The sequence below is a fragment of the Pseudarthrobacter sp. NPDC092439 genome (assembly GCF_044754945.1).
Classification (GTDB): Bacteria; Actinomycetota; Actinomycetes; order Actinomycetales; family Micrococcaceae; genus Arthrobacter.
The window spans coordinates 740,912-971,597 of sequence record NZ_JBIVQB010000001.1; the positions used below are offsets into that span (position 1 = coordinate 740,912).

The following is a 230,686-nucleotide window of genomic DNA, read 5'->3' on the forward strand; positions in this document are numbered from 1 at the left end:
ACCGGGAGTCCGTGGAGCCGGTTATAGACGGAGTGCGCGAAAGTGTTCATCTGCGAGCCGGCGTCGTTGATGTAGTACTCGGCGGTGACGTCCGCCCCGGATGCCCGGAGGACGCGCGCGATGGCGTCGCCCAGGGCAGCCCAGCGGGTATGGCCGATGTGCAGCGGGCCGGTGGGGTTGGCGGAGACGAACTCCATGTTGACCGTGTGGCCGGCGAGCGCGGAATTGGTGCCGTACTGGGCCCCGGCCCCGACGATCACCTTTGCCAGGGCTCCGGCGGCGGCAGCGTCGACGGTGATGTTGAGGAACCCCGGCCCGGCGATCTCCACGCCGGCAACTCCGTTGATGTCCTTGAGACGGCTGCTCAGGACCGTAGCGAATTCCCGCGGGTTCGTGCCGGCCTGCTTGGCCAGCTGCAGCGCGATGTTGGTCGCCCAGTCGCCGTGGTCGCGGTTCTTCGGCCGCTCCACCCGGACCTCGTCGGGCACAGCGGATGCCGAAAGGACGATCTCGCCGGCGGCGACAGCGTCTTTCAGGCAGGCGGATATGGCGAGGGAGAGTTCTTCGGGAGTCACCCCTCTAGCCTACCGGGGGCCAGTCACAGCAAAGAATTTTCACCACCGCTTCGCCGATTGTTCCTCCCGCCGCAGCAGTCCGAACCAATTTCCCCGTTGCTGCGTTGACAATGATGAAAAGACCTAAGCATTTCCTCTGACGAACGGCCGCGCCATGAGACCTTCCGTACGCAAGACCCTCTTCGCCGGCGTCGCCGGCCTTTCCCTCGCCGGCACCGTGGCGGCGTGCGCACCAACCTCCACTGGCACCACCTCACCGGACGCCGCGACGGGCGGTTCGGGGACGCCTGCCGCTCCTTCGGCCGCATCTCCAGGTACATACAAGGACGGCACATACAGCGCGGACGGCAACTACGTCTCCCCCAACGGCACCGAAACCGTGGGCGTGCAGCTCACTCTTGCCTCCGGGACGGTCACGGACGTCAAGATCACTGAACATCCCAGCAACCCAAACACACGGAAATTCCAGGGCGAGTTCGCCGGCGGAATTGCCGACCAGGTGGTGGGCAAAAACATCGACGACCTGAACATCTCCAAGGTAGCCGGATCATCACTGACCAGCGGCGGTTTCAACCAGGCCCTGGAGCGCATCAGGTCCCAGGCTCAGTAGCCGTGGCGGCGGGAAGATAGCCGTGGCGGCGCAGGCAACGGCCGGACAGCACTCCTTCGCTTTCGAAGGGATCGGCACGCGGTGGGAGGTTTCCACGCCCGCAGTCCTCCCGGCAGCGCTGCGGACGCGCCTGCGTGACCGGGTCGAGGCGTTCGACGGCGACTGGTCGCGTTTCCGCCGCGGCTCCCTGGTGGCTGCCATGGCGCGGGCACCGGGGAGCTATCGATTCCCGGCTGAAGCGGAAGTCCTCGGCGGGCTCTACCGGCGGCTGTACGAGCTCAGCGGCGGCGCTATGACACCGCTGATCGGAGGCAGCCTGGAGCAGCTGGGCTACGACCCCGATTACTCTTTGCAGCCCCGCGGTTCAGCAACGCCCGCCCCTGCGTGGGACGACGTCCTAAAGTGGAGTGGCCGCTCCATCACCACACAGAGTCCGGTGGTCCTGGATATCGGGGCTGCGGGAAAGGGGATGCTGGTGGACCTGCTGGCCGCTGAACTGGAAGCTGCCGGTATGGAGTCCTGCTGCATCGATGCCAGCGGCGACCTGATGGTCCGCGGTCCCGAACCCCTCGCCGTAGGCCTCGAGCACCCCTACAACCCGGCGCAGGCGATCGGCGTTGTATCCGTACGCAACCAGGCGCTCTGCGCTTCAGCGGCAAACCGCCGCGCCTGGGGTGACGGACTGCATCACGTGCTGGATGGGACCACAGGAAGGCCGGTCCGGACAGCGGTGGCCACCTGGGCCCTGGCCGACACCACCGTGCTGGCAGACGCATTGGCGACCGCACTGTTCTTCATGCCCGGCAGCGCGCTTGAGAAGGACTTCGATTTCTCGTGGCTCACTGTCTTTTCCGACGGCAGCGCCGCCTACTCCCCCGGGTTTGCGGGGACACTGTTCACATGAGTGCTTCGCATCCACCGGCTGCTTCGCGCCCTGCGGGCAGGTCCAAAGGCCACACCGTCCGCGGCGGGGTGGACACGGCACTGGGCCGGATCACGATGTACCGGCTCATCCTGATCGTCCTCGCCGTGCTTACCGCCTACAGCCTGGTGCTGGAGCTGTTGGGCTGGCTGACCTTTGGCCTGCCGGAGATGGCGGCGCACCTGGTTATCTGCCTGGGTGCGACGTACGCCGCCAACAGGGTGATGGCCGCGTTGTTCCGTGTTCCGCCGCATCCGGAGTCGCCCTTGATTACCGGATTGCTGCTCTACTTTCTTTTTTGGCCGTCCTTCAGGGCCATGGACGTTGCAGGCACCCTGCTGGCGTGCGTGTTCGCTTCGATGTCCAAATACGTCCTCGCCTGGCGCGGACGGCACGTTTTCAACCCCGCCGCCGCTGGAGCTTTTCTCGCCGGACTGACGGGCCTGAACATCGCCACTTGGTGGGCTGCCACGCCTGCCATGATGTTCGTGCTGGTTCCCGGAGTCCTGCTGGTGCTTTACCGAGTGGGAAAGTTGCGCGTGGCCGGGGTGTTCCTGGCTGTGGCGGCCGGCATCATCACGGTGGAGCTGCTCCGGGCCGGAATGTCGGCGGGGCAAGCGCTGTGGCAGGCCCTGGCGCAACGGCCTTTGCTGTTCTTCGTGGGCTTCATGCTTACGGAGCCCCTCACGCTGCCGCCGCGGCGATGGCAACAATTCGCCGTGGCTGCCCTGGTGGGTGTGGTTTTCGCGGTGCCCTACAACCTGGGGTTCGTGGCAAACTCACCCGAGCTCGCGCTGTTGCTCGGCAACCTCGTGGCGTTCCTTGCCGGCCAGCGGGGGACGATGAATCTGTCATTCGTTGCCTCGAAGCCCCTGACAGCTACGACGCATGAATTTTCGTTCCAGCCGTCCCGCCCCGTGCGTTTCCTGCCAGGGCAGTACATCGAAGTGGACTTGCCGCATGCCCGCTCAGACGGGAAAGGCCGACGGCGGGTCTTCAGCCTGGCAGGCAGCCCCCACGACGGTCTGGTTCGGTTCGCTGTCCGCGCCTCGGAGCCCGTTTCCGCTGCCAAGGGCGTACTCCTGGCACTGAAGCCGGGGGACGCACTGAAAGCCACCAGTGTGGGAGGCGATTTCCTGTTGCCCCGCGACCCGGCAAAACCGGTCCTGCTGGTTGCCGCCGGGATCGGAATCACGCCATACATGTCCTACTTGCGGTCAGGGGAACTCCAGCGCCGCGACGCTGTCCTTTTGGTCCTGGCCAGGTCTACAAACGAGGTGCCTTACGCCGACGAGCTCCACCGGGCCGGAACCCGGACCATCATCCGGACGGCCGACAGCGCCTTGGCCAACGCTGACCAGTCAGGGGCCAACCCCTCCCCTGCCGACCATTCTTACACCCGCCGCGATGTGTCACGGGCAACCGCTGGCGCTGGCAGGCTGGACGCAGCCGGGCTGCACGCTTTGGTCCCGGACATCCACAGCCGCGAGGTGTACATCTCGGGTTCGCCGTCCTCCGTCGCATCTCTGCGGACAGCCGCGCGGCAGGCAGGTGCGCGACGCGTCCATACAGACTCCTTCGCCGGGTACTGATGGTCCTCCCCGGCTGTCCCGCGGCTGATTTTCCTTTGCGGGCCACCTTCCTGCTAAGCTCTAGGACGTCCCGCCAGCAACGGCGGGAATCCGGATTGCCCTCGTAGCTCAGGGGATAGAGCGTCTGCCTCCGGAGCAGAAGGCCGTAGGTTCGAATCCTACCGAGGGCACCAGAAAAAGAAGCACCCTGTCGCTGACAGGGTGCTTCTTGGTTTCTACCCTGAATCCCTGGCGCGCCGTAGGTTCCCGAAAACTGCTCCCACCGCCCTATGTCTGCAGCAGTCCGGTGGTGTGGATCGTTTCGAGGAATGCCTCCCAGGCGTCGCCCAGGGGGTCTTCGGGGAGGGTGTCGGGGCAGGGGTAGGTGTCCCAGGCGGGGTGCGCCGGGTGGAGGTCGCGGGCATCGATGTAGCGGAAGCCGGTTGGGTCATGCGGTGCCTCATCCGGCGGGTATTCGGTGTTCGGGCAGGAGTGCTCCGGGTCCGTAGGGTTCGGGAGGTGTTCGGGCAGCATGCAGCCGTGCGGGTGCTCGGGCACGCGGTCGATGTTGAGCGTGGTGGCGGGCAGTTGGGATGGGTGCCAGGAGTGGGGTTCGGTGTTGTAGTGGCGTCCGGCCGGTGAGGTCCAGCCTGGTGGTGTGGTTTTGGTGGCCGGGGTGGGGGTCCAGGTGCTGGCGTGTTTGAGCCGGTGGTGTTTCGGGCAGGGCTGGGCGAGGTTGCTGATGCCGGTGGTGCCGCCGTGCCGCCAGGCGGTGAGGTGGTCGGCGTCGTTGTCCAGGGAGTGGTTGGTGCAGCCCGGGAACGGGCACTTCGTGTCGCGCAGGCGGAGCCAGTTCCGCATGGCCTGCGGGATGCGGTAGCTGGTCCGGCCGATCTCCAACGGCGCCCCGTCGCGGGGGTCAACAAGGACCCGGTAGAACGAGTCCGCACCGTCAGCCAGGATCTGGCGGGCGATGGAGGCCGGGACGGGCCCGTACCCGTCCAGGTCTGCCGGTTCGTCCGTGAGCCCCAGCAGCGCGAACACCGGCACGGTGACCAGGACCTGCGCTTTGGGGACCGGCACCCGCGCCAGGGCACCGTTACCGGTCCGCCCCTCCTCGGCCAGCCCGGCGGAGTCAGCACCGGCATCAACGGCGGTATCGGCGGCGCCACGGGCGGCACCATTCTCGGTGTCGGTGTGGGTGTCGGTGTCGGGGTCGCGCCCTGAACCGTTGCCGCCGGCTGTGGCGTGGTCGGGGGCTGTGTTGTTGGTCAGGAGGGCGGTGGCGAAAATGTCGGCGCGGAGCTGGGTGAGGGTCCGTGACTCGGTGGGGCCCTGGAGGGCGCGGGCGATCGCGGTGGTCCGGTTCCAGATCGCCTCGGCCTGGTGCGCGGGAAGGTACGCGCTGAACCAGGACATCCCGTCCCGGTCCGCCGAACACTCGACCCTGCGGTCCGCGACACCCCGCACATGCCGCTTCTCCAGGCTCTCGGGGTGGTGCCGTTCGCGCCAGGCCCGCACCCGGGACCGGAACCTCCCCGGCGTCAGATCCCCCGCCACACACCCCCACACCCCGCCAGCCAGACCACCAGCGCCAGCCGCATCAGGATCAGCCACACCAGGGCCGGCCGGGTCCGGCGCATCGGGGTCGGGAAGGGACGGTTGTGGGGTGAGGAAGTGTGTTTCCAGGGCTGTGGTCCCGGCGGTGGTGAGGCCGGTGGTTTCATCACACGCGATGACCGCGTGGCGCCAGGAGATCGCCCCGGCCTGCAACGCACCCAACGTTACGGGCAGGTCCGTGCACAGGGCCCGGGCCTGGGACAGGAACAAGGCCGCGGCGCCGTCACTGATCCGCAGGAGACAGCCGACCTCGGCCCGGATCGACACCTCCAGCATCCCCGCGGCCTTCACCGCCGGCGGAGCGAGGACCGTTTCGAGCTCGACGAACCGGGCAGCAGCCCGGGCCTTCAACGCCGCGGCCTTCGCCTCACACCGGGCCGCTTCGGCCATCACCTCCAGGAGGGCATCGGCCTCGACCCGCACCGGATCAGCCCACCAATCCCGCACCCCACCACCAGGGACACCGGCAGTCTCCGCCGCACCCGCATTGCCTGAAGGCCGCGCAGCGTTGGCGGAAACCTTGCCGGCGACGGCGCCGGAATTCGGGCGGGCAGCCATGGTCCCCGGAACAGCGCCACTGGCAAAACCCGGGCCGGCAGCACTGGCGGAACCCGGGCCGGCAGCAGCCTGCCGCACCAGCGCATCCAACCGCGCGGCGGAGCCCCCAACAGCCTCCACCGCCAACCCGATACCCCCACCAAAACCCATACCCACATCATCCAACGAGGGTCCGACAATTTGAGCCGGGCATCTCAACGAACCTGTCCCCGGGATCACAGGGCCTTGCGACGGGGTTCCGGGACATAGGCCGCAGTAAGCCCAACAGGTGTGCCGTCGCGTAATTGTCACAGGCCGCTCGTACGCTGATTTGACCACGTTGAGGGGGTACGCCATGGATGTTCCATTTTGTTCAATCGTTCCGCCATACCTGCTGAAGCGCCTTGCCCGGCTGGATGCGCCACAGTTCTCGGCAGCTTCCCGGGCAGCCAAGGAGGCGCTGGGGCATGTCCGCTCCGTCCAGGCAGCCCGCCGCCAGGCCGTCGGACTGGAGCCGCCGAAAGCTGCACGGGCTGCAGCTGCCGGCCTCCCGCAGCGATCCATCTTCGACGCCGGGGGCGCGGAAATCCTCCCCGGCATGCTGGTACGGAAGGAAGGCGGGAAGCCAACGGGGGACGCCTCGGCCGACGAGGCCTACGACGGACTCGGCCACACCCACCGGCTCTACGCCGACGTCTTCGGTCGCGATTCCATCGACGGCAAGGGCCTCCCGCTTAACGCCACCGTTCATTTCGGCAAGCTGTATGACAACGCTTTCTGGGACGGCACCCAGATGGTCTTCGGCGACGGCGACGGCGAGGTCTTCGACCGCTTCACCAAGTCACTCAGCGTCATCGGCCACGAACTGGCACACGGTGTCACCCAGTATTCGGCGGCGCTTGCCTACCGCAACCAGGCCGGCGCGCTCAATGAGTCAATGTCGGACGTTTTCGGCGCCCTCGTCGAGCAGCATGTGCTGAACCAGCCAGCCAAGGAAGCATCATGGCTCATCGGCGAGGGACTTTTCACGCCTGGGGTGGAGGGCCTCGCCCTCCGCTCCATGAAGGCTCCCGGGACAGCGTACGACGACGATGTGCTGGGTAAGGATCCACAGCCGGATTCGATGGACTCGTATGTGCGGACCAGTGCAGACAATGGCGGTGTGCACATCAATTCCGGAATCCCCAACCGGGCGTTCTACCTCGTGGCCGACCAGCTTGGCGGATACGCCTGGGAGGCACCCGGCAGGATCTGGTACGAGGCGCTGACCTCGGGTTCCTTACCTGCGACCGCCACTTTCACCGTCTTTGCCCGCGCTACGACAGGCGCCGCCGTCGAGCTCTACGGGAACAGTTCCCCAGAGCATGACGCCGTGCGCCAGGCATGGGAAACTGTGAAGGTCAAACTATAGACCGCGTGCCAGGCGTGGCCCACCGCCACTGCCCGGCAGAAGCCAGGCACGCGGAACTCCAGGGGCCAGGCATGAAGATCAGTGTGGAACGCTCGGGCGGCATAGCAGCGCTGACCCGCGTCTGGACCGTGAACGCCCAGTCGCCAACAGCCCGCGACCAGTGGCAACCCATTATCGAAGCCTGCCCTTGGGATGCGGTGCCCCGTACGGCAAGCGCTGCCGCCCGGGAATTCGCCGGCGTGGGACAGCCGGACCGCTTCATGTATTCCATCCGCGCCGGCCAGCGACGGGCTGCACTGCCGGAGCGGGCCGTCACCGGGCCGTGGCGGGTTCTGGTGGACAGCGCCAGGGCTGCCGCCGAAACAGCGGACACCCCAACGGCCGCGGACCCGTCAGCCGATCCCGGCGTCTCCGGAAATCCGGATCAGTCGGCTGATTCTGGCAGCGAATAGCGCCGTAAACCGGTCAGCCCGCAGCCGCCAAATTCCCCCGGAAGGCCCGCCGGTAGGACTGCGGGCTGGTATCCAGCACCTTGGCAAAGTGGTGCCGCAGCAACACGGGGTGGCCAAATCCCGACTCACGGGCAACCTCTTCGATGTTAAGGTCCGTGGATTCGAGCAGTTCCTGGGCCCGGAGTACGCGTTGGGAATTGAGCCAGGCGGCCGGTGTGGCCCCTGTTTCGGCGCGGAACCGCCGGGCAAAGGTCCGCGCCGACATGTGGACCCGGGCGGCCAGTTCGTTGACCGGATGTTCCTGGTCCAGGTTCTCCACCATCCATCGCAGCAACTGCTCCATCGGAGCGGAACCACAGGCAGGAATGGGCCTCTCGATGAACTGGGCCTGCCCGCCGTCACGGTGCGGCGGCACCACCATGTCCCGGGCGATCGCCGCAGCAACCTGCGCGCCGAGCTCCACCCTGACCAGATGAAGGCAGGCGTCGATCCCGGCTGCGGTTCCCGCCGAAGTGATGACGTTGCCGTCCTGTACGTACAGCACGTTCTCATCGACCTGGACCCCCGGGTACTTCGCCAGTTCACCGGAAAAGTGCCAGTGCGTGGTGCAGCGGCGCCCCGCGAGCAACCCTGCTTCAGCCAGAGCAAAGGCCCCGGAACAGATGGACATGACCCAGGCACCCCGTGCATCGGCAGCACGCAAGGTCTCAAGGACAGATTCCGGCAAGCCCTCCGCCCGCCCGAACGGCGTCATGATCACCAGGTCCGCATCAGCTGCCGCTTCCAGGCCCAGCTCCACCTCCATGGCCACGCCGGACTGCGCCGGCACCCTGCCTGGCATGGGCGTACACACCCGGAAATCGAAAGCCGGGACGCCGCTCCCGCGCCCGGAACGGTCGGTCCCGAAGACCTCCATGACGGTCCCGAACTCGAACATCGAAAAGTGGGGAGCCACGATTACCGCAACGCTTTTAAGCATGCCTCCAGTGTGGCAGAAATATGCCTCTTTTGGTCATTTCTGCCACTGTTTTCTCGAAGGCGCCAGGAGAACCATGGAGTTATGGAATCATAGCTACCCTCGCCGTCGTCATCATCATCATGTCCGCCACCTCCACGGTGGCGGCGCTGCTCAGGGATGGCCGCGGCAACACGCCGCCGGTCGCCTCCCACGAGGCGTGGTCCGCCCTGGACCTTCCGAGCAGCGGCTACTCGTTCCGCATCTTCTAGCCGGTCCGGGCGCCCCGCAGCCCCAGGGCAGAGCCGCCCAGCCACCGAAACCAAAGCCAGGCCGCAGTAGACTGTCTGCAGCCATGACATTGCATATTTCCTATCCCGCCGAGCTGCCGGTCTCCGAGCGCCGCGAGGACCTCATGGCGGCCATTGCCGCCAACCAGGTCACCATCATTGCCGGCGAGACCGGCTCGGGAAAGACCACCCAGATTCCCAAGATGTGCCTGGAACTCGGCCTCGGGGACAACGGGCTGATCGGACATACCCAGCCCCGCCGGCTGGCAGCGCGCACGGTTGCCGAACGCATTGCCGAAGAGCTGGGCGTGGAAATCGGCCAGGAAGTGGGCTTCCAGGTCCGCTTTACCGGGGAGGTCAGCAGGGCCACCAAGGTCAAGCTGATGACGGACGGCATCCTGCTGGCCGAAATCCAGCGGGACAAGCTGCTGCGCAAATACAACGCGATCATCATCGACGAGGCCCACGAGCGCAGCCTCAACATCGACTTCATCCTGGGCTACCTCAAGCGGATCCTGCCGCAGCGCCCGGACTTGAAAATCATCATCACCTCGGCCACCATCGATCCGGAACGCTTCGCCAACCACTTCGGCACCCAGGAAGAACCCGCGCCCATCATCGAGGTCTCGGGCCGGACCTACCCCGTGGAAATCCGCTACCGACCCCTGACCCAGCCCAGGGAGGACGACGAAGAGGCTTCTGACGACGAACTCGAGGAGGACCGCGACCCGCTGGATGCCGTGTGCGACGCCGTCGACGAACTCGCCAACGAGGCGCCGGGCGACATCCTGGTGTTCTTCTCCGGGGAGCGCGAGATCAGGGACGCGGCGGACGCCCTCCAGGCCCGCATCCAGTCCAACCGCCGGCTTACAGGCACCGAGGTACTCCCCCTCTTCGCCCGCCTCAGCCTGCAGGAGCAGCACAAAGTCTTCCACCCGGGCAGCAAAAGGCGGATCGTGCTGGCCACCAACGTGGCGGAAACGTCCCTGACGGTACCCGGCATCAAGTACGTCATCGACACCGGAACCGCCCGCATCTCCCGCTATTCGCACCGCACCAAGGTCCAGCGGCTGCCAATCGAGCGCGTATCACAGGCTTCCGCGAACCAGCGCTCGGGCCGTTGCGGCCGAGTCTCGGACGGCATTGCCATCCGCCTCTACTCCGAGGAGGACTTCGAGTCCAGACCCCAATTTACGGACCCCGAAATCCTCCGCACCAACCTCGCCGCCGTCATCCTCCAAATGACCGCTATGGGGGTGGCCAGGGGCCCCAAGGACGTGGAGGCATTCCCCTTCGTTGAGCCGCCGGAGACCCGGGCAATCAACGACGGCGTCAACCTCCTCCGCGAACTGGGCGCCCTTGCGCCCACCAGCGGAGCGAATAACGATGGCGCGAAACGTGGCGGTGGCCTCACCGCCGTCGGACAAAAGCTTGCGCAACTGCCCGTGGACCCCAGGCTGGGCCGGATGATCGTGGAGGCCGGAAAGCGCAACTGCGTCCGGGAAGTCATGATCCTCGCCGCTGCGCTCACCATCCAGGACCCCCGCGAGCGCCCAACGGACAAGCAACAGCTTGCGGCGGAAAAGCACAACCGGTTCAAGGACGAGAACTCGGATTTCACCGGTTACCTGAACCTCTGGAACTACCTGCAGGAAAAGCAGCAGGAGCTTTCCTCGTCGGCATTCCGCCGGCTGTGCCGGGCCGAATTCATCAACTACCTGCGCGTGCGCGAATGGCAGGACCTCTTCGCCCAGCTGCGCCAGCTTGCCCGCCCGCTGGGCATCAGCCTGGACAACAAGCGCCTGGCGGATCCCGTGGGCAACCATGACGGAATCCACATCAGCCTACTGTCCGGCCTTCTGAGCCACATCGGAATCCTGGACGAACGCAAGCGCGAGTACGCCGGCGCCCGCGGCAGCCGGTTCGCCATTTTCCCGGGATCCGCGCTGTTCAAGAAGTCGCCCACGTTCGTGATGGCGGCGGAGCTGGTGGAGACCAGCCGCCTGTGGGCGCGCGTCGCTGCGAAGTTCGATCCGCTGTGGGCGGAGCAGGTGGCTCCGGACCTCGTCAAACGCAGCTACAGCGAGCCACACTGGTCCACGCGGCAGGGCGCCGTCATGGCCTACGAGAAGGTCACCCTCTATGGGGTGCCGATCATCGCCCAGCGGCGGATTAACTACGGCCGGGTGGATCCAGCCGTGGCGAGGGAACTCTTCATCAGGCACGCTCTGGTGGAGGGCGACTGGAAGACCCATCACAAGTTCTTCCACCGCAACCGGGCGCTCCTGAACGAAGTGGAGGAACTCGAAAATCGCATGCGCCGCCGGGACCTCCTGGTGGATGACGAGACGCTGTTCGAGTTCTATGACGCGCGCGTGGGCCCCGACGTCGTCTCCGAGCGGCATTTCGACAAGTGGTGGAAGGAGGCCCGGCAGAAGAACCCCGACCTCCTCGACTACGACAAGTCGCTGCTGCTCAGCGACGACGCGGAGGACCTCGACGAGTCGGCGTACCCCAGGACCTGGCGCCACAAGGGATTCGACCTGCCGCTGACCTACGAGTTCCACCCGGTTGCGCACGGCTCACCGCCGAATCCGTCCGACGGCGTCACGGCCGAAGTGCCGGTCCTGTTCCTCAACCAGCTCGATGACGCCCCGTTCCGCTGGCTCATCCCGGGCCAGCGCGTAGAGCTGGTGACGGCGCTGATCAAGTCCCTGCCCAAGAACATCCGCAAGAACTTCGTTCCGGCCCCGGACGTCGCGCGCCAGGGGGTGGCAGCAATGGAAGCGGACTTCGATCCTGCCACCGATGACCTCGAGCCTTCGCTGGAGCTCGCGCTGCGCCGCATCCGCGGGGCCATCATCCCGCCCGGTTCCTGGAACTGGGATGCCGTTCCGCCGCACCTGCGCTTTAGCTTTAAGGTGGTGGACAGCAAGGGTATGGTCCTGGACGAAGGCAAGGACCTTGCAGCGCTCCAGGAGAAGCTGGCCCCCGCCACCCGCCGCGCCATCGCAGAGTCCCTGGGCGCCACACCGGCATCCACGGTACCTGTCAGCCGGGGCAAGGTCGCGGGAGGCAAGAGCGGCGGCAACGGGAGCAGGCCGCAGCGCGGCAAGGACGCGTACGACGGCGCCGCACCGCAGGGCGCGCAGCCCGCCGGGGTTCCGGCGGACTCAGCCCCTGCCGGGTTCGTGGAGCAGGACGGCCTGGTCGAATGGAGCTTCGGCACCCTGCCGCGTGAAGTCAGCAGCATGGTGAAGGGCCACACTGTGACCGGCTATCCGGCACTCGTAGACTACGGCACCTCCGTCTCCTTGCGGGTGTTTCAGACGTCCGCGGAACAGCTCGATGCCATGCGCGGCGGCGTCATCCGGCTGCTGGCGCTGCGTGTTCCGGCGCCGGACCGGTATGTGCTGGAGCACCTGAACAACACGGAGAAACTAACGTTCAGCCAGAACCCGCACGGCTCGGTCTCTGCCCTGATCGCCGACTGCGCGCTGGCTGCCATCGACAAGCTCACGCCGGAGGAACTCCCCTGGGACCGGGAGTCCTTCGATGCGTTGTACGAGGTGGTCCGTGCGGAGCTGATCGATACCGTCTTCAGCGTCACCGCCGTCGTCGAACGTATCCTTGCCAGTACGCGGAGGATCGAGAAGCAGCTGAAGGGAACCACCAGCCTCGCCCTGATCAGTGCACTCAATGACATTAAGAGCCAGCTGGAGCAGCTGGTCTACCCAGGTTTTGTGGCACGCACGGGCTACGCGCAGCTCAGCCAGCTCCCCCGGTACCTGACCGCCATCGAACGGCGCCTGGAACGCCTGCCGGGCAACGTGCAGCGGGATGGCCTGAACATGGCCGTGATCCAGCGGCTGGAGGACGACTACGACGACGCCGTGGCCGCCCTCCTCCCCGGGCGGAAGGCCGGCCGGGAGTTAACCCAGGTGCGCTGGATGATCGAAGAGCTCCGGGTGAGCCTGTTCGCCGTCGAGCTCGGCACGGCGTATTCAGTGTCCGAGAAGCGGATCCGCACTGTGCTGAACAAGGCGCTCGCCCCCGCCTGACCGGAGGACTTTGCGTGACCGGGGAACTTTCCTGACGGGCAGCCGGCCTGACCGGCTGCCCCGGTTCAGGATTCCGGCACGAACTCTCCGTAGCCGGCGGCCCGGAGCCCCCCGCGGAGCTTCTCGGCATTGGCGTCCAGCACCGCAGGGTCCGGGTTCTGGTCCGCGGACGCAAAGTCGAAGTCCGCCATGCTCTGCGACGGCCACACGTGGACGTGGAGGTGGTTGACCTCATAGCCCGCCACGATGAGGCCCGCCCGCCGGGCATTAAAGAGGTCCACCTGGACGGCACCGATGCGGCGGGCCACCTCCATGACCTTGGCGAGGGTCTCCGGGGAGGCATCGGTCCAGCGGTCCACCTCCTCGCGGGGCACCACCAGGGTGTGGCCGTCCGCCAGCGGCCCGGTGGTCAGGAAAGCGGCAACGTCGTCTTCGCGCCAAACGAAGCGGCCCGGAATTTCGCCGTTCAGGATCCTGGTAAAGATGGTGCTCACGCGTCTGCCTCCCTGGCGGGTGCCTGCAGGGTGCTGGTGTCCAGCACGAACCGGTATTTCACATCGCCTGCCACCATACGGTCGTAGGCCTCGTTGAGCTGTTCCGCAGTCACCATTTCGATGTCCGACACCACTCGGTGCTCAGCGCAGAAGTCCAGCATCTCCTGGGTCTCCGCTATGCCGCCGATCAACGAGCCGGCGTAAGCAATCCGGCGCCGGATCAGTGCGCCCGGATTCACTGGCGGCATTGCCTCTGAGGGCAGGCCCAGCTGGAACAGTGCACCGTCCACCCGCAGGGTGCGGAAGAACGGGTTCAGGTCGTGGGGCGCCGCAACAGTGTCAATAATGAGGTCGATGCTGCGGTTTGCCGCTGCCATCGCGTCCTCGTCGCGTGACAGCACCACTTGATCCGCCCCAAGTTCCAGGGCAGCTGCAACCTTGGATTCCGACGTCGTAAACACCACCACCCTGGCGCCCATGGCCTTGGCGAGCTTGACGGCCATGTGGCCCAGCCCGCCGAGCCCCACCACGCCCACTACGTCGCCTTCTTCCACGTCGAAGTGGCGCAGCGGCGAATACGTCGTGACTCCTGCGCAGAGCAGCGGCGCGGCGGCGGCCGGGTCCAGTGATTCAGGAACGCGGAGCACATAGCCGCGGTCCACCACAATGGACTGTGAGTAGCCGCCCTGGGTGATCGCGTCGCCGTTGCGGCGGTCCTTGGAGCCGTAAGTTCCGGTCATGCCCTTTTCGCAGTACTGCTCCAGTCCGTCCAGGCAGCTGTCGCACTTCCGGCAGGAATCAACAATGCAGCCCACTCCGACGCGGTCGCCCACCGCGAAATCCGTGACGGCGGAGCCCACGCGGCTCACCGTTCCCACGATTTCGTGGCCGGGTACCAGCGGGTACGTGTCGCCGCCCCATTCGCCGCGGGTTGCGTGCACGTCGGAATGGCACAAGCCACAGTACTCGATGGCGATCTCGACGTCGTCCGCTTTCGGGGCGCGCCGGGCAACGGTCAGGGGCACCAGCCCGCTGTCTCCGGAGACGGCACCGTAGGCGGCGGCCAAGGTGCCGGCACCCGTGGGGGCGGTACCGGCGTCGTCAACGGGAGCAACCGGGCGGGCAAGGGGCGGGGGCACGGGACGTCCAGGGGTCATAAGGCGACCGTACCCCCGCGGCCGGGGGCGATGCCACTTGGCGGCCCGTCGCCCCGGGGCGCCGCACCGGCGGCAACGGGAAGCTCCGGGTTGTTCGACCACTCCGAGAAGGATCCCGGGTACAGTGCTGCCCGAAAGCCCGCGATTTCCAGCGCCGCCACTTCGTGTGCGGCCGTGACGCCGGAGCCGCAGTACACAGCCACGGGAACGCCGGCTCTGACACCCAGTCCAGTGAAACGCGCGTGCAGGTCGGCGGCGGGCAGGAAGCGGCCGTCGCCGTCGAGGTTGTCCGACGTCGGCGCGCTGAGGGCGCCGGGGATATGGCCGGCGCGCGGGTCCACAGGTTCCACCTCGCCCCGGTAGCGCTCCCCCGCCCGGGCATCGAGCAGGAGCCCGGTATCTGCCCACGTTCCGGCAGCGCCGGCGTCGAGCACCGGCATGTTACCCGTGCCGAGGGTGACGTTTCCTTCGGAGGGAGCCACGGTGCCGGACTCCACCGGTAACCCGGCAGCGCGCCAGGCCGCAAGCCCGCCGTCCAGCAGGTAGACCTCCCCGAGCCCGGCGTCCCGCAACATCCACCAGAGCCTGGCCGCGGCGAGGTTGCCGGAATCGTCGTAGGCCACCACTGTGTCGCCGTCGTTGATGCCCCATCCGCGGGCGGCCACCTGGAAGTCGGCAGCCGCGGGCAGCGGGTGGCGGCCCCTCGACGGCTCGGCCGGGGCGGCGAGTTCGCCCGGCAGGTCCACGTACACGGCGCCCGGTAGATGGCCGGCAAGGTAATGCGCGTGACCGTGCGGATCCCCCAAAGCCCACCGGACATCCAGCAGCACCGTCCGGCTGCCCTGTTCCAGCCGCTGCGCCAGGTCCGCGGCACTGATCAAGGGGCCCGTCCCCATCAGACCTCCACCCATTCACGCGGGGCGAGGTGGGCGTACTCCGTGCCATATTTGGCGCCGATCCTGCGGACATGGGATTCCACTATGCCCAGGCCGTTATCGTTCAACAGGCCGTCATGGACCTGGAAGGCGCGTGGCGCCCGGACCGCGATGACGAAGTCCACTACCTCTGCAACCTTGCTCCACGGAGCGTGCAGCGGCACCAGCAGCGTGCGGACCGCCACGCCGTCCGGGACCGTGAACGAGTCCCCCGGGTGGAACACGTTGTCGTCCACCAGGTAGCCGATGTTGGCCACCAGCGGAATCTGGGGATGGATCAGCGCGTGCTGACTGCCAAAAGAACGGACCTTGAAGCCCGCCGCCTCAAAGGCGGAGCCTGGCTCCACGGTGTGGATCCGGCCGGCGGCCGCCGGCGCTTCGGTCCGCATGCCCGCCGCTACGCCCTCCGGGGCGAAGAGTTCGAGGCCCGGATTGCCGCCCATGGCGCCGGCAACGGCGGGCTTGTCGATGTGGTCCGCGTGTTCGTGCGTGACCAGGACAGCATCCGCGCCATCCAGCGCCTCGCCGCACTCGGAAAAATTGCCCGGGTCCAGGACCAGGACCCGCCCGTCCTTTTCGAGCCGGACACAGGCATGCGTGTACTTGGTCAGCTTCATAGCGCCAGCCTAGGGTCCGGCCGCGAACCCTGTCCACGGCAGCCCGGCTGGTAATCTGGATCTTTGCCACCACCCCTACGGAAGCGAGTTCCTCCATGCCGCTCGGCGCCCAGGCTGATGCCACCAAGCCCGCCCGGACCGGTACCGCAGCCGGCGGCAAGGAGCAGCGTGTCACCAAACAGCGCCGGGCCGTCAGCGCAGCCTTGGACGAACTGAACGACTTCGTCAGCACCCAGGAGCTTTACCGGATCCTGCAGAACCAGGGCGTTTCCGTATCCCTGGCCACGGCGTACCGGATCCTCCAGTCCCTGGCGGACGAGGGCCTGGTGGACGTTCTTCGCAACGGCGAGGGCGAAGCCGTGTACCGCCGCTGCGCCGTCACGGGCCACCACCACCACCTGTTGTGCCGCAACTGCGGCAAGGCCGTGGAAGTGGAGGCGCCCGCCGTCGAAACCTGGGCAGCACGTACCGCCGCAGAACATGGCTACACCGAGGTGGCGCACACGGTGGAAATCTTCGGACTTTGCCCCGACTGCACTGCCCGAAAGGCTGCCGGCGACCCGCTCGCTTAGGCCGGCTTCAGCACCCGTCCGTTCAGGCCTTTGCGGGCACGGACGGATCCGACGGCCCGGCACGCGACGTAGATCAGGAATGACAGGGTGGTCACATAGGGGCTGATGGGGATCCGGCCGCCAAGGGCCAGCAGGATTCCACCCACCGTCGCCGTCATGGCGAAGACCACGCTGAGAGCCACCACAGCCACCGGGGACGATGTCACCCGCAGGGCGGCCGCCGCCGGAGTAATGAGCAGTGCCAGGACCAGGAGGGCTCCCACCACCTGAATGGACAGCGCCACACTGACGCCAAGCAGGACCATGAACCCGATGGCGAGCGTCCGTACCGGCACTCCCCGGGCCTCGGCTAGTTCGGGATCAACGCTGGCAAAGTTCAGAGGCCGCCAGATCAGGGCCAGCGCCACCATGACCATCAGGGCGGTCCCGGCCAGCGCCTGGAGCTGCACCGTATCAACGGAAACAATCTGACCGGTGAGGAGCCCGAACTTGTTTGCGGCCCGGCCCTCGTAAAGTGACAGGAAGAGGATGCCCAGGCCCAGGCCGAAGGGCATGATGACGCCAATGATGGAGTTCTTGTCCCGGGCCCTGACACCCATGAGGCCCAGCAGCAGGGCAGCGGCCACCGAACCGATGAGGGAGCCGAACACAATGTCCGCGCCGATGAGCAGGGCGAACGCGGCGCCGGCAAAGGACAGCTCCGAGATGCCGTGCACGGCGAAGGCCAGGTCACGCTTCATCACAAAGGTGCCCACCAGGCCGCCCAGCAGGCCGAGGACGGCTCCGGCCCAGATGGAGTTCTGGACCAGCACCAGCAGTTCGCCGTAGTTGTCGAAGTTGAAGATGGCGCCCAGAAGGCTGTCGAAATCCATCAGGCGGCCTCTCCGGCAAAAGCGTGCGGTTCGGCATGGTGGTGCGTGGTGGCGTCGGGCAGGCCTACCACCACGATGCGGCCGTTGGCATGGATCACTTCAACATGGCTGCCGTACAGATCGGACAGGACTTCGGTGGTCATGACCTCTTCCGGGGTGCCTACTTTGAAGCGTCCTCCGGCCAGGTACAGGACCCGGTCCACATAGTCGATGATCGGGTTGATCTCGTGCGTCACGAACACCACGGCACTCTGGTGCTCGTGGCACTGGCGGTTAATCAGCGAACTGACAGCCTGCTGGTGGTGCAGGTCCAGGGACAGGAGCGGTTCGTCGCAGAGCAGAACCTGCGGATCCGTGGCCAGCGCCTGTGCCACGCGCAGCCGCTGCTGCTCACCGCCGGAAAGCTGGCCTACCGGCACCTTGGCGTAATCCGAGGCGCCCACCAGGTCCAGGAGTTCATCGATCCGGCGGTTCACCCTGGCGGACGAGAGCCGGAACCCCCACCGGTGCCCGTCGACGCCCAGGCCCACCAGGTCGCGGGCCCGCATGGGGGTATCCGGGGCGAAGGATTTTTGCTGGGGTATGTAACCGATCATGCTGCTGCCGCGTTCGACGGGCCGGCCCCCCAGCGCCGCCTTGCCCTGATGCAGTTCCTGGAGACCCAGCAGCACCTTCAGGAAGCTGGTTTTGCCACTGCCGTTGGGACCGAGCACGGCGAAGAATTCGCCGGGCCTGATCTGCAGGTCAAGGCCTTCCCAGAGCGTCCGTTGGCCGAACCTGAGGGACGCCCCGGTGAGGCTGACCAGTGATTTCAACTATTTTTCTCCCAGAGCCTTGCCGATGTTCTCCACATTGTCCGTCATCCACTGCAGGTACGTCTTGCCTTCCGGCAGGGTTTCGCTGAAATCGACCACGGGGAGGCCCGCCAGGTCGGCGGCCTCCTTGAGCGCCTGCGTCTGTGGGCCTTCGGTTTGGCCGTTGTAGGCCAGGATGCGGACGGACTTCGATTCTACGAGGTCGGTGGTTTCCTTGAGTACGGCCGGGGGCACGTCGGAGCCCTCTTCGATCGCGGCCGTGTAGTCCTCAGGGGTGGCATTGACCAGCCCGGCATCTTCCAGGAGGTAATGGGGAACCGGCTCGGTGACGGCCACCCGTGCGCCGCCCGCGCTGTCCTTCAGGGCGTCAAGCCTGGCGTGCAGCGCGTCGAGTTCCTTCTTGAATGCCTCGGCGTTGGCGGTGAAGCCCTCGGCGGATTCCGGATCCAGCTCGCCAAGCTTGGCGGCCAGCTGGTCGGCGATCTTTTCCATGGCGGAGAGGCTGTACCAGACATGTTCGTTGAATTCGCCGTGGCCGTGCCCGTCCTCGCCGTGCTCTTCTTCAGCGTCCGCTTCTTCAGTCGTTGCCCCGGCGGTGGCGTCCCCGCCGGCGGTTGCTTCCTCCTCCAGGCCGGAGAGTTCGACGGCGTTCAGCACCTTCGCTTCATCGAGGTTGCTGTCCTCGGCCAGCGTGTGGATGAAGCCGTCGTAGCCTCCGCCGTTCTCCACCACCAGGTCGGCCTTGGAGACGGCCAGGCGGTCCTGTGCCGTTGCCTCGTAGGAGTGCGGGTCCTGGCTGGTCTTGCTGATGATTGCGGTGACGCTGACCTTGTCTCCGCCGATCGTCCTGACGATGTCCCCGTACACGTCCGTGGACGTGACCACGCTCAACCCATCGTTGGCTGGAGCCGTCTCGGGCTGTTGGCTGCAGGCAGAAAGCAGGAGGCCTGCCCCGGCAAGGACGGCAAGGGTGGATCGGGCAGCGGCGGATCGGCGCACGGGAACCTCAGTTCGGTGGAGGGGCAGGACAACCCCTCCACCTTACACCTAAATAGGAATGATTCCTATTTAGAACTGAAGCTCAAGCACCGTTCTCCTGACCGAAGCGGCGGATTCCCCGGGCCTGGGTGGCGTCCCGGATCTCGCCCACCAACTGCTCGATGACGTCCTCCAGGAAGAGGACGCCCTGCGTGTTCCCGTCCGGGCCGATGACGCGGGCCAGGTGGGACCCTGTGCGCTGCATGACGGACATGGCCTTCTCGATCTCGTCGTCCAGCGCCAGGTTGGCCAACGAACGGACCCTGCTTTCGGCGATGGGATAACCCGAAGCCGATTCCGGGATGGAGAGGACGTCCTTGACATGGAGGTAGCCGTACAGCAAGTCGTCCTCGTCCAGCATGGGAAACCGGGAGAAACCCGTCCTGCTGACGGCTTTTTCGAAGTCCACCGGAGTGGTGGGTGCCTTGAGCATCACCAGCTTGTCCAGCGGAACCATGATGTCCGCGGCGCTGTAGTCGGAAAACTCAAGCGCACCGGTGATCAGGCCGGCCTCGTCATCCACCAGTCCGTGCCGCGTGGACTCCTGGACGATGGACTGGACCTCCTCCAGGGTGAAGGAGGAGTTCACCTCGTCCTTGGGCTCGATGCGAAGCAGCTTCAGGATATGGTTCGCGGACCAGTTGAGGGTGGCGATGACCGGGTTGACCAGCCGTGCCACGAACATCAGGGGCGGAGCCAGGAACAGCGCGGCCTTGTCCGCCATGGAGACGGAGATGTTCTTGGGCACCATCTCACCGAACGTCACGTGCAGGAACGTCACGATCATGAGCGCCACACCGAAAGCCGCCACGTCGGCGATTTCCTTGGGGATGCCCAGCGCCTCCAGCGGCACGGCGAGGAGATGGTGGATGGCAGGTTCGGCCACCAGCAGGATGAGCAGGGAGCACACGGTGATGCCCAGCTGGGCACAAGCCAGCATGAGGGAGACATTTTCCATTGCCCGCAGGGTTGTTTGCGCCCGCTTCGAACCGGCTTCGGCCAGCGGTTCAATCTGGCTGCGCCGGGCGGACATGACGGCGAATTCAGCGCCGACAAAGAAGGCGTTCCCGAGCAGGAGAACGGCCAGCCAAAAGATTCCGGCCCAGTCGTTCATTGTCCGCTCCCCTGGGTTTCATGATGGCCCTCCGCCTGGTGCGGTGCGGGATGGAAGCAGATCCGGTCGATCCGGCGTCCGTCCATCCGGGTCACGCTCAGGGTCCCGCCTTCGACCGGGACGCTGTCGCCCACGGCGGCAATCCTGCCGAGCTGGCTCATCACGTAACCGCCCACGGTTTCATAGGCCGATTCATCCGGGACCGTGAGGCCCGGGATCTGCTCGGACAGTTCGTCGGGACGGAGCAGCCCCGGGAAGTACCAGTCTCCGGAGGCACTCTGGAGGAGGCCGGGGCGGACCTTGTCATGTTCGTCAGCCACCTCGCCCACAATTTCCTCCACCAGGTCCTCTAGGGTGGCGATGCCTGCCGTTCCGCCGTATTCGTCCAGCACAACGGCCAGCTGAAGGTTGCCGTCACGCAGTTCCGCCAGGAGCGCGTCCAGGTGGATGGTCTCCGGAACACGGAGGACTTCCGTCATGATGGCCCCTGCCTCAAGCTTGTGCCGGCGGTCCGCCGGCACGGCCACGGCCTTCTTTACGTGCACCAGGCCGCGGATATCGTCCGCGGAATCGCCGATCACCGGGAACCTCGAATATCCCGTCCTGCGCGCGGCGTCCAGCACGTCGGACACCGGCTGGCCCGCGTCGATGGTTTCCACCCTGATACGGGGCGTCATGACGTCCGCTGCGGTCCGGGTGGAGAAATCAAGGGTGCGGGCCACGAAATTGGCGGTCCCGGCGTCGAGCGTTCCCATGGCGGCCGAGCGGCGCACCAGTGAGGCAAGCTCCGCCGGTGTGCGGGCGCCGGAAATTTCTTCCTTGGCTTCCAGGCCGAAGGCGTTGAGGACCTTGTTGGAAAAGCCGTTCAGGAGCACGATGGCGGGCTTGAAGACGGCGGTAAACATCAGCTGCGGGCGCGCCAGCGCCTTCCCCACCCGGAAAGAAAGGGCAATCGCCATGTTCTTGGGAACCAGTTCGCCCAGGAGCATCGAGAGCAGCGTGGCGATCACCATGGCGAGCACCAGCGAGATCGAGTACACGGCAGGCTGGGGAAGTCCGACGGCGGCCAGCGGAGCTTCCAGCAGCCGGCCCACCGAAGGTTCCATGACGTAACCGGTGAGCAGCGTGGTGAGAGTGATGCCAAGCTGGCAGCTGGACAACTGGGTGGAGAGAGATTTGAGGCACTTCAGCAGCGGGACGGCACCGGTATCACCATCGTCAACCGCCCTTTGGACCGTGGGCTGATCCAGTGCGATTAGGGAAAATTCAACGGCCACGAAGAACCCGGTGCCTGCGATGAGCAGCAGGCCGGCGGCCAGCAGGAGCCATTCCACTCAGCATCCCGCCTGACGGCCGCGGGCGGGACTTGCGGGGACCAGGCCGGAACGGCTGTCTTTGGCCCGTTCCGGCGGAGGGTGGTCGGCTGAAGCCGGCCCTCTTTCCGTGCGGGGCGCAGCCGGCCCCGGCTCGGGCTGGTGATGGGCATTCGTTCGGGGTCTGCCGGCTCGGCGGGTGGACTGCGCGGAGGTCGTTTTGGGCCTCCGCTGACAGCCCCCGGGCCGGCACCTGGATTTACTGTCCATAAGGCCCACAGTCTACAGGAGCGGGAGGCGGCGCTTGGCCTGGGACGGGCGGTGCGGAAGAGGCCAAGCGAACCGGTGCGGAGACCCGGATCCGGGCCTCCGGACGTCACTTCATGATTTGGGTCACGCTTATTGGCAGTTAACGCGTGATGCTCACTAGACTTGCAAGGTCTGGGTTCAGAGGACGCAGAGACTGGTTCGAACGGAGTACTCAAGCACCGTGGGCCGGAGAGAAATCAAACTCATGGAAGAGGCGTATTTCAAGTGCCAGAGCAGCCTAGCCACCGTCTACCAGAGGAATTTGGCGGAAACGAGTGGCTCGTTGACGAACTGTACGAGCAGTACCAGAAGGACAAGAACGCAGTAGACGCAAAATGGTGGCCGCTGTTCGAATCCTTCGACTCGGGCAGCCGTTCTTCTTCCAACGGAAATTCGGGGAACGCGTCCAACCCACCCACCACGCAGATTCCGGTTGTTAAGGCAGCTCCTGCGGCTCCGGCAGCGCAGCCGGCTGCAGCTCCTGCCGCTTCCGCACCTGCCCCGGCACCGGCGCCGGCAGCAGCCCCCGCGAAGAAGGCACCCGCCACCGTGGCCCGCGACGGCTCCAAGAAGACGGAAGCAGGCGGCGGCACTCCCCCGATTCCGGCGCAGCTGCCCAAGAACGTCAAGGCCCCCACGGCCCCGGAAGAGGACGTCGTCTCCGTACTTCGCGGACCTGCCAAGGCCATTGCCACCAACATGGTGACCAGCCTCGAGGTCCCCACGGCCACCAGCGTCCGGGCCATCCCCGCCAAACTGCTGATCGACAACCGCGTTGTCATCAACTCCAACCTGGCCCGCGCCCGCGGCGGCAAAGTCTCCTTCACGCACCTGATCGGCTACGCCGTGATCCGGGCGCTCTCCCAGTTCCCCTCCATGAACGTCTACTACGACGAAGTGGACGGCAAGCCCGTAGCCGTGCAGCCGGCACACGTCAACTTTGGCATCGCGATCGATATGCCGAAGCCTGACGGCACCCGCCTCCTGATGGTCCCGAACATCAAGAAAGCGGAGACCCTGAACTTCTCGGAGTTCTGGCACACCTACGAGGACCTGATCAAGCGCGCCCGCAACGGCAAGCTCACCGCAGAGGACCACCAGGGCACCACGGTCTCCCTGACCAACCCGGGCGGCATCGGCACCGTGCACTCAGTGCCCCGCCTTTCCAAGGGCCAGGCCGCCATCATCGGCGTAGGCGCCCTCGACTATCCGGCAGAATTCCAGGGCGCCAGCGAAAAGATCATCGCGCAAAACGCCATCAGCAAGGTGCTCACCCTCACGTCCACCTACGATCACCGCGTGATCCAGGGTGCCGGCAGCGGTGAGTTCCTGAAGCTGGTCCACTCGCTGCTGCTCGGTGCGCAGAACTTCTACGACGAGATCTTCGAGTCCCTTCGGATTCCGTACGAGCCCGTCCGCTGGAGCGCCGACAAGCAGGTTGACCCCGCTGACGAGATCAACAAGGTCGCCCGGATCCAGCAGCTCATCCACTCCTACCGCGTTCGTGGCCACCTCATGGCGGACACCGACCCCCTGGAGTACGTCCAGCGCAAGCACCCGGACCTCGATGTCCTGACCTACGGCCTGACGCTTTGGGACCTGGACCGCGAATGGCCCACGGGTGGCTTTGGCGGCAAGCCCAGCCTGAAGTTCCGCGACATTCTGGGCGTTCTTCGCGATGCTTACTGCCGCACCACGGGCATCGAGTACATGCACATCCAGGAGCCGGCCGAGCGAAAGTGGTTCCAGGACCAGCTTGAGCACCCCTACTCCAAGCCCAGCCGCGAAGAACAGCTCCGGATCGTCTCCAAGCTGAACGCCGCAGAGGCCTTCGAGACCTTCCTGCAGACCAAGTTCGTCGGCCAGAAGCGCTTCTCCCTCGAGGGCGGCGAGTCGCTGATCCCGCTGCTGGACGCCATCATGTCCGACGCCGCCGACGACGGCCTGGACGAGGTTGCCATCGGCATGGCGCACCGCGGTCGCCTCAACGTGCTGACCAACATCGCCGGCAAGACCTATGCACAGGTCTTCCGCGAATTCGAGGGCACGCAGGACCCGCGTTCCGTCCAGGGCTCCGGTGACGTGAAGTACCACCTGGGCACCGAAGGCACGTTCACGTCGGACAACGGCAAGGAAACCAAGGTTTACCTGGCCGCCAACCCGTCCCACCTTGAGGCCGTGGACCCGGTCCTCGAAGGCATCGTCCGCGCCAAGCAGGACCGCCTGGACCAGGGCGAGACGTTCCCCGTGCTGCCCATCATGGTGCACGGCGACGCCGCATTCGCCGGCCAGGGTGTGGTTGCCGAAACCCTGAATCTGTCCCAGCTGCGTGGCTACCGGACCGGCGGAACCATCCACATCGTGGTCAACAACCAGGTGGGCTTCACCACCGCGCCGTCGTCCTCCCGTTCCTCCACGTACTCCACCGACGTTGCCAAGATGATCCAGGCACCGGTCTTCCACGTGAACGGTGACGACCCCGAGGCCGTGGTCAGGATCGGCCAGCTTGCCTACGAGTTCCGCCAGCGGTTCCACAAGGACGTTGTCATCGACATGGTCTGCTACCGCCGCCGCGGCCACAACGAGGGCGACGACCCCTCGATGACCCAGCCGTTGATGTACAACCTCATCGAGGCCAAGCGCTCTGTGCGAAAGCTCTACACCGAATCGCTGATCGGCCGTGGCGACATCACCGAGGAAGAAGCAGAGCAGCTGCTCCGCGACTACCAGGAACGCCTGGAGCGGGTGTTCGCCGAAACCCACGCGGCGCAGACTTCCCCGATCCCGATCATCACGGCCGACTCCGCCGCGGTTTCGGACATCGAGCGCCCCATGGCACAGCAGTCCGACTCGGGAGTGAACGCTCCCGTCTCCACCGCCATTTCCGCCGAGACCCTTGCCCGGATCGGCAAGGCCCACGTCGAGGTACCTGAGGGCTTCACCGTTCATGCCAAGCTCAAGCAGCTCCTCGAGAAGCGTGAGCAGATGTCCCGCGAAGGCGGCATCGACTGGGGCTTCGGCGAAATCGCTGCGTTCGGCTCGCTCATCATGGAAGGCGTTCCCGTCCGGCTCGCCGGCCAGGATTCCCGCCGCGGCACCTTCGTGCAGCGTCACGCCGTGTTCCACGACCGCGCCAACGGCAAGGAATGGCTGCCCCTCGGCAACCTCTCCGATGACCAGGCCAAGCTCTGGATCTACGACTCGCTGCTCTCCGAATACGCCGCCATGGGCTTCGAATACGGCTACTCAGTGGAGCGTCCCGACGCGCTGGTCCTCTGGGAAGCCCAGTTCGGTGACTTCGTCAACGGCGCCCAGACCATCATCGACGAGTTCATCTCGTCCGCCGAGCAGAAGTGGGGCCAGCGCTCGTCGCTGGTGCTCATGCTGCCGCATGGCTACGAAGGCCAGGGCCCGGACCACTCGTCGGCACGAATTGAGCGGTTCCTGCAGCTGTGCGCCGAGGAAAACATGATCGTGGCCAACCCCACCACGGCCGCCTCGCACTTCCACCTGCTGCGCCGCCAGGCCTACAGCCGTCCGCGGAAGCCCCTGATCATCTTCACGCCCAAGCAGCTGCTGCGCCTGAAGGCTGCGGCGTCCTCCGTGGAGGACTTCACCAGCGGCGCCTTCCGCCCCGTGATCGGTGAACACGAGCAGCTGGCCGCGAACGCCGTCGAACGCGTCCTGCTGGTTTCCGGGCGCCTGTACTACGACCTGCTGTCCACCCGGCAGAAGACGGGCGACACCACCACGGCAATCATCCGCGTCGAGCAGCTCTACCCGCTGCCGCACGAGGAAATCGCCGCGGAGCTGGCGAAGTACCCGAACGCCGAAGTCGTATGGGCACAGGACGAGCCGGCAAACCAGGGACCGTGGCCGTTCATCGGACTGAACCTGCCGGACGCCCTGGACCGCAGGATTCGGCTGGTTTCGCGCCCCGCGTCGGCCTCCACTGCTGCCGGTTCAATGAAGCGGCACGCGGCGGAGCAGGACGTCCTGCTGAAGCAGGCATTCGCGCGCAAGTAAGCACCAAGGCTGCCCGGCCGGACGTCGACCCATCAGACTCCGGCCGGGCAGTTGCCGTTTAATGGACAACACCGGCCAGGCCCCGGAAGTGAAGAGGTACGTGTGGAAGACAGGAAGCTGCGCATCGCAGCTGTAGGAGATGAACTGCTGGCGGGAGTGGGCGACCCCCGCGCGCTCGGATGGTTTGGACGTGTGCTGGCCCGCACTCCCCAGGACGGCACACAGGTGGAAAGCTATGCGCTGGCCTGCCCTGAAGAGGGCACCGAAGGCCTGGCTGCACGCTGGCTTGAGGAAGCGGGCCGTCGTTTCAGCGGCCAGGCAGAGAACCGGCTGGTGATCGGCCTGTCCGGCCGCGACATCGAGTTCGGCCTCTCCACCGCGCGGAGCCGCCTTAACCTGGCCAATATCCTCGATTCGGCCTCCCAGAACCGCATCGAGGTCTTTGTAGTGGGACCGCCTCCCACCCTCGATCCGGTGCGCAACCGGAGGCTGGATGAGCTCAACACCGCCTTCGCCGACGTCACCACCCGCCGGAAGCACCTTTACGTTGACACCTTTTCCCCCCTGCTGAACCACGAACAGTGGCGTCAGGACCTGGCAGCCAACGGCGGGTCTCCCGGCCAGGCCGGTTACGGGCTGATGGCCTGGCTCGTCCTGCACCGCGGCTGGTTCCAGTGGTTGGGCATGGACTCCCCGGAGTAGCGCTGGTTCGCGATATATCTTGATCGCCCGAGTGACCGGGGGTACCGTTGGAAGCTCAACACGATATATCGCCTTTGGAGGAGACGTGTCCGATCAGCAGTGGAACATTACCAGCCCGCAGACCATCGACGTGGACGGTGTTTCGTCCCTGAAGCTGGGCATGGTCCGCGGCCGTTTTGACGTGGTCACGCATCCGGAACCGGTGGCCCGGATCGAGGTCACGGACGTCCAGGGTGACCCCTTGGCGGTGTCCGTTTCCGGCGGCCGGCTGGAAATCCGGCACCAGCTGCACGGCGCGCAGGGCTGGTTCAAGAACCTGATGGGCACCGTCGGCCACAACAGCGAGAACTCCGCCGTCATCAGCATTGCCCTCCCCGCTGGCGTGGACGTTGAAGCGGGCATCGTCAGTGGCAATGGACTGGTTTCCGGAACGTCCGGCCATACCCGCCTGAATACGGTTTCCGGCTCGGTGGTGGCGGACGGAACCCATGGCCAGCTGGACGTCAACACCGTCAGCGGCGAGGTCGCGGCCCGCAACCACACCGGGGTGTTTACGGCAAAGAGCGTCTCCGGTGAGGTGACCGCTTCCGGGGAGCTGACGAATGTCAGGGCCAACACCGTCAGTGGCGGGCTGAGCTTCGACCTGCACGGCTTTACGCATGATTTCGGGGCGAATTCGGTTTCGGGGGACCTCACCATCCGGTTGCCGTACGACGTCGGCGTGGACCTTATCGCCAAGTCGGCCAGCGGCGCCGTGGTCATCGACAACCAGCGGTTCCCGCACCTCTCGGGGTCGGTAGAGACCATTGCGGGCCCTGACCGGCAATTGATGCTGCTGCGGACCAACTCGGTGTCCGGAGCAACGTCCGTGCTCCACCGGCCCGCGCCGGGAGACGCGGAAGCAGGCCTCTGATGCCTCCCGTGTTCGCGCACGGTGCACTACGCCTGTACCTCCTGGCCCTGCTTGAGTCGGGCCCTAAACATGGATATGAGCTGATCAAGGCGCTGAAGGAGCGGTTCGGCGGCACGTACTCCCCCAGCGCGGGGACCATCTATCCGCGCCTGGGGAAACTGGAGGCCGAGGGCCTCGTGGCCACCGAATCGGCGGGCCGCCGCACCAACTACCGCATCACGGCTGCGGGCCTGGACGAGCTGGAGCGCCGGCGGGACGAGCTTGCCGGGGTGGAAAACGACATCTCCGCGTCGGTGCGGCGGCTGGCCGACAGCCTGCGTGAAGACATCCGCAGCAACATGCGCGGCCTCCGGGCAGACCTTGCCGCCACGGCTGAGGCGGCCAGGGTCGCGGCGCAGTCAGCAGCCCAGTCAGCGGAGATGCGCCTCCCCGGCGGCCGCCTGCCCCCGCAAACCGGGCGGCCGCTCAGGGATGCCGAGGCCATGCTGCAGGAGTTCCGCGACGGAATCCGCGCTGAGCTGCGGCTTCGCTCCCGCTACCAGCCCCTCAACCCGTCCACCGTTGAAACGATGCGCACGGTCCTGGATCAGGCGGGCACCGCCATCCGCAACTCACTGGACGCCTAACGGCCCGTGCCTCCCGGTTCGCGGGCACCTTGCAGATGTGGGAGACTTGAGGGCAGCTCTTTTGAGTACCAACAGTAAGGAGGCCAGCTATGAGCAAGCGTGCACGCAAGCGTCGTGACCGTAAGCGTGGCGGCGCGAACCACGGGAAGCGCCCCAACACCTAGGCACATGCCAGGTAACTTGGTTACAGCAAAGGACCCCGGAAACCTCTTGGTTTCCGGGGTCCTTTCTGTATGGCGCCCAGGCGGCCGGACACCCGCCCTGGCAGTTACGCGTCGACCGGCCGGATCGAATGTATCCGGTCCAGGATCGCGTTCTTCAGGTTCTCCGGGGCGGCCTCCGTGCAGGAACGCTTGACCACTTTACGGATGACGCACTCGAGGTCGTACTGTTCACTGCACTCCGGGCACTCGTCGAGGTGTGTCTTAATCTCCGTGAGGTCCTCCCGGGTCAGTGCGCCGTCGAGGTACTCGTAGATCCGTTGCATCCGGGTGTCATCGCAATCGCCCAATCCCTGGCAGTCGCTCATTTTCCGCTCTCCTGTTGTGTGCTTCCTGCCGCGTCCCCTGGCTCGGCGGCGGCCTTGAATCCGCGCTCGGCGGCGTATTCCCCGAGCATGTCCCGCAACATTTTCCGGCCGCGGTGGAGCCGGGACATCACCGTACCGATGGGGGTGTTCATGATGTCTGAAATTTCCTTGTAGGCGAACCCCTCCACATCGGCGAAGTACACGGCCAGCCGAAATTCCTCCGGAATCTCCTGCAGTGCGCGCTTTACGTCCGAATCCGGAAGGTGGTCCAGCGCCTCGGCTTCAGCGGACCTGAGGCCGCTGGACGTGTGCGACTCCGCCCGCGCCAGCTGCCAGTCCTCGATGGTGTCCGAGTTGGACTGCAGCGGCTCGCGCTGGCGTTTCCGGTAAAGGTTGATGTAGGTATTCGTGAGGATCCGGTACAGCCAGGCCTTGAGGTTGGTCCCGGGCTTGTACTGGTGGAACGCCGAGAACGCCTTGGTATAGGCCTCCTGCACCAGGTCCTCGGCGTCCGAAGGGTTACGTGCCATCCGCATGGCGGCCGAGTACAGCTGGTCCACGTACTGCATGGCATCCCGCTCGAACCGGGTTCGCCGCTCTTCCGCGGACTCAGTGGCGACGTCCACCGGTTCTTCCGCGGCGGCAGCGGCTGGTCCTGCCGCGGCGGACTGTTCCTCATAGGTGGCCGGGACGGCCGGATCCAGGGTGCTCATTGCCCTCAAGTCTACTGGCAGGGCGCGCCCCGGTGGCGTGCCGTATTCCGTCCGACCGGACAACAATGCGTCCATCTCCACCGGACCTGGCGCGGAGACTATGTCCGTTACGCTTCCCAAGGCCCACCCCGTTCCTGTCCATCACGCAGGCTGCAGGCCGCGGAGCGCGTTCGGGCGCCGGCAACTGCTGCCTGGAGTGTGTCCGTGCTCTTGTGCGGTCCTGCGGTTGCGGACCTGCTCTACGTAACCCCGCGCCTTGGGCAAATATTCCCCAAAAGTGCAAGACTAGAACGGACTCCCCCGCTTTATGCGGCTCGTCCATCCAGGAGGAAACCCATGTCCTTGACCCGTATGCTTGCACGGCCCATGCTGGCCTCCAGTTTTGTCCTGGCCGGAATGGACAAGCTCAAGAATTCCGATGACACCGCCCGGCAGCTTTCTCCGTTGCTCCGCAAAGCCGCCGCGGCACTGCCGTTCCAGGCTGATGAGAAGGCCCTTGCGCGCGTCATCGGCGGTACCCAGGTTGGCGCCGGGATCCTCTTCGGAATGGGCAAGTTTTCCCGCCTCTCCGCCGGCCTGCTGACCGTGGTCTCGCTCCTAAACACCTTCGTGGAATGGCGCAGCGCCGATATCAGCAGCAAGGAAGGCCGCGAGCACCGGCGCAACCAGCTCCTGAAGAACCTCTCGCTCAGCGGCGGCGCCCTCCTGGCCTCCGTGGACACCGCAGGCAAGCCGGGGCTGGCATGGCGCGCGGAGCACCTCGCGGCGGACGCCCGCAGGACCACAAACAAGAAGATCCACAAGGCCGATAAAGCCGTTCGCCGTGCCGTCGGGCACGCCACGGGGGCATAAAGCCGAATGACCGCAGCACCCGCAGCACCGGCCGGCACCGGAGCGCCCCTTCCCCATTGGCCCGCACCGTTCGCGTCGCGGCCCGTCAACGCCACCCTCACGGTCCCCGGTTCCAAATCGCTGACCAACCGGTACCTGGTGCTTGCCGCGCTGGCTGACGGCCCGTCCCGCCTGCGCGCACCTCTGCATTCCAGGGATTCGGCCCTGATGATCGAGGCCCTGCGCGAGTTGGGAGCCACCGTCACAGAGGTCCCCGGAGACGGGGCGTTCGGTCCGGACCTGGAGGTCGTTCCGTTCAGTGCCGACGCGCCGGCGGCGGACGTGGCCATCGACTGCGGCCTGGCAGGCACCGTGATGCGCTTCGTCCCGCCGCTTGCGGCGCTGCGCAAAGGGGCCGGCGTGTTCGACGGCGACCCCCACGCCCGCAAGCGGCCCATGGGAACCATCATCGAGGCACTGCAGGGGCTGGGTGTCGCGGTATCGGCAGAAGGGGGAGGCACGCCGTCGTCCCTTCCGTTCGTAGTGGAAGGCACCGGCGAAGTCCGCGGCGGCCACCTGGTGATCGACGCCAGCGCCTCGTCCCAGTTCGTGTCCGCCCTGCTCCTGGTGGGTGCCCGGTTCACCGACGGCCTGCACCTGGAACACTCGGGTGGCCCGGTCCCCAGCCTGGACCACATCAACATGACTGTTGCCGTCCTGCGCGGCGCCGGGGTGCAAGTGGACGACTCCACGCCCAACCACTGGGTGGTGCAGCCCGGCTCGATCCGCGCCTTCGACCAGCGGATCGAGCAGGACCTTTCCAACGCCGGCCCGTTCCTGGCCGCGGCCCTGGCGACCGGCGGAACAGTCCGAATTCCGGAATGGCCCGAGCGGACGCAACAGGTAGGCGACCTGTGGCGCACCATCCTCGCTGACATGGGCGCGGACGTGACCCTTCGCGACGGAACGCTGACGGTCACCGGCGGCCAGGAAATCAAGGGCGGCGATTTCGCAGATACGAGCGAACTTGCCCCTACCGTGGCGGCCCTCTGCGCACTGGCCTCCGGCCCATCGAGGCTGAGCGGCATCGCGCACCTCCGCGGCCACGAGACGGACCGGCTCGCCGCGCTCGTGACTGAAATCAACCGGCTGGGCGGCGACGCCGAAGAGACCAGCGACGGCCTGGTGATCCGTCCGGCCCCGCTGCACGCCGGCGTCGTCCACAGCTACGCGGACCACCGCATGGCCACGGCCGGTGCCATCCTTGGCCTCGCCGTGGAGGGCGTGGAGGTGGAGGACATCGCCACCACGGGCAAGACCATGCCGGACTTCCCCAGGCTCTGGTCCGGGATGCTCGCGCAAGGGGCGGAGGGTTCGGGCAGTGGCTCGGAGCACTGACTCCTGGGATGAATCGGATGTCCGAATCCGGCCCAGCAAGAAGGGCTCCCGGCCGCGCACCAAGGACCGGCCGAGCCACGATGACGCCGTTACCGGCCGCATCATCACGGTGGACCGGGGTCGCTATACGGCCGTAGTGGACGAGGATTCCGCCTCCGAACGCGTGATCATTGCGGCACGGGCACGGGAGCTGCGGCGCTCCCCCGTGGTGGCCGGGGACTTCGTGTCACTGGTTGGCGATGTCTCCGGCGAGCCCGATACGCTGGCCCGCCTGGTCAGGATCCAGGAGCGCCGCACCCTGCTGCGCCGCAGCGCCGATGACACGGACCCCGTGGAACGCGCCGTCGTGGCCAACGCGGACCAGCTGGTCATCGTGGTCGCCGCCGCCAACCCGGAGCCACGGACCGGGTTCATCGACCGCGCGCTGGTGGCAGCGTACGACGCCGGCATCGAGCCGATCCTGCTCGTCACCAAGGCGGACGTCAAGGATCCTGCGGAGCTCCTGTCGAATTACACGCACCTCGAGTTCCCCGTCATTATCAGCCGGACGGCCGACGACCGGGCCTCGGGAATCGACGCCCGCTCCGATGACGGGCTGTCCGCCCGCCTGGACAGCGACGCCGTTGCCCGCCTCCGCGCCTACCTGGACGGCAAAGTCACCGTGATGCTGGGCCATTCCGGCGTGGGCAAGTCCACCATGGTTAACGCCCTGACCGGCGCGGAGCGGGCCACGGGCGGCGTCAATGCCGTGACCGGCCGGGGACGCCACACGTCCTCATCCGCGCTGGCCCTCCGGCTTGCTGAAGCTCCCCCGGGCAGCTGGATCATCGACACCCCCGGGATCCGCTCGTTCGGGCTGGCCCACGTGGACCCCGACCGGATCCTGCGCTCGTTCCCGGACCTCTCGCCCGGGATCGAGGACTGCGAACGGGGCTGCAAGCACACCGCCAGCGCCGTGGACTGCGGGTTGGATGCCTGGGTCAAAGAAGGGCACGCAGGACCCACCGGCACCGCCCGGCTGGCGTCCCTGCGCCGCCTCCTTGGGGCGGATCCGCGCAACGAGGCACAGGAAGCCAAGGAACTCGGCAGCGTCACCTGACGCCGGATCTCCCAGCAGATCCGCGCGCAGACGGTAGTTTGGAAGCATGATCCAACCCGCTTCGAGCTACAACGATGACCTGCGCCTGGCCCATGTCCTGGCCGACTCCGTGGATGACCAGACCATGAGCCGCTTCAAGGCACTTGATCTCCATGTGGAGACCAAGCCCGACCTGACGCCGGTCACCGACGCGGACAAGGCCGCCGAGGAGGCCATCCGCGGCCAGCTCTCCCGGTCCCGTCCGCGCGATGCCGTGCTCGGCGAGGAATTCGGCAGCACCGGCCACGGCTCACGCCGCTGGATCATCGACCCCATCGACGGCACCAAGAACTTTGTCCGCGGAGTACCGGTCTGGGCCACCTTGATCGCACTCGTGGACGAGGGCGAACCGGTGGTCGGGGTGGTCAGCGCTCCCGCCCTGGGCAAGCGCTGGTGGGGTGCCAAGGGTATGGGTTCCTACACCGGCCGTTCCCTGGCGGCAGCAAGCCGGCTACGGGTCTCCAACGTCTCCAACCTGGCGGACGCATCCCTGTCCTACTCGAGCCTGGGCGGCTGGAAGGAACGGGGCAACCTGGACGAGTTCCTGGGTCTGACCGAAGACGTCTGGCGCACCCGGGCTTTCGGGGATTTCTGGTCATACTGCATGGTGGCGGAGGGTTCGGTGGACATCGCCTGCGAACCCGAACTGAACCTGTACGACATGGCCGCACTGGTGCCTATCGTGGTGGAAGCCGGCGGCCGCTTCACTTCGCTGGAAGGCCAGGACGGGCCTTTCGGCGGGAATGCGCTGGCCACCAACTCCATCCTGCACACTGAAGTGCTGCACCGCCTGAACCCCTACCTGGACGACCTCCTCTAGCTTCACCGGACCTTTCCCGGCCGAAGATTACGACGACGGGCGCCCCGAACTGAGGCGCCCGTCGTCGTTATATTCGCCCAAAGGAGCTATCAGCGGCTGCGCGTAACAATCGCCTTAACATTGCGGCCCGCTTAAACCTTGCCCGCCGGATGTCCTACGCTCTTAACCAGGTCACGAGTGCCAGCGCTAAACCCCGGTTTGCTGGCCGGCAACCCTCCATTCGCGGCGGGGTGCCCCGGGTGACGACCAGGCCGGTCCGGAGCGGATGCGGCAAGCGCGGATTCCCCGTTTGTGGAGTCCTTTCCCAGTGAGGTCTCTGTGACAACTGCCACCGTCACCCCCGCCCGTCCGGCCCTGCCCGCCGACGCCCGTATTGAAGCAGCGGCCCGGCCGCTGGCCGCCGTCACCGGCGCCGAAATCCAGGCGCCCCTGATCACCGGCGGACACGTCCGCTATGCGAACCTCGACTACGGCGCCTCCGCCCCGGCGCTGTCTGTGGTCTCGGCTTACCTGAACGAAATCCTGCCGTACTACGCCAGCGTGCACCGCGGCGCCGGGTACGCGTCCCAGATCAGCACGTCCGTTTACGAGAACGCACGGAACATCGTGCGGGAATTCGTGGGCGGCCGGCCGGACGACTCGGTCATCTTCACCCGCAACACCACCGACTCCCTGAACCTGCTTGCCGGCTGCCTCCCGCTTACCGGCGGCCGGCCCGACGGGGACGTCCTCTACCTCGACATCGAGCACCACGCCAACCTGCTGCCGTGGCAGGGCGTCCCGCACCGGAGCATCGTGGCCGCGGACAGCATCGCCGGAACCCTGGAGGCCGTGCGCGCCGAACTTGAGCAGGGCGGCGTTAGCCTCCTGGCCGTAACGGGCGCCTCCAACGTCACCGGCGAGATCCTCCCGGTGCGCGCCCTTGCCGCGCTCGCCCACCAGCACGGCGCCCGGATTGTCGTGGACGCCGCCCAGCTCGCGCCGCACCGCCGCGTGGACATCGCAGCGGACGACGTCGACTACCTCGCCTTCTCGGGACACAAGCTCTACGCGCCTTTCGGCGCCGGAGTGCTGGTAGGCCGCCCCGACTGGCTGGACGCCGGCACCCCCCACCTCGCCGGCGGCGGCGCCGTCACGGAGGCAAAGCTCGACGGCGTCAGCTGGGCTACCGGACCGGCCCGCCATGAGGGGGGCTCACCCAACGTGCTGGGCGCCGCCACCCTGGCGCGGGCCGCGCAGGTCATCGCGGGACTGGACCAGGAGCGCTGGCACACCCATGAGTCGGCCATTCGGTCTTTCCTGGTGGAGGGCCTGCAGGAGATCAGCGGAGTGAGGGTGCACCAGATCTTCAATGACTCCAACCCGGAGACGGACACCATCGGCGTGGTCAACTTCTCGGTGGAGGGCTACGACGCCGGGCTCGTGGCGGCATACCTGTCCGCCGAGCACGGCGTGGGCCTGCGCGACGGCCGCTTCTGCGCCCATCCACTGCTCAAGCGCTTGGGACTGCCGTCCGGTTCACTGCGGGCCAGCTTCGGTGTGGGTTCCCGGCTGGAGGACGCGCAGCGCCTGCTGGCCGGCATCCGGGCCCTCAGGACCACCGGCCTCGGCTGGGACTACGTGGTGGACGCCGGCCGCTGGGTGCCGGCCAACGACACCCGGACCTACCCGCACTGGGCGCCGAACACCCCGGGTACCGCCGGTGCAGCTCCCTGCACGGACACCTGAGTCCTGGACCGGACGGGGCCTGTGCCGCCGGCCGGCTCCATGTTGCTGATGCGGTAAATTCGAGGGGTAATCCTCGGCGCACCAGCTGCCCGGGCACGGGAAACGGGAGGCGGCACGGTGGTTCGGGGTGGCCCCAAGCTAGATCACGGACGACGCCAGGAGCTGGGCAGCAGCTTCCGTTCCGGCGGCAGCCACTACCAGCGGGTGCGGCCCGGATATCCCGAAGACGCAGCCCAATGGGTGGTTCCTGAAGGGGCACGGGACGCACTGGACGTTGGAGCCGGAACCGGAAAATTCACCGCCCTCCTGCTGAATCGGGGATTGGCGGTGACGGCTATCGACCCGTCCGCAGACATGCTGGCCCAACTGAAGTTCCACTGCCCTGGTGCCACGGCGGTGGCGGGGACAGCGGAGGCGACAGGCCTGCCCGGCGCGTCGTTCGACGTCGTCACTGTGGCCCAGGCATGGCACTGGTGCGATCCGCTGGCGGCAAGCGCCGAACTGGCGCGTGTGCTGCGGCCGGGAGGCATCCTGGGTCTCGTGTGGAACCAGCTGGACACGTCTGTGCCGTGGGTGCACCGCCTGTCGCGGATCATGCACGCGGGGGACGTGTACAAACCTGACTTCCGGCCGGTGGTGGGGCCCGAATTCAAGGGCCCGGAGGGGCACGTCACGCACTGGCAGGACACTGTGACCACCGAGGACCTGATGGAGTTGGCCAAGTCGCGCAGCTATTACCTGCGGGCAGGCGAGGCGACCCGCGCCAAAGTGCTGGCCAACCTGGACTGGTACCTGCACGACCATCTGGGCCACGCCGCCGGGCTCGACCTGAAGCTGCCCTACCTGACGTTGGCGTGGCGCGCCGCCAAGGCCTGACCCTTGCCCTGCCGTGCCGCCCCGCACCCGGTAGGCTTGACCTGTGAAGACCAGCGCGCCCTCCTCCTCCATCGAGGACTACGTTAAGGTCATCTACTCCTTCACGGAGTGGCAGGACAAGGCCATTACGTCCTCGCAGCTCGCGCAGCGGCTGGGCGTTGCAAATTCTTCGGTGTCCGAGATGGTCCGCAAACTCAAGGACCAGGGCCTGGTGGACCACAAGCCCTACAGCGCCATCACGCTGACCGACGCCGGGCTGCGGCTGGCGCTGGCCATGGTGCGGCGGCACCGTCTGATCGAGACGTACCTCGTACAGCAGCTCGGCTACAGCTGGGACGAGGTCCACGACGAGGCGGAACTGCTGGAGCACGCTGTATCGGACACGTTCATCGAACGGGTTTCGGCCAAGCTGGGCCATCCGCTGAGGGACCCGCATGGCGACCCGATCCCCTCCGCGGACGGCCAGGTCATGGTGCCGCGGGCCCACCTCATGGGCGAACTCGATGAGGGCCACACCGGCAGGATCACGAGGATCAGCGACGACAACCCGGATCTCCTCCGGTATCTGTCCGCCGAGCACATCGACATCGACGATGAAGTCGAAGTGCTGGGCCGGCGTCCCTTCGGAGGAGCCTTAGTGGTGCGGATCCGCAATGCGGGCCGAAGCAGGGACTACGACTTCGCCGAGGAGATCACGTCAGCACTCTGGGTCCACACGGACCACCCGCATCCCGGCTGCCTCTTGGGTGACGGCTGACGTGTGGCGCGCCTGGCTGGCAGTGGCTGCAGGCGGCCTCCTCGGCACGGAACTGCGGTACGGCCTGGGGTTGGTTTTTCCGGAAGGTACCGGATCTGTTCCATGGACAACACTCCTTATTAACGTTGCAGGAAGCTTTGTCCTCGCCGCCTTGACCACGCTCTGGATGGCGCGGCCGCAGACATCCTTCTGGCTGCGTGCGGGGATCGGCCCGGGGCTGCTCGGATCCTTCACCACCTTCTCCGCCGTCATGTTCTCCACCGACCAGCTGCTGCGGGCTGGTGAACACCAGGCGTGGCTGCTGTACCTTGCCCTGTCGCTGGTGTTCGGCCTCGCCGCTGCGGGGGCCGGCTGGCGCCTGGGCCGGTTGCTTGCGCGTCCTGCGGAAGTCACACCATGACGGCGGTGCTGGTAGGCCTGTGCGGGATGGCAGGCGCCCTGCTCCGGTTTGCCGTGGACAGCTGGTTTGCCCACCACAGCGCACGGCGCAGCGTCCGCGGGCCCGGCGGGTCGGGGCGGCAGCACTGGCCGTGGGCTACTCTGCTGGTCAACGTGGCAGGCTGTTTCCTGATCGGGCTGACCTACGCCGCCACGGAAAGTCCGGCCATGACACCCGAGTGGCGGGCCGCCGTCGGAACGGGCCTCGCCGGCGGGCTCACAACGTTCAGCTCATGGACTACCGCCACCGTACGGCTGTTCAGCGAGGCGCGGTTTGGGGCGGGTGCGGTGAACGTGGCCACGAACCTGGTGCTGGGGTTTGCCGCCGCGGCTGCGGGGGTGGCGCTGGCCTCCTGACCGGGCGGGCCTGTTGCTGCCGAAAAGCGATTTGGAGCCCTCCCGTATGGTGGACAGTGATGATTAGCAGACGTGACGCAGCAATTGCCCTCGACATACCCCTTGAAATGGCGCAGCGCCACGGCCTGCCCAAGTGGATGGCGGAGGAGGAACTCGGGGCCCTGCTGGACAACCCGCCGCCGTGGCTGGTGCAGTCGCGGGCAAACCGCACTGGGAAGCGCCCCGTGTGGGTTCATTTGGTCTGCGCCGTGTGCGGCTACGAGGAAGCAGCCCGGCCCAAGAAGTGGTGGCCCGACTTCAGTTTTGTTGCCTGCGAACACCACACCAGGCACGAAGTGCCGGAACGCCCCGCCGGAGCTATCCGGAGCGAATTCGAAGGCGTCGGCACGCGCTTCATCGGCGTCGTGGATGTCGTAGACCAGTAACAGGCAGTTCGGTGCGCTGGTTCAGTTTCGACGCGCATCTTTCCTGACGCCCCCATATATGGGCCGCGTCAGGGAATATCCGCGTCGAGAATGATGCTCCCTGGCGCAAAAAAGCACCCCGGTCCAAGGACCGGGGTGTTTTCACAAAAAGTGGAGATGGGGGGAATTGAACCCCCGTCCGATGTCGTGTTGTCAGGGCTTCTCCGGGCGCAGTTTGCGTCGGATTTTCTCGGCCCCAGCCATGCTGCAAACAGCTGGCTGATCCGGGCCCAGTCACCTAAGAGTCCCGTTCACCCCGATGACGAGGGTAAACAGCAGTGGCTATCTAAATGACGCCAGGAACCGGGGCGATAGCAACCCCGGGCTGACGGACTGTCTTACTGCTTAGGCAGCAAGAGCGAAGTCAGTGCGCTTAGATTCGGCACTTATTGGTTTGCAGACAGCGTTAACGAGATAATTCTGCATCCTCGGCCCGCTTCACCTGTCGCGACTAACATCGTCGAAACCGATCATCCCCGTATTTTGTTACCAAACCGGCAGGCATGCCCACCGGACTATTTATCATAACGCATGACCCCCGCGAATCATTCCCGGACGCCGGCAGGGTCAGCGGCGGCGGTTGCGTTCCCGCATTTCGCGCTGGGCTTCGCGGTTGTCCTGCTGCTCACGGAGGGTCTGGCGCTTGTCGTATTCCCGCTTACCGCGCGCTACGCCGATCTCCACCTTGGCCCGGCCATCCACGAAGTACAGCTGCAGCGGAACCACCGTATACCCGGATTCGCGGATCTTGTGGGCGATCCTGGTGAGCTCCTCGCGGTGCAGGAGCAGCTTGCGGCGGCGGCGCGCCGCGTGGTTGGTCCAGCTGCCCTGGTTGTATTCGGGGATGTGGATGGCTTCCATCCACAGCTCGTCATTGTAGAACGTGCAGAAGCCGTCCACCATGGAGGCATGCCCCTCGCGCAGGGACTTCACTTCGGTGCCCATGAGCGCGATACCGGCCTCATAGGTATCCAGCACATGGTAGTCGTGCCGGGCCTTGCGGTTGGTGGCCACCACTTTCCGGCCACTTTCTTTAGGCACGGGAGTACTCCTCAATCCAAGAATCCGTCGGCCTCCCGGCCTGCCGGCCGCGGAGTCCTACCAGTGTACGGCAGCGCCGGCGTGCTCCTAGAGCAGCCCCATCGGGTCCACCGCGGAGCCGTTCAGCCAGGTTTCAAAGTGGGCGTGACAGCCGGTGGAGTTGCCGGTGTTGCCCGAGTAGGCGATGAGCTGCCCCTGCGAAACCTGCTGGCCATTAGCGACTACGATGCTGGCGTTGTGATAGTAGATGGTGGTCAGGGAATTGCCCTGGACGACTCCGTGCGAGATCTTGACCCGCCAACCGCCGCCGTCGGCCGAGTTCCAGCCGGAGCTGAAGACCTCGCCGGCCGCCGCCGCGTAAACGGGTGTGCCGCAGGCAGCTCCGAAGTCAATGCCGGTGTGCATGTAACCGCCGGTGCCGTAGAAGTCGATGGTGCCGGGCGGTGTGGCGCGCCAGCCAAAGCCCGAGGTGATCGGAACGCTGGAGGCGAAGGGGTGCCGGAGTCCAAAGGCCGACGGCGATCCCACCGGCGGCACGAACGGCCGGGACGGGGGCGGGGGCTGGTTCCTTGCTGCCGCGGCGGCGGCAGCTGCGGCGGCAGCGGCAGCAGCACGCCTGCGCTGTTCGGCCAACCATGCCTCGCGAAGCCGGCGGTCGCGTTCCTTGATTTCGGCCGCAACGGCGACCTGGTTCGCCTTCACACCCGCCAGTTGTGTCTGGATTGCAGGTTTCGCGGCCTGCAGTTCCTTGTTAAGCCGGGTGGTGTCGGCAATGAGCTTATCCACCTTGGACTTCTTTGCCGCCGCTTCATCCCTGGCAGCTTTTTCACGCACCAGGGCAGCGTCAGCCTTGGCCTTGAGGTCCCTGATCTCCGCTTCCACTGCCTGAAGGCGGGCCTGGGAGTTCACATTGGTGGCGTTCTGCTGGGAGAGCTTGTCCATGGCCGCGTTCTGGCTGCGCATCGCCTGGTCTGCCAGGTCCATGGTCTCCGTCAGGCTGGAGCCGCTGTTGGAGCCGAAGAAGAGGGAGAGATTCGACGGCACTCCCCCGGACTTGTAGGCCTGCGTGGCGATCTGCCCGATCAGCTTCTTGGTGTCGGCAATTTTCTTCTTGTCGGTTTCCAGCTGCTGGGTGATCTTGGCCTTGTTCTGCTGTGCCATATCCACGCGGGCGGACAGTGCTTCCACTTCCTTGACCGCACCTGCCACCCTGCCCTGCGCTTCGAGGAGAGCCTGCTGCGCACCGGGAAGCTGGCCCTGATAGATGACCAGGTCGCCTGCGGCCTTGGCGATGCGGGCGTCAACGAACTCCAGCGACTGCTGCACGCGGGCCGCTTCAGCGTTCAGGGCTGCCTGCTTGTCTTCCAGTTCGTCGGCGAACGCCGCGGGAGCAGACGAGGCAAGCCCGGCGGCCAGGACCACCGCAATGACACCACTCATGAGCGAGGTCCCGCGCGCATGCGGGCGCCCGCCATGGCTGGGCCGGCGGCTCTTTATTTGGTCCATGTCATTCATAGGCTTTCCTTGTTCGGCTTGCATCAGCTTAGACGCGCAAGTATCGGCGTAGGGTCAAGAGTGACGAAATTCCCGCTAAGGATCCGCCAAGGATTATCAAGGCGGGCGCCAGGATCAGGGTCTGGCTGGATGAGATAAACGCGGTGTCCGGGTACTGCCGGGACATGAAGTCGCCCAGGAAGAAATGGGCCACCGCCCACAGAGTTCCGGAAGCCAGCGTGGCGCCGATAACCGCGGCGATGACGCCCTCGAGGATGAACGGCAATTGGATCACGGTCTTTGACGCGCCCACCAGGCGCATGATGCCTGTTTCGCGCCGACGGCTGAACGCGGACAACCTGATGGTGGTGGCGATCAGCAGGATGGCACAAACAATCATGACTCCGGCGATTCCCACCGCAACAAGGGAAGCCCCGTTCATCACCGAGAAGAGCCGCTCCAGAAGCTGCCGCTGGTCAATGACGGTTTCCACGCCCGGCTGGGAGGAGAACGTCTCGCTGATGATCTGGTACTTCTCCGGATCCTTCATATTGATCCGGAAGGACGCAGGCAACTGCTCCGGCGTGACGGAGTCAACGATGGGCGAATTCGAGAACTGGTCCTTGAAGTGCTTGTAGGCCTCTTCCTGGGACTCGAACTGGAAGTCGTTAATGTACTGGCTGACCGCCGGCGATTCGAGGAGGGCGCTAAGGTTCTCCTGCTGCTCGGCGGTGACGGGCCCGCCGGCGCAGCCCGCCGCCGTCGAACCTTCCCCACACAGGAAGATGGCCACCTGGACTTTGTCGTACCAGTAGCCCTTCATCTGGTTGATCTGCATTTGCAGCATGCCCGCGGCGCCCACGAAGGTGAGCGACACGAAGGTCACCAGGATCACGGAGACCACCATGGAGACGTTGCGGCGCAGGCCGCTGCCGATTTCGCCGAGGATAAATGCAAGCCTCATCGCGGCGCCTCACCCTCCGCGGCGGCACCCGGCGCGGCTTCGGGTTCCTCCCGGCCGCTGGCGTCCTTCAGCCGGCGGGATTTCCCGACGACGGGGATCAGGGAGGTGTACAACGCCTTGGCTTCGTCGCGGATCACCACGCCATTCTTGAGTTCAACCACGCGTTTGCGCATCTCGTTGACGATGTCGTCGTCGTGCGTTGCCATCACCACGGTGGTGCCGTTCTGGTTGATCTTGTCCAGGACGCCCATGATGCCCATGGACGTGGTGGGATCAAGGTTTCCCGTGGGCTCGTCGGCGAGGAGGATTCCCGGGCGGTTGACCACCGCGCGTGCGATGGCGACGCGCTGCTGCTCGCCGCCGGAGAGCTCGTGCGGCATTCGGTGTTCCTTGCCTTCGAGCCCCACCGTCTTGAGTACCTCGGGCACGGTGTCCCGGATGACGCTGCGGCTCTTGCCGATCACCTGCATGGCGAACGCGACGTTGGCAAAGACGTTCTTCTGTGGCAGCAGGCGGAAGTCCTGGAAGACGACGCCGATGCCTCGGCGGAGGCGCGGGACCCGCCAGCTCGAAATCTTGGCGACGTTCTGGCCGGCCACGTAGACAGCGCCGGAGGTGGCCCGGTCCTCTTTCAGGACGAGCCGCAGGAAGGTCGATTTTCCGGAGCCGGATGCGCCGACGAGGAAGGCGAACTCGCCCCGCTCGATCTCAAGGCTCACAGAGTCCAGCGCTGGCCGGGCTTTTTGGTCGTAGACCTTGGTGACATTCTCGAATCGGATCATGGCCCTAAGTACCCTGCAGCGGCTGGGCCGGGACGGCACAGATCTGCAGCCGGTGCACGGGTTTTCGTTGGGGGAAGTAGGGCCCCGGCCTTTCGACTATACGCAGGACCCACGGCCTCTTCGCGGGGTTTGGGGCGGTGTGTCGCAGGATCGGCCGTCCGCCGCCGCCACGTTCGCTGCGCCCGCGGACGTGCCGGGCCTACTTCTCAGCGTTGCGGTTGTCGGTACGCCAGCGGATGCCCGCGTCGATGAAGTCGTCGATTTCGCCGTCGAACACTGCAGAGGTGTTGCCGACTTCGTGTTCGGTGCGGAGGTCCTTGACCATCTGGTACGGGTTGAGGACGTAGGAGCGCATCTGGTCACCCCAGGATGCCTTGACGTCTCCCGCCAGGGCCTTCTTTTCCGCGTCTTCCTGTTCTTTCTTGAGCAGGAGAAGCCGGGACTGGAGGACACGCATGGCCGCCGCACGGTTCTGCAGCTGCGATTTTTCGTTCTGCATTGACACTACGGTGCCGGTGGGAATGTGCGTGAGTCGCACCGCGCTGTCCGTCGTGTTGACCGACTGGCCGCCGGGGCCGGAGGACCGGAACACGTCCACGCGGATCTCGTTGTCCGGAATCTCGATGGAGTCCGTCTGCTCGATAAGGGGGATGACTTCAACGGCGGCGAACGAGGTCTGCCGGCGGCCCTGGTTGTCGAAGGGGCTGATGCGGACCAGCCGGTGCGTTCCCGCTTCCACGCTCAGGGTGCCGAACGCGTAAGGGGCCTTAACCTCGAAGGTGGCCGACTTGAGCCCGGCTTCTTCGGCGTAGGAAGTGTCCATCACTGTGGTGGGGTAACCGTGGCGCTCAGCCCAGCGCAGGTACATGCGCAGCAGCATTTCCGCGAAGTCTGCGGCGTCCACGCCGCCGGCGCCTGCCCGGATGGACACGACGGCTTCGCGTTCGTCGTACTCGCCGGACAGGAGGGTGACAACTTCAAGGTCCTTGAGTGCCTTGCGGATGGATTCCAGTTCCGCGGCGGCCTCCCCCATGGAGTCTGCGTCGTCTTCGTCCTCGCCAAGTTCGACGAGGACTTCGAGGTCATCGATGCGGGACGCGAGGCTGGTGAGGCGTTCCAGTTCGGACTGGCGGTGGGACAGCCGCGAGGTGATTTTCTGGGCCGCAGCCGGGTCGTCCCACAGGTCCGGTTCGCCTGCCCGCTCGCTGAGTTCTGCGATGTCTTCCTTGAGCGCGTCAATATCGGTGACCCGTTCGATGGACTCATAGGTGGCGCGGAGAGCGCGGATTTCTGCGGAAAAATCAATATTGGCCATGGTCGTTTAAGCCTACGCTATCCGGTGGAAACGTCCGGTCCCGGCCTCAGCGGGTCAGCCGGGACCGGGCTGTGGACGAGGCCTCGATGGGGATACCGCCGGGAACAAGGAAGTTCGCCACAGGCGGCCGCACCACCGCGGTGAGGACTACGACGGCGGTCGTTCCGTCCGGCGTGCCGGTCGACGGGGCGACCGCGAGGCTGTCGAAGCGCAATGATCCGGGGCTGCGGGTAACGAAATCTGCAGCAGCGTTCTTGACGCGGGCAGCATTAAGCGAGGCCGACGGCGGCCCGCCCCTGGTCTCCACCTCACCCAAGGTGTAGCTGTCGGCGGCGGCCAGCGCGGCGCCGTCGGCCAATGAGAGCAGGCGCTTGTGCTCGAGGTAAACGGAGGAAATGCCGATGACCACGGTGGCAACCAGCAGCGCCAGGGCCACGAATCCCAGGATCATGACGGTAATTTGCCCGGCCTCGCGGTCCTGCTGCTCCCCGGGCGTCACCTTTTTCACGGAGGTCACCGGAACCTGCCCACCAGCTGGGTCGAGGACGCCTCTACCTCTGTGGCGCCCAGACGGAACCCCTCTCCGAAGGGCAGGAAGGGCAATGGTACGTCCAGGCTGACCGTGACGGAGACGGTACTTCCGGCGGACTGGCAGTCGGCCGGGGCACAGGCCACCGCCACCCGTGCAGCTTCCGGGCCGTGCCCAAAGTCCTTGAGCGCGATGGCTACTGCCTGTTCGGCAGCTGCCAGCGCGGACGCTTCGTCCGGCTGGGCGACGTAAACCTTCGCGGCCTGGTCCGCAGCACCCACTACTGCGAAGGAACCGCCCTGGAGCTGGGCGACGGTAATGATGAAATAGACGACCGGGACCATCAGCAGCAACGCGAGGAAAGTGAACTCCACAACCGCGCTGCCCCGTTCGCCGCCGGTCGGGCCGCCGGACCCTGCTGTGGGGTCTCCGTCGCCGAGGCCGCGGCGGAAGAATGCCAAGACGCGGGAGAACCCGGCCCGCGGAACGTATCGGCCGGGGCTTGCCGGGCGGCCTCCCCGGAATCTCCCTGGGCACTCACGGCTGGACAGCGGCATGGCCCTTCACCTCCAGCATCTCCCGTGGACCGATCAGGCCGATGACCGGCAGGGGCGCACGGACCGTGACTTCGAGCGTCCGGAGACCACCCACTGTCACCTCAGCGGTGGTGACGTGCTCGGCGAACCCGGGGTTGAGGGCGAGGCCTACAAGGCTGCGGGTCCGTTCCTCCGCGTCCGCGGCTCCCCGATCTGCGAGTGTCCCGTACCGCGCGCCGGAAGCCGCAGCGTCGATCAGCGTGTTCCGGACATGCAGGACGAGTGCCAGTTGGACGATCGCCATGAAGAACAGCGTGAGCAGGCTGCCTACCAGGACAAAATCCACCACTGCTGAGCCTTGTTCGCGTCCTTGTGAACCGTCCCTGCGCACGGCGGCCGCCCGCGGTTCACCGCCCCTTCGTGCCCTGCCCCGCCCTGGGACAGCCATGGGTCAGCTTCCGACCCTGTCCATTGCCTGGTTGAACATGGTCTCCAGGGCGGGCCCGGCGAGCGCGAGCAGTGCTGCGACCAGGACCGCGGACATCAACGTGATCATGACCCAGCCCGGGACGTCGCCGCGTTCAGGATGGTCCGCAGGATGGCGGGCTGGTGCGCTGCTTCCGGTGACGTCGATTAACAGCACGGCCAAGCGGAGTCCCATTTTCTTCATTTCTAGTCCTGTTCCTTGAGTTGCAGCGGTTTGTCAGGTTCACGGGGAGCTTTCCTAGAATCCCAGATTGATCGCAGCGATGCCCGGAAAGACGGCGAAAATGACGGTGAGGGGCAAAACGCCAAAGACGAGCGGCACCATCATGGCAATCTCCTTCTTGCCGGCAGCTTCCATGAGTTCCCGTTTTGCCGTGTCCCGGACGTCCTGCGCCTGGGCGCGGAGCACGTCTGACAGCGGCGTGCCACGTTCTGCCGCGACGATTATTCCGTCGACGAACCGAACCAGCGGTGCCAGGTCGGTGCGGGCAGAGAACTCCTGGAGCGCCTGGACGAGGGGCTTGCCCGCCCGTGTCTCGGCGATGATCTTGGCAAACTCCTTGCTGAGTTCTCCTTGCGAGCTACGGCAGACCCGGTCCAGGGCGCCGCTGGCGCTTTCACCCGCACTGACCGCGAGGGCCATCAGTTCCGCAAGGCTGGGGAATTCGGCCATCATGCGTGCTTCACGGCGGCGGATCTGCACGCCCAGCCAGTAGTCGCGCATCATGAAGCCGCCAACGGAGCTGCCGATCACGACAATCACGGCGAAGACAGGATTGAACCGTCCGGCGGCAGCACCGAGCACAATGACGATGAGCGCCGTGGCGAAGCCTGCCGCCGCCCAGAGCATCTGTTCCGCGCGGAAATCCACGGAGGCCTTCCTGATTCCGGCCTGGGCAAGCCGCCTGTCCATTGCACCGGGTGCCGGGTTGAGCCGCCCAATGCCGGCGAGGGCGTCGCGGAGGATCGGGCGGAGGATCCGTTCAAGCGGGCCGAAGGGTGTCACGTTATGTTCGCCGGCGCGCAGCAGTCGGGATTCGAGGTTCTGTGCCTTCAGCTGGGGTTCGATGCGCTCGGCGAGGGTTGTGGCGCGCATGTAGGGGGAACGGAAGATGACAAGCCACAGCCCGGTTCCCAGAAGGATGCCAAAAACAGCCGCGAGCGGATACCCCGGAGTCATCGCAGCACCCGTTCGTCTTCAGGAAGTGCGCCGATGCGGAGCATTATCGAATAGCAGAATAAGGAGACCACCAGGCCGCCCACCAGGACCCCGGCACCCATAGCGGTGTTGTACGCCTGCACGGCCTCGGGTCGGGTGGACAACAGGAGCATGACAAACCAGGGGGCAGCCACGGCAAGCCGGGCGGCGTTGACCGTCCATGACTGGCGCGCTTCGAGCTCGCTTCGCGTCCTGGCACTCTCCCGCAGGAAGTCGGCCAGTGTGCCAAGCAGCTTGCCAAGGTCAGAACCGCCCACCTCCCGCGTAAGGCGCAGGGCTTCGACGATCCTGTCCGCGACCGGGTCCGCCAGCCGGTTCTTGAGTTTGTTCAACGAGCCTTCGAACTGGCCACCGGCCCGGTAGTCCGCCCCGAACTCCCGAAAGACCTGCCGGAGTTCCTCCGGGCCCTTGTCGCCAAGTTGGATAAGGGCTTCGGGCAAAGGCAGGCCCGCCCGGATGGCGGAGCGAAGGTGGTCGACTACGTCGGGCCAGAGTTGGCGCAGCAGCGCCGTCCGCTTCTTTGCACGCCACCGCAGGATGGTGATTGGCAGCCATCCCGCGAACAGTCCGAAGCAGATGGCGATGGGCAACGAGCCGCTTGCAGCAAAGAAAACCAGCGCCACGAAGGCGCCCAGGGCCATGCATGTTCCCAGCAGCCCGCCGACGGAGACTTTGTCCACGCCTGCCGCGGCCAGGAGGTCAGCCAGCCGGTTGGGCCGCGCTTCCGCCGGGGCCGCGGGCGGCAAATCCCAACAGGACCACCAGACGAGGAAAAGCCCTGCGCCGGTGGTGACGCCGAGAAGTGCCGGAATCATCGCAGGTCCAGCAGCGCGGCGACGTCGTAGCCGGCCCGCGCGAACTTCTCAGCGGATGGCATGGCATTGGCCCGGGGCTGGAGAGAGCCGTCGGTCATCACAAAGACAGGCGATGACTCGATGATCCCGTTCTCCACGCGGCGGCCCAACGAAAGAATCTCCGTCACTTGCCGGCGCCCGTTTGCGTGCCGGCTGCAGTGGACCACCAGGTCGATGCACGACGCGACGGTGGGGACCACAAATGCCGACGATATGTTGTCGCCTGCGAGGAGCGGCAGCGTGCAGAGCTTGGTGACGGCGTCATGTGCTGAATTCGCGTGGATGGTGCACATTCCTGGCATGCCGGAGTTCAGGGCGATGAGCATGTCGAGGCTTTCGGCTTCGCGCACTTCGCCTACTACGAGCCGGTCGGGACGCATCCGGAGTGCTTCCTTGACCAGTCGCCGGAGCGGAATTTCGCCTTTGCCCTCGAGATTGGGCTGCCGGCACTGCAGGCCCACCACGTCGCGCAGCGGGAACTGCAGTTCGAAAATTTCCTCAACGGTGATCACCCGTTCGCGGCTGCCAATTCCTGCGGCTAAACAGTTCAACATGGTCGTTTTGCCGGCCTGCGTGGCACCTGAGACGAGGATGTTCAGCCCGCTGGAAACGGCCGCGCCGAGGAACCGGGCCGACTGCGGCGTGAGGGTTCCCAGCTCGACGAGGTGCTCGAGCCTGCTTGCCTTCACTACGAACTTCCGGATGTTAACGGCCCAGTGGCGGCGGGTGACATCCGGAATTACTACATGCAGCCGGGACCCGTCCGGAAGGGCGGCATCCACAAACGGCGTGGACATGTCCAGCCGCCGGCCTGAACTCTTGAGCATCCGCTCCACCAGGTCGCGGACCTGCTGCTCCGAGAGGCTGAGCGAGGTCAGTTCAGATTCCCCGTTACGGGCTACGTATATTTCGTGAGGGGCGTTGATCCAGATCTCTTCGATCGTTGGGTCATCCAGCAACGGCTGCAGGACGCCAAACCCGGCGACGGCGTCGAACAGGAACTTGCGTGCCGCCTCCAGAGGTCCAATCGGAGGTAGCGGCCCCAGCAGGGCACGCTCGTCATAATCCGTGACAGCCGCTTCCACGAGCCGCCGGACTTCCCCGGCCTGCCTGGAGGGATCCAGGCCACGGCGCCGGATGAGCTCCCGCACCTCGTCCTCGACTATCCCCAGAGCATCCACGCAGTCCCCCAAATGATCCGCCGCCTCCGGCTGAGGCAGTGCGACTGGGTAAAGCCTAAGGACTGTACACCACGCCGCCAAGTCACATCCGGCCGGCTGTGGATAACAGGACCAGCGTAAAACCAGCTGCCACCGCCGGACTCCTCCGAAGAGCGCACGTTTCCCTCTCAACTTCGGAAGCGAGGCGCTGCCATGCCGGAGGAACGCGGATACGGTCCTCAGCGGAAAATGTTATACGTGCTCCAGCCCAGACCAACGGTAGTTGGCGTCCCCCATGAGCCGCCATGGATGGGGTAGTAGACGAGGCGTCCATCCGTCCAGCGCGCCAACAGCCCGTTACTGCCAGCCCCCTGGTACCCATCGAGTTCGGTCGTGGAGTTGACGCTGTTCCAGCCGCTTCCGATTATGGGGCGGGGCTCCGGCTCAAAGGTACCCGTCCCCGTCGAGCGGTAGAGCAGGAGGCTCCCGTCACTGCGCCTTGCGAGGATGTCCTGCTTGGCGTCCCGGTCGAAGTCGGCCATGGTGGTGTAGAGACCGCTCCATCCGGATCCAATTTTCACGCGTCCGCTAAGGGACCCCCCCGTGCTGTTGGGGTAGAACCACATCGTCCCGGCCGGATCATATGCAACGATGCCGGGGTACCGGTCCGTATTCTTCCATTGGCCTACCGTCACTTTATAGCCGGCCCAGCCGGTTCCAATGGTCCGGGCCGGGCTGAAGCCGCCTGACTGAATTCCGGGATAGAAACTGAGACGGCCATCCTTCCATTGGGCGATAAGGTCGAAAACTCCATCTTGGTTCCAGTCTGTGACGAATCCTGTCAGGAGGCCGGACCAGCCTGAACCGATGGCAACCCTTCCTTCAAATCCCCCCTGCCCATCAGAGGGATAATTCCATAGGGTGCCATCAGGGCCGGCAGCCACAGTATCTGCGGCGCTGCGTATCGACGCCGTTGGCAGTTCGGTTGGTGTCTCGGTGACCCCGGTCAACGGATCTGAATAAAGCAGCCGGTTGGGCGTGCCGGATCCGGCCGCAGTAACCTTTCCGGCCGTCGCATTCGCCAGGATACTGGCGCTGATATCGGCAGGAGTGGCGTCAGGATCGGCCGAGAGGAGGACTGCCGCGGCGCCTGCTACGTGGGGGGCGGCCATGGACGTGCCGGACAGAGACTCAGTGGCTGTATCCGAGGTGTACCAGGCAGCGGTGATGCCGACCCCTGGCGCATAGAGATCAACGCACCGGCCATAGTTGGACCATGATGCCTGGCGGTCCGCAGAGTCGCTGGCAGCAACGGTCAGTGCCGACGGCACCCGCGCGGGAGAGCTTTCGCACGCATCCCGGCCTAAGTTGCCGGCGGCTGCCACGACCGTCATTCCGTCATCAACGGTCCTCATGACTGCGGCATCAAAGGATGAACTGGTGAAGCCACCAATACTCAAGTTAACTACCGCAGGTGATCCGGATTGATGGTGCCCGACGATCCAGTCCAGTCCGGCAATGACGTTGGAAGTAAGCCCCGACCCGTCACATTTGAGTGCCCGAACGGGAACAACGGTAGCTGACTTGGCAACACCATAAGTTTTGCCGGCCGCCGTAGCAGCGACGTGAGTGCCATGTCCATGGCAGTCTCCGGCGTTCCGCCCATCGTTAATGGCAGTCCAGCCAGCCTTGACCCGACCACCGAAGTCCACATGCGAGGCCCTGACCCCTGTGTCAACGACATAGATGCTGACACCCTGGCCGGATGATGTGTAAACGTAGCTACGGGATAATGGCAAGGTGCGTTGGTCAGTTCGATCCAGACCCCATGGCGCCGGTTGCTGGCTTTCGGTGATTGCCACCGGACTATCCAGTTCCACTGACAATACCTGCTTGGAGCGCGCCAGAGCTGCAGCTTCAGCTGGCGTGGCCGCTACGACGGCACCCCGTATGGCGTGGGAGAATGTGCGTCCCACACCAACGTTCTGCGCGCGCAGTTTCTTTGCTTCTGCAACGACGTCGGTACCTTCCGCGTACCTGACGATGTACTGCCCCTCGCCGGAGGCACCTTGGGAAGTGACTTCTGCCCCGGCTGAAGCGTCGGCAACCGACGTCTCCTCCTGGCCGCCCATGTTTTCTACCTTGCCGGAGTTGGCAGAATCAGCCACTGCGGGAACCCCCGTGGCGAGCACCACTGCACACGACACGAGGATCGCCGCCAAATTAGCTGGACGACGCATTTGAAAACGCATTCTTCTTCCTTGTCTGATCGCGGCTCGGCCTTCGGCCTGGAGTCCAACTCCACTGGATCTGGGCCCGTACCTCCATATCAACCGGAGCCGGTCGGTGGTGCGCGCTCCTTCCACGTTAGCCCCCGCCAGCTTTACAAGGGGAACTACAGCGCAATTCCTTTGGAGATCCTGCGCACCGCCTTGGACTGCTGGAACTTCAAATTTTAAGTGTGGCTCAATCGTCACTGCTGTAACAATGGAAACTCTGGCCCCCTCACGGGGTGGGTGTTAGGGTTGGGCCCGACAAGTCTCAATATTCACAGTTCCAACTCTTCGGAACTGCAAAACCATACGACGCGCCCACACGCACTGTTGTCTCCGGAGCTACCCAATGAAGCCGAACCCGTCCACCGCCCGTCGCCCAGGCCTGCGAGTCGTGGGGATAACTGTTTTGACGGCTGCTCTTATCGCCGGACCCGTGGTGCCGGGCTTTGCCGTTTCGGGTGAACCATCCCCGTCTCCTACAATCGCGTCGCCTGCCACCGACCCGTCCGAAGCTTCTGTGGAGGAAACAGCATCGGCTTCGGCAACGACTGCACCAGCGATGAGTTCGCCGGGCCTGGAGCCGTCGGTCGATCCGGGCACCCGGGCATTCCCGGACGGGGACACGCCGTCGGAGGCCGCCAAGGCAGCCATGGCTCAGGCGGTAGGAGTCGGCGGCGCAGAGATGGGGCAGCGCTCGGCCCGTGTCGCGGCGTCATCCAGCAAGAGTTTGGAGACAGTGAGCACCCAGGAAGTTGGCGTTGCGGGGACCTGGAAGCCGAGTTTCGGTGTCCCGGGGCTTGACGTCAGCGGCCATCAGTCCAGCGTGAACTGGCAGCAGCAGTGGGACATGGGAGCACGGTTCGCCTACGTAAAAGCTACCGAGGGCAACTACTACAAAAATCCGTCCTACAGTTCGCAGTACCAAGGGTCCCGCAGTGTCGGGATGGTCCGCGGCGCATACCACTTTGCCATCCCCAACTGGTCTTCAGGTGCAGACCAGGCGCGATTCTTTGTGCAGAACGGCGGTGGCTGGTCTGCGGATGGCTACACCATGCCACCCGTTTTGGACTTCGAGTTCAACCCCTATGCGGGCCGGACTATCAACGGCTTCTACTTTGGCAACACCTGTTACAACATGTCGCCGGCACAACTTGGTGCTTGGGTCCGGGACTTCGGCAAAACCATGAAGTCGTTGACCGGGCGGCTGCCCGTTATCTACACCAATACCAGTTGGTGGAACCAGTGCCTCGGTAATCCTGCGGGGTTCGGGGACTATCCATTGTGGATTGCCGCCTACCCCAGCTCGCCGACGAACAATGCGGGACCCGTTCCCAGTTCCAGTTGGAGCACGTACAGCATCTGGCAGTACAGCAGCACGGGTCCTTTCGCCGGTGACTCAAATGTATGGAACGGGGATCTCGCCGGGCTTCACCGTTTCGCCACAAGCATCCCTCTGGCTGAGTACACACGCCCGTTGAGATTTTCCGCCGGGGATGTGACATCTGACGGACGGCCCGACCTCATGACCCGCGCGTCAGACGGCACATTGTCACTACAGAGAGGTCGAAGCGACGGATCCTTTGATGCCGGCACCCGCATTGGCACTGGCTGGACGATCTATGACGTAGTGATTGCGACCAAAGACTTCAATAGCGACGGCGTTGGGGATATCTTGGCCCGTGATGTAACTGGCGCGCTTTGGTTTTATTCCGGTGACGGCCAAGGCGGCGTGCGGCCCCGCGTCAAGGTCGGAGCCGGGTGGACCATTTTCAACTCCGTACTTGCCCCAGGCGACTTCAATTCCGATGGTAAGAACGACCTGGCAGCCATAGCAGCCGACGGAACCTTGTGGCTGTACCCTGGCGACGGCCAGAAGGGTTTCAAACCAAGGCGCACTATCGGCAACGGGTGGGGGCAATTCGGAACTGTACTGCCGGCGGGGGATTTCACCGGCGATCAGAACGCTGACCTTCTCGCCCGCACCGGGGACGGCGACCTTTATTTATACCCAGGTGACGGCGCAGCGGGATTCAAACAGCGGACTCTCATTGGCCAGGGATGGAACGCGTTCTCATCCGTCATAGGAGGGCTGCAACTGAACGCGGATGGCAAGCCTGACATTCTGGCAAGGGATTCTGGCGGGCAGCTCCGTAGCTACCTCGGCGCGGGCAACGGCGGGTTCTCAGGAATTACCCGCATCGGGTCGGGCTGGCAAACCTTTACGACCGTGATGGATGCCGGCGATTTCGATGGCGATTCCAAAGCTGATGTCCTTGCCCGTGCGAAGACGGGCGAAATGTACTTGTACCGCGGGAACGGGCACGGAGGTTGGCTCCCCCGCCGCCAGGTCGGCGCGGGGTGGCAAGCGTTTACCTGGGTTGCCAATGCACGGAACTTCGATGGTGCCGGCGGCAGCGACCTCATCGCCAGGGCAGCCGACGGAACGCTCTATCTCTACCCCACGGACGGCCGGGGTAACTTCCTCCCCCGCAAAGCCATTGGCAGGGGATGGCACATCTTTACGTCGGTCATTGGTGCCGGCGACTGGGACGGGGACGGTCGCAACGACATCCTCGCAAGGACATCGGATGGCGCCTTGCTGCTGTATCCCGGGAACGGATCCGGCGGGTTCCTTCCCCGTCGAACGATCGGCAGCGGGTGGGGTGTTTTCGATTCGATTGTCCCGGCCGGCGACTTCGACGGGGATGGGAAGTCTGACCTCCTTGCCACCACCAGCGGCGGGTCCTCGTGGCTCTACCCCGGCAGCGGCACGGGCGGGTTCCTGCCAAGACGTGCATTGACGCCCCCATGGAAAGACGCCGACAGTGTGCTTGTGAGCCAGAACTTCGCGTCCACCGGTCATCCCAACGTCTTGGTACGGCAAGCTGACGGCAGCTTCCAGCTAACCACAGGGAACGGTACGGGCGGTTTCCGGAGCGTGCTACTGAACGCTGGCACCAGTTAGACCAGCGCCTGGTCAAGCGACCTCGACGTGGGTCGTAGCTGACTCCGCGGCCTGCTTCAGTAGTGGAACGCACGACGACGGTGCTGCCGCCGTCGTTTGGCGGGAGCGGCACCTGGCCCCGGCTCGGCAAAGAAGGGTGCCAGGAACGGCGCCAGCGCCAATGCGGCGGTCTGGACGCGCTTAGGGTGCACGCTTTCCCGGAGGGGTGAGGGAGGTCAGCTGAAGCGAATAGACTGCTGTTCAGGCGGGATGGCTTTCAGACCGTCGTTGCACCGCAGTCCGACTCGGGTTGTTGACGTATCCTTTAACGCGGTCCCCCAGGCAAAACCCAACGTCAGCTATGTGAACCCTTAGAGGAGAAACGGTCCAGAATGGACATCCAGAATCATTTCTATGGCCATTCTGCGGTCCTTGCCGGCCACGCAGGATTGTCGCGTCCTCGCCACATGGCAGGTCTCCTGCAACACGGATGGACCCCGGTAACCCCTATCCGTACCCACTTCGCGGATCTGGCAGGCTCTGCCCCAGCGGGAAAACTGTTCACATGGACGCACAGTTCCCGAGGGTGGACCGAAGAACAGTCTTACCGCGAAACGGGGTTCCGCAGCACCGCAATCGGGTCTCCGGCTCTCTACTTGGCCGACATGGTCAAGGCTAGTGGAACCGTTGTTGAGCGCTCCATCGATGCAGTCGTCTTTCCGTTCCACGGTACCCGGCTGATTTCCGTCGATGGGGACCAGGCAGCCTACGCGCGTGAAGTATTTGAGCGGGAAGGCTCCGCGCTCGTTTGTATGCACATCGATGATCTGCAGAAACCTGACATAGTCCAGGCCTGGACCAACGCCGGCCACAGGATCACCACCGCCGGTGAGCGCCGCGACCCCGCTTTTCTGGCGCGCGTCATGTGGTTGATCATGAGCTCGCGCAAAGTGATTTCAAACAGGCTGGCGACGGCTCTCGTCTATGCGGCGGCGGTGGGGACACCAGTGAGCATCTATGGACCGCACTTTCAGATAGCAGGAATCCAGGAGACCTCATCCGAGGAATACCTGCAGAGGCTGTGGCCGGAATTCTATGAGGAATCCAGTTCCGCTTCTGAATTGCTGGAAATCGCCAACGCCGAGCTTGGACGCGGTTACCTGCAGGCCCCGGATGATCTCCGACGTACGCTGGGTTGGGACTCACCCGGCGTGCGCGCTTTCACGGATTATTGGATCGGAGCGCCGCTTGCCAAGGCACAAGCCATCCTCGGCTGGAAAAAACGCGAGGTCGGACCACTGGTCAACGAGGTCAAACTATCCCCACTGCACTTCTTGAAGTCCCCTTTGGAGCACCTGCCGGACAGACTTCCCCGAAGCGTCTCGACAGCACTGGTAGCTCCCTCCCTGGACCATCTTGGCTGATTCCAAAGCGGCTGCGGCTTCCCCTGCCAGGCAATCTGCGTACTACCTCTTAGGCGCTGCCCTTCAAGGAACTGGCGCCCTCCTGGTCCAGCCCTTCTCCATCCGGATCCTCGACCCCACTGAGTGGGGACGAGTCGGGTTATCAGCTGTTCTGCTGCAGGTTGGGCAAGTCGTGCTTTCCGCAGGGCTGCCCCTGGCCATCACGAGGGCGTACTTTACTCCAAAGGTGGGCAGGTTGCATGCCAGGGCAATCCATGGCGCCAATACTGCCCTCAGCCTCGGCATCTCGATCGCGGCAGCTTCGGCGTACTATCTGCTTAGCCCTGACCGCGAGTCAGCTGCCACCTTTGCCTGGGCAATAGCGGCCACCGGGCTCCTCAGCGTCGTTGTCGGTGCACAAGCGATACTTCGGAGCCAGCGCAGAGCCTTGTCTTTCATGATCCTCAGTGGGGGCGCGTCGCTGGGCGCCCATCTGTTCGGGCTGTTAGCCATCGCTTTCATAGGCGCGGACTCAGTCACGTATCTCATCGCCTTCACCATCGGCATGCTCGTGACCGCCGGTGCCGCATTTGCGCTGGCAAGCCCCCTATGGCCAGGCAAAGCCTGGCCCGCGGTAAAGGGCGCCTTTCGGCTGGGGCTTCCCGTCGTGCCGCACAGCATGGCAATCATGCTACTGATGCAGGGTGATTCCTTCCTGTTGCAGCACTTCCAAAATTCCGGGGCGGTCGGCCGATACGTCGCGGCTGCGGCGTTTGCTTTGGGACCTTTCGCCGTCCTGTCGGCGCTAAATAACGTGTGGACCGCCCGGATCTTCGAGGCTTCGCAAGGAGAACGCCTCGCTGAAAACATCAGGGCCGTCGGAAATCAGGCCGCTATCATGGGCGGCGCCATAGCCATTGGTGGATCCGCTGCGGCTACCCTGGGGATGTTGGTGCTCAAAGGCGACGACCATGAGGTCATGCAACTTGCCAAAGTCCTGCCAGGTGTTGCCTGTGGCTATGCCTTGTACCTGGTGGCTATGTCTGTGATGTTTGCACGGCAGAAGACCGGTGCGTTTACATGGGTTACGCCCTTGGTCCTCATTGCGACAATCGGTGTAGCAGTCCTCCCGGCGCAAAGCGACCACTATTGGCTGCTTGGCACGGTAAAGGCCGCCTCGTTCGCCGGACTCGGCGTGGCCTATTACATCATTGCGGCCAGAATGCTCCCTGCATCGATTCCGCTGCGCACGTATGCTGTGGCCGCCTTGGGCTCCGCCGTCTGCATTGGCGGCAATTTTCTGCTTCCGACCACGGCACCGGTAGGGGCGGCCACCATCAGCGTGGCGGCCATAGCCGCCGTCGGATGCTTTTTAGCCGCGCGAAGGCGGGGGCTGGCATCATGGTAGAGGGCAAAAGCATCAACGATCAAAAACTGCGTCTCAACAAGATAGGGAAGTAATGCATTCATCCTACGAAGTGTCCGGCCAAAAAATCGGCAGTTCGGAACGGCCCTTCATCATTGCGGAAGTGTCGGGCAACCACAACGGTGACCTGCAGCGCGCTCTTGATATCGTCGACATGGTCGCAGCGTCCGGCGCGCAGGCCGTGAAACTGCAAACGTACACCGCTGACACCATCACCATTGATTCCCACAACCCCGAGTTCACGATCAGCCCGGACCATCCGCTCTGGGGTGGCAAGAATCTCTACCAGCTGTACACCGAGGCACACACGCCGTGGGAATGGCACGCTCCCATCTTTGAGCGTGCACGTTCCCACGGTCTGATCCCATTTTCCAGCCCGTTCGACGAAACGGCAGTGGACCTTCTGGAGTCACTGGACGCCCCGTTGTACAAGATCGCTTCCCTCGAAATCGGGGATATTCCACTCCTCAGGCTCGTGGCACGCACTGGTAAGCCAATCATTCTCTCGAACGGCGCGGCTTCGATGACGGACATCGATAACGCGGTCCGCACGATTCGGGAGGAAGGCAACGACCAGATAGTCGTGCTTGCCTGCACTTCTTCATACCCGGCGGCAGCCTCTGAATCGAATCTCCGCACCATACCGGTTCTCAGGGATGCCTTTGGCGTGCAAGTGGGCCTCTCGGACCACACTATGGGTATCGGTGCATCCATCGCAGCAGTAGCGCTTGGCGCGACCGTGATTGAGAAGCACGTAACACTAAGCCGCGCTGACGGCGGCGTGGATTCCGATTTTTCCCTTGAGCCGCATGAGCTTACAGCGCTGGTCCAAGAAAGTGATACCGCATGGCAAGCCTTGGGTTCTCCGGTCATTCGCCACACCGCCGGCGAATCGGAAAGCCGGCGGCTCCGGAGGTCGCTGTACATCGTAAAGCCAGTTAAACAGGGTGAGCCTGCGACATCCGAGAACGTTCGCTCGATCCGGCCGGCCGGGGGGCTTGAGCCATCCATGTACGAAACGGTCCTTGGACGTCCCTTCCGCAGGGATTGCGATGCTGGAACGCCACTGACCTGGGACGTCGTCTAGCCCGGACGCGACCCTTGGCAGGGCCTCTGGTCCCAGGGCCGGCACTCGTGCCGCCGGGACCAGAGGCCCTGCCCATACGCTGCCCCTCTCCAGAGAGCAGGCCGAGCATTCCGGCTATGCCTGGGAATCCGGATTGCCCTTAATCAGCCGGTGCCAGGTATCGTCACCTGCGCCTTTGTCATAGCCAGCTTTTAGGAACAACCTGTAGGACGCTTCGTTCGACGTCAGCATGGCCGCGTGCAGCACGGCATCCGGATGGGAAGCAAGAAAGCGGCTCTCCGCTGCGGCCAGGATCTCGGCGGCCTTTCCTTTCCCCCGCATGCTCGGAGCTATGGTGATCGAGACCTCCCAGTTATTGTTCTCCGAAACCTGAAACCTGACAGTTCCGGCAGCAGCACCGTCGTACTCTGCAACGAGCAAGCAGGCTTCCGGACTGTGGACCGTGCGGGAAACCCAAGAAACGTGCTTGTCCCAGGAGAGTTCCTGCTTTTCCCTGGAAACTGCCCGGACGGAGGGTTCATTCCGCCAATCAAAAAGCTGGGCTGCATCTCCGAGGTCCGCGGGCCTGACGGCCACACCGGAACGCCTGTCGACCAGTTCTTCCCAGAGCCGGACGACGCGGTCAGCACCTCCGCCGTCGACAACTTTCCTGCCCTGCTCTCCAAGCCGGGCTCTCATGCCATCCTCTCGAAGAATCCTGCGCAGACCGTTGATGGCGGCTTCCTCGTCCAAATCGCCGCTACTTGCGTTCCCCAAACCAAACGCCATACCTGCTCTGGTGGCGAATGCGTAGTTTTCCGCTTGGTTATCGACGAGCTGCACCAGCGCCATGGGAACGCCCAAAGTGGCCAGTTCCCACGTCGTCGTGCCGGCACCGCTGATGACAAGATCCATGGCAGGGAACCACTGGGGAACCTCCAGCGAAGGCTCCAACACTTCCAGAGTCTGGTCTCCGGCCAGCTTTGCGGCGAAACCGTGACGGACACCGGGATTCACAACGATACAATGCGAGCCAACTCCGGCGCGGGCCCAGAGCTCCACGCAGCGGGAAGTCATATCCCGGGCGTCAGTCCCGCCCATGAGGATCATCACGGATTTCGGTCCGGAAGCAACGCCGGCAAAGCCGTCCCCGCCGCGCAGATTCACAATGGATCGGCGTATGGGAATTGCGCCAGCTCCCCTCAGGTGGCGGTGTGAGCCATCGCTGGGACGGTATCGCAGCTCAGCCCCGGGCGAGGGGTCGATGACCAAATCGGCCGGCCGGCGCCCAAAATCGCCGTCCTCCATTGAGGAGAGCAGGATACCCGCCCGACGAAGTTCACGGCTCAGACCGTCTTGCTCGGCATATGTGTCTATATGCACGACGTCGGCGTCGATTTCACGTGCGAGCCGCACCACCGCCTCCGGCGACTCAGCTTGCGGATGTAACGCGGAACAGGTCTTCTCGATCAATTGCCGCCCCACGGGGCTGGCCACCTCACCGGAAAACTCCACCGTATGCCCGGCCGCGCTGGCAGCTTCAGCGATGGCCATCGTTCGGATCACGTGGCCCAGCCCCTGCGACTTCGTAGAATCGCATCTGAGCAATACTCTCAACTTAACCCTCGCTCAATGCCTTCTGTTCAATGTGAGCATTGATGGCAACAATTTCGGGATGGTTGGTGAGGATATCAACGACGTCCCGCCAACTGGGCGGAATGACTGGAAGCATGGGCACCAGAGCGTCCAGAAGCCCGGCATCTTCAACTGTATCGAGTGTGACCCTGTATTGGGCCGATGCAGGACGAAACGTCAACGCGCCGCAGTTGAAGCCAGCGCCCTCCTCGTAGAGGGCGCTTGTCACGTGGGCACGGTGATAAGGTTCAGTGCGCCGGGCGGCCCTTTCCAGAGCGGCGGTGGTGGCCAGCTCCACGTCCAAGCCCCTAGGCAGGGACCGGACCTGGGTAGTGGAAACGTAATCGAGGCCGATGTCATTCCGCCATATCGCCACGACCTGGGAGATAACGGCAGGATCAAGCAAAGGGCAATCCGCCGTCAACCGCACAACTGCATCAGCCCGGGTTGCGTCGGCTGCAAGAATGAACCTGCTCAGCACGTCATTTTCACTTCCGCGAACCACCTGCACGCCTTGGGCCTCCCCAAATCCGGCTATCGCATCATCACCGGACTCAGTAGATGTTGCTATCACCACCTGGTCGACCCCAGTTGCGGCTTGGGCAGCGCGAACAACCCATTCGAGCACTGACGTGCCGCCAAGGTTGCGCAAAACCTTGCCAGGCAGTCTCGACGAGCCAACCCTTGCCTGGATGACCGCTACAACCCGCGGGGCCTGCACGTCGCCCATCAGCCGACTACGGACAGAACGTTGTCAACGACACGCTCCACTTCCGAGTCCGTCAGCCCCGGGTAAAGGGGCAGTGAGATTTCCTCACGGTAGTATTGCTCCGCTTCCGGGCACATACCCCGTTTGTAGCCGAGGTCCTCAAAGACAGGATGCCAGTAGGCGGGGATGTAATTGACCTGCACACCAATGCCGCGGTCCCTGAGGGCTTCGAAAATGGCCCTTCGCCGCTCGGCAGGGACACGCAGCGGATAAAGATGCCACGCTGGCTCCGCACCTTCCACGGTCCCCGGAATAGTCAACTCAGGTATGCCCGAGAAAGCTTCGTTGTAGACATCATGGATCGCTTGGCGCCGGCGGCGGAAAGACTCAAGGCGGGCGATCTGACTGATGCCAAGAGCGCACAAGACATCCGGAAGCCTGTAATTGAGGCCAAACTCATGGACTTCCTGGTGCCAGGGTCCCTCGTCCGGAAATCTCAATTGATCTGCTTCGCGGACGAGCCCCTGCCCCTTGAAGCGGCGGGCTTTTTCGGCGAGCCGTTCATCTGGGCTGACAACAGCGCCGCCCTCGGCGGTAGTCATATTCTTGGTCGGAAAAAATGAGAACGTTGTCAGATCAGCAAGGCGCCCCACCGGGACACCGTGAAGCAGGGAACCGACGGAATGGGCCGCATCCTCGATAAAAAGCGCACCCGACTGGTGGGCCATTTCCTTGAAGGCTGCCGCATCTACCGGTAATCCCGCATAGTCTACAGCCGTGATGGCACGGGTCTTGGACGTCACTGCGGAACGGGCGGCCTCCAAGTCGAGGTTTCCGGTCGCAGGATCGATATCAGCGAAGATCACCTTCGCTCCTGCAATAGCCGCTGTTGCAGCCGTCGCCACAAATGTAAGGGGGGTCGTGACAATCTCGTCGCCAGCCGAAATTCCTGCGGCAACATAGGCAACATGAAGTGCCGCCGTGCCGGAAGTTACGGCAACAGCATTTGAGCCGCCCGCTACCGCGGAGATCGCGGCTTCAAACTCGGCAACTTTCGGACCCGTCGTCAGCCAATCACTGCTGAGCGCCTCAGCTACTGCTTTTAAATCGGAGTCGTCGATGGACTGGCGGCCATAGGGAAGCACTATATTAGAGCCCTTCCGCTTCAAACATTGCACGAAGTTCCTGGATATCCAGGAACTTCTCGTTGCCATCGGACTGGTAGCTCCAGCCATCCTTTACCGGAACGGCACCTTCAGGAGTTTCATAGCCCCAGCCGCCCAAGTGAGGCATAACCACGTAACGGTCCCCTACGGAAACAGTGCGGCGGGAATCGTCTGCCGCAATCATCTCCTCGTGAAGCTTCTCGCCGGGGCGAATTCCAATCTCGTGGGTTGTGGCGCTGTCGTCTACAGCCTTTGCCAAATCAGTGATCCGCACGGACGGAATTTTCGGTACGTAGAGCTCGCCGCCCTGCATAATTTCGAATGAGTCCAGAACAAACTTGACCGCCTGCTCCAGCGTGATCCAGAACCGAGTCATGCGGTCGTCGGTGACGGGCAGCGACTTGCCTTCCGCGGCCATTCTCTTCCAGATGGGAACGATGGATCCGCGCGAACCCATGACGTTCCCGTAACGGACTACGCAAAAGCGAGTGTCATAGGCAGCAGCGTAATGGTTTCCGGAGATAAAGAGCCGGTCGGCGCAAAGCTTGGTTGCCCCGTAAAGGTTGACGGGGCTGGATGCCTTGTCCGTGGACAGTGCCACGACTTTCTTAACTCCGGCGTCAATGGCCGCATCCACCACGTTCTGCGACCCCTGAACGTTGGTCTGGACGTATTCGAACGGGTTGTATTCGGCCGTGTCCACCTGCTTCAGGGCGGCGGCGTGAATTACGTAGTCCACTTTATGGAAAGCGCGGTTCAAGCGGTGACGGTCACGAATGTCACCGATAAACCAGCGCAGCCGAGGGTCGTTGTTGAACATGCCTCGGACCTCGTGCTGTTTCAGTTCGTCGCGGCTGAAGATCACAAGCCGACGGACGTCGTGATCGTCCAGGATCTCTTTGATCAGAGCCTTCCCAAGCGACCCTGTACCGCCTGTGATCAAGACCGAGGAACCACTCAGTAGGGACATCCTTTTAACCACCTTGAGTTCAAAATTGATTTCTTATTTTTCGCATCCGGAACGTAAGTTCCCTTGCCCGGCAATGCCTAGCCAGCCTACCAGCAGCTCGCGGGCTTTGGGGCCGCCGCCGGGCCCGCCGGACTGGTTGCGGGCGCCGACTTCGTGATTCTGGATCCAGCCACTAGGGGCGGACGGCGTGGGCGGCAAGTTTACGCAGTCCCGGCCACATGCCCTTCGCGACCACCTTCGGGGTCAAAGACACTGCATTGAGTCGGGAGGTAAGGTGCCAACGCGCGGAGCGTGCTGCCCGGTTCCAGCCCTTGGCGTGAAAGTCACGAACGCACTCATCGAAGAACGCGCGTTCCTCAGCAAATCGGCGCCCGTCCAATGCCCGAACAGAAGAGTCGGACTCCCTGTGGCGGCGGTACTGAAAGCAAACGGTGTCCAAAACGGACATCTTCCCGCCATGCAGGATGATGTCGATCGCTAGGGCGAGGTCCTGAACGACATTGTATTGAGGGCGGAAGTCATGCCTCTTCACGGCTTCGGCCCGCCAAGCGACCGATGGGAAGTAAAGCCAGTCTCCAACCAGGAGGCTCGAGGCCACGTCCTCTCCCGATACAACCGCTTCATTGCTTCTGCCAACCAATTTTGTCCTCAACAACGTCTTGACAAGATCACCGAGAGGGCGGTAGACAGCACCGTTTTCGTCGATGACCTCAACACCCGGTTGAACGATACTCACGGCGGGGTCCTGGAAGGCCTTACGGACAGTACCTACGTAGTTGGGCAACATCACGTCATCAGCACCCATGATCACGACGACTTCGTGCTCAACAAGGGTTATGCACTTCTTATAATTTCCGTTGGCACCGAGGTTTTCTGCGTTACGGAAATATCGGACACGGGCGTCGTTGGCGACGAGCTGATCGAAATATCCGGGAAGACTGTCGTCCGGGTATCCGTCGTCGACGATGGTCAGGCGAAAGTCCGTATCGTCCTGCGCCAGCACCGAATCAACGGCGGCCTTCATCATCGCGACATCGCCATAGTAGGGCAGCATTACATCAATGGTCACTGGTCTTCTCTCTCGGTTGGAGTCGTGGCTTGGCTGCCGGAACGCATGGTGGTGGCCGGTGATGGCTGGGCAGTGCCGTGCCGCTGTATTCCTTCTACAGAGGCACGGAGAATGGCAACCTCTTCGGCCAAAATTCGGGTCTCATCCTCCAAAATCGTCAATTCGCGCGAAACATGCAAACTCACGCCCACCAGCAAAAGAATGGACATCGCGAAAAGAAGGTTTGCGGGGACTACGACTCCGACAATAGAAGCGGCCCAGTTAAGCAGTCTCGGAAAGAAACCAAGAATAATGGTCAGGCCACCGATGACCAGCCAAAGAATGGCATATTTCTCACGAAGACGGCCGTTCCTCAGCATGATGAGGACAATAACCACCATGGAAATAGACAAGACCAATGAGACAGCGACGCTCATCTCCTAGACACTTCCCTCTCCAGCGATGTCCCCGGACATTGGTGCACGCAATTCGGCAGCGCGAGGCGTCCTGCGCCTGGCGAGTGCGAAACATAGCACAAGGCCTGATCGTGCAAGGTAGAGCGTGGCCTTGAAAGGGCCTTGGCTTGGTGTTCCCGCTTGGCGCGCCTTCATCTCGACCGGGACTTGGGTCACGCTGCAGCCGGACTTGATGGCTACGACAAGGGAGTCGATGGTATCTCCGAGATATTCAGTCGGGAAGTGGGAAATATATTGCCGGATCGCATGCTCGTTCGCGGCACGGAACCCGGACGTCACATCGGTCAATGGAGTGCGGGCCACACCGGAAATCACCTTAGCAAGAAAGAACATCGCCCAGCGGCGCGGCCCGTTCACGCCGTAGCTTCCCCTGCCCGCGAAACGTGCACCGATCGAAATATCAGCCCGCTGGAGCCCGTCCAGCACGCGATCAATGTCATGGGGATCGTGCTGCCCGTCGGCGTCCACCTGAATAACGGCACTGTAGTTGTTGCGGAGTGCGTACTTGAAGCCGGCCCGCATAGCTCCGCCAACGCCAAGGTTAAAAGGCAGCTTCAGGACAGTGGCCCCGGCCTCCTGGGCGATGCGGGGAGTGTCGTCCTTGGAGCCGTCATCGACGACCAACACATCATAGGAAGGCACGACGGCAAGCACGTTCCGGATGGTGTTTCCGATTGCTTCTGCTTCGTTCCATGCGGGCATGACAATGAGAACGCCAGAACGCCGTGAGTTAGCCATGATTATGGATTGTATCAAGGAGAACCCGGGTGGATGGCAGTCACAGCCGGCTCGCTGAGCCCCGGGAAAGCAACCGGCCACCGGCCTAGTAGGCTTGCGTTGACGTTTAGGAGTTGATCTATGTCTTGGTGGGAATCTGTCCCCACGCTCGCAATCGCCGTAGTGGTCTTCTTTGTTCCAGGTCTGGCACTGCTCGCGGCGGCCGGTCTGCGAGGCCCGAGCCTGGCTGTTTTGGCTGTACCGGTCACGACCAGCGTTGTTGCTTCGACGGGCATCGTTTTCGGGTTCGCTCGGATCCCGTTCAATCCAGTCTCAGTAACGGTCGGTACTCTTTTTCTACTAGGGGTGATTGTTGGTCTCCGGGCCCTTATGCGTAGAAGGGGCGCCGGCCAGGATAGGCTCGAGATCCGTGCACCAGACTCCGGGCTGCACCCCCGGACCGTATTGAACAAAGCTATCGTCGTCTTCGCCGTGCTGGTCCCCGCGATCATTATTGGTGCGCGGTACATGTCCGGTTTCGGCTCCCCGGAATCGTTCTCCGAGACCTTTGACAACGTCTACCATTTGAATGCAGTGCGGTACATTGCGGACACCCAGGCAGCTAATACGCTGACGCTCGGTAATCTGACCGAGACTTCCCAAGGTCTTTACCCCGCCGGCATGCACGCGCTGCTCGCGCTGGTTTTGATGTCCGGCGGGCAAGCCATCACGGTAGCCGTAAACTGGGGATCAATCCTCTATGCCGCAGTGGTATGGCCCTTGGCCTCCCTGTTCTTGGTCAGCCGTATCGTCGGCACCCGCCCGCTAACGCTCTTGGGCGCAGGTGTTCTCACTGCGGGGTTCAGCGGCTTTCCCTACCTCATGGTGGCGTTCGGGATCCTTTACCCGAATCACGCGGCGCTAACGATGCTGCCGGCAGTCCTTGCGCTGACCATCGAGGCTATCGGCATACGATCGTCGCAGCTGAAACTCAGCGGGAGCGCCATCCTCTTGTTGGTGGCAACCGTTCCCGGTTTGGCCCTGACGCACCCCAGCGCGTTCATCGCTTTGCTGATGTTCGCCTTCCCCGCCGTGGTCGGTGTATATCTTAGGGCGGTCACAGCCCGTACCAGCGGCGCTCTCTCCAGACGTGCATTTTCACTCTGGACCCTCGCGGCTGCGCTCTACGCTGCCGGCACCCTTGTGGTGTGGGTTGTGGCTCGGCCACCGCGGAGTGCGGCCAGTTGGGGCCCCTTCCAGACTAATGCACAAGCGTTGGGTGAGGTCTTGGGCAGTGCACCTATGGGCACCACGGTGGCATGGATAATATTCCTTCTGACACTCGTCGGTCTTTACGCCATCGCGCGCCAGATCAAGCGTCATTGGTGGAGCTTAGGCATGTTCGTCATTGCAGCCGTGCTCTACCTCATAGTATCCGCCTGGCCGATCGGTTTCGTCCGATACTTCGCCACCGGCGTGTGGTATTCGGACAGCAACCGTTTTGCGGCAATGCTGCCGTTGGCGACGCTTCCGATTGTGGCGCTCGGTCTGGACTGGATCATCACCCATGTTGGTCCTTGGCCTGCCAGATGGGCTTCCCGATTCCCGCGGGGAAGCAATACGACCAAAGCACCAATTGGATCCCTGCGCAGGGTGGCATCCCGGATGCAGGGAACAAGGGCAACCGCCGCCGGCGCCGCCGTCGTCCTCCTCGTCGGTCTCGCAGCGCAGGGAGGCACCTTGTCAATGGTGCAGCAGCGGATCTCCACCACATTCGAGACACGCAACGATTCAAGCCTCGTAACAATTGATGAGCTGACGCTCATGAAACAGCTGGAAGACATAGTCCCGGAGTCAGACGTCATAGTGGGCAATCCCCGCACCGGCGCGTCCATGGCATATGCCTTTTCCGGCCGGCATGTCATCGCCCCACACATCCTCGGGGCGCGCAGCGAGAGTGAACGTCTCTTGATGAACCACTGGGGCGAAGCTGCATACAACCCCAGCGTATGCCCCGTGATCGAAGAAAAACGGGCCTACTGGGCCCTTGACTTCGCGGACCAGGAGATGACACCCCGCGGTGAGCCGCTGGAGGGTACCAGGGACCTCGCGGATGACTCCGCACCAGGTGTTCAGCTCGTCAAAGAAGTGGGGAAAGCCCGGCTGTTCAAGATGACCGCCTGCCACTGACAGCGGGAAGGAGCGGGGCTCGCCACCATATCGATGGCCGGCCCCGCTCCTTCACTCTCGCCGCTCTTTAGGGAAATTTAGTCTTGTATGCCGATTTGGCCAACTCGGGTAAGACATTCCGGGCAGCCCACTGTGCTCCAATAACCGATTGGTGCTGCAGTGCCACTCTCTCATCGCCCGAGACGACGTAAATGGTTCCCTGCCCAAACTCGGGAAAATCACGGCTGAGCTTCTTGTTGGCCTTGTAAACAGTAAAATCAGTCATCGGCACCGAAACCACCAGCGCGTCAGCACTGAGTTCTCCTGCTCGTTCACGCGGTAAGTAAACCGTACCTTTGGGGAAGCGATGAGGGGTCCGTTCCAGGCTTTTCGCGAGGTCGCTCAGTGCGGCGGGCACTGCCAATCCTGCTGACGCGAAAAATGCCACGGGCGCCGAACCCGGCACGGAAAGGACCAGGTCAGATCCGGAAGCTGAGGAAGCAGAAACAAAAAGGGCAGTCGCACCTCTAAGCACCGGATAGTTAGCAGCGACATCAACGATCTCCTGCTTGGCCTCGGCAATAAGGGCCTGGGCTGGGCCGCCCAGTCCGACGACTTCGGCAATAAACCGGGTCACGGCCTCCCATGATTCTGCCGGAAGGTCGCTCGGGGCAATGATCACCGGCGCAAGCTCGGACAACGCCTGGTACTCCTCCTGGCTCAACCGGCCGCCGACCGAAAGAAAAGCGTCCGGCCTCAGTTCTTCGAACACTGAAGAACTCAGCTGGCGTCCGTCGTCATAGGTATGCGGCACCTCTGCCGGGTTCAAGGCCCGCACGCCTGCGCGGTACCAGGGTGTAAAGTCCACACCCGGGCGTGACAAAGGAGCAAGTCCCAACGCCACAAGTGTCTCTGCCTCCACTGTACCCAGTGCAACGATCCTGGCCGGTGGAGCCTTCAGATCAGTTACCCCGAAGCGATGATCCACAGACTTAGGAAATCCCTGTGACGAGGCGCGAACCTCCACTGGACCCTTGTCCCCGGTTGAGCACGACACCAGTGCCAAGGGTGCCAGCCCCGCCAGAGCCAAAAAGGCTCGACGGCTGGTACTCATTTGTTCAGGTCCGGACGTCATTTCTCGTTTTCCCATCGTGTCAATTGGCTTTTCGTCATGGCCAGGCCGCCTACTCTCCCGGCGCCAGGCGGAGCAGTCTGTGGGCGAAAAGCGGGGCAAGGCTCTCGACATAACTTTTTGTAAGGTGGTTGTCGTCATAAAACACGAAGAGTCCGCCGATTACCGCATAGCAACGGGCCTCATCACAGAACTGGTCGGACATGTCCAGTACCTTCAGATTTCTATGCCTGAGTTCGGCGACGGCCTGCGCCGTAGGATCGGGGAGGAGGGCTTTCGAGCGCTCGGTGGCACAGGCAATGGCATTGCCCTTGTTGTTGATGACGCAGGTAGGCGTACTCTTGCCCAAGGTTAGCGGCGAATCACGAATGACGACCACACGCGTACCGTTCTCGGCCCATTTGGCTATTCGCCGTTCCACGGAGGAGCGGTACTGTGCTAACTGATCCCGGCCGGTGCCGTCGTCGATCGTTTCTTTGATTGAAAAGGTAGAGGACACCACAAGGTCCGGCTGCTGCTGCAGAATTTTCTTTGACACCTGCTCGCTCCAGTCCAGGCAGCGCTGCTGACTCTTGGCGTCCAGCCGTGGTGCGTCCATGAATGCGACCCTTCGGACGTCTGCAAGCGAGCAGCCCCCCGCCAGGCTCAAACGGACTTTCCACTGCTGTTTGCGCGCAAGATCAAAGAAAGCAACTTTCCAGTGCTCCGCATGCGAGTCCCCAACGAACCATACTGTCTTCGCGTCCGTCTTCCCCCCCGAGTAGTCACAGTCCTGAAGGTATGGCGTTCCCTGGACCATGATCTGATCCGGGGCCGAACGGCAGCCTGAGACGGCAAAGTAGGGTGACTCAGTCTTTCCGATGTTCTGCGCATCGGGAGCACCGTATCTGTCCGGGCAGGATGCCCCCGGGAGGAGACTGGCGGCGCCGTAACAAGGTGACTTTGCGAGCATCGCCAACTGCTGCTGCTGCGCTTGCTCGGACTGGGCCGCCGAAAGTACCATGGCCCCCGACAGCGCCCCTGCCACCGCCATCGTGCCGATGCCGGCCAAGATGCTCACGCGCGGAGAGCGGCCCCTGAACAGGGCGTTCCTGCCGGGATCCTCCACGAATCGCTTGGTCAGCACCGCCAACACGACGGACGCTGCGCCTATGCCGAGCTTTTCGGTCGCGCGGAGCTCGTGCCCCAAGACCGGGACGGACAGAATAATCAACGGCCAGTGCCACAGGTACAGCGAGTAGGAAATGTCTCCCACAAACTGCAGGGGCCGGAACCCTGATCCGGGCAGGGCACTTCTCCCCAGCACGGATCCTGAAAGGACAATCGCACCCGTGCCTAGGACGGGAATCAATGCCATGGCCCCCGGGAACAAGGTCTGCTCGTCAAAAAGGACAAGCGCGAAGATAAGCGCTGCCAATCCGGCGAAGGCGAGCAGTCTCATCAGCAGATGCACTGCTGCGGGGTGATTTACCTCCCGTGCACGTGTGCCACGTCCGGCAAGCGCAAAGGTTGCCATCGCGATCAGTCCACCGGTGGCGAACTCCCAGGCCCTTGTGCTGGTGACGAAGTAGGCCTCACTCTTGCTGGCCGTGGTGAAATACACGCTGTATGCAAGGGACGCTGCGAAGACTGTTCCCATCGCGTACGAGAGCAGCGTCAGCGGCGATCTGCGCAGACGCAGTGCAAGAAAAAATGAAGCAGCCAGAAGAAGCGGCCAGATAAGGTAGAACTGCTCTTCAACTGACAGCGACCAATAATGCTGCACGGGGGTGGCCATCTCATGGTCAGCGGAATAGTCTACGGATTTTGCGGCGAGTAGCCAGTTCTCTGCATAGAAAACCGAAGCGAGAGTTTCCCATGCAACATCCGTCCAGCGGGAGTAGGGCTGCACGAGCCACGAGCCGATGATGCTGACGAAGGCGACGAGCAGTGCCGCTGGAAGCAGCCTTCGTATGCGTCGGGCATAGAAGGTTGCAAAACGCACCCTTCCGTTTCCCTGTAGTTCCTCCACGAGGTGCCGCGTGATCAGGAAACCGGAAATAACGAAAAAGATATCGACACCGATATATCCCCCGGGCAAGTACGTTGGCCAGAGGTGATTGACGACGACAGCTCCGACCGCCAGCGCCCGAAGGGCCTGGATATCCGTCCGGAATTTTTGCTTCGGCTTCCGAGGCGCTTGGGCGGCGGGTGTGTAGGTGGCAGTCTGCTGGCTCAAAGATATGCTTCCCGGGTTCTGCTAAAAAAGATGGGGGCTGCGGGTATAAGACGCTCAACCACTGCTGCGGGCCCGCAGGTACTCGACCACGTCATAACTCGGCCCGTCCTTGATCACTCGCCCGTGTTCGAGTAGAACGCCCCGGGAGCAGACCCGTTGCACGAGGTCCAAGTCGTGGCTGACGACCACGAGAGTCTGACCGGCATCGGAGAGTTCCTGGATCTTCGCTAAACACTTTCGCTGGAATGGTTCGTCGCCGACGGCGAGAATTTCGTCCACTAGAAACACCTCCGGGTCTGAGTGGACCGCGACGGAAAACGCCAGGCGCAGGTACATGCCAGACGAGTAGAAGCGCACCTCGGTATCGATGAACTCTCCGATCTCAGCGAAATCAACGATCGAGTCGAAGCGTTCTTTGATCTCCGCCTCTGATACCCCCAGGATGGCCGCGTTAAGGTAAACATTGTCACGGCCAGAAAGATCCGGATGGAAACCGGCTCCCACCTCAATCAGTCCCGCCACCCGGCCGCGGGTCCGTACAGTACCCTCGTCGGGGGTCATGACGCCGGAAATATGCTTAAGCAGGGTGGACTTTCCGGAACCGTTAAGGCCTAGCAGGGCGACCGTTTCACCTTGCCGGATTTCCAGGCTTACATCACGAAGGGCATGGAACTTTGCCGAAAGGTCACCTTTACGTCCTTTCACAAACCATATGAGGGCTTCTTTGATCGATCGCGTATGGCGAAGGACGAACTGTTTGCTGATGCCCTTGATCTCAACGGCAATTGTTGGTTGCTCAGACACTACAGCTCCTGCGCGAACTTGACTTCTAATTTGCCGAAGGTGAACTGCCCCAGAACCAGTACCGCAGCTGAAATGACCATGGCCACGGGCAGCCACAGCTCAAAGAGCTGTGGCGGAGCCGCCAAACTGACGTCGCCCTCCGCTGTCGTCGACCAAAAGGCATAGTGGAAAAGTTCAACACCGACAGTGACAGGGTTGCACTGGTACACAGCGAACCAGAAGTCACCCAGGCGTTCGTGCACCATGCGCCACTGGTACATCACCGGAGAAGCCCAGGTGGCAACCATTAGCATCATTTCGACGAAATTTTCGGAATCGCGGAAGTAGACATTTACGGAGCTGAAGAAGAGTCCAAGCCCCACGGAGAGCATTGCCAGCACCAAAAAACCTGCGATACCTGCTGCGAGACCTAAGACAGTGGGACGCCAACCCGTAATCACACACCCCATGACAAGAACTACGAGCTGGGGAAAGAAGTGCGCGGCCGAGACGAACACCGAGGCCACCGGGAAGAGTTCCCGGGGAAGAAATATCTTCTTGATCAAACCACTGTTATAGACAATTGACTTCGCGGCGTTGTTAAGGGCCTCGGTGAAGAAGTTGATCAGCACGATGCCGGAGAACAGATAAACCGCGTAGTTGCCAACGTCCCGGTTAAGGCCAAGGAAAATGCCCAGCGCCACGTAAAAAACCACGAACTGGATGGCCGGCTTCACATAGGACCAAATAATGCCCAGGACCGAGCCACGGTATCTGAGTTTGATTTCTTTCCGGACCAGCAGCCGCAGCAGATACCTGTGCCGAAAGACATATTTCAGGCCATGCCCGGTCCCCGGCCGGACCAAGCCCGAGTCTTGAAGGGATGTCATCCGCTGTTTCCCACTGACTCGGGCTTCCTGGCGCGGGTGTCCGAGATAGTGTGCTCGGCGAACGTCGCCGCCCAACTTTCCATGGAGCACTGCGCGGGCATCTTCGACTTGTACTCCTGCGAGAGCTCATCCCACCGGCGCACTACCTGCGCTGCTCCGCCCAAGGCTTCCCCAAGGAGCGACTTCGCCAGCCGGGGGTTGCGCACGTACCAGGAAGCGCCCGTGCCTTCAGCGTTGGTGACTATGGCGGAATCGAACTGGGACACGGTCCACCATTTATTATCCTGATGGGAAATGCGGGCCTGGGGCCGGGCACGGTCCTCAGTGGAAACATCTGTGAAGAGTTGCTTCCGGAGAGTCCTGGCTCCCCATGGAAGGAGGGTCTTCAATGAGGGACGGACAGACACCGCGGCGCTGCCGCCCAGACTTTCCTCCGTGCGGGCCGCTGGGAAGGCATCCGGGTCGCTCAAATAGACAGTGTCGCTGTGGCTGGCAAGCATGCCTCGAATACGGGGCAAAGTTGTGTCCAACATAGAGTGCAGCCCATCCGGGCCCTTCAGGAGGTCTTCCACTGCCCACACCCGGCCCTGCGCAGTTGCGTACTGCATCGAGAGAGTGTGTTTGATGTCGGCGAACAATGCGGCCGCCAGCGCCTTTCCTCCCTTGGCGAATGGACTGTACATCAAGGCCACGATGAGTCGGTTCCGATTGTGGAAGTAGGCCTGCCAGCCGACCAGGTCGTCTTTGTCGCCCCATGAAATGTGCCATACGGCCGCACCCGGCAGGCTCACAGTCTGATAGCCGTGCGCTTTCGCACGGAGTCCGAACTCCACGTCATCCCATTTGATGAATACCGGCATGGAGAGGCCAATCTCGCGGATCACAGACGTAGGGATCAGGCACATCCACCACCCGTTATAGTCCACATCAACGCGACGGTGCATCCATGGGGTGTGCCGCAGGTTGGACGTTAGAAAATCATGACCGGGTTCCATTTCGGTGTATGGCTGATCCGGCTGAATACGCTGCGGGTTAACTATTTCGCCAAATGTATGCAAGGCCGTCCGGTGGTGGAGGTCAAACATGTGGCCGCCCACGATGGTGGGCTTCCTGCAGTATCCGGCGAACGTTATTAGGCGGGTGATACTCTCCGGTTCGATGACGACGTCGTCGTCCATCAGCAGGACATAGTCGCTGCCGTTTCCGCACGCTTCAAACATGCCCCTGGAGAAGCCGCCGGAGCCTCCGAGATTGGACTGCTCGATGATTCGGAGCTTCCCGCCTAGGCTGTCGGCCACGGAGCCGAAACCCTCTGCGGCCGATACCTTGTCGGTACCTTGGTCCACGATGATGATCTCGTCAACCTGGTCCAGGCACCCGGGGTTTGTGGCCAGCAGCCGAAGGTTGTTGAGGCAGAAAGAGGTCTTGTTGAGGGTAGTGATCTCCAACGTGACTGACGCAGGGGCAGGAGCCGGGCCGGGCGCCTGCCACTCGGCCTTGTCCATGACGAGTTCGCCGCGTCCGGCCACGAGGTCAAACCAGTACCAGCCACCGTCGCCGAACGGCAGCAGGTCCAAATCCACGACCGACGTCTGTTCTCCCGCCACGGGAATGCTCTTTTGCTGCAGGAGTGCGCCCTTGGCGTTGGATCGGAAGACGATTATGGTGCCCTCCCCCCGTGTGCTGACACTCAGACGCAGGTTGCTGAGCTTGGTCCACTTCCGCCAGTACCCCGCGGCGAAGGCGTTGAAATAGCTCCCGAAGGAAATACGTTCACCCGGCCGGACGCGGGTGGAGCAGCGCCCGATGAAGTCTTCCGCGTGGGCTTCCCGGGTGTTGGAGCTTAGACGAACCGGCCGCCTGCCCTGTTTCCGCGCTTCCCGCTCTGTGGGTGCGGGCATGCCTGCCGCAGTTCCCATATCGACGTATAGCGGAGCAGTATCCAGCTCTGAATGCTCCGGAAAGACAACCCTTTGCAACGTAACCCATCCAGATCCGTCATTCGGATGGTGCCGGGGACTGGACCCTTGACTCATGCGTCTACCCCGCCGCTTTCAAGCGTTGCACCGCTTTCGAAATGCGGCTTGATCTTGTTGTCGAACATGCTCAGGGCAGATCCAATCGCCATGTGCATGTCGAGGTACTTGTATGTTCCCAGCCGCCCGCCAAACAGCACGTCCTTTTCACCCGCGGCAAGGTCGCGGTACTTCAGCAGGCGCTCCCTGTCGGCGGAGGTGTTGACCGGGTAGTACGGCTCATCGCCCTTCTCTGCAAACCTGGAGAATTCACGCATGATGACCGTTTTTTCGGTCTGGTAGTCGCGCTCCGGGTGGAAGTGACGTGGCTCAATGACACGGGTGTAGGGGACGTCAGCATCGTTATAGTTCACTACGGAGGTGCCTTGGAAGTCCTCCATGTCGAGTACTTCCTCCTCAAAGTCGATCGTGCGCCAGGAGAGATCCCCTTCGGCGTAATCGAAATAGCGGTCCACCGGACCGGTGTATATAACGGGGATTTTCCCGACAACTTTGTTCTTGCTGTACTCGTGCGAGTCGTCGAAGAAGTCGGTATTTAAGCGCACCTCAATGTTGGGGTGGTCCGCCATCTTTTCGATCCAGGCAGTGTATCCGTCGGTGGGCAGGCCCTCGTACTTGTCGTTGAAGTACCGGTTGTCGTAGTTATAACGGACCGGAAGCCTCGAGATAATACCGGCTGGCAGATCCTTGGGGTCCGTCTGCCACTGCTTACCGGTGTAGTGCTTAATGAAGGCTTCGTACAACGGGCGCCCAATCAGCTGGATCCCCTTGTCGTTGAGGTTCTGCGGGTCCGTGCCTGCTAGTTCCCCAGCCTGTTCCTGGATGAGTTCGCGAGCCTGGCCGGGCGTGAGATTTGCCCGGAAGAACTGGTTGATCGTGGCCAGGTTGATCGGCAAGGAATACACCTCACCTTTGTGCACACCATAAACCTTGTGGACGTAATTGGTGAAGGTCGTGAACCTGTTGACGTACTCCCACACGCGCTCGTTGGAGGTATGGAACAGGTGTGCCCCGTAACGGTGCACCTCAATACCGGTCTGCTCTTCCTTTTCGCTGTAGGCATTACCGCCGATGTGGTGACGGCGGTCAATGACAACCACCTTCAGGCCCAGCTCAGAGGCGGCCTGTTCTGCGATTGTCAGGCCAAAAAAGCCAGACCCTACGATGACGAGGTCAGCGGTCACAAAATCTCCTGGTTTGAATGCGGGCAGCGCAATGTTGCGCGTTGTCTGCTGCTCTAGCCTACCCGAGGGACAGCAGAGGGCGTCCAATCCGGAAGCCTCGCACCACGGACGCGCAGCTCCCTCTAGAGCAGCGAGCATCCGGCAGCTTTTCCACATAGCCCCGCCTCGTTGTGGCCCGCGCCTGACGGCCGTAGATAGCGTGGGCCCACAACTAAAAGGAGGCCTGTCCGTGACGTTGCACTGCACCCTGGCAGGCGGACCGTCGTCCAGCTTCGCCGGGCCGCCTGTTGAGATCGTGCTGGAGGCACCGGACGGCACCCCGGGCCGGGCGCTTCAGGCAGAATTGGCAGCCAGCTTCGGAACCGGTGCCGTCACGGTGGAAGGCTGTGAGCTGGACGGCCTGATCCTCGGGGAACCTCCCCTGGTAAACGGCGCGGTAATGGTCGACGGCGGCGAGCGCCCCGGGAAGCAGACCCCGCCCCGCATCGCCGTGCGGAACATCCCTGCCGGGCTGTCGCTGGCGGTGCACAGCGGCCCCGGAGCCGGCACCATCGTGCCTTTGGAGCGCGGCATCTACACGCTCGGACGAAGCGGAGCGCGAATCCTCATCCAGGATCCGGAGCTCTCCAGGCTCCACGCCCGACTGGAGGTCACCGATTCGCACATATCCATCACAGACCTGGACAGCGCCAACGGCACATATGTCGACGGGCAAAGAGTACGAAGCGCGGTCGTCTCCACGGCTTCGACCATCCGATGCGGCAACACCCGTCTCGCTCTGGCCTTTGACGACGTCCCCTGGAGTGCGCTGGAGCTGGCGGGTTCATCCGTGCGGCAGCCCATCATCGTTCGAGGCCAGCCGGAACCCGCCAACCGTCTGCTCCTCCTCCTCACGGCCACGCTCCCGTTGGTCCTTGGCGTCGCCCTCGCGCTGGCCACGGGCATGTGGTTGTTCCTTGCCTTCGCCGCGGCCTCCGCCGGGTCACTTCTTGTCCCCCTGCTCACCGGCCGGAAGCAGCGCCGCAGGGCGGACGGCGCAATCAGGTCCGCGGCAGCGCAGGACCGCGAACGCAGGAACAATGCGGGGCCCTCCCTCGCCGTCCTGATGCTCTCGGCGGAGCACGTCCTATCGACTACCGACACTCCAGAAACATCCGAAGCGCCGAAAGTACCGGAGCCGCAGGGCGGCGAAGGCCTGTGGTTTCGGCTTGGAGAGGCGGTCCAGTCCGCCAACGTGCAACTGGATCCCCCGGGCGCGGCCCTGCCGTCCGCCGGGACAGTTCCCGTCCTCCTGGATCCCGGCTGGCGGCACACGGTGTTCCACGGAACGCGTGCAGTCTCTGCCGGAATGATCCGGGCGCTGCTCATGCAGGTTGCCGGTTACCCGCTGGGCCGCGGAACGCCTGTCGTCATCCATGGTGCAGCAGCCCGGCTTCCGCTACCCGCCAGATACCTGCCCCAGACCATCCTCACCACCACGGCATCGGCCTGCAGGACGGCACTGGCAGCGGCATCAGGGTATGCACCAAAGACTCCCGGGATTCTGGTCCTGACGGGCGCTTCGCCGGATCCGGACATCGAGCACGTACTCGCCGAAGCGGCCTTGGACCGCGGCTGGCGGGTGCTGCAATTCGCGCCAGCCGGCGTGTCTGCGGCCACCGAAAGCAACGTGGAGCTGGCCGAGCGGGAATCGGCGCTGCGGGGGCCGCACGGCACCGTGCTCTTCGTCCCGGACCTCGCACCTGAGGCAGTCTTCGACACGTTCTGCCGCCGCCTCGCAGCCCGCGGGACGGCGCCCGCCGGCAGCGCTCCGGGCATCCCCGCCTCCTGCCTGCTCGACGAAATCCTTCCGTCGGACCCGGCCCGGACTGCCGCCCGCTGGAAGGCTGCCCCCACAGCAACCGGGCTTCCGGTTCCAGTGGGTATGGGCACGTCAGGGCCTCTGATCCTGGACCTCCAATCCGACGGCCCCCACCTCCTCGTAGCCGGCACCACCGGCTCCGGCAAGTCCGAGCTCCTCCGCAGCCTCGTCGTCTCCCTTGCCCTCTGCTATCCGCCGGACCGGGTCAATTTCCTCTTCATTGACTTCAAAGGCGGATCGGGACTCGGCCCGCTGGCCGGGCTGGTCCACTGCACCGGACTGCTGACAGATCTGTCCGGCAACGGCTTCGAACGGGCTCTCGTTTCCCTCCGCGCCGAAGTCCGGTTCCGCGAACAGACGCTGTCCGCAGCGGGGGTTCCCGATCTGGCGGCACTCAGGGCGGCACCGCCGCCAAGCGTGGCCTCGCTCCCCCACCTGGTTATAGTCATCGACGAATTCCGCATGCTGGTTGACGATCATCCCGAAGCGTTGCGCGAGCTGATGCGGATTGCCTCGATCGGCCGGTCACTGGGGATCCACCTGGTAATGGCCACGCAGCGGCCCCAAGGCGCGCTGACCGCCGATATCCGCGCCAATGTCACCTCCAGCATCGCCCTGCGCGTCCAGTCTGAGATGGAGTCGGTGGATGTCATCAACCACCGCGCAGCGGCGGATATTAGCATTGAGCGGCCCGGCCGCGCCTTCCTGGTACGTGGCACCGAGCCGCCACGCGAATTTCAGGCAGCGTCGGTTCAATCCGGGCGTACGACGGCGGGGCGGGCCGTCCGCGCCCATCTCGCCGCGGAATATTTCTCGGGGGAATATTGCTCGGGCCAGCCCGTCGACACAGAAGCCTTCGGCTCCCCCGCACAAACCCGCGCCCAGGCTGCCGAACCGCTGCTCGCCACGGTCCGCGACCTGTGGACCGCAGCGGGCGGCCCGGCCCCCAGGCAGCCGGTGGCCGCTCCCCTGCCGCACCACCTGCCTGGATTCGGGACAGACGCTAAATCCGAAGCTTCCGGATGGGGCGTTGCACTGGGACTGATCGATCTTCCCGAACTGCAATGCGTTAAGCTCCTCCGGTGGGATCCAGGGCGGGACGGACATCTGGCCCTGATCGGTACCCCGTCGTCGGGGACAGTCGAGGTGGCGGAGTCTATCTCGCGGAGGCTCCTGTGCCACCCGGCCGAATCGCACGCCTACGTCCTGGATGCCGGTTCGGGCTTGCAACCTCTCGCCGGGTGCCCGAGGACCGGCGCCTATGTGGGGCTGCATGAGCTGAGGCGGGCGGTCCGTGTCCTTGAACGGCTGGCCGAGGAACTCACGCTGAGGCTCAGCAGGAGGGACACAGTCCGTCCGCCAGTCCTCGTAGTAATTGCAGGGTGGGGGTCGTGGGTCTCCGCTTTCCGCGCCGGACCGTATTCCTGGGCTGAGGACCTGGTACACGACCTGATCCGGGACGGGCACGCCGCCGGAATCAGCCTCCTCCTCTCGGGCGACCGTGAACTGGTGGCAGCCCGGTTCACGGCCGCTATACCGAACAGGCTGTATTTCCCTGCCGATTCAACAGAGGAGAGCCGGCTCGCCTGGCCACGATTGCCTGCCGTTGACGTGATTAAGGGACGTGCCGTGGCGGTGGGGCCGGTGGCCGGGCCGGTTCCATCGGCCTGCCAACTCTACGCTGGAGACCCCGCTGGGTCCCCTACCGGGGGGAGTAAGCCTCAGTTAGCGGAGCTGGCCGGCGTGCCCGCACCGGCCTCTGCCCCCTTCAGGGTGGAGCCACTGCCTGACGTCGTTCCGGCGGAGCGCCTCAGGACCAGCGAAACCACCAGGAGTGGCACCCCGCTCAGAGCGCCGGTGATACTTCTCGGGGTCACCGGAGACGAGGTGTCGCCGGCATCGATCCGGCTGACAGCGGGCGGAGTGTTCGCCATCCTCGGCGGGCCGGCAACCGGAAAGAGTAATGTGCTCCGCGTCATCGAGGAACTCAACCCTGGCCAAGGAAGGTGGCTGCGCCCGGGCACGGAGCCGGGCGCGGTAGATGACTCCACCGGATACTGGAAGCAGTGCCTCGAATCAGCCCGGGCCGGAGCGCTGGACAGGCATTCGATTCTCCTGATAGACGACGCCGATCGGTTGGCCCCCTCAACGATGCGGGACGTCGCAGACCTTCATGGGCTGGGCCATGGGGTTGTCTTTACTGCCGCGCCGGGCCCGCTGCTCGGCCAGCGGGTGGCATGGGCCATGGAGGCGCGGTCCTCAGGTGCGGGACTTCTGTTATGCCCGCGGTCAACGTCCGACGGTGAAATTTACGGCGTTCGCTTCGACGTCGAGCCCCATCCACCCCCGGGGCGGGCCGTCCTTATCGAATCCGGCGGCAGCCGCGCCCTGCAGGTGGCACTGGCGTCCTACAACGCCGGAGTCCCGCCGCCGGTCCTGGACGCATAGCTGATCACCCGGGAGTGGAACAGGAGCACCAAGGCCAGGACTGCAGGGACCACCATAGCCGCGCCGGCCGCGATAAGTCCGCCGCTGAGGGTAGGAAAGCCTATGGTCAGCACAAACAACTGCGCTACGAGGGCTGCGGCGCGGGTCCATCGGTAGCCCCGAAAATGGAAGGTAGCCACCGCAAACAGCCAGGCAGAAAATGCCAGGAGGAGTGCCAGCGTGAACACCGCACCCCAGAAGGACAACACCGGGCTACCGGTAAGCAGGTTGTATCCATACCAGACAGCCACGCCAAGGAGTGCGGTGGCTTCGGCTGCCACTATGGCGGCGATGGTGGTGACGGCCCCGGGTCGGTCACGCGCCGCCGCCGGGCCGTCGTTGTCCGGACGGCCCTGACCCGGAAGCCCGGCATTCGGACGGCGGCCGGGGTCTTGGTTAGGGGACGAATCAGCAGGGTCTGCAGGGGGTCTTGACACACTGGCACCCTACCGGACATAGTCGGGTACTGGTGAGGGCCGGCGTCGGCGGTGTGATGTATCGCTCAGAATTACGGGGATTTCGAGGGTTATTACCCCTTGTTTACACAGCGTTAACATGACAGGCTTGATTCAGATGACCAAGGGGGCCCCGCAGGGCCCTTTTCCTTTGTAGCCACTAGTGAATAATTTCACAAAGAGCACTTCCCAGAAATGGAGCAACTGATCAGCATGGATTGGCGTAACCGCGCAGCGTGCCTCGATAAGGACCCGGAACTGTTTTTCCCTGTGGGAAATACGGGGCCAGCACTCCTGCAAATCGAAGAGGCCAAGAGCGTATGCCGGCGCTGCCCCGTGGTGGACACCTGCCTCCAGTGGGCCCTTGAGTCCGGCCAGGATGCCGGTGTCTGGGGCGGGATGAGCGAAGACGAGCGCCGCGCCCTAAAGCGCCGCGCAGCCCGCGCCCGCCGCGCCTCCTAAACCCTAAAGTCCCGGCAGCGCTTGAGGCGCCACTACCCGGGCCAACACGATCCATATAACGAAGCCCCGCACTCCCCCAAAGGGAATGCGGGGCTTTCCCGTATCCGTGCGTCGCGTGGAGTCCGCAGCGTTACTTGCCGGCCAGGCTCAGCCTGATCTGCACGGCCGTTCCGCCACCCTCGCGGGGCCGCCACTGAATCGTGCCGCCCAGCTCACTGGTCACCAGAGTGCGCACAATCTGCAGGCCCAGTCCCTCAACGTGCGGGGTGTCAGGGAGTCCGACGCCGTCGTCGGCGATAGTCACGGTCAATTCCTCGCCTTCCTCGCCCTCGGAGCGGTCCGCAAGCAGCCATACGGTTCCAGCCCGGCCCTCCAGTCCATGCTCCACTGCATTGGTGACCAGCTCGTTGATGACCAATGCCAGCGGGGTGGCGAAGTCGCTGGGCAGCTCGCCGAACTTGCCTGAACGTTCGGTCCGTACTTGCTGTGACGGTGACGCCACCTCGGCAGACAGCCGGAACTGCCGGCCGATCAGCTCATCGAAGTCAACACTTTGGGCCAGCCCTTGCGACAGGGTTTCGTGGACCAGGGCGATAGTGGCCACGCGGCGCATGGCCTGCTCCAGGCCTTGCTTGGCTTCTTCGCTGACCATGCGGCGGGACTGCATGCGCAGCAACGCCGCGACCGTCTGGAGGTTGTTCTTGACCCGGTGGTGGATCTCCCGGATCGTTGCGTCCTTGGTGACCAGCTCCATCTCGCGGCGCCGCAGCTCGGACACGTCGCGGCACAGCACCAGGGCGCCGAAGCGCTGCTGCTCATCCCGCAACGGAATGGCACGCAGTGAAAGGCTGACCCCCCGTGACTCGATTTCGCTGCGCCACGGCATCCGGCCCGTCACCACGAGGGGAAGCGTTTCATCCACCATGCGCCGGTCCTTCAAAAGACCTGCGGTGACCTCCGCCAGGGAGCGGCCCTCGAGCGACTCTCCGTCGCCCAACCGACGGAACGCGGAGACGCCGTTCGGGCTTGCGTACTGGACGATGCCTTCGGCATCCAGCCGGATCAGCCCATCACCCACCCGGGGAGCACCACGGCGTGAACCGGTGGGAGAGGCAAAGTCCGGCCAAAGCCCCAGCGTGCCCATGCGAAGCAGGTCATAGGCACACTGCCGGTAGGTCAGCTCCAGCCGCGAGGGCATGCGCGAACTGGAGAGATCCATGTGGGTGGTCACCACCGCCAGGGTCCGCCCGTTCCGGACCATCGGCACGGCTTCAACGCGGAGCGCCATGTCGCTGCTCCAGTTGGTTTCGCTGGAGCGCTCAATGACCTTGCTCTCCCACGCCTTGTCCACGAGCGGCTTCAGGTCCGACCTGATCCCTTCACCAACGAAGTCCCCGTGGAACACGGTATGCGTGGTCGAGGGCCGGACGTGTGCCAGGGCCACGTAGCCGAAGTCCGGATGCGGAAACCACAGCGCGAGGTCGGCAAACGCCAGGTCCGCAACCATCTGCCAGTCCCCCACCAGCAGGTGCAGCCACTCGGCATCGCCGGGCCCGAAATCAGCGTGTTCCCTGATGGGGTCCGTAAAGATTGCCACTGCACCTCCAGTTGCGACGCCGGACTGGCTAGCGTCGGACGATTGACCTCAAGAGCCTCAATGCTACCGACAGCGACGCCATATCGTCCGCTTCGAGCGAGTTGACCTCGTCAAACATCGTCTTGGCACGGCCCAGCTGCTCTGCATTTTGGGCTTCCCAGTCCTGGAGCCGCACGTCCGGCGGGTCGGCCGGCCCGGTGGCGTCCAGCACCGCCGTCGTCATGTCCGAGATGGTGGAGTACAGGTCATCACGCAGCGCGGCCCGGGCAAGCGCCTGCCAACGGTCCTGCCGCGGCAGGCTGCTGATCCGCTCCAGCAGCGAATCAACGTGGAACCGGTTGAAGACGGTGTAGTAGACGGCGGCGATTTCCTCCACCGGCTCCTTACGGGCACGGGCGATCTTGGCGATGTCCAGAAGCACGTAGCTTTCAAACAATTCCGCCCAGCGGTAAGCGAGGTCTTCGGGAAGCTCCCACTCGCGTGCTTTCTCCAGCCAGCCGGCAACACGCTCACGGTCATCGCCCTTGAGGTAGTCCAGCAGCCGGGCGCGCATCGGATCCATGAGCGGCTTGAACTCGTCCACCACCTCGGCGATGGGACGTGAGGCGCCCCCCTGGCCCAGGAGCCAGCGGACTGCGCGGTCCAGGAGCCGCCTGATGTCAAGGTGGACGGCACTCCAGTGTTCCGTGGGGAAGGACGCCGGAAGGCCGTTGAGCTCCGCCACCATGATGTCCAGCTCGTAGACCTCGCGGAGTGCCACGAACGCCTTGGCCACAGCCACCTCGCTGGCGGACGTTTCCTCCATGACCCGGAAGGCAAAGGTGATGCCGCCGAGGTTGATCATGTCGTTGGCCACGACGGTGGCGATGATCTCGCGGCGCAGCGGATGGGTATCCAGTTCGGCATCGAACCGTTCGCGCAGCTGGTGCGGGAAGTAGCCGCGCAGCGTCTGCCGGAACCAGGGATCATCCGCCAGGTCGCTGTTCCGCAGTGCGGTGGCGAGCTCGATCTTCGCATAGGCAGCCAGCACCGAGAGCTCAGGCGAGGTCAGCCCTTGCCCCTGATGCAGCCTTTCCCGCAGCTCTTCGGTGCTCGGCAGGGCTTCCAGGTCACGCTTTAGCCCGGCCGTCTTGTCCAGCCAGTCCATGAGCCGCTCGTAGCTGGGGCTCCACTCTGCAACGCGGGTCCGGTCATTGAGCAGCAGGATGTTCTGGTCGATGTTGTCCTCGAGCACCAGGCGGGCCACTTCATCGGTCATGGACGCCAGGAACCCAGGGCGCTCTTCGGCGGAAAGCCTGCCCGCGGCGACCATCCGGTCAACGAAAATCTTGATGTTGACCTCGTGGTCAGAGCAGTCCACTCCGGCCGAGTTATCGATGGCGTCCGTGTTGAGGATGACTCCCTGGAGGGCAGCCTCGATGCGCCCGCGCTGGGTGAGGCCCAGGTTTCCGCCTTCGCCGACCACTTTGACCCGCAGGTCCTTGCCGTCCACGCGAATGGCGTCGTTGGCCTTGTCGCCTACGGACGCGTGGCTTTCGGTGCTGGCCTTGATGTAGGTGCCGATGCCGCCGTTGTAAAGCAGGTCCGCCGGTGCCAGCAGGATGGCACGGAGGAGTTCCGGCGGGCTCATCTCCTTTGTCCCCGCGGGCAGCCCCAACGCGGCGCACACCTCCGGCGAAACCGGAACGGATTTGGACTGGCGGGAGAAGACTCCCCCTCCCTCGCTGATCAGGGCCTTGTTGTAATCGTCCCAGGAAGAGCGCGGCAGCTCGAAAAGCCGTTGCCGCTCGGCGAATGAGGCTTCCTCGTCCGGCGACGGGTCCAGGAAGATATGGCGGTGGTCGAATGCCGCGAGCAGGCGGATGTGGCGGGACAGCAGCATGCCGTTGCCAAAAACGTCACCGGACATATCCCCCACGCCCACCACCGTGAACGGTTGGGTCTGCGTGTCCAGGTCCAGTTCGCTGAAGTGCCGCTTGACCGATTCCCAGGCGCCGCGTGCGGTGATGCCCATTGCTTTGTGGTCGTAACCCACCGACCCGCCCGATGCAAAGGCGTCGCCGAGCCAGAAGCCGTATTCGGCGGCGAGCCCGTTGGCGATGTCGGAGAAGGTTGCCGTCCCCTTGTCCGCGGCCACCACCAGGTAGGAATCGTCGTCGTCATGGCGCACAACGTTCGACGGCGGCACGAGCCTTTCGCTGCCGCCTTCCGTGAGCAGGTTGTCGGTGATGTCCAGCAGCCCGCGGATGAACGTCTTGTAGCTTTCCACGCCCTCCGCCATCCAGGCGGCACGGTCAACGGTGGGGTCCGGCAGCCGCTTGGCGAAGAATCCGCCCTTGGCGCCGGTGGGAACGATTACGGCGTTCTTTACGGTCTGCGCCTTGACCAGGCCCAGGACCTCGGTGCGGAAATCCTCACGCCGGTCGGACCAGCGCAGGCCGCCGCGGGCCACCTTGCCGAAGCGGAGGTGCGCACCCTCCACGCGCGGGGAGTAGACCCAGATCTCAAACATCGGCCGCGGGAAGGGCAGGCCCTCGATCCGGGCCGGATCGAGCTTGAAGCTCAGGTGCGGCTTGTCCTGGTAGAAGTTGGTCCGCAGGGTGGATTCGATGAGGTTGACGAAGGTGCGGAGGACCCGGTCTGCGTCGAGCGTGGGAACCTTTTCGATGGCGGCTGTGAGGCCGGCGCGTACCTCATCTTGCGCGTGCGCCCGTTGTTCGGCATCAAGAGCCGGGTCGAACCGGGCTGCGAACAGCGCGGTCAGACCCTTGGTCACCTCGGGGTTGGCCAGGAGGGTGTCGGCCATGAACCCGAACGAGTTGGTGTTGCCCATCTGCCGCATGTACCGGGCATATGCGCGCAGCATGGTGATCTGCCGCCACTGCAGCCCTTCCCGCAGCGCCAGCCGGTCGAAGCTGTCCGATTCCGCAGCGCCGGTGACCGCGGCGCCGAACGAATCGGCAAGCAGCGGCCCGGTGGTCACCGGATCCACCCCGGCCGGATACTTCAGACCGAGGTCGTAGAGGAAGAAGTCCCGGCCGTCCGCCGTCTCAATTTCGAATGGACGCTCATCCAGCACCTCGAGGCCGAGGTTGTGGAAGAAAGGAAGGATCTGGCTCAGGCTCTTGGGTTCGAGCATGTACAGCTTGACGCGCGCATCCTCTTCCAGGGTGGCGCCGGCACCTTCGGGCAGGTAAACATGCAGGCCGGGCCGGTCCTGCCGTGCGCCCTCGATCCGTTCGGCCGCCGCGCCGTGTTCTTCGAACCGCGCGATGTCCTCCAGGGCGTCTTCCACTTCGTAGTCCACCCGGTAGCTTGCCGGGAATGCCTCGGACCAGATGGCGGCGAGTTCCTTGGCGTTGGGAATGTCCGTACGCTGACGCAGGACTTCGGCGATGCCTTCGCTCCACGACCGTGCCGCCAGGACCAGCCGCGCTTCCAGTTCATCCGTATTAACGTGGCTGAAGTCCGCGTTCTTGGGCAGGCGGATGCGGAAGAACAGGCGGGCCAGCGCCGACTCTGTCATCCGTGCTTCATAGTCGATGGATACCGCCTGGAACGTCTCGCGCAGTTCCTGCTCGATCCGGAGCCGGACGTTGGTGGTGTACCGGTCGCGCGGCAGGTACACCAGCGCGGACATGAAGCGGCCGTAGATGTCCGGCCGGAGGAACAGCCGGGTGCGGCGGCGTTCCTGGAGCTTCTGGATGCCCAGGGCCGTGGCGGCCAGATCCGGAATCTCGATCTGGAACAGTTCATCGCGCGGGTAGGTCTCCAGGATGCCCAGGAGGTCCTTTCCGGAGTGGGAGTCCGGCGGGAAGCCCGCGCTGCGGAGGACGGCGTCAACCTTATCCCGGACAATGGGGATTTCCCGGACGGACCCGGTGTAGGCGCTGGTGGCGAACAGGCCGATGAAGCGGCGCTCGCCGTTGACGTTTCCGGCCTGGTCGAAGCTTTTCACCCCGATGTAGTCAAGGTAGGCAGAGCGGTGCACCGTGGAGCGGGAGTTCGCCTTGGTGATGACCAGGGCGCGCTTTTCGCGCGCCTTCTTCCGGCCGGTGTCGGTGAGGTGCTGGATATGCGGCGACTCGGTAGAGGGCCGCAGCAGCCCCAGGCCGCTTTCCTCCCGCAACTCCAGGACGTCTTCGCCGTCCACGTTGACCAGATCGTATTCGCGGTAGCCGAGGAAAGTGAAGTTTCCGTCGTCCAGCCAGCGCAGCAGGTCCTGGGCCTGGCGCAGTTCGGCAATCTGCGCGGGGTGGGCAACCTTCTCCAGGCTCTCGGCGATGGAGAGAGCCTTGTGGCGCATCTTGGGCCAGTCCTCCACGGCGGCGCGGACGTCCTCGAGCACGCTCTTGAGGCCTTCCCGGAGGGATTCCTTGGCTTCGTCGGACACCCGGCTGATTTCGACGGCGATCCACGACTCCATGTGCGACGCATCCTCGCCCTGGGCAATGAGGTGCGAGATATTCGGCATGGCGGCAGTGTCGCCACTGGAGGTACCAAGGTGGGCCGGGACACGGCTCACCTCGACCAGCGCACCTGTGGCCCGGTTGCGGCTGGCGACAATGAGGGGGTGGACCACCAGACGGATCGCTGCATGCTGGCGGACGAGTTCGGCGTTGACGGAGTCAACCAGGAAGGGCATGTCGTCCGTCACGACGTAGACGATGCTGCTGTCTTCCTCGTCCACGATGGAGATTTTTTCCTGGCCGGGCATGCGCTCCGCGGCGACGGCCCGGTGATTCTCGGCCCGGTTGACCAGCACTTCCCGCGGGTAGCTTCGTGCGTCTTCTTCAGCGAGATGCTGGTAGTAGTCTCCGATAAACCCTCCCTGGTCTGCCGGGGACAAGGGCTGATCCTCCACGCTGGATCCAGACGACATCGACAAACGCCTCCATATGAGATACCCGCTGCACCGTCGCAGCTCATAGGTCGAGCCTAGTCCTTTGCCCTCCGGCCTGCTGTGGAAGAAAATACAGAGGATTTGCGGTTCTGCTGGGCAGGTGCACAAACCAAATTCCGGATGGCGTGGCGCAGGTCTGATTCCGGGGCGCACTCCAGCAAAAGCGATCCCCCGAGCAGGGCGGCATCGGCCGCCTGGCCGTCGAAAGGGAGGAACGCTTGAATGGCGGATTCCGGCCCGTAGCGCTGCCAGGCATCCCGCAGCTGCCGTTCCGGCCCCCGGCCCACGGCAGACGCACGCACTTTGTTCAAGACCACCACCGGAGAGGCCTGCGGGACGGCCGCTTCCAGCTCTGCCAGTCCGCGGACCAGACGCGGAACACCCACCGGGTCGGCAGCACCCACAGCGAACACGGTGTCAGCGAGTTCCAGCGAGCGGAGGGTGGCAGCATTCCTGCGCGGAGCCATGGTATCGAAACTGAGTTCCTCATCCGCTTCAAGGCAGAACCCGGCGTCCACCACCACGACGTCGGCCAGTTGGCGGGCGCGCTCCAGAACCTTGGCCAGCGCAGGTGCCCGCAGCTCGGTCCACCGGTCTGCCCGGGTGATGCCCGTCAGGACCCGGAACGTGCCCTGCGCTGTGGCGACGGATGCTGCAACCCTGGCGAGCGCTGCCGCGTCGAGAACCCCTTGGTCCGCCAGGCGGCAGGCCTGGGCCAGCCCGGCGGATTCGTCCAGCAGGCCAAGCACCGCAGCAACGCTGGCACCGTAACTGTCGGCGTCGACCAGGATGACGTCTTTGCCATCGGCAGCCAGCTCCCCGGCAACGTTAACCGCCAGCGTGGTGCGGCCCGGGCTTCCGGCGGGACCCCACAGGGCAATGATCCGTCCCGGACCAGGATCGTCCGGCCCCTCCCCCGGACCAGCAGGGACTGCCGTCAATAATGCCGCGGTATCCGCCATCGAACTGCGGGAAGCATGCCCCTGGCCGGTCAGGTGCTCCACGGCCTCCGCGATGCGGTCTGACAGTTCTGCCGGTTCCACGCCGGTCAGGGCCGATGCTACGCCGATTCCCAGGAGCCGCGCGGCTTCGTCCGGTCTGTCCGTCAGGGCGATGACCGCGACTCCAACGGCTCCCAGCCGGTCAACGAGCGACGCCGTCAGCCCCTCCGTCCCCTCGGCCACCACCGCCGCCCTGGCCAGGCCGCTCTGGCATGCGGCCAGAAGCTCGGGAAGTTCTGAACAGCGCCGGACCACCGTCACAGGGCCATGGAGGCGTTCCAATCCGCCCACCAGGTCCCGGTCCTGGCCCACGGTGACGACCGGAATGCTCACCGTGCACCACCGCCAGGATTCCACACAACGGAGATCCTGGCATCGTTGGCCTGCGCGCCGAGGAGCGCAGGCATCCTACTGTCCTCTACCAGGACCATAATCACGGTGGTCTTTGATGAACCGAGGGCCGTCGCACCCTCCGCCACCTCTGCGATTTCGGCGCCTGGGAGCAGAAGCGTAGGTTCGCTGAAGCCGTTCCGGGCATCGGGCTGCGCCACCCATACATCGACGCGGGCTCCCGCCACGGCCTGGGCGGGCAGTGCCTCGGAAACAGTCAGCGCCACAGGCTTCCGGTCCAGTGCATCGACAGTGCCAAGGCTTGTCCGCGGCACCAACTGCTCCTTGCCTATGCGCTGGATAGCCACGGCATCTTCCGGCAGGCCGGATGCCGCCGTGATGTAGTGCTGTTCAACATCCCCCAGCCGCACTTTGGTGCGGACCACGTTCTCCGGGGTCAACCGCTCCCCCACGGCGATGCCGTTCCTGGCGGCGAACACCTCAGTGGTGCGGTCCGCTGCGGCTAGCAGGGAAATCACGCCGGCCACGCTGGCGAGAACCAGCAGAATGCCTACGACCAGACGCGGATCCTTCCACGACGGCCGTTTCAGCCTGGACACAGTGACGGACGAATCAAGACCCATGACGTTCTTCCCCCTCCAATGCGCCGGCATGCCATCCTTCGCCGGCACCCTTATTGTTGCGGCAAGGACGAGAGAACAAAAGTCACGATGGAAAATATTGCCAATCTGTGGATAACACCAGCATCCAGGGTCTATTGATGGCAAAATGGGTCTATGCCCAGGTTCCTAACACTCGCGGATGTAGCCGAGCAGCTCCAGATCAACGCGCCGGCGGCTTACGCCCTGGTCCGCAGCGGCGAGCTGAAGGCTATCCAGGTTGGCGGAAGGGGCCAATGGCGGGTCGAGGAAAAAATGTTGGAACAGTACATCGAAGAGCGTTACGCGGAAGCCAGCCGTATGATCCAGGAGTCAAAGGCGAAGTCAGTCTGACGGCCCCGGCCCGTGACGCCGTTTCTCAGAGCGCCCCGGTTCCGCTCGATCTCACCAGGGAGATAGCCGTAAACGGAACGGTGGAGACCTGCCGCACCTGGGCGTTCCGGCGCACTTCGCCGGGTGCCACCAGTGCCAGATCGAGGAAGTCCGCGCCCACCCTGTCGATGACACCGGCCAGCCGGACTGACGTCGCACCCGCGCCCACAGTCATCGACAGCTGGGCCCGGTCCCGGGCCAGACCCCTCAGGGCGTGTGCCAGGCCAAGCCGCCGTTTCACGCTGGACACCTCTCCAGGAGCCAGCCGGCCCAGCCCCGTGTAGCGCGCCACCGACGCATACGGGACGAGCGCCTGGTGCTGCTCTTCGTCAAGAACCAGGGCATCCGCACCTACGTGGCACAGTACCCCGTGCACCGTTTCTCCGCAGAGCAGGTGCACCGAGAGCCTGCAGTCCATGGAGCCGCGCAGCCGATCCGCCATACCGATCCCCACCAGTTCGGCACGTACGCGGTCGCTGATGTCCGCGTCCAGAACCAGCCGGTCCTGTTCGGTCATTTGGCTTTCCAAGTCGTCAAAAAGGGCATCCCAGCGCATCCGGACAGCGTAGGTTCCGGCAGGCCGGAGGTCAATGGACCGAATTATTTGAGCAAATCTATAGACAAAGTTGCTTTGCCACATTCAAACTGAGCCTAACAGCATCTAACTACATCAAATTGCATCAAAGGGGCTTGTAATGGACGACTCCGCTCCACGGACCTCCGTAGTGACTGACATGGCCATGACCTCCGGCATCCTTCTTCTTGGCGCTGCCCTGCTGCTCTCGGGCGAGTCGGCCGTGGACAGGTTGGTGCGCGGTGCAGCGGCGGACGCGAAGGACGTGCTGCAAGGCTTCGCTGCAGCAGACCTTCTGGGCGCCCTCGCCTCAGCCGCTGGCTCTGCCGTGGTGGCCTGGTGGTTGTTGTCGCTGGCATGCTCCGCAGCCGCGGTCGCCCTGGACCGTCGCGGCAACCGCCGGGCGGCGGCAACCGCCCGCCGATTCTCACCGGCATTCATGCGCAGGCTCATCCTTGCCGTACTTTCGCTCCAGCTTTTTTCCGGCCCGGCGGCGCATGCCGTCATGGCGCCGGGACCGGAGTGGATGCCCACACAAACTGAAGCCTCCGCGCCGGCCGGCCCCGCAGCTTCCCATCCGGAAGGCATCCCTTCAGGAGTCGAACCCCGGTGGCGACCACCGGCACCGGTAACGGGCCCCGGCCTGCTGGCGCGCCCGAGCGTCCGCGCCGGCGTTCAGGCGGACACGGCGCCGCAGGGGCGGACCGTAGAAGTGACCGTGCTGGCCGGGGACACCTTATGGGACATAGCGAAAAAAGACCTGGGCCCGGGAGCTTCCGACGTGGAGGTGGCCCTTCACTGGCCACGCTGGTACCAGGCAAACCGGAACCTCATCGGCCTGAGTCCGGATGTGCTTCTACCGGGGCAGGTCCTTCAGGCTCCGCCCGGACGCTGACCCAACCACACGCCGCAGCAATAGCACAGACAGATATTCCTGAACTACCACGATCGACAAAGGGGAACCCCATGACCGCAGCAACACCGATCCAGACCGCGCAGGAACTGCGGAAGGAACCCCGACAGCACCCAGGGGCGGGGCCGCACCGGCAAACGGGAACTCCCAGGGACGACTCCTCGGACATCCGCGCCATCACGCGTGGCACCGTCCAGGCCGCCATGGAAGTGCTGGCCGGCATCCGCCCCGTTCACCAGCTGGCACGGCGGCTTGATCCAAGGTGCCTGGCCACGCTGCAGCACAGAGCGGCCCTGATCCGCCGGGAGGCAACGCGCACGGCCAACCCGGTCCTTGCCCGGCTTCACCGGAACTCAAGCGTCGGGTCGGTCCGGGTCTGTGAAGTGTCAGAGGGAATCTACGAAGCCAGCGCCGTGGTGGTTGACGACGTCCGGGCCCGCGCCGTCGCTGTCCGCCTGGAGCGGAGCAAGCAGGTTTGGCGGGTCACCGAACTCGTCATCGGATAGTCAGGTCAGTTCCGTTTTTTCTTCGCCCGCCTTGCGGCATCCTGGGCCGCAGCCTTCGCAGGGTTGCCGGAGCGGCCAGGGCCTGAGGAGCGGGTCTCCACCCTGGTCTGCGCTCCACCGCTTTCGCTGGGCGCTGTGTACTGCAACTGGGCAGGTCTCTCAGGGGCTTCCAGCCCGGCCGCTCGAACCTGCGGTTCGACATGCTCCGTGTGTGCCCCCGCGGCGTCCTGCACCACAACATCGCGGGCCGGGGTCACTTCGACCTCCAGGTTGAACAGGAACCCGACGCTCTCCTCGCGGATGGCCTCCATCATGCTCTGGAACATCACGAAGCCCTCGCGCTGGTACTCCACCAAGGGATCGCGCTGAGCCATGGCCCGCAGCCCGATGCCTTCCTTCAGGTAATCCATCTCGTAAAGGTGTTCCTGCCACTTTCGGCCGATGACCGAGAGCACAACCCGGCGCTCCAGTTCGCGCATGCTTTCCGAACCGAGGGCCTCTTCGCGGGCCTGGTACACCAGACGGGCGTCAGACAGGATTTCCTCCTTGAGGAACTCCGCCGTCAGCCTGGATTTGCCGCCGGCTTCCTCGATCAGGTCCTCGGGCGTGATGCTGACCGGGTAGAGCGTCTTGAGGTTGGTCCAAAGCTGCTGGAAGTCCCAGTCGTCACCGTTGCCCTCTGCCGTGGCGGAGTCGATGAGCGCCGTGATGGTGTCCTCTACGAAGAACTGCACCTTCTCGTGCAGGTCGTCGCCTTCCAGGATCCGCCGGCGGTCGCTGTAGATGGCCTCGCGCTGCCGGTTCAGGACGTCGTCGTACTTCAGGACGTTCTTGCGCTGCTCGGCATTGCGTCCCTCGACCTGGCCCTGCGCGGAAGCGATGGCGCGTGACACCAGCTTGGATTCCAGTGCCACGTCGTCGGGAACGGAGCTGTTCATTAGGCGTTCGGCGGCGCCGGAGTTGAAGAGCCGCATCAGGTCGTCGGTCAGTGACAGGTAGAACCGGGACTCACCGGGGTCGCCCTGGCGTCCGGACCGGCCGCGGAGCTGATTGTCGATGCGCCGGGACTCGTGGCGCTCGGTGCCCAGAACATAGAGTCCACCCAGGTTCAGGACTTCCTCATGCTCGTCCTTGACCGACTGCTTCGCAGCCTCCAGGGCCGCCGGCCAGGCGGCCTCGTATTCTTCGGAGTTCTCTTCCGGGTCCAGCCCGCGCTTGGCAAGCTCAGCAACCGCGGTGAATTCAGCGTTGCCCCCCAGCATGATGTCCGTTCCGCGGCCGGCCATGTTGGTGGCCACGGTCACGGCGCCCTTGCGGCCGGCCTGGGCCACGATTGCTGCTTCCCGGGCGTGGTTCTTCGCGTTCAGGACCTCGTGGCGGACGCCTTCCTTGGCAAGCAGCCGGGAGAGGTATTCGCTCTTTTCGACGCTGGTGGTGCCCACCAGGACCGGCTGGCCCTTCGCATGCCGTTCGGCGATGTCGCGCACGACGGCGTCGAACTTCACGGTCTCATTCTTGAACACCAGGTCCGGCTGGTCGATCCGCTGCATGTCACGGTTGGTCGGGATCGCCACCACGCCGAGCTTGTAGGTGCTCATGAACTCGGCGGCCTCGGTCTCGGCCGTACCGGTCATGCCTGAAAGCTTGTTGTACATGCGGAAGTAGTTCTGGAGCGTAACGGTGGCCAGCGTCTGGTTCTCCGCCTTGATCTCCACACCTTCCTTGGCCTCGATGGCCTGGTGCATGCCCTCGTTGTAGCGACGGCCGGCCAGGATGCGGCCGGTGTGCTCGTCGACGATCAGGACCTCGCCGTCCAGGATGACGTAGTCCTTGTCCCGCTTGAAGAGCTCCTTGGCCTTGATGGCGTTGTTAAGGAACCCGATGAGCGGGGTGTTGGCGGACTCGTAAAGGTTGTGAATGCCCAGGTAGTCCTCGACCTTTTCGATGCCGCTTTCCAGCACACCCACGGTGCGCTTCTTCTCGTCCACCTCGTAGTCGGTTCCGGGCTGGAGGCGAAGCACCACCTTGGCGAACTCGCTGTACCAGCGGTTGGTGTCGCCCTGTGCCGGTCCGGAGATGATCAGCGGCGTCCGTGCTTCGTCGATCAGGATCGAGTCCACCTCGTCGACGATTGCGAAGTTGTGGCCGCGCTGGACCAGTTCGTTCTTGTCCCACGCCATGTTGTCGCGCAGGTAGTCAAAGCCGAACTCGTTATTGGTGCCATAGGTGATGTCCGCGGCGTACTGCTGGCGGCGGACGGACGGGTCCTGGTTGGAAAGGATGCAACCGCTGGTGAGGCCCAGGAAGCGGTAAACCCGGCCCATAAGGTCCGACTGGTATTCAGCGAGATAGTCGTTCACCGTGACCACGTGCACGCCCTTGCCGGTGAGTGCATTCAGGTAGGCGGGGGCAGTTGCCACCAGGGTCTTGCCTTCACCGGTCTTCATTTCCGCGATGTTGCCGAGGTGGAGGGCGGCGCCACCCATCAGCTGGACGTCGAAGTGGCGCATGCCCAGTGTTCTTGACGAGGCCTCGCGGACAGCGGCAAAAGCTTCGGGAAGCAGGTCGTCCAGCTTCTCACCGTCCTGGTGCCGCCCGCGCAGCCGGTCGGTCTCGGCACGGAGCTCGGCATCCGTGAAGGTCTTAAAGGAATCTTCAAGGGCATTAATGGAGTCGGCATAGTTCCGCAGCTGCCGGAGTGTTTTCTTGTCACCCGTGCGGAGAAGTTTTTCGATAAGTGATGCCACGTGAAGATGCTCCCAGTCTCATGCCGCCGAATTCTGGCGTTTTTAGTCTACGGGAGAGATACGCCGCACATACCACCGGTCGGGGGCCGGTTTCCCTGAGAGCGAATACCGGGCTCAGGCCTTCCCCACAGCCCCGGACAGGGCACCGGCGAGGTCCCCCACCGGGTAGACCTCCACCCCGTCAAGTCCCAGCCAGCCTGCCATCAGCGCCAGTTCGGCAGCGAGTTCGACTGCGGTGTCGGCCGGTGCTTCCGGCTCGGCGAACGCTGACCTCACCAGCAGCCGTCCGCCCTGCCGGTCCGCTTTGAGGTCCACCCGGGCCACCATGGCGTCCCGCAGCAGGAACGGCAGCACGTAGTAGCCGAAGCGCCTTTTGGGCCGGGGCGTGTAGATCTCGATGCGGTAGTGGAACCCAAACAGTTCCTCGAGCCGGCGCCGTTCGAACACTGCGGAATCGAACGGACTCAGGAGCGCACGCCCGTCCGCGCGGCGGGGCAGCCGTGCTTCGCCGTGACGGAAAACGGTACGGTTCCACCCGTCCACCGTCACGGGTTCCAGGACCCCTGCGGCCACCAAGTGGTCCACGGAATCCGCGGTGGCCTTCAACGGAGTGCGGAAATAGTCGGCGAAGCAACGGACCGTTCCTATGCCATGGGCCCGGGCGGCGGCCTCCACGAGCCGATGGAGGGCCTCGGCGCGGGCATCCTGGGCGGCAGGGTCACTGGGTCCGCTGTCGGGTACCGGCAGGATCCGTTCCGCCAGCGTATATCTGCGCTCAAACTGTTCCGTCCGGGATGCGGCGCCCACCACGCCTGCTTCGAACAGGTGCTCCAGGACCCTTTTGACCGTATTCCAATTCCACCCCCATCCGCCCGCCTGTTCCGGCTCAACATGCCCCATCCGGACTGTCAGTTCCGAGGCCGTCAGGGGCCGCGACCGCTCCAGGATGTCCAGGACGCGGCGGGCGACGGCATCCCGCACGTCCGGATCAAGCCGCCCGGCGCCCACCCACTCCCGCTTCTGCCACAAGAGCAGATCCCGGTAGTGTCCCGGCCGGATGAAGCTGGCTTCGTGCGCCCAGTACTCCATCATCCGGCGGGGATGGCTGCTGGCCATCCGCTGCAGGATGGACCGGTCGTACGGTCCCAGCCTGGAGAAAAACGGCAGGAAGTGGCTGCGCGCCAGGACGTTGACAGAGTCAATCTGGACCAACTGAAGCCGGGCAAAGGTGCGGCCCACCGCCCGTGCTGTCACCGGGCCGGCGGGCCGTACCTTGTCGAGTCCCTGAGCTGCCAACGCGATCCGCCGTGCCTGGTGCAGGCTCAGCTTTGCGGGCACATCAGTCCTCTCTGGAGATCGTTACGCCATCCTAGGCGTTCGCGGCGGCATCGTCCGAGCGGTACGCGAGGATCTTTTCCTCCACCACGGTATCCCCCGGCTCGCATTCGTGGTCCAGCGTGATCACGCCGTAGGTCCAGCCGCGGCGGCGGTAAACCACTGAAGGAGTGTTCGTGGCCTTGTCCACAAACAGGTAGAAGTCGTGACCGACCAGTTCCATGTTGTCCACGGCGTCATCCAGGGACAGTGAGGCGGCCGGAAAGACCTTCCGCCGGATCAGGACAGGCGAGTCACCGGCGGGGATGTCGTTGTCCACGTCATAGGGCGACTTCTCCGCCGTAGCCGCAGCTGCGTCGTTGCGGTGGCTCGCTTCAAGGTAGAGCGGCTCCTGCGTGCTGGCCGGCTCAAGGGAAGCAGTTGCCTCGCGGACGGCCTTGGGCGTGTGGCGTCCATGGTGGACCTTCTTGCGGTCCTTCGCTCGGCGAAGGCGCTCCAGCAACTTGTTATAGGCCAGGTCGAATGCTGCGAACTTGTCAGCGGCGCTCGCTTCGGCGCGGATCACGGGCCCCCTGCCCAGCACCGTCACTTCGACAGTCAGCTGGTCGCCGGTCTGCCGGGCATTGGTCTCCTTGGACACTTTCGCGTCGACCCGCTGGACCTTATCCCCCAGCGATTCGATCTTTGAAATCTTTTCCCCGGCGTATTCACGGAACCGGTCTGAAACCGTCAGATTTCGTCCGCTGATCATAAACTCCATGGTGCCCTCCAAATGACTTCGGTGACACGACGGCGGAACATCCCTGGGCCGATCTGACTGACAGTCGAGCCCCTCTCCGAGCCGCCATCGAAAGGTACATTCTGTTCTTTGTACCCACCACCGACGTTAGTTCATCGCCACGCGTTATTCATCTTTTCTTGGTTTATTTTTTTCCAGGCCGGGGCCCCTGACGGGAGGGGCTACAGCGGTACCGCAGCTCCACCTGCGAAGGCGGCATCCGGCGGGCGCGCAGCGGCCAGGACCACGGCGCCGGCCACTTTCGCCTCTCCGGCGCGCAGTGCCCGGGCGGCCTCGGACAGGGTAGCCCCCGTGGTCAGGACATCGTCGACAATGATGCACCTGCGCCCGGCAACGTCCGGCCGGCGCACGCGCATGGAACCCCGGACGCGGCTGGCCCGGGCTCCCCGCCCGAGCCCCTTCTGGCCCCCGCCGGAGGACCCGTGCGGCCGCCCGGACAGCCAGCCCTCCCTGCCCCCGCCGGCCAGCACATCGGCCACCACCGCGCCCGGAAGGTGCCGTACCGCACCGGCAAGGAGGAGATGGACGGGACTGAATCCACGGCTGAGGTACGCGGCCGTGCCGGTGGGGACAGGCACGAGAACCACGCCCCCGCCGTCGTCCGGCATTGCTGCCCGCACCGCCCCCGCCAGAGCGCCGGCGAGGCATTGCCGCAGGTGCTGCTGGCCGTGGCGCTTAAAGGAAAGGAGCGACTGTGCCAGCTCCTCCCGGTAGACGCCTGCGGCAACCACGGGCAGCAGCACGGAACCATCGACGTCCATGAGGGCGGGTGCGCCGCTCTCCGCCCGGAACGGTTCCCTGGTCAGGAACCTGAGGCGCCGTTGGCACTGAACACACAGCGCCCGGTCCTCCGCCCCGCAGCACACGCAGTCAACGGGGACGGCCAAGGCCATCAGGTCCTCCCAGGCACCGGCGACCTGGTCTGCAAACCGCAGCACGCCGGAAGGCTGCGCCGACCGATGGCGGCCTGCATGTTCGGGCGGGGGTTGAAGGTCCGGGTCACGGCCGGGCGGCCGGCTGTGCCGCGCTGCCCGGAACCTCAAGGTGCTCATAGTCCCAGCCTGCCCGGCCTGTCCGGCCTAGGCACTGCCAAGGATCCCTATGTGGATAACGCCGGGTCCTCAGCCGGGGAATGCCGGGTCCAATGGCCCTGAGATCTGCGGCGACCAGCCATTGCCCAGGCGCTGGAAGATGCCCTCGGCCGACTGTCCATATATGTCGTCCGCCCCGTTGCCCGCGCTGAGGGCAACGAGTCCCGGCCAGGGTGCCAACGGCTGGGGCTCGCCGGACGTCAGTGACAGCAGCTCCGCAGTCACGTTCGCTGCCTTGGAACCCTTCATCACGGCCACCGTAGTGTCCGTAACCCAGACTCCCTGATCCGGCTGGCCGGAGGCCGCAAGCGTCACTGGCGTGGTCAGCTCCCGCGGAGTGCCGTCCCTGCCGCGGATGACGCCTGTAATCTGGACCCGGGTCTGGCCGTTCTGCTCGGAAATCACCAGGGCCCGCACGCCCTCGCGCGACATCCGGAACTCCTTGACGGCCCGTCCGGCCAGCCACGCTGGTTTGAGCGACACGGTTGGCACGGTCACGCCGGCCGCCGTTCCGGCAGGCCGGAAGGCTGCCACCTCGCTTGCCCCGGAGGCGCCTGGCCCGGCGGTCCACACCCAGTCGTGGAGGTCGAAAGAGGGCCTGGTCAGCGTGCTGCGCGTGGTGAGAGCGCGGGCGGGCTGTCCGGGAAGGATGCTGTAGAGCGTGGTCCGGCCGGCGTTGAGGAAGGCGGCGGCCTGGGATACCGGCGACTCCGCCGGATAGCGCGGATTGAGCGACGAGACGGGCTGCATGTCCGGCAGCGGCGAGATCCGGTTGTTCTCGTAGCGGACCAACTCCCTGTCACTGATGGCAATCTGGCGGGATGGAACGCTCTTGTTCTGGACCGGCGGCAGGACCGTCCCGTCGTCCTCCACCCGGACCAGGTCCTGGTTGGCCCGCAGCTCCACGTTGACCACGTCCGGCTGGCTGCGGAAGGTGAGCGTCAGCTGCATCTGCATCCGCAGGCGGTCCTCCGCGGAAGTGGCCATGAGTTCCTTGGCGGTGAGGTCCACCTGGGCTGCTCCGGACACCACCGGGACGGATTCGCGGGCCAACTTGATCCCCGACGGGAACGCGCTGGCCACGGCGCCGCGCAGGTAGGGCGCGGGCCCGGCCAGCAGGGCACTGGTCATTGCCTTGACCGTCTTGTTCTTTATGAACCACCGGACGTCCGGAACCGCGTAGGTGAAGGTGGGGTCGTAGAAGTAGATGGGGTAGGCGCCGTAAATGACCTTGAAGGTCTCCTCCGGGATGGCCGTTCCATCCGGAATGTCGGAGATCCGCCATTCGCCGTCCACCTGAGCCACCGTGACCGGAATCCTTTCGACGGTTCCTTCGGGTGACTGCGTGGCGATGCCATCCGCATCAACCGTGTAGGCCACGTCCAGCTCATAGTTGTAGACGTTTTCAGTCCTTGTCGGCACCACCCGCGCGTCCCTGTAGACGAGGGCCCGCTGGTCGGGCCGCCAGGACACGGAAGAGGCCTGCGTCAGGTACTGGCGCGCCACGGCGTAGTCGTCTTCGTAGCCGCTGCCGGCCCGGTAGAAGTAGTCGATGATGGCTTCCGGCGCTGCCCCCTGCTGGGGTGCGGCAGGCAGGAAGACGGGTGCGCTGACGTTTCCGGCGCTGCCCTCGCTGCTCTTGCCCACGGGCCCGGAGGTTGGGATACGGGCGCAACCGGGCAGGACCAGGACCAGCAGTACGAGCATGAAGGCCACCAGCGGCGCCTGCCTCGGTGCGGGGCCGTTCATTCCTTCTCCTTCGTCGTGGCGGCGGGAGCCAGCGATCCTGGCTCCAGCAGCACCATGGTGCGTGATTCAGGTCCCCCGGGAAACACAATGTCCCCCGGTTCCAGCTGGACCGGCGAGGCCTCGATTTCCTCGCCCTGGCGCAAGGGCAGGGTCAGCCGGAAGTTCGCGCCGCTGCCCTTCCTGCCCCACGCCTGCAGCCAGCCATTGTGCAGCTTGGTGTCCTCCATGGCGATTGAAAGGCCCAGGCCGCTGCCGCCGGTAGTGCGGGCCCGGGCAGGATCAGCACGCCAGAACCGGTCAAACACCCGGGCGGCCTCGGCCGGTTCCATGCCGATGCCATGGTCCCGTACAGCCACCCCGACTGCGTTGCCGTTGGCCGCCACAGTGACCGTCACGGATTTGCGTTCCCCGTGCTCCACCGCGTTTAGGATGAGGTTGCGCAGGATCCGGTCGATGCGGCGGGCGTCCATGTCCACAATGATGGGCTCCGCGGGCGCGCGGAGGATGATCTCGGAACCGTATTGGGCGGCCACCGGCGCGGCACCGTCGATCACGTGCGAAATGACCTGCACGATGTCCTCCGGCTCGGCATCGAGGACCGCCACGCCGGCGTCGAACCGGGAAATCTCCAGGAGGTCGGAGAGCAGGGACTGGAAACGCTCCACTTGGTTGTACAGCAGCTCCGCCGAGCGCTTGTTGATGGGGTCGAAGTCTTCCCGGGCGTCGTACAGGACCTCGGCGGCCATCCGCACGGTAGTCAGCGGCGTCCGCAGCTCGTGCGAGACGTCCGACACGAACCGTTGCTGCATCTGCGACAGCGTGGCCAGCTGCGTGATCTGTTCCTGCAGGCTCGCGGCCATGTGGTTGAAGGAGGCGCCGAGGCGGGCCACCTCATCCTCGCCGCGGACCACCATGCGTTCCTGCAGCTGGCCGGCGGCGAGTTTCTCCGAGACGGTGGCCGCGTGGCTGACAGGGCTGACCACATTGCGTGTGACGTACCAGGCAACTGCGCCGATCAGCAGGACCAGGACCGCTCCGCCGGCCCACAGCACGCCCTGTATCTCGTCCAGGGTCTGCTGTGCGGTGTTCAGGTCATAGATCAGGTAGAGCTCGTAGACGGTGCCGTTGAAGGTCACCTTGTTGCCCACGGCGATCCCAGGGCGGTCCTCGGTACCCACGGGGATGACGGTGGATGCCCAGTACTGGTCCTTGCCGGACTGCTGCACGGCCTTGCGCAGTTCGGGCGGAATGACGCTGACGGTCAGCTGGTCCGAGGCCCGGGACTCAACCCACCGGTTGCGCGGCTTGGTTTGCTCCGGAACCGCTTCGAACACGTACCGGCGCTGGATCACCGAGCCGCGGCCCTCCACCGCGTTCAGCGTGTCGTAAACCAGGGTGATGACGCTGGACTGGTCGGTGACCTGTGCGCCGTCGAAAGTTTCCTGGACCTGTTTGACGTGGTAGCGGGTTTCGGATTCGGCCTGGGTGAGCCGTTCCTGGAACAGGTTGTGGGCGATCTGGTTGGACAGGTACGCGCCCACCACAGCGAAGGAGGTGACGGCGAGCAGGAGGGTTGTGAGCACCGTGCGGAACTGGAGGGACCGCCGCCACCGGCGGTGCAGCATGCGCCCCACAGAACGGACCGCGGGCAGTAGGCGGCGGAAGCCCATCCGCACCAGGCGCCATACGCGCAGGCCCACGATGAGCGCACGCCGCTGCCAGATCCGCGATCGGAAGGAGAGGCGGTGAAGGCGGTTCGTCACCGAGTCGGGGTGGTCCGGCACGGGCCGGGGATCAGGCCCCTGCTTTGTAGCCGACACCACGCACCGTCAAAACGACCTCGGGAGCTTCGGGGTCCTGTTCGATCTTGGACCGCAGCCGCTGCACATGGACATTGACCAGGCGCGTGTCCGCGGCGTGCCGGTAGCCCCACACCTGCTCAAGCAGCAGCTCCCGCGTGAACACCTGCCACGGCTTGCGTGCCAGCGCCACCAGGAGGTCGAATTCCAGCGGGGTCAACGAGATCCGCTCGTTGCCCCGGCTGACGGTGTGGCCGGCGACGTCGATGGTGATGTCTGCGATCCGCAGGGTCTCGGGCGCCTTCTGGTCCCCGGGCCGGAGCCGGGCACGCACGCGGGCCACAAGCTCGGCCGGCTTAAACGGTTTGGGCACGTAGTCGTCTGCACCGGACTCCAGTCCACGGACGACGTCCGACGTGTCCGACTTGGCGGTGAGCATCACGATCGGCACATCCGATTCAGCCCGGATTTGCCGGCAGACCTCGATGCCGTCCGCGCCGGGAAGCATGAGGTCCAACAGGACCAGGTCCGGCCGGGATGAGCGGAATACGTCAAGGGCCTGTGCGCCGTCCGCGCAAAAGACCGGTTCAAATCCGTCGTTACGGAGGACAATCCCAATCATTTCGGCCAGCGCTTCGTCATCGTCAACAACCAGAATGCGTGCCTTCATAGTTATATATTCCCTTATGAACCAGGCTTTGTCGTGCTGAGCGCCGCCCGGCATGGCGCGGGCGGGAACGTACGACGCCGGAACTATAGGCTGGGGGCACGCGCATTTCCGTGCCGCGCCGGCCAGTCCGTACCCGGCACGTGCGGGCAGCCCCGGCCCCACCCGGCAGCGCTTCACCAGCAGGAGGTCAACGATGAACATTCCCATCTACCGGCAGGCGCTGGGCGCGGACTTTGCCCGCCTCCAGCCCGAACTCCAGGAATACTTTTCCCTGGTTCCCGGCTCCGGCAAGTACGGCGTGGGCGAAGGAACCTTCGATGTGGTGGGGTGCCGGCAGGAGTGGCTGCGTCCCTTGCTCCGGCTGGCTTCCGGGGAGGAGGCGTTCTTCCCGGAGTACGGCGAAAACATCCCGTTCCGGATCGAGAACCATGCACACCAGGATCCGTTCGGCCGGTCCAGCCTGACGGCCCGCCGTGAGATCCGGTTTCCCGGCAGGACCCGGATCTTCCAGGACACCACCAGCGCGGTCAGGGACCATGGCAGCGGGGTCCCCCGGCCGGAGACGCGGCTGGTGGACTATGTGGGCCGGCACCGGAACATGGTCACCGACCTGAACCTGAGCGTCACCCGGGAAGGCCGGCTCCGCGGCGTATCGGAGGCTGCCAGGCTCTTCGCCGGTCCGCTCAGGATCGCGCTCCCGGCGGCCTTGGACGCCAAGGCCTACGCGGAACAGTGGTGGGACGATGCGGAGGGCCGGCACCGGATCCAGGTCAAGGTCATCCAGCCCCAGGCCGGCCTGGTGCTGGTCTACGCCGGAAGCTTCGACTATCGTCTCCGCACCTACACCGGGGCAAGCAAGGCCCGCAGCTTCCTGCCGCGCTACGCGCAGCCGGACCGCTGGGAGAACCGGGTCTGACGCCGCGCAGGCCGACCCGGACGCGCCAGGCCGATCCGGACGCGGCGGGGCGGCGCACGAACGCCGGGGCTATTAGTGCGCCAGCTGGTTGAGCCCGTCCGCCACCTGCGTGACCCTGCCCAACACGGCCGTGGCCTGTGCCGGCGTATGGCCGGCAAGACCGGCCGAAGGGGTGACCCGCAGCGAAGCCAGGCCGGACGCGCGAAGGCCGAGCTCCCGCCACGGGCGCCATACTGAGTCCACCGCAGCCGCCGTGGACTGAAGCTGCGGGCCGGAGACGTCCAGGGCACCCAGCCACAGCCGGTGCCCGGCCTCCACGGCCCCGGCCAGCTGTTCCCACTGCCGGAACGTCAGGGCTCTGACCGGAACCGCTATCCCGTCTGCCCCGGCGGAAAGGATCTGCTCGAAGGGTGCTTCGATTTCGGGCACTGCAACCACCACTTCGTCGGCTCCGGCCGCACGCAGGGCTGCGGTGACCACCCGCCAGGCTTCGCGGGCTTCCGAGCCCGGGACGGCCCGCAGGGTCCGGTAACCGCTGGAGGTGGGTATGGCGCCGGCCAGGATGGCGGCAATATCCGGTTCATCCAACTGCACCACCAGGCGCGCACCGGGCACTGCCGCCCCCACCCGCGCAAGGTAGCGGCCTACGCCTGCGGCCAAGGATTCAGCCAGGTCGCGCCGCGCCCCGTAATCGAGCAGTGCCCGCTCGCCGTTGTGGAGGTGCAGTCCGGCGGCAAGGCTCAGCGGGCCGACCAGCTGGATCTTGATCTCGGCGGCGGGCACGTCCTCGGCCCCCGCCACGTCCGCCAGGATATTAATGTCCGTGGAGAGTGCCGACGCCGCCCGCCGGAGGTCCTTGCCCGGCCGGTCCACGAGCCGCCAACCGTACGGCTGCACATCGACGGCCAGCTCTTCAAGGAGGCAGGCCGTCCGCCCCAGCGCATCGGAGCCCACGCCGCGCGCGGGAAGTTCGGCGAGGAAGGGCAGGTGCGGCCTGCCCAGCTCCCCGCGGATGATGCGTGCCGCCTCGAGCGGGTCCTCCCCCGGCCACGACCCGAGCCCGGTGGCTGTCACCTCAGCCGGCGGTGCCTGCCTGCCCGGTCCGCCGCCGTCGTGCCGTTCTTCCACACTCACGCGCGGGCCGGCGCCTGCGGCTGCTGCCCGGCTGCCGCCTGGTGGTCCTCGGCGATGGCCTCATGATGGCGGATGACTTCGCCGATGATGAAGTTCAGGAATTTCTCGGCGAACGCCGGGTCAAGATGCGCGTCCTCGGCGAGCCTGCGGAGCCGGGCAATCTGGGCAGTCTCCCGTCCCGGGTCCCCCGCGGGCAGCTGGTGGGCGGCCTTCAGGAAGCCAACCTTCTGCGTCGCCTTGAACCGCTCCGCCAGGAGGTACACCAGCGTGGCGTCGATGTTGTCGATGCTGGAACGGATGGACAGCAGTTCAGCCATCACCGAGTTGTCCACATGGCCTGCCAGCGAACTGGCGGAGGGGTCGTACTCGTCCGGCGCGGGAGAGAGGGGATTGTGCTGCGTCATACTCCCAGTCTATGGGCAGCCGAAGAACCGCCGCCGGTGTTAAGCGCCGGCCCGCAGACGGGTCCGGCGCCGGCGCTTAACACCGGTCGGTCACCGCGCCAACAGCGCCCGGTGCGCTTCCCGCCGCCGTGCCTGCTCGTCAGGATCGGGGACCGGCAGGGACGCGATCAGGCGGCGCGTGTAGTCATGCTGCGGATTTCCCATGACCTGGCTGCCTATCCCCTGCTCCACCATCCGCCCCTTGTACAGGACGCCAACCCACGTGGACAGGATGTCCACCACAGCCAGGTCATGGCTGATGAAGAGACACGCGAAGCCGAATTCCTGCTGGATCTCCCGGAACAACTCCAGTACTTTCGCTTGAACCGAAACGTCCAGGGCCGACGTCGGCTCATCCGCGATCAGCAGGCGCGGGCTGAGGCTCAGTGCCCGCGCCAGGGATGCCCGCTGCCGCTGCCCGCCGGAGAGTTCGTGCGGGTAGCGCGCAGCGTACGACGCCGGCAGCTGGACTGATTCCAACAGCCCGCCGACGCGTTTACGCGCCTCCGGCGGGGATGGCCGCGTGTGGATCAGCATGGGTTCGGCGATGCACTCGCCGATGGTCAGCTGCGGGTTGAAGGACGCCGCGGGATCCTGGAAGACGAACCCGATGTCTTTGCGGAGCGGCTTGAACGTGCGTTCCTTCAGATTGAGCATCTCGTACCCGAGTACGTTGAGGCTTCCCCCCGTGGTGCGGGTCAGCCCGGCAATCGCCCGGCCGATGGTGGTTTTACCGGAACCCGACTCCCCTACCAGGCCGAAGACTTCTCCGTGTGACAGCGTAAAGCTGACGCCATCAACGGCCCGGAAGGCCGGCGTTCCCAGCCTGCCGGGGTACTCGATTACCAGGTCCTTGGCCGAGACCACTACCTCCGCGTCCTGGTGTGCGCGTTCCGTCAGGCCCTGGGATGCCGAGTTCCGGCCCAGATGGGGTACGGCCGCGAGGAGTTGCCGGGTGTAATCCTGCCGCGGCTCGGCGAACAGCGTGCGCGCCGCCGCTTCTTCCACGACGTCTCCCTGGTACATCACCACCACGCGGTCGGCAAGGTCCGCCACCACCCCCATGTTGTGGGTGATAAGCACAATGGAGGTGCCGTATTTGTCCCGCAGGTCCCGGAGGAGCTCCAGGATTTCGGCCTGGACGGTGACGTCCAGCGCGGTAGTGGGTTCGTCGGCCACGATGAGCCCCGGGTTCAAGGCCAGCGCGGCCGCGATGACCACGCGCTGCTTCTGTCCCCCGGAGAATTGGTGCGGGTAGTAGTCCACCCGGTGTTCAGGGTCAGGGATACCCACCTTGCGGAGTGCTTCAACCGCCCTGCCCCTGGCTTCCCTTGCGGTGACGCGCTTCCCGCCGTCCTGGCCCGAATGCGCCCTGATACCCTCGGCGATCTGCCACCCAACGGTGAACACGGGGTTCAGTGCCGTGGACGGCTCCTGGAACACCATCGCCACATCCCGCCCGCGGATCTGCCGGAGGCGGGCCGCGCTGACGCTGATGACGTCCGCGCCGTTGATCAGCACGGCACCGGTACTGGTGGCGGTTTCCGGCAGGAGCCCCAGGATCGTTTTGGCCGTGACTGTCTTGCCTGATCCGGACTCTCCGACGATGGCCACCACTTCACCGGCCCCCACTTCCAGACTGACGTCCTTGACGGCCCGGACCGGGCCGCCGTCAGTGGCGAATGTGACCTGGAGGTGGTCGATGTCCAGTACGGGACGGACGTCCTTCGACGGTTGCTGTGCTGGTACGGCCTGGGTGCTCATGATGTTTCTCCTTCTGCCGCGGAGCGCTGCGGAGACCGGGCCGCCGGGCCGGCTCCGCCTGGCGCGCTGCGGGCGCGTCTGCGTCCCCGCAGCCGCGGATCGTTCAGGTCATTGATGCTCTCGCCAACCAGGGTCAGTCCCAGCACGGTCCATACGATGGCCAGACCCGGAAACAGCCCGGTCCACCAGATGCCCGAGGTGGTGTCCGCGAGCGCCTTGTTCAGGTCGAAACCCCATTCGGCGGCGGAGCTGGGCTCGATGCCGAAGCCCAGGAAGCCAAGGCCGGCCAGGGTAAGGATGGCCTCTGAGGCGTTCAGGGTGAAGATCAGCGGAAGCGTCCTGGTGGCATTGCGGTAGATGTGGCGGCCCATGATCCTGATGTTGGAAGCGCCCACCACCTTGGCCGACTCGACGAACGGTTCGGATTTGAGCCTGATGGTTTCGGCACGGATCACCCGGAAGTACTGGGGGATGAAGACCACGGTGATCGAAATGGCCGCGGCAAGGATGCCGCCGGCAAGGCTGGACTGGCCGCCGCTGATGACAATTGCCATCACGATCGCGACCAGCAGCGACGGGAAGGCGTAGATGGCGTCAGCCGCCACCACCAGGATGCGGTCCAGCCAGCCGCCGAGGTAACCACTGACCAGGCCCAGGACCACACCGGCGAAGATGGACAGGATCACTGCCACCACGATCACCATCAGTGCCGTCTGGGTACCCCAGATCACGCGGGACAGGACGTCGTAGCCGCCCACCGTGGTGCCCAGAAGGTGCTTGCCGCCCGGCGCCTGCTGCGTGGGGAAGCTGCCTTCGGCGTCGGATAACTGGGCGAAGCCGTAGGGTGCGAGAAGGGGCGCCGCCAGGGCCGTCACCAGGAAGATGCCTGTCAGCGTCAGACCGGCCACGAGCATTGCCCGCTGGAGCCCCATGCTCTTGTTGAAGTGGGACACGACCGGCAGTCGCCGGATAAAGGGGGCCCTCGGGTTGGCGACAGGTTCGATTGCGGAGTCTGTGCTCACGTCAGTACCTCACTCGGGGGTCGATCAGGGCGGCAACGATGTCCACCACGAAGTTGGTAACTGCAACGATGACCGCGAGCAGGACCACGATGCCCTGGACGGCCACAAAGTCCCGCGCGGTCAGGTAGTTGGCCAGCTGGAAGCCCAGGCCCTTCCATTCGAAGGTCGTTTCGGTCAGTACTGCACCGCCCAGCATGACGGCGATCTGCAGTCCCATCACCGTGATGATGGGAATGAGCGCGGGCTTGTAGGCATGCTTGGTCACCAGCCGGAATTCACTCACTCCGCGGGACCGCCCCGCCTCCACATAGTCCTTGCCGAGGGTTCCGATGACGTTGGTGCGCACCAACCGCAGGAAGATCCCGGCGGTCAACAGGCCCAGGGCGAGCGCGGGCAGCACAGCATGTGCCAGCACGTCGGCCAGGGCAGCCATGTTGCCGCTGCGCAGGGAATCCAGCCAGTAGATTCCCGTCGGCGCCTGGAGCGCCGTAAGGGCGAGTTCACTTGACGTGTTGGCCCGGCCTGCTACCGGCAGCCAACCCAGCCAGACTGAAAACACCAGCTTTAGCAGGAGACCGGCAAAGAACACCGGCGTGGCGTAACAGAGGATCGCAAAGATCCGCAGGGCCGCGTCCGACAGATGGTCACGGCGGTGGGCGGCCAGCATGCCGAGGGGAATGCCTACCGCCAGGGCGACGACCAGGGCGTTGATGCTCAGCTCCAGCGTGGCAGCCCCATAGGTGGTCAGCATCTCGGTGACTTTGCGGTTGTCCGACAGCGTGGTGCCGAAGTTGCCGGTGGCGAGTTGGCCAAGGTACTCGAAGTACTGCAGCAGCAGCGGCCGGTCATAGCCGGCCGCATGGATCCGCTCCTGCAACTGGTCTGGAGGGAGCCGTCCGCCCATGGCGGCAGTAATGGGATCGCCGGTGATGCGCATGAGGAAGAACACCATGGTGACGAGGATGAGGACGGTGGGGAAGATAAGCAGGAAGCGGACCAGGATGTACTGGCCCAGGCCGCCGCCTGCGGATTTCTTCTTGGACGGGAGGATCCCGTCCGCATCGCTGGGCGGTGCGTCTATCAATGTAGTCATTGGTACCTAAGTTCGGGAGGACGGGCGGTGGCCCTGTGTGTCCGGTGTAACGGAAGGAGGCGGGACGCCGGTTCGGCGTCCCGCCTCAGACTCCTGGGAGCCGCTTGCGGTTGCTGCTACTTGGAAAGTACGCCAAGCCGCGTCTTGAAGGACGGATCAAGGGTCTTCTCGACGCCCTCGACTTCCGAGCCTGCCACGAGCAGTTGCGCGCCCTGGAGCAGCGGCAACGTGGAGAGGTCCTTGGCCACGGCTTCCTGTGCCTCGCCAATGAGCTTCTCGCGCTCTTCCTTCTCGGGAGTCAGGAGCTGTTTCTTGATCAGATCCGTGACTGCGGAGTTTTCGTAGTGGTTCTTCAGGAAGTTGCCCGGGATAAAGAAGGGGGTCAGGTAGTTGTCAGCGTCTGAGTAGTCCGGGAACCAGCCCAGCTGGTAGACGGGGTACGCGTCCGCCGTACGAGCCTTGGAGTAGGTCACCCACTCAGTGGACTGCAGGTCCACCTTGAACAGGCCGGACTTTTCGAGCTGCTCCTTAACCATGGCGTACTCGTCGCCCGAGGATTTGCCGTAGTGGTCCGGGTTGTACTGCAGTTTGATGTTCACCGTGCCGGATACGCCGGCGTCCGAAAGCGCCTTCTTTGCCTTGTCCAGGCTCGGCTTGCCGCTGCCGTCGCCGTACAGGTCCTTCATCGGCTGCGTGGCGCCGGGGAGCCCGTCTGCCACGACGGAATAGGCGGGCACGTAGGTGCCCTTGTAGACCTGGTCCGAGATGGCCTGGCGGTCCACCAGGTGCGCCATGGCCTGGCGCACTGCCAGGGCCTTCTTCGGGTCAGCCTGTGGGGTCTTGGCGCCGAACGGCATGGTGTCGAAGTTGAAGACGATGTAGCGCAGTTCACCGCCCGGTCCCTTGTAGACCTTGACCTTGGAATCCTTCTCCAGGTCGGCAGCGTCGGTTGCGGTCAGGCTGCGGCCGGCCACATCCACATTGCCACCCTGGACGTCCAGCTTCAGGTTGTTCGAGTCGGCGTAGTACTTGATGACAGCGCTGTCGTTGGCCGGCTTGCCGAGCAGCCCCTTGTAGTCAGAGTTCGCTTTGAGGCTGACGAGCTCGTTCTTCTTGTAGCTGTCGATGGTGTAGGGCCCGGCGAACGGCTTCCCCGCCACGATTTCGTCGTCCCCCAGGATCTTGTCGGCCGGAAACACTTCCTCGTCGATGATGGGACCGGTGTTGGTTCCGAGGATGCTGGGGAATACCTGGTCGTTGGCGGCATTAAGCGTGAACACCACCGTGGTGTCGTCCTTGGCTTCGACGGATTTCAGGTTGGACAGCAGCGAGGCGGGACCGTTCGGGTCAGCGATCTTAACCACGCGGTCATAGGAGAACTTCACGTCCGAAGCCGTCAGGGCGTGGCCGTTGGCGAACTTCAGCCCCTCCTTCAGCTTCACGGTGTACTCCGTGGGTGAGGTGAACGACGCCGATTCAGCGATGTCCGGGCTGGCTTCGGCCGAGCCCGGGTTGGAGTTCATGAGGAATGGATAGACCTGGTTCATCACGAGGAAGGAGCCGGCGTCATAAGAACCGGCAGGGTCCAGCGTGACTACCTTGTCCGTGGTTCCGAAGGTAATGGAGCTGCCGCCGGCACCGCCGGTTGAGGTCCCTCCGCCGCCGGCCGGGCCCGTGCAGGCCGTCAAGGCGAGGGCGGAAATACCTGCCAGCGCGATGGCGCCGTGCAGGACTTTGTTGCTCTTGGTCATCTGTGAACTTTCTGTCCGATGAATCGTGCACCCGCCGACCGTCTGAGGGTTCATTTGCACAGGCGGGAAGCATTCGGTGTTGATGCTCCCGATTCAATCAGAGAGTCAACCCTCAGGACGGGACATCCTGTGAGTTGAGACACAAACTTTACCTGCCGGCTATCAGCTGGCAGGCAGTCCTAGAGCTCGGCGCGCTGAAGCGACCGCGCAGCATCGATGGTTGCCTGCCCCAGCACGCGCGTGCCCTGGTAGAGCACCACCGTTTGTCCGGGGGCCACACCACGCAGGGGCGTATCGAGCCGGACCACGAGGCCCTCGGCGGTCCCGTCGGTTCCGGCTTCCATCCACGCACGGGCAGGCACGGGATCGCCATGGGCACGGACCTGCGCGTGGCAGCCGAACTCCGCGCCGGTGGCAACCTCGGCGATGGGCAGCCCCGCCCAGGACACCTTGATGCCCTTGATCTCGTCAATGGCCAGCAGCGCCTCAGGGCCCACCACCACTTTGTTTTCCTTGGGCCTGATCTCCAGGACGAACCGGGGCTTGCCATCGGCTGCGGGGGTGCCGAGCTTCAGGCCGCGGCGTTGGCCCACGGTGAAGGCATTGGCGCCGGCGTGCTCACCCACTTTGGTGCCGGATTCATCCACGATGTCGCCGGTGGACATATCGATCTTCTCCGCCAGCCAGCCGGCCGTGTCGCCGTCCGGAATGAAGCAGATGTCGTGGCTGTCCGGCTTGTTGGCCACGGACAGGCCGCGGCGTTCGGCTTCCGCACGGACCTCGGCCTTGGACGGGGTGTCGGCCAGCGGAAACATCGAGTGCTTGAGTTGTTCATGGGTCAGTACGCCCAGAACGTAGCTCTGGTCCTTGGCCCAGTCGGCGGCGCGGTGCAGTTCCCGGTTGCCGTGGGCGTCCTCGATGACCTTGGCGTAGTGGCCGGTGCACACCGCATCGAACCCGAGGGCGATGGCCTTTTCAAGCAGGGCGGCGAACTTGATCCTCTCGTTGCACCGCATGCACGGGTTGGGGGTGCGGCCGGCGGCATACTCATCGATGAAGTCCTGGACGACGTCTTCCTTGAAGCGCTCCGAGAAGTCCCACACGTAATAGGGAATGCCCAGGACATCGCAGGCGCGCCAGGCGTCGCGGGAATCTTCGATGGTGCAGCAGCCCCGGCTGCCGGTGCGCAGGGTTCCGGGCATGCGGGACAGCGCCAGGTGGACGCCGACGACGTCGTGTCCCGCCTCGACGGCGCGGGCGGCTGCGACGGCGGAATCCACGCCGCCGCTCATTGCTGCTAGAACTCGCATACTGGCTTTCTGTTGGGGGCCGGCCCTGTGGCCGGAAGGGACGGACCGCCGGCTGTCTCCGGAAAGGTCCTCGCCTCTCTATTCTACGGACCGGCGCAAATCCCCGAACGGCAGAACTCTTCCCCCGACACCCGGCCGCGGTCAGGGCCGCGGTCAGGGCCGCGGTCAGAGCGGTGGTTCAGAGCTGCCGGCCCGGCGGGCGACCGTAGCCGCTGTCTGGATGGAGGATTCGTGCCCGGCCATTCCGGCCTGCCTGGCCCGGGCGTAAGCGTCAGGCAGGGCTGCAAGGAGGGCATCGACGTCGGCCGCCACCGAAGCGTGCCCCAGCGAGAAGCGCTGCGCACCCCGGGCGGCCTCCTCGTCCAGCCCCATGGCGAGCAGCACGTGGGAGGGCCGCGGCACGCCAGCGGTACAGGCAGAGCCGGTGGAGGACTCGATGCCGGCAAGGTCCAGGAGGAAGAGGAGGGAATCGCCCTCGCAGCCCGGGAAGGTGAAATGCGCGTTGCCCGGCAGGCGCCGGCTGCCGGGGGCACCACGGAGGACCGCCTCCGGAATCAACTCCCGCACCCCGTCAGTCAGCCGGTCACGGAGCGCGCTGAGCCTGGCTGCTTCGGCCTCCAGGCCCGCCGTCGCGGCCTGGGCAGCCGCGGCAAAGGCCGCGATGGAGGCCGTATCCAGCGTGCCGGAACGGACATCCCGTTCCTGTCCTCCGCCATGCAGGAGCGGGGTCAGTTTGACGGCACGGCCCAGAAGCAGGGCGCCGACGCCCACTGGACCGCCGATCTTGTGCGCGGATATGGACATCGCGTCCAGCCCGGAGGCCTTGAAGTCCACCGGCAGCGACCCGAAGGCCTGCACGGCATCGGAATGGACGGGGACGGACACGGCGTGTGCCAGTTCCACGATCCGGCCGACGGGCTGGATGGTGCCCACCTCATTGTTGGCCCACATGACCGTGACCAGGGCTATGGTTTCCGGTTCCCGTTGGAGTTCGGCCTCCAGGAACGCAAGGTCCACTGTGCCCTCGGCGTCGACGGGCAGCCAGGAGACCTCGGCACCCTCGTGCCGCTCCAGCCATTCCACGGTGTCCAGGACGGCATGGTGTTCGACGGCGGAGCACAGGATCCGGCGCCGTGCCGGGTTTCCGGCCACCCGGGACCAGTACAGGCCCTTGACGGCGAGGTTGTCCGCCTCTGTGCCGCCTGACGTGAAGACCACCTCGGAAGGGTGCGCGCCTGCTGCCGCGGCGATCGTTTCCCGCGCATCCTCCACGGCGCGCCGAGCCCTGCGGCCGGAACCGTGGAGCGAGGAGGGGTTGCCGGGGCGGGCGAGCTCCCTGGTCAGCGCGGCGAGCGCCTCCGCCGCAAGGGGCGTGGTGGCTGCATGGTCGAGGTAAACGGACACCCTGTAATTCTAGCCGCCCGCGTCGCGGCGGGCCGGGCCGGGAACCCGGAGCCGGGCGGGAGTCGTTGTCTGGAGTGACCCATAAACTGGGGTCACGGCCGGCCCCGCACGGCGCCCGAACAAAGGATGAGTGCTTGACCCAGAGCAGCAGCCACTACCAGGTCCTGAAGGTGGCGGTCACCGCCACCGACAAGGAAATCAAAGTGGCCTACCGGCGCGCTGCCCGTGCCGCCCATCCGGACCATGGCGGGGATCCGGCAGCGTTCCGCAGGGTCACTGCCGCCTATGAAACGCTGATCGATCCGCAACGGCGCAAGGCCTACGACCGTTCCTATGCTGCCGGTGCAGGCGCAGCCGTGCCCGAGGAGCCGCACTTCGACGCACCGGCGGCGGGAAGCCGGGCCTCGGCCACGGTCCACCGCCCCGGAAAGCAGCGCAACACCGCCGGCGATCCGCCGTCGTACCTTCCTCCGTACGAAGGGCTGGCACCGGGAACGGTGCCGCTCATCCCCCTGGCGGTGGCGGCGCGGCAGGTCCACGGGGAGCCCCGCAAGCGCGGAATCTTCGGTGCCGAAGCCCGGATCCAGCGCGAGCTGCGGACCGTGCAGCTGATCACCAGGCAGGTCCTGCCCGCAATACCCGCGGCGCGGCTGATCAACGGCCTGCAGTCCCCCGCCGACAACAGCCACATCGACCACGCCGTGCTTTCCGGGTACCGGCTGGCGCTCATCGGCTCCATGCTCCTGCCTAAGGGCGCGTACGCCTGGAACGGCCAGACCCTGAACCATGGCGGCCGGTCCATCCCGCCGCCGCGGCTGGCAGGAGTGGTGCGGGCCATGCAGGACGTCTTTCCCGAACTTAACGTGACCGGCTGGACCGTGGTGCTTAGCCCCGGGGGCAACCTCCACGAGCCCGTGATCGACCAGCACCGCAGGGCCGCCGGTGAGCTGGAAACCGTCAGGGTGGTCAACGCCGCCGGGATGGTGCGCGGGGTTAAGGACTTCCTTTCCTCCGGCCCGGCGCCCAACACAGTGAACGTTCCGGTCCTGGCGCGGCTCCTGCGCGGGATGCACTGACTCCCCTGCGCAGCCCGTTTCCCGCGCGGCTAGGATGGGATGGTGTTCCGCATCCTCTTCCACTCCCCTGAAATCCCCGGCAACACGGGAAACGCCATCCGGCTCGCAGCCATCACCGGCGCCGAGCTGCACCTGGTGGAACCGCTGGGCTTCGACTTCTCGGACGCCAAGCTGAAGCGGGCCGGGCTCGATTACCACGACCTCGCCGTCGTGACCGTGCACCGGAACATCGAGGACGCGTGGCAGCACCTGCAGCCAGGGCGGGTCTATGCGTTTACGTCGGACGGTTCCGCCAGCTACACGGATATCAACTACCAGCCCGGGGACGTGCTGATGTTCGGCCAGGAATCCGTGGGGCTGCCCGCGGAACTGAAGTCCGATCCGCATGTGACGGCCACGGTACGGCTGCCCATGCGCCCCGCCCTGCGCTCGCTGAACCTGGCAAATGCGGCGTCCATCGCCGTCTACGAAGCCTGGCGCCAGCACGGCTTCGCCGGCGCGCGAGTCTGACGGCACCGGCAAAACCCCGTCCCGGGGCGTGGGTGGAATGCCCACCCATCCGCCGGGCGCTGCGCACCGAATGACATTCGAGGACATTCCACAATGGAATGTTCCACGGAGACGCAGGGAGGTGCACGTGACATTGCTGGGAACGGATCTGCGTGCACGAACCCGTCGCGCCGGACCAACTGCCCGGGAATCACCGCCGGGAGACTTATGCTTGGTAGTAATGGAAACTCCCAATGCTCCCAATTCCGAGGCCGCGGCCGCGGTGACCGAGCCTCCGGCTGATCTCAGCCAGCGCCTTACCGTCCTGCTCGAACGCACGGGCCGCGGTGACCAGGCAGCCTTTGCGGAGTTCTACCAGCTGACCTCACGCAGGGTCTTCGGCATGGCACGCCGCGTGCTCATCGACCCCGAGTTGAGCCAGGACACCACACAGGAGGTGTTCCTCCAGGTGTGGCAGAACGCGGCCAAGTTCGATCCCCGTGCCGGCAGCCCGCTCTCCTGGCTGATGACCATCTCGCACCGCCGCGCCGTTGACCGGGTGCGTTCGTCGCAGTCCGCAACGGACCGCGAAGCCAAGTATGGGGCCACCACCCAGGAAATCGACCATGACTCGGTCTCGGACGAGGTTGGCAGCAGGCTCGAAGCCGAAGCCGTGGTCCGGTGCCTGGGTACCCTGACCGAAACCCAGCAGGAGTCCGTGCGCCTTGCCTACTACGGCGGGCTGACCTATCGGGAAGTCGCCGAAAAACTGAACGCTGCAGTACCGACCATCAAGTCCCGCATACGCGACGGGCTGATCCGATTGAAAACCTGTTTGGGGGTGAGTTGAGATGACAGACATGAACAAGGGACGCTCCACCGGATCCTTCGGGGACGCCATAGCCGCGGACCTCGCGTCCGGACGTGCCGTGGACCTGGCCGAGCTCTACGCCCTGGACGCGGTCACGGAGCAGGAGCGGCAGGCCATTGACGGTTATATCTCAGCCGCCCCCGAGGCCGAACGTACGGCATTCTTCGAGCGGGTCCGCGGGGCCAGGGAAACACTGGCACTGACGTTCCGGGCCGAAGAAGAGCCGCCGGCCGAACTCTTCGACCGTATCGTGGCCCAGCTTCCGGCCACCATGCCGGCCCCCGCGCCCGGGCACGCGCCGGCCACGGACGAGCTGTCCCTGGCCCGGGAGCGGAAGCTCCGCCGGCCCCCTGCCACGCGCCGCTGGCTGGCAGGCGTGGCGGCAGCAGCTGCCATCGCCCTGGGCGGCGTGGGCGTCGGCTCCTACCTCGCTGACCAGAACGACCCCATGAACCAGGTGGTCCGGGCCCAGGATGTCCGCGAGGCCTCGGTACAGGTTGCCGGCGGCGGCACGGCCACCGTCCTCATCTCCTCCGAGAAGGACGCCGCCGTGGTGAAGATGAGCGGCGTTCCGGCTCCGCCCGAGGGCAAGGTCTACCAGATGTGGCTGATCCCCAAGGACGGTTCGGCGCCGGTGTCGCAGGGGCTGATGGATGCCGACGCCCTCTCCAAGCCGGCCATGGTCAAGGGAATTTCGTCCGCCGCGGCGCTTGGCATCACCGTTGAGCCTGCCGGTGGTTCCGCATCCCCGACGCTTCCCACGGTCGCTGCGGCGCCGCTGGGAGCGTAGGTAAGCTGCGCGCGCAGGCGCCTCCTCTCCGCGGCCGCTAGAACCCGGCGATGGTGCCCGGGCCGTTGACTTCCACCACGTGAAACGCTTCGGCGCTGGCGCCGGCCGGCATTCCGGCCCGCGCCGCGTTGCGGCGCATGCCCTGCCGTACGGTGGTTTCCATGGCGGCCACGTCCGGGTGCTGGCTCACGTGGACGTGGATGGCCTGCAGCTTGGCCTCAACGTGGCCGGTCACGTCCACGAAGTGGTTTTCCCGCTCCTCCGGCCCGGCGTATAGCCACAGCCAGGGCAGCTTGTACGCGGCCAGCCCGGCCTCCGCAAGCTCGGGGTAGGCGAACGGGTTCTCCAGCGCCGGATACACGGCACGGGTCACCGCTTCCCCCACAGCCAGGTGGTCCGGATGGCTTTTCTGGATCCGCTGCCAGTTCCGTTCAGGGTGCATGGCGAGCACGACGTCGGGACGGACTTCCCGGATGAGTTTCACCACGGCCTTCATCACCTCGTGCGAGGGCTCGAGGTAACCGTCCCGCTGGTGCAGGTAATGAATTTCGCTGACGCCCACCAGCGCCGCGGCGCGACGCTGCTCGGCATCCCGGAGCGCGATGATGTCCGCGCGGTGCGCGGGATCGAAGCCGCCCGCGTCGCCGTCGGTCATGATGCAGTAGCTGACCTTCACGCCGGCGGCGGTCCAGGAGGCGATGGTTCCCGCAGCGCCGAAGTCGATGTCGTCCGGATGGGCGGCGAAACAGAGCACCCGCCCAACCCGGTGGATCTCCGGGTTGAACGGGCTCTGTGCGCCGGCCGCAGAATCAGCCAACAATCAGCCTTTTCGCTTCTTGATCTCGGCAGTGGCCTGCGGCAGGACATCGAAGAGGTCGCCCACGATACCGAAGTCGGCAATTTCGAAGACGGGCGAGTCGGCGTCCTTGTTGATTGCAACGATCACCTTGGAGGTCTGCATGCCGGCCTTCTGCTGGATGGCTCCGGAGATTCCTGCGGAGATGTACAGCTGGGGCGAGACCGTCTTGCCCGTCTGTCCCACCTGCGCGTCGTGGCTGATCCAGCCGGCGTCGGTGGCTGCGCGGGAAGCACCGACGGCTGCGCCCAGGGCGTCGGCGAGTTCCTCCACGGGTCCGAAGTCCCCGTCAAGGCCACGGCCGCCGGCCACCACGATACGGGCGTCGGTCAGGTCCGGGCGTCCGCTGGCCACTTTTTGTTCCCGGCCGGTGATGCGGGCTGCCGCGGCTGCGGCGTCCGCCGGGACCTCCACGGTGGAGACGGCCGGGGCCGCCGCCGGGGCGGGCTCCGGGATGACGTTGTTGGCCTTGACCGTGAGGACGGTGACGGCGGTGGTGGCCTTGCAGGCTGTGTTGTAGGAACCTGCCAGGACCGACTTGTGGGCGGTGCCGTCCGGGTCTACGGCCACGACGTCCGTGATCACGCCCGCGTTAAGGCGGATGCCCAGCCGGGCCGCGATTTCCTTGCCTTCCGGGGAGTTGTCCAGGAGGACTGTGGTGGCGCCTGCGCTTTCGGAAGCGGCGGCGAGGAATGCCGCCTTGGGTGCCACGAGGAAGTCGTCGAGGTCTGCCGACGAGGGGCGCATGACCGCACTGGCGCCATATTCGGCCAGGGTGGCGGCGGCTGCGTCGGACAGTTCACCGTTGACGGCCACTGTGCTCTCACCCAGGGTACGGGCCAGGGTGAGCAGTTCCAGGTGGGCCTTCTTCAGCGAGGCGCCGGGGTTGTCAATGAATACGAGTACGTTTGCCATGTCAGTGATCCCTCTTAGAGCAGCTTCTGGGCGGCAAGGAAGTCGACCAGCTTGATGCCGGCGTCGCCTTCGTCCGTGATGATGGTGCCTGCGGTGCGCGGAGGGCGCTCCTCCGCGTTGGCCACCGTGGTCCAGGAGCCGGCACGGCCTACCTGGGCTGCGTCGAGCCCGATGTCCGCGAGGGACAGCGTGGTGATGCTCTTGCGCTTGGCGGCGATGATGCCCTTGAAGTTGGGGTAGCGGGGCTCGTTGATCTGGTCCGTCACGGACACGACTGCCGGCAGCGGCGCTTCCACGGTTTCCGAGAAGGTGTCCGCGTCCCGGCGTGCGGTCAGTCGGCCGCCGTTCACTTCCAGGGAGGACGCAAACGTCACCTGGGGCAGGCCGAGGCGTTCGGCGAGCTGCGCCGGAACCAGGGAGGTCTCGCCGTCGGTGGAAGCCATGCCGGTGATGATCAGGTCCGGCTGTCCCACGTGGCGCACTGCCGCTGCGAGCGCCAGCGACGTGGCGGCGGCATCCGAGCCCGCCAGCGCGTCGTCGCTGAGGTGGATGCCTTCGGTGGCTCCCATCTGCAGGGATTTCTTGACGGCATTCACGGCGCCGGCGGGACCCATGCTCAGGGCGATGACCTGGTTGCCCGCCTTGCTGCCGCCGCGCGCCTCGGCCAGCTGCAGCGCGGCCTCCAACGCGTACTCGTCGAGTTCAGACAGGATGCTTTCACTGCGGTCCGCGGTGAAACCCTCTCCGTTGAGGTGCCGGTCGAACTGGGCGTCCGGGACATGCTTGACCAGGACGATGATTTTCAATGTCTCTTCCACTGTATTTACAGCAGCCTTCCATGCTTGTGGTCAGCCAGCCGGGTAAGGTCATGGCCGCGGAAACGCCCGGCGTACGGGTAGCTCCTAGCTAACCATATAGGCCCCTGCGGGCGCCCTCTTCCGTTAACCCCCGTGTCAGCGCTCCGTGTACCCCGGCGGGCGGACGCAAGGCGGGAACGCGCGACGGCGGGTCCCCACCCGCGTGGGGGCCCCGCCGTCGTCCTCCCCTTCTGACTCGAAGAAAGGGTGAAGGGTGCGAGCCGGTCAGCTTGCCGCTTTGCCCAGGGTGACCTCCAGCGTCCGCTCCTGGCCGTTGCGGAGGACAGTGACGTCCACCTTTGTGCCCGGGGCCTGCTCGCGCACGGCCGCCGTCAACTGGTTGGGTTCGCCGATGGGGCGGTCGTTGAACCGGGTGATTACGTCGCCGGTGCGGATTCCTGCCTTGTCCGCGGCGGACCCCGGCTCCACGCTGGCCACATCTGCTCCGACGGAGAAACCGGAGGACGAGCCCGTGGCGGTCTTGCCCTTCACGCTGACGCCCAACTGGCCGTGCGAGGCCTTTCCGGTGTCGATGATCTCCTGCGCAACGCGCTTGGCGTGGTTGATGGGGATGCTGAAGCCCACGCCGATGTTTCCGCTGCTGGAGGAGGCCTCGGAACCGGCCGACGCGATTGCCACGTTGACGCCGATTACCTCGCCCTTGGTGTTGACCAGGGCACCGCCCGAGTTGCCGGGGTTGATGGCCGCGTCGGTCTGGATGACGTTGATGGAGATTGAGCCCTGCCCGGAGGACTGCCGGCTTTCTCCGCCCCCCGGAGGGGCGAACTGAAAGCCGCCCTCGTCGTCCTCCGCATTGTCCCCTTCCTCCGGGGCAGCGGAAGAAGCGACGCTGATGGTCCGGTTTAGCGTAGAGACGATACCGTCCGTCACAGTGCCCGTCAGGCCCAGGGGCGAGCCGATGGCAATGGCGGTGTCACCGACATTGAGCTTGCCGGAGTCCCCCAGCGTGGCAGGGGTCAGGCCTGAGGGATCCTCGACCTTGATCACCGCGAGGTCGGACAGCGGGTCCGTGCCCACCACCTTGGCAGCCAGGACGCGCCCTTCGCTGGTCCGGACTTCCAGGGAGGCGTTGGCCGTCTGGCCGTCCAGGGTGACCACGTGCGTGTTGGTGAGGATGTGGCCCTGGTCATCAAGCACGATGCCCGAGCCGGTGCCGCCTGCGCTGCCGCTTGAGGCGCTGATGGTGACCACGCTCGGCGTTGCCTTCACCGCCGCTGCCGTAATCGCGTTGACCTCGTCCTGGTTGTTGACGATGACCGTTCCGGGCTGGCTGCTGCCGCCTGCGGAGGACTGTCCGGCATTGCCGAACAGTTCCGCCGAGCCCACGGTGGCTACGCCGCCGCCCACCAGGCCTGCGGCGAGGATGCTGGCGACGAGGGTTCCGACGCCGAACGTTGCCTTCCGTCGCGGCGCATCCTTGGGGTTGGGTACGTAGCCGCTGCCCGCCTGCTGCGGCCCGTGCTGGCCGGAGAAATGGCCCTGCTGGCCGTAGAACGGCTGGTGCTGCGGATAGTCCGGGCGGCCGGCAGCAGGAATTTCCTGCGTTGGCTGCGGGCCGTAGGGCTGGTCCATGCGCCGGGTGGGATGCTGGTCCGCCGGCTGGTGCTCCGCACCGCTGCCCTCGGGTGAGCTCCCGGGCGTATGGTTCTCAGTCATGGGACTTCCTTTCATCCTCGTCTGCACTTAACTATGGACCCCGCGGCTGGAACAAGTTCGGATGTTTGCTGAGAGCTTGCTGAAGGGCCGGAGGCGTCGCTCCGGCGTTTCGCTGGTGGCATATTCGCCCCGATGGACGGTGCCTGCGGTGCACCATAGAATCAACATGAATTGCCACAGCGACCTGCGGCTTCACATTGACGCTTGGGGGCGCTGCTGCATTCCGGGAGCCTGATTCGGCCCGAATCAGCGTGAAGCGTGCTGAAGGGTTGCACATGCGGTCAAAGTTCAAGAGTTTCCTCGCCGTGATCGGCCTTGCCGGGCTGCTGGCCCTGCCGGCCGGTGCGGCCCACGCCGAAGATCCCGTGGAGATCCCGTCAGGCACCAACGTCGTAGACCAGGCCAATGTCCTGGGCGCGCGGAAGGGCGAAGTCCAGGAAGCCGTCCAGAAGCTCCTGGAAGACCACAAGTACAACCTGTACGTGGTGACTGTTGATTCCTTTGAAAACCCGTCTGATCCCGCGCAGTGGGGTGCCGCCGTTGCCAGCCAGAAGGGCATGGGCACGGCCGACGTCATCCTGGCGATCGCCACCGAAGGCCGTTACTACTTTGCGCCCAACTCAGCCAGCCCCATCTACTCCAAGCGGACCAACATCACGCAGAACGCGGTGGTGGCAAACCTCGCCGGCGGAAAGAAGGACTACGCCCAGGCAGCCATCGATACCGCGGCCGCCATTGGCGACGCCGCCGGCGGAGGCAGCGGCTCCGTGCCGTCCGGTGACGGTGCCGGCGCCGCTGTGCTGGTGGGAACGGGCGTCGTGGCAGCAGGCGGAGCAGGCGCCTACCTCTACTTCCGCAACAAGCGCCGGAAGGCCCAGGCGGCCGGCGCTGCCAACCCCCAGGGTGCACCGGCTGACCCGTTGGCAGGACTCAGCATCCCCGACCTCCGCAAGAAGAGCGGCTCACTTCTGGTGGAGGCGGACGACGCCATTACGTCCAGTGAGCACGAACTCGGCTTTGCCCAGGCGCAGTACGGTGACGCCGCCACCGGAAACTTCACCAAGGCCCTTAGCGAGGCCAAGGCCCACATGTCGGAGTCGTTCAAGCTCCAGCAGCAGCTGGACGACCACATTCCTGATACCGAAGAACAGCAGCGCACCTGGCTTACCGAGATCATCCGCCGCTCCGAGGCAGCCCTCGCGTCCCTGCAGGAGCAGAAGGCGGACTTCGATGCGCTGCGCGAACTGGAGAAGAACGCGCCGCAGGCCCTGGCTGCAGTGCAGTCCGGCGCCCGGGAAGCGGACGCGAAGATCGCCCAGGCGGACCAGACCCTCGCCGCCCTGCGCGCCAAGTACGCCGACAGCGCCCTGGTGCAGGTTTCCGACAACATCATGCAGGCCAAGGAGCGCCTGGCTTTCGTGCAGAACGCCACGGAGACGGCCAGCCAAAAGCTCGCTGACGGTGAACCGAGCCTGGCTGCGGTGGCGGTCCGTGCCGCGGAGGAAAGCCTGCACCAGACCAACGTCCTGTTGGATGCCATCGCGAGGGTTGCAACACACCTGGACAAAGCACGGACCGGCCTGGACACCGCCGTAGTGGACACCTCGCAGGACCTGGCCCAGGCACGTGCAATCCTCCAAGCAGGTTCACATCCGGAACTTGCCGGTCCCGTGGCCGGTGTGGAAGCCGCCTTGGCACAGGTCAAGTCCGAAATCCAGGGCGGCAAAATCGACCCTATCCGGACCCTCGAGCGCGTTGAGGCAGCCCACCAGTCCCTGGACCAGGCACTCAGCGGGATCCGGGACCAGCAGGAACAGGCCCGGCGGGCCCAGGCTGCCCTCCAGCAAACCATCATGTCGGCCCAGGCACAGATCAGCGCCACGTCGGACTACATCGGCGCCCGGCGCGGAGGCGTTGGAACCGAAGCCCGCACAAGGCTGGCAGAAGCCCAGCGGAACCTCGACTATGCCCTGTCGATCTCGCGGCAGGACCCGGTGACCGCACTCACCTACGCCCAGCAGGCCCACGGGCTCGCAGCCCAGGCGGCCCAGCTGGCGCAGGCGGACGTGGACCATTTCGGCGGATATGCCCAGCAGGGCTATGGGCGTGGCGGAATGTTCGGCGGCGGTGGCGGCGGCGGGTTGGGCGGTGCCATCCTGGGCGGCATCCTCATCAATTCCATCCTCAACGGTGGCGGCAGCGGCTGGGGCGGCGGCCACAGCGACGGCGGTGGCTGGGGCGGCGGGGACTTCGGCGGCGGCGACTTTGGCGGCGGCGACTCGGGCAGTTTCTAGCTGCCGGACCGGCCGGCGGCCGACCGGGCACAACATTTTGAAAGTTCGACACGGAGCAGGATGAAAGGTATCACCATGGTTAAGCAGTCCATTTTCGGCCGCATTGCACAGTTGGCGAAAGCAAACATCAACACGTTGCTGGACAATGCCGAGGATCCGCAGAAGATGCTGGACCAGATGGTCCGCGACTACACCAACAATATCGCGGAGGCCGAATCCGCCGTCGCACAGACCATCGGCAATCTGCGCATGCTCGAGGACGACTACAACGAGGACGTCCGCAACGCCCGTGACTGGGGCAACAAGGCGCTGGCCGCGTCCCGCAAGGCGGATGAGTTCAGGTCCAACGGCAACACCGCCGACGCCGAAAAGTTCGACAACCTCGCCAAGGTGGCACTGCAGCGCCAGATGGCAGCCGAGAACGAGGCCAAGGGCGCAGAGCCCTCCATTGCATCCCAGCGTGAAGTGGTGGAGAAGCTGAAGACCGGCCTGGAACAGATGAAGGGCAAGCTGAACCAACTGACCAGCAAGCGCAACGAACTGGTGGCGCGGTCCAAGACAGCAGCTGCCCAGTCCCAGGTGCACGATGCCATCAAGAGCATCGACATCATGGATCCCACCAGCGAAGTGGGCCGGTTCGAAGAGAAGATCCGCCGCGAGGAAGCACGGGTCCGCGGCCAGCAGGAACTCGCAGCGTCCAGCCTGGACGCCCAGTTCAACCAGCTCGAGGACCTTGGGGAGCAGGTGGAAATCGAGGCGCGCCTGGCCGCCCTCAAGTCCGGAAACGCCGCGCCGGCCCTCGGCGCGTCCGGCACGTCCGCAGCCGGCACCACGGTGGACGAAGTGGATTACGACAAACTCTGAGACAAGCACACTGCCCGCTGCAGGGCATTCGGGGCCGGGGCCCGGAAGGCATGTCCTTCGGGGCCCCGGCTCCTGCTGTTCAGCGCTGGTGTGTAGCGTGGAGCCATGCCCTCTTCAGCTTCCCTCGTCTGGTTGCGCGACGATCTCCGCCTCGACGACAATCCGGCGCTGGCGCAGGCCGCCAGGCTGGACCAGCCGCTAACGGTGCTCTTTGTCCTGGACGAAAACTCGGACGGGATACGACCCCTGGGCGGCGCGGCGCGCTGGTGGCTGCACCACTCGCTGGCCGCCCTGGGCGCCTCCCTGGAAGCGGCCGGATCCCGGCTGCTCCTCCGCCGCGGACCCGCCGCCGCCGTCATACCCGAAGTCGCGGCCGCCACGGGAACCAGCCACCTCTTCTGGAACCGCCGTTACGGGCTGCCCGAACGCACTGTGGACGCCGCCATCAAGGCCTGGGCCGTAGAACAGGGCCTGGCTGCAACGAGCCTGCAGGGGAACCTCCTCTTCGAGCCCTGGACCATCCGCACCGGCGCGGGCGGGCCATACAAAGTTTTCACCCCGTTCTGGCGCGCCTGCCTGGCAACGGATGGCATCCGGGAGCCGATGGCGGCCCCGCCCACGCTGCCTCCTCCCCCGGCGGGTGCCGGCGCCGGCGACGACTTGGCCACCTGGGGCCTGCTGCCCGCCGCACCGGACTGGAGCGGCGGGCTGGCAGCTGAGTGGACGCCGGGAGAAGAAGGCGCCCGGCACCGGCTGGAGGATTTCCTGGCCGGGCCGGCACAGGAGTACGGAACCGGACGCAACCTTCCGGGCATCGAAGGAACCAGCCGGCTCTCGCCGCACCTTCGCTTCGGCGAGGTGAGCCCATTCCGGGTATGGCGGGAAATCAGCCGCCGCTTCCCACGGCAGGTACCGGCCGACGTCGGGATCTTCCGTTCCGAACTTGGCTGGCGGGAATTCTGCTGGCACCTGCTGTACACGAACCCGGACCTCGCCACCCGGAACTATCGCGCCGAATTCGACCGCTTCGAATGGAACAGGCCGGGTCCGGAGGAACTTGGTGCCTGGCAACAGGGGCTCACGGGGTATCCGCTGGTCGATGCGGGCATGCGCCAGCTGTGGACTACCGGCTGGATGCATAACCGGGTCAGGATGGCGGCCGCCTCGTTTTTGGTCAAGAACCTCCTCGCCGACTGGCGCACGGGCGAGGCCTGGTTCTGGGACACCCTCGTGGATGCCGACCCTGCCAGCAACCCGGCGAACTGGCAGTGGGTGGCTGGATCAGGTGCCGATGCCTCGCCGTACTTCCGGATTTTCAATCCCGTAACGCAAAGCAGGAAGTTCGATGCCGCCGGAACCTACCTGCGCACCTACCTCCCGGAGCTGAAGCAACTGGACGCCAAAGCCATTCACGAACCGTGGAAGTCAGGCTCGCACGGGTACCCGGTTCCCCTGGTGGACCTTTCCGAGTCCCGGCAGCGCGCCCTGGATGCCTACCAGCGGCTCAAGGACGGCTGAGGCCGCCGGCAGGGACCGGTGGGACGGCTGGATGATGCCGGGTCAGCGGCTGACCTTGCCCATGAGGGACGCAATGGGCCGGAGGAACAACGGGCGTGCCAGGAACCAGGCAGCGGCCATGACCGCCACCGAGGCCAGGAACACCCAGAAACCGAACCAGTCGTCGGCGTCCCGGACCCCATACATGTGGTTCAGGTTCCGCAGGGCCCCTGTTGCCAGCACCAGGAACACGTGCACGGCGATGAAGGCCACGAAGTAGATCATGACCGGGAAGTGCACGGCGCGGGCCCATTCGATCGGGAAGGCCTTGTTCAGGGCGGCCGCCTTCTTAGGCCACGCGCCGGACATCCGCAGGCCCGTTATGAAGGCCAGCGGTGCGGCGATGAACACGGTGGCGAAGTAGGCCAGCAGCTGGAGGGCGTTGTAGTTGACCCAGCCGTTTTCGGTGGGCCAGTTGAGTGAGGCGTACTGCAGGGCCGCCGAAAGGGCGTTGGGGAAGATATCCCAGCTGGTGGGCACGATCCGCATCCATTGGCCGGTGGCGAAGAGCAGCACCGCGAACACCAGGCCGTTGACGATCCACAGGACATCCAGTGCCAGGTGGAACCAGAGTTCCAGGGTGATCTTGGTGGGCGCGTTGCGGGTCCGGATGAGGCCCTTGTTGTTGCGGGTCCAGTGTCCGCTGGGCTTGGTGGTGGTCCGCACCTGCCAGCCGCTGCGGATGATCAGCAACAGGAAGAAGGCGTTCAGGAAGTGCTGCCAGGCAAGCCATGCCGGGAATCCAACGGGCGCGCCTTCCGGCAATTCCGAATGGCCGGGAAATTCCGCCACGAATGAGGCCACCGGGCCCAGGCCCATGAGGAGCTTTGCCAGGAGAACCAGGACCACCAGCGCCGCCAGGACCGCCGGCACGGCCCAAAACAGTTTGGACCTCTGGCCCGCCGCGCCGCCGGGCTTCTTCGTGGGTGTGGACATCGATCAACATTCCTCTCGAGAATGACTGGCCAAGTGCTCACGGACGCGTGAGGCTCCGCGAAAGAGAATACTAGGAACCGCAAGTATATCCGGACAAGGAAAAGCCCCGCCCGGCTGTGCCGGTCGGGGCCTTTGCATAGTTGCGGGGACAGGATTTGAACCTGTGACCTCTGGGTTATGAGCCCAGCGAGCTACCGAACTGCTCCACCCCGCGTCGCTTGACCAACACTACCCTACTTTGGCCTCGAGGTTTTCCACCTGGCAGCAGGAGCCCGCCAGACCCGGGCAGAAAGCAGGGTGATTCCGGAAACAGGAAAGTCCGGACACCGTTTCCAGTATCCGGACTTTCCGTTTCAGTTGCGGGGACAGGATTTGAACCTGTGACCTCTGGGTTATGAGCCCAGCGAGCTACCGAACTGCTCCACCCCGCGTCGCATGAACTACTTTACCGGGCGGTGAACATCAGGCCAAATCGGGAGGCCGTGATGTCCGTCTCCCCCGCGCCCGGCACCCGCTCCGCAGAGGAGCAGGCGCCGGGTGCCGCCGTCGTCCCTAATTTCCTGCGCTCGTGGACGGCGTGGGTTCGGCAGTGGCGGTCGGGGCTGCCGGGGCGGCCGCCGGGATCTTCGCTTCGGCGCTGACCGCCTTCTGCAGGGCCGCTGCCAGCTTCTTCTGCGCCTCGCCGTAGGCCGCGAAGTCGGCGGCCGCCAGCGCGGCCTGTCCATCCTTGATGGCCTTATTGGCCTCGTCGAGCGCAGCCTTCAGCTCCGCCTTGGCGTCCGTGGCTGCCGGCGCCCCGGGGGTCGGATCCGCAGGCGCCTGGCCGTTGTTGTCCGAGTCGCCCGCAGCCGCGCCCGAGTCGCCGCCGAACAGTTGCTTGAGTGCGGCGTCGAGGGTGGGAGCGAAACCGACCTTGTCGCCAAACGCCACCAGGACGCGCTGGAGCGTGGGGTAGGACGTTTCGCCCGTGGACTTCAGGTACACCGGCTGCACGTAGAGGATGCCGCCGCCCACGGGAAGCGTGAGCAGGTTGCCGCTGAGCACGTCGGAGGCGCCCTGGCGCAGCAGGTTCAGCGCCTGGGACACAGTGGGGTCGGAGTTGAACTTGTTCTGCGCCTGCCCGGGACCCGGGACCTGGATTTCCGGCGGGATCTGCAGGAGCCTGAGCTTGCCATAGCTCTCGGCTTTCACGCCGGCCTCGTTTCCGGCGTCCGAATCGGCGGCCAAGAAGCCGTAGAGGACGTTGCGGGCCGTGCCGTTGACAATCTGCGGAATGAACGACGACGTCAGCTGGAACGCCGGCTTGTCCTGGTCCGGCATCTGCAGCGACATGTAGAACGGCGGCTGCTTCACGTCGGTGTCCACAGTGGGATCCGCCGGGACGCTCCATGCGTCATTCGTCTTGTAGAAGCTGGAGGGATCGGTGACGTGGTAGCGGCCCAGGAGTTCCCGCTGGACCTTGAACAGGTCCTCGGGGTAGCGGACGTGGCTCATGACCGCCCCCGACATCTCCGAGTACGGCTTCAGGGATGCCGGGAACACCTTCTGCCAGGACTTCAGCAGCGGGTCCTGGTCATCCCAGGCGTACAGCGTGACGCTGCCATCGTAGGCATCCACCGTTGCCTTCACGGAGTTGCGGATGTAGTTGACAGTGCTGTTCGGCAGTGCGACGGCGCGTCCCGAGGTGGTCTGGGAGTCCGCAGTGGCGTCCGACAGCTGCTGCTGCTGGGAGTACGGGTAGAACTGGGTAGTGGTGTAGCCGTCCACGATCCATTTCACGCGGCCGTCCACCACAGCCGGGTAGGCGTTCCCGTCGACGGTGAGGTACGGGGCCACCTTCTCCACGCGTTCACGCGGGTTGCGGTCGTACAGGATCTGCGACTCCGGATTCACGCCATCCGAGAGCAGCAGGTCCGAGGACTGGAACTTGATGGCGTAGAGCACCTTGTTGAAGAACGTGCCGACATTCGGTCCGCCGTTGCCCTCGAAGGTGTACTGGGTTTCGCCTTCCCCGGACGGCCGGTCCTGTTCACGTTTGGGGGCCCCATCCGGGGCGCCAACGATCGAGTAGTCCGGCGAGAACTCACCGAAGTAGATGCGCGGTTCGTAGCTGGAGTCATCCCCGAGCACGCCCGTGGAGGGGATGCCGGACTGGAGGAATTCAGGCTTGCCGTCCACGGTGAACTTGTTGCCCTTGGCCGCCACCACGCCGTAGCCATGGGTGTACACCACGTGCTCGTTCAGCCAGCCCTGCTGGTTCGTGGCCACGTTGTCCGGGTTCAGTTCACGGACCGCGATAACGGTGTCCTGGATTTTGCCGTCCACCTCGTAGCGGTCCACGTTGAGGGCCTCGGGGAACTGGTAGTACGGGCGGTACTGTTCCAGCTGCGAAAACGCGTCGGAGATCAGGTTCGGGTCCAGGAGGCGGATGTTCGCGGTGGTCTGGGCGTCCGGGGCCAGCGCGCCGGTGGTGGCCGTGTTGGTGGCGTCGTAACGGTCCACCTGGATGGTATCGAGGCCGTACGCTTTGCGGGTGTAGTCGATGTTGCGCTGGATGAACTGCTTTTCCAGGGTCTCCTCGGACGGCCGCACCTGGAACTGCTGGATGACCCAGGGGTAGACACCGCCGGCCAGGATGGAGGTGATCACCAGCATCGCGGTGCCGATCATGGGCAGCCGCCACCGGCCGATCACGGCCGCCACCACGAACAGGATTGCCACCAGCAGCGCCGCTACGGCCAGGATGGCCTTGGTGGGGATCACGGCGTTGACGTCGGTGTACAGCGCGCCGGCCCAGCGGCCGTTGCTGCCCTGCAGCGCCGCGTAGCGGTCCAGCCAGAAGTTAATGCCGAGCAGCAGCAGGAAAGCCGCACCCGTGACCGCAATGTGGATCTGGGCTGCCCTGCTCGTGAAAACGCCCCGCTCCATGAGCCGGATGCTTCCGTAGAGGTAGTGGGTCAGGATCCCCGCGATGCCGGCAATGACCACAACGCTCAGCAGGAAGCCGGTGACAAAGCCGAGGAACGGGAGGGTCATGACGTAGAAGCTGATGTCCAGCCCGAACTCAGGGTCCGTTTGGCCGAAGGGTTCCTGGTTGAAGAACAGCAGCACCTTCTGCCACTGGCTGGCAGCGGCACTGCCGGCGAAGAGCCCGAAGAGGACCGGCAGCCCCACCATGACCACGCGGCGGACAGGCTCAAGCTGGGCCTGGTACCGGTTCAGGTTGTCGCGGATGTCTGAGTCCGGTGCGTAGACCGGACGGGCGTTGTAGGCGATCCGGATCGCGAAGTACACCGCCAGGAACATCGTTGCGAACCCGCCTGCGAAGATGCCGGCCCGTGACAGGTTTTCCGTGATGAAGACTTCGACGAAACCGAGCTGGCGGTACCAGAGCACGTCCGTCCAGACATTGGCAAAGAAGATGAAGCCCACCACAACCAGCGCAACAACCACCAGGGTGGGTGTCAGGGTACCGCGTGATGACGGGGGTCTTCCGGTGGGCATGGGGCTGGCAGGACGGGACAAACTCGATACCTCATAGCTGCTGGTCAGAAATGCTTAGTTCCTGCCAGTCTAGTTGCTCGAACAGGCAGGAAGAGCGGCCGTGTCCAGGCCGTTACCTGCGCGTTCCACGGCGGCGCGTGCCTCCGCCAGCGTCTCTACACGGACCACCTGCATACCGTCCGGGACGTGCTCCGCCACCTCCCCGCAGTTTTCGGCGGGAGCCAGGAACAACGTGGCACCGGCCTCCCGCGCGCCCTGCATTTTCTGGCGGATGCCTCCGATGGGGCCCACCTGCCCGTCCGGCGAGATGGTTCCGGTGCCGGCGATGTGCCTGCCGCCGGTCAGGTTGCCCGGCGTGATGGTGTCGATGATGCCCAGCGAAAACATCAGGCCGGCGCTTGGCCCGCCCACTTTCTCAAGCGAAATCTTCACGTCAATGGGAAAGGTGAACAGGTATTTGAGCATGACGCCAAGAATGTGGCGGCCCTCCACTTCCTGCGGAGTGACGCTCACGGTGACCGGCTTTCCGTCCCGCTCCAGCACCACGGTGGCAGGCGCCCCGCCGCCGGCAGCGAGCTCCTTCTGGATGACTGAGAGGGCGGTGACCGCCTTGCCGTTGATGGAAGCGAAAATATCCCCCGGCAGAATCTTGCCCGCCGAAGCGGAGCCCTCCGGGATCTCCGCGGCCTGGAGCTTCTCACCGAACGGGATGTCCAGCTCATTCAGTGCGGATGCCAGGGCGTTTTCCTGGGAAGAGGCCATTGCCATGGAACTTTGCTCATCGGCTTCCTCTTTGGTGGTGCCGGTGGGATATAGCAGTTCCACCGGGTGGATGCTCCTGGCAGGATCCAGCCAGGCCGAGAACGCGCCGAGGATGCTGACCGGGCTGTTGGGTCCGCCGTCGACGTAGACCGTGGTGAGGTCCAGGTTTCCCTCGGCAGGGTAAGCCTGCCGGCCGCTGACGCTGATGACCGGGGCGTCGTTGATCCTGCCAAGGGTGTTGTAGGTGGGCCCCGGAGATTCGATGACGTACGGCACCGGAACGGTCCCGACCGCAATCCCCAATCCGAGGGCTGTCATGCCCGCCAGCATCATGACGGACACTTTCCCGTCCCCGGGCTCCTTGTCCCTGGATTCACGGTCCCTGGGTTCGGCTATCAACGTCACCCACCAAGAGTACGCGCTGACCCGGGGCGGCGGTCTTTGCCGACAGCGAACGGTGCCGCCGGCCGGCAGACAGCCGCTTCCCGCGGGGGTACCGTGAAGGTTGATCAACAGTCACACCGACGATCGGCAGGACCATGACCTCCAATCCACTTAATTCGTCCAACGGCGATGACACGCCCAAGGATCCACTGGCAGAGATGCTGCAGAACCTGATGGGCGGCAAGGGGATGGAGAACTTCGACCCGGCCGAGCTGGCCAAGGCTGCGGGCCTGCCGAACGATCCCAACCTCCTGGCGCAGATGTTCGCCCAAGTCCAGGCCATGATGAGCGCCCCGTCAGAGGGGCCGGTGAACTGGACCCTGGCGCATGAGAACGCCCGCCGGGTGGCCGCCGGCAGCGCTGACCCGTCCGTGACGGCCCAGCAGTCGCGGGAAGTGGACGAGGCCCTGCGGCTCGCGGAGCTGTGGCTGGACCCGGTGACTGACCTGCCCGGTACGGGGCTGATCGGCCATGCGTGGTCCCGCGCCGAATGGGTCGAGGCCACACTGGGCACCTGGAAGCGGCTCACCGAGCCCGTGGCCAACAGCATCGCAAACGCGCTGTCCTCAGCCATGACTGAACAGATGCCGGAGGAAATGAAGTCCATGATGGGCGGCGCTTCCTCAATGCTGCAGAACATGGGTGGCGCCATCTTCGGCATGCAGCTGGGACAGGCCATCGGCGCACTGTCCACGGATGTGGTCAGCTCCACCGACATTGGCGTGCCGCTGGTGGATCTGGAGATGGCACTCCTGCCGGCCAACGTGGCAGCCTTCGGTGAAGGCCTTTCGCTGCCGGCAAACGACATCCGGCTCTTCCTCGCGGTCCGGGAAGCCGCCCACGCAAGGCTCTTCGTTCAGGTCCCCTGGCTCCGCGGCCACCTGCTCGGCGCCATCGAGGCGTACGCCCGCGGTATCCACATCGATACCTCCCGTATCGAGGAGCTGGCCAGGGAACTTGACCCCGGCAATCCGGAAGGAATCCAGGAAGCCCTCTCGCAGGGCGTCTTCATGCCGCAGCGCACCCCGGCGCAGGACCAGGCCCTGGAGAAGCTGGAGACAGCCCTCGCCCTGGTGGAGGGATGGGTGGACGAACTGACGGCCGCCGCCACGGAAAATGTCCTCCCCTCCGCTGCCGCCCTGCGCGAAACGGTCCGGCGCCGGCGTGCAACCGGCGGTCCGGCGGAACAGGCCTTTGCCTCGCTGGTGGGGCTGGAACTGCGGCCGCGCCGGCTTCGGGACGCCGCCACGCTGTGGGCGACCCTCAAGGAGGAACGCGGCATTGAGGGCCGCGACGCCATCTGGCACCACCCGGACCTCCTGCCGACAGCCGAAGACCTGGACGATCCCCGCGGCTTCAGCGGCCGCCGCAAGCTCGCTGAAGCCAGCGGCAGCGAAGTGGATGACGCCCTGCAGAAGCTGCTGGACGGCGGATTCGACGACGCGCCGGACTCCGACGGCAAGTGACCGGCCGGCTTATTGGCAGGAGCCGGGAGGTTCGGGCAGGGACCTCGATGTGGCAAACGCGACGCCTTCCAGGAACGCCTTGGCCCGCTGTGTCTCCGGGTAAGGCTCCAGGAGGCGCCAAAAGGCGGCGTTGTGGGAGGGCACCAGCAGGTGTGCAAGCTCGTGGAGCAGCACATAGTCGATGACCCACTGCGGCATGGGCCGCAGCTTGTCCGACAGCCTGATGCTTCCGTCCGACGGCGTGGCCGAACCCCAGCGCGAGTTCTGGTTGCCCACCCACCTGACGGAGGAAGGAACGGCGCGCCCTCCGAGGTAGCGGGCCGAAAGCGCGGTGGCGTGTTCCGCCAATGCGGCGTCGCTGGCGGGACGCCGGCGGCCGCCGGCAGCGCGCTTCTCCCCCTGCCGCTGCAGTTTGGCCAGCATCCGGTGCACCCACTCGGCCTCCTGCGCTGCGGAGAAGCGTGCCGGAATGGCCACCACGGCGGTGCCGTTTTCCCAGAAGGCGGCCACGGTGCGGGTGCGCCGGGCTGAACGCCGCACCTCCACGGGGGAACCGTCCGGGGTGCTGAGGGCAGCCGCAGGTATAGTGCCCTGTGCAGGCGCACGCCCTGTCCGCCTGCTGTTCACAGTGCCTGGCTTTCGGCAAGCACCCGCAGGACCTCTTCGCCGTAGCGTTCCAGCTTGGATGGACCGACGCCGGGCAGTGCGGCGAGGTCTTCCAGCGCGACAGGCCGGGCTTCGGCAATCGCCGTGAGCGTGGCATCCGTGAAAACCACGAAGGCCGGCACGTCCGCGGCCTGGGCCACTTCCAGGCGCCAACTCCGCAGCGCATCGAAGGTCTGTTCCTCATAGCTGGGCGGGCAGTTGTTGCATCGGCCCACCTTGCGCTCCGCGCCCGTGGCCAGCATGCTTCCGCAGACGCGGCAGACGGCGGGTGCCGCAGCTTTTCGGCGGACGACGGCGGTCCTCCCCCGTGTCCCGGAGCCTGCCACGGAGTCCGGCCGGAGGCCATCGAGGAAGCGCGAGGGCTTTCGGTTGGCCCGGCCGCCCGGAGTGCGGGCCGTGGACCACGAGAGCGACAGGTGTTCGCGGGCACGTGTGATGCCGACGTAGAGGAGGCGGCGTTCCTCGTCGACCGCTTCGGGGGTATCGGCGAAGGAAATGGGCATGAGACCTTCGCTGAGGCCCACCAGGAACACGGCATCCCATTCCAGGCCCTTGGCGGCGTGCAGCGAAGCAAGCGTGACGCCCTGGACCGTGGGTGCGTGCTGGGCCAGCGAGCGTTCCTGGAGCTCGTTCACGAAGTCCGCGAGGCCGAAGCCGGCACCGCGGGCCTGGACCAGGTCATCGGCCAGTGCCACAAGGGCTGCCAGCGACTCCCACCGCTCGCGCAGCGCCCCACCGCTGTGCGGGGCCGCCTCCGTATAGCCCAGGGACGAGACAATGTCCCGCACCAGCTGCCCCAAGGGCTCCGCGGCATCCTCCGGGGCCACGGCGCGGGTGGCGGCGCGCAGTTGCAGGATCGCGTCGCGTACCTCCTTGCGGGCAAAGAACCGTTCACCGCCGCGCAGCTGGTAGCCAATGCCCGCGGCTGCGAGCGCCTGCTCGTAGGCTTCGGACTGTCCGTTGGTGCGGAAGAGGATGGCCACCTCGCTGGCGGGCGTGCCGGCTTCGAGGAGCTGCCTGATTTTTTCCGCCACCGTGGCGGCTTCCGCCTCGTCATCCGTGCACTCGATGAAGCCCGGTACGGGACCTGGGGGCCGCTGCGCCACCAGCTGGAGCGGCGAAGCCCAGGCGGCGTCCGCTACGGAGCCGCCGCTGCGGCGGGCGGCAAGGAGATCATTGGCGAGCTTGACCACCTGCGGAGTGGACCGGTAATCGCGGATGAGCTTGACCACGTTGGCCTGCGGGTACCGGGCCTTAAAGCCCAGCAGGTGCTTCGGGGAGGCCCCGGTGAAGGAATAGATGGTCTGGCTGGCATCGCCCACCACACACAGTTCATCCCGGCCGCCCAGCCAGAGCTCCAGCAGCCGCTGCTGCAGCGGGGATACGTCCTGGTATTCGTCCACCACGAAATGCCGGTACTGCTCGCGCACCGTGGCGGCAACCTTCTCGTCCTCCTGCAGGATGCCCACGGTGATGAGCAGGACATCCTCGAAGTCGATGACGTTGCGGTCTGTCTTGACGTCCTCGTAGGACTGGAACACCCGGGCCACCGCAGTGGGGTCGAATCCGCCGGGTGTTCCGCGTCCCTGGGCATTCTCCAGGTAGTTGGCAGGAGTGAGCATGGAGACCTTGGCCCACTCGATCTCGGATGCGAGGTCGCGGATGGATGCCCGGTCCGTGCTGAGGCGGAGCCGGCGGGCGGCCTCGGCCAGCAGCTGGGCTTTGTGGTCCAGGAGGTGCGGCAGGGTGCCGCCGACGGCCTGTGGCCAGAAGAACTGAAGCTGGCGCAGTGCCGCTGCGTGGAACGTCCTGGCCTGCACGTTCCCGGCACCCAGGTCGCGCAGGCGGCTGCGCATTTCCGCTGCCGCCCTGGCCGTGAAGGTCACCGCAAGCAAACGCTGGGGAGTGTAGACACCCGAATGGACCCCGTATGCGATTCGGTGCGTGATTGCCCGCGTCTTGCCTGTTCCGGCTCCGGCCAGCACGCACAAGGGCCCGTTGAGGGTACTGGCGACTTCTCGCTGTTCGGCGTCCAGGCCCCCAAGGATCCGGTCCTCCAAGGATGCTGCACCGTCAAAATGTTCTGGAGTCACTTCTGCTGTTCTTTGTCTCGAGTGCCGCGTGCCGGAAACCGGCGGGAGGGACCGCTAGGCCCCGGTGCGGTCCTGGATGGGTCCGCCGAACCAGTGTTCGATCAGTGCCCGGGCAATGGAAAGCCTTCCCGGAATGGTGATTTCACCGTCCAGGATGGCTTCCTGGAGTCCGGCGCGGCTGAACCAGCGCGCCCTGGTGACCTCCACGCCGTCGGGCGTTGCTTCCGAATCTTCCGTCACGGCGGTAAATCCAAGCATAAGGGAGGCAGGGAACGGCCACGACTGGGAGCCGAGGTACTGGCACGCGGTGACCCTCACCCCAACTTCCTCGAAGATCTCGCGCACCACTGCCTGCTCAAGTGATTCTCCGGGCTCCACGAAACCGGCCAGCGTGGAGTAGTTGCGGGCGTCCAGCGGGCCGCCGCCGCCCAGGAGCAACCGGCCGTCCGGGCCCACCACCGTGACGATGATGGCCGGATCCGTCCGCGGGTAGTGCTCCGTGGAGTCCGCGGGGCAGCGGCGGATCCAGCCGCCGGCTTCCACCTGCGTGGGCACTCCGCAGCGCGGACAATGGGTATGGCCGGCATGCCAGTTGGCAATGGCGCTGGCCTCGACGAAGAGCGCGGTGTGGGTGGCGCTGAGCCCGGCGGCAACGTCGCGGAAGCCCCGCCAGGCAGCATCGGCCGGAATTCCTGCCGTGCCGGGTTCTGCCGGCGCGGACAGAACGAACAACAGGAGCCGGGTGCCGGGGGGCAAGTCCGAGCCTGCCAGCGCCGCGCCGAGGTAGACCACCAGGTTTGGTTCGATGCCGGCGGCGGCCATGCTCTCCCGCAGGTCCCTGGCCCCCGTGAGGAACAGGGCGCCGTCGCGGACCAGCCCCTCCCGGCCCGACAGGACCACGGCAAGGGTGCCGTGGCTCTCCAGCAGTTCGTTCACCATCCCGGGGCGGATGCGGACTGCGGCCCCGCGGTCCACCAGTGCGGGCGGGACCGGCAGCACCGTGTCCATCAGGTGGTTGGCGGGCATCCGCGCCGGGTGGTCCCGGCGGGCCGGTGCAACAGACTCCGCGTGGCTCATGGATCCACCGTACTGACTGGAGCCGACAATTGACATTCTCGGCCGCGGGAGGACCAGGCCCGGGTGATTTATACCTATCTGGAGACTCGCCGCCGCCACATCGGGCTCTTGGCGGGCGGGCAATCTACCGTGGAACGGTGAGAAGAGAACCGATGGAACTGGCAGCCGTCGCTACCGCGGCTGTCCCCGGACTGACCCCTACGGCTGTCAGTGCTGCCCCGGACGATCCGGCGGACTTCGATTCTGCCCTGCTGCTGGATTCGGAGGGCAAGCGCTGGCGGGTCAGGTCCCCGCGCCATGCCGAGGCGAGCGCCCGGCTGGAGACCGAATTCCTGGTACTGAGGGCCTTTGCCCCAGCCGTCCGCGCCGAGCTGCCGTTCCTGATGCCTACGGTGGCCGGAAGTGTCCGCCTTGGAACGCTGAGTACGTTTGTCTACTCGCACCTGGGGGGCTCCACCCGCAGCGTGGAGGAACTGACCGGCGGTTCCCCGGCCCTCGCCAGGGAAATCGGTACCGCCCTGGCTGCGATCCACGACCTTCCGCTGGACCTGGTCAACAACGCCGACCTGCCCAGCTATACCCCCAACGAGTTCCGGCAGCGCCGGCTGAACGAACTGGACCAGGCCGCCACCACCGGGAAAATTCCGGCCGGCCTGCTCCTGCGCTGGGAGCACGCCCTCGAAGACGTCTCACTGTGGCGTTTCAACCCGTGCGTGGTGCACGGGGACCTGCACGAGGACAACCTGCTGGTGGATGGTGACCGTGTGAGCGCCGTGACCGGCTGGACCGACCTGCGGATCGGCGACCCCGCAGACGATTTTGCGTGGCTCGTCGCGTCCAACGAACAGGACTTCGTGGATGCAGTGCTGGCCGCCTACACGTCCGCACGCCGCGACAGCACCGACACCCATCTCCTGCGGCGGGCGGCGCTGTCAGCAGAGTTTGCACTGGCGCAGTACCTGGTCAAGGGCATCGCGGCCGATGATGCCGAAATGGTCGCCGAGGCGGAGGACATGCTTACGTCGCTCGACGAGGATATCCGGCGCCATGGCGGCCAGCCAATCTCGGTGGAGCCGGTGGTTACTCTGGAGCCGTCCGCGCCGCTCCCGCCAGTGCAGCCGGCTCCGCCCGTCCAGGCAGTCCCTTCAGTCAAGCCGGTGCCGCCCGTCCAGCCGGTTCCGCTGAAGGCCGTGCCTGCAGTGCACGTCACCCCGATTCCGCCGGAGCCGGGCCACGGTGCCGGCGACGGCGTCGGGCCCTCCGCGAACGCGGAGGACCCGTCCACGGCTGCCCTCTCCGTGGTGGAGATCAGGAAGAACTGAACGCGGCAGCCACCATCTCCTCCAGCTGCGCGGCGGTCCCGAGGTCGTGGGGGCGCACCACCTGGTTGTCCGCAACATAGAAGAACGCCGCCCGGACGTCGTCCAATGGGACGCCCTTGAGCCGTGCCCAGGCGAGCCGGTAGACGGCCAGCTGCACCGCGCGGGTCTTGAGCTGGCCGGCGGACGGCCGCCGCCCGGTCTTCCAGTCCACCAGGTCCCAGCGGCCGTCCGGGTCCTGGAACACGGCGTCGATGCGGCCCCGCACCACAACGTCGCCCACCCGGGTTTCCACGGGTACCTCAACGAAAACCGGGGAACGTTCCGCCCAAGGTGAGGCCTTGAAGGTGGCCACCATTGCGTCGAGGTCGTAGGCGGCATCGATATGGTCGTCCGGGCCCGGGGCCTCGCCCAGGTCCAGCATCCCGCTGGTTCCGTAGTACTCTTCCACCCAGGCGTGGAAGGCGGTCCCCTTGCGGGCGGACATGCCCGGTTCACGCGGGACGGGCCGGCGCAGGCGCGCCAGGACCGCTGCCGGATCATCACTGAGTTCCACGAAAGTGGACGCCGAGATGTGGCCGGGAAGATGGACGTCCTGGCCGTGTGACCGCCGGGCCCGGCGTTCCAGCAGCAGCGCGGCTTCCTTCGCCCAGACCGGCGGAGTGGTTCCGGGATGGCCTGTCCCGCCTGTCTCAGGCAGCAGGGACTCCTGCGGGACAGATTCCAGCGCTGCCCGGACGCGCGCCGCGGCAGCTTCCATGGCGGCCCGCCGCCCTTCAACGGACCGCAGGCGAGCTCCCGTACGGGGATCTACCGGCCCCTCAAGCGGATCGTAGGGCCAGGAGGCGACCTCTGCGTCCAGCGTCAGCGGACTGGAGTCGGGCAGGGCGGCCTCCTCAAGGGACGCCGGGTGGACCGCTGCAGCGGCCTGCGCACCGTCCCTGCCCTGCTGGGCGAGCGCTTCGAGTTCGGCGAGGAACGGAGACATCTCGGCCCGGCCGGCGCGGGAGCCCACCCACGCGGCGCTGGATACCCACAGGACGTGTTTGGCGCGGGTATAGGCCACATACGCCAAGCGCCGTTCCTCGGACACTCCGTGTGCCTGGACAGCCGACTTGAAATCCTTCTCCGCGTCGATCCAGCCTTTCTGGTCCGGCTGGTCCAGATCCCATTGCGGCAGGTCCGCCCGGTCCCCGCGCAGGGGCCAGGGAAGTGCTGCCGCGCCGCTGCTCCACCGCGAGTCGCGGTCGCTGGGAAAGGCGCCGGCATTCAGGCCCGGTACGAACACGACGTCCCATTCCAGGCCCTTGGATGCGTGGACCGTGAGCAGTTGTACCGCCTCCCGGTTGACCTCGCTGGGCGGGGATTCCAGCCCGTTCTCTTCTGCGGCAGCGGCCTCAAGCCAGGCCAGGAAGGCAATGACATCCACGCGCTGGGAGGTGCGCAGGAATCCGGCGGCCGCGTCCTGGAACGCGTCGAGGTTGCGCCGGGCCTGGTGGATGCTGGTGCCGGGACGGGCCGCCACCTCGATGTCCAGGAGCATGGCCCGTTCCACCTCGCCCAGGAGGGTGGTGAGATCGTCGCCCAGGTAGGTGCGCAGCTGGCGGAGTTCGGCGGAGAGCCGTGCCATCCTGCTGCGCGCCTCCGGGGTGAGGGACCGCCCGTGCGTGGACGTCCAGCCGTCGCGCGGCAGCCAGTCCAGGGCCTCCACCAGGCTGGCACCGTCGGTCAGGTCCCCCTCAAGGACCGGGCCGCCGTCGTCGGTTGCGTCCACTGACTGGCCAGGGCCCTGCTGCTCTTGCGGCAGGAACTCCCCCTTGGTGCCGTCCGCGGGCTGGGAGGCCCTGCTGCGCCGCCCCGCCAACTGGCCGGACCAGTCCCGCAGCGCCATGAGGTCTGCCGGGCCGATCCGCCAGCGTGCCCCTGCCAGCAGGCGCATCAGGGCGTCCGACCGGGTGGGATCGGCGAGGACGCGCAGGGTGGCCACGAGGTCCACGATTTCCGGCGTGTCCAGCAGCCCGCCCAGGCCGACAATCTCATAAGCGATTCCGCGGGCGTCGAATTCCCGCCGCACGGCCTCCATCTGGGAACGGCGGCGGCACAGGACCGCGAGCGCGGGCGGCACCGGTGAACCGTCCGGCTTCGTTTCGAAGACCGTCAAGCGATACTTCAGCACGTCCTGCGCAAGTGCCTCTGCCTCGGACGCGTCGCTGGCGAACCGGCCAAGGACCACAGTCCCGTCGGCCGCGAACGGGCTGGGCTGCAACGGAGGAACCTCGGGAACCCCGGTGGCGGCACCTGCCGGCGCGCCTGCGTCGTCCGGTTCTCCCCCACCGGGCCCCCGCTGGGCTGCTTCCCTTGCCAGCGCCTGGGACATGACGTTGGCCGCGGCCAGGATGTTCCGGCCGTTCCGCCACGCCGTGGTGAGGTACGACGTGGGCGCGGGAGACCAACTGCCGGGCGCCCCGTCCGGGTGGTTGCGGACGGGAAACTCCCGCACAAAGTGGAAGAGCTGGCCGGCGGACGCGCCCCGGAAGCCATAGATCGACTGGTTGGGGTCACCGACCGCCGTCACGGCGTGCCCGCCGCCGAACAGGCGGGAGAAAAGGACCAGCTGCGCGTGTGAAGTGTCCTGGAACTCGTCAAGGAGCACCACTTTATAGCGCTGCCGTTCAAGGGTGGCCGCCAGCGGAACGTCCCGGGCCACCTGCGCGGCCAATGCCACCAGGTCGCCAAAGTCCAGGGCGCCCCGTGCCCGTTTCGCGGCTGCGTACCTGGCCACCATGTCCGCCACGCTGGCTCGGGTACGCAGCATGGTTGCCAGATCGCCCGCAGCCTGCGGCGGGTTCTTCGGTTTGCCGTCCAGGTACGGCAGGGCCTGGAACTCCGCCAGCCGGGCCATCAGCCACGCCTCGACGTCCCGCGGGTCCTGGAGGTGCTCGGCGCACTCACCGGCAAGCTGGATGACAGCCTTAACCAGAGTGGACTTGGCAGTACGGAAGTGGGCGTACTCGCCGTCGTAGGCTTCCACCACCTCGCTGGCCAGCTGCCATGCCTGCGCGCCGCCCAGCAGGACCACGTCCCGTTCCACACCGAGCCGGAGCCCGTAGTCGGAGACGATTCCGCTGGCGAAGGAGTGGTAGGTGGATACCTTCGGCTCGGGCGCCTCGCTGCCTGACAGGCCTTCCGGGAAGCCGTGGCTGCCGTCCTGCCGGGCCAGCTGCTGCAGCGTGGCCAGCTTGGCCCTGATCCGGGATGCCAGTTCCCCGGCCGCCTTCCGGGTGAAGGTGACACCGAGGACTTCTTCGGGCCGCACCCAGCCGTTGGCCACCAGCCACACCACCCGGTCGGCCATGGTTGCCGTCTTGCCGGAACCTGCCCCGGCGATGACCAGGCGCGGAGCCAGGGGCGAAGAGATAATGGCGGATTGTTCCGGAGTGGGCACGTTCTTCTCGCCCAGCAGCCCCGACAGCTCTTCCGGTGTGAACCTCGGTTCCGGCACGCCGGGATGCTGGCCGCTCATTCGGTGACCTGCCGTCCGCGGACGCAGAGCGGGCAGACTTCCGGAAGCCGGCAGCCATGACCGCCGTGCCCTCCCTTGGCAGGATCGTGCCGTGCTTCAAACGTGCTGCCTGCCATCACGGCCGCTGCCTCCTTCACCATGTCCATGGCCCAGTTCTCCTGGGGGTCCAGCGCGTCCTGGTGCTGGATGGCGGGCCCCTTCGCCCCGGTTCCCAGTTGTGCGAGGACTGCACCGCCAGGTACGCTGCCGCTGCCGTCCTCAGCAGCGAACCCGCCGGCCACCACCGCCGCCTGGTAGGCGCCGAGCTGGGGATGGCGCGGAACATCGCCCTTGCCCGGCTGCCGTTTGCCGGTCTTGAGGTCCACAATCACCAGCCTGCCGTCGCCATCGATTTCCAGTCTGTCCACCTGGCCGCGCAGAACGCCGAGGCGCCTGCCGCCGTCGTCCGCTGTGACCGAACCAAGCGGAACCTCGAAGTCCTGTTCCACGCCCACCAGGCTGCGCCCGTCGGAGCGCATGGCCAGCACGTACAGCGCCAGCTTGCGGACCATGGCCTCCGCCCGCTGGAAATCCAACTGTCCTTCCCAGTTGTCCTTCATTCCCAAGGCCGGCCAACGCTTAACCAATTCGGCAACGTACTCGGAGCCGGAGGCCTCCGGAAGCTCCTGTGCAATGGCATGCACCAGCGTGCCCAGGCTGCGGGCAAAATCGGTGGCCGCCTCGCCCCCAGCCGCCTGGACGAACCAGTCCAGGGGCGATTTCTGCACCGTTTCGACCTTGGAAGGCGAGACAAAGACAGTACCGTCCGGCGGCACTACGGCCTGGTCGGAACTGAGCGGCGCAAGCCCCCACCAGGAATCGGGGTGGGCGCCGGGTATCGGCGGTTCCGCCGCGGCGAGGTGCGCCAGCACCCGCGTTGCTTCGTGACCGGCGTTCCCGCCGAGCTGGGCATGCTGCCGCAGTTCGGCCACCAAGGCGCGAAGGGTGGTGGGACGGTCAACGGGGGTATAGCCACGGCCAGTGCTGCCGGCGGGCAGCGGCGCAATGTAGTCCAGGAACGAGGAAGGCTGGTCATCCTCGGAGGAAACTGCTGTGCAAATGAGCAGGTCACGTGCCCGGGACACCGCGGTGGAGAAGCTCCGCAGCTCGTCGTAGCGGATGTCCCGCAGCCTGCTCAGCGGGTCGCGCTGAAGGGCATAGGGAACCCCATGCTCCACAGCGTCGGCGTAAAGCGTGCTGCCCAGGAGTTCACCGCGGAGCCTGGTATTGGGCCACACGCCTTCCTGGAGGCCCGCGACGATCACCACCGGCCACTCCCTGCCGGCGGCACTGGCGGGCGTCATCAGCTCCACGGCGTCGTCCACCTGCGCCCGTGCCGCCAGGGTGTCCATGGGGAGTTCCTGGTTCAGGAGGTACTCCAGGAACTGCTCCGGGCCGGCTCCCGGCATCTGGTCAACATAGCGTTCAGCGGTGTGGAACAGGGCCATCATTGCGTCCAGGTCCCGGTCCGCCCGGGCGCCGTGGGGGCCGCCGGACAGGGCCGCCCGGGTCCACTCCGCTGCACGGCCGGTTGCGCTCCAGATAGCCCAGAGCACTGATTCGGCATTGGCGCCAGGCTCCAGCGCAGCCACCTGGCCTGCCTGGATTATCCGGGCCGTCCTGCGGGCCGAGCGGCCCTCGATGCCGAGGGTGGACAACGCCCCGGGCTCCAGCAGGGCTTCGACGAGGAGCGAGTCGCTGGTCCGGCCGCCCCCGCCCTGAAGTTCCTCCCGCCGAAGCGACTGCCGGAGCCGGCGCAGTTCGATGGACGTGGCTCCGCCAATCCGCGAAGTAAGCAGCGATACCGCAGCCTCGGGCGTGAGAAGGGAGCTGTCCAGGGCTATGGCAAAGGCGTCCAGCAGCGGCCGCACCGCGACCTCGTCCCGGACGGCGGACTCCGCCACGGGAACGCGCACGGGTACGCCCTGCCCGGCCAGGTAGCGCTGGAGTTCCGCAACCTGCCCGCCGTTGCGGACGATGACGGCCATGTGGCTGAGGTCCCGTCCGTGGTTGATGTGCTGGTCCAGGATCCGCTGCGTGACGTACCGGAGCTCATGCACGGCCGAGGGGACGAGGTGGGCCTCCACGGCTCCGGCCTCGTTCCCGTCGCGGTGAGGTTCGAGGCGGCGGGCCAGCTGCCCGCCGGCGCGCCGGGAGATCCTGCCGGCCACACCCTGCCACGCCCTGGCCACGGCGGGCGCATGGCGGTGCGCGAACCGCAGGGGACGTTCCAGGATGACGGCCTCCGGGGACAGCAGCCGCGGAAGGTCCGCCACCAGGTCCGGGCGGGCACCCCGGAAGCCCTGGACCACGGTGTCCGGCGAGGAAGTGATGAAGGCATCACGTCCGGCGGCGATATCTGCCAGCAGCTCGAACACGGCGGGGCTGCCTTCCTGAATGTCGTCGGCCAGGACCAGCTGCAGGCGGTCCCGTTCGGCGGCCAGGAAATCCGGCGCGTCCTGGAAGACGTGCCGCGCTGCTGTCAGGATCCCGGCCGGGTCGAAAGCCTCCGGCATCCTGAGGTCCAGGACGTCGCGGTACTCGGCGTAAAGCCGCGCGGCGGCAACCCAGTCCGGCCGGCCTACCTGCCCGCCGAGCAGCGCGAGGTCCTCGGCGGTCCGGCCGGACTCGATGATCCGGTCAAAGAGCTGCCGGACCTCCTGACGGAAGCCCCGGGTTTCCAGGGCCAGGTCCAGGTCCCGCGGCCAGGGCAGTTCCAACCCGGGCAAGCGGTGCCCCTCGAGGAGTTCCTTGATGATGAGGTCCTGCTCAGGCCCGGATAGCAGCCGCGGCGGCCGGGACAGGGGAAGGATTCCTTCAGCCTTGGCACGGCGCAGCACATCGAAGGCATAGGAGGCCCAGGTCCTGGCCGGCGTGGTGCTCAGGCTCCGGTCCAGCCGGGCCGTGAAGCTGTCCCGCAGGAAGTCTGCTGCCAGCCGGGTGGGCGCCAGGATGAGCATGCGTTCGGGATCCACTCCGTCACGGACCGCGCGCGTAACGGCTGCCTCGATGAGGACGGTGGTCTTTCCGGTCCCCGGAGCGCCGGGTACCAGTACAGGACCGGAACCTGCCGGCACGTCCACCACGGCCTGCTGGTCCGGAGTGAGGACGGGTGCGGCGGCGTGGATCCTTGCCGGGGGAAGCAGGCGCAGCCCGGGGCCGGCGTCGCGTGTCTGCGCGTGGCCCGGGTCATGGCCCTGCGCCTGGTCCGGGAACCCTGGAAGCGAAGCAGTTAATGTCACCCGGACATTCCATCATCAGCTACTGACAATTCCGGCAGCGGCACCGGCCGATCCCGGATCACTGCGTCAATCCTCCGGAAATCCGCCTCGCTGGGCGCCCAGCGCGCGGCCGCCAGGTCCACGCGCCAGTTCCCCTCACCGGTCCGCAGGTATCCGGCGTAGTCCCCGCGCAACGCCGTTCCCTCCTCGAGATAGTGCTGCAGCGCCCGGGCCCCGTGCGCTGCGGGCGCGTGGCCGCTGGCCGTCACAACGCGCCACCATGGCACCGTGCTGCCGAAGTGGCTCATCACGGCGCCCACTTGGCGGGGGCCGCCGCAACCCAGAAGTTCTGCAACGTCGCCGTACGATACGGCGGAGCCTGCCGGGACCAGGTCGACGACGGCCAGGACCGCCTCCACGTAGTCACTCCGCATTGATCCAATGTAGCCGCAGTGGCGTTCAGCCGGATTGTCGGACGCTCCCGATAGCGTTGGAGCATGAGCACCTGGAACACCCTCCCCCGCGCGGCATTCGATCTCGAGACCACCGGGCGCAATTCCCGCGCGGCACGGATCGTGACGGCGTCCGTCACGGTGGTGGACCAGCACGGCGAGCTCGTGGCGGAGCATGAGTGGCTGGCGAATCCCGGAGTGGAGATCCCTGCGGAAGCCAGCGACGTCCACGGCGTCACCACAGAGCAGGCCCGCAGCCAGGGCCGCCCCGCCCACGAAGTCACCCGCGAGTTGGCAACAGTCCTGCAGGACCTTTTCGACGCCGGCGTCCCCGTCATCGCGTTCAACGCCAGCTACGACTTCACGGTCCTGGCGGCGGAATCCGCCCGCTACGGCGTTCCGCAGCTCACCCGCTTTCCGGTCCTGGACCCGTACATCATGAACAAGCAGGTAGACCGGTACCGCAAGGGCAAGCGGACTCTGACAGCGCTGTGCGAGGAGTATGGCGTGGTGCTGGACAACGCCCACACCTCCGCGGCGGATGCGCTGGCAACCTTGAAGGTCCTGGATGCCATGGCCGGCAAGTTTCCCAAGCTCGTCATGCCCGCCGGCCAGCTTCACCAGCTTCAAGTGGACTGGGCCGTGAGCCAGGCCGAAGACTTCCAAGGGTACCTGCGAAAGACCAAACCCACGGCCGTCATCGAAGGCGACTGGCCCGTCCTTCCCCCGCAGGACGCCACAACCGGAGGCTTCTAGCCGGCATGCCGGGGCCTGCGCCGGGCACCGCGGGATCGTGTTGGCCCGGACAGCCGGGCTGGGACCAGGATCACACCCTGACGCGCGAACCACACGGCCGGGTGCACCAACCGCGCCTTCCCCGAAATGTCTGCCCGACCGCAGCGCGGACTGCAAGCACATCGAAGAGCGAAACGATATTCGGGATAATGCGATACTGGCAAAATATCCAGCAGAAGTGACGGCGCCGAACCCCCGCTGACATAATTAAGTTCAAACGGGCGCCTGTGCTATGCCGCCGCCCCATGCCAATCTCCTGAGGATAAATGATCACTGTTACTGACCTGCGCAAGGTCTACCGCCAAGGGAAAAAGGAAGTGGTGGCCCTCGACGGCGTCTCGCTTTCGGTTCCCAAAGGCTCGATCCACGGAATCATCGGCCACTCCGGCGCCGGCAAGTCGACCCTTGTTCGCTGCCTCACGCTGCTTGACCGCCCCACGTCAGGATCGGTCAGCATCGACGGCACCGAGCTCAGCTCGGTCAAAGACTCGGAAATCCGTGCGGCCCGCCGCCGCATCGGCATGGTATTCCAGCACGCCAACCTGATGGACTCACGCACGGCCGCCGGTAACGTGGCCCATCCGCTGGAATTGGTCAAGACCCCCAAGGACAGGATCCGCGCCCGCGTGACCGAACTGCTGTCGCTTGTAGGGCTCGCCGGCTTCGAGAACGCCTACCCGTCCCAGCTCTCCGGAGGCCAGCGCCAGCGCGTAGGTATTGCCCGCGCCCTCGCCGCGGACCCGGACGTCCTGCTCTGTGACGAACCCACCTCGGCCCTTGATCCCGCCACCACGGACGAGATCCTGGACCTCATCCAGGACCTCACCACCCGGCTGCAGCTCACCGTACTCATCATCACCCACGAGATGAACGTGGTGAAGCGCGTCTGCAACTCCGTCTCCCTCCTGGCCAAGGGCCGCATCGTGGAACACGGCGCCCTGGAGGAGGTGGCCGGAAACCTGGAAAGCCGCCTGGCCAAGGCGCTGCTGCCGCTCCCTGCGGCCGAACCCCTGAAGGGCGCACTCCAGGGCGGCCCGGTCCTGGAAATCCTCTTCTCCGGCGAGAGCGCGCGGGAACCCGTGCTCACCGGCGTCGCACGGCATTTTGATATCGACCTCAATGTCCTGGCCGGCAGCGTGGAAACCCTGGGCGGGCAACAGTTTGGCCACCTCCGCGTCCAGCTTGCCCGGGAGGCGGACCGCGACGCGGTCATGGCCTACCTCACCGAACGCGGCATCGGCGTCAGGGCAGCAGCCCCGGGTGACGATAACACCGGCGTCGCCAGCCAGGCGGGAGAACTCCTGTGAACGAACTTTTCAGCAACCCGGTCCTGGCCAAAGCCCTGCCTGAGGCGATCGTGGAAACCCTGCAGATGGTGGGCATTTCCGCCTTCTTCACGGTCCTGGTGGGCCTGCCCCTGGGCGTCTTCCTGCATGCCACCGCTCCCGGCGGCCTGCGGCCCATGCCGGTGGCCAACCGGATCATGAGCGACGTGGTGGTCAACATCACCCGGTCCATCCCGTTCGCCATCCTCATGGTGGCGCTGATCCCGCTGGCGCGGCTACTGACCGGAACCAGCCTGGGGCCCGTGGCGGCATCGGTTTCCCTGTCCATCGGGACCATCCCCTTCTTCGCCCGCCTGGTGGAAACCGCATTGCGTGACGTCCACCATGGCAAGATCGACGCCGCCCAGGTCATGGGCTCCACCCGGATGCAGGTCATCAACAAGGTGATGCTGCCCGAGTCGCTTCCCGCACTGGTAGCAGCCACCACCACCACCGTGGTCACCCTGGTGGGCTACTCGGCCATGGCCGGGCTGGTGGGAGGCGGCGGCCTGGGCAAGCTGGCCTACAACTACGGTTTCCAGCGCTTCGACGTCACCGTCATGATGGTCACGATCGTCCTCATCATCGTCCTGGTCCAGGTCATCCAGGTCCTGGGCGAATGGATCTCCAGGCGCCTGGACCACCGCTAAGCCGGACCGCCAAGAGGCTTCTCCGGCCCCACATTCCCATTCAGCAGTTGAAAGGAACGCATCCCATGCGTAAGAAACTCTCCCTCCTGGCCACGGGCGTCGTCACTGCGCTGACGCTGGCTGCGTGCGGTGGTTCTTCCACCCCCAGCGCCGATGTTGCTACCCTTGACCCGGCCAACCCGGCAACCCTCACCGTCGGCGCCAGCCCCGTGCCCCACGCCAAGATCCTTGAGTTCGTCAACGAGGATCTTGCCCCCAAGGCCGGCCTGAAGCTCGAGATCAAGGAAATCGAGGACTATCAGACCCCCAACACGGCCCTGAGCGACGGTTCCCTCGATGCCAACTTCTACCAGCACCTTCCCTGGTTCGAAGACCAGGTGGAGACCAAGGGCTACAAGTTCGGCCACGGCGAAGGCGTCCACATCGAGCCCTACGCCGCGTTCTCGGAGAAGGCCACGGACATCAAGGACATCAAGGACGGCGCCAAGGTGGCCATCACCAACGACCCTTCCAACCAGGTCCGCGCGCTGAAGGTCCTGGAAGTTGCCGGCCTGGTCAAGGACATCGAGGATGACTCCGCCGTCCTGACCCTGACGGACGAGCAGAACTTCAAGAACCTGGAGTTCTCCGAGAACCAGCCTGAACTGCTGATCAACGACCTCAAGGATCCCTCCGTGGACCTGGCCCTGATCAACGGCAACTTCATCCTCAAGGCCGGCCTCAGCACCGAGGACGCCCTCGCCGTGGAGTCCGTGGAGGGCAACCCCTACGCCAACTTCCTGGCCTGGCGCGAGGATTCCGCCGAGGATGCGCGCATCCAGAAGCTGGAAGAGCTCCTGCACTCCCCCGAGGTCAAGGCCTTCATCGAGAAGGAATGGCCGAACGGTGACGTGACCCCCGCCTTCTAAGGCAGCCGGGACCAAAATCCCCGCCACCTGGACGTTTCCCCCGCGAATGCGGCGGGGAATGGTCCGGGAGGCGGGGATTTTTCGTTAACGTACGACGCCGGGCCTAACCTTGCGCTGCAGCCGCCGCCTTCGCAGCGGCCGGCAGGGCGTCGAGGATCCGGTTCATCGCGGCGTCGTCGTGCGCTGCGGACAGGAACCAGGCTTCGAAGACCGACGGCGGCAGGTAGACGCCAGCGTCCAGCATGGAGTGGAAGAACGGGGCGTACCGGAAGGCCTCCTGGGCCTGGGCGTCGGCGTAGTTGTGGACGCCGCGTGCCGAAGTGCCGAACGCCACGGAGAACAGGTTGCCGGCGAACTGGATGGAGTGGTCCACGCCGGCCGCGTCCAGCGCGGAGGACAGCGCTGAGGACAGTTCCAGGGAACGGGCGTCGATGGCCTCGTACACGTCCCGCGTGGCGTGGGTCAGGGTGGCCACGCCCGCGGCCATGGCCACCGGGTTTCCGGACAGCGTGCCCGCCTGGTAGACCGGCCCGGTGGGGGCGAGGTAATCCATGACGTCGGCCCGCCCGCCGAGTGCCGCCGTCGGCATACCGCCGCCGATGACCTTTCCGAAGGTGAGCAGGTCCGGCGTCCAGGGATCCGCGGCGTCCGGGGCGCCGCCGGTGAGCCCCCAGTAGCCGGAGTAGCCGGTCCGGAAGCCGGTGAGGACCTCGTCCATGATGAGCAGGGCGCCGTGTTCGCGCGTGATCCGTGACAGCCCCAGGTTGAACCCTTCGGCCGGGGTAACCACGCCCATGTTGGCGGGCGCAGCCTCGGTGATGACGGCCGCAATGTCCTGCCCGTGGGCGGCAAAGGCTGCCTCCACGGCGGCGAGGTCGTTGTAGGGCAGCACCAGCGTCTCTGCGGCGGTCGCCGCGGTGACGCCTGCGGAACCGGGCAGGGCGAGGGTTGCCACGCCGGACCCGGCGGAGGCCAGCAGGCCGTCCAGGTGGCCGTGGTAGCAGCCGGCGAACTTGATGATCAGGTTCCGGCCCGTAAACCCGCGGGCCAGGCGAACTGCGGTCATGGTGGCTTCGGTGCCGGTGGACACCATCCGCAGCCGTTCTACAGCCGGCACCCGCTCCTGGACGATGGCGGCCAGATTGGCCTCGTCCGGCGTGGAAGCGCCGAAGGACAGGCCCCGATCCACCGCGGCGTGCACGGCCTCGAGGACGGCCGGGTGCGCATGGCCCAACAAGGCGGGACCCCAGGAGCAGACCAGGTCAACGTATTCATTGCCGTCGGCATCGGTCAGGTAGGCGCCCTTGGCCGAGACCATGAACCGCGGAGTTCCGCCCACGGAGCCGAAGGCCCGCACGGGAGAGTTGACGCCGCCGGGCATGAGTTGCCGCGCGCGGTCGAAGAGTGCCTCGTTACGAGTGGTGCTGGAAGTCATGGTCCCTATTCTCTCAGTTGGCCGGCCGGTCACTGGCCGAGCAGTTCAGCCACGCGGGGTGCCACGGCGGTCCCCATCAGCTCGATGGAGCGCATCATCGCGGAATGCGGAAGCGGGCCGCTGCTGTACTTGAGGTCGAACCGATCCACGCCAAGGTTCTTTTTCAGCGAGGCGATCTTGCGGGCCACCGTCTCCGGCGAGCCGACGTACAGCGCCCCCTCGGGTGAGCAGAGGGCGTCGAATTCCGGCCGGCCCGCGGGACCCCACCCGCGCTCGGCACCAAGCCGGTTCCGCACCTTGAGCCAGTGCGGGAAGAACTCCTCGCGGGCCTGCTGGTCCGAGTCCGCCACGTGGCCGGGAGAATGCGTGGCCACCTGCTGCGGGGCGTGCCCGTACTTGGCCATCGCCTCGCGGTAGAGGCCGGCCAACGGAGCGAACGCGGCAGGCTGCCCTCCGATGATGGCGAAAATGATCGGATAGCCATACTGGGCGCAACGCAGCACGGACTCGGGCGTTCCGCCCACGCCTATCCATGCCGGCAGCAGGTGGTGTTCCAGGGGCGGGTACACGCTCAATCCATTTAGGGAGGGCCTGGTGCGGCCCTCCCAGTGCACGGGTTTCTGCGCGCGGACCTTGTCAAACAGCTCCAGCTTCTCCTCGAACAGGACCTCATAATCCGCCAGGTCCAGCCCGAACAGCGGGAAGGACTCCACGAACGATCCGCGCCCCAGCATCACTTCGGCACGGCCGTTGGAGATGGCGTCCACGGTGGCGAACCGCTGGAAGACCCGGATGGGATCATCGGAGCTCAGCACGGTGACGGCCGATCCCAGCCGGATTTGCTGCGTCCGGGCCGCAGCGGCCGCCAGGAACACTTCGGGGGCCGAGATGGCGTAGTCCTTGCGGTGGTGCTCCCCAACGCCAAAGGCGTGAAGCCCGACGGCGTCCGCCAGTTCCGCCTGTTCCAGCACCTGCCGCAGCACCTGGGCGTGGTGCTGCGGGGTGCCGCCGGGGTTCTCCCCCACGTCGCCGAAGGTGTTCAGGCCCAGGAGGATCCGGTCCCCGCCCACGGGTGCCGTGGGGCCCGGGGCCGGCGCGGCGCTCAGCGGGACTCCTTCAGCCAGCCGGCCAGCTCGGCGGCCCAATAGGTGAGGACCATGCCGGCGCCGGCACGGCGGATTCCCAGCACGGATTCGGTGATTGCCGCCCGGCGGTCGATCCAGCCGTTGGCCGCAGCCGCCTCGATCATCGCGTACTCGCCGGAGATCTGGTAGGCGGCCACCGGCACCGGGCTCATGGCCGCGACGTCGGCAACGATGTCCAGGTAGCTCATGGCCGGTTTCACCATCACGATGTCCGCACCTTCGGCAAGGTCGAGTTCCACCTCGCGCAGCGCTTCGGTGCGGTTGCCGGCATCCATCTGGTAGGTGCGCCGGTCGCCGGTGAGCTGGGAATCCACGGCTTCCCGGAAGGGCCCGTAGAATGCGGACGCGTATTTGGCTGCGTAGGCAATGACGGAAGTGTTGACGTGCCCCGCAGCGTCCAGCGCCCTGCGGATCGCGGCGATCTGGCCGTCCATCATGCCGGACGGGCCCAGCATGTGCGCCCCCGCGTCTGCCTGTGCCACGGCCATCTGCGCGTAGATTTCCACGGTGCGGTCATTGTCCACGTACCCGTTCGAGTCGAGCACCCCGCAGTGCCCGTGGTCAGTGAATTCGTCGAGGCAGACGTCGCTCATGATCACCAGGTCATCGCCGACCTCGGCCCGGACGTCTCGGATTGCCATGTTCAGCACGCCGTCCGGGTCCAGGGATGCCGACCCTTCGGCATCCCTGGTTTCCGGAATTCCGAACAGCATGATGCCTCCCAGGCCGAGTTCCACGGCTTCGGCGGCGGCCCGCTTGAGTGTGCCGGTCGTGTGCTGCACAACGCCGGGCATGGAACTGATGGGGTGGGGTTCCGTGAGTCCTTCGCGGATGAACGCCGGCAGGATCAGCTCGGCAGGCGCCAACCGGGTTTCAGCGGTGAGGCGCCGCATGGCCGGTGTGGTGCGCAGGCGGCGGGGGCGTTGGTTGGGGAAGCTCATGGTCCTGTCCTTCACATGGTGGGATCGGTGGCTGGGGCGCGGTGGCGTCAGGGCGGGTTGAGGGCGCGTGCTACCGCGGCGACCAGCCCGGCGGGGGTGGGCTCAGCCGCCACCCCTGCAACCCGGAGGTCAAGTGCGGCCGCCTGTTCCGCCGTCGACCGCCCGATCACCACCAGCCGGCACGCGCCGTCGGGCAGCAGTTCCGCGAGGCGCCGGACGGCGCTGGGTGACGCTGCGAGGGCTGCGTCGATACGGCCGGCGGCAAGTTCGGCGCGCGCCCCTTCCGGAGTCAGCAGGACGTACGACGGCGGCGCATCCCCGCCTGCCCCGGCCTCCGTCCCGACGGCGAGCCTGCGTTCGGCGGCCGCCGGGTACTCCACCGTACTGTAGGCGGTCACGGCCGTGACGGTGCTGCCGGCGGCCGAGAGCCCTTCGGCCAGGAACGGCGCGGCGATGTCCGCCTGCGGCAGGAGTACGGTGCCGCCGCCAGGCCATACTTCCAGGAGGCCTGCGGCGGACTGCCCGCAGGCCGGGACCAGGTCCGCCCGCAGGCCCTCGGACTCGAGTTGGCGGCGGGTGGCCGGGCCGATTGCGGCGATCCTGGTGCCGGCCGGTACCAGCCGGTGCAGGGTCAGCCCGCGTTCACGCGCCTTGCCCGCGAGGGCATGGACGGTGGTGGCGCTGGACACGACCAGCCAGCCATAGGCACCGGCGCTGAGGGCGTCGCAGGCGACATCGAGGGCGTGCTGGTCCGGTGCACGCTCGAAGTCGATGAGGGGCAGCAGCAACGGTGTCGCACCGGCCTCCTGCAGCGCTGCGGCGAGCGGCTGCGCACGCTCCGGACTCCGGGTGATCAGCACCCGGGCACCGTTCAGCGGTGTGCCGGGCGCGGATCCACCGAAAGGCTCCTCCATCGCCGCGTCAGGAAGCCTGGAGGTCGGCGATGTCCGCGGCGCCGGCAGCCAGCAGCGCCTCGGCCAGTTCGATGCCCAGGAGGGTTGCACCGACCTCGGTGAGTCCGTCAGTGGCCCGCTTGTCCCGGACCGTTGCCGTGCCGTCCACCGCGCAGACCACGGCTTCAAGATGGAGCATGCTGCCCTTGCGGTAGGCATAGGCGCCCACCGGTGCGGCGCAGCCTGCTTCCAGGCGGGCCAGCAGGGCGCGCTCGGCTGTCACGGCGAGCCGGGTGTCGGCGTCGTCCAGTGCCGCCAGTGCCTGGGCCAGGACAGCCTGGGAACCTTCCGTGGAACCGGCCTTCCGCGGCGCGTCGGCGGTCCGGCATTCGAGGGCCAGGGAACCTTGGCCCGCGGCGGGCAGCATGACGTCGGTTTCCAGGAATTCGCTGACCGCGTCCAGCCTGTTGATCCGCTCCAGGCCCGCGGCGGCGAGCACCACGGCGTCAAGGTCGCAGGATTTACCGGGAACAACCTGGTCCGTGCTGTTGCCCGGAAGTCCGGGAACCCGGCCCAGGCGGGTGTCCACGTTGCCGCGGATGTCCAGGATCTGCAGGTCCGGCCGGGCAACCCTGAGCTGGGCGGCACGGCGGGGCGAACCGGTGCCCACCGTCGCGCCGGCGGGGAGGTCTGCCAGTTTCAGCCCGTCCCGCGCGCAGAGCACGTCCCGGACGTCAACGCGGCGGGGCGTTGCCGCCAGGCTGAGCCCCACGGCTGCCCCGGTGGGAAGGTCCTTCAGGGAATGCACGGCAACGTCACATTCATGACGCAGCAGGGCGTCGCGGAGCGCGGCCACGAAGACGCCGGTGCCGCCCATCTGGGACAGCGGGCCGGTGAGGACGTCGCCGTCGGTCCTGATGTGGACCAGTTCCACGGGGAACCCGCCCACTGCGGCCAGTTGGTCGGCAGTGTGCTGCGTCTGGGTGAGGGCGAGCTTGCTCGCGCGGGTGCCGATCCTGACCGTCACTGCTGCGTGGCTCCCGCCGCTGTCTCGGACCCCGCGGGGTAGGGGTCGTGTCCTGTCCCCACAGTGGTGTCCGCACCCGCAATGGTGGGCTTTTCGCCGCGGAAGTTGGCGCAGCAGCCGGGGCGGCAAACGTCGTACCAGGGGCCCAGGCCCGTCACTGCCGGACGGTCGCTGATGTTGTGGTCCACGGTCCGCTCGGAAATCAGGTCCACGATGCCCTGGACGAACCTGCGGTGCGTTCCGGGGGTGGGAACGCGGGTGGCGGCGAGGCCCAGGTTGGCACAGGTTTCGAGCGCTTCGGTGTCCAGGTCCCAGACAACCTCCATGTGGTCGCTGACGAAACCGAGCGGCACGATGACAATGCCCTTGATGCCCTTGCCGGCCAGTTCCTCGATGGCGTCATTGATGTCCGGCTCGAGCCAGGGCACGTGCGGGGCGCCGGAGCGGGACTGGTACACCAGCGACCACGGTGCGGTGAGGCCGGACTCCTCCTCCACCCGGGCCATAACGGCGGCGCCGGTGGCCAGATGCTGCGCCACGTAAGCGGAGCCCTCCTCGAATTCGCGGGGCTCTGCGTCGGACTTGCCTGCAGCTTCGGCATCCCGGGTGGGGATGGAGTGCGTGGCGAAGAGGATCTGGACGGGAGCAGCCGGGGTGCCGGCCTCAGCCAGCTTGGCACGGACCTCGGCCAGCCCGGCGGCGGTGCCTTCCACGAAGGGCTCCACGAATCCGGGGTGGTCGAAGTACTGGCGGACCTTATCCACTTCCAGGCGTCCGTCCAGGCCCGTCTCGGTCAGGGCCATGCCGATGTCCTCGCGGTACTGGCGGCAGCTGGAGTAACAGGAGTAGGCGCTCGTGGTGACCATCAGCAGTCGGCGGTGCCCGGCGTCGTATGCGTCCTGGAGGGTCTGCGGAATGTAAGGGTCCCAGTTGCGGTTGCCCCACAGCACCGGAAGGTCGATGCCGCGGGCGGCGAGCTCCGCCTCCATGGCTGCCTTGAGTTCGCGGTTCTGCTGGTTGATGGGGCTGATGCCGCCATTGGCGCGGTAGTGGTGCGACACTTCCTCGAGCCGCTCGTCCGGGATGCCGCGGCCGCGGGTGACGTTGCGGAGGAAGGGAATGACGTCCTCCTGGCCCTCCGGCCCGCCGAAGGAGGCAAGCAGCACGGCGTCATACTGCTTGGGAGCCATCCGGCCGGCCTCGGTGACGGGGTTGACGGGGGTCATGCCAGAACCTCGGCGATCTCCGCGGCGGAGATGCGGCGTCCGGTGTAGAACGGAATCTCTTCGCGGACATGGTTGCGGGCCTCGGTGGCGCGCAGGTGGCGCATCAGGTCAACCAGGTCCACCAGTTCGGGAGCCTCGAGGCCCAGGATCCATTCCCAGTCGCCCAGGGCGAAGGAGGACACGGTGTTGGAGATGACCTGCGGGAAATCGCGGCCCAGCAGGCCGTGGTCGCGGAGCATCTTGCCACGCTCGGCTTCGGGAAGGATGTACCACTCGTAGGAACGGACGAACGGGTAGACGCACAGCCACTCGGCGGGCGCGACTCCGCGGGAGAAGGCCGGGGTGTGGTTCTTGGCGAATTCCGCCTCACGGTGCACGCCCATGGCGGACCACACGATGTCAGTGCCCGCGAAGAGGGTGCTGCGGCGGATGTCGCGGATGGCCTGTTGCAGGGCCTCCGGCCTGGGGCCATGGAGCCACACCATGACGTCCGCGTCGGCGCGCATGGCGGAGACGTCGTAGCTGCCGCGGTGCGTCACGCCACCCTCGGCGAGCCGTTCCAGGAGGGCTTCAAAGTCGGCGGCCGCCTGGGCGCTGCGGGCAACCGTTTCGGAGCGCTTGAAGACCGTCCAAAGGGTGAAGAACTGCTCGGCTGATTCTTCGGTTTTAGTGACAGATTCGGCAGAAGTGTGGCTCATGGTTACCAGTTTGCCCCTTAAATGCGCCAAGCCGAAACCCAGAACTTCTACAAGGCGTAGAAGTGATGAAGATCACTTCCATGCGGGGTCTGCCCGACGTTTTGCCTCGGCCCCCGCCTCCGGCAGGCGCGGCTCACGGCTGCGCACCGCGAAGCCTCGCGTACGCCACGCCGGCTGCTGCGGCGACGGCCAGGAGGGCCAGGCCGGACCCTGCGAGCACCAGGTTGGGCGCCTGCCCCGCCGCGCCGTCCCGGCCGCGCTCCGGGGCGGCCTTGTTGGCCCCCGCTGCGGCTTCCGCAGTGCCGCTTTCCCGGGTGGCTGCCGCGCTGGCGGGACGCACGGCGGCAGCGGACGTGTCGGCCGAAGCTGCCGGGGCCACCGCAGGAGCGGCGGAAGGAGCGGCGGTTCCGGAACCAGGGACAGTCGCAGGCGTTGTGGGAGCCGGGACCGGGGCCGGGGCTGCCGGACTATCCGCCGTGGGGGCAGGCCTGGGCGGCATGACGATGCCGAGGGGCGGCTGGATGAGTCCGCCCGGCGGTGTGGCCGGAACGGTGGGGACGGGGATCAGGGTGCCCTTCGCTGCCGGTGCGCCGGCGGCGAAGACCAGCACCGCGCCGATGGCCGCGGCTGCGGCGCCGCGCCCAACTCCCCCATGGATACCGGTCCGCAGCTGTGCGGGTGCGGACCTGTGTTGAGTCATAGTCATCGACCCTAGCCATACGCGCTCATTGCTGGCTATTCGGAAGTCCCGGGAAAGAAGGAAATTCAGGCGGCGAGCCGGCGGATCTGCTCCCTGGTGTCCGCCACCACCGCGGCCAGGCCGTTTCCGGCAACCCAGCCGCCCACCAGCGCAAGGCCCCCGGCAGCGCCGCACGCCCCGCGGATAACGGACACCCGGGCGCGGTGACCCACTGCGGCGAAGGGAAGGGAGCCCTGCCACCGGACCACGTCCCAGTCCACTACGTCGGCGCGGGAGAGCGGCATGCCCAGCAGGTTGGCCGCGTCCCGGAGGGCGGCTTCAAGTAGATCCTCCTCCGTGGCCGGACCGTCACCCTGCCGGCCAAGGCCGTCCACCCTGCCGTAGGAGAGCCGGACCACGTGCCGGCCGGGCCCCGCGGCCGCAGCGAGCCAGTCCCATTTGCCGGTGGCGTGCGTCAGCGCCTTCGCTTCGATGCCGGGGGTCTGCGGGGCCACCAGGACGCCGGTGCCGCGCGGGCGGGCGTCGAGCCGGGGCTTGTCCAGCACCAGCGTGACCAGCCTCACGTCCGGCCCGGACAGCGGGGCGGTGCCGGAAATCCCCGGTACCGCGCCCTCAAGCAGCCCGACGGCGGCGGGACCTTCCACCGCGACCGCCAGCAGGCCGGCGTCGTACGTTTTTCCTCCTGCGGTGACGCGCCATCCCTCCGGGGTGCGCGCAACGGCTGTGGCGGCCGTCCCGGCCAGGAGCCGGACACCCCGGGAACGGAGGTCGGACACGAGCGCGGAGACCAGGGTATGCATGCCGCCTTCCAGGCCGGCCACGGCGGAACCCGCCTTTGCCGGAGACGTCCGCGCAGCGTCCGGCCCGGCAACTCCGGCCGCGCCCCGGCGCTGGGCGGAAACCGCGGCAGCGAGGGAACCGTGCTTCCGCAGGCCCGCACGAAGCCCGGGCGCCACCATGTCGACGTCGAGCATCCCGGGATCGGCCGAGTGGACGCCACCCACCACGGGCGCCACCAGGCGCTCCAGCACACGGGAACCCATGCGGGTCCTTACCAGGTCCGAGACGCTGGTGACCTCCGCCGCCCCGCCGATTGAAGCGGGCAGGAACCGATCCAGGGTGGCGCGCAGCGAGCCCGCGAGGCCCAGCGAACGGCGGACCTCCGGCTCCCACGGATTGGCGGGAATGCCCAGGACGCCGGTCCGCGGCAGTTCACGCGGCCCTTCCGGCAACTGCACCCAGGCGCCTCCGGGGCGCGGGGCCACGACGCTGCCGGCCAGCCCGAGTTCGGCAATCAGGCCGGACACCGCATCCGTTCGGGTGGCGAACGACTCGGCGCCGCTGTCCAGGGTGAGGCCGGCGAGCGTGTGGCTGCCCACGCAGCCGCCCCAGCGCTCGGAGGCTTCCAGGACCGTGACGGCATGCCCGGCGGCGGATAGTTCCCGCGCGGACAGCAGGCCGGAGATCCCGCCGCCCACCACAAGTGCCGGGGCGGATGCAGCCTGGGGGGCCGGGGTGCCGTCCATCGCTGTTACTCGGGTGAGATGGAGTGGATGAGGCTGACCACCCGTGTGAGGACGTCGGGGTCGGTTTCCGGCGGGACGCCGTGGCCCAGGTTCAGGACGTGGCCGGGCGCCGAGGAGCCGGCCGCGATGACCTCGCGGACATGGGCTTCAAGGACGTCCCACGGAGCGGAGAGGAGTGCCGGGTCGATGTTTCCCTGCAGGGGGCTGGATCCGCCCAGGCGGCGGTTGGCCTCATCCAGCGGGAGCCGGTAGTCCACGCCCACCACGTCAACGCCCACGTCCCGCATGGCCACCAGAAGCTCCGAGGTGCCGGTACCAAAGTGGATCAGCGGGGCGCCAAGGTGGCGGACATGGTCCAGGGCGCGGCGCGAGGCGGGGGCAACGAACCGCGTGTAGTCGGCCAGGCCCAGGGAGCCTGCCCAGGAGTCGAAGAGCTGGCCTGCCGAGGCGCCGGCCTCGAGCTGGGCCTGCAGGAACATTCCGGAGGCATCGGCCGCCCAGTTGGCCAGGGCCGTCCAGGTCTCCGGATCAGCGTGCATCATGGTGCGCGGGCCCAGGTGGTCGCGGGAAGGCTTGCCCTCGACCATGTAGGCGGCCAGGGTGAAGGGGGCGCCGGCAAAGCCGATCAGCGGCGTCTTGCCCAGCTGGGCGACCGTGAGGCGGACGGCTTCGCGGATGGGTTCAAGGGCTTCCCAGGTGAGCTGTGGCAGGGCAGCGACGTCCGCGGCCGTGCGCACCGGCTTGTCCAGCACCGGGCCAACGCCCGGGACGATGTCCACGCCGACGCCGGCGAGCTTCAACGGGATGACGATGTCCGAGAAGAAGATCCCGGCGTCCACGTCATGGCGGCGGACCGGCTGGAGGGTGATCTCAGAAGCGAGTTCCGGCCGCAGGCACGAGTCCAGCATGGCGATGCCTTCCCGGACCTTGAGGTATTCCGGCAGCGACCGGCCGGCCTGGCGCATGAACCAGACTGGGCGCCGGGACGGCTTCCCGCCGCGGTAAGCCGTGATGAGCGGAGAGTCCGCGGTGCGGCCATCCATCAGCGGATGGTCTGCGGCGAGCATGCCGGCAGCGGAGGTGGCGGGGCTGGAAGTCATGCCTCTGATTGTGCCGAAAATCCGCCCCAAAAGATAACGACGGACTGTCATTGGCACAGGCCCGAAGCGGTGGGTGGCAGGAATCACAGCCGCGGCCGGCGCCCGGCCGCTCCAGGGAGTTGTTCTACGGTGCTGCGAAAAAGCTATGATTGGTCTGCTGTGGTTCTTTTTTCTCTGGTGGCTACACACGCCGACATCGACCTTGAGACTGTTGCTCACCTGAGCAACGGTTCCTCCGGGATTGCCACATCCGCACTGGCCGGATCGCCGGCAGTGACGGGTGCCGTTGTCCTTGCCACCTGCAACCGGTACGAAATCTATGGCGAAGCCCCCAACCCTGATGACGTGGAGGCCGCCCGCGCTGCGCTCGTGGCGCAGATCAGCGAGGCCAGCGGACTGAGCGAAACCATGGTGTCGCGCTCCTTCAGCACCCGCGTCGGCCCCGAGGTGAGCCAGCACCTGTTTGCCGTAAGCGCAGGACTGGACTCCGCCGTCGTCGGTGAACGCGAAATCGCCGGGCAGGTCCGCCGCGCCCTGATCACGGCCCAGCACGAGGGAACCGCCAGTTCCGGCCTGGTCCGGTTGTTCCAGGCGGCTTCGAAGACAGCCAAGGATGTCGGCGCCCAGACCGCCCTCGGTTCCCGTGGCCTCTCCATCGTTTCCGTCGCGCTGGACCTGGCCACGGACCTGTCCGAGAACCCGGACTGGTCCACCAAGAAGGTAGTCGTGTTTGGCACCGGCGCCTACGCCGGCGCCACCATGGCGCTGCTGCGGGAACGTGGCTGTACCGACATCTCCGTTTTTTCCTCCTCCGGCCGCGCTGAAGGTTTCGTGGCCACCCGCGGAGGCACTGCCCTGGACGCCGGCTCCCTGCACCCCGCCGTTGCCGCCGCGGATGTCATGATCGGCTGCAGCGGATCTGATACGCGCGTCGAGGCCAGCGAACTTGCACAGGTCCGCGCCAACTCGCCGCAGCCGCTCATCGCCATTGACCTGGCACTCACCCACGACTTCGACCCCGCCGTCGGCGAGCTGGACGGCGTGGAGCTGCTCACCCTTGAGTCCGTACGGCTCGCCGCGCCGCAGGAACAGGCCGAATCCCTTGCCCAGGCCAGCGGCATTGTCACCGGAGCGGCCAACGCGTTCGAACAGGAGCGCGAAGCGCGGTCCATGGACTCCGCCATCGTTGCCCTCCGGCGCCACACCATGAACGTGCTGGACGCCGAAATGGAAAAGGTGCGTGCCCGGCACGGCTGCACCGCCGCTGCCGAGGAAGTGGAGTTCGCGCTCCGCCGCATGGTCAAGCAGCTGCTGCACGTGCCCACGGTCCGGGCCCGCGAACTCGCCGCCAACGGGCAGCAGGACGACTACATCGCAGCCCTCGAAGCGCTCTACGGGATCACCGTGGAACAGCCTGCGGCACCCGCGGCCCCGCTGGCCGAATGCCCGGTGGACCACCAGGGCCGCGAAAGCGCCTGACCTGCCTCCCCGGCAACGCTCTCTCACATCCTGCGCAATTTCCGGCAACGCTCTCTCACATCCTGCGCAATTTCCGGCAACGCTCTCTCACTAACTCCGGAGAAGTGAGAGAGCGTCCTTCAATATGCCGCGTTAAGTGAGAGAGCGTCCGGGGCGGGCGTTCTGGCGTTCAGTAGACCGGCTTGGTCGGTTCCACTTCGCGCACCCAGGCCAGGATGCCGCCGTCGAGATGGCTCACCCGCTGGTACCCCGCCTTCCGCGCTGCCGCGAGTACGTTGCCGGACCTGGTGCCTCCCTTGCACAGGAACACCACGTCCCTGTCCTGCGGGATCTCCTGCCAGGCCTCCCCCGCGAGGATCCTGCCCTGCGGAACCAGGACAGAACCGTCGATCCGCACGATGTCGTATTCCCCGGGCTCCCGGACGTCCACCAGCTCAAAATCCTTCAGTCCGGCCTTCCGTGAGGCCAGCATGGTGGCCAGCTGCGCCGCGGTGACGGTGTGCTCGGTGTCGGTTTCCGGCTCCGGCGCAAGGCCGCAGAATGCCTCATAGTCAGTGAGTTCGGTGATGCGCGGCGCCGCGGGATCCTTCGCGACACGGATTTCGCGCCAGCTGCCGCCCAGGGCGTCGAAGAGCGCGACGCGCCCGAGCAGGGAACGCCCGACGCCGGTAATCAGTTTGACGGCCTCCGTCACCATCAGCGACCCCACCGCCGCGCACAGCATTCCGAAGACGCCGCCCTCGCCGCAGGAGGGTACCGAACCCGCCGGGGGCGCCTCGGGATAGAGGTCGCGGTAGGTGGGCCCGTGTTTTTCCCAGAAGACGCTCACCTGTCCGTCGAAGCGGAAGATCGAACCCCAGACGTAAGGCTTGCCCAGGATGACGGCAGCGTCGTTGACGAGGTAGCGGGTGGCAAAGTTGTCCGCACCGTCCAGGATCAGGTCGTACCCGGCGAACAGTTCGAGCGCATTTGCCGCGTCGAGGCGGTCCTTGTGCAGCCGGACCTCCACCAGCGGGTTAAGGGCATGGACCGCGTCCCGCGCTGATTCGATCTTGGGGCGTCCCACATCCGCCACGCCGTGGATGACCTGGCGCTGGAGGTTGCTGAGTTCCACCGTGTCGTCGTCGATGATTCCCAGTGTTCCCACCCCGGCCGCGGCGAGGTACAGCAATGCGGGGGACCCCAGCCCGCCTGCACCGATCACCAATACTTTGGCGTTCTTGAGCCTCCGCTGCCCCACCGCGCCTATCTCGGGAATGATGAGGTGCCGCGAATAGCGCTCCACTTCCGCCGGTGTGAGTTCGCCTGCCGGTTCCACCAAGGGTTCCAGGGAAACATTTGCAACATTTGCGGTCAGAGACGAGGCCATACTTCAATGTATGCCCCGGGATACCGCCCGGTCATATTACCCCGCAGTAAAGTGGGTGTAACCGCAACGGAAAGAAGGACAACCGTGGTCCCAGAAGCACGCGCAGACCGCCCGTCCGCAGCACCGGAATCAGTCACCCGCCCCGCAGGCCAGCGCTCGGCACGGCTGCCGCGGGATGAACGCCGTGCCCAGCTCCTGGCGGCAGCCCAGGAAGTGTTCGTTGCCAACGGTTACCACGGGGCCGCCATGGACGAAATCGCGGAGACGGCGCGGGTCAGCAAGCCGGTCCTGTACCAGCATTTTCCGTCCAAACGTGAGCTCTATCTTGCCCTTCTGGACAGCCACCTGGCGGCCCTGACTGAGCTGCTGCTGGGAGCATTGAACTCCACCACGGATAACAAAGAGCGCGTCCAGGCCGTGATGCGCGCCTACTTCCGGTTTATCGCCAGCGATGACCAGGCGCACCGGCTTGTTTTCGAATCCGACCTTATTAATGACGCCGATGTCAGCTCCCGGCTGGAGACTTTGAACCGCACCTTCGCGGATGCCATAGCCCGGGTCATCGCAGAGGACACCAAGCTTCCTCAGCTGGAAGCCCAGCTGCTGGGCCGCGGCCTGGCCGGAATGGCCCAGGTGAGTGCACGCTACTGGCTGGAAACGGACGGGAATCTGGACCTGGATGTGGCCAGTGACCTCATTTACCGTTTAGCTTGGCGCGGAATCTCTCGTTTCCCCAAAGAGTCCTAGACTACAAATAAGAGAACACCTCGTTGAGGTCCCTGAACATTTGACCGGCTGGGAGGCCCCTGTGGAAATTAAGATCGGCGTGCAGAATGTTGGCCGCGAAATCGTACTGGAGTCCGCTGAGGACGCAGACTCCGTGGCCAAGGTCGTCGGCGAAGCCATCAACACGGGCAGCGAACTGCGCCTGAAGGACGACAAGGGCCGCCTGATCATCGTTCCCGGAAACGCCTTGGGCTACGTCGAAATCGGGGCCGAAGAAGTCCGCCGCGTAGGTTTCGGCCAGTTCTAGAACCCTTTGCCCGCGGCGGCCGCCTGGTCGCCGCGGCTTTAAGTTAAAGGAGATCCATGCTCTCGCTCACCATTGTCGTGCTCGCAGCGGTTGCCGCAGGATTCCTTGTGTGGGCCAATGACAAGCGACATGCCAAGTACGGCGCCGGCCTCCCCGCGGGGGTTGCCGTTGCTGTGGCATCGGTGACCTGGACCATCCTCATGGCCGCAGGATTTGGCTACCTGCCCGGTTTGACCTGGCTGCCTTGGGTTCTTCCTGTGCTTCTCGGAACCGGCGCAGCCATCGCCGCGGTGGCCTACCTGGGCCGCACGCGCGCCCGGCAGGACACCGAGCGCCTGACCGCGGCCCTCCGCCTTTAGCGTTACAGGAACTCGGCCCGGCCCTCCATGGCGGATGACGCCAATGCATGTTCGCGCCGCGGTATACGCCCCGCAATCCTGGCCATCCTGCCGGCAGCCACCGCGTGTTTGAAGGCCGCACCCATCAGCGCCGGGTTCTGTGCCCGCGTCACCGCTGTCGCCAGCAGCACCGCGTCGCACCCCAGTTCCATGGCCAGCGCAGCGTCGGAGGGCGTACCGATCCCGGCATCCAGCACCACGGGAACGGAGGCGCGGGAAACAATCAGCCCGATATTGTGCGGGTTCAGGATGCCCAGACCCGTTCCGATAGGGGCACCCAGCGGCATCACGGCGGTGGCCCCGAGGTTCTCCAGCCGCAGCGCCAGGACGGGGTCGTCGTTGGTGTAGGCGAAGACCTTGAAGCCCCGGGCCACCAACTGTTCCGTGGCATCGACGAGCTCCACCGCATCCGGCAGGAGGGTCTGCTCGTCGGCAATGACTTCCAGCTTGATCCAGTCCGTCTCCAGGGCCTCGCGGGCCAGTTCGGCGGTGAGGACGGCATCCCGGGCCGTGAAGCAGCCCGCCGTATTGGGAAGCACCCGGATCCCGTGGTCCACGAGCAGCTGGAACAGCGAGCCGGTCTCGGCCGGTGAATAGCGCCGCATGGCCACGGTTGTCAGTGCGGTGCCGGAGGCCAGGAGTGCGGCACCGAGACCCTCCAGGCTGGGCGTTCCCCCTGTCCCCATGATGAGCCGTGAGTGCAGCGGTATGCCGTCGATAACCAGGCCGTCAGCCGATGCTGTTCCCAGGGCTGATGACAGGCGGGTTGTTTCGGTCACGGTGTCAGCCTCCCTGAACTGCGGTTACGAGCTCAACGTCGTCGCCCTCGGCGAGCGCCGTAGCGGACCACTGGCTGCGCGGAACCACGTGCGCGTTCTGCGCCACTGCCACGCCAAGCTTGCGCCCGTCGGCGGCCTGGCCGTCTGCTGCCAGCGGCCGGCCGGTGATGTCGCTGACCAGCGCAGCAACGGAGGCGCCGTCCGCCACGGCGCGCGGGCTTCCGTTCAGGATGATGTTCATGCTCTCTCCTTGGTGTCGTGGCGTGATGCGGCTGCGGAAAACCGGGCAGGGTCGAACGGCGCCCAGCGGGGGTCACGGGTGCCGTCCAGCAGGGCGCGGCAGACGGCCGCGGCCGCCGGCGCCAGCAGGACGCCGTGGCGGAAGAAGCCAGTGGCGACGACGAGCCCGGGGACGTATCCTCCGGCGGCGTCGGGCAGCGGTACGCGGCCCAGCAGGGGCGCATTGTCCGGGGTTCCGGGGCGGGCCCGGGCGGTGCACTCGAGCAGTTCCAGTTCGGCGACGGCGGGGACCAGAGTCTGCGCGTCCCGAAGGAGCTGGTGAACCCCGCCGGCGGAGACGGCACCGTGCGCCGCTCCGGCCTCCGGACGGGCCGCCCCGCCCAGGGCGTCTTCGCGCTGGGTGGCGCCGATGACCACGGTTCCGTCCTGCCGCGGCACCAGGTAGACCGGCACGCCATGAACCAGGCCCCGTACCGTCGCCGTCACCAACGGCCGGAGTTGCGTTGGCACGGCGAGCCGCAGGATGTCGCCGTGCACCGGGCGCAGCGGCAGCGCCAGGCCCTCGGGCAACCCGCCCAGCGCTCCGGCGTGCAGACCGTTGGCGACCACGGTCTCCCGCGCAAGAACCTTTCCGCCGCCTTCCAGCAGGACTCCGGCCACGACGTCGTCCGCCCACGCCAGTCCCGCTGCCCTGGCCATTACCGCGTAACCGTGGACGGCGCCGGCAACCCTGGTGCCTGCCCCTCCCTCTCCGTCCGCGTGCCGGGAGAGCGCCAGCCGGAGGCAGGCCACCAGCTGCCGCGGATCCACCTGGTGGTCGGCGGGGGTGTCCAGGGCGCAGGCGATCGATGGGCTCAGGAGCGGTTCGCGGCGGCGTGCCTCCCGGACCGTGAGTGGCTCCACGTCGAGGCCGTTGGCCTTCTGCACGGCCCGAAGGTCAAGCAGCGCCTGCCTGTCCGCAGCGTCCGCGCCGACGGCGAGCGTCGGCGTCTCGAGGTATCCGGGGTCCGCGCCCGCGGCGGTTTTGAGGGCGGCCGCGAAACCGGGCCACCGGGAGGAGGATTCCAGCATCAGCTCCAGGAGGGCTTCCTCCTGGTAGTGAAGTTCGCTGACGGGGGCGAGCATTCCGGCCGCCGCCCAGCTGGCGCCGGTTCCGGGGGCATCATCCACCAGCACCACGGATCGGCCGGAGCGGCGGGCCTCCCACGCGATGCTGTGGCCTATCACCCCGCCTCCGACGACTGCCACGTCGGCACGCATTACGCCGTCGTCGGCCGCGCCGGATCCGCTGGTGGGGTTGCCCATATGGTTCCTTCCCTACGCCGGTATTAGCCGGATCAGGTCAAGCGGTCGGCTCTGACGCCCTCTCAGCCCGGCGCTTTTGTGACAGCTGCCGCAGGCTCCCGCAGTACGAGGCCAGTTTAGAGGAACTAGGCTTGCAGCCATGAATGTGTCCCCCGCTGCCGCCCTGGCGTCCGCGCGCCTGTACCTTTGCACCGATGCCCGCCGCGGCCACGGCGATTTTGCCCGGTTTGTCGATGCCGCGTTCACCGGCGGCGTGGACATCATCCAGCTCCGGGACAAGGCCCTGGAGGCCGCGGAGGAGTTGGAGCTGCTCGAGGTGCTGCGCGAGGCTGCCGTCCGGCACGGCCGGCTGTGGGCCGTCAACGACCGGGCGGACATCGCGTCCCTTTCCGGGGCGCCCGTTTTCCACATCGGGCAGAAGGACCTTCCCCTCAAGGCAGCGCGCAGCCTCCTGGACGGCGCCGCGATCGGGCTTTCCACGCATTCGCCGGACCAGGTTGACGCGGCGGTGGCCGCGGCGCCGGGGCCGGCGGGCCTGGACTACTTCTGCGTGGGTCCACTGTGGGCCACGCCCACCAAGCCGGGGCGCGCCGCCGTCGGACTGGATCTGGTCAGGCACGCCGCATCCGTGGCGCCGGCCGGCCTGCCCTGGTTTGCCATCGGCGGAATCGACCACGGCAACGTGGACCGGGTGGCCGCTGCGGGTGCCCGCCGGATCGTGGTGGTCCGCGCCATCACGGAGGCGCCGGACCCGGCCGAAGCCGCTGCGTCGCTGCTCGCCGCCCTCGACGCCGCGGGTTAGCCCGGCTGTTCCTCGTTCCGGGGGTTTCGGGCTAGGCTGATTTTCGTGTCGCATCATCGGTTGGCTCCCAATGTCCACGAGCACAGGAACGCGCTCGAGGAGGCGTTGAGCGCGCTGCGTACCGAGCTGGAATTGCCTGCCGGATTCCCTCAGGAGGTCCTGGCGGATGCCGAAGCGGCCGTGGCCTCGCTGGACATGCCGGACTATGACCTGACGGACGTCGGATTCATCACCATCGACCCGGAATCCTCCACGGACCTGGACCAGGCCCTCTTCATTGAACCCGACGGCGGCGGCTACAGGGTGCTGTATGCCATCGCCGACGTGCCCGCTTTCGTCCGGCCGGGAGGCCCGCTGGACGCCGAAACGCGGCGCCGCGGACAGACCTTTTACGCGCCGGACGGCCGGATTCCGCTGCACCCGCAGGTCATCAGCGAAGGCGCCGGCAGCCTGCTCCCGGACCAGGACTGCCCGGCGTTTGTCTGGGACTTCCGGCTCAACAGCGCCGCGGAAGTCACTGCCGTCAACGTGCGGCGGGCACGCATCCGCAGCCGCGACAAGCTCAGCTACAAGGGCGCCCAAAAGGAGCTCGACGCGGGCACGGCGCCGCCGGTTCTCCAGCTGCTCAAAGAGGTAGGCCTCAAGCGCGTGGCGCTGGAGCGTGAGCGCGGGGGCGCCAGCCTGAACATGCCGGACCAGGAAATCGTCCAGCTTCCCGACGGCGGCTACCGGATTGCCGCCGCACCGCAGCTTCCCGTGGAGGACTGGAACGCACAGATTTCCCTCATGACCGGCATGGCCGCGGCCCGGCTCATGCTGGACGGTAAGGTGGGGATCCTGCGCACCATGCCTGCGCCGGACAGCCGCTCCCTGGACCACTTCCGGCTCCAGACCGAAGTCCTGGGCAAGCCCTGGAACGGGAAGATCAGCTACGGCGAATACCTCCGCACCCTGGACCCCACGGAGCCGCGCCAACTGGCCATTCTGCATTCGGCCGGGATGCTGTTCCGCGGCGCCGCCTACACCGCTTTCGACGGCACTGTCCCTGCGGATGCGATCCAGTCGGCCATTGGTGCGTCCTACGCGCACACCACCGCTCCGCTGCGCCGCCTTGTGGACCGTTTTGTCCTGGTGATCTGTGAAGCGCTGTGCAGCGGCGGCGGCGTGCCGGTCTGGGCCCGCGAGGCGCTGCCGCTCCTGCCAGGAATAATGGCGGGCTCCGACCAGCTGGCCAGCCGGATGGAGCGCATGGCGCTGGACACCGTGGAAGCCGCCCTGCTGGTCAACCATGTGGGGCAGGAATTTGACGCCATTGTCATTTCAGGGTCCCGGCCGCCCAAAGACAACGGCGGGACGTCCAACGGCAGGGACGGGAACGGGAAAAACGGCAACGGCAACGGCACCTCCGGCATTATCCAGATCGCGGAGCCGGCGGTGACGGCGCGCTGCGCCGGGGAGCTCAAACCGGGCACCAAGGTCCGGGTCCGTCTGGTTTCCTCGGACATCGCTGCGCGCCACGTGCATTTCGAACTCGTCCGCCAGGAGTCCGCCACCAGGGAACACGGCTAAATCCGGGGTTCCGGGCGTTTACGGCTAGACTGGTGCCTGTAGAAATGGATGCCCGGTCGTTGATTTCCTTTTTGAAACCAACAAGCCCGCCCCTACGCGATCTTGAGATACACCCGCCGGTCCCCAGTGCCGGCATTAGATAGCCCGCGATCGGCTTCCACTGGACTTGCTTGTGCGCCTGAGCGTGCTCCGGCCCCGCCCCCGGCGGAACCGTTGAGCAGGCAGCGCCATTGCCCAAATGAATAAGGAAACTCCACGTGAGTGAATTGCACACCCACCAGCTCTTGACGGACGAGTCCGGCACCGAAACCATCGAGCCGGAAGAGACCATCATCTCGGACGAGAAACCGCACGAGATCGAGGAGAAGTCCTTCGCCGACTTCAACGTCCGGGACGACATCGTCGCATCCCTGGCTGACGCCGGGATCACGCATCCCTTCCCCATCCAGGCCATGACCCTGCCCGTGGCGCTCTCCGGCCACGACATCATCGGCCAGGCCAAGACCGGTACCGGCAAGACCCTCGGCTTCGGTATCCCGGCCCTCCAGCGCGTTGTGGGACAGGACGATCCCGGCTACGACAAGCTGGCTGTTCCGGGCGCCCCGCAGGCCCTGGTCATCGTCCCCACGCGCGAACTTGCCGTCCAGGTGGCCAATGACCTGCAGACCGCCTCCAGCAAGCGCAATGCCCGCATCGCAACGATCTATGGTGGCCGCGCCTACGAGCCGCAGGTGGAAGCGCTGAAGAACGGCGTCGAGGTCGTCGTCGGCACCCCGGGCCGCCTGATCGACCTGTACCGGCAGAAGCACCTGAGCCTGAAGAACGTGCGGATCGTGGTCCTGGACGAGGCAGACGAGATGCTGGACCTCGGCTTCCTGCCGGATGTGGAGACCATCATCGCCGGCACCCCGGCAGTACGCCAGACGCTGCTGTTCTCCGCCACGATGCCCGGACCGGTGATCGCCATGGCCCGCCGGTACATGACGCAGCCCACGCACATCCGTGCCGCCGACCCCGACGACGAGGGCCTGACCAAGCGCGACATCCGCCAGCTGATCTACCGTGCACACAGCATGGACAAGATCGAGGTAGTGGCCCGGATCCTGCAGGCCAGGGGCCGCGGCCGCACCATCATCTTCACCAAGACCAAGCGGACGGCCGCGAAGGTGTCCGAGGAGCTGGTGGACCGCGGGTTCGCCGCTGCCGCCATCCACGGCGACCTGGGCCAGGGCGCCCGCGAGCAGGCCCTGCGTGCCTTCCGCAACAACAAGGTGGACGTCCTGGTGGCCACGGACGTGGCCGCCCGCGGCATCGACGTTGAGGACGTTACCCACGTGATCAACTACCAGTGCGTTGAAGACGAGAAGATCTACCTGCACCGTGTGGGCCGCACCGGCCGCGCCGGAAACAAGGGCACGGCCGTCACCTTCGTGGACTGGGACGACGTCCCCCGCTGGGCGCTGATCAACAAGGCCCTGGGCCTGAACGTGCCCGAACCGGTGGAAACCTACTCCTCCTCGCCACACCTGTACACGGACCTTGACATTCCCGAGGGCACCAAGGGCCGCCTGCCCCGCGATAAGCGCACCCTGGCCGGCGTGGACGCAGAAGTCCTGGAGGACCTCGGCGAAACCGGCAAGAAGAACGGCCGCGGCGGCCGCGACTCCGGCGCACCCCGTGACCGCGACCGTGAGCGCACCCGTGGTGGCCGTGGCCGCCCGGCACGCAGCGGTGAGTCCCGCGGCACCGAAGGGGCGGGCCGCTCCGGTGAGCGCCGCCGTCGCACCTCCGATGCCGTGGAAGCAGCTGACAACGGCGCGCAGGCGCCCCGCTCCGAGGATGCCCAGCCGTCCCGTGCCCGCCGCACCCGGACGCGCACCCGCCGCCGCAACGGCGAAGTGGTGGCCGGCGACAAGGGCATGCAGCCTGGCGCCGAGGGCTAACAGCGTCGATGACTGACGCTGTTTGGGCGCCGGACGGCGGCAGCCTGGTGGTACACGCGGACAACGCGGACTACCTCCCCACGCTGCCGGACGGCGCCTTCACCCTTATTTATGTGGACCCGCCGTTCAACACGGGCCGGGTGCAGCGCCGCCAGGAGACCCGGATGGTGGCCAACTCCGGTGGCAGCGGGGACCGCGTAGGCTTCAAGGGCCGCTCCTATGACACCATCAAGGGCGCGCTGCACCGCTACGACGACGCGTTCAGCGACTACTGGTCCTTCCTGGAACCGCGGCTCGTGGAGGCCTGGCGCCTGCTGGCCGACGACGGCACGCTGTACCTGCACCTGGACTACCGCGAGGTCCACTACGCCAAGGTCATGCTGGATGCGATCTTCGGCCGGGAGTGCTTCCTGAACGAGATCATCTGGGCCTACGATTACGGCGCGCGTGCCAGGAACCGCTGGCCCACCAAGCACGACAACATCCTTGTCTACGTAAAGAACCCGGCCAAGTACCATTTCGACAGCGCCGAAGTGGACAGGGAACCGTACATGGCTCCCGGCCTGGTGACACCCGCCAAACGCGAGTTGGGAAAACTTCCCACGGACGTGTGGTGGCACACCATCGTCTCTCCGACGGGCAAGGAAAAAACCGGCTATCCCACGCAGAAGCCGGAGGGGCTGGTCCGCCGCGTGGTGGCTGCGTCCAGCCGGCCCGGGGACTGGTGCCTGGACTTCTTCGCAGGCTCCGGGACACTGGGCGCCGTGGCCGGCAAACTGGGGCGGAAGTTCGTGTGCGTGGACCAGAACCAGCCGGCCATCGAGATCATGGCCAAGCGCCTCGGGGCGCACGCCACAGTAGCCGCTTTCCCGCCCAGGTAGGCAGCGCCTGGTGCCCTTTCGGGCCCTGGAAGGACGCTTCGCGCTACCCGGTCGGGAGGGCGGGGCCGGGGCGGACGACGGTGGTCCCGGTCCCCAATTCCTCGATCCTCGCCAGCACCTCCGGTGCAGTCAGGTTCTCGCCGAGCAGGTTTGGCTTACCGGTCCCGTGGTAGTCGGAGGAGCCGGTGACCAGGAGACCATGCCGGGCCGCGAGCCGGCGCAGGTACTCCCGGCCCTCCTCCGGGTTGTCCCGGTGGTCAATCTCCAGGCCCGCCAGGCCGGCGTCGATCATCTCCTGGTAGACGCGCTCCCCCACGATGCGTCCCCGGGAAGACGCCACGGGATGGGCGAAAACCGGAACGCCCCCCGCAGCCCGCACAAGTTCGACGGCAGTGGCGGGGTCGGGAGCGTAGTGCTGGATGAAGTAGCGGGACCTGGAGGTCAGGATCGAGGCGAAGGCTTCCGAGCGGTCCTCCACCACGCCCGCAGCGACCAGCGCATCCGCGATGTGCGGGCGGCCGAGGGTAGCGCCCGGGGCGACATGGTGGATGACGTCGTCCCAGGTCAGCGGATAGTCCTCCGCGAGCAGGGTGACCATCCGCTCCGCGCGGGTGTGCCGCGCGTCCTTGGCCTTGGTGATTTCCTCGAGCAGGCCCGGGTGCTGCGGGTCGTGCAGGTAGCTCAGGAGGTGCACACTGATGCCCTCTTCCGTCCTGCAGGAAACTTCCATGCCCGGTACCAGAGCAACGCCAGACTCCTGCACGGCGGCGGTTGCCTCCGCCCAGCCGTCCGTGGAGTCGTGGTCGGTCAGTGCCACCACATCCAGGCCGGCCCGGGCAGCGGAGGCCATGACGTCGGCGGGTTTCTCCGTACCGTCGGAGACATTGGAGTGGGCATGCAGGTCGATCCTCACCTGTCCAGCCTAGTTGACCCCTCCCCCGCACGGACGCAAGCGCTGTCCACGCCGTTGTTCGCATTCGCCGTGGAGCTGGTGAGACGATGGTGCCGTGAACCATCCCGAAAACACTCCCGCCCCTGCCTCCCAGCCGCTGGATGAGCGCGTCAACAACCGCTCGCAACGGCCCAGTTCCGATGCGTTCAAGGCTTTCATGGCCAGCAACTGGGCCCCGTCCGGCCAGGAGCTGCCTGCGCGCGACGCCGTTGCCGCACATGCCGCGAACCGCCGCACCGCCATTTCCGCCCAGTTCAAGGGCGAACGCCTGGTCATCCCCGCCGGTCCGCTGAAGGTCCGCTCCAATGACTGCGACTACCGCTTCCGGCCTCACTCCGCTTTCGCACACCTCACAGGCCTGGGCCTGGACCATGAACCGGACGCAGTCCTGATTTTGGACCCCGTGGCAGAAGGCACGGGCGACGGCGGCGCGCACCACAGTGCCACGCTGTACTTCCGGCCCCTTGCCGGCCGGGACACGGAGCAGTTCTACGCCGACTCCCGGTCCGGTGAGTTCTGGATCGGTGCCCGCCCCACGCTCGCCGGGTTCGCAGCCCGGCTGGGCCTGAAGACGGCGCACATCGACCAGCTGGAAACGGCCATCACCAAGGACGTCGGAGCGCCGGAAATCGGCGGCATCCCGGTCCGCCTGGTGCGCAAGGTGGACGAAAACATCGACGCCCTGGTGGACACAGCCCGTTACAACACCGCCAAGGACCCGGACAACCTGGATTTCGGGGTGTTCGACGCCCTGGACGAAAAGCTCAGCGAAGCCCTGTCCGAACTGCGTCTGATCAAGGATGAGTGGGAAATCGAGCAGATGAAGCTCGCCGTTTCCGCCACCGTGGAAGGTTTCGAGGAAGTTGTGCGGTCCCTGCCGCGGGCACTCACCCACAGCCGGGGCGAGCGCGTCGTCGAAGGCGCCTTCTTTGCCCGCGCGCGCGAAGTGGGCAATGAGCTGGGATATGACACCATCGCCGCCTCCGGCAACAACGCCACGGTGCTGCACTGGACCCGCAACACCGGCAGGATCAACGCCGGCGAACTGCTGCTGCTCGATGCCGGCGTGGAGGTGGACTCGCTGTACACCGCCGATATCACCCGGACCATCCCTGCCAACGGAGTATTCTCGGACATCCAGCGCAAGGTTTATGAGGCGGTCCTCGAAGCGGCCGACGCCGGCTTCGCCGCCGCGCAGCCCGGCGCCCGCTTCCGGGACATCCACACCGCGGCAACCACCGTGCTGGCGGAACGGCTGGCTGAATGGGGCCTCCTGCCGGTAAGCGTCGAGGAAGCCGTCAGCCCCGAGGGCCAGCAGCACCGGCGCTGGATGCCGCACGGCACCAGCCACCACCTGGGCCTGGACGTCCACGACTGCGCGCAGGCGAAGCGCGAACTCTACCTCGACGGAATCCTCACCGCGGGAATGGTGTTCACGATCGAGCCGGGCCTGTACTTCAAGCGGGAGGACCTGGCGATCCCGGAGGAGTACCGCGGCATCGGCATCAGGATTGAGGACGACATCCTCATGACCGCAGACGGACCGGTCAACCTCAGTGCGGCCCTCCCCCGTGAAGCCCAGGACGTGGAGGACTGGATGGCCGGAATCTACCGCGAGGCCGAAACCGCCTGACCGGTGCAGTTTTTGTCCATTTGGAGGCCGTAAGACAGCCATTCCAAATGGACAGAAACTCCGGGGACCGGGGGTTAGGGGCGGGGTTCGTCTTCAGGCTTGGTTGGAGCGGGCTCCTGCCCGGGCTGCTCGTCGCCTGCCTTGCCGGGTTCGGCGTGCTGCGGCAGCCTGATCCCGTACTGGGGACGTCCGTCCGGAAGGTCCGGGAACCTGACCTTCCGCGCAGGTGCAGAAGGCTGCTGCTGCTGCGCGCCGCCGTCGTTCTGCGGCTGTGGCTGCTGCAGCGCCGGCGGTTCCGGCTGCTGGCGCTGGCCATAGGGGTCGTTCCAGCCCGAGGGCCGGACCGGGCCCTGCTGGGGGCCCTGCTGGTACGGTCCGGGCTGCTGGTACGGTCCGGGCTGCTGCCGCGGATCCGGGTGGCCGTACGGCTGGTACGGCTGGTTCTGGTGCCCGCCCTGCTGGAACGCGGCGTCCGAGCGGTTCATGGGCAGCTGCTGCAGGAGGCGGCGGGCCTCGTGCGCCGCCTCCGGGGAAACGATGACGTCATAACTGGTGGCCACCACCTGGCTGGTGGACGTGAAGTCGCGCTTGCCGCGCTGCATGGCGTAGGTGACGATTCCGAACAGCATGAAGAAGGCCGCACCCATGAGCACCGAGGTCAGGATGGAGAAGTAGCCGGGAGACGGTGCGAAGAAGGACAGCAGGACGCCCACGAAGAGACCGAACCACATGCCGCTCAAGGCCCCGGACAGGGCGACGCGGGGGTAGCTCAGCCGCCCCGTGACGCGCTCGACCATCTTTAGTTCGTTGCCCACGATGGAAACCATGTGAACCGGGAACTGCTGGTCCGCGAGGTAGTCCACGGCCTTTTGGGCATCAAGGTAGGAATTGTACGAACCCACCGTATCGCCGGTGGGAACCGCCCGGGCGTCGTCCATGCCGCCGGGGCCGCCGGCCTTGGGAGCACCAAAAATGTTTGCCATGGTTCCATTCTTGCCCATGGGGATGTGTGCTGCCTGTAAATTCAGCTAAAAGAGAGCAGACTCGGTAGCCTGTAGGAATGAGCACAACTCCCACACGCGTCTTCGTGGCCCGGCTCCTGGGCCTGGACGTCTTCGACCCCCTGGGTGACCGGCTGGGCCGCCTTCGGGACGTGGTTGTGCTCTCCCGCGGGGCCCAGGGAGCGCCGCACGTCGTCGGCATCGTGGTGGAAGTTCCCGGCAAGAAGCGCGTGTTCGTCCCCATGACGCGGATTACCTCCATCGACCAGACGCAGATCATTTGCACCGGCCTGGTCAACCTGCGCCGGTTTGAACAGCGCGGCGCGGAAACCCTGGTGGTGGCCGAGATGTTCGACCGCCGGGTCACCCTGCGCGACGGCAGCGGCGATGCCACCATCGAGGACCTCGCGATGGACCAGCACCGTTCGCGCGACTGGTTCGTGAGCAAGCTGTTCGTCCGCCGCGGCCACTCCCTGTCTCCCCTGAGCCGGCTGCGCCGCAACGAGACGCTGATCATCGACTGGGCTGACGCCCTCCAGGGGCCGCGCACGGAGCCGCAGGCCGCCACCCAGTTCGTGGCGAACCATGAGGACCTGAAGCCTGCGGACTTCGCCGAAGCGCTCCAGGAGATGAGCGACAAACGCCGGTTCGAGGTGGCCAGCGAACTGCAGGACGAACGCCTGGCGGACGTCCTGCAGGAACTCCCCGAAGACGACCAGGTGGAGATCCTCTCCGCCTTGGACGTCCAGCGCGCCGCTGACGTGCTCGAGGAAATGGATCCGGACGACGCCGCAGACCTCCTGGGCGAGCTCCCCTCTGCCCAGGCGGAGGAGCTGCTCCAGCTGATGGAGCCTGAAGGCGCCGAGGACGTCCGCCGCCTCCTGGAGTACGACGAGGACACCGCCGGCGGCCTCATGACGCCCGTACCGGTGATCCTGCCGCCGGAGGCCACCGTGGCCGAGGCTTTGGCCCACGTCCGCCGCGAGGAACTGTCCCCGGCATTGGCCTCCTCCATCTTCATCGCCAGGCCCCCGCTGGAAACCCCCACGGGCAGGTTCCTGGGTGTGGTCCACATTCAGCAGCTGCTCCGCTTCCCGCCGTTCGAACCGCTGGGCAACCTGGTGGATAAGAACCTGGAACCGCTCTCGGACCAGGCCCACATCAGCGAAGTGGCCCGCACCCTGGCCACGTACAACCTGAACTCCTTGCCCGTGGTCAATGACGCCGGCCGGCTGGTGGGGGCGGTGACTGTTGATGACGTCCTGGACCACCTGTTGCCGGATGACTGGCGCGCCCATGATGGCGAAGCCCCGATAAGAAAGCTCGGTGGCCGCATTGGCTGACAACAGCGCTCCCAAGAACCCGAACCAGCGGCCGCACTCCCGCGCTTCAGGCAAGGGCAGCCTGGACACTCCGCTGGCTGGCCGTCAGCGGCTGTTGCCCAAGTTCTCCCCGGACCCGGATGCGTTCGGCCACGCCACTGAAGGCTTCGCCCGTTTTATGGGCACCCCGCAGTTCCTGGTCTACATGACGGTATTCTGCATCTTCTGGCTGGCCTGGAATACCTGGGCGCCTCTGGAATGGCAGTTCGACTCCCGTGACCTGGGTTTCACCCTGCTGACCCTGATGTTGTCCCTGCAGGCCTCCTACGCCGCCCCGCTGCTGCTGTTGGCCCAGAACCGGCAGGATGACCGGGACCGCGTCTCACTCCAGCAGGACCGGCAGCGCGCTGAACGGAACCTCTCGGACACCGAGTACCTGACCCGCGAACTGGCATCACTGCGCATCGCCCTCCGCGAGGTTGCTACCCGCGACTACGTGCGGGCTGAGCTGCGTTCCCTCCTTGAGGACATGCTGGAGGCGCAGGAGGAACTCCGGACGCACGATCCCTCCGGCCCCGGCTCGCACGAGTCCCCCAAGGACAAGGTCAGGGAAAAGCTCAAGGAGCAGCGGGACCGGCAGCGCCAGCCGCGCACGCAGCAGATTCCACGGGTCAAACCCGGACATTCCGCCCAAGACCGTTAATTCCGCACGCTGCGCAATCCGCCGCGTCCACACCGTGAAAGCCGAGCCGCGAACCCCATGAGCTCCTCCGTGGATCCCGCCCCTTCCGAGGCCATCAGCCTGGCGGTCCAGGCCGCGCTGGCCACAGTGATCGACCCCGAGCTCCGCAAACCGATCACGGAACTCGGCATGGTGGAGTCGGTCTCAATCTCCGCCGACGGCCGCGTCTCCGTCGCTGTCCTGCTCACCATTGCCGGCTGCCCGCTCAAGGACACCATCACCGCCGATGCCGGAAAGGCGCTGTCCGCGGTACCGGGCGTGACCGCCGTCGACGTTGAACTGAAGGTGATGAGCCAGGCCCAGCGGGACGCCCTCAAGGAGCAGCTGCGGGGCCCGGGGGGACAGCGCGGCATCCCGTTCAACGCACCCGGATCCCTGACCAAGGTCTTTGCCGTCGCCAGCGGCAAGGGCGGCGTGGGCAAATCGTCGGTCACCGTGAACCTCGCGTGCGCGCTGGCAGCGCAGGGCCTCCGGGTGGGAATCGTGGATGCGGACGTCTACGGCTTTTCCGTGCCCGCCCTGATGGGCATCACCAACGCCCCTACCCGGGTGGACGACATGATCCTGCCGCCGGTCGCCTACGGGGTCAAGGTCATCTCCATCGGCATGTTCGTCAGCGGGAACCAGCCGGTCGCCTGGCGCGGTCCCATGCTCCACCGGGCACTGGAACAGTTCCTGACGGACGTCTACTTCGGCGACCTTGATGCGCTCTTCCTGGACCTGCCGCCCGGGACGGGGGACATAGCGATTTCCGTGGCGCAGCTCCTGCCCAAGGCTGAAATATTGGTGGTCACCACCCCGCAGGCCGCGGCTGCGGATGTCGCGGAGCGTGCCGGTGCGATCGCCACCCAGACGGGCCAGAAGATCGCCGGGGTGGTGGAGAACATGTCCTACCTGGAAATGCCCGACGGCGGCAGGATGGAATTGTTCGGCAGCGGCGGCGGCGCCGTGCTCGCCTCGCGGCTGGCCGGGATGGTGGGTACCGACGTGCCGCTGCTGGGCCAGATCCCGCTGGACATCCAGTTGCGTGAAGGGGGCGACGCCGGCGTCCCGATTGTGCTGGGGCAGCCTGCGACTCCCGCCGCCGCAGCCCTGACCGGGATTGCGGGCCGGCTGGCCGCTCGGCCGCGCGGCCTGGCGGGGCTGAACCTGGGGGTCCAGCCGCGCTGACGCGCGGAACCGTTCAGGTTGCTTCGGTGTCGAAGGGCGCTGCTTCCCCGGCTGCCAGCCGCTGGACCACGCGTTCAGGCCGCCGGGACGCGGCCTCGGCGGCTGCCACACCGGAGGCAGCCGCCACCGCGGCAGGCGCGCCTGCGCTCATGGGCTTGGAATCGTCCTCGAGCAGTGCTTCCTTGATGATGCGGCGGGGATCGTACTGGCGCGGATCGTACTTCTTCCAGTCGACGTCATCGATGTCGATGCCGACCTCGTCCTTGATCTGCTCCCGCGCGCCGGAGGCCATGCGCCGGACTTCCTTGACCACGTTCGCCAGCTTCTGGGTATATTCGGGCAGCCGCTGGGGGCCGATCACCAGGATGCCGATGAGCAGCAGGAGGATGAACTCCGGGCCGTTGATTCCAAACACCCTAGGAAGATTACCCTCTCCGGGCACCGGGCGGCGATTCGATTGCCGGGCGGCTGCCGGCAGCCTAGCGGGCGGGTGCCAGGAGTGCCGAGACCTTCGCCATTCCGCGCTGCAGCCGGGCACCCAGGGAGTCCTCCCCCGGGCCGCCGGGGGACGCATCCGAAGCCGCCCCGGCACCGCCTGAAGCCCGGGCATCCATGACCCTGAGGATGGGCACGGCGTCATCCGCGCGGTCCGCCGGAAGGTCCGACTCGTAGGTAAACGTCCGGCCGTCCGCACGGTAGGTGGCGGTCCACGGTGAGGAGTCCAGCACATGCAGCCTGGCAGTTGCCTGGCCGCCCGGCCCGGGGCCGCGCTGCTCGGTGATCGCGGCATAGTGCGAGCCGTCGCTCAGGCGCAGTTCCACCGCGGGGCGGCCGTCAACGATGACTGCCCGGGCGGACTCCACGTGAAAGCCCATGGCTGCCAGGTCCGGGCAGGCCCAGCCGTCAGAGCGCAGCCGGGATAACTCGACGGCGCTGAGCGTCCGTCCGTCGGCGGGCGTCTGCGCGGAGGCGTGGGACAGCGCTGCAGTTGCGGACTCATCGGCGGGCGGTTCTCCCGCCATGACGAACGCACCCGCGGCCAGGAGGCCCGACGCCGCCACGGTGCCCCCGGCGGCGATGGCAAGGACGCGGACCACCGGGCGCTGTGGCCGGGCGCGCTTCCTGGGTTCCGCGGCGAGTTCGTGGGTCCGCTCCAGCAGGCGCGCGGTCAGGTCATGGCTGGCGGGCGGGATGGGTGCCTGGCGCAGCCGTTCGAGGTACTGCCGTTCGCGGTGCAGGGCAGCCGCACAGTCAGCGCATGCCGACAGGTGGCTGCTGGTGCGCTGGTGCCTGCCGAAGGGGAAACCGGGCTTCATGCGCCGTTCAGAGGATGCCGGCGATGCGCGGCATCGAGAGCTTGCGGCGGGCCTGCTGTGGACGCGGATCACGGTGCGCCAGCTTCTCCCGGAGCATGGTGCGCCCCCGGTGGATGCGGGAGCGGACCGTGCCCAGCTTCACGTCCAGGGCTTCCGCCACCTCGTCATAGGAGAGCCCTTCAAGATCGCAAAGTACGACGGCGGCACGGAAGTCCGGGGGGAGCTCCTCCAGCGCTGCCTGCACGTCGAGGTCCAGGTTGTTCAGCTCGAAGCTCAGTTCGGGGCCGGGTTCGCGGCCGGGCAGGCGGGACTCGGCGTCCTCGGCGAGTGCATCGAACCGGATGCGCGTCCTGCGTCGGGCCTGGTCCAGGAACAGGTTGGTGGTGATGCGGTGCAGCCAGCCGTCCAGCGTGCCGGGCTTGAAGTTCTCCAGGGAGCGGAACACCCGGACGAAAACCTCCTGGGTGAGGTCCTCGGCGTCGTACTTGTTGCCGGTGAGGCGGTAGGCGAGCCGGTAGACCTTGGCGGAGTGGTTGGTCACCACTTCCTCCCAAGTGGGACGGACCCACTCGGTTTCATGTTGGTTTACTGCAGGGACAGGTGCCACAACTGATGATGACATCGTCCACTCCCCTCGTGGAATGCTTTCGCCCGGATACTGTTGACATCTCTGATTCGGCGCCGGCCACCTTTTGGATGTGCGGATATTCATCATGTCAAACCTGGCTGGGAATTTCCTGACCGCAGCAGGCACCGCGCCGCCGCCGGGACACCCTGCAGGTCCGAGGGTCCACGGCCGGAACCAGTAGGCTGTAGGAGACATTCCCCTGCCGCCCAGAAAGCGAATTCCCATGAGCGCCGACAAATCCACCAGCTGGTCCTTCGCAGAGAATCTGCCCGCTGAGGATGAGGTCATGCTGCGCGCCCGGGAACGGTCCTTCGAACTGGGCGTCAACGCCGTCAGCCCCGGCGTGGGTGCGGTCCTCACCGTCCTCGCGGCGGCGTCGAAAGCCCAGACCGCCGTCGAAATCGGCACCGGCGCCGGCGTTTCCGGCGTCTGCCTCCTGCGCGGCCTTGGCCAGCAGGCGGTCCTGACCACTATCGACGTTGACGTAGAGCACCTGAAGGCCGCCCGGGAAGCGTATGCGGAGGCCGGGAGCCCCGCCAACCGGACCCGCACCATCTCCGGCCGGGCCGGCGATGTGCTGCCCCGCCTCACGGACGGCGCCTACGATCTGGTGTTTATCGACGCGGACAAGCCGGGTGTTCCCGGCTATGTGGAGCAGGCCATCCGGCTGCTCAAACGCTCCGGCATGTTGATTATCAACGACGCCCTCGACAAGGACCGGGTGGCCAACCCCGCAGGCCGTGAGCCGAACACCGTGGTGCTGCGCCAGGTAGGAAAGGCCATCCGGGACGACGAGCGGCTGGCGTCGGCCATGCTTCCTACCGGCGACGGGCTGCTGGTGGCCGTCAAGAAGTAGCCTGGAAACAGGACAGGGCCCGCAGCCTGCTGGCCGCGGACCCTGTCCGGCATGATTATTCGGTAACGCCCACCAGGCATTCCTTCAGGTTCGCCGCTTCCGCAGCGTTGAGCTCGACCACGAGACGCCCGCCGCCTTCGAGCGGGACGCGCATGATCAGGCTGCGGCCCTCCTTGGTGACTTCCATTGGGCCGTCGCCGGTGCGTGGTTTCATAGCCGCCATGAGGAATTCCCTCCAATTAGTCCCAGGACTGATCAGCCCGGGCGGGCTGTGTCCGCATGTCGATCATGCTTGCTCCGGGGACGTGGTCGCCACGTGCCGGGGCTGCGCGTACTCTGAATGCTTTTTGTCCTTGCTTGCTTATCATTATCCCGGAATTACCCGCCCGTAGCTAATCGATGGATATTTTCGGGAGCACCGCGCCGCGGCCTTGACACCGGCTCCCGCAGCGGTCCGTGTGGCGGCCCTTTACGGCGGATAGTCCCCCCCGCCGGGCAGTTGGGCCCATGCCCACAGCCACACGATCCAGACGGTCTGGAGCAGCACGAACATGAGGACCACCGTCCACCGGTACGCCCGGGACCGCGACACCAGGGCGGCGGCCAGCGCAAGCGGGAAAAGCGGCAGCAGCATGCGGAAAGTGCTGGTCTGCGGGTGCAGGAACACCAGCAGGTAGCCCATGTAGCAGGCGCACCAGAGCCGGAGTTCGGCGCCGAGCCGGACCACCGGAGCCAGGAACAGTGCTCCGCCAAAAAGGGCGGCGAAGACAAACGGCGCGGCCAGTCCCAACACGGGGCCAAAAAGGTCGACGCCGGTGTCGAACCAGGGCTTGAACGGCACCAGGTCGTGTCCGCGCCAGACTGTTTCGGTCTTGGTGTAGGCAACCGGGTCTCCGGTGGTCAGCCAAGCGATGGCGGGCCAGGCCAGAGCGGACACAGCCGCGACGGCGGCAAGCACCGCGAGCTCCGCCAGGCTGCGGAAGGTGCGGGGTGCTCCATCCCCGCCGCGCCGCCGTCGAACGTACTCAATGGCGCGGGCGGCGACGAGCAGCCCCAGCATGGCAGCAAAAGGAACCCCCACCGGCCGGGACAGGCAGAGCAGCACCACCACCGGCACCGCCCGCAGGTACTGCCCGCGGAGGACCAGGAGCAGGGCTCCTGCGAGCAGGAGCAGCGAGAGCGGCTCCGCGTAGGGAACCTGGAGCACCGCGGAGACCGGGAACGTTGCGAAGAACGCCACGCCCCACAGCGCCGCCCCGTGCTGCGCCCGTTGCCGGAACAGCGCGTAGGCCGTCAGCGCGGCGCCCCAGCCGGCCAGCATGGCAACGAGCGTGAGCGAAGCCCCCGTGGCGAGGCCCGTGAGCTGGCTGAGGCCACCGGCCAGGAGCGGAAACAGGGGATAGAAAGCCCACGCATTTTCCTGGACGTTGCCGGACTCATCCGTGGGGAGGACTCGGGGGTAGCCGTTGGTGACCACTTCGCCGTACCAGCGGGCGTCCCAGATATTGATGAAGTTCCAGTAGTCCGGCCCGGCGGGAAACCAGGGGCTGGTCCCCTGCTGAAGGGCCGCTGCCATAAAAATGCAGGCGGAGGCCAGCCTGGCAGCCACATAGAGGACGGTGACCTGGAACCACCACGGCCAGCCCCGCGCCGCCTCCACCGCCCGCCGGGCGAAGTGGCGCAACGGCGCGGCCGGTACCGGCCGCCGTTCCTGGCCCTGTTCCACGGCGTCCTGCTCCGCGGCTCTCACGCGGAATCCTGCTCCGCGGGGCGCCGGCTGCGGAGCTCTTCGATCTCGGCCTCCCTGGCGGCGAGCTGGTTCCGCAGGTCGTCCAGTACCTGGTCCACCTGGTCCATGCGGTAGCCGCGCAGGCCCACGGAGAACCGGACCCGGTCCACATCCTCCGGAGTGGCGTGGGACGGCAGCAACACCGGAGGGAGGTTGGCAGGCGGCTGGGGCAGGCCGCCATCCAGCAGCACGGGCAGGGGCCGGTCGGCAGCACGGCCGGCACCGGCCTCACCTACCGCGCCCGGCCGGCGGCCCAGGCCGGTCCACAGGACGGCGCCCACCAGCGCGATGGCCAGGAAAACCAGAAAGAAGCTCACGGCTCCATCGTGCCAGATGCTGCCCCCGCCCCCGCGTCCGCCGAAACCTACTCCGGGCGCTGTTCACCGTTCGGCGAGGGCGTGACGGCCTCGTTCAGCACGCGCTCCACGGCTTCTGCCGGATCGTCAACAAGCTGGATGAGATCCAGGTCCTTCTCGGAGACCATCCCTTCAGCCACCAGGGTTCCCCGGATCCACTCGATCATCGGCCCCCAGAAGTCGACGCCGAGGAGCACGATCGGGAAGGACGTGACCTTCCGTGTCTGGACCAGGACCATTGCCTCAAACAACTCGTCCAGCGTCCCCAGGCCGCCCGGGAGGACGATGAAGCCCTGCGCGTACTTGACGAACATGGTCTTGCGGGCGAAGAAGTACCGGAAGTTGATGCCCAGGTCCACCCACTGGTTGAGCCCTTGCTCGAAGGGAAGCTCGATCCCCAGCCCGACGGATACCCCGTTACCCTCCACCGCACCGCGGTTGGCAGCTTCCATGGACCCCGGACCTCCGCCGGTGATGACGGCAACGCCGGCCTCGGCAAGCTTGCGGCCCACCTCCACGCCCATCTCGTAGTAGGCACTGCCCGGTTTGGTCCGGGCGGAGCCGAACACACTGACCGCCTTGCCGACGTCCGCCAGCGCACCGAACCCTTCGACGAACTCGCTTTGGATGCGCAGGACCCGCCACGGGTCGGTGTGCACGAACTGTCCCGGCCCCTTGGTATCGAGGAGATGCTGGTCCGACATTTCCACGGCGGCCTGTTTGCGTCGGAACTCCAAAGGGCCCTTGCGCCGGGGCTGGAAATTCCTCGTCGGATCTGCATCGATGCTCATTCCCCTAGGCTAGCCTCCCCCGGCAGGTATCTCTTGAATCACGATCCCCGCCAGGATGGGGTGATAGCCGTCATAAACGGCGAATGTTCGCTAGATTCGTCTTATGACTACTCATGTGCCCGGCGATTCCCTCGTCTCCCTGAACGCCGTAAACAAGCATTACGGCCAGCTGCACGTTTTGAAGGACATCAATCTTCAGGTCCGCAAGGGCGAAGTTGTTGTGGTCATCGGTCCTTCGGGATCCGGTAAGTCCACGCTTTGCCGCGCGATCAACCGTCTGGAGACCATCGAGGGCGGAACCATCAGCATCGATGGGAAGGTGCTTCCCGAGGAAGGCAAGGAACTCGCGCAGCTCCGGGCCGACGTCGGAATGGTCTTCCAGTCCTTCAACCTGTTCGCGCACAAGACCATCCTGGAAAACGTCACCCTTGGCCCCATCAAGGTCAAGGGCGTGTCCAAGGCCGAGGCGGAGAAGGACGCCATGGCCCTGCTGGAACGGGTGGGCGTGGGCCACCAGGCCCCCAAGCTCCCGGCCCAGCTCTCCGGCGGCCAGCAGCAGCGTGTTGCCATTGCCCGTGCACTGGCCATGAAGCCCAAGGTGATGCTTTTTGACGAGCCCACCTCGGCCCTGGACCCGGAAATGATCAACGAAGTCCTTGACGTGATGGTCCAGCTCGCCAAGGAAGGCATGACCATGATCGTGGTTACCCACGAGATGGGCTTCGCCCGCAAGGCCGCGGACCGCGTGGTCTTCATGGCAGACGGCCAGATCGTTGAGGACGACACCCCGGAAGAGTTCTTCACCAACCCGAAGAGCGACAGGGCCAAGGACTTCCTGTCCAAGCTCCTTACCCACTGATTCACCCAAGAACAACCACACTCCCGTTCGCATCACGGCCGTGACCCACGGCCACCAATGAAAGGAATGTCAATGAAGGCATTTATGAGCCGGCGCAAGTCGTTCATCGTGGCAGCCACCGCTGCCCTCGCCCTGTCCCTGAGCGCCTGTGGGGGCGGTGACTCCGGCAGCGCCCCCAAGGTTGAGGACAAGCCGAGCTTCGCCGCAGGCACCACCATGGAGAAGCTCTCCAAGGCCGGCACCATCAAGATCGGCACCAAGTTTGACCAGCCGCTGTTCGGCCAGGTCGGTCTGGACAACAAGCCGGTCGGTTTCGACGTTGAAATCGGCAAGCTGATCGCCGCCAAGCTGGGTATCCCGGCGGACAAGATCGAATGGTCCGAAACCGTCTCCGCCAACCGCGAACCGTTCATCGAACAGGGCAAGGTTGACCTGGTCATCGCCACCTACACGATCAACGACAAGCGCAAGAAGGTTGTCAGCTTCGCGGGCCCGTACTACGAAGCCGGCCAGGCCCTGATGGTGAACAAGGACAACGACTCCATCAAGAAGCCCGAGGACGTCAAGGGCAAGAAGGTCTGCTCGGTCACCGGCTCCACCCCGGCCGCCACGATCGTGGAGAAGTACGGCGCAGTGCTGGTTCCGGCCGCCACCTACTCCGCCTGCCTGGAGCCGCTGCGCAACAAGCAGGTTGAAGCCATCACCACCGACAACGTGATCCTCGCCGGTTTCGTTGATAAGGAGCCGGATGCCTTCAAGCTCGCTTCCGACGAGACCTTCACCAAGGAGCCCTACGGCATCGGCCTGAAGAAGGACGACACCGAGTTCCGCAACTGGATCAACGACCAGCTGGAAGGGTTCGAAGAGGACGGCTCGTACAAGAAGGCCTGGGAGGACACCGCGGGCGCTGTCATCAAGACTGCCCCCGAGCTGCCCGAGCTTGACCGTTACTAAGTCACCCTGGTCTTGCCGGGGCCGGTCCGCCGGCCCCGGCAACTTTCCGTCTCCACACCCGTCCACTCCCAGAGCCGAAGGATCCTATGGACGTCATCCTTGAAAACCTGCCCCTGTATTGGGAAGGTTTTCTCCGCACACTCTTCCTCTCCGCCGTCTCCGGCGTCATCGCCCTGGTACTCGGCACCCTGCTCGCAGCGGCCAGGGTCTCTCCCGTAGCGGCGCTCCGGGGCTTCAGCATGATCTACGTCGAGGTTCTGCGGAACACCCCGTTGACCATTGCCTTCTTCTTCGCTGCGATCGTCCTCCCCAGGCTCGGGGTCAAGTTTGAGCAGTTCGAAGTCGCCGCGATTATCGCACTGAGCACGTACACGGCAGCCTTCATCGCCGAAGCTGTGCGCTCCGGCGTCAACAGCGTGCCCGTTGGCCAGGCTGAGGCCGCCCGCAGCATCGGCATGAAGTTCGGCCAGGTACTGAACCTGATCATCCTGCCGCAGGCGCTGCGGACGGTGATCCCGCCGTTGATCAACATCCTGATCGCACTCGTCAAGAACTCCTCCGTTGCCGGCGCGTTCTTCGTCCTCGAACTGTTCGGCTACGGCCGCCAGCTGGCGAACGCCAACGGCGACGCCGTTATCGCGGTGCTCCTGGGCACGGCCTTCTTCTATCTGCTCCTCACCGTTCCGCTCGGCATCCTGGCCAGCACGGTGGAACGAAAGGTGGCGATCGCCCGATGAGCTCCGTCCTTTACGACGTTCCGGGTCCCAAGGCCCGCCGTGTTTCCCTGATCGGATCGATTGTTGGTTCGGTGCTGATCCTCGGCCTGCTGGCCTGGATCATCATGACCCTGGCACAGCAAGGCATCTTCGAGGGCCGCCGCTGGCAGATCTTCACGCGTGGCGATGTCTGGACCCTCCTGGCCAACGGCATGGGCGCCACGCTCAGTGCCGCCGCGCTTGCCGCTGTCATCGCCTTCCCCCTGGGTCTGGCGCTGACGCTGCTGCGGATCTCCGACGCGGCCTTCCTGCGGGTGCCCACCCGTATCGTGCTGGAATTCCTGCGCGGCATGCCCGTGGTCCTGATGATGCTGTTCGTCCTCCTGGGCTTCGGCACCTCGCCGTTCATCGCCGTCGTCACCGGCCTGGTGCTGTACAACTCGGCGGTGTTCTCCGAAATCATCCGCGCGGGCATCCAGTCGCTGCCCAAGGGGCAGCGTGAAGCGGGCCTGGCCATTGGCCTGACGAGCTTCAAGTCCCGCATGCTGATTGAACTCCCGCAGGCGATCCGGCGCATGATGCCCTCGCTCGTGGCACAGCTTGTAGTGCTCCTGAAGGACACCTCGCTCGGCTACATCGTGGCGTACGGCGAACTGCTCCGCGCCGTCCAGGTCATGGCGGACTTCCTGGGCACGCAGTACCTGTTCCCGGTCTTCTTCGTGGCCGCCGCGATTTACATCGCCATCAATATCGCCGTCTCGCGGCTGGCGGTATGGATCGAGCGCCGCGGCTCCAAGAAGGCGGCAGGCGGTACGGCTCCGGCCGAGCCTGAGGCCATCGAGGCAGCCGCGCCTTAGCGTTGCAGCGGAAAGGTCCGGAACCCTTCGGGGTTCCGGACCTTTTTCGTTGCCGGATCAGGCGGCGTTCCCGGCCGGGCGTTGGCCTAGGCTGCGAGCCACTTCCGCAGGGCGGCAAGGCAGGCGCGGATGGCATCCGCGTGGACGTGTTCGTTGTCCTTGTGCGCCAGCAGCGCATCGCCAGGTCCAAAATTCACCGCGGGGACGCCCAGTGCGCTGAAGCGCGCGACGTCGGTCCAGCCGTATTTGGGTTTAGGCTCAGCTCCCACGGCGTCCACGAAGGACGCGGCGGCAGGATGGTTCAGTCCCGGCCGGGCGCCGGCGGCGGCGTCGGTGCGTACCACCTCGAACCCCTCCAGGAGTTCGCGCACGTGAGCCTCGGCCTGCTCCGGAGTTTTGTCCGGCGCGAACCGATAGTTGATCTCCACTACGCAGCGGTCCGGGATGACGTTCCCGGCGGTGCCGCCCTTGATCCTCACGGCGTTCAGGCTTTCGCGATAGTCCAGCCCGTCCACGGCGACGGTCTTCGGCTGGTACTCCGCCAGCCGGGCCAGGATGGGGGCGGCCGCATGGATGGCATTGCTGCCCATCCATGCGCGGGCCGAGTGGGCGGACTCGCCCACGGTGACGGCCTCGAACCGGCTGGTGCCGTTGCAGCCGCCCTCAACGGTTCCGTCCGTCGGCTCCAGGAGAATGGCAAAGTCGCCGTGCAGCAGGTCGCCATGGTTACGGACCAGGCGTCCCAGTCCGCTCTTCGAGCCTTCCACCTCCTCGTGGTCGTAGAAGACGAAGGTGACGTCCCGCCCCGGCTGCCTGCCGTCGTCGAACATTGTTGCTGCCAGCGCGAGCTGGACCGCAACGCCGCCCTTCATGTCCGTGGCGCCCCGCCCATAAAGGATGCCCTCCCCCGGTACACCTGACTCCCATGTGGATGGCACAGTGCCCTTGGACCCCGGGGCGAGCGGAAGGGGTACGGTGTCCAGGTGTCCGGCGAGGATGACCCGCTCGGAAAGCCCCAGTTCCGTGCGCGCGACGATGGCGTCACCGTCCCGGAGAACCGTCAGCTGCGGTATCTTCAGCAGCGCCGCCTCCACCGCATCGGCCAGCCGGCGCTCGTTGCCCGAGACACTCTCTATGTCCATCAGGGCCGCAGTCAGCAGCGACACATCCTGCCGCAGGTCCAGGGCAATGGAGCCGGAAAGGTCAGGAACGGGCTGGGGCGCAGTTTCGGCAGTCACGAAGCCAGTCTAGTTCGAACGGCGCCCCGGCCCATCGATAGACTGGAGAACATGACTGAGACCGCTTCCTCCGCCGTGCCCGAAACCTCGAACCCTGCTGCTGACCGCTCCGCCTGGGGCTTCGGTATTGCCACTATGGCCACCGCTGCCGGGGGCGCCACCATGCTGGATGCCTGGTTCCCCGCGCCGTCCCTTGGCGTGGCCGCCGATAACCTGCGCGACGTGGAACACGCCGACGAGGTGCTCACGCAGATCGCCGAGGGCGGCGCGGACGCGGACCGCGGGACCGAGCAGAAGGTGGTGTTTGTCCAGATCAACCTGGACGAGGCACCCGCTGACACCGCTGATGCCTACCTCCGCCTCCACCTGCTTTCGCACCGGCTGGTCCGGCCCAACACCATCAACCTGGACGGCATCTTCGGAAAGCTGCCCAACGTCGTCTGGACCAACTTCGGCCCCGCAGCGGTGGACGGTTTTGAACTGACGCGCGCCCGCCTCCGCCGCCGCGGCACCGTCACCGTCTACGGGGTGGACAAGTTCCCGCGCATGGTGGACTACGTGGTGCCCACCGGCGTGCGGATTGCCGACGCCGACCGGGTGCGCCTCGGTGCACACCTCGCCGAAGGCACAACCGTCATGCACGAAGGCTTCGTCAACTTCAATGCCGGCACCCTGGGCACCTCCATGGTGGAAGGCCGCATCTCGGCGGGCGTGGTCACCGGGGACGGCAGCGATGTCGGCGGCGGCGCCTCGATCATGGGCACCCTCTCGGGCGGCGGCAAGGAAAAGATCACCATCGGCGAGCGGGTCCTGCTCGGTGCCAACTCCGGCGTGGGCATCAGCATCGGCGATGACTCCGTGGTGGAAGCCGGGCTCTACGTCACCGCCGGCACCCGGGTCCGTGTGCCCGGTCCCAAGGACGAGGTGGGCGAGGACACCACCAAGATCGTCAAGGCCGCCGAGCTCTCGGGCGTTCCCAACCTGCTGTTCCGGCGCAATTCCACCACGGGCGCTGTTGAGGCGCTCCCCCGCAAGGGACAGACCGTGGAGCTGAACGACGCGCTCCACGCCAACTGATCCCGCGGTGGCACGAAGACGCGGTCTGCGCCGCCTGGCGGTACTGGTCCTGACGCTGGCCCTGGTGGCGGGCGGAATCTATGCAGCTGTGTTCTTCCTGCAGCGTTCCGAGACGCTCGTTTCGGAACGCTGCACCGCCGTCGTTGGCGATGTGTCCGGGGAACTGGCGCCGGACCAGGCCGCGAACGCCGCCCTGATCACCGCCGTAGCGGTCCGTCGTGGCCTGCCGCCGCGCGCGGCCACCATCGCGCTGGCCACGGCAATGCAGGAGTCCAAGCTCCGAAATATCGGGCACGGGGACCAGGCGGGACCGGATTCGCGCGGCCTGTTCCAGCAGAGGCCATCACAGGGCTGGGGCACCGAGGAACAGATCATGGACCCCTACTACGCCGCCGGTGCCTTCTACGATGCGCTCGAGAAGATCCCGGACTACGAATCCCTGGACATTACCCAGGCCGCGCAACGCGTACAGCGCTCGGCCCACCCACTCGCTTATGCCCAGCACGAGAGCATGGGCCGGTCCTTCGCGTCCGGCCTGACGGGCCAGGCCCCCGGAGCAGTACAGTGCACGCTCCGCTCCCCTACCGGCGGCGGGGACGCTGCACGGGCGGCTGCAAGCCTGGATCAGGCATATGGCGGGCTCCCTGCGGCCGTTGACGGGGACGCCATCATGGTCGAAGCCTCCGGCAGCCTGGCCTGGTCCGTGGCCCAGTGGGCCGTGGCCAACGCCAAGGTCCTGGACGTGGTGCGGGTGGAAGTGGCCGGGCGCAGCTGGGACCGGGCAGCGCGGAACGGTTGGCAGGAGTCTCCGGGGAATGACGCCGGAGTGCGGATCGTGCTGGCCCCGGCGGAAGGCTGAGCAGGCCCTCCGGCTACACCATGATCTCCACCACCGGCTGGACATAGCTGCGGAACAGCTCGGGCTGGCTCATCAGGTGGTGGCTCATGATGATCTTGTCCGGCTCCAGGAACCAGGCGCGCTGTTCGTTCAACGGCAGTTCGATGATGGTCAGGTTGAAGTCGCGTGCGTCCCGGCCCACCTCCATCAGCCGGTCATCAACCATGTCTTCGAGCAGTTGGTCAGCCCCGGAAGCGGCCCGTTCCGCTTCCAGCTCGGCATATTCGCTCCGGCGTTCCCGCGCCCACATGAGCGCCGAACCAAAGTGGGCCTGGAGTACGCGCTGCAGCGCAGGCGAGTTGCCAAACGCCTCAAAGTCCGGTGGAGTCAGCTCCGTGGCAGTGTGCGGATGGGCTTTGAGCAGCTGGGCCCACCATGCCTCCCATTCGGTCTTCAGCGCAGCCTCTCCCCCGACATCGGCAGTCAGGTGTGAATGGTCCGCGGGCCTGACCTTGGGTTTAATGTGCGAGAGGGCTGGGTGGCCGGCGCCGTTGAGGCCGGCGGAGTCCCGAACATACAGTGCAATCATCATGGGCCCGGATGTGTCCGTAGTGATGTGCCACCCGGAACCGCCTGCGTGATGCATCCCAAGTCCTTCCCTGGCGCGCTCCGGCCGGGTCTGCTGATCCGGGCGGGTGCCCTCCGGTTATCAGTCTATTCCCGCCCTGTCCCTACGTTAACGGCCGCCCGGACCCCAGCCCGTCCAAGTGGCGGTCCAGCACGTCGCGGCACATGCCGGCAGTCAGCCACTCGGGCTGGAGCAGGGCGTGCAGGCAGAGTCCGTCCAGGGTGGCGAGCAGCCGTTCCGCTTCCACCACCATCCGTTCCTGGGGCTCGTCTTCCGGGAGGAGCTCCATGACAACCTGTCCTACAACGGCGGCCACTTCCCGGTAGCTGCGGTCCGCCTCCGCCGCAAGGAAGGGCCGGATCCGGGCGGCACTCCGGAATTCCAGCCAGGCACAGGCTTCCGCCGCTCGCTGGCCGTCCAGGGGAAGGATGGCACCCAGCAGGGTTAAAACAGCTTCCCTCCGCACCGTGCTCCCTGGGTCGCTGGAGCGCACTGCCGGGATTCCGGCCCGCAGCCGGCCCACCATCCGGTCCACCACTGCAGCGAATGTATAGCTCAGCAGTTCCTCGCTGCCGGCGAAGTAGTGCCGGACCGAGCCGACGGCGAGCCCCGCCTCGTCCGCCACCTCCCGGAGGGAGGCCCGTTCCAGCCCGTCCACGGCGATGATGCGCAGCACCGCTTCCACTACATCCTGGCGGCGGGCATGGGCGTCGACGATTTTAGGCACCTCACTTATTTAGCACAGGCGTGCTCCAAAACCGAACCCACGCCCCGGGTAAGGCCTCAGGCACTGCCATTCGAATCGCGGCGGCGGCGGTGCCTGCTGCTGGGATAGCGTGGGAGCATGAAGATTCTGGTTACCGGGGGCACCGGTTACATCGGTTCCCACACTGTTTTGTCCCTGCAGGAAGCCGGCCACGAGGTGGTGGTCATCGACAACCTGGTCAATTCCAGCGAGGAGTCGCTGCGCCGCGTGGCCGGGCTGACCGGCAAGGCCGTCGAGTTCCACCACGTTGACCTGGTGGATGAGGCAGCCGTGGAAAAGGTCTTCGCCGGCGCCGGGATCGACGCCGTCATCCACTTCGCAGGCCTTAAGGCCGTGGGCGAGTCCGTCCGCGAACCGCTGATGTACTACCACAACAATCTGGTGGGCACCCTGAGCCTGATCCGCGTCATGGACCGGCACGACGTCCGCTCCATCGTCTTCAGCTCCTCCGCCACCGTCTACGGCGAACACAACCCCATCCCCTACGTCGAAAAAATGGAGATCGGGGCCAACAACCCCTACGGCCGCACCAAGGAACAGATCGAGGACATCCTCTCCGACCTCGGCGCCGCAGACCCCCGCTGGCACATCGCCCTGCTGCGCTACTTCAACCCCGTCGGCGCGCACCCCTCCGGACGGATCGGCGAAGACCCGCAGGGCATCCCCAACAACCTCGTCCCGTTCATCGCCCAGGTCGCCGTGGGCCGGCGCGAGAAACTCATGGTGTTCGGCGGGGACTACGACACCCCGGACGGAACCTGCCTGCGCGACTACATCCACGTCGTGGACCTCGCCGACGGCCACGTCGCAGCCCTGAACCACATCGCAGAGCGCAGCGGCGTTTTCCGCTGGAACCTCGGCTCAGGGAAAGGCTCCTCCGTCCTGGAAGTCCTGCGCTCCTTCGAAAAAGCAGTCGGCCGGCCCATCCCCTACGAAATCACCGACCGCCGCGCCGGCGACCTCCCCGCCTTCTGGGCGGACGCCTCCTCGGCACTGGCTGACCTCGGCTGGTCCACCACCAAAACCGTGGACCAAATGTGTGAGGACCACTGGCGCTGGCAGAAGAACAACCCCCAGGGCTACACCTCCTGACCGCCCGCATCGATTGCTCCGTACTTGTCGTTCTGACTCCCCAAAACGACAAGTACGGAGCACTGGATGATTAACGCAAACGGCCGCCCACCTGTGAGAGGGGGCGGCCGTCGTCGTACTAGCGGACCGGGTAATCGCGCTCCGGCTCGCCGATGTACAGCTGGCGCGGGCGGCCGATCTTGGTGTTGGGGTCGCTGATCATCTCCCGCCACTGGGCAATCCAGCCCGGCAGGCGGCCGATGGCGAACAGCACGGTGAACATCTTCTCGGGGAAGCCCATGGCCTTGTAGATCAGGCCGGTGTAGAAGTCCACGTTCGGGTAGAGCTTGCGCTCGATGAAGTAGTCATCATTGAGCGCCTTCTCCTCGAGGCGCAGCGCGATGTCCAGGAGCTCGTCGTTGCCGCCGAGCTTGGTGAGGATCTCGTGGGCCGTGGCCTTGACGATCTTGGCGCGCGGATCGTAGTTCTTGTAGACACGGTGCCCGAAGCCCATGAGGCGGACGCCGTCTTCTTTGTTCTTGACCTTCTCCATGTAGTCCTCGGGCTTGAGGCCCTCGGCCTGGATCTGCCGGAGCATCTTCAAAACCGCTTCGTTGGCGCCGCCATGGGCGGGACCGAAGAGCGCGTTAATGCCGGCGGAAACGGAAGCGAACAGGTTGGCGTTGGACGAGCCCACCAGGCGCACGGTGGAAGTGGAGCAGTTCTGCTCGTGGTCCGCGTGCAGGATGAGCAGCAGGTCCAGGGCCTTGACGATGACCGGGTCCAGCTCGTACTGCTCGGCGGGCAGACCGAAGCTGAGGCGCAGGAAGTTCTCCACCAGGTTCATGGAGTTGTCCGGGTACAGCATGGGCTGGCCGATGGACTTCTTGTGCGCGTAGGCGGCGATGACCGGAAGCTTGGCCATCAGGCGGATGGTGGAGACCTCCACCTGTTCGGCGTTGAACGGGTCCAGGGAGTCCTGGTAGAAGGTGGACAGCGCCGACACTGCCGAGGAGAGTACGGGCATCGGGTGCGCGTCCCTCGGGAACCCGCCGAAGAAGCCTTTGAGCTCCTCGTGCAGCAGGGTGTGGCGGCGGATCTTCTGGTCGAAGGCGTCCAGTTCGGTGGGGGTGGGCAGGTTGCCGTAAATCAGCAGGTAGGACACCTCAAGGAAGCTGGAGTGCTGCGCCAGCTGCTCGATGGGGTATCCGCGGTAGCGCAGGATGCCCGCATCGCCATCGATGTAGGTGATTGCCGAGGTAGTGGCAGCGGTGTTCATGAAGCCGGGGTCAAAGGTGACTGCGCCGGTCTGCTTCAGCAGCTTGGAAACGTCATAGCCTTCGTTTCCTTCAATAACCTGGATGCGCGGGAGCTTGAGCTCGCCACCTGCATGGAGCAGGGTCGCCGCGTTGTTGGTCTCAGTCATGGAGTCCCCTTCATGAGGCTCTTGGGCCTCTGTCGAAAGCTTGATCCAACATCAGGTGCGCCGCGCACTGACCCTGAGAAGACAGGTTCCAACACCCGGACTGCCTTCTTGTAGAAAGCCACCATTGATAGTCACTTAAAAAGTACCGCTCCTTGGCGGGTGTCACTAATCCGCGACGGCCAAAGGACCCCCAAACCGCGCCGGATGTGGCGCGAGTCACAGGATTATTACGGGGCGTGCCCCAACCTGGACACTGCCGCGTCAATGCGTTCGTCAGAACCGGTGAGCGCAACGCGGATATACCCGTTGCCGGCCTCGCCGTAGAATACCCCCGGTCCCACCACGATTCCGCGTTCGGCAAGCCTGGCCACCGTTGTCCAGGTGTCCTCCCCGGCCGTGGACCACAGGTAAAGCCCCGCGTCCGAGTCCTTGATCTCCAGGCCGAAGTCCTGCAGCGCCGGAAGCAGCCGTTCGCGGCGTCCACGGTAGAGGTCCTTCTGGGTCTCCACGTGCGCATCGTCGCCCAGCGCAACACGCATGGCCTCCTGGACCGGGTACGGCACGATCATGCCCGCATGCTTGCGGCTGTTCACCAGGTTGGACATGAGGTCCGGGTCGCCCGCCACGAAGGCCGCGCGGTAGCCGGCCACATTGGACTGCTTGCTCAGGGAGTACACGGCCAGCAGGCCCTGGTGCGAACCCCCCGCCACGCGCGGGTCCAGGATGCTGGGTACCGCCTCGCCTCCGCGCTGCACATCCCACGCGCCCCAGCCGAGTTCCGCATAACATTCATCGGACGCGACCACAGCGCCGAGGTTCCGCGCCTGGTCCACCACGGCCTTCAGCGAGGCGGCGTCCCGCACGCTGCCCGTAGGGTTGCCTGGTGAGTTGACCCACACGAGGCGCACCCGGGCGAGCGTTTCGCCGTCGAGCTCCGCAAGGTTGTCCGTGGCCACCGAGGTGACGCCGGCCAGGGTGGCGCCAATATCGTAGGTGGGGTACGCCACCTTCGGGCGTACGACGACGTCACCCGGCTTGAGCCCCAAAAGCAACGGCAGCCAGGCCACCAGTTCCTTCGAGCCCACCGTTGGCATCACGTTGCGGGGGTCAAGGCCCGCCACGCCGCGGCGGCGCTCAAACCAGCCGGCCACCGCCTCCCGGAGTGCCGGGGTGCCATGGACCGTAGGGTAGCCCGGGGCGTCGGCGGCGGCCTTCAGCGCGTCCTGGACCAGCTGCGGCGTAGGGTCCACCGGCGTGCCGATGGACAGGTTGACGGCGCCGCCGGGGTGCTCCGAGGCCTTCGCCAGGTACGGAGCCATCGCCTCCCAGGGGTAATCGGGCAGGTCCAGGCCAAACCGCTTCACTGCTGCACTCACTGTTGCTGCGGTCAGTGGTCTTGGTTCTGCGGGGGCAGGGCGGCGATCATTGGGTGGTCCTTGCCGGTGTTGCCGATCTTTGCGGCACCGCCCGGGGAGCCCAGGTCATCGAAGAACTCGACGTTGGCCTTGTAGTAGTCAGCCCACTCGTCCGGGGTGTCATCCTCGTAGTAGATCGCCTCGACCGGGCAGACGGGCTCGCACGCGCCGCAGTCGACGCATTCGTCCGGATGGATGTACAGCGAACGCTCACCCTCATAGATGCAGTCGACCGGGCATTCTTCGATGCATGCCTTGTCCTTGACATCTACACACGGCTGCGCGATTACGTACGTCACGTCCCTGGCCTCTCCACGTTGGTTCCGGCGACCCGCCGGTTACTACATCCGGCAACTTGGGCCGGACTCTTGACATCTGAGCCTATTATCTCCCAGCCGGTTCCCGCGAACCTAGCCGGCAGACCTAGTATGAACTGGTGAGTCTGCCCAGCCCCTCCCCCGCGGCTTTCCTGGCCGCCGCTGCTCCCGGCACCCGCGTGGTGGTGCGGTACCGGATCGAGGGCGGCCTCACGGATGCGCTGGGCCACCTGGTGGCGCGCGACGCCGGTGCGTGCACCATCCGCACGCGGCAGGCCGACGTCGTCATCCCTTTGGAACGCGTGGTGGCGGCCAAGGAGGTCCCGCCGGCGCCCCCTCGCCGCGCCCCGCGGGCCTGAACCCGACGCGCTGCCTGGGTGCGCCAATCCTCGTGCCGGCGCGGGCGCACCAAAGAAAAGCCGGAACGACGGCGGTTTCCCGCCTGTCGTCCCGGCTCCCCCGATGGAGTTCCTGCCCGCCTAGGAGCCTTATACGCCTTCTAAGTGGACAAGACTCCTTAGGCCTTGGCGCGGGCGCGGTTGGCCTTGGCGCGCTCGTTCGTGTCCAGGATAACCTTGCGGATTCGGATGGATTCCGGGGTGACCTCGACGCACTCGTCCTCGCGGGCGAATTCAAGCGACTCTTCGAGGGTGAGCTCGCGCGGCGGCGTCAGGTTCTCGAAGCTGTCGGAGGAGGCCGCACGCATGTTGGTGAGCTTCTTTTCCTTGGTGATGTTCACGTCCATGTCGTCGGCACGGGAGTTCTCGCCGACGATCATGCCCTCGTAGACCTCTGCGGTGGGCTTGACGAAGAAGGAGCCACGCTCCTGCAGGTTGATCATGGCGAACGGGGTGACCACACCGGCGCGGTCGGCAACCATGGAGCCGTTGGTGCGGTACTCGATGGGGCCGGCCCACGGCTCGTAGCCCTCGGAGATGGACGCGGCGATACCGGCGCCACGGGTTTCCGTAAGGAACTTGGTTCGGAAGCCGATCAGGCCACGGGCGGGAACGATGAATTCCATGCGGACCCAGCCGGTGCCGTGGTTGGCCATGTTGGTCATGCGGCCCTTGCGGGCTGCCATGAGCTGGGTAACGGCGCCGAGGTATTCCTCGGGAACGTCGATGGTCATGTGCTCCATCGGCTCATGGATCTTGCCGTCGATGGTCTTGGTGACAACCTGCGGCTTGCCGACGGTCAGTTCGAAACCCTCACGGCGCATCTGCTCCACGAGGATGGCCAGGGCGAGCTCGCCACGGCCCTGGACTTCCCAGGCATCGGGACGCTCGGTGGGGAGCACCTTGATGGAGACGTTACCGATCAGTTCCTTGTCCAGGCGGTCCTTCACCTGGCGCGCAGTCACCTTGGCACCCTTGACCTTGCCGGCCAGCGGGGAGGTGTTGATACCGATGGTCATGGAGATGGCGGGATCGTCCACGGTGATCAGCGGAAGCGGCTGAGGGTTTTCGACGTCGGTCAGGGTTTCACCGATGGTGATGTCTTCGATGCCGGCGACGGCGACGATCTCGCCCGGGCCTGCGGAGTCGGCCGGGACGCGCTCCAGGGCCTTGGTGGCCAGGAGTTCGGTGATCTTGACGGTCTTCAGTTCGCCGTTCTGGCGGGCCCAGGCAACCTGCTGGCCCTTGCGCAGGGTGCCGTTGTAGATGCGGAGCAGCGCGAGGCGGCCCAGGAACGGGGAGGCGTCCAGGTTGGTGACGTGCGCCTGCAGGACACCTTCCGGGTTGTAGGTGGGCGCCGGGATGTGCTCAATGATGGTCTTGAAGAGCGGTTCCAGGTCCTCGTTGTCCGGAGCGGAGCCGTTGGCGGGCTGCTCCAGGGAGGCGCGGCCAACCTTGGCAGCGGCGTAGACGACCGGAACCTCCAGGACCTTGTCCAGGTCCAGGTCCGGCACCTCGTCCGCGAGGTCGGAGGCGAGGCCCAGGAGCAGGTCCATGGACTCGTGCACGACCTCGTCGATGCGGGCGTCGGGGCGGTCCGTCTTATTGACCAGCAGGATCACCGGCAGGTGTGCAGCCAGGGCCTTGCGGAGCACGAAGCGCGTCTGCGGCAGCGGGCCCTCGGAGGAGTCAACCAGCAGGACGACGCCGTCAACCATGGACAGGCCGCGCTCCACCTCGCCGCCGAAGTCGGCGTGGCCAGGAGTGTCGATCACGTTGATGGTGATGGTCTCGCCGTTGGAGGACGGGCCGTTGTAGGCCACCGTGGTGTTCTTCGCCAGGATGGTGATGCCCTTTTCGCGCTCCAGGTCACCGGAGTCCATGACGCGGTCTTCAACCTCCCCGTGAGAGGCAAAGGAGTTGGTCTGCTTGAGCATGGCATCGACCAGGGTGGTCTTGCCGTGGTCAACGTGGGCCACGATCGCGACGTTGCGCAGGTCACTGCGCGATGCAGTGGCTACCGCTGTGTTGGTGGTGGTTTCAGACATGCGTAATGGCTCGATTCAGTGGAGTCAGCTGTTGTATCGCGCCATTTCCTACCGGAACGCACGAAGGATTCGGCCCTTTACACAGGGCACCTGTTCCTATTCTAGCGCCACTGCCATTTATTGGCCTAAAACGGGGGCGGGCGGTTGGGCCCCGGTTGGCGGTTTTCCGTTGCCAAGATGTCACCAAATCAGGACGGGATGGCTCTGGATTTATGCCCGGCCATGCCCCATTATTGCTGGGAACGCAGCGATAATCCCGGAGAAACCACATGAGCCACACCCCGGCCCTGACCCGATTTATTGTGCTGGGGATCACGGCAGGGTTACTGCTTACGACGCCGGGACAGCCCTTGGGAGGGATACCTTCCGCGCCGGCGATGGCGGCCGCGTCCCCATCGGCCGCCGGCGGCAGGCCGGCCGCCAATGCCCCGGCAGTTCCGCCTGCGCCCGGCGAGCCGGCAGCAGCCCCTTACTCGCCGCAGCTGGATGCTGCGCCCGGTTTGTACGTGGCCGGCGGGCAGGCCCTTGACACAGTGGCGCCGGGATCCGTCGTTTTCAACCCGGTGTTCGGCCGCGACGAGGTGGTGGTCGCTGACCCCCACCGCACCGCACTGCTGATTGGTGATTCGCAGTCTTCGCCGGCCAACGGCTGGCCGCGCCAGGCTCTTTCTGCACTCGGTTACAGCGTGCATTTCTGCGGCTTTGGCGGAACGGGGTTCGTCGCGTCCGGACGAGCAGTTGGAAACTACATCGATGCGCTGGAGCGGGGCGACTGGCTGCTGCCCGCCCAGGCTCCGGCGCTGATCGTCGTGGAGGGCGGCGGCAATGATGCAGCACAGGGAGCGGCCGACGCCGACATCAGGACGAACGCGGACCGCCTCCTGATCGCGCTGAAGTCCCGCTTCCCTACTGCCAGGATCGTGATGGTGGGCACCCTCGCCCGCGGGGAACGCGACGGAGGCGGCCGGCGCACCGAAGTGGACGCCCTGGTGGGTGATACCGCCGCCGCGCACGGCCTGGAATTCGTCAGTGTCGGCGACTGGTTGACGCGGTACAACCTGGAACGGCGGCTCATGGACTCCGTGCACATGGACGACGAGGGCCGGCGGATCCTGGGGAACCTCTTGGCCCGCCGGTTCAGGGACATGGGCATTCCGGACCTGAAATCCCCGGCAGGACCGGCTGCGCAGGACCGCGGTGCAGGGCGCCAACTCGGCTGACCTGGCCCGCCGTGGCCGGCACGCGAAAGGGCCGGTACCGGCGCTCCCCCAGGGGCGGCCCGGTACCGGCCCTTCACTGCCGGCTGTTTCGCGACTAGGCAACCTCGGGGGGCAGCATCAGGCGCGCACCGGGAATCGCGTTCAGCAGGGCCTTGGTGTAGTCCTGCTGCGGCGAGTCGAAGACCTCGTCCGTTGAGCCAGTCTCCACCAGCTTGCCCTTTTCCATGACGCAGACGTGGTCTGCGATCTGCCGGACCACGGCAAGGTCATGGGTGATGAACAGGTAGGTCAGGCCAAGGTTGGACTGCAGCTCGGCCAGGAGGTTCAGGACCTGCGCCTGCACCAGGACGTCCAGCGCGCTGACAGCCTCGTCACAGATGATGACCTCGGGATCCAGCGCCAGTGCACGGGCGATCGCCACGCGCTGGCGCTGGCCGCCGGAGAGCTCGTTCGGGAAGCGCTGCATTGTGGACTGCGGCAGTGCCACCTGGTCCAGCAGCTCCCTGACCTTCTTCTCCCGGCTGGCCCGGTCGCCGATCCTGTGCACCCGCAGCGGCTCCTCGATGGTCCGGTAGATGTTGTACATCGGATCGAGGGAACCATACGGATCCTGGAAGATGGGCTGGACCCGGCGCCTGAACTTGAACAATTCGGCGGGTTTCAGCGTGGATGTGTCCACCCCATCGAACACGATGGTTCCATCCGTGGGCTTTTCCAGCTGCAGCACCATGTTGGCCACGGTGGACTTGCCGGAGCCCGACTCCCCCACAATGGCCGTCGTGGTTCCGCGCTTCACGGCGAAGCTTACGGAATCCACAGCCTTGAAATCGGTGGACTTCCCCAGGCCCTGGCGCAGCTTGTAGACCTTGGTCAGGTCCCTGATCTGCAGGACCTCGGCGGTCTTGTCCGGCACCGCTGCGGCCGCGGTGGGGGCCAGGAGGTCTTCCGCGGCAACACCGGCTTCCTTGCTCGCCTGGATGCGGCGCGAGGCCAGCGACGGGGCCGAAGCAACCAGCCGCTGGGTGTAGGGGTGCTGCGGGTTACGCAGGAGTTCCAGGGACGGTCCGGACTCGACCACCTGTCCGCGGTACATGACCACCACCTGGTCCGCACGTTCGGCGGCGAGACCCAGGTCATGCGTGATCAGGAGTACAGCGGTGCCCAGTTCCGACGTCATGCTTTCCAGGTGGTCCAGGATCTGCCGCTGCACCGTGACGTCCAGTGCCGATGTCGGTTCATCCGCGATCAGCAGGCGCGGCTGGCAGGACAGGCCGATGGCAATCAGGGCCCGCTGGCGCATGCCGCCGGAAAACTCGTGCGGGTACTGGCCGGCACGGCGGTGCGCATCAGGCAGGCCGGCCTGGGACAGCACTTCGGCAATGTCCGCCGGCCCGCTGGGCCGGCCGTTTGCGCGCAGTGTCTCCTTGACCTGGTAGCCGATTTTCCACACTGGATTCAGGTTGGACATGGGGTCCTGGGGGACCATGCCGATGGTGTTGCCGCGCAGTTCGATCATCCGCTTTTCGCCTGCGTGGGCGATGTCCTCGCCGTCGAGCAGGATCTGCCCGCCGGAGACGCGCCCGTTGGCCGGGAGCAGGCCGATCGCTGCCAGTGCCGTAGTGGACTTGCCGGATCCGGACTCGCCCACGATTGCCACCGTTTCGCCGGGCATGATGGTCAGGTGTGCGTTGCGCACGGCCTTCACCTCGCCGCCCCCGGTGGCGAATGTGATGGCGAGGTCCTTGATTTCCAGCAGTGGCCGGTCGGCCGGCCGGCCGGCTTCCTCGATGATGACGTCCGACGTGTTCATGTATGCCTCTTTCATCGCTGCCGGCTCTTCGGGTCAAGGGCATCGCGCAGGGCATCGCCGAGCATGATGAAACTCAACACGGTGATTGACAGGGCTGCTGCGGGGTAGAGCAGCACTGCCGGGTTGGTGCGGATACTGGACTGGGCCGCGGAAATGTCATTGCCCCAGGACATGATGCTGCCCGGAAGGCCGATGCCCAGGAAGGACAGCGTGGCTTCCAGAACGATGAATACGCCCAGTTCCATCGTTGCCAGGACGATGATCGGGGCGGCCGCGTTGGGCAGCACGTGCCGGATCAGGGTCTTGATGGGCGAAACCCCCAGCGAACGCGCCGCCGTGATGAAGTCAGCGTTCCGCACTTCGATCACCGCGCCGCGGGTCAGGCGGGCCATCTGCGGCCACGCCAGCAGGAGGATCACCGCGATCACGGTCCACACGCTCTTGTTTTCCCGGAAGAACGGAAGCTGCGTCACCACGAGCGCTCCGAGGACCAGGGGAAGGGCAAAGAAGATGTCGCCAAGGCGGGCGATGACAGTGTCAATCCAGCCTCCGAAGAAGCCTGCCAGCGCACCCAGGGTGACACCTACCAGCAGGACACCGAGGACCGAGAACACTCCCACCATGACAGACGCCTGCGTACCGTAGATGACGCGCGCGTAAACGTCGCAGCCCTGGAACGTGAAGCCCAGCGGATGGCCGGGAGCGGGCGGGCCGTCAGAATTGGCCAAGAGGCAGTTCTCATTCGGCGGAGTCTGGGTGAACAGTCCCGGGAAGGCCGCGATCACTACGATCATGAAGATCATGATCGCCGCTGCGATGAACAGCGGGCGGCGGCGGAGCTTCTTCCAGGCATCCGCCCACAGGCTCAACGGGGCTTCGTCAGTCTTGACCGCGTCCGTGGCCAGCAGCGGGGTCTCCTCCAGCGGCGCGACGAAGTGGGTGATTTCTCGGTTACTTTTCATAGCGAATCCTCGGATCAAGCCAGGCGTAGAGCAAATCCACCAGCAGGTTGGAGATAACGAAGACCAGCACGAGCACGCTCACGATGGCCACGATGGTGGGGCCCTCGCCGCGAAGGATCGACTGGTAGAGTTTCTGGCCCACGCCGGGGACATTGAAAATGCCTTCGGTCACGATGGCGCCGCCCATCAGGCCGCCGAGGTTCGCACCGAGGTAGGTGACCACCGGAATCATGGAGTTGCGGAGGATGTGGGTCATGACCACGCGCGGCCGGGACAGGCCCTTGGCCGTGGCAGTACGGACGTAGTCGGCCGTGGCGTTTTCGATCACAGATGCCCGGGTAAGGCGGAGGACGTAGGCGAAGGACACCAGTGCCAGCGCAAACGCCGGCAGGAGCAGCGTGCCCCAGTCGGCGTTTGTTCCAACGGTGGGTTTTGCCCAGCCGAGGTAAACACCGAAGACCAGTTGCAGCACGAAGCCGAGCACGAACACCGGGATGGCGATGACGACGAGGGAGGCCAGGAGCACGGTGGAATCGAAGATCCCGCCCTTGCGCAGGCCTGCGACCAGACCGAACCCGATGCCGAAGACCGCCTGGATGACCAGGGCCTCCACGGCGAGCATCGCCGTCACGGGGAACACCCGGCCCAGCGTGGCCGCGATGGGCTGGCCGGTGAAGTCGACGCCCAGATTGAACGTCACAAGGTTCTTGATGAAGAGGCCGTACTGGACCCAGAACGGCTGGTCGAGGTTGTATTGCTGCCGCACGGCGGCGATCACTGCCTCGCTTGGTGCGCGGTCGCCGAAGAGCGCCCGGACGGGGTCCCCCGGCAGCGCGAACACCATGAAGTAAACCAGGAGCGTGGTGCCCAGGAACACCGGAATGACCTGGAGCAGTCGACGGAGGATAAACCGGATCACAGCGGACCCTCCGAAGCGTGGCGGATAAGTGAAATATTCATTGGGGACAAGCTTCCTGCCGGTATCAAGGCTATGGGGGCCCGGCTGTTGGCCGGACCCCCACTAGCTATTTGAGTTGGACGGTCTCAGTACTACTTTGCAGTGATGTTGTAGTACTGGATGACGCCGTTCCAGCCGGTGTCCACGTTGGCAACGTTCTCGCTCCAGACAACCTGGCGTGCGGCGTACCACAGGGGAATGTTCGGCAGGTCCTGGAACAGGATTTCCTGGGCCTGGGTGAACTTGGCGTTTGCGTCGTCGGTGGACTTGGCGCCAAGGCCCTCCTTGAGGAGCTTGTCGAACTCGGGGTTGGAGTAGCCCTCGTAGTTGGAGCTGGCACCGGTGCCGAGCAGCGGGCCGAGGAAGTTGTAGAGCGACGGGTAGTCAGCCTGCCAGCCGGCGCGTGCCAGGCCCGGGAGGGTCTTGGACTTGCGCAGGTCAAGAAGTTCGGCGAACTTGGCGAAGGCCTGGCCTTCGGCCTTGATGCCGAGGTTGTTCTTGAGGTTGTTTGCTACGGCGTCGATCCATTCCTTGTTGCCGCCGTCGGTGTTGTAGGCGAGCTGCAGCACCTTGTTGGCGGGCCAGGGGCTGATCTCGTTTGCCTTGTCCCAGGCTTCCTTGGCCTTCGCGGCATCGAACTTGGTGACCTCTGAACCTGCAACGTTGTCGTTGTAGCCGCCTACCGACGGCGAGGTGAAGTCGTTCGCCGGAATGCGGGTGCCGCTGTAGATGACCTTGGTGATCTCTTCGCGGTCAATGGCCATGGAGATTGCCTGGCGGCGCAGCTTGCCGGCCTCACCCTGGAACTCCTTCAGGTAACCGGGGATGTTCAGGGTGGAGTTGCCTGCGTACGGCTTGTTGAGGTGGTTCTCCGGGAAGTCCGTGGTGTAGGTCTTCAGGGCGTTCGTGGGCAGGACGTCGGTGACGTCCAGGTTGTTGCCCTGGATGTCCGTGTAGGCCGGTGCCGGGTCGGTGTAGAACTTGAAGGTTACGCCGCCGTTCTTGGCTTCACGGCTGCCCTTGTAGTCCGGGTTCTTGACCAGTTCAATCTGGCTGTCGTGCTGCCAGGCACCTTCCTTGGCCATCTTGTACGGGCCGTTGCCGATCGGGTTTTCGCCAAAGGCTTTCGGGTCCTTGATGGCCTCTGACGGCAGCGGCATGAAGGCGGAGTACCCCAGGCGCAGCGGCCAGTCAGCCTCGGGCTGGCTCAGCTTGACCTCGATGGTGTAGTCGTCCTTGAGGACCAGGCCGGACAGGGTTTCCGCGGTGGGCGCGGGAACCTCGGTCTCACCCTGCTTCTTCACGGCGCTGACGGCGTCATAGCCCTCGATCGACTCGAAGAAGCTGCTGTTGGTCTGTGCGTTGGTGCTCAGCGCTGCAAAGTTCCAGGCATCCACGAAGCTCTTGGCGGTGACTTCCTCGCCGTTGGTGAACTTGGTGCCGCTCTTGACCTTGATGGTGTAGTTCTGGCCATCGGGGGATTCGATGGATTCGGCGAGTGCGTTCTCGGACTCTCCATTGGGGTTGTACACGGTGAGCCCCTCGAAGAGGAGTTCCACCACGCGGCCGCCGTAAACTTCGCCGGTGTCAGCCGGCAGCAACGGGTTCTGTGGTTCGTTGCTGTACGCGGTGATGATCTTGTTCGGATCTCCGGCAGCGTCTCCGCCGCCGTTGTTGCTGCCGCCACCGGCACCGCATCCGGTCAGGGTAAGTGCGGCGATTGCCACGATGCCCAGTGCTTTGGAAGTGCGCGTAAAACGCATTCCGCCTCCTATGAGTAGTGGAAGTGAGGCGGGGAATCGAATGTTTCCCCCCGCAGGCCCGGCACAGGTTTCTGTGACGCAGCCTACATATGCCTGTAGCCTAACCGCGCAAAGTCCGGATACTGGTACACCGTTGCCAAACCGTAATAGTGAAGGCGGGGCGCCATGCCCAGCCCGTGAAAGTTGCGCAAGTCACATGCTACTCCCCGGTAGCTCCATTCTTGCCTAGCTCGTCGTGTCGTTTTAGACGAGCCGCCACTCCCAGGCATTCCACCACACGCCAAGGGGGCCCGGGCTTGTCTTGACGCCGGTGATCCTGGCGCTGAATGCCGTAGTGCCCACGGTCTGGTAGAGCGGCAGCCCGTAGGCGTTTTCCCACACCCGCCGGTCGATATCCGCGAGAAGCTCGTCCTGCCGCGCCAGGTCGGAGGTGCCTGCGAGCTCTTCCATCAGCCGGTCGGCGCCGGCGTCGGAAAATCCGTTGAAGTTGCTGCCTGCGCCGGTTCGGAAAATCTGCGGGACCCGGCTGACGCCTAGTCCGCTGCCGATCCAGCCGAGCAGGGCGGCGTCGTGCCCGTTCCCGGCAAGTGCCTCGGCCCAGTCTGAGCTCCCGCGGCCGGCGTCCACCACGGTGAATCCGGCCCTTTCCGCTGAATCACGGATCAAGGCGAATGCCTTGGTCCGATTGGGGTTGTCACGGTTGTAAAGGATCCGGATGGCCGGCCGGGCCCCTTCCAGGAGATCCTTCGCGCCCTCAATGTCCACGCCGCCGTATCCCGAGGATCCGTTGTCCTGAGCGGTCTCGTCGTACTTGGGCTGGCCCGGCAGGAAGACGTGCGAGTTGAGCGGCGCGGCCCCGGGCACCAGCCCGCCCACAACTGCGTCGACGATCTCCTGCCGCGGTACGGTCTTCAGGAATGCCTCGCGAACGTCCCGGTCCGCGAATGGCCCGGAAAATTCAAGGTCCAGGTGGTCGTAGCCGGACTGGCTGTACCGTTCCACCGTGTTGCCCTGCCGCTCGAGGCCGGCGAACAGTTCCTGGAGACCGGCGGCCGGCTGCGGAGAGATGATGTCCGCGCGTCCGTTGCGGAGGGCCTGCACGGCTTCCTCCGCATTGCCGGTGTAGCGGACGTTGATCTCGTCCAGCCACGGTTCCGGACCCCAGGTGTAGTCCCGGTTCCGGACCAGCCGGAGCGATACGCCGGGCACCATGTCCTGCACGATATATGGGCCGTTGGACAGGTAGAGCGCCGGGTCCTCCGGCAGCGAGCCGGCGTCGAATCCCGTGTTCCAGAAGTCGGCGACGCGCTTGAGTTCGGGATTCGGCCTGGGGTTCCCGGGATTCCCGCGGGGCGAGTCCCGGATGAGGTCCACGAGGTCCTCTTCGTCGTTCAGTCCGCTTTTCGCGGCCACCACGTGGGCGGGAAGCCCGACGTCGAACGCCACTTCCCAGTCCGCGTACGGCCGGGTGTATTCCAGGGTGATGGAACGCCCGTCGTCGCCCAGTTCGGGCAGCATGGTGCCGGCGAGCCCGCTGGTGTCCGACGCCGGCGAAAAGTACCTGGTACCGGTCCCGGCGGCGGCGTCAGCGTCGTCGAAATAACCGGACCCTGCCGCCCAGGCCAGAAGAAGGTCCCCCGCGTCGACCGGCGCACCGTCTGACCAGCTAACGCCCTCGTTGACGGTGTACCGGACCCTCAGCGGATCGTCGGAGACCTTCTCGAACTTGCCGAACTTGTCGTTCCGCACCACCACGGAGTTGTTGTCGAGGTAGAAGAACCCCGAGTGCGTGATGTAGCCGATCTTGGAATTGATGTCGGTGTTGCCCGCAGTGCTGTACGGGTTAAAGGAGGAAAATGCATTGGCCTCGGCAACGGTGGCGGTGCCGCCACGGGCTGTCTCACCGACCACCACAGGGACGCTGCCATCGCCGCCGGAGCAGCCTGTCAGGACCAGCAGTGCGCACAGCGCCGCCGCGAAAAACTGCCTTATGCGCCTGGCCGGCATGCCGCCTCCTAGGGTTGGTGCTCCCGGCTAGACGTTGAAGCGGAACTCCACCACGTCGCCGTCAGCCATGACATATTCCTTGCCCTCAATGCGGACCTTGCCGCGGGACTTGGCCTCGGCCATGGAACCCGCTTCCACCAGATCCTCGAAGGAGACCACTTCGGCCTTGATGAACCCGCGCTGGAAGTCCGAATGGATGACGCCCGCTGCCTGCGGCGCGGTGTCACCCTGCCTGATGGTCCAGGCGCGCGCTTCCTTGGGCCCTGCCGTGAGGTAGGTCTGCAGGCCCAGGGTGTGGAAGCCGACCCGCGCCAGCTGGTCGAGGCCGGACTCGTCCTGGCCGTTCATTTCCAGCATCTCGCGGGCTTCTTCCTCGTCCAGTTCCACGAGGTCGGCCTCAAGCTTGGCGTCCAGGAAAATGCAGTCTGCGGGGGCAACCAGGGCGCGGAGTTCCTCCTGCTTTTCCGGGCTGCCCAGGATTGCCTCATCCGCGTTGAAGACGTAGATGAAGGGCTTGGCCGTCAGCAGGCCGAGCTCCTTGAGGTGTTCCATCTCCAACTTGTCGCTCTTGATAGAGGAGTAGATGGTGTCGCCACGTTCCAGGACCGCCTGCGCAGCCTTGATGGCCGCCAGCTCCGCAGCCTCCCGCTTCTTGATCTTGACCTCTTTTTCGATCCGGGGGATGGCCTTCTCGATGGTCTGCAGGTCGGCGAGGATGAGCTCGGTGTTGATGGTCTCCATGTCAGAACGGGGATCCACCTTGCCGTCGACGTGGACGACATCGGGATCGTCGAAGACGCGGACCACTTCGGCGATGGCTTCGGCTTCACGGATGTTGGCAAGGAACTGGTTGCCGAGCCCTTCGCCTTCGGATGCGCCCTTGACGATGCCGGCGATGTCCACGAAGGAGACCGCTGCGGGCAGGATGCGCTGCGAACCGAAGATTCCAGCCAGCTTGTCGAGGCGGGGGTCGGGCAGGTTCACGACGCCGACGTTAGGTTCGATGGTGGCGAACGGATAGTTCGCGGCCAGGACCTGGTTGCGGGTAAGCGCGTTGAAGAGGGTTGATTTGCCGACGTTGGGCAGTCCGACGATGCCAATAGTAAGAGCCACGAGCATTGATTCTACCCGCAGGGCGTCCCCCGGCTGTACCCGTGGATGTCACTGCCCTCGATTGTCAGACCCCCGTGCAAAAGTGGGGGGCATGGATGCTTTTGCCTTGATTCTGGCTTTGTTCATGCTGCTGCTCGGCGCATTTGCCGGCGCCGCGGCCACCTTTGTTGCGTTCCGCCGAAAGTCCCATGCGCTGGAGCAGGACTTTGACGCGGTCTCCTCCCGCCTGGCGGAGGTCAGTTCGCAATTTGCGGCGGCCGACGCCGAGCGGCGGCTTTTGGCTGCGCAGAACCGCGAGCTGGGCCAGGCCCGGGCACAGGACGGCAGCGTGCTGCGGGCGCTGGCACCCGTCGCTGAGAAGCTCACCGCCGTACAGCAGCAGGTGGCCCTGCTGGAACGTGACCGTGTGGAGCAGTACGGCCAACTGGCCCAGCAACTCCAGGAGGCCAGGCTTTCGGACGAGCAGCTGATCCGCTCCACCCACGCACTGGAGTCGGCCCTACGGTCCAACAGCGCACGCGGCCAGTGGGGTGAAGTCCAGCTCCGCCGGGTGGTGGAGGCTTCCGGAATGATCCGGCACGTGGATTTCGTCGAGCAGCTGCACAGCTCCGGAGGGGACTCTGCGGTGCGCCCGGACCTGGTGGTTCAGCTTCCCGGCGAAAAGCAGCTGGTGGTGGACGCGAAGGTCCCGCTGACCGCCTACCTTGAAGCCCAGGAACTTGGCGGGGTTCCGGATGCGCGCGGCGGGCAGCCCGGCGGCGCCGTGTCCGGCCTGGACCGGAGGCACCAGCAGACTCTCCTCACCGCCCATGCCAAGGCGCTGCGGGTGCATGTGGATGCCCTCAGCAATAAGAAGTACTGGGATATCCCCGGAAACTCCCCGGAGCTGGTGGTCTGCTTTATCCCGGCCGAATCCATCCTGGCCGCGGCACTGAATGCCGATCCGGAACTGCTGGACCACGCCCTTTCACGGAACGTGGTCCTGGCTTCCCCCAGCACACTGCTCGCCGTGCTGAAATCGGTGGCGTTCACCTGGCGCCAGGATGTGCTGACGGACAGCGCGCGGGAGCTGTTCGAACTGGCCCGGCAGCTCTACGACCGCATGGGAACCCTCGGCGAAAATGTCACCAAACTGGGCTCGTCGCTGAAGTCCTCGGTGGACCGCTACAACGCCATGGTGGGAACACTCGAGGCGCGGGTACTGCCCACTGCCCGGAAACTGAACACGCTGGACGAATCGGGCCTGGTGGCCCCTCCCCCGGTGGAAGCAACGCCGCGTGCCCTGGCCGCGCCGGAATTGCAGGAGGACGGGGCCGCCGCATGAGGCAGGCCGGCCCGGTACCGGGCGGTCAGTCGCGCGGCCTGCGTCCGCCCAGTGCGCGGCTGACGTCCCCGGCCTGCTTCAGGGTTGCCCGGAGTTCCTTTGGCAGGGAGAACAGGAGGTCTTCCTCGGCCGTGACCACCTCTTCAACGGTGCCGTAGCCGTACTCCGCCAGCAGCCGGAGCACGTCCTGGACCAGCACCTCCGGTACGGAAGCGCCGGAGGTCACGCCCACGGTCGCCACTCCTTCGAACCAGGACTCGTCCACCTCGTTGGCAAAGTCCACCCGGTAGGAGGCCTTGGCGCCGTATTCCAGTGCCACCTCCACCAGCCGGACGGAGTTGGACGAATTGGCTGATCCCACCACGATCACCAGATCGGCCTGCGGGGAAATCTTCTTGATGGCCACCTGGCGGTTGGTGGTGGCGTAGCAGATGTCGTCGCTGGGCGGGTCCTGCAGCGTCGGGAAGCGTTCCTTCAGGAGCCGCACGGTTTCCATGGTTTCATCGACGCTGAGCGTGGTCTGCGAAAGCCAAATGACCTTTTCCGGATCCCGGACCGTGACCTTGTCCACCTCGTGCGGGCCGTTGATGATCTGGATGTGCTGCGGTGCTTCGCCGGCCGTTCCTTCAACTTCCTCATGGCCGTCGTGGCCAATCAGCAGGATGTCGAAGTCGTCCTTGGCGAACCGGACCGCTTCCTTGTGCACCTTGGTCACCAGCGGGCAGGTGGCATCGATGGTCCGCAGACCGCGGTCCTCTGCGGACTGCACCACCGCAGGGGAAACGCCGTGCGCAGAGAATATGACCAGGGCACCCTCGGGCACCTCATCCGTCTCGTCGACGAACACCGCGCCCTTTTCCTCGAGGGAGGTGACCACATGGACGTTGTGCACGATTTGTTTGCGCACATATACCGGTGGACCGTAGTGCTCCAGGGCTTTCTCCACTGCGATGACAGCGCGGTCCACTCCCGCGCAGTACCCACGGGGGGCAGCCAGCAGGACCTTCTTGGCCCCTGCCACCGGTGCTGCGGCAGCGACTTCCTCAGGAGAGCGGCGCCTCCGCGGGACAGTTGGCATCGAAAGGGAAACAGCTGAGGAGGTCATTTCTCCATGCTACCGGTTGCCCGTTCGCGCTTCCGCGCCGCCGAGCGGCCCAGGAGGCCCGCTGCCAGGGCCACCGCTCCGGCAACGGCGGCGGCCAGCGTCCACGGCTGGAAGTCCCGGGATGCCGCCGCCACGAACTCATCGCGGAACATGTTGGCCACTTCACTTCCGGCGTCAGTGCCCAGGGCACGGTCCCGGCCGATCCGGCCCGCCGCGGTCCAGCACCCTGCCGCCAGGAGGGCACCCAGGCCGACTCCGGCCAGCAGGGTCCAGCGCCGCCGGGCAGCCACCACAGCGAGGAGAAGAGCGACGGCGGATCCCGCCGCCAGCAGGTAGCCCGCCGGAGCGTAGGCGGCAAGGCGTTCGGCCCATTCCTTCTGTTCCGGACCCCCGGCGTTCAACAGGGTCCGGGCGGGCGGATCCAGGGGAAGACCGGTGGCGCGGGAGATTTCCCCGGCGCCCAGTGCCACAAGCGGTGAGACGTCCAGGGTCAGCGACGACGCCGACGCTCCTTCCGCTTCGGCCTCGCCTTCTGCCGCGAGGCTTAGCCGGTGGCTCTTCCGGAGGGTGTCCTCCCATGCCTGCCGGTATTCGGGCAGGCCGGTCAGCGATGCCGCCGCATCCTCCAGCACGGGCTGGACCAGGTCCGCGAGGAAGCCCGGCACAGCGCTGGTGTCGATGGTGCCTACAGACGCCGCCGCAAGGCGTTCCTGGAATGCCGGGTCATTGCCCAGGGGTCCGGCCAGCGCGACGAAGCCGTCTTCCCGGACGATGGCACGGTCCAGCCAGATGGCCGGAACCGCGGCGGCGGCCAGCAGCATGCCGAGGATGGCGGCAGCCGCGGAAACAACAGTGCGCACAGTGGATCCTTCACATTGGGGGCGTCCATCCATCCTAGGCAGGATCTCCGCGGCCGGTCCTGTCGGACCGCGGGGGTAGACCTTATGGATAAGGTTGAAACACCGCCCCGCCCGGCCCCGGACCGGCCTTGGATCAGTAGACGAAGGACACCATGCCCGCAGCTTCATCCCCGCAGGAGCCGTGCCATGTCTGAGCAGGCGCTGCCCGGCACGGCACCCACCACCCTTCCCGCCACTGCCGCGGAGACCACTCCGGACAATCCCTGGCCGCTGCAGCTGCTGTCCCGGAAGCTCAAGGCCCATATCGACCGGACCCCGTCAGCCTGGGTGGAGGGCCAGGTCATCGAGCTTAACCGCAGAGGCACCAACGCCTACCTCACGCTGCGCGATGTGGACGCCGAAGTGTCGCTTCCCGCCTCGGTCTGGACCAAGGTCCTGGAACGCCAAGACCTCCCACTGGAGCGCGGGTCCCGGGTGGTTGCGCTGCTAAAACCGGAATTCTGGCTGAAGACCGGGCGCTTGAACATGCAGGTCCGGGACATCCGGCCGGTGGGCCTGGGCGACCTCCTGGCCCGCATCGAGCGCCTGCGCCAGGCACTGTCCGCGGAAGGTCTCTTCGCAGATTCCCGTAAGAAGCCCCTGCCCCTGCTCCCCCACCGCATCGGGCTCATCACGGGCCGGGACTCGGATGCCAAAAAGGACGTCCTGCGGAACGCCGCGCTGCGGTGGCCGGCTGTGGAATTCGAGATCCGCGAAGTGGCAGTGCAGGGCAATACTGCCGTCACCCAGGTGGTGCGCGCCCTGCGGGAGCTGGACGGCCGGGCAGATGTGGATGTCATCGTTATTGCCCGCGGCGGCGGTGCCCTGGAGGACCTCCTGCCGTTCAACAGCGAAGAACTTATCCGGGCCGTGGCCGCTGCGGTAACTCCCGTGGTCAGCGCGATCGGCCATGAGGCGGACCGGCCACTCCTGGACGATGTGGCGGACCTTCGCGCTTCCACCCCGACGGATGCTGCCAAGCGGATCGTTCCGGAAGTCTCCGAAGAGCTGGCCGGAGTGCGGCAGGCGCGCGAACAGCTGGAGCGCTGCATCGGGCGCCTGGTGGACCGCGAGTCCGACCGGCTGGCCTCCCTGCGCTCCCGGCCAGTGCTGGCTGCCCCCGAGGGCCTGGTGACCGTCCGCGAGGACGAAGTCGAGCGCCTGCTCCGCCGTTCGTCGGCCGCCATCGGGTCCACCGTGGTCCGTGCGGCAGACCAGCTTCAGCACCTCAAGGCCCAGGTCCGCGCGCTCTCACCGCAGAAGACCCTGGACCGGGGCTACGCCGTCGTCGAACTTGTCCGGGAGTCCCCTGCCGCCGCCCACGCCGTGGTCCGGCGCCCGGCGGAAGCCCCCGCGGGGGCTCCGCTTTCCATCCGCGTGGCCGAGGGCCGTTTTGGAGCCACGTCCACCGGCACAACCACCACCGCCAAGGAGAACTGAATGACCGAGCAGGAAACCACCGGGCAGGCCACCGCGCAGCCGGCCGATGTCGCGGCCATGAGCTACGAGGAAGCCAGGGAACAGCTGGTGGCCGTCGTCGGCCGGCTGGAAGCAGGTGGCGCCAGCCTCGAGGAGTCGCTGGCCCTTTGGGAACGCGGCGAAGCATTGGCGGCCCGCTGCGAGGAATGGCTCGAGGGTGCCCGGAAGCGGCTCGCCGCCGCCCGCGACCAGCCGCTGTAGCTAGGTCTTCAGGATCAGCTGGCGCTCCACGTCCACGTCGAACTCCGCCTTGGGCCAGGCCAGGTCCAGCTCGTTCAGGGCGTTGAGCAGCAGCTGCTGGACAGCAATCCTCGCGTACCACTTCTTGTTCGCCGGAACCACGTGCCACGGCGCGGACGCGGTGTTGGTCGCCTCGATGGCGGCCTGGAAGGCGCCCATGTAGTCGGACCAGAACGCCCGCTCGTCCCGGTCGCCCTTGCTGTACTTCCAGTGCTTGGCCGGGTTGTCCAGCCGGGCCAGGAGCCGTTCCTTCTGTTCATCGCCGCTGATGTGGAGCATCACCTTGACCAGTTTGGTCCCGGATTCCGTGAGACGCTCTTCGAATTCATTGATAGCCAGGTACCGGCGCTGGATTTCATCCGGGCTTGCCCAGCCATGCACCCTGTGGATGAGCACGTCTTCATAATGGGAGCGGTCGAAGACCCCCACCATGCCCGCTGCCGGAACGGCCTTCTCGATCCGCCAAAGGAAGTCGTAGGACTTTTCCTCATCCGTAGGGGCCTTGAACGCCTTGAACTGGACGCCCTGCGGATCCATGGCCGCCATCACGTGGTTCACCACGCCGCCCTTGCCCGCCGTGTCCATACCCTGGAGGATCAGCAGGACCCGCTTGCGGCCGCCGAACCGGGATTCGGCGAAGAGCTTTTCCTGCAGTTCCGCCAGTTCGTCGTCCATCTCGGCCAGCAGTGTCTGGCCGTCCTCCTTGGTGCCGTTGTAGCCGGGCGTGGAGTCCGGATCCACGCTGTCCAGCGAAAAGCCCTTCCCCACACGCAGGGTGTCAACCGGATGCTGTTCGAACTCGACGACGTCGGTCATGGGGCGTCCTTTCCGGAGCGGTCAGCGGGCACACAACCCGTGAACCACAGGCTAGTTCCCCTGGTACCTGCTAAGGAAGTCCCCCATCCGGCCGATGGCCTCTTCGATGTCCTTCACGCTGGGCAGCGTGACCATGCGGAAGTGGTCCGGACGGACCCAGTTGAATGCCCGGCCATGGGAGACCAGGATCTTTTGCTCGCGCAGGAGGTCCAGGACGAACTTCTCGTCATCACGGATATGGAAGACCTCCGGGTCCAGTTTGGGAAACAGGTACAGGGCTCCCCTGGCCTGCTGTGTGCTGACGCCGGGAATGGCATTAAGCAAGTCGTAGGCCTTGTTCCGCTGCTCCAGCAGGCGGCCGCCCGGAAGAATGAGGTCGTTGATGCTCTGGTAGCCGCCCAGGGCAGTCTGGATGGCATGCTGCGCCGGAACGTTGGCGCACAGGCGCATGTTCGCCAGGAGGCTGATGCCCTCGAGGTAGTCCGCGGCGTCCTTCTTGGGACCCGAGATGGCCATCCAGCCGGCGCGGTAGCCGCACACGCGGTAGGCCTTTGAGAGGCCGCTGAATGTCAGGCAGAGGACGTCGTCCCCGGTCAGGCCAGCCATGTTGATGTGGACGGCGTCCTCGTACAGGATCTTCTCGTAGATCTCGTCCGCGAAGATGACCAGGCCGTGCTTCTCGGCGAGCGCCACGATCTTCTTCAGCGTCTCCTCCGGGTACACGGCACCGGTGGGGTTGTTCGGGTTGATCACCACGATGCCCTTGGTCCGCGGGGTGATCTTGGCTTCCATGTCCTCAAGGTCCGGCTGCCATCCGGTGTCCTCGTCGCACAGGTAGTGGACGGGCCTGCCGCCGGCCAGCGCCACGGAGGCGGTCCACAGCGGGTAGTCAGGGGTGGGGATGAGGACCTCGTCGCCGTCGTCAAGGAGTGCCATGAGGGACATGGTGATGAGTTCGCTGACGCCGTTGCCCAGGTAGATGTCGTCCACGTGGATGTTCTGGATGCCGCGGGTCTGGTAGTACTGCGAGACCGCGGTCCGGGCAGAAAAGATGCCGCGCGAGTCGCTGTAGCCCTGGGCGTGCGGCAGGTGCCGGATCATGTCCACCAGGATGGCGTCGGGGGCTTCAAAGCCGAACGGCGCCGGGTTGCCGATGTTCAGCTTAAGGATGCGGTGCCCTTCCGCCTCCATTTGCTGGGCGGCCTGCAGGATAGGTCCACGGATGTCGTAAAGGACGTTATTGAGTTTGGTGGACTGCCTGAATTCTGCCATTCATCAAATATGCCACATGAGGGATAGGTCACCGTTGAGACTTCGGACACACGGACGACGGCGGCCGCCGGACTCCGCAAAGTCCGGCAGCCGCCGTCGTGGTCACCTGCGTGCGCGGGCTTCCGCCCGCGGGTTTCCTACTTCAGGATGCCCTTGTCCTTGAGCCAGGCTTCGGCAGCTTCCTTGGCGCCCTGTTTCTGGCTGCCGCTGACCGCACGGTTGAGGTTGATGAGGTCCTCGGTGGTGAGGATGCTGGAGACGTTGTCCAGCGCTTCCTTGGCCTTGTCGGTCATTTTCGCCGTGTTGTACAGCGGGATGACCTGCTGGGCGATGAAGTTGTTCTTAGGGTCCTCGAGGACCACCAGGTCGTTGTCGGCGATGGAGGGGGTGGTGGTGTAGATGTCAGCCACCTGGACCTTGTCCTCCAGCAGCGCCTTCAGGGTCACCGGACCGCCGCCGTCGCTGAACGGTTCCAGTTTCTTGGGCTCGCAGTTGTAGTTCTCCTTCAGCCCGGGCAGGCCGTACGCACGCTCGGCGAAGGTGGCCGGGGCCCCCACTACGATCTCGCTGCAGACCTTGGCGAGGTCCTCGATGGACTTCAACTGGTATTTTTCCGCCGTGGCCTTGGTGACCACCATCGCGTCCTTGTTCTCTGCCTTGGACGGGGCCAGGACCGCCAGGCCTTCCGGCAGCTTCTCCGGCAGAGCAGCGGCGATGTCCTCGGCGGACTCCTCCTTGGCTCCCTTGTCCACATGCAGCAGCAGGTTGCCGGAGTAGTCCGGAACCACATCAACCGAGCCGTCCTGGACAGCCTTGATGTACACCTCGCGGGAGCCGATGTTCGGCTTGGTTGTGGCCGTGATGCCGGCGGCGTTCAGCGCCCCGGCGTATACCTCCGCCAGGATCTGGCTTTCGGGGAAGTCCGCGGAACCCACCACCAGCGAAGTTGCGCCGCCGGACGCTCCGCCGGTGGGTTCCTGCGACTTGCTGAGCGGATCGGATGACCCGCCGCAGGCAGAGAGCGCCATGGCCAGGCCGAGGCCTGCCGCCAGGCCGCTGAACGTGCGCCGGGCCAGGCGCTGGGGACGGCTATTTTTCATGACTTTCCTCCTTGTGACACAGCTTCCGCCACGGCGGGGTCTGTGAGATCGACCGCGGCCGGCCGGCCGCGGCGGGACTGTTGCGAGGCGCCCCGGGACAGGAACAGCCTCTGGATCAGGGACAGGACTAGGTCGACCGCGATGGCAAGGGCGGCGATCAGCAGGGACCCGCCAAGCATCTGCGGGAAGTCACTGAGGACCAGCCCGTCGAACAGGTACCGGCCCAGGCCACCAAGGTTGATGTAGGCCACCACCGAGACGGTGGCTATCACCTGCAGCACACCGGTGCGGAAGCCGCCGAACATCACTGTGAGGGCGTTGGGCAGCTCGGCCCGGAACAGCACCTGAAGCTCAGTCATGCCCATGGCCCGGGCGGCGTCCACCACGTTACGGTCCACGCTGGAGATGCCCGCGTAGGTTCCTGCCAGCAGCGGCGGGATGGTCAGGATGACCAGCGCCCATACCGGCGGCATCAGCCCGATGCCGGCCAGCAGCACGAACAGCGTCAGCAGCCCCAGCGTAGGCAGGGCCCGCAGAGCCCCGGCGACCGCAACGATGGCCACCTTGCCCTTGCCGGTGTGGCCCACGAACATCCCGATGGGAACCGCGATGGCTGCGGCGATGGCCATGACCAGCCCCGTGTACTGCAGGTGTTCGGCAAGCCTGGCGGGGATGCCTGCGGACCCGGTCCAGTGCAGGGGGTCGCCCAGCCAGGCGAAGGTATCGGAGAAGATGCTCATGCCGCTGCCGCCCGTCCGGCGGCCGGCGTTTTCCTGCCGGCCCGTTCCCACGGTGTGAGGATCCGTTCCAGGAGGACCAGGAGCGCGTCCATGAACAGCGCCAGGACCAGGATCGCCACGATGCCAACGAGCACCTCGGTGATGAAGCCACGCTGGAGACCGGAAGTGAAGAGCATCCCCAGGTTGCCCACGCCCAGCAGGGCAGCGACGCTCACCAGTGAAATGTTGCTGACGGAGACCACCCGCAGTCCGGCGAACAGGACCGGCAGGGAAAGCGGAAGGTCCACCCGCAGGAACCTCGCCACAGGTTTGAATCCCATGGCGACGGCGGCCTGGCTGACATCCGCCGGCACCGAATCAAACGCATCCAGCGCCGCACGGACCAGCAGCGCCACGGCATACAGCGTCAGGGCCACCACCACATTGAGGGGGTCCAGTATCCGGGTGGCGAGGATGGTGGGAAGGATGATGAACAATGCCAGCGACGGGATGGTGTAGAGAAGCGAGGAAGCGGTCAGCACCACGGACCGCAGTGCGCGGTGCCGGCGGGCAAGCTGCGCCAGCGGCACGGCAACCAGCAGTCCCAGGACCATGGGGATGATGGCCAGGACCATATGCTGGCCGGCCCGCTCCAGGACCATGCTGCTGTTGGCCAGGAACCACTCCATCAGCGTGCGGCCTGGCGAACGGCGGCCTGGCGGGCCTGCCGGGACTCTTCGATGAGGGCCAGGACCTCCCGGCCGCGGATGGCGCCCAGCACCCGTCCTTCAGCGTCCACCGCCACGCCAAGGCCCGAGGGCGAGGACAGCGCCGCGTCGAGGGCGCGGCGGAGGCTATCGCCGGGGTGGAACAGCGAACCGCCGGGGATCAGGTCGGCGTCAGTCCCGGGCGTTGCCCAGCCGAGCGGGCGCATGTCGCCGTCCACCACCAGTTGCCAGCCGTCCGCGGCGTCCGGGTCCGAGCTGCGTCCGTCGGCGCCCCGGATGACCGTGGGCACGGGATGGAAGGTGACGCCGTCGGACGCGGTGAAACCGAGGTGGCGGAAGCCCCGGTCCCTGCCCACGAAGGCGGCAACGAAGTCGTTGGCCGGGGCCCGCAGGATCTCCTCCGGCGTGGCGTACTGGGCCAGTTTCCCGCCCACGGCAAACACGGCGACCCGGTCCCCCAGGACGGTGGCCTCATCGATGTCATGGGTGACGAACACGATGGTCTTGGCCAGGTCCTTCTGCAGCCGCAGGAGTTCCTGCTGCAGCTCGTCGCGGACCACGGGGTCGACGGCGCTGAACGGCTCGTCCATGAGGAGGACCGGCGGATCGGCGGCGAGCGCCCGCGCCACCCCCACGCGCTGCTGCTGCCCGCCGGAAAGCTGCGACGGATAGCGGTTGCCCAGGGCCCGCGCCATGCCCACCACGTCCAGCAGCTCTTCCGCGCGTTTGCGGGCTTCCCGCTTGGACATCCCGTTTAATCGCGGAACGGTCGCGATGTTGTCCAGGACTGAGCGGTGCGGGAGGAGGCCGGCGGACTGCATGACGTAGCCCATGGATCGCCGCAGCTCGGCGGCGGGAACCGAGGTGACGTCCTTGCCCGCCACCGTGATGGTGCCGGAGGTGGGCTCCACCATGCGGTTGATCATGCGAAGCGTGGTGGTCTTGCCGCATCCTGATGGCCCCACCAGGACGGTGATGGTGCCCTCGGCGATGGACATGGTCAGGGCGTCCACGGCAGGCTGTCCGCCCTGGTACTGCTTGGTTACCTCGTGGAACTCGATCATCGCCTGGCCCATGGTGCGGACATACCCTCTTCTGTTGGACAGCTTCTGGAGCACCGCGACTTTGTCATCAGCACGCTGCTTGTTAACGTAGCCCAAACCTTTGCCGCGTTCACCAGGAGCGCTCCCAATGCGGGCAAAGGAATCCCTACCGTAACCATTCGGCGCCGGCACCCGGGCCGGATGGGTCGGGACGGGAATAGAGTGTTGAGATGACCAACCTGGAAGTCTCGCCCCAACAGGAAGTCTGTCCTGCTGCCGCTGCGGGGGGAACCGCAGGCCCGTGCCTGGAACTGTGGCCCGAGCGCGAGGTGCCGTTGGGCGGAGTTCGCGCCATGAACGTCCGCCGCACGCTCCCGCAGCGCGGCCTGCCCACCGTCGGGGCGTGGTGTTTCCTGGACAGTTTCGGCCCGGACCGGACCGCGATGTCAGTCCTTCCGCACCCGCACATCGGCCTGCAGACGGTCACCTGGCCTCTGGCGGGCGACATCCGGCACCGTGACAGCGTGGGCAGCGATGTGGTGGTGCGGCCGGGCGAACTGAACATCATGACCGCGGGGCTTGGCGTGTCGCATTCGGAATTTGCCGTCCTTCCAGGGGGTGGCGAACTGCCGGTGCAGCGAGGGCTCCAGCTGTGGGTGGCCCTGCCGGACAGTGAGCGGCGGCGCCCGCCTGCCTTTGAGCAGCACCGTGAACTGCCCCGCGCCGCCGGGGACGGTTTTACCGCCACGGTCATGGTGGGCACCTTCGCCGGGGCCGCTTCCCCGGCCACCATGTACACGCCCATCGTGGGCGCCGATATTGCCTGCGGCGGTCCGGCTGTGCTGCCGCTGGACCCGGCCTTTGAGCACGGCATCCTGGTGCTCGACGGCGGCCTGGCGGTGGATGGGCACGATCTCGGCCCGGGGCCGCTGGGTTACCTGGGGACCGGCCGCAGCGAACTGGCCGTCACCGCGGAGCCCGGCACTCGTTTCCTCCTGATCGGGGGCGAACCGTTCCGGGAGGAGCTGCTGATGTGGTGGAACTTCGTGGGGCGGACCCACGACGAGGTTGCCGCCGCACGCGCCGATTGGGAGGCGCAGGCGGAACTGCCGGACACGGCCGCCGCCGGGGCGCGCTACGGGCTGGTACCCGGGCATGGCCCGGACGCCGGAGCGGAGGCCGGGCGCATCCCGGCTCCGCCGCTGCCGACAGTACGGCTCACTCCGCGCAAGCGTGCCGCCGGAGGCTAAGCCGGGATCCAGGTCGTCGCAAAGCGTCCCGGTGCCCTTGAAGGTGGCCTAGGTGTCCTCTGCCAGCAGCTGAAGGACGCCGAAAACCGGTTCCCGGTCCAGGATCCGGACATCCGTAACGCCGCCATCCGCCAGGTGGCCGCGGAAGGAGTCCTGCAGCGCGGACACATGCATGCCCAGCCCGCCGCCCAGGATCACCGGGCCATTGATGTCCAACTGCCCCAGCACCTCCAGCGCCAGTGCGGCGAGGTCGGCCCCCGCCTGGTCCAGCAGGGCGCGGCTTTCCTGGTGGCCGGCAGTGGCTGCCTCCACCACCAGCCGGGCCTGTTGCGCCCAGAAGCGGCGCCCCGTCTCCGGCGAGTGGAACAACGCGATGAGCCTGTTGGGGTGGTCAACGCCGCAGGCCTGCAACAGGGAAACGGTCAGCCGGTCCGGCTGCAGGCCCTGGTTCATCCGGCGCAGGCTGTGCCGCACCGCTTCCCGTCCCAGCCAGTAGCCGCTGCCTTCATCCCCCAGGAGGTAACCCCAACCGCCCGAACGGGCCTCGCCGCCGTCGCGGTTCCTGCCCCAGGCGGCCGAACCGGTCCCCGCGATCACCGCCACCCCCGTGTCCGCGCCGCCGGCGGCGAGCAGGAGGCGCGAATCATGCACCACCGTCACCCTGGCGCCTGGAACGTGCGGCTGGATCAGCGCGGCCAGGGCAGCCGCATCCTCCACGGTGTCTATGCCGCCCGAGCCGGCATAGACCCGGACCACTGAAGCTCCGCCGATCCTGGCGAAGAGGTCTGCAAGGTTGGCCGCCGCGGTTTCCCGGGAGACGTTCTGGACGTTCGAGCTGCCGGCGGAGTGGTCCGCTACCGCTTTGCCGTCCTCGAAGCGGACCCCGTGCGTCTTGGTGCCGCCGATGTCCAGGCCGACCACCGTCCCGCGAAGGGCATTGGCCATGGATGCTGGGGCTGCTGGGTTTTCGGCGTTGTTCACGTCACAAGATTACTGAAGGTTCCGGCGGACCACGCACGGAAAACCCGGGCAGGGCAGCCGGTGGCGCTAGGCTTGCCGGGTGCCCCATGATGCCCGTCCGCCCGGCGACGATGATCCGCTGAACGGGGAGGATGCACCCCACTGGGAGGGGCACTCCAAGGGTTCGCGGGCCTATGGCAGGATCCTGGCGGGACTGTCCTTTGCGGGAGTGGCCACGTTTGCGCAGCTCTATTCCACCCAGGCGGTACTGCCCATCCTCGCCGCGGACCTCCGCATCACGGCCGCCGAAGCCGCGCTCACCATCTCCCTGGCCACTGTTGGCCTGGCCGTCACGGTGATCCCCTGGTCCTTCCTGGCGGACAGGATCGGCCGCATCCCGGCCATGACCTGGGGCATCTCGGTGGCCACGTTCCTGGGACTCGTGGTGCCGCTGTCCAACAGCTTCGGCATGCTGCTGTCGCTGCGCCTCCTCGAGGGCATGGCGTTGGGCGGCATCCCGGCCATCGCCATCGCCTACCTGAACGAGGAAGTCACCAAGGCACACGCCGCGCTCGCCGCCGGCAGCTACGTTGCCGGTACCACGTTGGGCGGCCTCGCCGGCCGGCTCGTGGCAGGACCCGTGGGCGAACTCTGGGGCTGGCGCGCCGCGGCCCTGGCGGTGTCCGTGCTGGCGACGCTGGCCGCCGTCGCTTTCCTGGTGCTGGTCCCCCGGGCACGGGGCTTCGTCTCTATCCACGGCCCAGGCCTGCGCGGTGCCCTGCGGACGCTGGGCGGGCACTTGGCCAACATCCGGCTGCTGGCCCTCTACGTCCAGGCCTTCCTGATGATGGGCGGATTCGTCGCCGTCTACAACTACCTTGGGTTCCGGTTGTCCGGCGCGCCGTTTAGCATGCCGGCCACCCTGATCAGCCTCATATTCCTGGCGTACCTGTCCGGGACCGTGTCCTCGCGCTGGGCCGCCGGCATGACCCTGCGCTTCGGCCGGCGCGGCGTCCTGCTGGCCGGCCTGGCGCTGGCGACGGCGGGGCTCGCCTTGACGCTGACCAACCAACTGGCAGTCATCCTCGCCGGCCTGGTCCTTTTTACGGGCGGCTTCTTCGCAGCGCACAGCATCGGGGCCGGCTGGACCGGAGCGATTGCGGCGACAGGCCGCGCCCAGGCCGCCTCGCTGTACAACCTCGCCTACTACCTGGGGTCGAGCATCATCGGCTGGGCGGGCGGCCTGGCCTTCCAGGCGGCGGGCTGGAACGCCCTCGCCGCGGCGGTCATGGTCCTGGCGGTCACGACGGCGGTGCTGGTCGCCGTCGTCCATCCTCCCCGGGGCGAGCACGGCCCCGCCGACGCCCGCCGGGGCCGCTGACGCGCCCCAGGGAATGCCCGTGGGCGAGGAGGACGAATTTACCGGCCAGTAGCCCGTCCGGGTCAGCGCGAAATTCGGCGTGACGCGCCCGCGGCGTTCCTCCGGCGCGGAATCTGCCGTTTAGGATGAACAGCAGTAAAACTTCAAGGAGCCGCAGTGAGCACGAACGCCAGGAACACCAGGCCCGGGGCACCCCACGAACCGCTGGACGCGATCGACGAACGCCTGCTCGCAGCGCTGGTGGCGGACGCCCGCATCTCCAACAAGCAGCTCGCTGAACTGGTGGGCATCGCCCCCTCCACTGCCCTCATGCGCACCCGTGCATTGTCCGAGCGCGGCATCGTCCAGGGCTACGAGGCCAAGCTGAACCTTTCGGCGATCGGACGTTCCGTGCAGGCGCTGGTGGCGGTGCGGCTGCGGGCGCACGACCGGGACCAGATCGACCGGTTTACCTCCCGGGTCCCCCACCTTCCGGCGGTCCTGTCGACCTTCCACACGTCGGGCTCCGTGGATTACCTGCTGCACATTGCTGTGGGCAGCACCGAGGACCTCCGCGACTGGGTCCTGGACAACCTGGCGACGGATCCCGTGGTCGGCCACACCGAGACCACGCTGGTGTTCGAGCACATCCAGGGCAACCACGGCCCCATTCCCGGTTAGGTCGGGCACCGTATCGGACGCCTCCGTCAGGCCCGCCCGTCAGGGTTGCCGGCCAGACCGGCGCAGCGGTCCGTCAGGCAGCGGTGCGCCCGCGCACCGCCTGCACGAGTGTCAGAGCTGCCAGCCCCAGGGCAACGGCCCCGCACGTCCCCGCGAAGCCCGCTACAGCTGCGCCCAGGCCGAAAGCCCCAGCGGCCCAGCCGAGGCCCAGCACGGGCGCGGCGCTGCCCAGGTACGTAATTACGTAGACGGTGCTGATGATCTGTGCGTGCCGGGCGGGCTCCACCTGAGCCGCCACATTGTTGAAAACCGTCCGGAAGGCCAGGCCCTGGCCGGCGCCGGCCGTGATGCTGGCGGCCACCAGCAGTGTGGGACTGTGCCACTGGCCCGCGAAGCCCAGCAGCGCCACGGACACACCGAGCACCGCCAGGCCCGCCGGGACCACATAACGGCCGCGCACGCTGAGCAGCTGGCTCAGGGCCGACGCCGCCAGGGTGAGCCCAGCGAGCAGGCCGATTGCTGGCCGGGAATCGGTGCCGAGGACCTGGGCGAAGTAACCCGGCGCCAGCGACAGTGCGAAGCCGAACACCGCAAAGCTGAGAAAGCCGACGGCGGAGGCGAGCCAGAATGCGCCTCGCGCCTCCCGGGACACCGACGGACGCCGCGGGGCCAGTGCCTGCAGCGGGCGCGGACCGGTGGGCAGCTGGATGGCTGGACGTGCCCGCAGCAGGTAGAGCGGCACCAGCAGCGCGGCCAGGACCACGGAATGGACGTAGTAGGGCGTTGACGTGGCATCCGGGAGGAGCGAAAGCATGCCGCCGATGACCGGGCCAGCGGCCACGCCCCCGGCGGAAGCAAGCAGTGTGAAGCGGGAGGCCCACTCCGGACGCTGCGGCAGCAGTTCGCGCAGTGCCGCCGCGCTGGCGCCGGTAGCCAGGCCCACGGCAGCACCCTGGAGTGCGCGGCCGGCGCTGAGCGCAACCAGGCTTTGGGCCTCAGCGAAGATCCACCCACCGGCCAGGCCTCCAAGCACTGCAAGGATCAGGGCGGCCCTGCGGCCGATATGGTCCGACCAGTGCCCGGCCAGCATGAGGGTTGCCACGAGGGCCAGCACGTAGGTGGCGAACGCAGCGGTGACTCCCAGGCTGGAAAGGCCAAGCTCTTCCTGCAGGAGCGGATAAAGCGGCGTGGCGAGGTTGGCACCGACCAGGAGCACGAAAATGACCGCCCCCGCCATGACCAGGCGGGAGGTGGTGGAGGCATCCCAGCCCGCGGTGGTTGCCGAGGCGGGGCGCATGCGCAGTTCGCTGAAGACAGTCAATGTGGTGCCTTTGCTGAATCCGCGCAGCAGCAGCCCTTGTGGGGTGCGTGCGCGGGTGTACCGGTGATGGCTCCAGAATGCGGCACTCCTGCCTCATTGAGCGCTTATTCGTGGGATAATTGAGCAAAATATTCAAATCTATGCCCGCGCAATGCAGGAGAGTGACCATTTGAACACCCTGGACCCAACGGACCTGAAGATCCTCCTGGCCCTGGTCCGCGACCCCCGGGTGCAGATCGCGGAACTCAGCGAATCCCTGGGCATCGCACGAAACACGGCGCAGACCCGTGTCCGCAGGCTGCTGCGCGCCGGCGTGCTACGCCCCGGCGGCCGGGAGGTGGACCTCGAAGCTGTGGGCTATGACGTGCTGGCCTTCGTCACCATTGAAGTGTCCCACCGTGAATTGGACGGCGTAGTGGCCGCGCTCAGGCTGATCCCCCAGGTCCTCGAAGTGCACGAAATCTCCGGCCGGGGCGATGTCTGGTGCCGGGTCGCGGCCCGGGATACCCACAACCTCCAGGCTTCGCTGCGCCAGGTGCTGCGGATCAAGGGCGTCATCCGCACCGAAACCGTCCTGGCCCTGCACACGCACATCCCCTACCGCACCGATCCCCTGATCAGCGGCCTGGCCAGGTAACCGGCGGGGTAACGGGGCGGCGTGCACGGCGCAGACTAGGATTTCCTGCATGGATTGGCTCACTTACGCTTCACAGATCAATTGGCTGGCGGTGCTCCTGGCCTTTATCTCCACGCTCGCGGTGGGATTCATCTGGTACATGCCTCCGGTGTTGGGCAACCGCTGGATGGCAGCGATCGGCAAGACCGAGGAAGACCTCAAGAACATCAGCGGAGGCCCCTGGCTCTGGCTGCCCATGATGCTGGCATCCGCCGTCACCGCCGTCCTCCTGGCTGTCCTGATGGCCGCCCTGGGCCTGGACAACGCCCTCGAAGGCGCCGTCTTCGGCCTCACCGCGGGCCTCGTGTTCCGTGCCGGCGGCCATGTCATCCACAACGGGTTCGCCGGGCGGCCGGCGGCAGTGACGCTGATCGATTCCGGACACGACCTCGTGGCCATGGCACTGGCAGGCGCAATCATCGGGGCGCTGTCCTGATGCGCCGGGTCCGGAGCCACGCGTGACCATCATTGACAACGCCGTCTATGTGGACGGAGTGCGGCATGCCGAACCCAAGAGCCTCGAGCAGACTTTCGAGACCCTCGCCGACCACGGCGGAATGGCCTGGATTGGCCTGTACCGGCCCACGGCCGATGAGATGGCGGCCGTGGCCGCGGAGTTCGGGCTTCACGACCTGGCGGTAGAGGACGCAGTCTCGGCGCACCAGCGGCCAAAGCTGGAGCGCTACGGGGACAGCCTTTTCACTGTCCTCCGCCCTGCCAGGTACCTGGACGAGACAGAGACGGTGGAATTCGGCGAACTCCACGTCTTCACGGGAAGCAACTTCGTGGTGACGGTACGCCACGCCGAAATGGCCGGAGTAGCCGGGGTGCGCCGCCGGCTGGAGTCCCGGCCGGACCTGCTGCGCCACGGCCCGGAAGCCGTGCTGTACGCGCTGCTGGACCGGGTGGTGGACGACTATGCCCCTGTGGTGGCCGGGCTGGAAAACGACATCGACGAAATCGAGGACCAGCTATTCAGCGGCGATACTGCCGTCTCACGGCGCATCTACGAACTGGCGCGCGAGGTGATCCAGTTCCAGCGGGCCATCCACCCCCTGCCCGGCATGATGCAGCAGCTCAAGCGCGGGTTCGAAAAGTACGGGGTGGATTCGGAGCTCCAGCACAGTCTCCGCGATGTGGAGGACCATGTGGCCCGGGTGATTTCCCGCGCCGATTCCTTCCGCGAACTGCTGCAGAATGCCTTGACCCTGGACGGAACCCTGACGGCCAACCGCCAGAACGAGGCCAGCGCCCGGCAGAACGAGCAGGTCAAGAAGATCTCCTCCTGGGCCGCAATTTTCTTCGCCCCGTCGTTCGTCGCGGGCGTGTACGGCATGAACTTCGATCACATGCCCGAGCTCCACTGGCCCTGGGGTTATCCCATGTCCCTGGGGCTGATGCTGGCCACGGCAGTTGCGATGTACGGCATCTTCAAGAGAAAAGGCTGGCTGTAGGAGTGGCGCTCCGGGCACTCAGCCGGGGACGGATCATCGTGCCCGGCACCCCGCGCCAGCTGGGAACCTGCGGCCTGTTCCCGCCGTCGTCCGCCCAGCGCCGGCCTGTGGCGGCGGGCGGACGCATCTTCGATGCAAAGGCCTGCGTGCCCGGCTTCCTGTGGATCGGTTTCGGTGAACTGTGCGCCGCGGATGTCCCGGCCGGCGTGTTCACCGTGCTGGCAGCAGGGCACAGCTTGTGGGTGGTTGACGACGTCCCGCCGCCGGGCACTGGCACGGCCGGCCGAGCCCCGGCCGCGGCGTGGCAGCGTTTCGCGGACCTGCTGGAGGAACTGGCGGCCGTGGATGCCGCACTGTTCCTCGCGGTGCGCGAAGTACCCGAATGGTCCGAAGCAGCCGGGTCCGCGACCGATCCGGAGGTGAGGGAGGCACTGCTGCGGATTGGCGGCATGCTTTCCGGGCTTCCGCGGACGGAATCGCACGAACGCCTCGCCGTGGAAGGAATCTCCGGGTCCTAGCTGTGCTCAGCCAGGAGGTTGGTTCCACCTGCTGATGGGTGGTTTGACAGCCACCGTCCGGGATCCGCCCGAGCTTCGCCGCCCTGACGTGGGCAGTCTCTGTGGCTGGTCCGGTCCGACCACACGCGCTTCCACTGGCTCTTGACCTGAAGCTCTGGCGGGAGCACCATTCACGCACGAGCGCCTTTCCACCCGACGCCCCTCACCCACTACGGAAGGCATTCGCATGACACTCCTACGTTTCCTGGCACCAGCTGCCGCTGCCGTCATGGTGCTGGCTTCGGCGGCCCCGGGCGCCGCGGCCGCACCTGAACAGTTCGGCCCGTTCGAGGAGTCATACTCGTTTACGGTTGACTGCGGACCCTTCGATGTGGCCATCAGCGGGACAGCGTCCACGCGCTACACGCGCTTCACCGACAGCGAGGGAAATGTCACCCGGGTCCAACAATTCGTATCGGCGCCGGCAGACACCTGGGTGAACCTGACATCGCAGGAGTCCATCGTCGTCAGGGGCAACTTCCTGCAAACGTGGGATGCATCGAACGGACAACTTGCCATCGTGGGCTTCCGCTATCTGGTAAATGAACCGGGCGATGGCGTGACAGTCCAGGAGGTCGGCAGGATCATTTACGCCGACCGGACCGAGCTGGAAGTGATAAGCATGACCGGCCAACACGAGGTCTACAGCGAAGAGCTGATTGGCCCCGCCTTCTGCGGAGAACTGGAGTAGACGGGTCCGGCGATAGCGGCCCCGTGGACTGAACCCCCTGCTGCGGCCCTATTCCGCCGCCACAGGGCAGATGCCCGGCGGGTTGGCGTTCACACATATGTTCTTCGCCCAAGTGTTCAACGTCCCCTCGTCGCGCGCGTCCAGCCGTCCATTGTCGAGCATGGTGTTTGATTCAAACGTGTTGTTCGATCCGCGCACCGAGATGCCGTCGCCTTCGTTCAGGTCCGTACCCTTGTTGTTGTTTGCAATGTTTCCCGTCACGATGTTGGCGTTGTTGTTGGCCGCCATGAACAGACCAACATCGTTCCAGCTGAGGTCGTTGCCGAGGATCCGGGTTTCCCTTGCGCGTGCAGCGGGGGTCATTGACAGGCCCGCTGTGGTCATCGTGAGAGCGTTGCCTTCGACGAGCACGCCGCTGGCGGTGTCAGCGGGGGCCACGGTCCGAGGTGCAAGGAACGCGACGTTGGCCCCGGTGAGATGGCTGATGCTATTGCCGAGAATGCTCAAGCCCTGATTCCTGCCGTATACCTCGACGCCCCTTGAAGTTATCACCGGTTGCCCGGGGACCTGTTCCGGGAATCTCACCGCCGGGTCCAACCCTGGATCCTGGTTCACTCTGTTGCCACCGATGAAGGTGCCGTCGGGTTGCTTCACTCCCCCGATGGTGACGTTGTTCGTGTTCTCGACACCAACGAAGAACCGATCCCGCCTCGAGTCATTGTCCCTGATCGTGACGCTTTCAGCGCCAGCGTAGCTCCAGCCAATCTCGTATACCTTGTCGTCCTGGCCATAGGACTTGTTGCCGGTGATGCTCACATCCCTCATCACGTAGCGCTGGTTCGCGACACCGAAGTAGTTGTTCCGAAGGCAGTTGTTGGCGAAGATGGATGCGCGGCCATCCGTCGTACCCAGCTCGGTTGTGTAGATGCCGGTGGAGCCGAGCTCAACGCCGAGATAATTGTTCCGTATCAGGTTGTCGTGGATGTTGAAGCCGGAGTGGAGGTTGTCCGTCTCAATGGCCGCCTCATGCAAGGCCAGTGTTGAGGGCGACAATGGGAAAGGCCTTGCGGGGTTGTCAACTACCGTCGCCTGACTGTTGTTTTGTTCCTGCACCACGAGGCCGGACAGCTCGATGCTGTTGGCCTGCAGGCTCAGGATTGAATCGGCAACCTCCTCCGGGGCACCCGGAGGCGAGAGGATCGCAAAGCGTGCCGGGTCCAGCAGTCCGGTGAACTGCGCTTCGTCGGGCAGGAAGCAGTCCAGCCCCTTCACCGCCTCAACCGGCCCCTGGATGGTGATCTTTTTGGTGATGGTCACGCGCTCTGCATAGCTGCCCGGGCAGACCTTCACAGTATCGCCGTTCTTTGCTGCCGTAACCGCCGCGCCGATTGTCCTGTAGGCCTCTGGACCGCATTGTCCGCCGTCGTCGTCCACGACCAAGGTGACGGGTTCGGCGGCCGCGGCCGCAGGTGCGACGCTTATTGCCCCGAGGGCCGCACAGCAAAGCAATGCACTTCTTTTCATGGTGGGTTCCCCTGCTTTTCGTTGAGCTTCACTTCACCCTGGCCCCCATAGACGGGGCGGGGTCTGGCCACATCAACCGGAACCCGAACCACTGCGAGCCTGTTCCAGGGAGTGGCGAAGAGGCGGACGAGCAAGATGCGCGGCGCCGGCATCCCAAGGCTTGATCCAAATGTAGGAAGAATTTTATGACTCATAAATGCCACCGGCCAGAGTAAATCCCTACAGGGAGGCAACACATAGCTGACTCTCACAAGCGCTCTGACTTCCACCCACGGCAGCAGGGCAGGGCGGTAGTCCGCTCCGCTCACACTCAAAGTTTGTTGACCCCGTGTGGCTGGAGGGTCAGCCGATCCCTCCCGGCTGAGCTTCCTTCGTCTAGGACGCCTCCGCCGAGGCCAGGCCCGGCATGAGCGTGTACGCACACGAGTATCACAACGCCTGACAAAGGCTTACAAATTGTGGAGCTAAGGAGATTCGAACTCCTGACCTCTTCGATGCGAACGAAGCGCTCTACCAACTGAGCTATAGCCCCCGGCCGGTTGAACCGGTGACCTTAGGCTACAAATTTTCGCGGCCTAATGCCAACCGCCACGTCCGGTGTCAGGCGCGGCGGCGCTGCAGGACGTCGTCGAGGTTGCTCAGCGCGCTCTGCGCCTTGGTGAGCTGGCGGGGCTCGACGGCTCCGGACGGCTGGGCGGGAGCGGCCCCCTGCTTGAGGGACGGTTTACCGACCGCCTTCGGGGCTACCGGCAGAGCCAGCGGTTCAGGCTCCGGACGCTCCGCTTTGGCGGCTTCCACATAGACGGGCTTGGGGACCTCAACAGGCTCCCACGGGGTGCCTGCGGGAACCGCAGGCTGGACCGGCGTGACGGTGTCGCCGGCGGCCAGGGCAACAGCCAGGGCGGCCTCCCGGAGTTCGACGGCGGTCAGCGGCTTGACATCGTTCTGGCCGGCTTCGGCGTCGAACAAGGGGCGTTCCGGCTTTTCCGCCGGAGCAGGCGCGGCGGCCGGCTTGGGCGGCACATGCGCGGAGGCGCGGGCGCTGCCGGCAGTCGCCGCCATGGCGTTCCGGAATGCGGTGTCTACCCGGCGCCGGCGGTCCCTGACTGCCAGGCGCCGCAGGATGAGAACGGACAGGATTGTCACGGCCAGGCAGGCCATGGTGAGCACGAAACTACCCAGTCCGAAGGCCAGCAGCACACCGGAGACTACGGCCGTGGCCAGGGAAAGCAGTCCGGCCAGGGCCAACGCCGTGCGGCCGTACCGGATGCGCAGTCGCCCGGCAGGGGCGGCGGCATCCTTGGCGGTTCCTGCGCTCTTCCTGGGGTCCATGGCTTTCTCCTGATGGGCTGCAATGTTCAACACGAGGCCTGCGGGACGGTCCGGGGTTCGGTCGGCCAGGGCATCCGCCGGCATGTCGCCGGCCGGCTGCAGCCGCTGCCGGTGGTTCCGAAGGACATATGGCGCGACCCACACAATCCAGAGCGCAACAGCAACCACAAGGATCACTGAGCTGCTAAGGGGAAAGTCCACACTCAAAACCGTATGAGTATCTCGGCGGCTGCACTCGCATTCGCGCCGGTGTGTCGTCCCTCTGCCACCAAATCATTGGATTTATGACGGACCGGCGGCGAGCCAGCGGTTCAGCAGCCCTTCCGGCACCTCCTCGGCCGTGAGCGCGAAGGACCGGTGGTCCGCCCACTCGCCATTGATGTGCAGGAAGCGGGGCCGGTAGCCCTCATCCCGAAACCCCAGCTTTTCCACTACCCGCAGGCTGGGTCCGTTTTCCGGCCGGATGTTGATCTCCATCCGGTGCAGCCCCAGCGTCCGGAAGCAATGGTCCGTGGTGAGCGCCACCGCCGTGGGCGCGATCCCCTGGCCGGCACGCGCCTGGTCCACCCAGTAGCCCAGCGTGGCCATCATGGCCGAACCCCATACGATCGACGACACGGTCAACTGACCCACGATGGCGGGATGCCTGCGGCCGGGCACTCGCTCTGTGATCACAAAAGGGAGTGCCGTGGCCTGGGCCGCCTGCGCATTGAGGGACCGGACCATCTGGCGGTAATTCGGCAGGCCGCCGGCCGGGTCAGGGTTGGACGCCTCCCACGGGGCTAGCCATTGGCCATTGCGGGACCGGACCTCGGTCCATTCCTTTTTGTCCCGGTACCGGATGGGCCGCAGCACGAGGTCGCCGCATTCCAGTGTGACCGGCCAGATGGG

203 protein-coding genes, 4 tRNA genes, 1 other RNA gene and 2 riboswitches (2 of these 210 cut by a window edge) are annotated in these 230,686 nt (G+C 65.9%); of the genes, 81 read left to right on the forward strand and 127 right to left on the reverse strand.

Translation table 11 applies throughout. The features are described from left to right. Positions 1-575, reverse strand: partial view of an arginine--tRNA ligase gene (gene argS, locus ACIQCM_RS03485; RefSeq protein ID WP_400603282.1) — the 5' portion only. It extends 1,090 nt beyond the left edge of the window; the window shows 575 of its 1,665 coding nt (coding positions 1-575); its start codon is at positions 573-575; the stop codon falls past the left edge of the window. A 154-nt stretch (positions 576-729) separates the two neighbouring features. On the opposite strand from argS, the gene ACIQCM_RS03490 reads away from it, so the two are divergent. The 4 genes from ACIQCM_RS03490 to ACIQCM_RS03505 all read left to right on the forward strand — a co-directional run bounded on the left by ACIQCM_RS03490 (position 730) and on the right by ACIQCM_RS03505 (position 3,872). Continuing rightward, entirely contained in the window at positions 730-1,185 is a 456-nt protein-coding gene (locus ACIQCM_RS03490; protein WP_400603281.1) for an FMN-binding protein, read from the forward strand. Positions 1,186-1,207: 22 nt separating this feature from the next. Then, positions 1,208-2,089 carry an FAD:protein FMN transferase gene (locus ACIQCM_RS03495; RefSeq protein ID WP_400603279.1) on the forward strand — a complete coding sequence of 294 codons (882 nt, stop codon included), beginning with the start codon at positions 1,208-1,210 and terminating at the stop codon, positions 2,087-2,089. 95 nt (positions 2,090-2,184) lie between these two features. Continuing rightward, positions 2,185-3,699: an FAD-dependent oxidoreductase gene (locus tag ACIQCM_RS03500; RefSeq protein ID WP_400604253.1), complete on the forward strand. Its 1,515-nt coding sequence runs from the start codon at positions 2,185-2,187 to the stop codon at positions 3,697-3,699. A gap of 97 nt (positions 3,700-3,796) precedes the next feature. Continuing rightward, a tRNA-Arg gene (locus ACIQCM_RS03505) sits at positions 3,797-3,872 on the forward strand. 94 nt (positions 3,873-3,966) lie between these two features. On the opposite strand, the gene ACIQCM_RS03510 is transcribed toward ACIQCM_RS03505, so the two are convergent. Further along, positions 3,967-6,006: a DUF222 domain-containing protein gene (locus ACIQCM_RS03510; protein ID WP_400603278.1), complete on the reverse strand. Its 2,040-nt coding sequence runs from the start codon at positions 6,004-6,006 to the stop codon at positions 3,967-3,969. Positions 6,007-6,190: 184 nt separating this feature from the next. Here ACIQCM_RS03510 and ACIQCM_RS03515 point away from each other — a divergent pair, with 184 nt between their 5' ends. Both ACIQCM_RS03515 and ACIQCM_RS03520 read left to right on the forward strand, forming a co-directional pair. After that, positions 6,191-7,246 carry a M4 family metallopeptidase gene (locus ACIQCM_RS03515; RefSeq protein ID WP_400603277.1) on the forward strand — a complete coding sequence of 352 codons (1,056 nt, stop codon included), beginning with the start codon at positions 6,191-6,193 and terminating at the stop codon, positions 7,244-7,246. 71 nt (positions 7,247-7,317) lie between these two features. Continuing rightward, on the forward strand, positions 7,318-7,698 hold the full coding sequence (locus tag ACIQCM_RS03520) for a protealysin inhibitor emfourin (protein WP_400603276.1): 381 nt from the start codon (positions 7,318-7,320) through the stop codon (positions 7,696-7,698). A 13-nt stretch (positions 7,699-7,711) separates the two neighbouring features. Here ACIQCM_RS03520 and ACIQCM_RS03525 read toward each other — a convergent pair whose 3' ends face one another. Then, positions 7,712-8,677, reverse strand: a complete 966-nt coding sequence (locus tag ACIQCM_RS03525; protein WP_400603275.1) for a GlxA family transcriptional regulator — start codon at positions 8,675-8,677, stop codon at positions 7,712-7,714. Between the two features lie 20 nt (positions 8,678-8,697). Here ACIQCM_RS03525 and ACIQCM_RS03530 point away from each other — a divergent pair, with 20 nt between their 5' ends. Both ACIQCM_RS03530 and hrpA read left to right on the forward strand, forming a co-directional pair. Continuing rightward, positions 8,698-8,925 (forward strand): hypothetical protein, encoded by a 228-nt coding sequence (locus tag ACIQCM_RS03530; RefSeq protein ID WP_400603274.1) that lies wholly within the window; start codon positions 8,698-8,700, stop codon positions 8,923-8,925. 83 nt (positions 8,926-9,008) lie between these two features. Further along, positions 9,009-13,004, forward strand: a complete 3,996-nt coding sequence (hrpA, locus tag ACIQCM_RS03535; protein WP_400603273.1) for an ATP-dependent RNA helicase HrpA — start codon at positions 9,009-9,011, stop codon at positions 13,002-13,004. A gap of 65 nt (positions 13,005-13,069) precedes the next feature. Here hrpA and ACIQCM_RS03540 read toward each other — a convergent pair whose 3' ends face one another. From ACIQCM_RS03540 to ACIQCM_RS03555, 4 genes are read right to left on the reverse strand one after another with little or no spacing between them, the layout of a single operon-like run. Next, on the reverse strand, positions 13,070-13,498 hold the full coding sequence (locus ACIQCM_RS03540; RefSeq protein WP_400603272.1) for an HIT family protein: 429 nt from the start codon (positions 13,496-13,498) through the stop codon (positions 13,070-13,072). Next, positions 13,495-14,655, reverse strand: a complete 1,161-nt coding sequence (locus tag ACIQCM_RS03545; protein ID WP_400603271.1) for an NAD(P)-dependent alcohol dehydrogenase — start codon at positions 14,653-14,655, stop codon at positions 13,495-13,497. The genes ACIQCM_RS03540 and ACIQCM_RS03545 overlap by 4 nt, the downstream gene beginning before the upstream one ends. Then, entirely contained in the window at positions 14,652-15,551 is a 900-nt protein-coding gene (locus tag ACIQCM_RS03550) for a sulfurtransferase (RefSeq protein ID WP_400603270.1), read from the reverse strand. Before ACIQCM_RS03550 ends, ACIQCM_RS03545 begins: the two co-directional genes overlap by 4 nt. Next, positions 15,551-16,207: an MBL fold metallo-hydrolase gene (locus tag ACIQCM_RS03555; protein ID WP_400603269.1), complete on the reverse strand. Its 657-nt coding sequence runs from the start codon at positions 16,205-16,207 to the stop codon at positions 15,551-15,553. Before ACIQCM_RS03555 ends, ACIQCM_RS03550 begins: the two co-directional genes overlap by 1 nt. Positions 16,208-16,302: 95 nt before the next feature. Between ACIQCM_RS03555 and ACIQCM_RS03560 the strand changes: the two genes are divergently transcribed. Continuing rightward, a complete protein-coding gene (locus ACIQCM_RS03560) occupies positions 16,303-16,779 on the forward strand; it encodes a Fur family transcriptional regulator (protein ID WP_400603268.1) in 477 nt (158 codons plus the stop codon). Here ACIQCM_RS03560 and ACIQCM_RS03565 read toward each other — a convergent pair. The 5 genes from ACIQCM_RS03565 to ACIQCM_RS03585 form a co-directional block, all read right to left on the reverse strand. Beyond that, positions 16,776-17,651: a metal ABC transporter permease gene (locus ACIQCM_RS03565; RefSeq protein WP_400603267.1), complete on the reverse strand. Its 876-nt coding sequence runs from the start codon at positions 17,649-17,651 to the stop codon at positions 16,776-16,778. The two genes, ACIQCM_RS03560 and ACIQCM_RS03565, sit on opposite strands and share 4 nt — an antisense overlap. Then, positions 17,651-18,466 (reverse strand): metal ABC transporter ATP-binding protein, encoded by an 816-nt coding sequence (locus tag ACIQCM_RS03570; RefSeq protein WP_400603266.1) that lies wholly within the window; start codon positions 18,464-18,466, stop codon positions 17,651-17,653. The genes ACIQCM_RS03565 and ACIQCM_RS03570 overlap by 1 nt, the downstream gene beginning before the upstream one ends. Then, a complete protein-coding gene (locus ACIQCM_RS03575) occupies positions 18,467-19,465 on the reverse strand; it encodes a metal ABC transporter substrate-binding protein (protein ID WP_400603265.1) in 999 nt (332 codons plus the stop codon). It lies immediately after the preceding gene. Positions 19,466-19,547: 82 nt separating this feature from the next. Then, on the reverse strand, positions 19,548-20,618 hold the full coding sequence (locus ACIQCM_RS03580) for a hemolysin family protein (RefSeq protein ID WP_400603264.1): 1,071 nt from the start codon (positions 20,616-20,618) through the stop codon (positions 19,548-19,550). Continuing rightward, complete coding sequence (locus ACIQCM_RS03585) at positions 20,615-21,952, reverse strand: hemolysin family protein (RefSeq protein WP_400603263.1); 1,338 nt, start codon at positions 21,950-21,952, stop codon at positions 20,615-20,617. The genes ACIQCM_RS03580 and ACIQCM_RS03585 overlap by 4 nt, the downstream gene beginning before the upstream one ends. A gap of 513 nt (positions 21,953-22,465) precedes the next feature. Here ACIQCM_RS03585 and ACIQCM_RS03590 point away from each other — a divergent pair. The 5 genes from ACIQCM_RS03590 to ACIQCM_RS03610 all read left to right on the forward strand — a co-directional run bounded on the left by ACIQCM_RS03590 (position 22,466) and on the right by ACIQCM_RS03610 (position 28,671). Continuing rightward, positions 22,466-26,266, forward strand: a complete 3,801-nt coding sequence (locus ACIQCM_RS03590; RefSeq protein WP_400603262.1) for a multifunctional oxoglutarate decarboxylase/oxoglutarate dehydrogenase thiamine pyrophosphate-binding subunit/dihydrolipoyllysine-residue succinyltransferase subunit — start codon at positions 22,466-22,468, stop codon at positions 26,264-26,266. A gap of 102 nt (positions 26,267-26,368) precedes the next feature. Then, a complete protein-coding gene (locus tag ACIQCM_RS03595; protein ID WP_400603261.1) occupies positions 26,369-26,968 on the forward strand; it encodes a GDSL-type esterase/lipase family protein in 600 nt (199 codons plus the stop codon). A gap of 85 nt (positions 26,969-27,053) precedes the next feature. After that, the gene (locus ACIQCM_RS03600) at positions 27,054-27,881 is read left to right on the forward strand and encodes a DUF4097 family beta strand repeat-containing protein (RefSeq protein ID WP_400603260.1); all 828 of its coding nucleotides are present in this window, start codon (positions 27,054-27,056) and stop codon (positions 27,879-27,881) included. Continuing rightward, positions 27,881-28,507 (forward strand): helix-turn-helix transcriptional regulator, encoded by a 627-nt coding sequence (locus tag ACIQCM_RS03605; RefSeq protein ID WP_400603259.1) that lies wholly within the window; start codon positions 27,881-27,883, stop codon positions 28,505-28,507. The genes ACIQCM_RS03600 and ACIQCM_RS03605 overlap by 1 nt, the downstream gene beginning before the upstream one ends. An 89-nt stretch (positions 28,508-28,596) precedes the next feature. Continuing rightward, on the forward strand, positions 28,597-28,671 hold the full coding sequence (locus ACIQCM_RS03610; protein ID WP_369299106.1) for a 50S ribosomal protein bL37: 75 nt from the start codon (positions 28,597-28,599) through the stop codon (positions 28,669-28,671). 104 nt (positions 28,672-28,775) lie between these two features. On the opposite strand, the gene rsrA is transcribed toward ACIQCM_RS03610, so the two are convergent. Together rsrA and ACIQCM_RS03620 are read right to left on the reverse strand one after the other, a co-directional pair. Next, on the reverse strand, positions 28,776-29,036 hold the full coding sequence (gene rsrA / locus ACIQCM_RS03615; protein WP_400603258.1) for a mycothiol system anti-sigma-R factor: 261 nt from the start codon (positions 29,034-29,036) through the stop codon (positions 28,776-28,778). After that, positions 29,033-29,749, reverse strand: a complete 717-nt coding sequence (locus tag ACIQCM_RS03620) for a sigma-70 family RNA polymerase sigma factor (protein ID WP_400603257.1) — start codon at positions 29,747-29,749, stop codon at positions 29,033-29,035. Before ACIQCM_RS03620 ends, rsrA begins: the two co-directional genes overlap by 4 nt. A 336-nt stretch (positions 29,750-30,085) precedes the next feature. On the opposite strand from ACIQCM_RS03620, the gene ACIQCM_RS03625 reads away from it, so the two are divergent. From ACIQCM_RS03625 to ACIQCM_RS03670, 10 genes are all read left to right on the forward strand, one after another. Then, entirely contained in the window at positions 30,086-30,601 is a 516-nt protein-coding gene (locus tag ACIQCM_RS03625; protein WP_400603256.1) for a DoxX family protein, read from the forward strand. 6 nt (positions 30,602-30,607) lie between these two features. Further along, entirely contained in the window at positions 30,608-31,978 is a 1,371-nt protein-coding gene (aroA, locus tag ACIQCM_RS03630; RefSeq protein ID WP_400603255.1) for a 3-phosphoshikimate 1-carboxyvinyltransferase, read from the forward strand. Beyond that, complete coding sequence (gene rsgA / locus ACIQCM_RS03635) at positions 31,962-33,077, forward strand: ribosome small subunit-dependent GTPase A (RefSeq protein ID WP_400603254.1); 1,116 nt, start codon at positions 31,962-31,964, stop codon at positions 33,075-33,077. The genes aroA and rsgA overlap by 17 nt, the downstream gene beginning before the upstream one ends. A gap of 46 nt (positions 33,078-33,123) precedes the next feature. After that, on the forward strand, positions 33,124-33,936 hold the full coding sequence (hisN, locus tag ACIQCM_RS03640) for a histidinol-phosphatase (protein WP_377216974.1): 813 nt from the start codon (positions 33,124-33,126) through the stop codon (positions 33,934-33,936). A gap of 169 nt (positions 33,937-34,105) precedes the next feature. Further along, positions 34,106-34,219, forward strand: a riboswitch (SAM riboswitch). Positions 34,220-34,254: 35 nt separating this feature from the next. Further along, positions 34,255-35,664 (forward strand): aminotransferase class V-fold PLP-dependent enzyme, encoded by a 1,410-nt coding sequence (locus ACIQCM_RS03645; RefSeq protein WP_400603253.1) that lies wholly within the window; start codon positions 34,255-34,257, stop codon positions 35,662-35,664. A gap of 117 nt (positions 35,665-35,781) precedes the next feature. After that, positions 35,782-36,540: a class I SAM-dependent methyltransferase gene (locus ACIQCM_RS03650; RefSeq protein WP_400603252.1), complete on the forward strand. Its 759-nt coding sequence runs from the start codon at positions 35,782-35,784 to the stop codon at positions 36,538-36,540. Positions 36,541-36,583: 43 nt separating this feature from the next. Beyond that, positions 36,584-37,297: a metal-dependent transcriptional regulator gene (locus tag ACIQCM_RS03655; RefSeq protein WP_400603251.1), complete on the forward strand. Its 714-nt coding sequence runs from the start codon at positions 36,584-36,586 to the stop codon at positions 37,295-37,297. Beyond that, positions 37,194-37,697 (forward strand): fluoride efflux transporter FluC, encoded by a 504-nt coding sequence (locus tag ACIQCM_RS03660; protein WP_400633648.1) that lies wholly within the window; start codon positions 37,194-37,196, stop codon positions 37,695-37,697. Before ACIQCM_RS03655 ends, ACIQCM_RS03660 begins: the two co-directional genes overlap by 104 nt. Continuing rightward, positions 37,694-38,092: a fluoride efflux transporter FluC gene (locus tag ACIQCM_RS03665; RefSeq protein WP_400603249.1), complete on the forward strand. Its 399-nt coding sequence runs from the start codon at positions 37,694-37,696 to the stop codon at positions 38,090-38,092. The genes ACIQCM_RS03660 and ACIQCM_RS03665 overlap by 4 nt, the downstream gene beginning before the upstream one ends. Before the next feature lie 59 nt (positions 38,093-38,151). Continuing rightward, positions 38,152-38,517, forward strand: a complete 366-nt coding sequence (locus ACIQCM_RS03670) for a hypothetical protein (protein WP_400603248.1) — start codon at positions 38,152-38,154, stop codon at positions 38,515-38,517. Between the two features lie 148 nt (positions 38,518-38,665). On the opposite strand, the gene ssrA is transcribed toward ACIQCM_RS03670, so the two are convergent. The 14 genes from ssrA to ACIQCM_RS03740 all read right to left on the reverse strand — a co-directional run bounded on the left by ssrA (position 38,666) and on the right by ACIQCM_RS03740 (position 51,188). Beyond that, positions 38,666-39,034, reverse strand: a transfer-messenger RNA (tmRNA) gene (gene ssrA / locus ACIQCM_RS03675). A gap of 89 nt (positions 39,035-39,123) precedes the next feature. Continuing rightward, positions 39,124-39,597, reverse strand: coding sequence for an SsrA-binding protein SmpB (gene smpB / locus ACIQCM_RS03680; RefSeq protein WP_400603247.1), 474 nt, complete (start codon positions 39,595-39,597; stop codon positions 39,124-39,126). An 87-nt stretch (positions 39,598-39,684) separates the two neighbouring features. Continuing rightward, entirely contained in the window at positions 39,685-41,112 is a 1,428-nt protein-coding gene (locus ACIQCM_RS03685) for a peptidoglycan DD-metalloendopeptidase family protein (RefSeq protein WP_400603246.1), read from the reverse strand. Positions 41,113-41,140: 28 nt separating this feature from the next. Further along, positions 41,141-42,055 carry a permease-like cell division protein FtsX gene (gene ftsX, locus ACIQCM_RS03690; RefSeq protein ID WP_400603245.1) on the reverse strand — a complete coding sequence of 305 codons (915 nt, stop codon included), beginning with the start codon at positions 42,053-42,055 and terminating at the stop codon, positions 41,141-41,143. Further along, positions 42,052-42,837, reverse strand: coding sequence for a cell division ATP-binding protein FtsE (gene ftsE / locus ACIQCM_RS03695; protein ID WP_400603244.1), 786 nt, complete (start codon positions 42,835-42,837; stop codon positions 42,052-42,054). Before ftsE ends, ftsX begins: the two co-directional genes overlap by 4 nt. A gap of 199 nt (positions 42,838-43,036) precedes the next feature. Then, entirely contained in the window at positions 43,037-44,152 is a 1,116-nt protein-coding gene (gene prfB, locus ACIQCM_RS03700; protein ID WP_400603243.1) for a peptide chain release factor 2, read from the reverse strand. A gap of 46 nt (positions 44,153-44,198) precedes the next feature. Continuing rightward, positions 44,199-44,669 (reverse strand): pilus assembly protein TadG-related protein, encoded by a 471-nt coding sequence (locus ACIQCM_RS03705; protein WP_400603242.1) that lies wholly within the window; start codon positions 44,667-44,669, stop codon positions 44,199-44,201. Next, positions 44,666-45,142: a hypothetical protein gene (locus ACIQCM_RS03710; RefSeq protein WP_400603241.1), complete on the reverse strand. Its 477-nt coding sequence runs from the start codon at positions 45,140-45,142 to the stop codon at positions 44,666-44,668. Before ACIQCM_RS03710 ends, ACIQCM_RS03705 begins: the two co-directional genes overlap by 4 nt. A gap of 76 nt (positions 45,143-45,218) precedes the next feature. After that, positions 45,219-45,563 carry a TadE family protein gene (locus ACIQCM_RS03715; RefSeq protein ID WP_400604251.1) on the reverse strand — a complete coding sequence of 115 codons (345 nt, stop codon included), beginning with the start codon at positions 45,561-45,563 and terminating at the stop codon, positions 45,219-45,221. Between the two features lie 105 nt (positions 45,564-45,668). Next, entirely contained in the window at positions 45,669-45,887 is a 219-nt protein-coding gene (locus ACIQCM_RS03720; RefSeq protein ID WP_400603240.1) for a hypothetical protein, read from the reverse strand. 54 nt (positions 45,888-45,941) lie between these two features. Then, the gene (locus ACIQCM_RS03725; RefSeq protein WP_400603239.1) at positions 45,942-46,883 is read right to left on the reverse strand and encodes a type II secretion system F family protein; all 942 of its coding nucleotides are present in this window, start codon (positions 46,881-46,883) and stop codon (positions 45,942-45,944) included. Continuing rightward, on the reverse strand, positions 46,880-47,737 hold the full coding sequence (locus tag ACIQCM_RS03730) for a type II secretion system F family protein (protein ID WP_400603238.1): 858 nt from the start codon (positions 47,735-47,737) through the stop codon (positions 46,880-46,882). The genes ACIQCM_RS03725 and ACIQCM_RS03730 overlap by 4 nt, the downstream gene beginning before the upstream one ends. Further along, on the reverse strand, positions 47,734-48,957 hold the full coding sequence (locus ACIQCM_RS03735; protein WP_400603237.1) for a CpaF family protein: 1,224 nt from the start codon (positions 48,955-48,957) through the stop codon (positions 47,734-47,736). Before ACIQCM_RS03735 ends, ACIQCM_RS03730 begins: the two co-directional genes overlap by 4 nt. 218 nt (positions 48,958-49,175) lie before the next feature. Continuing rightward, entirely contained in the window at positions 49,176-51,188 is a 2,013-nt protein-coding gene (locus ACIQCM_RS03740) for a S8 family serine peptidase (RefSeq protein WP_377214886.1), read from the reverse strand. A gap of 541 nt (positions 51,189-51,729) precedes the next feature. On the opposite strand from ACIQCM_RS03740, the gene ACIQCM_RS03745 reads away from it, so the two are divergent. The 4 genes from ACIQCM_RS03745 to pseI all read left to right on the forward strand — a co-directional run bounded on the left by ACIQCM_RS03745 (position 51,730) and on the right by pseI (position 58,072). Next, positions 51,730-54,177, forward strand: coding sequence for a GH25 family lysozyme (locus tag ACIQCM_RS03745; RefSeq protein WP_400603236.1), 2,448 nt, complete (start codon positions 51,730-51,732; stop codon positions 54,175-54,177). 635 nt (positions 54,178-54,812) lie between these two features. Next, positions 54,813-55,580 (forward strand): hypothetical protein, encoded by a 768-nt coding sequence (locus ACIQCM_RS03750; protein ID WP_400603235.1) that lies wholly within the window; start codon positions 54,813-54,815, stop codon positions 55,578-55,580. Beyond that, a complete protein-coding gene (locus tag ACIQCM_RS03755; protein WP_400536122.1) occupies positions 55,573-56,967 on the forward strand; it encodes a lipopolysaccharide biosynthesis protein in 1,395 nt (464 codons plus the stop codon). Before ACIQCM_RS03750 ends, ACIQCM_RS03755 begins: the two co-directional genes overlap by 8 nt. A 52-nt stretch (positions 56,968-57,019) precedes the next feature. Beyond that, positions 57,020-58,072 carry a pseudaminic acid synthase gene (gene pseI / locus ACIQCM_RS03760; RefSeq protein WP_400603234.1) on the forward strand — a complete coding sequence of 351 codons (1,053 nt, stop codon included), beginning with the start codon at positions 57,020-57,022 and terminating at the stop codon, positions 58,070-58,072. Between the two features lie 114 nt (positions 58,073-58,186). On the opposite strand, the gene ACIQCM_RS03765 is transcribed toward pseI, so the two are convergent. From ACIQCM_RS03765 to ACIQCM_RS03795, 7 genes are all read right to left on the reverse strand, one after another. Continuing rightward, positions 58,187-59,605, reverse strand: a complete 1,419-nt coding sequence (locus ACIQCM_RS03765; protein WP_400603233.1) for a GNAT family N-acetyltransferase — start codon at positions 59,603-59,605, stop codon at positions 58,187-58,189. A gap of 64 nt (positions 59,606-59,669) precedes the next feature. Next, positions 59,670-60,416: a cytidylyltransferase domain-containing protein gene (locus tag ACIQCM_RS03770; RefSeq protein ID WP_377214880.1), complete on the reverse strand. Its 747-nt coding sequence runs from the start codon at positions 60,414-60,416 to the stop codon at positions 59,670-59,672. Next, complete coding sequence (locus ACIQCM_RS03775) at positions 60,416-61,540, reverse strand: DegT/DnrJ/EryC1/StrS family aminotransferase (protein WP_400603232.1); 1,125 nt, start codon at positions 61,538-61,540, stop codon at positions 60,416-60,418. Before ACIQCM_RS03775 ends, ACIQCM_RS03770 begins: the two co-directional genes overlap by 1 nt. Before the next feature lie 4 nt (positions 61,541-61,544). Beyond that, positions 61,545-62,531, reverse strand: a complete 987-nt coding sequence (gene pseB, locus ACIQCM_RS03780) for a UDP-N-acetylglucosamine 4,6-dehydratase (inverting) (protein WP_400603231.1) — start codon at positions 62,529-62,531, stop codon at positions 61,545-61,547. A gap of 172 nt (positions 62,532-62,703) precedes the next feature. Then, positions 62,704-63,600 carry a glycosyltransferase family 2 protein gene (locus tag ACIQCM_RS03785; protein ID WP_377214877.1) on the reverse strand — a complete coding sequence of 299 codons (897 nt, stop codon included), beginning with the start codon at positions 63,598-63,600 and terminating at the stop codon, positions 62,704-62,706. Beyond that, entirely contained in the window at positions 63,597-64,016 is a 420-nt protein-coding gene (locus tag ACIQCM_RS03790) for a DUF2304 domain-containing protein (protein ID WP_377214876.1), read from the reverse strand. The genes ACIQCM_RS03785 and ACIQCM_RS03790 overlap by 4 nt, the downstream gene beginning before the upstream one ends. A 3-nt stretch (positions 64,017-64,019) precedes the next feature. Then, positions 64,020-64,793, reverse strand: coding sequence for a glycosyltransferase family 2 protein (locus ACIQCM_RS03795; protein WP_377214875.1), 774 nt, complete (start codon positions 64,791-64,793; stop codon positions 64,020-64,022). Between the two features lie 120 nt (positions 64,794-64,913). On the opposite strand from ACIQCM_RS03795, the gene ACIQCM_RS03800 reads away from it, so the two are divergent. Further along, entirely contained in the window at positions 64,914-66,962 is a 2,049-nt protein-coding gene (locus tag ACIQCM_RS03800; protein WP_400603230.1) for a DUF6541 family protein, read from the forward strand. A 67-nt stretch (positions 66,963-67,029) separates the two neighbouring features. Here ACIQCM_RS03800 and ACIQCM_RS03805 read toward each other — a convergent pair whose 3' ends face one another. From ACIQCM_RS03805 to glf, 6 genes are all read right to left on the reverse strand, one after another. Beyond that, positions 67,030-67,770 (reverse strand): hypothetical protein, encoded by a 741-nt coding sequence (locus ACIQCM_RS03805; RefSeq protein ID WP_400603229.1) that lies wholly within the window; start codon positions 67,768-67,770, stop codon positions 67,030-67,032. Between the two features lie 355 nt (positions 67,771-68,125). Next, positions 68,126-70,291, reverse strand: coding sequence for an acyltransferase family protein (locus ACIQCM_RS03810; protein ID WP_400603228.1), 2,166 nt, complete (start codon positions 70,289-70,291; stop codon positions 68,126-68,128). Between the two features lie 54 nt (positions 70,292-70,345). Next, on the reverse strand, positions 70,346-71,095 hold the full coding sequence (locus ACIQCM_RS03815) for an ABC transporter ATP-binding protein (protein WP_377214871.1): 750 nt from the start codon (positions 71,093-71,095) through the stop codon (positions 70,346-70,348). Then, positions 71,095-71,964, reverse strand: a complete 870-nt coding sequence (locus ACIQCM_RS03820; protein ID WP_377214870.1) for an ABC transporter permease — start codon at positions 71,962-71,964, stop codon at positions 71,095-71,097. The genes ACIQCM_RS03815 and ACIQCM_RS03820 overlap by 1 nt, the downstream gene beginning before the upstream one ends. Continuing rightward, positions 71,961-74,000, reverse strand: a complete 2,040-nt coding sequence (locus ACIQCM_RS03825; RefSeq protein ID WP_377214869.1) for a glycosyltransferase — start codon at positions 73,998-74,000, stop codon at positions 71,961-71,963. The genes ACIQCM_RS03820 and ACIQCM_RS03825 overlap by 4 nt, the downstream gene beginning before the upstream one ends. After that, positions 73,997-75,184 carry a UDP-galactopyranose mutase gene (glf, locus tag ACIQCM_RS03830; protein ID WP_377214868.1) on the reverse strand — a complete coding sequence of 396 codons (1,188 nt, stop codon included), beginning with the start codon at positions 75,182-75,184 and terminating at the stop codon, positions 73,997-73,999. The genes ACIQCM_RS03825 and glf overlap by 4 nt, the downstream gene beginning before the upstream one ends. A 229-nt stretch (positions 75,185-75,413) precedes the next feature. Here glf and ACIQCM_RS03835 point away from each other — a divergent pair, with 229 nt between their 5' ends. Further along, positions 75,414-79,493, forward strand: coding sequence for an FtsK/SpoIIIE domain-containing protein (locus tag ACIQCM_RS03835; RefSeq protein ID WP_400603227.1), 4,080 nt, complete (start codon positions 75,414-75,416; stop codon positions 79,491-79,493). Here the strand turns inward: ACIQCM_RS03835 and ACIQCM_RS03840 are convergent. Beyond that, positions 79,454-79,969: a hypothetical protein gene (locus ACIQCM_RS03840; RefSeq protein WP_400603226.1), complete on the reverse strand. Its 516-nt coding sequence runs from the start codon at positions 79,967-79,969 to the stop codon at positions 79,454-79,456. The two genes, ACIQCM_RS03835 and ACIQCM_RS03840, sit on opposite strands and share 40 nt — an antisense overlap. 231 nt (positions 79,970-80,200) lie before the next feature. Here ACIQCM_RS03840 and ACIQCM_RS03845 point away from each other — a divergent pair, with 231 nt between their 5' ends. Then, positions 80,201-80,449, forward strand: coding sequence for a WhiB family transcriptional regulator (locus tag ACIQCM_RS03845; protein WP_003804966.1), 249 nt, complete (start codon positions 80,201-80,203; stop codon positions 80,447-80,449). Positions 80,450-80,579: 130 nt separating this feature from the next. On the opposite strand, the gene ACIQCM_RS03850 is transcribed toward ACIQCM_RS03845, so the two are convergent. From ACIQCM_RS03850 to ACIQCM_RS03865, 4 genes are read right to left on the reverse strand one after another with little or no spacing between them, the layout of a single operon-like run. Continuing rightward, on the reverse strand, positions 80,580-82,046 hold the full coding sequence (locus ACIQCM_RS03850) for a sensor histidine kinase (protein ID WP_400603225.1): 1,467 nt from the start codon (positions 82,044-82,046) through the stop codon (positions 80,580-80,582). 28 nt (positions 82,047-82,074) lie between these two features. After that, on the reverse strand, positions 82,075-86,928 hold the full coding sequence (locus tag ACIQCM_RS03855) for an NAD-glutamate dehydrogenase (RefSeq protein ID WP_400603224.1): 4,854 nt from the start codon (positions 86,926-86,928) through the stop codon (positions 82,075-82,077). Positions 86,929-86,984: 56 nt separating this feature from the next. Further along, positions 86,985-88,283, reverse strand: a complete 1,299-nt coding sequence (locus tag ACIQCM_RS03860) for a CpaE family protein (protein WP_400603223.1) — start codon at positions 88,281-88,283, stop codon at positions 86,985-86,987. Beyond that, positions 88,280-88,924 (reverse strand): hypothetical protein, encoded by a 645-nt coding sequence (locus ACIQCM_RS03865; RefSeq protein WP_400604249.1) that lies wholly within the window; start codon positions 88,922-88,924, stop codon positions 88,280-88,282. Before ACIQCM_RS03865 ends, ACIQCM_RS03860 begins: the two co-directional genes overlap by 4 nt. A 153-nt stretch (positions 88,925-89,077) precedes the next feature. Between ACIQCM_RS03865 and ACIQCM_RS03870 the strand changes: the two genes are divergently transcribed. Beyond that, complete coding sequence (locus ACIQCM_RS03870; protein ID WP_400603222.1) at positions 89,078-89,293, forward strand: helix-turn-helix domain-containing protein; 216 nt, start codon at positions 89,078-89,080, stop codon at positions 89,291-89,293. A gap of 25 nt (positions 89,294-89,318) precedes the next feature. Here ACIQCM_RS03870 and ACIQCM_RS03875 read toward each other — a convergent pair whose 3' ends face one another. Next, complete coding sequence (locus ACIQCM_RS03875; RefSeq protein WP_400603221.1) at positions 89,319-89,849, reverse strand: hypothetical protein; 531 nt, start codon at positions 89,847-89,849, stop codon at positions 89,319-89,321. A 178-nt stretch (positions 89,850-90,027) separates the two neighbouring features. Here ACIQCM_RS03875 and ACIQCM_RS03880 point away from each other — a divergent pair, with 178 nt between their 5' ends. Together ACIQCM_RS03880 and ACIQCM_RS03885 are read left to right on the forward strand one after the other, a co-directional pair. After that, entirely contained in the window at positions 90,028-90,801 is a 774-nt protein-coding gene (locus ACIQCM_RS03880; RefSeq protein ID WP_400603220.1) for a LysM peptidoglycan-binding domain-containing protein, read from the forward strand. A 71-nt stretch (positions 90,802-90,872) separates the two neighbouring features. Continuing rightward, complete coding sequence (locus ACIQCM_RS03885; RefSeq protein ID WP_400603219.1) at positions 90,873-91,325, forward strand: Rv3235 family protein; 453 nt, start codon at positions 90,873-90,875, stop codon at positions 91,323-91,325. Positions 91,326-91,330: 5 nt separating this feature from the next. On the opposite strand, the gene secA is transcribed toward ACIQCM_RS03885, so the two are convergent. The 7 genes from secA to mtrA all read right to left on the reverse strand — a co-directional run bounded on the left by secA (position 91,331) and on the right by mtrA (position 101,515). After that, on the reverse strand, positions 91,331-94,072 hold the full coding sequence (gene secA / locus ACIQCM_RS03890) for a preprotein translocase subunit SecA (protein ID WP_400603217.1): 2,742 nt from the start codon (positions 94,070-94,072) through the stop codon (positions 91,331-91,333). Between the two features lie 114 nt (positions 94,073-94,186). Beyond that, on the reverse strand, positions 94,187-95,410 hold the full coding sequence (locus tag ACIQCM_RS03895; RefSeq protein ID WP_400603216.1) for a winged helix-turn-helix domain-containing protein: 1,224 nt from the start codon (positions 95,408-95,410) through the stop codon (positions 94,187-94,189). 31 nt (positions 95,411-95,441) lie between these two features. Then, complete coding sequence (gene hpf, locus ACIQCM_RS03900; RefSeq protein ID WP_400603215.1) at positions 95,442-96,167, reverse strand: ribosome hibernation-promoting factor, HPF/YfiA family; 726 nt, start codon at positions 96,165-96,167, stop codon at positions 95,442-95,444. 200 nt (positions 96,168-96,367) lie between these two features. After that, positions 96,368-97,144, reverse strand: coding sequence for a ComF family protein (locus ACIQCM_RS03905; RefSeq protein ID WP_400603214.1), 777 nt, complete (start codon positions 97,142-97,144; stop codon positions 96,368-96,370). A 183-nt stretch (positions 97,145-97,327) separates the two neighbouring features. Further along, positions 97,328-99,046 (reverse strand): LpqB family beta-propeller domain-containing protein, encoded by a 1,719-nt coding sequence (locus ACIQCM_RS03910; RefSeq protein ID WP_400603213.1) that lies wholly within the window; start codon positions 99,044-99,046, stop codon positions 97,328-97,330. Then, positions 99,043-100,866, reverse strand: a complete 1,824-nt coding sequence (mtrB, locus tag ACIQCM_RS03915; protein ID WP_400603212.1) for an MtrAB system histidine kinase MtrB — start codon at positions 100,864-100,866, stop codon at positions 99,043-99,045. The genes ACIQCM_RS03910 and mtrB overlap by 4 nt, the downstream gene beginning before the upstream one ends. Continuing rightward, a complete protein-coding gene (gene mtrA, locus ACIQCM_RS03920; RefSeq protein WP_400603211.1) occupies positions 100,841-101,515 on the reverse strand; it encodes an MtrAB system response regulator MtrA in 675 nt (224 codons plus the stop codon). The genes mtrB and mtrA overlap by 26 nt, the downstream gene beginning before the upstream one ends. A 193-nt stretch (positions 101,516-101,708) precedes the next feature. Here mtrA and ACIQCM_RS03925 point away from each other — a divergent pair, with 193 nt between their 5' ends. Continuing rightward, a complete protein-coding gene (locus ACIQCM_RS03925) occupies positions 101,709-102,431 on the forward strand; it encodes a DUF4166 domain-containing protein (RefSeq protein ID WP_400603210.1) in 723 nt (240 codons plus the stop codon). A gap of 72 nt (positions 102,432-102,503) precedes the next feature. On the opposite strand, the gene ACIQCM_RS03930 is transcribed toward ACIQCM_RS03925, so the two are convergent. The 8 genes from ACIQCM_RS03930 to ACIQCM_RS03965 all read right to left on the reverse strand — a co-directional run bounded on the left by ACIQCM_RS03930 (position 102,504) and on the right by ACIQCM_RS03965 (position 112,352). After that, positions 102,504-103,559, reverse strand: a complete 1,056-nt coding sequence (locus ACIQCM_RS03930) for a hypothetical protein (protein ID WP_400604247.1) — start codon at positions 103,557-103,559, stop codon at positions 102,504-102,506. 2 nt (positions 103,560-103,561) lie between these two features. Beyond that, positions 103,562-103,969, reverse strand: coding sequence for a chorismate mutase (locus ACIQCM_RS03935; protein WP_400603209.1), 408 nt, complete (start codon positions 103,967-103,969; stop codon positions 103,562-103,564). Between the two features lie 90 nt (positions 103,970-104,059). After that, positions 104,060-105,772 (reverse strand): ABC transporter ATP-binding protein, encoded by a 1,713-nt coding sequence (locus ACIQCM_RS03940; RefSeq protein WP_400603208.1) that lies wholly within the window; start codon positions 105,770-105,772, stop codon positions 104,060-104,062. Further along, positions 105,769-106,794, reverse strand: coding sequence for an ABC transporter permease (locus ACIQCM_RS03945; RefSeq protein WP_400603207.1), 1,026 nt, complete (start codon positions 106,792-106,794; stop codon positions 105,769-105,771). The genes ACIQCM_RS03940 and ACIQCM_RS03945 overlap by 4 nt, the downstream gene beginning before the upstream one ends. Position 106,795: 1 nt before the next feature. Then, a complete protein-coding gene (locus ACIQCM_RS03950) occupies positions 106,796-107,887 on the reverse strand; it encodes an ABC transporter permease (RefSeq protein ID WP_400603206.1) in 1,092 nt (363 codons plus the stop codon). Between the two features lie 116 nt (positions 107,888-108,003). After that, on the reverse strand, positions 108,004-109,638 hold the full coding sequence (locus ACIQCM_RS03955; RefSeq protein ID WP_400603205.1) for an ABC transporter substrate-binding protein: 1,635 nt from the start codon (positions 109,636-109,638) through the stop codon (positions 108,004-108,006). Between the two features lie 179 nt (positions 109,639-109,817). After that, a complete protein-coding gene (gene mnmA, locus ACIQCM_RS03960; protein ID WP_400603204.1) occupies positions 109,818-110,948 on the reverse strand; it encodes a tRNA 2-thiouridine(34) synthase MnmA in 1,131 nt (376 codons plus the stop codon). 165 nt (positions 110,949-111,113) lie between these two features. Next, positions 111,114-112,352 (reverse strand): cysteine desulfurase family protein, encoded by a 1,239-nt coding sequence (locus ACIQCM_RS03965; RefSeq protein WP_400603203.1) that lies wholly within the window; start codon positions 112,350-112,352, stop codon positions 111,114-111,116. A 134-nt stretch (positions 112,353-112,486) separates the two neighbouring features. On the opposite strand from ACIQCM_RS03965, the gene ACIQCM_RS03970 reads away from it, so the two are divergent. The 4 genes from ACIQCM_RS03970 to ACIQCM_RS03985 all read left to right on the forward strand — a co-directional run bounded on the left by ACIQCM_RS03970 (position 112,487) and on the right by ACIQCM_RS03985 (position 115,578). After that, entirely contained in the window at positions 112,487-113,428 is a 942-nt protein-coding gene (locus tag ACIQCM_RS03970) for a J domain-containing protein (protein WP_400603202.1), read from the forward strand. Positions 113,429-113,470: 42 nt separating this feature from the next. Next, complete coding sequence (locus tag ACIQCM_RS03975; RefSeq protein ID WP_400604246.1) at positions 113,471-113,938, forward strand: tRNA (cytidine(34)-2'-O)-methyltransferase; 468 nt, start codon at positions 113,471-113,473, stop codon at positions 113,936-113,938. Between the two features lie 220 nt (positions 113,939-114,158). Next, a complete protein-coding gene (gene sigK / locus ACIQCM_RS03980; RefSeq protein ID WP_400603201.1) occupies positions 114,159-114,767 on the forward strand; it encodes an ECF RNA polymerase sigma factor SigK in 609 nt (202 codons plus the stop codon). Between the two features lies 1 nt (position 114,768). Further along, positions 114,769-115,578 carry an anti-sigma factor domain-containing protein gene (locus ACIQCM_RS03985; protein WP_400603200.1) on the forward strand — a complete coding sequence of 270 codons (810 nt, stop codon included), beginning with the start codon at positions 114,769-114,771 and terminating at the stop codon, positions 115,576-115,578. Positions 115,579-115,615: 37 nt separating this feature from the next. Here ACIQCM_RS03985 and ACIQCM_RS03990 read toward each other — a convergent pair whose 3' ends face one another. From ACIQCM_RS03990 to ACIQCM_RS04005, 4 genes are all read right to left on the reverse strand, one after another. Beyond that, positions 115,616-116,395, reverse strand: a complete 780-nt coding sequence (locus ACIQCM_RS03990) for a PIG-L deacetylase family protein (RefSeq protein ID WP_400603199.1) — start codon at positions 116,393-116,395, stop codon at positions 115,616-115,618. A 3-nt stretch (positions 116,396-116,398) separates the two neighbouring features. Continuing rightward, complete coding sequence (locus ACIQCM_RS03995) at positions 116,399-117,349, reverse strand: electron transfer flavoprotein subunit alpha/FixB family protein (protein ID WP_400603198.1); 951 nt, start codon at positions 117,347-117,349, stop codon at positions 116,399-116,401. Between the two features lie 14 nt (positions 117,350-117,363). Next, a complete protein-coding gene (locus ACIQCM_RS04000) occupies positions 117,364-118,155 on the reverse strand; it encodes an electron transfer flavoprotein subunit beta/FixA family protein (RefSeq protein WP_400603197.1) in 792 nt (263 codons plus the stop codon). A 276-nt stretch (positions 118,156-118,431) separates the two neighbouring features. Further along, positions 118,432-119,883, reverse strand: coding sequence for a S1C family serine protease (locus ACIQCM_RS04005; RefSeq protein ID WP_400603196.1), 1,452 nt, complete (start codon positions 119,881-119,883; stop codon positions 118,432-118,434). Positions 119,884-120,158: 275 nt separating this feature from the next. Here ACIQCM_RS04005 and ACIQCM_RS04010 point away from each other — a divergent pair, with 275 nt between their 5' ends. From ACIQCM_RS04010 to ACIQCM_RS04020, 3 genes are all read left to right on the forward strand, one after another. Continuing rightward, a complete protein-coding gene (locus ACIQCM_RS04010) occupies positions 120,159-122,177 on the forward strand; it encodes a TPM domain-containing protein (RefSeq protein ID WP_400603195.1) in 2,019 nt (672 codons plus the stop codon). Positions 122,178-122,252: 75 nt separating this feature from the next. Beyond that, positions 122,253-123,041, forward strand: coding sequence for a PspA/IM30 family protein (locus ACIQCM_RS04015; protein WP_400603194.1), 789 nt, complete (start codon positions 122,253-122,255; stop codon positions 123,039-123,041). Positions 123,042-123,146: 105 nt separating this feature from the next. Further along, positions 123,147-124,559 carry a cryptochrome/photolyase family protein gene (locus tag ACIQCM_RS04020; RefSeq protein ID WP_400603193.1) on the forward strand — a complete coding sequence of 471 codons (1,413 nt, stop codon included), beginning with the start codon at positions 123,147-123,149 and terminating at the stop codon, positions 124,557-124,559. Positions 124,560-124,601: 42 nt separating this feature from the next. On the opposite strand, the gene ACIQCM_RS04025 is transcribed toward ACIQCM_RS04020, so the two are convergent. From ACIQCM_RS04025 to ACIQCM_RS04045, 5 genes are all read right to left on the reverse strand, one after another. Beyond that, positions 124,602-125,534 carry a cytochrome b/b6 domain-containing protein gene (locus ACIQCM_RS04025; protein WP_400603192.1) on the reverse strand — a complete coding sequence of 311 codons (933 nt, stop codon included), beginning with the start codon at positions 125,532-125,534 and terminating at the stop codon, positions 124,602-124,604. Between the two features lie 140 nt (positions 125,535-125,674). Then, positions 125,675-125,748: transfer RNA gene (locus tag ACIQCM_RS04030), tRNA-Met, on the reverse strand. Between the two features lie 143 nt (positions 125,749-125,891). After that, positions 125,892-125,965, reverse strand: a tRNA-Met gene (locus ACIQCM_RS04035). Positions 125,966-126,086: 121 nt separating this feature from the next. Beyond that, positions 126,087-129,038 (reverse strand): UPF0182 family protein, encoded by a 2,952-nt coding sequence (locus ACIQCM_RS04040; protein ID WP_400603191.1) that lies wholly within the window; start codon positions 129,036-129,038, stop codon positions 126,087-126,089. Between the two features lie 69 nt (positions 129,039-129,107). Next, positions 129,108-130,133, reverse strand: a complete 1,026-nt coding sequence (locus ACIQCM_RS04045; protein ID WP_400604244.1) for a PDZ domain-containing protein — start codon at positions 130,131-130,133, stop codon at positions 129,108-129,110. A 206-nt stretch (positions 130,134-130,339) separates the two neighbouring features. On the opposite strand from ACIQCM_RS04045, the gene ACIQCM_RS04050 reads away from it, so the two are divergent. Then, positions 130,340-131,710 (forward strand): zinc-dependent metalloprotease, encoded by a 1,371-nt coding sequence (locus ACIQCM_RS04050; RefSeq protein ID WP_400603190.1) that lies wholly within the window; start codon positions 130,340-130,342, stop codon positions 131,708-131,710. A 9-nt stretch (positions 131,711-131,719) separates the two neighbouring features. On the opposite strand, the gene ACIQCM_RS04055 is transcribed toward ACIQCM_RS04050, so the two are convergent. From ACIQCM_RS04055 to nudC, 3 genes are read right to left on the reverse strand one after another with little or no spacing between them, the layout of a single operon-like run. After that, positions 131,720-132,295, reverse strand: a complete 576-nt coding sequence (locus ACIQCM_RS04055; protein ID WP_400604243.1) for a YgjP-like metallopeptidase domain-containing protein — start codon at positions 132,293-132,295, stop codon at positions 131,720-131,722. 38 nt (positions 132,296-132,333) lie between these two features. Continuing rightward, the gene (locus tag ACIQCM_RS04060; protein ID WP_400603189.1) at positions 132,334-134,469 is read right to left on the reverse strand and encodes an ATP-dependent helicase; all 2,136 of its coding nucleotides are present in this window, start codon (positions 134,467-134,469) and stop codon (positions 132,334-132,336) included. 54 nt (positions 134,470-134,523) lie between these two features. Then, complete coding sequence (gene nudC, locus ACIQCM_RS04065) at positions 134,524-135,546, reverse strand: NAD(+) diphosphatase (RefSeq protein ID WP_400603188.1); 1,023 nt, start codon at positions 135,544-135,546, stop codon at positions 134,524-134,526. A 137-nt stretch (positions 135,547-135,683) separates the two neighbouring features. Here nudC and ACIQCM_RS04070 point away from each other — a divergent pair, with 137 nt between their 5' ends. After that, complete coding sequence (locus ACIQCM_RS04070; RefSeq protein WP_400603187.1) at positions 135,684-136,868, forward strand: macrolide 2'-phosphotransferase; 1,185 nt, start codon at positions 135,684-135,686, stop codon at positions 136,866-136,868. Here the strand turns inward: ACIQCM_RS04070 and ACIQCM_RS04075 are convergent. The 3 genes from ACIQCM_RS04075 to ACIQCM_RS04085 form a co-directional block, all read right to left on the reverse strand. After that, positions 136,855-140,388, reverse strand: coding sequence for an ATP-dependent helicase (locus ACIQCM_RS04075; protein WP_400603186.1), 3,534 nt, complete (start codon positions 140,386-140,388; stop codon positions 136,855-136,857). The two genes, ACIQCM_RS04070 and ACIQCM_RS04075, sit on opposite strands and share 14 nt — an antisense overlap. Further along, positions 140,385-143,579 (reverse strand): ATP-dependent helicase, encoded by a 3,195-nt coding sequence (locus ACIQCM_RS04080; protein WP_400604241.1) that lies wholly within the window; start codon positions 143,577-143,579, stop codon positions 140,385-140,387. Before ACIQCM_RS04080 ends, ACIQCM_RS04075 begins: the two co-directional genes overlap by 4 nt. Before the next feature lie 86 nt (positions 143,580-143,665). Next, a complete protein-coding gene (locus ACIQCM_RS04085; RefSeq protein ID WP_400603185.1) occupies positions 143,666-144,082 on the reverse strand; it encodes an MGMT family protein in 417 nt (138 codons plus the stop codon). Between the two features lie 63 nt (positions 144,083-144,145). Here ACIQCM_RS04085 and ACIQCM_RS04090 point away from each other — a divergent pair, with 63 nt between their 5' ends. The 4 genes from ACIQCM_RS04090 (at position 144,146) to ACIQCM_RS04105 (ending at position 147,778) form a co-directional block, all read left to right on the forward strand. Next, positions 144,146-144,856, forward strand: coding sequence for a 3'-5' exonuclease (locus ACIQCM_RS04090; RefSeq protein WP_400603184.1), 711 nt, complete (start codon positions 144,146-144,148; stop codon positions 144,854-144,856). 305 nt (positions 144,857-145,161) lie between these two features. Further along, the gene (locus ACIQCM_RS04095; protein ID WP_400603183.1) at positions 145,162-146,202 is read left to right on the forward strand and encodes a methionine ABC transporter ATP-binding protein; all 1,041 of its coding nucleotides are present in this window, start codon (positions 145,162-145,164) and stop codon (positions 146,200-146,202) included. Continuing rightward, the gene (locus tag ACIQCM_RS04100; protein ID WP_400603182.1) at positions 146,199-146,870 is read left to right on the forward strand and encodes a methionine ABC transporter permease; all 672 of its coding nucleotides are present in this window, start codon (positions 146,199-146,201) and stop codon (positions 146,868-146,870) included. Before ACIQCM_RS04095 ends, ACIQCM_RS04100 begins: the two co-directional genes overlap by 4 nt. 65 nt (positions 146,871-146,935) lie before the next feature. Next, entirely contained in the window at positions 146,936-147,778 is an 843-nt protein-coding gene (locus tag ACIQCM_RS04105; protein ID WP_400603181.1) for a MetQ/NlpA family ABC transporter substrate-binding protein, read from the forward strand. 103 nt (positions 147,779-147,881) lie between these two features. On the opposite strand, the gene hemL is transcribed toward ACIQCM_RS04105, so the two are convergent. From hemL to hemE, 10 genes are all read right to left on the reverse strand, one after another. Continuing rightward, positions 147,882-149,213 carry a glutamate-1-semialdehyde 2,1-aminomutase gene (gene hemL, locus ACIQCM_RS04110; protein WP_400603180.1) on the reverse strand — a complete coding sequence of 444 codons (1,332 nt, stop codon included), beginning with the start codon at positions 149,211-149,213 and terminating at the stop codon, positions 147,882-147,884. 29 nt (positions 149,214-149,242) lie between these two features. Then, on the reverse strand, positions 149,243-150,319 hold the full coding sequence (locus ACIQCM_RS04115) for an LLM class flavin-dependent oxidoreductase (protein ID WP_400604239.1): 1,077 nt from the start codon (positions 150,317-150,319) through the stop codon (positions 149,243-149,245). Beyond that, positions 150,316-151,299, reverse strand: a complete 984-nt coding sequence (gene hemB, locus ACIQCM_RS04120) for a porphobilinogen synthase (protein ID WP_400603179.1) — start codon at positions 151,297-151,299, stop codon at positions 150,316-150,318. The genes ACIQCM_RS04115 and hemB overlap by 4 nt, the downstream gene beginning before the upstream one ends. Positions 151,300-151,346: 47 nt before the next feature. Continuing rightward, a complete protein-coding gene (locus ACIQCM_RS04125; RefSeq protein ID WP_400603178.1) occupies positions 151,347-152,159 on the reverse strand; it encodes a uroporphyrinogen-III synthase in 813 nt (270 codons plus the stop codon). A 61-nt stretch (positions 152,160-152,220) separates the two neighbouring features. Further along, a complete protein-coding gene (gene hemC, locus ACIQCM_RS04130) occupies positions 152,221-153,219 on the reverse strand; it encodes a hydroxymethylbilane synthase (RefSeq protein WP_400603177.1) in 999 nt (332 codons plus the stop codon). Next, entirely contained in the window at positions 153,216-154,445 is a 1,230-nt protein-coding gene (locus ACIQCM_RS04135) for a ferrochelatase (protein ID WP_400603176.1), read from the reverse strand. The genes hemC and ACIQCM_RS04135 overlap by 4 nt, the downstream gene beginning before the upstream one ends. After that, positions 154,442-155,143, reverse strand: a complete 702-nt coding sequence (hemQ, locus tag ACIQCM_RS04140; protein WP_400603175.1) for a hydrogen peroxide-dependent heme synthase — start codon at positions 155,141-155,143, stop codon at positions 154,442-154,444. Before hemQ ends, ACIQCM_RS04135 begins: the two co-directional genes overlap by 4 nt. A gap of 133 nt (positions 155,144-155,276) precedes the next feature. Next, positions 155,277-155,843 carry a hypothetical protein gene (locus tag ACIQCM_RS04145; RefSeq protein ID WP_400603174.1) on the reverse strand — a complete coding sequence of 189 codons (567 nt, stop codon included), beginning with the start codon at positions 155,841-155,843 and terminating at the stop codon, positions 155,277-155,279. A gap of 65 nt (positions 155,844-155,908) precedes the next feature. After that, positions 155,909-157,369, reverse strand: coding sequence for a protoporphyrinogen oxidase (gene hemG, locus ACIQCM_RS04150; RefSeq protein WP_400603173.1), 1,461 nt, complete (start codon positions 157,367-157,369; stop codon positions 155,909-155,911). 5 nt (positions 157,370-157,374) lie between these two features. Beyond that, a complete protein-coding gene (hemE, locus tag ACIQCM_RS04155; RefSeq protein ID WP_400603172.1) occupies positions 157,375-158,469 on the reverse strand; it encodes a uroporphyrinogen decarboxylase in 1,095 nt (364 codons plus the stop codon). A 159-nt stretch (positions 158,470-158,628) separates the two neighbouring features. On the opposite strand from hemE, the gene ACIQCM_RS04160 reads away from it, so the two are divergent. Beyond that, complete coding sequence (locus tag ACIQCM_RS04160; RefSeq protein ID WP_400603171.1) at positions 158,629-159,948, forward strand: glutamyl-tRNA reductase; 1,320 nt, start codon at positions 158,629-158,631, stop codon at positions 159,946-159,948. Positions 159,949-160,117: 169 nt separating this feature from the next. Here ACIQCM_RS04160 and moeB read toward each other — a convergent pair whose 3' ends face one another. After that, a complete protein-coding gene (gene moeB, locus ACIQCM_RS04165) occupies positions 160,118-161,317 on the reverse strand; it encodes a molybdopterin-synthase adenylyltransferase MoeB (RefSeq protein WP_400603170.1) in 1,200 nt (399 codons plus the stop codon). Between the two features lie 84 nt (positions 161,318-161,401). Here moeB and ACIQCM_RS04170 point away from each other — a divergent pair, with 84 nt between their 5' ends. The 3 genes from ACIQCM_RS04170 (at position 161,402) to ACIQCM_RS04180 (ending at position 162,709) form a co-directional block, all read left to right on the forward strand. Continuing rightward, entirely contained in the window at positions 161,402-162,064 is a 663-nt protein-coding gene (locus ACIQCM_RS04170) for a TetR/AcrR family transcriptional regulator (protein WP_400603169.1), read from the forward strand. Between the two features lie 61 nt (positions 162,065-162,125). After that, a complete protein-coding gene (locus ACIQCM_RS04175; protein WP_400603168.1) occupies positions 162,126-162,350 on the forward strand; it encodes a DUF3107 domain-containing protein in 225 nt (74 codons plus the stop codon). A gap of 56 nt (positions 162,351-162,406) precedes the next feature. Then, on the forward strand, positions 162,407-162,709 hold the full coding sequence (locus ACIQCM_RS04180; RefSeq protein ID WP_400603167.1) for a hypothetical protein: 303 nt from the start codon (positions 162,407-162,409) through the stop codon (positions 162,707-162,709). 2 nt (positions 162,710-162,711) lie between these two features. Here the strand turns inward: ACIQCM_RS04180 and ACIQCM_RS04185 are convergent, their stop codons facing one another. From ACIQCM_RS04185 to thiO, 3 genes are all read right to left on the reverse strand, one after another. Beyond that, a complete protein-coding gene (locus tag ACIQCM_RS04185; RefSeq protein ID WP_400603166.1) occupies positions 162,712-163,527 on the reverse strand; it encodes a thiazole synthase in 816 nt (271 codons plus the stop codon). A 4-nt stretch (positions 163,528-163,531) separates the two neighbouring features. Continuing rightward, the gene (gene thiS / locus ACIQCM_RS04190; protein ID WP_400603165.1) at positions 163,532-163,768 is read right to left on the reverse strand and encodes a sulfur carrier protein ThiS; all 237 of its coding nucleotides are present in this window, start codon (positions 163,766-163,768) and stop codon (positions 163,532-163,534) included. After that, positions 163,765-165,072, reverse strand: coding sequence for a glycine oxidase ThiO (gene thiO / locus ACIQCM_RS04195; protein ID WP_400603164.1), 1,308 nt, complete (start codon positions 165,070-165,072; stop codon positions 163,765-163,767). Before thiO ends, thiS begins: the two co-directional genes overlap by 4 nt. Beyond that, a riboswitch (TPP riboswitch) is annotated at positions 165,065-165,184 on the reverse strand. Its footprint overlaps the gene before it by 8 nt. Positions 165,185-165,211: 27 nt before the next feature. Between thiO and thiE the strand changes: the two genes are divergently transcribed. The 4 genes from thiE to ACIQCM_RS04215 all read left to right on the forward strand — a co-directional run bounded on the left by thiE (position 165,212) and on the right by ACIQCM_RS04215 (position 170,267). Then, a complete protein-coding gene (gene thiE, locus ACIQCM_RS04200) occupies positions 165,212-165,874 on the forward strand; it encodes a thiamine phosphate synthase (RefSeq protein ID WP_400603163.1) in 663 nt (220 codons plus the stop codon). Positions 165,875-165,919: 45 nt separating this feature from the next. Next, positions 165,920-167,443 carry an RNB domain-containing ribonuclease gene (locus ACIQCM_RS04205; RefSeq protein WP_400603162.1) on the forward strand — a complete coding sequence of 508 codons (1,524 nt, stop codon included), beginning with the start codon at positions 165,920-165,922 and terminating at the stop codon, positions 167,441-167,443. A gap of 257 nt (positions 167,444-167,700) precedes the next feature. Continuing rightward, positions 167,701-169,386: a DEAD/DEAH box helicase gene (locus tag ACIQCM_RS04210; RefSeq protein ID WP_400603161.1), complete on the forward strand. Its 1,686-nt coding sequence runs from the start codon at positions 167,701-167,703 to the stop codon at positions 169,384-169,386. Positions 169,387-169,394: 8 nt separating this feature from the next. Beyond that, a complete protein-coding gene (locus ACIQCM_RS04215) occupies positions 169,395-170,267 on the forward strand; it encodes a DNA-methyltransferase (protein ID WP_400603160.1) in 873 nt (290 codons plus the stop codon). A gap of 43 nt (positions 170,268-170,310) precedes the next feature. On the opposite strand, the gene ACIQCM_RS04220 is transcribed toward ACIQCM_RS04215, so the two are convergent. Continuing rightward, positions 170,311-171,180, reverse strand: a complete 870-nt coding sequence (locus ACIQCM_RS04220; RefSeq protein WP_400603159.1) for a PHP domain-containing protein — start codon at positions 171,178-171,180, stop codon at positions 170,311-170,313. Positions 171,181-171,274: 94 nt separating this feature from the next. Here ACIQCM_RS04220 and ACIQCM_RS04225 point away from each other — a divergent pair, with 94 nt between their 5' ends. Further along, a complete protein-coding gene (locus ACIQCM_RS04225) occupies positions 171,275-172,852 on the forward strand; it encodes an aminopeptidase P family protein (protein ID WP_400603158.1) in 1,578 nt (525 codons plus the stop codon). A gap of 74 nt (positions 172,853-172,926) precedes the next feature. On the opposite strand, the gene ACIQCM_RS04230 is transcribed toward ACIQCM_RS04225, so the two are convergent. Beyond that, positions 172,927-173,835 carry a general stress protein gene (locus ACIQCM_RS04230; protein ID WP_400603157.1) on the reverse strand — a complete coding sequence of 303 codons (909 nt, stop codon included), beginning with the start codon at positions 173,833-173,835 and terminating at the stop codon, positions 172,927-172,929. A gap of 77 nt (positions 173,836-173,912) precedes the next feature. Between ACIQCM_RS04230 and ACIQCM_RS04235 the strand changes: the two genes are divergently transcribed. The 3 genes from ACIQCM_RS04235 to ACIQCM_RS04245 are packed head-to-tail and all read left to right on the forward strand — an operon-like array spanning position 173,913 to position 177,087. After that, positions 173,913-175,196 (forward strand): magnesium transporter MgtE N-terminal domain-containing protein, encoded by a 1,284-nt coding sequence (locus tag ACIQCM_RS04235; RefSeq protein WP_400603156.1) that lies wholly within the window; start codon positions 173,913-173,915, stop codon positions 175,194-175,196. Continuing rightward, the gene (locus tag ACIQCM_RS04240; RefSeq protein WP_400603155.1) at positions 175,180-175,878 is read left to right on the forward strand and encodes a DUF1003 domain-containing protein; all 699 of its coding nucleotides are present in this window, start codon (positions 175,180-175,182) and stop codon (positions 175,876-175,878) included. Before ACIQCM_RS04235 ends, ACIQCM_RS04240 begins: the two co-directional genes overlap by 17 nt. A 57-nt stretch (positions 175,879-175,935) precedes the next feature. Further along, positions 175,936-177,087: an Mrp/NBP35 family ATP-binding protein gene (locus tag ACIQCM_RS04245; protein ID WP_400603154.1), complete on the forward strand. Its 1,152-nt coding sequence runs from the start codon at positions 175,936-175,938 to the stop codon at positions 177,085-177,087. 13 nt (positions 177,088-177,100) lie between these two features. Here the strand turns inward: ACIQCM_RS04245 and ACIQCM_RS04250 are convergent, their stop codons facing one another. From ACIQCM_RS04250 to sigE, 3 genes are all read right to left on the reverse strand, one after another. After that, on the reverse strand, positions 177,101-177,502 hold the full coding sequence (locus tag ACIQCM_RS04250) for a Sec-independent protein translocase TatB (protein ID WP_400603153.1): 402 nt from the start codon (positions 177,500-177,502) through the stop codon (positions 177,101-177,103). 64 nt (positions 177,503-177,566) lie between these two features. Beyond that, the gene (locus tag ACIQCM_RS04255) at positions 177,567-178,403 is read right to left on the reverse strand and encodes an anti-sigma factor (protein ID WP_400603152.1); all 837 of its coding nucleotides are present in this window, start codon (positions 178,401-178,403) and stop codon (positions 177,567-177,569) included. Between the two features lie 7 nt (positions 178,404-178,410). Further along, complete coding sequence (sigE, locus tag ACIQCM_RS04260) at positions 178,411-179,025, reverse strand: RNA polymerase sigma factor SigE (RefSeq protein ID WP_400603151.1); 615 nt, start codon at positions 179,023-179,025, stop codon at positions 178,411-178,413. Positions 179,026-179,254: 229 nt separating this feature from the next. On the opposite strand from sigE, the gene ACIQCM_RS04265 reads away from it, so the two are divergent. Further along, the gene (locus ACIQCM_RS04265) at positions 179,255-179,887 is read left to right on the forward strand and encodes an O-methyltransferase (RefSeq protein ID WP_400603150.1); all 633 of its coding nucleotides are present in this window, start codon (positions 179,255-179,257) and stop codon (positions 179,885-179,887) included. A 55-nt stretch (positions 179,888-179,942) separates the two neighbouring features. Here ACIQCM_RS04265 and ACIQCM_RS04270 read toward each other — a convergent pair whose 3' ends face one another. The 4 genes from ACIQCM_RS04270 to ACIQCM_RS04285 form a co-directional block, all read right to left on the reverse strand. Further along, positions 179,943-180,110, reverse strand: a complete 168-nt coding sequence (locus ACIQCM_RS04270) for a DUF3117 domain-containing protein (protein WP_009357720.1) — start codon at positions 180,108-180,110, stop codon at positions 179,943-179,945. Between the two features lie 246 nt (positions 180,111-180,356). Further along, positions 180,357-181,571, reverse strand: coding sequence for a hypothetical protein (locus tag ACIQCM_RS04275; RefSeq protein ID WP_400604237.1), 1,215 nt, complete (start codon positions 181,569-181,571; stop codon positions 180,357-180,359). Between the two features lie 62 nt (positions 181,572-181,633). Continuing rightward, a complete protein-coding gene (locus ACIQCM_RS04280; protein ID WP_400603149.1) occupies positions 181,634-181,993 on the reverse strand; it encodes a DivIVA domain-containing protein in 360 nt (119 codons plus the stop codon). Between the two features lie 47 nt (positions 181,994-182,040). Further along, a complete protein-coding gene (locus ACIQCM_RS04285) occupies positions 182,041-182,823 on the reverse strand; it encodes a TIGR00730 family Rossman fold protein (RefSeq protein WP_400603148.1) in 783 nt (260 codons plus the stop codon). A 103-nt stretch (positions 182,824-182,926) separates the two neighbouring features. Between ACIQCM_RS04285 and ACIQCM_RS04290 the strand changes: the two genes are divergently transcribed. The 4 genes from ACIQCM_RS04290 to ACIQCM_RS04305 all read left to right on the forward strand — a co-directional run bounded on the left by ACIQCM_RS04290 (position 182,927) and on the right by ACIQCM_RS04305 (position 186,209). Further along, positions 182,927-183,682 carry an amino acid ABC transporter ATP-binding protein gene (locus ACIQCM_RS04290; RefSeq protein ID WP_377214789.1) on the forward strand — a complete coding sequence of 252 codons (756 nt, stop codon included), beginning with the start codon at positions 182,927-182,929 and terminating at the stop codon, positions 183,680-183,682. A 72-nt stretch (positions 183,683-183,754) separates the two neighbouring features. Next, entirely contained in the window at positions 183,755-184,636 is an 882-nt protein-coding gene (locus tag ACIQCM_RS04295) for a glutamate ABC transporter substrate-binding protein (protein WP_400603147.1), read from the forward strand. An 86-nt stretch (positions 184,637-184,722) separates the two neighbouring features. Further along, complete coding sequence (locus ACIQCM_RS04300) at positions 184,723-185,373, forward strand: amino acid ABC transporter permease (protein ID WP_400603146.1); 651 nt, start codon at positions 184,723-184,725, stop codon at positions 185,371-185,373. Continuing rightward, the gene (locus tag ACIQCM_RS04305) at positions 185,370-186,209 is read left to right on the forward strand and encodes an amino acid ABC transporter permease (RefSeq protein WP_400603145.1); all 840 of its coding nucleotides are present in this window, start codon (positions 185,370-185,372) and stop codon (positions 186,207-186,209) included. The genes ACIQCM_RS04300 and ACIQCM_RS04305 overlap by 4 nt, the downstream gene beginning before the upstream one ends. An 86-nt stretch (positions 186,210-186,295) precedes the next feature. Here the strand turns inward: ACIQCM_RS04305 and dapE are convergent, their stop codons facing one another. Beyond that, complete coding sequence (dapE, locus tag ACIQCM_RS04310; protein WP_400603144.1) at positions 186,296-187,447, reverse strand: succinyl-diaminopimelate desuccinylase; 1,152 nt, start codon at positions 187,445-187,447, stop codon at positions 186,296-186,298. Between the two features lie 51 nt (positions 187,448-187,498). Between dapE and dapD the strand changes: the two genes are divergently transcribed. Next, positions 187,499-188,524 (forward strand): 2,3,4,5-tetrahydropyridine-2,6-dicarboxylate N-succinyltransferase, encoded by a 1,026-nt coding sequence (gene dapD, locus ACIQCM_RS04315; RefSeq protein ID WP_400603143.1) that lies wholly within the window; start codon positions 187,499-187,501, stop codon positions 188,522-188,524. Between the two features lie 7 nt (positions 188,525-188,531). Next, entirely contained in the window at positions 188,532-189,383 is an 852-nt protein-coding gene (locus tag ACIQCM_RS04320) for a hypothetical protein (RefSeq protein WP_400603142.1), read from the forward strand. A 13-nt stretch (positions 189,384-189,396) separates the two neighbouring features. Here the strand turns inward: ACIQCM_RS04320 and ACIQCM_RS04325 are convergent, their stop codons facing one another. Both ACIQCM_RS04325 and ACIQCM_RS04330 read right to left on the reverse strand, forming a co-directional pair. Further along, the gene (locus ACIQCM_RS04325) at positions 189,397-190,008 is read right to left on the reverse strand and encodes a hypothetical protein (protein ID WP_400603141.1); all 612 of its coding nucleotides are present in this window, start codon (positions 190,006-190,008) and stop codon (positions 189,397-189,399) included. A gap of 85 nt (positions 190,009-190,093) precedes the next feature. Then, positions 190,094-190,717, reverse strand: coding sequence for a TetR/AcrR family transcriptional regulator (locus ACIQCM_RS04330; protein WP_400603140.1), 624 nt, complete (start codon positions 190,715-190,717; stop codon positions 190,094-190,096). Between the two features lie 117 nt (positions 190,718-190,834). Here ACIQCM_RS04330 and galE point away from each other — a divergent pair, with 117 nt between their 5' ends. Continuing rightward, the gene (gene galE, locus ACIQCM_RS04335; protein ID WP_400603139.1) at positions 190,835-191,848 is read left to right on the forward strand and encodes a UDP-glucose 4-epimerase GalE; all 1,014 of its coding nucleotides are present in this window, start codon (positions 190,835-190,837) and stop codon (positions 191,846-191,848) included. Between the two features lie 118 nt (positions 191,849-191,966). Here galE and ACIQCM_RS04340 read toward each other — a convergent pair whose 3' ends face one another. The 3 genes from ACIQCM_RS04340 to fdxA form a co-directional block, all read right to left on the reverse strand. Then, a complete protein-coding gene (locus ACIQCM_RS04340) occupies positions 191,967-193,253 on the reverse strand; it encodes a citrate synthase (RefSeq protein WP_400603138.1) in 1,287 nt (428 codons plus the stop codon). A gap of 227 nt (positions 193,254-193,480) precedes the next feature. Further along, positions 193,481-194,629: a succinyldiaminopimelate transaminase gene (gene dapC / locus ACIQCM_RS04345; RefSeq protein ID WP_400603137.1), complete on the reverse strand. Its 1,149-nt coding sequence runs from the start codon at positions 194,627-194,629 to the stop codon at positions 193,481-193,483. Between the two features lie 11 nt (positions 194,630-194,640). Continuing rightward, entirely contained in the window at positions 194,641-194,967 is a 327-nt protein-coding gene (gene fdxA, locus ACIQCM_RS04350; protein ID WP_009356972.1) for a ferredoxin, read from the reverse strand. Between the two features lie 137 nt (positions 194,968-195,104). On the opposite strand from fdxA, the gene ACIQCM_RS04355 reads away from it, so the two are divergent. After that, positions 195,105-195,344: a hypothetical protein gene (locus tag ACIQCM_RS04355; RefSeq protein ID WP_400603136.1), complete on the forward strand. Its 240-nt coding sequence runs from the start codon at positions 195,105-195,107 to the stop codon at positions 195,342-195,344. A gap of 158 nt (positions 195,345-195,502) precedes the next feature. Here ACIQCM_RS04355 and typA read toward each other — a convergent pair whose 3' ends face one another. After that, a complete protein-coding gene (typA, locus tag ACIQCM_RS04360) occupies positions 195,503-197,431 on the reverse strand; it encodes a translational GTPase TypA (RefSeq protein ID WP_400603135.1) in 1,929 nt (642 codons plus the stop codon). A 269-nt stretch (positions 197,432-197,700) separates the two neighbouring features. On the opposite strand from typA, the gene ACIQCM_RS04365 reads away from it, so the two are divergent. After that, positions 197,701-198,651, forward strand: coding sequence for an SGNH/GDSL hydrolase family protein (locus tag ACIQCM_RS04365; RefSeq protein ID WP_400603134.1), 951 nt, complete (start codon positions 197,701-197,703; stop codon positions 198,649-198,651). 94 nt (positions 198,652-198,745) lie between these two features. On the opposite strand, the gene ACIQCM_RS04370 is transcribed toward ACIQCM_RS04365, so the two are convergent. The 6 genes from ACIQCM_RS04370 to ychF form a co-directional block, all read right to left on the reverse strand. Next, entirely contained in the window at positions 198,746-200,461 is a 1,716-nt protein-coding gene (locus tag ACIQCM_RS04370; RefSeq protein ID WP_400603133.1) for a dipeptide ABC transporter ATP-binding protein, read from the reverse strand. An 11-nt stretch (positions 200,462-200,472) separates the two neighbouring features. Beyond that, positions 200,473-201,423: an ABC transporter permease gene (locus ACIQCM_RS04375; protein ID WP_400603132.1), complete on the reverse strand. Its 951-nt coding sequence runs from the start codon at positions 201,421-201,423 to the stop codon at positions 200,473-200,475. Continuing rightward, positions 201,413-202,342: an ABC transporter permease gene (locus tag ACIQCM_RS04380; RefSeq protein ID WP_400603131.1), complete on the reverse strand. Its 930-nt coding sequence runs from the start codon at positions 202,340-202,342 to the stop codon at positions 201,413-201,415. Before ACIQCM_RS04380 ends, ACIQCM_RS04375 begins: the two co-directional genes overlap by 11 nt. A 131-nt stretch (positions 202,343-202,473) precedes the next feature. Continuing rightward, positions 202,474-204,144 (reverse strand): ABC transporter substrate-binding protein, encoded by a 1,671-nt coding sequence (locus tag ACIQCM_RS04385; protein WP_400603130.1) that lies wholly within the window; start codon positions 204,142-204,144, stop codon positions 202,474-202,476. A 243-nt stretch (positions 204,145-204,387) separates the two neighbouring features. Next, a complete protein-coding gene (locus tag ACIQCM_RS04390; protein WP_400603129.1) occupies positions 204,388-206,151 on the reverse strand; it encodes an ABC transporter family substrate-binding protein in 1,764 nt (587 codons plus the stop codon). Between the two features lie 27 nt (positions 206,152-206,178). Then, complete coding sequence (gene ychF, locus ACIQCM_RS04395) at positions 206,179-207,264, reverse strand: redox-regulated ATPase YchF (RefSeq protein ID WP_400603128.1); 1,086 nt, start codon at positions 207,262-207,264, stop codon at positions 206,179-206,181. A gap of 91 nt (positions 207,265-207,355) precedes the next feature. Between ychF and ACIQCM_RS04400 the strand changes: the two genes are divergently transcribed. Next, the gene (locus tag ACIQCM_RS04400) at positions 207,356-208,588 is read left to right on the forward strand and encodes a DNA recombination protein RmuC (RefSeq protein WP_400603127.1); all 1,233 of its coding nucleotides are present in this window, start codon (positions 207,356-207,358) and stop codon (positions 208,586-208,588) included. Positions 208,589-208,613: 25 nt separating this feature from the next. Here ACIQCM_RS04400 and ACIQCM_RS04405 read toward each other — a convergent pair whose 3' ends face one another. Further along, positions 208,614-209,693 carry a 4-hydroxy-3-methylbut-2-enyl diphosphate reductase gene (locus ACIQCM_RS04405; RefSeq protein WP_400603126.1) on the reverse strand — a complete coding sequence of 360 codons (1,080 nt, stop codon included), beginning with the start codon at positions 209,691-209,693 and terminating at the stop codon, positions 208,614-208,616. Beyond that, positions 209,690-210,553, reverse strand: a complete 864-nt coding sequence (locus ACIQCM_RS04410; RefSeq protein ID WP_400603125.1) for a hypothetical protein — start codon at positions 210,551-210,553, stop codon at positions 209,690-209,692. The genes ACIQCM_RS04405 and ACIQCM_RS04410 overlap by 4 nt, the downstream gene beginning before the upstream one ends. A 186-nt stretch (positions 210,554-210,739) precedes the next feature. Between ACIQCM_RS04410 and xseA the strand changes: the two genes are divergently transcribed. Both xseA and ACIQCM_RS04420 read left to right on the forward strand, forming a co-directional pair. Next, a complete protein-coding gene (xseA, locus tag ACIQCM_RS04415; protein ID WP_400603124.1) occupies positions 210,740-212,032 on the forward strand; it encodes an exodeoxyribonuclease VII large subunit in 1,293 nt (430 codons plus the stop codon). Next, positions 212,033-212,272 (forward strand): exodeoxyribonuclease VII small subunit, encoded by a 240-nt coding sequence (locus ACIQCM_RS04420; RefSeq protein WP_400603123.1) that lies wholly within the window; start codon positions 212,033-212,035, stop codon positions 212,270-212,272. It abuts the gene before it with no gap. On the opposite strand, the gene ACIQCM_RS04425 is transcribed toward ACIQCM_RS04420, so the two are convergent. The 6 genes from ACIQCM_RS04425 to ACIQCM_RS04450 form a co-directional block, all read right to left on the reverse strand. Then, a complete protein-coding gene (locus ACIQCM_RS04425; protein ID WP_400603122.1) occupies positions 212,273-213,127 on the reverse strand; it encodes a polyphosphate kinase 2 family protein in 855 nt (284 codons plus the stop codon). Positions 213,128-213,178: 51 nt separating this feature from the next. Then, positions 213,179-214,399: a pyridoxal phosphate-dependent aminotransferase gene (locus ACIQCM_RS04430; protein WP_400603121.1), complete on the reverse strand. Its 1,221-nt coding sequence runs from the start codon at positions 214,397-214,399 to the stop codon at positions 213,179-213,181. 137 nt (positions 214,400-214,536) lie between these two features. Continuing rightward, positions 214,537-215,499, reverse strand: a complete 963-nt coding sequence (locus tag ACIQCM_RS04435) for an ABC transporter substrate-binding protein (RefSeq protein ID WP_400603120.1) — start codon at positions 215,497-215,499, stop codon at positions 214,537-214,539. Continuing rightward, positions 215,496-216,239: an ABC transporter permease gene (locus ACIQCM_RS04440; RefSeq protein ID WP_400603119.1), complete on the reverse strand. Its 744-nt coding sequence runs from the start codon at positions 216,237-216,239 to the stop codon at positions 215,496-215,498. Before ACIQCM_RS04440 ends, ACIQCM_RS04435 begins: the two co-directional genes overlap by 4 nt. Then, positions 216,236-216,907 carry an ABC transporter permease gene (locus tag ACIQCM_RS04445; protein WP_400603118.1) on the reverse strand — a complete coding sequence of 224 codons (672 nt, stop codon included), beginning with the start codon at positions 216,905-216,907 and terminating at the stop codon, positions 216,236-216,238. Before ACIQCM_RS04445 ends, ACIQCM_RS04440 begins: the two co-directional genes overlap by 4 nt. Next, complete coding sequence (locus ACIQCM_RS04450) at positions 216,907-218,022, reverse strand: ABC transporter ATP-binding protein (RefSeq protein WP_400604235.1); 1,116 nt, start codon at positions 218,020-218,022, stop codon at positions 216,907-216,909. The genes ACIQCM_RS04445 and ACIQCM_RS04450 overlap by 1 nt, the downstream gene beginning before the upstream one ends. Before the next feature lie 197 nt (positions 218,023-218,219). Here ACIQCM_RS04450 and ACIQCM_RS04455 point away from each other — a divergent pair, with 197 nt between their 5' ends. Next, entirely contained in the window at positions 218,220-219,239 is a 1,020-nt protein-coding gene (locus ACIQCM_RS04455) for a pirin family protein (RefSeq protein WP_400603117.1), read from the forward strand. A 48-nt stretch (positions 219,240-219,287) separates the two neighbouring features. Here ACIQCM_RS04455 and ACIQCM_RS04460 read toward each other — a convergent pair whose 3' ends face one another. Next, entirely contained in the window at positions 219,288-220,220 is a 933-nt protein-coding gene (locus tag ACIQCM_RS04460; RefSeq protein ID WP_400603116.1) for an N-acetylglucosamine kinase, read from the reverse strand. A gap of 118 nt (positions 220,221-220,338) precedes the next feature. On the opposite strand from ACIQCM_RS04460, the gene ACIQCM_RS04465 reads away from it, so the two are divergent. Next, positions 220,339-221,580, forward strand: a complete 1,242-nt coding sequence (locus ACIQCM_RS04465) for an MFS transporter (RefSeq protein WP_400604233.1) — start codon at positions 220,339-220,341, stop codon at positions 221,578-221,580. A 156-nt stretch (positions 221,581-221,736) separates the two neighbouring features. Further along, a complete protein-coding gene (locus tag ACIQCM_RS04470) occupies positions 221,737-222,240 on the forward strand; it encodes an Lrp/AsnC family transcriptional regulator (RefSeq protein WP_400603115.1) in 504 nt (167 codons plus the stop codon). Positions 222,241-222,313: 73 nt separating this feature from the next. Here ACIQCM_RS04470 and ACIQCM_RS04475 read toward each other — a convergent pair whose 3' ends face one another. After that, positions 222,314-223,561, reverse strand: a complete 1,248-nt coding sequence (locus ACIQCM_RS04475) for an MFS transporter (RefSeq protein WP_400603114.1) — start codon at positions 223,559-223,561, stop codon at positions 222,314-222,316. A gap of 151 nt (positions 223,562-223,712) precedes the next feature. Between ACIQCM_RS04475 and ACIQCM_RS04480 the strand changes: the two genes are divergently transcribed. From ACIQCM_RS04480 to ACIQCM_RS04500, 5 genes are all read left to right on the forward strand, one after another. After that, on the forward strand, positions 223,713-224,198 hold the full coding sequence (locus ACIQCM_RS04480; RefSeq protein ID WP_400603113.1) for an Lrp/AsnC family transcriptional regulator: 486 nt from the start codon (positions 223,713-223,715) through the stop codon (positions 224,196-224,198). Positions 224,199-224,247: 49 nt separating this feature from the next. Next, positions 224,248-224,673, forward strand: a complete 426-nt coding sequence (locus ACIQCM_RS04485; RefSeq protein ID WP_400603112.1) for a DUF1761 domain-containing protein — start codon at positions 224,248-224,250, stop codon at positions 224,671-224,673. Positions 224,674-224,695: 22 nt separating this feature from the next. After that, positions 224,696-225,691, forward strand: a complete 996-nt coding sequence (gene corA, locus ACIQCM_RS04490; RefSeq protein ID WP_400603111.1) for a magnesium/cobalt transporter CorA — start codon at positions 224,696-224,698, stop codon at positions 225,689-225,691. 2 nt (positions 225,692-225,693) lie between these two features. Next, entirely contained in the window at positions 225,694-226,209 is a 516-nt protein-coding gene (locus tag ACIQCM_RS04495) for a hypothetical protein (protein ID WP_400603110.1), read from the forward strand. Between the two features lie 226 nt (positions 226,210-226,435). Continuing rightward, positions 226,436-226,939 (forward strand): hypothetical protein, encoded by a 504-nt coding sequence (locus ACIQCM_RS04500; RefSeq protein ID WP_400603109.1) that lies wholly within the window; start codon positions 226,436-226,438, stop codon positions 226,937-226,939. 48 nt (positions 226,940-226,987) lie between these two features. Here the strand turns inward: ACIQCM_RS04500 and ACIQCM_RS04505 are convergent, their stop codons facing one another. The 4 genes from ACIQCM_RS04505 to ACIQCM_RS04520 all read right to left on the reverse strand — a co-directional run. Beyond that, a complete protein-coding gene (locus ACIQCM_RS04505; RefSeq protein ID WP_400603108.1) occupies positions 226,988-228,463 on the reverse strand; it encodes a hypothetical protein in 1,476 nt (491 codons plus the stop codon). Positions 228,464-228,922: 459 nt separating this feature from the next. Next, positions 228,923-228,995, reverse strand: a tRNA-Ala gene (locus ACIQCM_RS04510). Positions 228,996-229,063: 68 nt separating this feature from the next. Further along, entirely contained in the window at positions 229,064-229,972 is a 909-nt protein-coding gene (locus tag ACIQCM_RS04515) for a hypothetical protein (protein WP_400604231.1), read from the reverse strand. A gap of 105 nt (positions 229,973-230,077) precedes the next feature. Further along, positions 230,078-230,686, reverse strand: the 3' portion of a protein-coding gene (locus ACIQCM_RS04520; RefSeq protein ID WP_400603107.1) for a GNAT family N-acetyltransferase. The gene runs 12 nt beyond the window's last position; only the last 609 of its 621 coding nucleotides appear in the window; its start codon lies beyond the right edge, outside the window — the gene reads right to left on this strand; it ends in the stop codon at positions 230,078-230,080.

Excerpts from the sequence above, each read along its gene's own strand:
- ACIQCM_RS04135 (WP_400603176.1), bottom strand. The coding sequence starts at position 154,445 with ATGACCCCCGTCAACCCCGTCACCGAGGCCGGCCGGATGGCTCCCAAG.
- hemG (WP_400603173.1), bottom strand. The coding sequence starts at position 157,369 with ATGGACGGCACCCCGGCCCCCCAGGCTGCATCCGCCCCGGCACTTGTG.
- ACIQCM_RS04455 (WP_400603117.1), top strand. The coding sequence starts at position 218,220 with ATGACCAACCTGGAAGTCTCGCCCCAACAGGAAGTCTGTCCTGCTGCC.
- ACIQCM_RS04255 (WP_400603152.1), bottom strand. The coding sequence starts at position 178,403 with ATGAAGCCCGGTTTCCCCTTCGGCAGGCACCAGCGCACCAGCAGCCAC.
- sigK (WP_400603201.1), top strand. The coding sequence starts at position 114,159 with ATGGAAACTCCCAATGCTCCCAATTCCGAGGCCGCGGCCGCGGTGACC.
- ACIQCM_RS04375 (WP_400603132.1), bottom strand. The coding sequence starts at position 201,423 with ATGAAAAGTAACCGAGAAATCACCCACTTCGTCGCGCCGCTGGAGGAG.
- mtrA (WP_400603211.1), bottom strand. The coding sequence starts at position 101,515 with ATGAAGGCACGCATTCTGGTTGTTGACGATGACGAAGCGCTGGCCGAA.
- ACIQCM_RS03770 (WP_377214880.1), bottom strand. The coding sequence starts at position 60,416 with ATGGGCGACGTGCAGGCCCCGCGGGTTGTAGCGGTCATCCAGGCAAGG.
- hpf (WP_400603215.1), bottom strand. The coding sequence starts at position 96,167 with ATGGAGTTTATGATCAGCGGACGAAATCTGACGGTTTCAGACCGGTTC.
- ACIQCM_RS04295 (WP_400603147.1), top strand. The coding sequence starts at position 183,755 with ATGAAGGCATTTATGAGCCGGCGCAAGTCGTTCATCGTGGCAGCCACC.
- ACIQCM_RS04090 (WP_400603184.1), top strand. The coding sequence starts at position 144,146 with ATGAGCACCTGGAACACCCTCCCCCGCGCGGCATTCGATCTCGAGACC.
- ACIQCM_RS04010 (WP_400603195.1), top strand. The coding sequence starts at position 120,159 with ATGCGGTCAAAGTTCAAGAGTTTCCTCGCCGTGATCGGCCTTGCCGGG.
- galE (WP_400603139.1), top strand. The coding sequence starts at position 190,835 with ATGAAGATTCTGGTTACCGGGGGCACCGGTTACATCGGTTCCCACACT.
- ACIQCM_RS03550 (WP_400603270.1), bottom strand. The coding sequence starts at position 15,551 with ATGGGGACGGGCCCCTTGATCAGTGCCGCGGACCTGGCGCAGCGGCTG.
- ACIQCM_RS03605 (WP_400603259.1), top strand. The coding sequence starts at position 27,881 with ATGCCTCCCGTGTTCGCGCACGGTGCACTACGCCTGTACCTCCTGGCC.
- thiE (WP_400603163.1), top strand. The coding sequence starts at position 165,212 with ATGAATGTGTCCCCCGCTGCCGCCCTGGCGTCCGCGCGCCTGTACCTT.
- ACIQCM_RS03995 (WP_400603198.1), bottom strand. The coding sequence starts at position 117,349 with ATGGCAAACGTACTCGTATTCATTGACAACCCCGGCGCCTCGCTGAAG.
- ACIQCM_RS03560 (WP_400603268.1), top strand. The coding sequence starts at position 16,303 with ATGCCGCTCGGCGCCCAGGCTGATGCCACCAAGCCCGCCCGGACCGGT.
- ACIQCM_RS04245 (WP_400603154.1), top strand. The coding sequence starts at position 175,936 with ATGAGCTCCTCCGTGGATCCCGCCCCTTCCGAGGCCATCAGCCTGGCG.
- ACIQCM_RS03870 (WP_400603222.1), top strand. The coding sequence starts at position 89,078 with ATGCCCAGGTTCCTAACACTCGCGGATGTAGCCGAGCAGCTCCAGATC.
- moeB (WP_400603170.1), bottom strand. The coding sequence starts at position 161,317 with ATGGCCTCGTCTCTGACCGCAAATGTTGCAAATGTTTCCCTGGAACCC.
- xseA (WP_400603124.1), top strand. The coding sequence starts at position 210,740 with ATGTCTGAGCAGGCGCTGCCCGGCACGGCACCCACCACCCTTCCCGCC.
- ACIQCM_RS03555 (WP_400603269.1), bottom strand. The coding sequence starts at position 16,207 with ATGAAGCTGACCAAGTACACGCATGCCTGTGTCCGGCTCGAAAAGGAC.
- ACIQCM_RS04095 (WP_400603183.1), top strand. The coding sequence starts at position 145,162 with ATGATCACTGTTACTGACCTGCGCAAGGTCTACCGCCAAGGGAAAAAG.
- rsrA (WP_400603258.1), bottom strand. The coding sequence starts at position 29,036 with ATGAGCGACTGCCAGGGATTGGGCGATTGCGATGACACCCGGATGCAA.
- ACIQCM_RS03790 (WP_377214876.1), bottom strand. The coding sequence starts at position 64,016 with ATGAGCGTCGCTGTCTCATTGGTCTTGTCTATTTCCATGGTGGTTATT.
- ACIQCM_RS04480 (WP_400603113.1), top strand. The coding sequence starts at position 223,713 with ATGCAGGAGAGTGACCATTTGAACACCCTGGACCCAACGGACCTGAAG.
- ACIQCM_RS04425 (WP_400603122.1), bottom strand. The coding sequence starts at position 213,127 with ATGACCGACGTCGTCGAGTTCGAACAGCATCCGGTTGACACCCTGCGT.
- ACIQCM_RS03875 (WP_400603221.1), bottom strand. The coding sequence starts at position 89,849 with ATGACCGAACAGGACCGGCTGGTTCTGGACGCGGACATCAGCGACCGC.
- ACIQCM_RS03490 (WP_400603281.1), top strand. The coding sequence starts at position 730 with ATGAGACCTTCCGTACGCAAGACCCTCTTCGCCGGCGTCGCCGGCCTT.
- ACIQCM_RS03500 (WP_400604253.1), top strand. The coding sequence starts at position 2,185 with ATGTACCGGCTCATCCTGATCGTCCTCGCCGTGCTTACCGCCTACAGC.
- ACIQCM_RS04405 (WP_400603126.1), bottom strand. The coding sequence starts at position 209,693 with ATGACCTCCTCAGCTGTTTCCCTTTCGATGCCAACTGTCCCGCGGAGG.
- ACIQCM_RS03800 (WP_400603230.1), top strand. The coding sequence starts at position 64,914 with ATGTCTTGGTGGGAATCTGTCCCCACGCTCGCAATCGCCGTAGTGGTC.
- ACIQCM_RS04025 (WP_400603192.1), bottom strand. The coding sequence starts at position 125,534 with ATGTCCACACCCACGAAGAAGCCCGGCGGCGCGGCGGGCCAGAGGTCC.
- ACIQCM_RS03880 (WP_400603220.1), top strand. The coding sequence starts at position 90,028 with ATGGACGACTCCGCTCCACGGACCTCCGTAGTGACTGACATGGCCATG.
- ACIQCM_RS04370 (WP_400603133.1), bottom strand. The coding sequence starts at position 200,461 with ATGAACACGTCGGACGTCATCATCGAGGAAGCCGGCCGGCCGGCCGAC.
- ACIQCM_RS04180 (WP_400603167.1), top strand. The coding sequence starts at position 162,407 with ATGCTCTCGCTCACCATTGTCGTGCTCGCAGCGGTTGCCGCAGGATTC.
- ACIQCM_RS04435 (WP_400603120.1), bottom strand. The coding sequence starts at position 215,499 with ATGAAAAATAGCCGTCCCCAGCGCCTGGCCCGGCGCACGTTCAGCGGC.
- ACIQCM_RS03725 (WP_400603239.1), bottom strand. The coding sequence starts at position 46,883 with ATGACTCCGGGGTATCCGCTCGCGGCTGTTTTTGGCATCCTTCTGGGA.
- ACIQCM_RS04015 (WP_400603194.1), top strand. The coding sequence starts at position 122,253 with ATGGTTAAGCAGTCCATTTTCGGCCGCATTGCACAGTTGGCGAAAGCA.
- ACIQCM_RS04075 (WP_400603186.1), bottom strand. The coding sequence starts at position 140,388 with ATGAGCGGCCAGCATCCCGGCGTGCCGGAACCGAGGTTCACACCGGAA.
- ftsE (WP_400603244.1), bottom strand. The coding sequence starts at position 42,837 with ATGATCCGATTCGAGAATGTCACCAAGGTCTACGACCAAAAAGCCCGG.
- ACIQCM_RS03950 (WP_400603206.1), bottom strand. The coding sequence starts at position 107,887 with ATGACTACATTGATAGACGCACCGCCCAGCGATGCGGACGGGATCCTC.
- ACIQCM_RS03625 (WP_400603256.1), top strand. The coding sequence starts at position 30,086 with ATGTCCTTGACCCGTATGCTTGCACGGCCCATGCTGGCCTCCAGTTTT.
- ACIQCM_RS04420 (WP_400603123.1), top strand. The coding sequence starts at position 212,033 with ATGACCGAGCAGGAAACCACCGGGCAGGCCACCGCGCAGCCGGCCGAT.
- ACIQCM_RS04230 (WP_400603157.1), bottom strand. The coding sequence starts at position 173,835 with ATGGCAAACATTTTTGGTGCTCCCAAGGCCGGCGGCCCCGGCGGCATG.
- ACIQCM_RS03525 (WP_400603275.1), bottom strand. The coding sequence starts at position 8,677 with ATGCTTAAAAGCGTTGCGGTAATCGTGGCTCCCCACTTTTCGATGTTC.
- ACIQCM_RS03795 (WP_377214875.1), bottom strand. The coding sequence starts at position 64,793 with ATGGCTAACTCACGGCGTTCTGGCGTTCTCATTGTCATGCCCGCATGG.
- ACIQCM_RS04300 (WP_400603146.1), top strand. The coding sequence starts at position 184,723 with ATGGACGTCATCCTTGAAAACCTGCCCCTGTATTGGGAAGGTTTTCTC.
- ACIQCM_RS04040 (WP_400603191.1), bottom strand. The coding sequence starts at position 129,038 with ATGCCCACCGGAAGACCCCCGTCATCACGCGGTACCCTGACACCCACC.
- hemL (WP_400603180.1), bottom strand. The coding sequence starts at position 149,213 with ATGACTTCCAGCACCACTCGTAACGAGGCACTCTTCGACCGCGCGCGG.
- ACIQCM_RS03685 (WP_400603246.1), bottom strand. The coding sequence starts at position 41,112 with ATGAATGACATGGACCAAATAAAGAGCCGCCGGCCCAGCCATGGCGGG.
- ACIQCM_RS03620 (WP_400603257.1), bottom strand. The coding sequence starts at position 29,749 with ATGAGCACCCTGGATCCGGCCGTCCCGGCCACCTATGAGGAACAGTCC.
- ACIQCM_RS04445 (WP_400603118.1), bottom strand. The coding sequence starts at position 216,907 with ATGGAGTGGTTCCTGGCCAACAGCAGCATGGTCCTGGAGCGGGCCGGC.
- ACIQCM_RS03925 (WP_400603210.1), top strand. The coding sequence starts at position 101,709 with ATGAACATTCCCATCTACCGGCAGGCGCTGGGCGCGGACTTTGCCCGC.
- ACIQCM_RS04390 (WP_400603129.1), bottom strand. The coding sequence starts at position 206,151 with ATGCCGGCCAGGCGCATAAGGCAGTTTTTCGCGGCGGCGCTGTGCGCA.
- ACIQCM_RS04265 (WP_400603150.1), top strand. The coding sequence starts at position 179,255 with ATGAGCGCCGACAAATCCACCAGCTGGTCCTTCGCAGAGAATCTGCCC.
- ACIQCM_RS03940 (WP_400603208.1), bottom strand. The coding sequence starts at position 105,772 with ATGAGCACCCAGGCCGTACCAGCACAGCAACCGTCGAAGGACGTCCGT.
- ACIQCM_RS03565 (WP_400603267.1), bottom strand. The coding sequence starts at position 17,651 with ATGGATTTCGACAGCCTTCTGGGCGCCATCTTCAACTTCGACAACTAC.
- ACIQCM_RS03935 (WP_400603209.1), bottom strand. The coding sequence starts at position 103,969 with ATGACGCAGCACAATCCCCTCTCTCCCGCGCCGGACGAGTACGACCCC.
- hemB (WP_400603179.1), bottom strand. The coding sequence starts at position 151,299 with ATGAGCTTCCCCAACCAACGCCCCCGCCGCCTGCGCACCACACCGGCC.
- ACIQCM_RS04505 (WP_400603108.1), bottom strand. The coding sequence starts at position 228,463 with ATGAAAAGAAGTGCATTGCTTTGCTGTGCGGCCCTCGGGGCAATAAGC.
- thiS (WP_400603165.1), bottom strand. The coding sequence starts at position 163,768 with ATGAACATCATCCTGAACGGAAGCCCGCGCGCCGTGGCGGACGGCGCC.
- ACIQCM_RS04145 (WP_400603174.1), bottom strand. The coding sequence starts at position 155,843 with ATGACTCAACACAGGTCCGCACCCGCACAGCTGCGGACCGGTATCCAT.
- dapD (WP_400603143.1), top strand. The coding sequence starts at position 187,499 with ATGACTGAGACCGCTTCCTCCGCCGTGCCCGAAACCTCGAACCCTGCT.
- pseB (WP_400603231.1), bottom strand. The coding sequence starts at position 62,531 with ATGTCCCTACTGAGTGGTTCCTCGGTCTTGATCACAGGCGGTACAGGG.
- ACIQCM_RS03845 (WP_003804966.1), top strand. The coding sequence starts at position 80,201 with ATGGATTGGCGTAACCGCGCAGCGTGCCTCGATAAGGACCCGGAACTG.
- ACIQCM_RS03720 (WP_400603240.1), bottom strand. The coding sequence starts at position 45,887 with ATGAAGAAAATGGGACTCCGCTTGGCCGTGCTGTTAATCGACGTCACC.
- ACIQCM_RS03985 (WP_400603200.1), top strand. The coding sequence starts at position 114,769 with ATGACAGACATGAACAAGGGACGCTCCACCGGATCCTTCGGGGACGCC.
- ACIQCM_RS03740 (WP_377214886.1), bottom strand. The coding sequence starts at position 51,188 with ATGCGTTTTCAAATGCGTCGTCCAGCTAATTTGGCGGCGATCCTCGTG.
- ACIQCM_RS04270 (WP_009357720.1), bottom strand. The coding sequence starts at position 180,110 with ATGGCGGCTATGAAACCACGCACCGGCGACGGCCCAATGGAAGTCACC.
- ACIQCM_RS03520 (WP_400603276.1), top strand. The coding sequence starts at position 7,318 with ATGAAGATCAGTGTGGAACGCTCGGGCGGCATAGCAGCGCTGACCCGC.
- typA (WP_400603135.1), bottom strand. The coding sequence starts at position 197,431 with ATGTCTGAAACCACCACCAACACAGCGGTAGCCACTGCATCGCGCAGT.
- ACIQCM_RS04085 (WP_400603185.1), bottom strand. The coding sequence starts at position 144,082 with ATGCGGAGTGACTACGTGGAGGCGGTCCTGGCCGTCGTCGACCTGGTC.
- ACIQCM_RS03910 (WP_400603213.1), bottom strand. The coding sequence starts at position 99,046 with ATGAACGGCCCCGCACCGAGGCAGGCGCCGCTGGTGGCCTTCATGCTC.
- ACIQCM_RS03825 (WP_377214869.1), bottom strand. The coding sequence starts at position 74,000 with ATGAGTCAAGGGTCCAGTCCCCGGCACCATCCGAATGACGGATCTGGA.
- ACIQCM_RS03855 (WP_400603224.1), bottom strand. The coding sequence starts at position 86,928 with ATGTCGTCTGGATCCAGCGTGGAGGATCAGCCCTTGTCCCCGGCAGAC.
- ACIQCM_RS04045 (WP_400604244.1), bottom strand. The coding sequence starts at position 130,133 with ATGATGCTGGCGGGCATGACAGCCCTCGGATTGGGGATTGCGGTCGGG.
- ACIQCM_RS04400 (WP_400603127.1), top strand. The coding sequence starts at position 207,356 with ATGGATGCTTTTGCCTTGATTCTGGCTTTGTTCATGCTGCTGCTCGGC.
- ACIQCM_RS03510 (WP_400603278.1), bottom strand. The coding sequence starts at position 6,006 with ATGGGTTTTGGTGGGGGTATCGGGTTGGCGGTGGAGGCTGTTGGGGGC.
- ACIQCM_RS04285 (WP_400603148.1), bottom strand. The coding sequence starts at position 182,823 with ATGAGCATCGATGCAGATCCGACGAGGAATTTCCAGCCCCGGCGCAAG.
- ACIQCM_RS04430 (WP_400603121.1), bottom strand. The coding sequence starts at position 214,399 with ATGGCAGAATTCAGGCAGTCCACCAAACTCAATAACGTCCTTTACGAC.
- ACIQCM_RS03955 (WP_400603205.1), bottom strand. The coding sequence starts at position 109,638 with ATGACCAAGAGCAACAAAGTCCTGCACGGCGCCATCGCGCTGGCAGGT.
- hisN (WP_377216974.1), top strand. The coding sequence starts at position 33,124 with ATGATCCAACCCGCTTCGAGCTACAACGATGACCTGCGCCTGGCCCAT.
- hemQ (WP_400603175.1), bottom strand. The coding sequence starts at position 155,143 with ATGAGCCACACTTCTGCCGAATCTGTCACTAAAACCGAAGAATCAGCC.
- ACIQCM_RS03765 (WP_400603233.1), bottom strand. The coding sequence starts at position 59,605 with ATGGCCATCGCTGAAGCTGCCAGCGCGGCCGGGCATACGGTGGAGTTT.
- mnmA (WP_400603204.1), bottom strand. The coding sequence starts at position 110,948 with ATGCGAGTTCTAGCAGCAATGAGCGGCGGCGTGGATTCCGCCGTCGCA.
- ACIQCM_RS04215 (WP_400603160.1), top strand. The coding sequence starts at position 169,395 with ATGACTGACGCTGTTTGGGCGCCGGACGGCGGCAGCCTGGTGGTACAC.
- ftsX (WP_400603245.1), bottom strand. The coding sequence starts at position 42,055 with ATGAGGCTTGCATTTATCCTCGGCGAAATCGGCAGCGGCCTGCGCCGC.
- ACIQCM_RS04235 (WP_400603156.1), top strand. The coding sequence starts at position 173,913 with ATGAGCACAACTCCCACACGCGTCTTCGTGGCCCGGCTCCTGGGCCTG.
- ACIQCM_RS03545 (WP_400603271.1), bottom strand. The coding sequence starts at position 14,655 with ATGACCCCTGGACGTCCCGTGCCCCCGCCCCTTGCCCGCCCGGTTGCT.
- ACIQCM_RS04450 (WP_400604235.1), bottom strand. The coding sequence starts at position 218,022 with ATGGGCCAGGCGATGATCGAGTTCCACGAGGTAACCAAGCAGTACCAG.
- ACIQCM_RS03820 (WP_377214870.1), bottom strand. The coding sequence starts at position 71,964 with ATGACATCCCTTCAAGACTCGGGCTTGGTCCGGCCGGGGACCGGGCAT.
- ACIQCM_RS03580 (WP_400603264.1), bottom strand. The coding sequence starts at position 20,618 with ATGAACGACTGGGCCGGAATCTTTTGGCTGGCCGTTCTCCTGCTCGGG.
- ACIQCM_RS04105 (WP_400603181.1), top strand. The coding sequence starts at position 146,936 with ATGCGTAAGAAACTCTCCCTCCTGGCCACGGGCGTCGTCACTGCGCTG.
- ACIQCM_RS03515 (WP_400603277.1), top strand. The coding sequence starts at position 6,191 with ATGGATGTTCCATTTTGTTCAATCGTTCCGCCATACCTGCTGAAGCGC.
- ACIQCM_RS03730 (WP_400603238.1), bottom strand. The coding sequence starts at position 47,737 with ATGATTCCGGCACTTCTCGGCGTCACCACCGGCGCAGGGCTTTTCCTC.
- aroA (WP_400603255.1), top strand. The coding sequence starts at position 30,608 with ATGACCGCAGCACCCGCAGCACCGGCCGGCACCGGAGCGCCCCTTCCC.
- ACIQCM_RS03670 (WP_400603248.1), top strand. The coding sequence starts at position 38,152 with ATGATTAGCAGACGTGACGCAGCAATTGCCCTCGACATACCCCTTGAA.
- ACIQCM_RS04440 (WP_400603119.1), bottom strand. The coding sequence starts at position 216,239 with ATGAGCATCTTCTCCGATACCTTCGCCTGGCTGGGCGACCCCCTGCAC.
- ACIQCM_RS04305 (WP_400603145.1), top strand. The coding sequence starts at position 185,370 with ATGAGCTCCGTCCTTTACGACGTTCCGGGTCCCAAGGCCCGCCGTGTT.
- ACIQCM_RS04050 (WP_400603190.1), top strand. The coding sequence starts at position 130,340 with ATGACCTCCAATCCACTTAATTCGTCCAACGGCGATGACACGCCCAAG.
- sigE (WP_400603151.1), bottom strand. The coding sequence starts at position 179,025 with ATGTCATCATCAGTTGTGGCACCTGTCCCTGCAGTAAACCAACATGAA.
- ACIQCM_RS03665 (WP_400603249.1), top strand. The coding sequence starts at position 37,694 with ATGACGGCGGTGCTGGTAGGCCTGTGCGGGATGGCAGGCGCCCTGCTC.
- ACIQCM_RS04500 (WP_400603109.1), top strand. The coding sequence starts at position 226,436 with ATGACACTCCTACGTTTCCTGGCACCAGCTGCCGCTGCCGTCATGGTG.
- ACIQCM_RS03660 (WP_400633648.1), top strand. The coding sequence starts at position 37,194 with ATGCGGGCCGAAGCAGGGACTACGACTTCGCCGAGGAGATCACGTCAG.
- ACIQCM_RS04325 (WP_400603141.1), bottom strand. The coding sequence starts at position 190,008 with ATGCATCACGCAGGCGGTTCCGGGTGGCACATCACTACGGACACATCC.
- prfB (WP_400603243.1), bottom strand. The coding sequence starts at position 44,152 with ATGGCCAATATTGATTTTTCCGCAGAAATCCGCGCTCTCCGCGCCACC.
- hemE (WP_400603172.1), bottom strand. The coding sequence starts at position 158,469 with ATGACTTCCAGCCCCGCCACCTCCGCTGCCGGCATGCTCGCCGCAGAC.
- ACIQCM_RS03885 (WP_400603219.1), top strand. The coding sequence starts at position 90,873 with ATGACCGCAGCAACACCGATCCAGACCGCGCAGGAACTGCGGAAGGAA.
- ACIQCM_RS04365 (WP_400603134.1), top strand. The coding sequence starts at position 197,701 with ATGAGCCACACCCCGGCCCTGACCCGATTTATTGTGCTGGGGATCACG.
- ACIQCM_RS04340 (WP_400603138.1), bottom strand. The coding sequence starts at position 193,253 with ATGACTGAGACCAACAACGCGGCGACCCTGCTCCATGCAGGTGGCGAG.
- ACIQCM_RS04485 (WP_400603112.1), top strand. The coding sequence starts at position 224,248 with ATGGATTGGCTCACTTACGCTTCACAGATCAATTGGCTGGCGGTGCTC.
- ACIQCM_RS04005 (WP_400603196.1), bottom strand. The coding sequence starts at position 119,883 with ATGACTGAGAACCATACGCCCGGGAGCTCACCCGAGGGCAGCGGTGCG.
- ACIQCM_RS04020 (WP_400603193.1), top strand. The coding sequence starts at position 123,147 with ATGCCCTCTTCAGCTTCCCTCGTCTGGTTGCGCGACGATCTCCGCCTC.
- ACIQCM_RS03865 (WP_400604249.1), bottom strand. The coding sequence starts at position 88,924 with ATGGGTCTTGATTCGTCCGTCACTGTGTCCAGGCTGAAACGGCCGTCG.
- ACIQCM_RS04385 (WP_400603130.1), bottom strand. The coding sequence starts at position 204,144 with ATGCGTTTTACGCGCACTTCCAAAGCACTGGGCATCGTGGCAATCGCC.
- pseI (WP_400603234.1), top strand. The coding sequence starts at position 57,020 with ATGCATTCATCCTACGAAGTGTCCGGCCAAAAAATCGGCAGTTCGGAA.
- ACIQCM_RS04290 (WP_377214789.1), top strand. The coding sequence starts at position 182,927 with ATGACTACTCATGTGCCCGGCGATTCCCTCGTCTCCCTGAACGCCGTA.
- hrpA (WP_400603273.1), top strand. The coding sequence starts at position 9,009 with ATGACATTGCATATTTCCTATCCCGCCGAGCTGCCGGTCTCCGAGCGC.
- ACIQCM_RS03530 (WP_400603274.1), top strand. The coding sequence starts at position 8,698 with ATGCCTCTTTTGGTCATTTCTGCCACTGTTTTCTCGAAGGCGCCAGGA.
- nudC (WP_400603188.1), bottom strand. The coding sequence starts at position 135,546 with ATGAGCCACGCGGAGTCTGTTGCACCGGCCCGCCGGGACCACCCGGCG.
- thiO (WP_400603164.1), bottom strand. The coding sequence starts at position 165,072 with ATGGGCAACCCCACCAGCGGATCCGGCGCGGCCGACGACGGCGTAATG.